At 55.0% G+C, this 166857-nt stretch carries 148 protein-coding genes (1 of these 148 cut by a window edge); 31 read left to right on the top strand and 117 right to left on the bottom strand.

The window, feature by feature from the left end:
• Positions 1-192 (top strand): hypothetical protein (locus tag KIH86_RS05350; RefSeq protein WP_223110334.1); only part of this gene is annotated, 192 nt, incomplete at its 5' end.
• 652 nt (positions 193-844) lie between these two features.
• Here the strand turns inward: KIH86_RS05350 and KIH86_RS05345 are convergent.
• Together KIH86_RS05345 and KIH86_RS05340 are read right to left on the bottom strand one after the other, a co-directional pair.
• Positions 845-1393 carry an NAD(P)H-dependent oxidoreductase gene (locus KIH86_RS05345; RefSeq protein ID WP_223086875.1) on the bottom strand — a complete coding sequence of 183 codons (549 nt, stop codon included), beginning with the start codon at positions 1391-1393 and terminating at the stop codon, positions 845-847.
• A 26-nt stretch (positions 1394-1419) separates the two neighbouring features.
• Positions 1420-2286 carry an aldo/keto reductase gene (locus tag KIH86_RS05340; protein WP_223086872.1) on the bottom strand — a complete coding sequence of 289 codons (867 nt, stop codon included), beginning with the start codon at positions 2284-2286 and terminating at the stop codon, positions 1420-1422.
• 140 nt (positions 2287-2426) lie between these two features.
• Between KIH86_RS05340 and KIH86_RS05335 the strand changes: the two genes are divergently transcribed.
• Entirely contained in the window at positions 2427-3335 is a 909-nt protein-coding gene (locus tag KIH86_RS05335; RefSeq protein WP_223086870.1) for a LysR family transcriptional regulator, read from the top strand.
• A gap of 107 nt (positions 3336-3442) precedes the next feature.
• On the opposite strand, the gene KIH86_RS05330 is transcribed toward KIH86_RS05335, so the two are convergent.
• On the bottom strand, positions 3443-6499 hold the full coding sequence (locus KIH86_RS05330; RefSeq protein ID WP_223086867.1) for a starch-binding protein: 3057 nt from the start codon (positions 6497-6499) through the stop codon (positions 3443-3445).
• A 599-nt stretch (positions 6500-7098) separates the two neighbouring features.
• Here KIH86_RS05330 and KIH86_RS05325 point away from each other — a divergent pair.
• Positions 7099-8364, top strand: a complete 1266-nt coding sequence (locus KIH86_RS05325; RefSeq protein ID WP_223086865.1) for an alkaline phosphatase — start codon at positions 7099-7101, stop codon at positions 8362-8364.
• 97 nt (positions 8365-8461) lie between these two features.
• On the opposite strand, the gene KIH86_RS05320 is transcribed toward KIH86_RS05325, so the two are convergent.
• From KIH86_RS05320 to KIH86_RS05305, 4 genes are all read right to left on the bottom strand, one after another.
• Positions 8462-9346: an AraC family transcriptional regulator gene (locus tag KIH86_RS05320; protein ID WP_223086863.1), complete on the bottom strand. Its 885-nt coding sequence runs from the start codon at positions 9344-9346 to the stop codon at positions 8462-8464.
• Positions 9347-9528: 182 nt separating this feature from the next.
• The gene (locus tag KIH86_RS05315) at positions 9529-10662 is read right to left on the bottom strand and encodes a glycosyl transferase (RefSeq protein ID WP_235775269.1); all 1134 of its coding nucleotides are present in this window, start codon (positions 10660-10662) and stop codon (positions 9529-9531) included.
• A 16-nt stretch (positions 10663-10678) separates the two neighbouring features.
• Positions 10679-11836, bottom strand: coding sequence for a glycosyltransferase family 4 protein (locus KIH86_RS05310; protein WP_223086860.1), 1158 nt, complete (start codon positions 11834-11836; stop codon positions 10679-10681).
• Between the two features lie 180 nt (positions 11837-12016).
• A complete protein-coding gene (locus KIH86_RS05305; protein WP_223086857.1) occupies positions 12017-12997 on the bottom strand; it encodes an MTP-1 family protein in 981 nt (326 codons plus the stop codon).
• A 242-nt stretch (positions 12998-13239) separates the two neighbouring features.
• On the opposite strand from KIH86_RS05305, the gene KIH86_RS05300 reads away from it, so the two are divergent.
• Positions 13240-14649, top strand: a complete 1410-nt coding sequence (locus KIH86_RS05300) for an MATE family efflux transporter (RefSeq protein WP_223086855.1) — start codon at positions 13240-13242, stop codon at positions 14647-14649.
• A gap of 153 nt (positions 14650-14802) precedes the next feature.
• On the opposite strand, the gene KIH86_RS05295 is transcribed toward KIH86_RS05300, so the two are convergent.
• The 6 genes from KIH86_RS05295 to KIH86_RS05270 all read right to left on the bottom strand — a co-directional run bounded on the left by KIH86_RS05295 (position 14803) and on the right by KIH86_RS05270 (position 20306).
• Positions 14803-15381: a polymer-forming cytoskeletal protein gene (locus KIH86_RS05295; RefSeq protein ID WP_223086852.1), complete on the bottom strand. Its 579-nt coding sequence runs from the start codon at positions 15379-15381 to the stop codon at positions 14803-14805.
• 160 nt (positions 15382-15541) lie between these two features.
• Positions 15542-16093 carry a class I SAM-dependent methyltransferase gene (locus KIH86_RS05290; RefSeq protein ID WP_223086850.1) on the bottom strand — a complete coding sequence of 184 codons (552 nt, stop codon included), beginning with the start codon at positions 16091-16093 and terminating at the stop codon, positions 15542-15544.
• Between the two features lie 126 nt (positions 16094-16219).
• Positions 16220-17695 carry a nicotinate phosphoribosyltransferase gene (locus KIH86_RS05285; RefSeq protein ID WP_407672239.1) on the bottom strand — a complete coding sequence of 492 codons (1476 nt, stop codon included), beginning with the start codon at positions 17693-17695 and terminating at the stop codon, positions 16220-16222.
• 21 nt (positions 17696-17716) lie between these two features.
• Complete coding sequence (locus KIH86_RS05280; protein ID WP_407672240.1) at positions 17717-18265, bottom strand: cysteine hydrolase family protein; 549 nt, start codon at positions 18263-18265, stop codon at positions 17717-17719.
• Between the two features lie 74 nt (positions 18266-18339).
• Positions 18340-19116 (bottom strand): NUDIX hydrolase, encoded by a 777-nt coding sequence (locus KIH86_RS05275; RefSeq protein WP_223086844.1) that lies wholly within the window; start codon positions 19114-19116, stop codon positions 18340-18342.
• 83 nt (positions 19117-19199) lie between these two features.
• Positions 19200-20306: a GIY-YIG nuclease family protein gene (locus tag KIH86_RS05270; protein WP_235775268.1), complete on the bottom strand. Its 1107-nt coding sequence runs from the start codon at positions 20304-20306 to the stop codon at positions 19200-19202.
• 153 nt (positions 20307-20459) lie between these two features.
• Here KIH86_RS05270 and KIH86_RS05265 point away from each other — a divergent pair, with 153 nt between their 5' ends.
• Positions 20460-20678, top strand: a complete 219-nt coding sequence (locus KIH86_RS05265; protein WP_223086842.1) for a cysteine-rich CWC family protein — start codon at positions 20460-20462, stop codon at positions 20676-20678.
• 174 nt (positions 20679-20852) lie between these two features.
• On the opposite strand, the gene KIH86_RS05260 is transcribed toward KIH86_RS05265, so the two are convergent.
• The 4 genes from KIH86_RS05260 to KIH86_RS05245 form a co-directional block, all read right to left on the bottom strand.
• Positions 20853-22370: an amino acid permease gene (locus KIH86_RS05260; protein ID WP_223086839.1), complete on the bottom strand. Its 1518-nt coding sequence runs from the start codon at positions 22368-22370 to the stop codon at positions 20853-20855.
• 116 nt (positions 22371-22486) lie between these two features.
• Complete coding sequence (locus KIH86_RS05255) at positions 22487-27907, bottom strand: diguanylate cyclase (RefSeq protein ID WP_223086836.1); 5421 nt, start codon at positions 27905-27907, stop codon at positions 22487-22489.
• Between the two features lie 14 nt (positions 27908-27921).
• On the bottom strand, positions 27922-29058 hold the full coding sequence (locus KIH86_RS05250) for a small-conductance mechanosensitive channel (protein ID WP_235775267.1): 1137 nt from the start codon (positions 29056-29058) through the stop codon (positions 27922-27924).
• A 196-nt stretch (positions 29059-29254) separates the two neighbouring features.
• Positions 29255-30106, bottom strand: coding sequence for a helix-turn-helix transcriptional regulator (locus KIH86_RS05245; RefSeq protein WP_223086824.1), 852 nt, complete (start codon positions 30104-30106; stop codon positions 29255-29257).
• Positions 30107-30331: 225 nt separating this feature from the next.
• Here KIH86_RS05245 and KIH86_RS05240 point away from each other — a divergent pair, with 225 nt between their 5' ends.
• From KIH86_RS05240 to KIH86_RS05230, 3 genes are all read left to right on the top strand, one after another.
• On the top strand, positions 30332-32926 hold the full coding sequence (locus tag KIH86_RS05240; RefSeq protein ID WP_223086821.1) for a beta-L-arabinofuranosidase domain-containing protein: 2595 nt from the start codon (positions 30332-30334) through the stop codon (positions 32924-32926).
• 272 nt (positions 32927-33198) lie between these two features.
• A complete protein-coding gene (locus KIH86_RS05235; protein WP_223086818.1) occupies positions 33199-33639 on the top strand; it encodes an Lrp/AsnC family transcriptional regulator in 441 nt (146 codons plus the stop codon).
• A 53-nt stretch (positions 33640-33692) separates the two neighbouring features.
• A complete protein-coding gene (locus tag KIH86_RS05230; RefSeq protein WP_223086815.1) occupies positions 33693-34325 on the top strand; it encodes a LysE family transporter in 633 nt (210 codons plus the stop codon).
• Here the strand turns inward: KIH86_RS05230 and KIH86_RS05225 are convergent.
• Positions 34300-34626, bottom strand: coding sequence for a YnfA family protein (locus tag KIH86_RS05225; protein WP_223086813.1), 327 nt, complete (start codon positions 34624-34626; stop codon positions 34300-34302). The genes KIH86_RS05230 and KIH86_RS05225 overlap by 26 nt on opposite strands.
• 204 nt (positions 34627-34830) lie before the next feature.
• Here KIH86_RS05225 and KIH86_RS05220 point away from each other — a divergent pair, with 204 nt between their 5' ends.
• Positions 34831-35100 carry an ACT domain-containing protein gene (locus KIH86_RS05220; protein WP_235775266.1) on the top strand — a complete coding sequence of 90 codons (270 nt, stop codon included), beginning with the start codon at positions 34831-34833 and terminating at the stop codon, positions 35098-35100.
• A gap of 45 nt (positions 35101-35145) precedes the next feature.
• Positions 35146-36504 (top strand): PFL family protein, encoded by a 1359-nt coding sequence (locus KIH86_RS05215; RefSeq protein ID WP_223086806.1) that lies wholly within the window; start codon positions 35146-35148, stop codon positions 36502-36504.
• Positions 36505-36751: 247 nt separating this feature from the next.
• Here KIH86_RS05215 and KIH86_RS05210 read toward each other — a convergent pair whose 3' ends face one another.
• Positions 36752-37222: a hypothetical protein gene (locus tag KIH86_RS05210; protein ID WP_223110333.1), complete on the bottom strand. Its 471-nt coding sequence runs from the start codon at positions 37220-37222 to the stop codon at positions 36752-36754.
• A gap of 244 nt (positions 37223-37466) precedes the next feature.
• On the opposite strand from KIH86_RS05210, the gene KIH86_RS05205 reads away from it, so the two are divergent.
• The gene (locus tag KIH86_RS05205; RefSeq protein WP_223110332.1) at positions 37467-38363 is read left to right on the top strand and encodes a glycosyltransferase family protein; all 897 of its coding nucleotides are present in this window, start codon (positions 37467-37469) and stop codon (positions 38361-38363) included.
• Positions 38364-38386: 23 nt separating this feature from the next.
• Positions 38387-39448 (top strand): glycosyltransferase WbsX family protein, encoded by a 1062-nt coding sequence (locus KIH86_RS05200; RefSeq protein WP_223087710.1) that lies wholly within the window; start codon positions 38387-38389, stop codon positions 39446-39448.
• Between the two features lie 71 nt (positions 39449-39519).
• On the opposite strand, the gene KIH86_RS05195 is transcribed toward KIH86_RS05200, so the two are convergent.
• Positions 39520-41010, bottom strand: a complete 1491-nt coding sequence (locus tag KIH86_RS05195; RefSeq protein ID WP_223086798.1) for an MFS transporter — start codon at positions 41008-41010, stop codon at positions 39520-39522.
• A 219-nt stretch (positions 41011-41229) separates the two neighbouring features.
• Here KIH86_RS05195 and KIH86_RS05190 point away from each other — a divergent pair, with 219 nt between their 5' ends.
• Both KIH86_RS05190 and KIH86_RS05185 read left to right on the top strand, forming a co-directional pair.
• Entirely contained in the window at positions 41230-41664 is a 435-nt protein-coding gene (locus KIH86_RS05190) for a MarR family winged helix-turn-helix transcriptional regulator (protein ID WP_223086796.1), read from the top strand.
• 28 nt (positions 41665-41692) lie between these two features.
• Entirely contained in the window at positions 41693-42199 is a 507-nt protein-coding gene (locus KIH86_RS05185) for a YbaK/EbsC family protein (protein ID WP_223086794.1), read from the top strand.
• Between the two features lie 49 nt (positions 42200-42248).
• On the opposite strand, the gene KIH86_RS05180 is transcribed toward KIH86_RS05185, so the two are convergent.
• The 7 genes from KIH86_RS05180 to nifB all read right to left on the bottom strand — a co-directional run bounded on the left by KIH86_RS05180 (position 42249) and on the right by nifB (position 52743).
• A complete protein-coding gene (locus KIH86_RS05180) occupies positions 42249-43970 on the bottom strand; it encodes an extracellular solute-binding protein (protein ID WP_223086792.1) in 1722 nt (573 codons plus the stop codon).
• Positions 43967-45367: a response regulator transcription factor gene (locus tag KIH86_RS05175; protein ID WP_223086790.1), complete on the bottom strand. Its 1401-nt coding sequence runs from the start codon at positions 45365-45367 to the stop codon at positions 43967-43969. The genes KIH86_RS05180 and KIH86_RS05175 overlap by 4 nt, the downstream gene beginning before the upstream one ends.
• Positions 45360-47105 (bottom strand): sensor histidine kinase, encoded by a 1746-nt coding sequence (locus KIH86_RS05170; protein ID WP_223086787.1) that lies wholly within the window; start codon positions 47103-47105, stop codon positions 45360-45362. Before KIH86_RS05170 ends, KIH86_RS05175 begins: the two co-directional genes overlap by 8 nt.
• 124 nt (positions 47106-47229) lie before the next feature.
• On the bottom strand, positions 47230-49065 hold the full coding sequence (locus KIH86_RS05165; RefSeq protein ID WP_223086785.1) for a type 2 periplasmic-binding domain-containing protein: 1836 nt from the start codon (positions 49063-49065) through the stop codon (positions 47230-47232).
• A gap of 108 nt (positions 49066-49173) precedes the next feature.
• Positions 49174-50067 carry a carbohydrate ABC transporter permease gene (locus tag KIH86_RS05160; RefSeq protein WP_223086783.1) on the bottom strand — a complete coding sequence of 298 codons (894 nt, stop codon included), beginning with the start codon at positions 50065-50067 and terminating at the stop codon, positions 49174-49176.
• Between the two features lie 13 nt (positions 50068-50080).
• Entirely contained in the window at positions 50081-51040 is a 960-nt protein-coding gene (locus KIH86_RS05155; RefSeq protein ID WP_223086781.1) for an ABC transporter permease, read from the bottom strand.
• A gap of 359 nt (positions 51041-51399) precedes the next feature.
• On the bottom strand, positions 51400-52743 hold the full coding sequence (gene nifB / locus KIH86_RS05150) for a nitrogenase cofactor biosynthesis protein NifB (RefSeq protein ID WP_235775265.1): 1344 nt from the start codon (positions 52741-52743) through the stop codon (positions 51400-51402).
• A 542-nt stretch (positions 52744-53285) separates the two neighbouring features.
• On the opposite strand from nifB, the gene KIH86_RS05145 reads away from it, so the two are divergent.
• The 7 genes from KIH86_RS05145 to KIH86_RS05115 all read left to right on the top strand — a co-directional run bounded on the left by KIH86_RS05145 (position 53286) and on the right by KIH86_RS05115 (position 61204).
• Positions 53286-54380, top strand: a complete 1095-nt coding sequence (locus tag KIH86_RS05145) for an ABC transporter permease (protein WP_223086778.1) — start codon at positions 53286-53288, stop codon at positions 54378-54380.
• Positions 54381-54436: 56 nt separating this feature from the next.
• Positions 54437-55189: an ABC transporter permease gene (locus KIH86_RS05140; RefSeq protein ID WP_223086773.1), complete on the top strand. Its 753-nt coding sequence runs from the start codon at positions 54437-54439 to the stop codon at positions 55187-55189.
• A 287-nt stretch (positions 55190-55476) separates the two neighbouring features.
• Positions 55477-56562, top strand: a complete 1086-nt coding sequence (locus KIH86_RS05135; protein ID WP_223086771.1) for an ABC transporter substrate-binding protein — start codon at positions 55477-55479, stop codon at positions 56560-56562.
• 195 nt (positions 56563-56757) lie between these two features.
• Positions 56758-57549 carry an ABC transporter permease gene (locus tag KIH86_RS05130; protein WP_223086769.1) on the top strand — a complete coding sequence of 264 codons (792 nt, stop codon included), beginning with the start codon at positions 56758-56760 and terminating at the stop codon, positions 57547-57549.
• Positions 57550-57589: 40 nt separating this feature from the next.
• Positions 57590-58366 carry an ABC transporter permease gene (locus KIH86_RS05125; protein ID WP_223086767.1) on the top strand — a complete coding sequence of 259 codons (777 nt, stop codon included), beginning with the start codon at positions 57590-57592 and terminating at the stop codon, positions 58364-58366.
• Positions 58367-58386: 20 nt separating this feature from the next.
• Positions 58387-59904 carry a nitrogenase component 1 gene (locus KIH86_RS05120; protein ID WP_223086765.1) on the top strand — a complete coding sequence of 506 codons (1518 nt, stop codon included), beginning with the start codon at positions 58387-58389 and terminating at the stop codon, positions 59902-59904.
• Positions 59888-61204, top strand: a complete 1317-nt coding sequence (locus tag KIH86_RS05115) for a nitrogenase component 1 (RefSeq protein ID WP_223086762.1) — start codon at positions 59888-59890, stop codon at positions 61202-61204. Before KIH86_RS05120 ends, KIH86_RS05115 begins: the two co-directional genes overlap by 17 nt.
• 236 nt (positions 61205-61440) lie before the next feature.
• Here the strand turns inward: KIH86_RS05115 and KIH86_RS05110 are convergent, their stop codons facing one another.
• From KIH86_RS05110 to KIH86_RS05080, 7 genes are all read right to left on the bottom strand, one after another.
• A complete protein-coding gene (locus KIH86_RS05110; protein WP_223086760.1) occupies positions 61441-62061 on the bottom strand; it encodes a 50S ribosomal protein L25 in 621 nt (206 codons plus the stop codon).
• Between the two features lie 171 nt (positions 62062-62232).
• Positions 62233-63198 carry an ABC transporter ATP-binding protein gene (locus tag KIH86_RS05105; RefSeq protein WP_223086756.1) on the bottom strand — a complete coding sequence of 322 codons (966 nt, stop codon included), beginning with the start codon at positions 63196-63198 and terminating at the stop codon, positions 62233-62235.
• The gene (locus tag KIH86_RS05100; RefSeq protein WP_223086753.1) at positions 63191-64174 is read right to left on the bottom strand and encodes an ABC transporter ATP-binding protein; all 984 of its coding nucleotides are present in this window, start codon (positions 64172-64174) and stop codon (positions 63191-63193) included. The genes KIH86_RS05105 and KIH86_RS05100 overlap by 8 nt, the downstream gene beginning before the upstream one ends.
• 14 nt (positions 64175-64188) lie before the next feature.
• Entirely contained in the window at positions 64189-65112 is a 924-nt protein-coding gene (opp4C, locus tag KIH86_RS05095) for an oligopeptide ABC transporter permease (protein WP_235775264.1), read from the bottom strand.
• A gap of 12 nt (positions 65113-65124) precedes the next feature.
• Positions 65125-66078, bottom strand: coding sequence for an ABC transporter permease (locus KIH86_RS05090; protein ID WP_223086751.1), 954 nt, complete (start codon positions 66076-66078; stop codon positions 65125-65127).
• A 67-nt stretch (positions 66079-66145) separates the two neighbouring features.
• Positions 66146-67906 carry an ABC transporter substrate-binding protein gene (locus KIH86_RS05085; protein ID WP_223086748.1) on the bottom strand — a complete coding sequence of 587 codons (1761 nt, stop codon included), beginning with the start codon at positions 67904-67906 and terminating at the stop codon, positions 66146-66148.
• 249 nt (positions 67907-68155) lie between these two features.
• Positions 68156-69061, bottom strand: coding sequence for an ArsR/SmtB family transcription factor (locus tag KIH86_RS05080; protein ID WP_223086746.1), 906 nt, complete (start codon positions 69059-69061; stop codon positions 68156-68158).
• Positions 69062-69268: 207 nt separating this feature from the next.
• On the opposite strand from KIH86_RS05080, the gene KIH86_RS05075 reads away from it, so the two are divergent.
• Together KIH86_RS05075 and KIH86_RS05070 are read left to right on the top strand one after the other, a co-directional pair.
• Positions 69269-69562, top strand: coding sequence for a GNAT family N-acetyltransferase (locus tag KIH86_RS05075; RefSeq protein ID WP_223086744.1), 294 nt, complete (start codon positions 69269-69271; stop codon positions 69560-69562).
• A gap of 36 nt (positions 69563-69598) precedes the next feature.
• On the top strand, positions 69599-70453 hold the full coding sequence (locus tag KIH86_RS05070) for a GNAT family N-acetyltransferase (RefSeq protein ID WP_223086741.1): 855 nt from the start codon (positions 69599-69601) through the stop codon (positions 70451-70453).
• Positions 70454-70513: 60 nt separating this feature from the next.
• Here the strand turns inward: KIH86_RS05070 and KIH86_RS05065 are convergent, their stop codons facing one another.
• Both KIH86_RS05065 and KIH86_RS05060 read right to left on the bottom strand, forming a co-directional pair.
• Positions 70514-71281 (bottom strand): hypothetical protein, encoded by a 768-nt coding sequence (locus KIH86_RS05065; RefSeq protein ID WP_223110331.1) that lies wholly within the window; start codon positions 71279-71281, stop codon positions 70514-70516.
• Complete coding sequence (locus KIH86_RS05060; RefSeq protein WP_223086736.1) at positions 71281-71733, bottom strand: flavodoxin; 453 nt, start codon at positions 71731-71733, stop codon at positions 71281-71283. Before KIH86_RS05060 ends, KIH86_RS05065 begins: the two co-directional genes overlap by 1 nt.
• A 203-nt stretch (positions 71734-71936) precedes the next feature.
• Between KIH86_RS05060 and KIH86_RS05055 the strand changes: the two genes are divergently transcribed.
• Positions 71937-72800, top strand: a complete 864-nt coding sequence (locus tag KIH86_RS05055; protein WP_223086732.1) for a class I SAM-dependent methyltransferase — start codon at positions 71937-71939, stop codon at positions 72798-72800.
• Between the two features lie 4 nt (positions 72801-72804).
• Positions 72805-73563, top strand: coding sequence for an RluA family pseudouridine synthase (locus KIH86_RS05050; protein ID WP_223086729.1), 759 nt, complete (start codon positions 72805-72807; stop codon positions 73561-73563).
• Between the two features lie 200 nt (positions 73564-73763).
• Here the strand turns inward: KIH86_RS05050 and KIH86_RS05045 are convergent, their stop codons facing one another.
• From KIH86_RS05045 to KIH86_RS05005, 9 genes are all read right to left on the bottom strand, one after another.
• Positions 73764-74204: a MarR family winged helix-turn-helix transcriptional regulator gene (locus tag KIH86_RS05045; RefSeq protein ID WP_223086726.1), complete on the bottom strand. Its 441-nt coding sequence runs from the start codon at positions 74202-74204 to the stop codon at positions 73764-73766.
• A 108-nt stretch (positions 74205-74312) separates the two neighbouring features.
• Positions 74313-76139, bottom strand: a complete 1827-nt coding sequence (locus tag KIH86_RS05040; RefSeq protein WP_223086724.1) for an APC family permease — start codon at positions 76137-76139, stop codon at positions 74313-74315.
• A 229-nt stretch (positions 76140-76368) separates the two neighbouring features.
• On the bottom strand, positions 76369-78810 hold the full coding sequence (gyrA, locus tag KIH86_RS05035; protein WP_223086721.1) for a DNA gyrase subunit A: 2442 nt from the start codon (positions 78808-78810) through the stop codon (positions 76369-76371).
• 37 nt (positions 78811-78847) lie between these two features.
• Complete coding sequence (gene parE, locus KIH86_RS05030; RefSeq protein WP_223086718.1) at positions 78848-80830, bottom strand: DNA topoisomerase IV subunit B; 1983 nt, start codon at positions 80828-80830, stop codon at positions 78848-78850.
• Between the two features lie 64 nt (positions 80831-80894).
• Positions 80895-81884: an ABC transporter permease gene (locus KIH86_RS05025; RefSeq protein ID WP_223087703.1), complete on the bottom strand. Its 990-nt coding sequence runs from the start codon at positions 81882-81884 to the stop codon at positions 80895-80897.
• Positions 81877-82860 (bottom strand): ABC transporter ATP-binding protein, encoded by a 984-nt coding sequence (locus tag KIH86_RS05020; protein ID WP_223086716.1) that lies wholly within the window; start codon positions 82858-82860, stop codon positions 81877-81879. The genes KIH86_RS05025 and KIH86_RS05020 overlap by 8 nt, the downstream gene beginning before the upstream one ends.
• A gap of 19 nt (positions 82861-82879) precedes the next feature.
• Entirely contained in the window at positions 82880-83890 is a 1011-nt protein-coding gene (locus KIH86_RS05015) for a GDSL-type esterase/lipase family protein (protein WP_235775262.1), read from the bottom strand.
• A gap of 161 nt (positions 83891-84051) precedes the next feature.
• Positions 84052-84864, bottom strand: a complete 813-nt coding sequence (locus KIH86_RS05010) for a CAP domain-containing protein (protein ID WP_235775261.1) — start codon at positions 84862-84864, stop codon at positions 84052-84054.
• Between the two features lie 179 nt (positions 84865-85043).
• On the bottom strand, positions 85044-87023 hold the full coding sequence (locus KIH86_RS05005) for a WG repeat-containing protein (protein WP_223086714.1): 1980 nt from the start codon (positions 87021-87023) through the stop codon (positions 85044-85046).
• A 220-nt stretch (positions 87024-87243) separates the two neighbouring features.
• Here KIH86_RS05005 and KIH86_RS05000 point away from each other — a divergent pair, with 220 nt between their 5' ends.
• Positions 87244-87669, top strand: coding sequence for a VOC family protein (locus tag KIH86_RS05000; protein WP_223086712.1), 426 nt, complete (start codon positions 87244-87246; stop codon positions 87667-87669).
• Between the two features lie 127 nt (positions 87670-87796).
• Here the strand turns inward: KIH86_RS05000 and KIH86_RS04995 are convergent, their stop codons facing one another.
• From KIH86_RS04995 to leuC, 13 genes are all read right to left on the bottom strand, one after another.
• On the bottom strand, positions 87797-88171 hold the full coding sequence (locus KIH86_RS04995) for a NifB/NifX family molybdenum-iron cluster-binding protein (protein WP_223086710.1): 375 nt from the start codon (positions 88169-88171) through the stop codon (positions 87797-87799).
• A 348-nt stretch (positions 88172-88519) separates the two neighbouring features.
• Entirely contained in the window at positions 88520-88981 is a 462-nt protein-coding gene (locus tag KIH86_RS04990) for a GNAT family N-acetyltransferase (protein ID WP_223086708.1), read from the bottom strand.
• Positions 88971-90167, bottom strand: coding sequence for a formate-dependent phosphoribosylglycinamide formyltransferase (gene purT, locus KIH86_RS04985; RefSeq protein ID WP_223087695.1), 1197 nt, complete (start codon positions 90165-90167; stop codon positions 88971-88973). The genes KIH86_RS04990 and purT overlap by 11 nt, the downstream gene beginning before the upstream one ends.
• A 202-nt stretch (positions 90168-90369) precedes the next feature.
• Positions 90370-94032 carry a dynamin family protein gene (locus tag KIH86_RS04980; RefSeq protein WP_223086706.1) on the bottom strand — a complete coding sequence of 1221 codons (3663 nt, stop codon included), beginning with the start codon at positions 94030-94032 and terminating at the stop codon, positions 90370-90372.
• A 339-nt stretch (positions 94033-94371) separates the two neighbouring features.
• The gene (locus KIH86_RS04975; RefSeq protein WP_235775260.1) at positions 94372-96333 is read right to left on the bottom strand and encodes a bifunctional diguanylate cyclase/phosphodiesterase; all 1962 of its coding nucleotides are present in this window, start codon (positions 96331-96333) and stop codon (positions 94372-94374) included.
• A 301-nt stretch (positions 96334-96634) separates the two neighbouring features.
• Positions 96635-96901 carry a hypothetical protein gene (locus KIH86_RS04970; protein ID WP_038696958.1) on the bottom strand — a complete coding sequence of 89 codons (267 nt, stop codon included), beginning with the start codon at positions 96899-96901 and terminating at the stop codon, positions 96635-96637.
• Positions 96902-96953: 52 nt separating this feature from the next.
• Positions 96954-97619 carry an endonuclease III gene (gene nth, locus KIH86_RS04965; protein ID WP_223086700.1) on the bottom strand — a complete coding sequence of 222 codons (666 nt, stop codon included), beginning with the start codon at positions 97617-97619 and terminating at the stop codon, positions 96954-96956.
• A gap of 217 nt (positions 97620-97836) precedes the next feature.
• The gene (locus tag KIH86_RS04960) at positions 97837-100581 is read right to left on the bottom strand and encodes an S-layer homology domain-containing protein (protein ID WP_223086697.1); all 2745 of its coding nucleotides are present in this window, start codon (positions 100579-100581) and stop codon (positions 97837-97839) included.
• Between the two features lie 81 nt (positions 100582-100662).
• Positions 100663-101346 (bottom strand): GerMN domain-containing protein, encoded by a 684-nt coding sequence (locus KIH86_RS04955; protein WP_235775259.1) that lies wholly within the window; start codon positions 101344-101346, stop codon positions 100663-100665.
• 132 nt (positions 101347-101478) lie between these two features.
• Positions 101479-102963 (bottom strand): N-acetylmuramoyl-L-alanine amidase family protein, encoded by a 1485-nt coding sequence (locus tag KIH86_RS04950; protein ID WP_223086695.1) that lies wholly within the window; start codon positions 102961-102963, stop codon positions 101479-101481.
• Between the two features lie 161 nt (positions 102964-103124).
• Positions 103125-104648 carry an N-acetylmuramoyl-L-alanine amidase gene (locus tag KIH86_RS04945; protein WP_223086692.1) on the bottom strand — a complete coding sequence of 508 codons (1524 nt, stop codon included), beginning with the start codon at positions 104646-104648 and terminating at the stop codon, positions 103125-103127.
• A gap of 226 nt (positions 104649-104874) precedes the next feature.
• Positions 104875-105477: a 3-isopropylmalate dehydratase small subunit gene (gene leuD, locus KIH86_RS04940; RefSeq protein WP_223086690.1), complete on the bottom strand. Its 603-nt coding sequence runs from the start codon at positions 105475-105477 to the stop codon at positions 104875-104877.
• A 31-nt stretch (positions 105478-105508) separates the two neighbouring features.
• The gene (leuC, locus tag KIH86_RS04935) at positions 105509-106933 is read right to left on the bottom strand and encodes a 3-isopropylmalate dehydratase large subunit (protein ID WP_223086687.1); all 1425 of its coding nucleotides are present in this window, start codon (positions 106931-106933) and stop codon (positions 105509-105511) included.
• Between the two features lie 202 nt (positions 106934-107135).
• On the opposite strand from leuC, the gene KIH86_RS04930 reads away from it, so the two are divergent.
• A complete protein-coding gene (locus tag KIH86_RS04930) occupies positions 107136-108047 on the top strand; it encodes a LysR family transcriptional regulator (RefSeq protein WP_223086685.1) in 912 nt (303 codons plus the stop codon).
• 104 nt (positions 108048-108151) lie between these two features.
• On the opposite strand, the gene KIH86_RS04925 is transcribed toward KIH86_RS04930, so the two are convergent.
• On the bottom strand, positions 108152-108346 hold the full coding sequence (locus KIH86_RS04925) for a hypothetical protein (protein WP_223086683.1): 195 nt from the start codon (positions 108344-108346) through the stop codon (positions 108152-108154).
• A 426-nt stretch (positions 108347-108772) separates the two neighbouring features.
• On the opposite strand from KIH86_RS04925, the gene proB reads away from it, so the two are divergent.
• The 3 genes from proB to proC are packed head-to-tail and all read left to right on the top strand — an operon-like array spanning position 108773 to position 112104.
• Positions 108773-109879: a glutamate 5-kinase gene (gene proB, locus KIH86_RS04920; RefSeq protein ID WP_223086677.1), complete on the top strand. Its 1107-nt coding sequence runs from the start codon at positions 108773-108775 to the stop codon at positions 109877-109879.
• 57 nt (positions 109880-109936) lie between these two features.
• Positions 109937-111184, top strand: coding sequence for a glutamate-5-semialdehyde dehydrogenase (locus tag KIH86_RS04915; protein ID WP_223086675.1), 1248 nt, complete (start codon positions 109937-109939; stop codon positions 111182-111184).
• 29 nt (positions 111185-111213) lie between these two features.
• Positions 111214-112104, top strand: coding sequence for a pyrroline-5-carboxylate reductase (gene proC / locus KIH86_RS04910; protein ID WP_223086673.1), 891 nt, complete (start codon positions 111214-111216; stop codon positions 112102-112104).
• Positions 112105-112426: 322 nt separating this feature from the next.
• Here proC and KIH86_RS04905 read toward each other — a convergent pair whose 3' ends face one another.
• From KIH86_RS04905 to KIH86_RS04800, 22 genes are all read right to left on the bottom strand, one after another.
• Complete coding sequence (locus tag KIH86_RS04905) at positions 112427-113170, bottom strand: DnaD domain protein (RefSeq protein ID WP_223086671.1); 744 nt, start codon at positions 113168-113170, stop codon at positions 112427-112429.
• Positions 113171-113200: 30 nt separating this feature from the next.
• Complete coding sequence (asnS, locus tag KIH86_RS04900; RefSeq protein ID WP_223086668.1) at positions 113201-114496, bottom strand: asparagine--tRNA ligase; 1296 nt, start codon at positions 114494-114496, stop codon at positions 113201-113203.
• A gap of 253 nt (positions 114497-114749) precedes the next feature.
• Positions 114750-115955: an acetate kinase gene (locus KIH86_RS04895; protein WP_223086666.1), complete on the bottom strand. Its 1206-nt coding sequence runs from the start codon at positions 115953-115955 to the stop codon at positions 114750-114752.
• Positions 115952-116824, bottom strand: coding sequence for a 3-hydroxyacyl-CoA dehydrogenase family protein (locus KIH86_RS04890; protein ID WP_223086663.1), 873 nt, complete (start codon positions 116822-116824; stop codon positions 115952-115954). The genes KIH86_RS04895 and KIH86_RS04890 overlap by 4 nt, the downstream gene beginning before the upstream one ends.
• Positions 116825-116961: 137 nt before the next feature.
• Positions 116962-118464 carry an AAA family ATPase gene (locus KIH86_RS04885; protein WP_223086661.1) on the bottom strand — a complete coding sequence of 501 codons (1503 nt, stop codon included), beginning with the start codon at positions 118462-118464 and terminating at the stop codon, positions 116962-116964.
• Positions 118457-118990, bottom strand: coding sequence for a hypothetical protein (locus KIH86_RS04880; protein WP_223086659.1), 534 nt, complete (start codon positions 118988-118990; stop codon positions 118457-118459). Before KIH86_RS04880 ends, KIH86_RS04885 begins: the two co-directional genes overlap by 8 nt.
• 250 nt (positions 118991-119240) lie before the next feature.
• A complete protein-coding gene (locus KIH86_RS04875) occupies positions 119241-119759 on the bottom strand; it encodes a cell wall elongation regulator TseB-like domain-containing protein (RefSeq protein WP_223086657.1) in 519 nt (172 codons plus the stop codon).
• A 65-nt stretch (positions 119760-119824) separates the two neighbouring features.
• On the bottom strand, positions 119825-121126 hold the full coding sequence (locus tag KIH86_RS04870) for an amidohydrolase (RefSeq protein WP_223086654.1): 1302 nt from the start codon (positions 121124-121126) through the stop codon (positions 119825-119827).
• Positions 121116-121766, bottom strand: coding sequence for a redox-sensing transcriptional repressor Rex (locus KIH86_RS04865; protein ID WP_223086651.1), 651 nt, complete (start codon positions 121764-121766; stop codon positions 121116-121118). The genes KIH86_RS04870 and KIH86_RS04865 overlap by 11 nt, the downstream gene beginning before the upstream one ends.
• 357 nt (positions 121767-122123) lie before the next feature.
• Positions 122124-124979 carry an ATP-dependent DNA helicase DinG gene (dinG, locus tag KIH86_RS04860; protein WP_223086649.1) on the bottom strand — a complete coding sequence of 952 codons (2856 nt, stop codon included), beginning with the start codon at positions 124977-124979 and terminating at the stop codon, positions 122124-122126.
• 119 nt (positions 124980-125098) lie between these two features.
• Entirely contained in the window at positions 125099-125755 is a 657-nt protein-coding gene (locus KIH86_RS04855) for a tetratricopeptide repeat protein (RefSeq protein ID WP_223086646.1), read from the bottom strand.
• Positions 125756-125873: 118 nt separating this feature from the next.
• Entirely contained in the window at positions 125874-126257 is a 384-nt protein-coding gene (panD, locus tag KIH86_RS04850; protein WP_223086644.1) for an aspartate 1-decarboxylase, read from the bottom strand.
• Positions 126250-127140 (bottom strand): pantoate--beta-alanine ligase, encoded by an 891-nt coding sequence (gene panC / locus KIH86_RS04845; RefSeq protein ID WP_223086641.1) that lies wholly within the window; start codon positions 127138-127140, stop codon positions 126250-126252. Before panC ends, panD begins: the two co-directional genes overlap by 8 nt.
• Before the next feature lies 1 nt (position 127141).
• A complete protein-coding gene (panB, locus tag KIH86_RS04840; protein ID WP_223086639.1) occupies positions 127142-128008 on the bottom strand; it encodes a 3-methyl-2-oxobutanoate hydroxymethyltransferase in 867 nt (288 codons plus the stop codon).
• A gap of 340 nt (positions 128009-128348) precedes the next feature.
• Positions 128349-129149, bottom strand: a complete 801-nt coding sequence (locus tag KIH86_RS04835) for a biotin--[acetyl-CoA-carboxylase] ligase (RefSeq protein WP_223086637.1) — start codon at positions 129147-129149, stop codon at positions 128349-128351.
• On the bottom strand, positions 129146-130417 hold the full coding sequence (locus tag KIH86_RS04830) for a CCA tRNA nucleotidyltransferase (RefSeq protein WP_223086635.1): 1272 nt from the start codon (positions 130415-130417) through the stop codon (positions 129146-129148). Before KIH86_RS04830 ends, KIH86_RS04835 begins: the two co-directional genes overlap by 4 nt.
• A gap of 20 nt (positions 130418-130437) precedes the next feature.
• On the bottom strand, positions 130438-131589 hold the full coding sequence (bshA, locus tag KIH86_RS04825) for an N-acetyl-alpha-D-glucosaminyl L-malate synthase BshA (protein WP_223086633.1): 1152 nt from the start codon (positions 131587-131589) through the stop codon (positions 130438-130440).
• Between the two features lie 138 nt (positions 131590-131727).
• Positions 131728-132423 carry a bacillithiol biosynthesis deacetylase BshB1 gene (gene bshB1 / locus KIH86_RS04820; RefSeq protein WP_223086630.1) on the bottom strand — a complete coding sequence of 232 codons (696 nt, stop codon included), beginning with the start codon at positions 132421-132423 and terminating at the stop codon, positions 131728-131730.
• The gene (gene mgsA / locus KIH86_RS04815) at positions 132420-132842 is read right to left on the bottom strand and encodes a methylglyoxal synthase (protein WP_223086628.1); all 423 of its coding nucleotides are present in this window, start codon (positions 132840-132842) and stop codon (positions 132420-132422) included. The genes bshB1 and mgsA overlap by 4 nt, the downstream gene beginning before the upstream one ends.
• Positions 132843-132860: 18 nt before the next feature.
• A complete protein-coding gene (gene dapB / locus KIH86_RS04810; RefSeq protein WP_223086625.1) occupies positions 132861-133661 on the bottom strand; it encodes a 4-hydroxy-tetrahydrodipicolinate reductase in 801 nt (266 codons plus the stop codon).
• Between the two features lie 34 nt (positions 133662-133695).
• Entirely contained in the window at positions 133696-134217 is a 522-nt protein-coding gene (locus tag KIH86_RS04805; protein ID WP_223086623.1) for a tetratricopeptide repeat protein, read from the bottom strand.
• 42 nt (positions 134218-134259) lie between these two features.
• Entirely contained in the window at positions 134260-134589 is a 330-nt protein-coding gene (locus tag KIH86_RS04800) for a nucleotide pyrophosphohydrolase (protein ID WP_038697007.1), read from the bottom strand.
• A gap of 206 nt (positions 134590-134795) precedes the next feature.
• Here KIH86_RS04800 and KIH86_RS04795 point away from each other — a divergent pair, with 206 nt between their 5' ends.
• Positions 134796-135665 carry a YitT family protein gene (locus KIH86_RS04795; protein ID WP_223086620.1) on the top strand — a complete coding sequence of 290 codons (870 nt, stop codon included), beginning with the start codon at positions 134796-134798 and terminating at the stop codon, positions 135663-135665.
• A 183-nt stretch (positions 135666-135848) separates the two neighbouring features.
• Here KIH86_RS04795 and KIH86_RS04790 read toward each other — a convergent pair whose 3' ends face one another.
• The 36 genes from KIH86_RS04790 to KIH86_RS04615 form a co-directional block, all read right to left on the bottom strand.
• The gene (locus tag KIH86_RS04790) at positions 135849-136751 is read right to left on the bottom strand and encodes a sporulation protein YpjB (protein ID WP_223086618.1); all 903 of its coding nucleotides are present in this window, start codon (positions 136749-136751) and stop codon (positions 135849-135851) included.
• Positions 136752-136793: 42 nt separating this feature from the next.
• Positions 136794-137423: a DUF1405 domain-containing protein gene (locus tag KIH86_RS04785; RefSeq protein ID WP_223087690.1), complete on the bottom strand. Its 630-nt coding sequence runs from the start codon at positions 137421-137423 to the stop codon at positions 136794-136796.
• A gap of 373 nt (positions 137424-137796) precedes the next feature.
• Entirely contained in the window at positions 137797-137976 is a 180-nt protein-coding gene (locus tag KIH86_RS04780; protein ID WP_038697011.1) for an IDEAL domain-containing protein, read from the bottom strand.
• Positions 137977-138407: 431 nt separating this feature from the next.
• Positions 138408-139496 carry a hypothetical protein gene (locus KIH86_RS04775; protein WP_223086615.1) on the bottom strand — a complete coding sequence of 363 codons (1089 nt, stop codon included), beginning with the start codon at positions 139494-139496 and terminating at the stop codon, positions 138408-138410.
• Between the two features lie 91 nt (positions 139497-139587).
• Entirely contained in the window at positions 139588-140175 is a 588-nt protein-coding gene (locus KIH86_RS04770; RefSeq protein ID WP_223086611.1) for a histidine phosphatase family protein, read from the bottom strand.
• Positions 140176-140273: 98 nt separating this feature from the next.
• The gene (locus KIH86_RS04765) at positions 140274-140867 is read right to left on the bottom strand and encodes an anti-sigma factor (RefSeq protein ID WP_223086608.1); all 594 of its coding nucleotides are present in this window, start codon (positions 140865-140867) and stop codon (positions 140274-140276) included.
• Positions 140867-141460, bottom strand: a complete 594-nt coding sequence (locus KIH86_RS04760) for an RNA polymerase sigma factor (RefSeq protein WP_223086606.1) — start codon at positions 141458-141460, stop codon at positions 140867-140869. Before KIH86_RS04760 ends, KIH86_RS04765 begins: the two co-directional genes overlap by 1 nt.
• Before the next feature lie 978 nt (positions 141461-142438).
• Entirely contained in the window at positions 142439-143533 is a 1095-nt protein-coding gene (locus KIH86_RS04755) for a prephenate dehydrogenase (RefSeq protein ID WP_223086604.1), read from the bottom strand.
• Between the two features lie 46 nt (positions 143534-143579).
• Positions 143580-144677 carry a histidinol-phosphate transaminase gene (hisC, locus tag KIH86_RS04750; RefSeq protein WP_223086602.1) on the bottom strand — a complete coding sequence of 366 codons (1098 nt, stop codon included), beginning with the start codon at positions 144675-144677 and terminating at the stop codon, positions 143580-143582.
• A gap of 43 nt (positions 144678-144720) precedes the next feature.
• Positions 144721-145542: a tryptophan synthase subunit alpha gene (gene trpA / locus KIH86_RS04745; protein WP_223086600.1), complete on the bottom strand. Its 822-nt coding sequence runs from the start codon at positions 145540-145542 to the stop codon at positions 144721-144723.
• Complete coding sequence (gene trpB / locus KIH86_RS04740; RefSeq protein ID WP_223086598.1) at positions 145539-146738, bottom strand: tryptophan synthase subunit beta; 1200 nt, start codon at positions 146736-146738, stop codon at positions 145539-145541. Before trpB ends, trpA begins: the two co-directional genes overlap by 4 nt.
• Entirely contained in the window at positions 146735-147406 is a 672-nt protein-coding gene (locus tag KIH86_RS04735; protein ID WP_223086595.1) for a phosphoribosylanthranilate isomerase, read from the bottom strand. Before KIH86_RS04735 ends, trpB begins: the two co-directional genes overlap by 4 nt.
• A complete protein-coding gene (gene trpC, locus KIH86_RS04730) occupies positions 147399-148229 on the bottom strand; it encodes an indole-3-glycerol phosphate synthase TrpC (protein WP_223086593.1) in 831 nt (276 codons plus the stop codon). The genes KIH86_RS04735 and trpC overlap by 8 nt, the downstream gene beginning before the upstream one ends.
• Positions 148216-149265, bottom strand: a complete 1050-nt coding sequence (gene trpD, locus KIH86_RS04725) for an anthranilate phosphoribosyltransferase (RefSeq protein ID WP_223087688.1) — start codon at positions 149263-149265, stop codon at positions 148216-148218. The genes trpC and trpD overlap by 14 nt, the downstream gene beginning before the upstream one ends.
• Before the next feature lie 78 nt (positions 149266-149343).
• Positions 149344-150897, bottom strand: a complete 1554-nt coding sequence (trpE, locus tag KIH86_RS04720) for an anthranilate synthase component I (protein ID WP_223086590.1) — start codon at positions 150895-150897, stop codon at positions 149344-149346.
• Positions 150898-151263: 366 nt separating this feature from the next.
• Positions 151264-151635, bottom strand: coding sequence for a chorismate mutase (gene aroH / locus KIH86_RS04715; protein ID WP_223086587.1), 372 nt, complete (start codon positions 151633-151635; stop codon positions 151264-151266).
• Complete coding sequence (gene aroB / locus KIH86_RS04710; protein ID WP_223086585.1) at positions 151629-152732, bottom strand: 3-dehydroquinate synthase; 1104 nt, start codon at positions 152730-152732, stop codon at positions 151629-151631. The genes aroH and aroB overlap by 7 nt, the downstream gene beginning before the upstream one ends.
• A 1-nt stretch (position 152733) precedes the next feature.
• Entirely contained in the window at positions 152734-153903 is a 1170-nt protein-coding gene (gene aroC, locus KIH86_RS04705) for a chorismate synthase (protein WP_223086582.1), read from the bottom strand.
• Positions 153904-154134: 231 nt separating this feature from the next.
• Positions 154135-154296, bottom strand: coding sequence for a hypothetical protein (locus tag KIH86_RS04700; protein WP_223086578.1), 162 nt, complete (start codon positions 154294-154296; stop codon positions 154135-154137).
• 120 nt (positions 154297-154416) lie between these two features.
• Positions 154417-155217, bottom strand: a complete 801-nt coding sequence (locus KIH86_RS04695; RefSeq protein WP_223087686.1) for a CheR family methyltransferase — start codon at positions 155215-155217, stop codon at positions 154417-154419.
• 45 nt (positions 155218-155262) lie between these two features.
• Complete coding sequence (ndk, locus tag KIH86_RS04690) at positions 155263-155706, bottom strand: nucleoside-diphosphate kinase (protein ID WP_223086575.1); 444 nt, start codon at positions 155704-155706, stop codon at positions 155263-155265.
• 99 nt (positions 155707-155805) lie between these two features.
• Positions 155806-156774, bottom strand: coding sequence for a polyprenyl synthetase family protein (locus tag KIH86_RS04685; protein WP_223086572.1), 969 nt, complete (start codon positions 156772-156774; stop codon positions 155806-155808).
• Positions 156771-157631 (bottom strand): menaquinone biosynthetic enzyme MqnA/MqnD family protein, encoded by an 861-nt coding sequence (locus KIH86_RS04680; protein ID WP_223086570.1) that lies wholly within the window; start codon positions 157629-157631, stop codon positions 156771-156773. Before KIH86_RS04680 ends, KIH86_RS04685 begins: the two co-directional genes overlap by 4 nt.
• A gap of 4 nt (positions 157632-157635) precedes the next feature.
• Positions 157636-158238 carry a UbiX family flavin prenyltransferase gene (locus tag KIH86_RS04675; RefSeq protein WP_223086568.1) on the bottom strand — a complete coding sequence of 201 codons (603 nt, stop codon included), beginning with the start codon at positions 158236-158238 and terminating at the stop codon, positions 157636-157638.
• Positions 158235-159110, bottom strand: a complete 876-nt coding sequence (locus tag KIH86_RS04670; protein ID WP_223086565.1) for a UbiA-like polyprenyltransferase — start codon at positions 159108-159110, stop codon at positions 158235-158237. Before KIH86_RS04670 ends, KIH86_RS04675 begins: the two co-directional genes overlap by 4 nt.
• A complete protein-coding gene (locus KIH86_RS04665; protein ID WP_223086562.1) occupies positions 159103-159849 on the bottom strand; it encodes a demethylmenaquinone methyltransferase in 747 nt (248 codons plus the stop codon). Before KIH86_RS04665 ends, KIH86_RS04670 begins: the two co-directional genes overlap by 8 nt.
• An 8-nt stretch (positions 159850-159857) precedes the next feature.
• Entirely contained in the window at positions 159858-160721 is an 864-nt protein-coding gene (locus KIH86_RS04660; protein ID WP_223086560.1) for a heptaprenyl diphosphate synthase component 1, read from the bottom strand.
• 134 nt (positions 160722-160855) lie between these two features.
• Positions 160856-161401: a hypothetical protein gene (locus KIH86_RS04655; protein WP_223086556.1), complete on the bottom strand. Its 546-nt coding sequence runs from the start codon at positions 161399-161401 to the stop codon at positions 160856-160858.
• Positions 161402-161506: 105 nt separating this feature from the next.
• Complete coding sequence (gene mtrB / locus KIH86_RS04650; RefSeq protein ID WP_223086553.1) at positions 161507-161755, bottom strand: trp RNA-binding attenuation protein MtrB; 249 nt, start codon at positions 161753-161755, stop codon at positions 161507-161509.
• Positions 161756-161865: 110 nt separating this feature from the next.
• On the bottom strand, positions 161866-162138 hold the full coding sequence (locus KIH86_RS04645; protein ID WP_223086550.1) for an HU family DNA-binding protein: 273 nt from the start codon (positions 162136-162138) through the stop codon (positions 161866-161868).
• Positions 162139-162188: 50 nt separating this feature from the next.
• Positions 162189-162404 (bottom strand): hypothetical protein, encoded by a 216-nt coding sequence (locus KIH86_RS04640; protein ID WP_223110330.1) that lies wholly within the window; start codon positions 162402-162404, stop codon positions 162189-162191.
• Positions 162405-162531: 127 nt separating this feature from the next.
• Positions 162532-164010, bottom strand: coding sequence for a stage IV sporulation protein A (gene spoIVA / locus KIH86_RS04635; protein ID WP_223086548.1), 1479 nt, complete (start codon positions 164008-164010; stop codon positions 162532-162534).
• Between the two features lie 471 nt (positions 164011-164481).
• Positions 164482-164850, bottom strand: a complete 369-nt coding sequence (locus KIH86_RS04630; protein ID WP_223086545.1) for a 2Fe-2S iron-sulfur cluster-binding protein — start codon at positions 164848-164850, stop codon at positions 164482-164484.
• Positions 164851-164892: 42 nt separating this feature from the next.
• Complete coding sequence (locus KIH86_RS04625; protein WP_235775256.1) at positions 164893-165516, bottom strand: nucleotidyltransferase family protein; 624 nt, start codon at positions 165514-165516, stop codon at positions 164893-164895.
• Between the two features lie 211 nt (positions 165517-165727).
• Positions 165728-166003 (bottom strand): stage VI sporulation protein F, encoded by a 276-nt coding sequence (locus tag KIH86_RS04620; protein WP_223086543.1) that lies wholly within the window; start codon positions 166001-166003, stop codon positions 165728-165730.
• A 119-nt stretch (positions 166004-166122) separates the two neighbouring features.
• A protein-coding gene (locus tag KIH86_RS04615) for an NAD(P)H-dependent glycerol-3-phosphate dehydrogenase (protein WP_223086539.1) crosses the window boundary here: on the bottom strand, positions 166123-166857 show its 3' portion. The gene runs 306 nt beyond the window's last position; only the last 735 of its 1041 coding nucleotides appear in the window; the start codon falls outside the window, past its right edge; the stop codon is at positions 166123-166125.

Here is a 166857-nt window from a genome sequence, read left to right as displayed (position 1 = left end):
ATAAATGCTCTTGTTTACCCTTGTCATGTACACACGCGCCATAAATTTCGTGGGATAGAACTGGGAAGGATGGTGTATGCTCCTCCAATACGCGAAAGGCTTAGAGCAGCTGGTGCAGTGGATGAAATTTCATTTAATATAATGCAGCTATTCCATTCTTGTCATCCTGATAAGGGAATGCGTAATTATTAAAACCATCGCCTCTCATTAAGGTTGAACTCATGAGACTTGTATCATAGATATCATTTAATCCCCAACAATGTCCCATTTCATGAGCAATGGTTTCTTGGCGTTGTATTGCTGTAATATTGTTAAACGGGGGACGTATTGAAATCTGCTTCCAATCGGAAGTGCCTATTCTTGATGTACTAGCTACAGCACCCGTATTAACCGTTTAGTATGTAATATAAGCTTCTGCATAGTCAAGATCATAACTTCTGTATGTTTGAACTTCCGGCAAACTGTCCCAATTATCATAGCCACTTACGACATCGCTAGAGTTGGGTACTGTTGAAGAAATATATACGGATACTGTCGTTGGATCATCATATACCCAATTCCAATCCAAATCATATCCATATGCAGTTAATGGAAGTGCAAAGGACATAGCTAACATTTATTCATTTATTTTACATTAACAAAACTCAACATTTATATCCTATTATGGAAAAAATACTACGTCTCCCATTTTACTGCCATTGGCAACCGGGCGCACACGCAGAGCAGCGCTTCTCCAATAACAGGAGAAGCGCTGCTCTGCTGACTTTTACAGTTCTAAAATTGAAAGGCGGCCGTCTCAACAAGTAGAATTTCTACTTCTGGGACAGCCCCTTAATACATCATGTTATTGGATGATTTCCAAAGCTACGGGCTGTGCTGTAGCCAAATGCTCAATATAAGCTTTTCGGCTCGCAGCCAGTTGCTCATCGGTCACATTTCGCGCGTCATTCAGAATGAACGGGGGCAAATAGCTCGCATGGACATGATAAGCCAAAGCCTGGATCGGCTTGGTGTAATCATGCAGGGTGAACAGATTGTAGGCGCCGGGCTGGTACGAATCCGCAGGGCCGCCCGTCGAAATGGCGATTCCGATTTCCTTGCCGCTAAGATGCTCGCCGCCGGGGCCATATGCCCAGCCTAGTTCCAGTACCTGATCGAACCATTGCTTAAGCAGTGAAGGCGTACTGTACCAATATAACGGGTATTGAAAAATAATCCGGTCATGGCTGTCCAGCAGCTGCTGTTCCCGCCGGACATCGATGTCTCCATCCGGATATATCCCGTACAGCGAATGAATCGTAACATTCTCCTGAGCTTGCAGCTCCTCCGCCCATGAGCGGTTGATCCGGGAAGCCTGCAAATCCGGGTGAGCGATGATCACCAGTGTTCTCATAAATTCTCCTCCTATCCAGACTCTGCTTATATTAGATTGGAAAGCTCGGCGAAATCCGCGTCGCTAAGCGTAATACCAGCTGCTTCGATATTCTCTTCCAAATGCGCCACAGACGAGGTGCCGGGAATCGGCAGCACAACCTTCGAGCGCTTCAGCAGCCAGGCAAGCGCCAGCTGCGAAGGCTTCGCACCAAGCCGCTTGGACAGCGTATCCAGCTTGCCGCCCTCCTTCGCCAGAGCGCCAGTCGCGAGCGGGAACCAGGGGATGAAGGCCAGGTTATGGGACTCGGCGTACTCCAGAACCGGCTCGGCGGTACGCTGGGATAAGTTGTACAGATTTTGTACGGATACGATTTTGGCGTATTGGCTCGCTTCCTCCAGCTGCTCTACCGACACTTCGCTAAGGCCGATATGCCGGATCTTCCCTTCCTGCTGAAGCAGGGTCAGCTCGCCCAGCTGCTCCGCCAGCGGAACCTTCGGATCGATCCGATGCAGTTGTAACAGGTCAATCGTCTCCAGACCGAGGTTGCGCAAATTCAGTTCCGTCTGCTGCCGCAAATATTCCGGACGGCCTACCGGACGCCAGTCATTCGGGCCAGAGCGGGTCAGACCTACCTTGGTTGCAATAATCAGGCCGTCCCGGTACGGATGCAGCGCCTGCCGGATGTATTTGTCCGCGATGAACGGACCGTAGGAATCCGCGGTATCGATGAAATTAACGCCGAGCTCCACCGCGCGCCGCAGCACCCGCACCGCTTCTTCGGGGTCCCGGGGCTCTCCCCAAATACCGGGACCCGTCAGCTGCATGGCTCCATAGCCCAGGCGGTTCACCTTGAGATCGCCGCCGATTGTGAACGTGCCGGATTCCTCTGCCGCCTTATTGTTAACTGTCATGCTCAAACCTCCCTTTTTCGATTGAAATACGTTGATTCTTCGATGTTAGTTTACAACTATTTACACATCACGTAAAATGAATAAAAATGATGTTATGATTCGTTCTGACTGATAGTTATAGAGATGAAGGAGCTGATCGTATGGAAAGCAATGAGCTGCGCATATTCCGGGCGGTAGCGGTGGAAGGCAGCATTACCAAAGCGGCGGCCAGCCTTGGCTACGTACAGTCCAATGTTACAGCCCGAATCCAGCAGCTGGAGGCGGAGCTGGGAACACCCCTCTTCTACAGGCAGCGGGGAATGATTCTGACTCCGGCGGGCGAGAAGCTGTTGACCTACGCCGAGCAGATTCTGCACTTGCTGGATGTTGCTTCCCGCTTCTTAAGCGAACCCGACACCCCTTCCGGCTCACTGGCCATTGGCGCCTATCACAGCATTTCTTCTCTGCATCTGCCGAATGTGCTGGCGGAGTATCATCATGCCTACCCCGACGTGGATTTGTCGCTGTTCACGGGATCGGCGGATGATCTTCTGTACAAAGTGCTCCATTATGAGCTTGACGGCGCTTTTGTGAAGCTTCCGTCTATGGACAATGACGATCTCATCAAAGAGCTGGAGATCAAGGAAGAGCTTGTCATCGTCTCCCGTCCCGAGTACAAGGATGCTCAAAGTGCATATGGCAGGCCCTTTCTCATGAGCTCGGATGGCTGCCCGAACCGGAATCAGCTGGAACGCTGGCTGAAATTTAACGGTGTCAGCAAGGTCCGGTATATGGAATTTAATCATGTGGACTCGATCATTCAGGGCGTGCTCGCCGATCTTGGAGTCTCCTTCATTCCCCGTTCCGCTATTAAGTATTACGAGGATAAGGGACTGCTGAAATCTTTTCCAGTTCCGGCCCAGTTCGGCTCAACCCGAACCTTCTTCATCCGGCGGAAAGGTGCCATGAAGACGGAGGCGCTGTCCCGATTTATCGATTTGATTCATAGTGCGAAGGCGTATCATGTTCCATTGACCGTCCAGCCGGAGTGGAATGAGGTTAGTGTGTAAGCCTATGGGGATTAATTCGCTAATGTAAAAAGGGGCGCTAACGAAGAGTTAGCGTCCCTTTTCCCTTTGCATTGAAGATAATTCATCTAATTGCTGCCCGGAAAAACTTAAGGCTTGGTCGTCGTAATCACGCCGTCTTTGATCCACGAATTCTGGGTAACCAGATATCCGCGCTGCTGGGAGGCAGGGGTCTGCTGGCCGTTTGAATTAAAGATCACGTAGGCTTGACTCCAGTTGCTGATTGTGTAAGAATACCAGCCGTCGCCCTCATTCGTCATCGCGCTGCCCGGCCAGGCGCCTCCGGTCTTCGTTGGCGAGACGGAATCATCATAGTAATAGATGTTCGGCGTTCCCCAAGCGGACGGCTTATAGAAATGTACGGTGAACGATGGCGTAGTCTGCTTCGTGAACGTGAAGGTCTTGGTCGTCGTCTTGCTGGCATTGGCAGCCGTAACGGTCAGCGTATAGACTGTTCCCGAGGCCGCCCCCGCTCCGATCGTAACTTTCTGTCCTGAAGCGAGCGAAGCGGAAGCACTGTCGTTCAGCGTATACGAAGCCGAAGTGGCATTGCTGTAAGTTACGGTAACATCCAGACTATCTGTCGTAAATATGCCTTCCGCCTTATCGATCGTGATCGTCGGCGCTACCACATCCGGGTTGGACGTAGTAATCACACCGTCCTTGATCCAAGATTCTCCGGTTACGGAGTATCCCGCCTGCTGGGCCGCAGGAACCTGATTGCTTCCGGAGTTGAAGATGACCTTAGCCGTGCTCCACCCCGAAATGGAATACGAATACCAGCCGTTACCTTCGCTGGTCATGGCGGTTCCCGGCCATGCTGCTCCGATCTTCGTCGGCGTTACAGTGTCGTCGTAGTAATAAATGTTCGGAGTTCCCCAACTGGACGGTTTGTAATAGTGAACGGTAAGAGCCTGAGCCGTCTGCTTCGTGAACGTGAAGGTCTTGGTGGTTGTCGTGCTGGCGTTGGAAGCCGTGACGGTCAGCGTATAGGTCGTTCCGGAAGCTGCGCCCGCTCCAAATGAAATTTTCTGTCCTGAAGTGAGCGAAGCGGAAGCGCTGCCGTTCAGTGTGTACGAAGCCGATGTCGCATTGCTGAACGTTACGGTTACATCTTGGCTATCTGACGTAAATGCGCCTTCAGCCTTGTCGATCGTAATCGTCGGCTCGACAACATCCGGGTTGGACGTGTAGATCACACCGTCCTTGATCCAGGCTTCACCGGTAACGGAGTATCCCGCTTGCTGGGCGGCTGGCATCTGATTGCTGCCCGAGTTGAAAATGATCTTGGCTTTTGTCCAGCCTGCGATAGAGTATGAGTACCAGCTGCCCGTTTCGCTGGTCATTGCGGTTCCCGGCCATGCCGCTCCAATCTTCGTCGGTGTTACGGTGTCGTCATAGTAATAAATGTTCGGCGTTCCCCAACTGGACGGTTTGTAATAATGGACAACCAGCGCGGCATTGGGGTCGGTTTTGACATACGTATAAGTCTTGACCGTCGTGCCTGCGGCATTGGCTGCTGTTACTTTCAGTGCAAACGAGGTGCCAAAGGCGGCGCCAGCGCCGAGATTGACAGTTGTGCTCAACGTAAAGGATACCGAAGTTCCGTTGTTAACCGAATAACTGGCACTGTCTGCATTCGTTGCGCTGACGTTGACTGCCAGCGAATCGGTAGTAAAGGCGCCTTCAGCCTTATCGACTGTAACGGTAGGAACCGGCTGGACCGCGTTGTACAGGACAGCGATTTTGCCTCCGCCGAGATTGCCGGTGATTTTGCCGCCCGATACGGTGAAGGTTCCGCCTGCGCTCGCCTTGTTCACATAAGTTCCATCCGCAAGACTCGTCGTGGAATTGATAGAGGCATCACCGCCAAGATTAACGATCGTCGTACCGACGGTACCGCGGTCAACCAGCAGAATCTGGCTGCCCTGCGTTCTCAAATACTCCGTCTGTCCGACCATGGCATTGTGGAATTTGTTGACGGCGGCGATATCCGGGTCCTGCCACAGTGTGCTGCCAGTCTGTCCCAGGGCAGTACCGAACTTGCCGCTGCCGCCCGGACGGTCAAAGAACAGCGAAGTTGTCTGGGCGCGGGACGCGATGATCGCCCATCCCGTCTTGATCTGCCAATCATTCAGTCCGGTCGATTCATTGCTGTCGTTGGCGTAGGTATCATGGGATTCGACCCAGGTGACAAGCTTGGACGGGCTGACGTTGTTCGCATCGTAGGACAGAGCCGAGCTGGCGTTGGCCGTCGTGCCGAAGCCTACCGCATTGCGGATATTATGGCCGTAGTTGGGAGCTGCAAGATTGATATAGTTGGCGTAATCTGCAAAACGGTCCGCCCCGCCCTGCAGAACCTCCCCGTAAATGTACAGGTTCGAGCGGTTGTTCAGCGAACCCAGTACCCGGGTCCAGAAGTTGGAGCCTCCGGAATCGTCCGGCAGCTCGATATGCTTGGCGGCGTCGAACCGGAATCCGTCGGCACCGAGCGAGACAGCGTCATTCAGGAACGAGATGACCATGTTCTGCAGATCCTGATTGCCGGTGTTCAGGTCGGGAAGGCCGATGCCCCATTGGGTAACCTGCCAGCGGTTATTGTAATCGCTAATACCTTTGGCTTCATGCCAGAAGCTCGAATTGTTCCGCATAACCGGATCGACATTGGATGCCGGCGTATAGGTCAGGCTGCCGCCGCCTGCATTGGCGGTATGATTGGCAACCACATCCACAATGATGCTGATGCCGTACTTGTGAGCTTCCGTACACAGCTGCTGGAATTGGTCACGGCTGCCAAGCTGCGTGTTGCCTACGGAGAAATAAGTCGGCTGATAGAGCAGCCACCACTTGCTTCCCTCCGTTGATGACTCCTTCGTCGGTTGAATCGGCGAAGTCTGAATTGACTTGAAGCCCGCGGCCGCTATCGCCGGAAGGTTATTTTTAATATTGTCAAATGACCAGTTCCACGCATGAAAAATTACTCCGTCCGCTGTCTTGGCAGGCAGACCGTAATCGACCGCCGCCGCTTGGGCGGTTGGAACGCTTACAAGAGTGCTTTGACTTGGAGTTACCGGAAATCCGAGTGATTGAAGCAGCAGAACGACAAACAGCAGAAAACTGAATAACGGTTTTACTTTCTTCTTCATGTCATACCCCTTACCTATTATATTTTTACCCGCTTTCCTTGCGGAGAGCGTGAGTAAACGATAGGAAGCCTTATAATTCAGATAACAACTTATGTATACGTTTGCATAATTGAAACTGCTGAGAACCTCGTTAAATATCTTGCTGATATCATTGAGAATCCTGCCGAACATCTATAGTGCTGAATTAACAGTCAACTGAATGATCCGCTTCATCTTGTTCGCACTCACGCCGCTCCGAAGTCCCCTGCTTGTGCAACTCCACTTGCGCAAACGTTTGCTCTTTGTTCAAAAAAAATAGCTCACCATCAATACGGAAGCGCTATCAAAGAGAATCATGTTGAAATTAGTCCTATTATGCCATCACATGTCGAAGCCGTCAATAGATCTTCTCGATCTCATTAATAACAGGACTTTATTCCTATTCTCCATTCTGCATTTTTACTTGGTCCAGGACTGCGGTACGACAGCAGTTAATACCGAAAATGGAATGGCTATAACCTCCCCGCCCTTTAACCATATTTGCGAATTCCGAAAACATTCTCTTAATCTATCTCTTCTACGATAGGAGAGGAAATCAACCACATACTAGGAGGAGAAACATGAAATCGGGGAAAATGTTTGGTATTAAATCTGTAATTGCCGGAACTGCGGCAACCGCTCTGCTCCTGTCGGGAACTTTTGCGGCACAAGACACCAAGCAGGCGGAAGCTGCTACTTCCAAGACGAAGAACGTCATTCTGTTTGTGGGAGACGGAATGGGAATGGCGCAGCGGGACGCGATCCGGCTCGCTACGGTCGGAGAATCGGGCAAGCTGGCCATGGACGCCATGCCTTTCGCCGGCCTGATTCATACTAGCTCCACTGAACCGGTTACAGACTCGGCTGCTTCGGCTACCGCTTATGCCAGCGGTGTCAAGACATACAATGGAGCGATCGGTGTCGATGCCAACAAGAAATCCGTGAAGACGATTATGGAATATGCCAAGGATGCAGGCAAGTCGACCGGCGTCGTGACGACCAGCCAGGTGACCGACGCCACCGGCGCAGCGTTCGGCGCTCATGTCGATGACCGCTCCAAGCAGAGCGATATCGCCTTGCAGTACCTGACCAAGAGCAAGCTGGATGTGATCCTCGGGGGCGGGGAAGACTTCTGGTATCCGGCAGGCGACGCCGGTAAATTCAAGGACACCCCGGCTGAAGATCCTTCGGAGAAGAGCAAGGGCACACAGGGCAATCTGGTTACAAAAGCCAAGCAGCTTGGCTATACGTATGTCTCCACCAAAGCGGACATGAAAAAGGTGAAGAGCGGCAAGCTGCTCGGCCTGTTCGCGAACGAAGAAATGTTCCAACAAAATGAAGAAGGCAAGGGCGACATCTACAATCCGGTCGTCTCCCTCTCTGAAATGACCCAGACGGCCATCACTACACTCTCGACGAACAAAAAGGGCTTCTTCCTTATGGTTGAAGAAGAAGGCACTGACGAATTCGCCCATAAGAACAACGCGAAAATGACGATCAAATCCGGCCAGGAGCTGGACAAGGCCGTTCAGGTCGCCAAAAACTTTGCGAGCAAGAATCCCGATACGCTCGTGCTTGTCCTGGCCGACCATGAAACCGGCGGCTTCTCCATCGAGGAAGTGAACGCGGACGATGAATCCGGCGACGGCATCTCCAAGGAAGACGGTCCTTTCGCGATCGCGAATTCCAAGCTGAACTTCGTCGTGGACTGGACAACCTCCGGCCACACCGCCGTTGACATTCCGGTTACCGCAACGGGCCGTAATGCCAACCTGTTCACCGGCATCTTCGAGAACACGGAAGTCTTCGACAAGCTGATGCAGTCGATGGGACTTAAAGCCAAGTAATTCCGGCTCAGGCATCTCCCGATCCAGCTAATAGGGCTCTTCTCCGTCTTCTGACGGAGAGAGCCCTTTTTGCGCATATGTCCATTGCCGCTGCATTTTAATCTTTGCTGTCCCGTGGACTTACCGGAATCCATATCTCGCTCCGGAATGCCGGTGAAGATGTATCTTTGCTTTCGTTCCAGAGCATTTCCGGCCCTTCCGCCTGCTGATATGAGGATGCCGGGAACCACTCCGAATAAATTCTTCCCCAGACATTCTGCAGGGCATCGGGGAACGACCCGACCGCTTCGAAGACGGCCCATGTTCCGGCAGGCACCGCCAGCACGGTTAAGTCTCCGGGAACTTCGCTAACGGTTGCAACGCCGATATAATGATCCAGTTCCCCCTTCTCCTCCATCCGGCCTTCCGAGAAGCTCGTTGAGGCGCTGATCAGGCCATGCGGAGCGGTGTCAGACAATGACTTCAACCGTTCAATTGCCGGCAGATCCAGGCTCTGCCACATCGCCGCAATATCGGGATTCACTCCGCTGAATACAATGGGAACTCTCTTATAAATCCCGGCAATGCGGAAGGCCCCCTTCTCCTCAATCCGGTAGTTCATTTCGCTTCCTCCTCTGATCGTCAATTGAAAGGACATTCGGGGCCAGGCTTTGAGGGGCTGCCCTTTGCTTCTGGCCTCCGACGGCGTCAAGCCGTGAAATTGCTGGAACGCTTTGGCAAAAGCATCCGGAGACTGATAGCCGTACTTCAGCGCAATATCGATGATTCGCCCATCGCTCTGCTGAAGCTCGAATCCCGCCAGCGTCAGACGTCTTCGCCGGATATATTCCGAGAGCGGAATCCCGGACAGGAAGCTGAACATTCGTTTGAAATGATAATCCGTGCACAGCGCTACCCTCGCGGCCTCCTTGAAATCGATGTTCTCCGTCAGCCGGTCCTCAATGTATGACATCGCCTCATTCATGCCTTCCAGCATATTCATTCTGATCCCTCCCTCCTTCAGTCTTAGAGTAGCAGATTGTATGTAAGCCGACCCGTCTATAGGCGATCACGTTTGGCGGGGTCCCGATTTGAAGCGAGGGCACACGAGCGCAGTTCCCAGCCCAAAAAGGACCCCGCAGCCCAAGTCTGCGGAGTCCTCTGTAGCCTTATTCAGAACACAACTTACTTCAAGACCGTTCGCTGCTCTACAGAAGCCCTCCCTGTACCGCGTTCGAGCTGCTTCAGTTCTGCGACCTCGAGATAAATCGCTTCGGTCAGCACATAGGCCAGCGTCGACTCCGCTCCCCTGTTCTGGTTCGGGCCATCCGGCGTCAGCCCGTCGCAGCAGCTGCCGTCTGACGGATCGGCCAGAGGGACGCCGCAGTCGTTCGCGCCGAAGAACCATTCCCGGCAGCGGTGGACCGTATCGGCGTCACGTTCCAGACGCTGCACGCGGTAAGCCTCGGAAGCAGCCAGCGCCAGCTTCATCACCTCCAGCGGCTGCTGGTCCCAGAGGCTGAAGTGGTCCGGACCAGCCCAACCGTCGTTGCCGATCGGCCGGACCCATCCTTCCGGAGCCGTCATACGCTCGGTCAGGAAATCGAGCGATTCGCGGGCCACGACCAGCGATTCCGGACGGCCTCCGGCCTGAGCCGTGAGCCACAGAGACCACGGCAGCACGCCGTTGCCGTAGCTCAACATCGGCTCGAACCAGCGCCATCCCTTTCGGGAGGACTGGCTGTAGCTCCGCAGCAGATTGCCCTCCAGCCAGTCGAAGCGCTGCTTCAGCTGCAGCCGCTTGGCGAACGCAGACTTATCCATGAGGATAGGTTCCGCGTCCGAGAGAAGGAGCTTGGCATAAGCCGCCAGCGTATAAGCCCAGCCTCGCGGGAAGCTAAGCTGCTCCGTCCTTGCGGCGGCGGCGCCCAAAATATGCTCCGCAGCGATGCGGATGCTGTCCGGCATGCCGCTGCTCCACAGCACCGAAGCAGCCCAGAATGTTCGCCCGAAGCAGTCGTCGGAAGGGGGCTCCATCTCCTTCTGCCGATCATAAGCGAAGTTATTGTGGAAGCTTCCATCCCTGTTCTGAGCCCAGAGAAGAAAAGCGGTATAGATGTCGGCCAGAGCCTCCCACTCCCGGCGCTCTTCTTCGGAAGCGTGCGGAATCCAGGCGACGCATGCCCACAGAGCCCGGGAGTTGTCATCGGTGGTATATCCTTCATTACGGCGCGGGATACGCCCCAGCGCATGCTCGAGCATACCGCAGCCGTCGGTAAGCCGTCTCATATGTGATGGACTGACGCTCTGCGCTTTCACTCGGAATCAACCTCCCTTAGTTCGCTCTAAGCAGCGGCGCCGCCAGCGAACTGAACATCTCCAGATGCAGACGGCCGACCGAAGGCCAGTTCATTGAGGCTCCGAGCGCAGCCATTCGGCACTCTGCCTGACGCAGATTATCTTCATCGGCCAGAATACGGCACATGCCTTCAGACCATGAAGGAATATCTCCAGGCTGGATCAGCAGCTCCGGATAATCCGAGAGCAGATCCTTCGCATAGGCATACGGCGTGCTCAGCACCGGCCGGCCGAGGCCGACGGCATAGGCCAGCGTGCCGCTCGTAATCTGCTGCAGCCCCGGATAGGGCGTAACATACAGATCACAGGCTGACAGCAGGCCAGCCAGCTCGTCTTCCTCAACGTAGCGGTCGATCATCGCCACATTGTTCTCTAGACCCAGATCGCGGACAAGGGACATCAGCTCCTCGCGATACGATTCCCCCTCGGTTTTCCGAACCTCCGGATGGGTCTGTCCCACAATCGTATAGAGCGTTTCCGGAACCTCACGGACGACTTCAGGAAGCGATTTAATGACCGTTTCGAGCCCTTTTCCCCTGCCCAGAAGACCAAAGGTCATCAGGATCTTATGTCCGTCCCATCCCATCACCTTCCGGTATGCTTCCCGTCTTCCGGGCAAAGGAGAAGGGGTTCCGTGAGGAACATATTTGATTTTACCAAGAGGAATGCCATAAGACCGGTTCAGGTATTCCTTCGCCTTCCGGTTCATGACGAGAATAAGATCGCTTCTGCGGGCGATTCTTTCCTGGATACTGGAATAAGGCTCTTCCGGCTTCTCGAACACCGTGTGAAAGGTTACGGCAAGCGGCTTGTCCAGATTCTCCACGAGATCCAGGACGTAGGAACCGGCTTCTCCTCCGAAAATGCCGAATTCATGCTGAAGGGAGACAACGCCGATATCGCTTCCGTTCAGGCGTTCAGCCAGCTTGGTGTAAGCGGCCCGGTTGTCCTTGGGAACCTCGCGTACATCCGGATCATTATAAGCGATCAGGCTGCCGCCCGGTTTGATGGCGAAGACCGGATCTTTTCCTTTCCATCCCTTTGCCTGGCTGATACTCTGCCGGAGATGGTGAGTATACGTGGCAATACCGCATTTTTGCGGCACGTAGGTTCCGATATAAGCTATGCGGGTCATTTTATCCAGCCTCCTCTTATATTTGATGACTACGGTGCAAATAGGGTAGATGGAACCACAACTCCAGTGTAGAAAAAGCAGAAAAAGAAGCCGTTACATCCCGCTTTCGGGCAACTTCTTCTTTTCCTCATAGATAAAACTTAAACCAATTTTGCATTTTTCCAACATTAAATTAACTAACTAATAGAAATTCACAGGTGTAATGACGCTCCGGTCAAGGGCCTCCAGACGCAGAAAAGGGTCCGGAATCTTCAGGCAGTGCGCCTCAGCATCGCTGATTCCGGCATACAGAATGGCGGTGCCGTCATCGCTGCGGACAAGTCCGCCGCTGAATACGACATCGGTCAAATCAGGACGCTTGGAGGGGCCGAGATCGAAGTTGCTCCGCACCGCGATGACCTCGATGTCCGTGAAGGCTCCGGTATCCGGATCGAGGGCGAAGACCATGGGATAGTATCCCCGATTACCGTCCATATCAAATCTCGCAATATGCCCCAGCACGCCGATTAGTCCGTTTGCGAGCATTCGCGCTTCATTGACACCGCCCCATTCGGTCTCGATGAACTGCTCCTCCAGAAGCGGAGCCTCCGCAATCAGCTCGACCGTCAGTTCTTCAAGTGAACGCACAATGACGAAGCCGATCTTGCCGCGGCCTCCCTTCACACCCTGCGGGCGGGTAAAGACGCCGATCCGGCCGTCGTTCAGTTCAACCAGACGAAGATCCTTCATCCCGTCGGGACCGACAAAGAAAGGCATGAGCATGCGGACGGAAGATCCCCGGTAGAATACAGTCCGCCACAGGAGTGCGCCCGGCTCCGCTGGGTTCGGGAACGTCTGCACACCGCCCAGCACAAGCTCGCCTCCAATGCAGCTGAAGAACGGGTCCTGCATCGGGAAGACCGGCCCGTCTTCCATCGGTGTCCAGATTCCGCTCCGTTCGTTGAAGAAGACGATGTTGGATTCCTCGCTGTCTCTTTCCTCAACTCTTCCCGCGATCGTCCATTCCCCGTTGTCCTTGAAGGGTGCGGTGATGTTATACACATCCCTCCCGTCCACGCTGTTAAACTCCAGCTTCTTCTTGTCCAGCACACGCATTTTTTTGACATGAAAATCCTGCAGTAGGATATCACAGGTCATTCCGGTACGTCTGACTCTCAGCATAGCTCTTCTCCTCCGTGATGGTATGTGTATGTTGGTCTCATGATGTTCAATAAACGTCTGACCTGAAAACTAACCGGATTTATAACCATAAAATCACGGTAAACTCCAATCCTGTTTTTTGAAAAATGAAATCTATCTATGTAATTTTGATTAATTTTTCATGAAACTTGATGATTTTCTGATACTGATATGCTACGATACCCCTAATTTGAACTTAAGGTTAAATGGAGGTTGTAACAACTATGTCTGCTGACGCGGTACAAGCGGAGGTTTCTTCGGGCGGCAAATCGATGAATCTCGCGCGGCTTACATGGCCTATTTTTCTGGAAGTCTTTCTGTTTATGCTGATGGGCAGTGTCGATACCTTCATGCTCAGCTCGGTTTCTGACGATGCCGTATCGGGTGTCGGCGCAGCCAACCAGATCATCACAATCGCAATTCTCGTCCTTGAAGTCATCGGCAACGGTGCGGCAATCGTTGTGGCTCAGTATTTGGGCTCCAAAAAGCCAGGCGAAGCCGCAAAAGTAACGGGTAACGCCATCACGCTAAATCTGGCCGTTGGTGTCGTGTTGAGCGCTGTCCTGCTTCTCTTCGGAAGACACATACTGGGCATCCTTCATGTAGAGGGCGATATCCTCGCATACTCCAGTACGTATTTGCATATCGTAGGCGGCGGCATCTTCCTTCAAGCGCTGATCAACGCGCTGGCCGCAACCATTCGAACCCATGGCTTCACCAAGGAGACTATGGGCGTTTCCTTTCTGATGAATGTTATTCATGTGGTTGGTAACTATGCACTTATATTCGGCCATTTCGGCCTGCCGGCGCTGGGCGTGGAAGGTGCGGCGATTTCGACCATAGGCAGCCGGCTGATCTGTCTGCTGATCTTCTTCTGGCTGCTGTATCGGGTCATGGAGGTCCGGGTAGCCTGGACGTACTATCTTCATCTCTCGAAGAATTATGTCCTTAAAATCCTGCGGATCGGCATTCCGGCCGCCATGGAATCGATGCTGTATCAAATGTGCCAGCTCGTCTTCACGATGTATGTAACCTATTTGGGCGCTGAAGCGATGGCTACCCGCCAGTATGCGCTCAACATTTCGAACTATATCTATCTGTTCAGTGTGGCGGTCGCCGTCGGCACCTCCATCATCGTAGGGCATTTGATCGGCGCCAAGCGACAGAATGAAGCGTTCAGCCGGGTAAGATCCAGTGTGAAAGGCGCACTGCTTGTAACGGTTTTGATCGACATTGTCGTCATTCTGTTTCGCAAGCCGCTCATGGGAATCTTCACCGACAATCCGGACATTATCCGTATGGGCGCTCAGGTTCTGCTCCTCAGCATTCTGCTGGAAACGGGCCGTACCGTCAATATGATCGTGATCGGTTCACTCCGGGCAGCCGGAGACGCGAAGCTCCCGGTATATATGGGCATTCTGTCCATGGTCTGCATGAGCCTGCCGGTTGGCTATTTGTTCGTATTCAAGCTTCACATGGGACTCGTCGGCATTTGGCTCGCAATCGCACTCGACGAATGGACGCGGGCGGTCATTATGCTGTTCCGCTGGAGAAGCCGGGCCTGGGAGCGCTACTCCCTGGTTGACCATGACAGCGGTGATCCCGCCCCTGCCGCCGCTTCTGCGACCCAATAATTGATTCGCAACGATGAACGCCCCTGCGGTTATCATACTGTCCGCGGGGGCGTTCTTGTATTTCAATAATCTTTGCTGCACAGTAAAAAGCCTGCCGGCTATCCTCTCTGTTGAGAGGAGCCGGCAGGCTTATTCATTCGGTTACCCGAAAAATTATTGTGCGGAAGTTGTTCCTGTTACTTTGCCTTCGATCTTGGCGGAGTTCTGAACATCGGCATTCGCGTAAGTCAGGTTGCCATCGATCGTAGCGTCTTTGTACAGGTTGAAGCCGTTGGCTTCTACGAATACGTCGCCCTTAACTGTGCCGCCTTGAATGCGAAGGTTCTCACTCTTAACCGTCAGCTTCGGAACTGTCAGCGTATACTGAGCCGTTACTTTGTGATCGGCGTCTTGTGCGTACAGCGCGATTTTGCGGTAGATATCCTTGGAAGAATCATTCTTGTCATGGAATTCGCCGGCAACGGTAACTTCACCGTCAACCGTCAGATCGTTCAGTACAGCGATGATCCAGGTTCCGCTCTCGCTTACGGCTGTCTTGAACGCATCACCCTGGTTCACGATGGAAGCGGTCGTCGTTGCGTCAGCTGCAGCAGATGCGGCAGGAGCAGTCGTTGCAGCTGCGCTGGCTGCAGGAGCTGCAGATTCAGAAGCGCTGTTATTGTTGTTGGACCCACATCCAGACAGCAGAGCTGCGGCAAGTCCGGCTACCAGAAAACCTTTAACTACTTTCATTTTCCTTAACCCCCTAATTTGTTTCTACAAAAAATTATATATAAAACTTAAAGAAAATCAAGTGATTTATTTCACTTAAGCGTTTTAATTTTCTATATTTCTCCTGAATTCATGTATCATCAATAAAGAAAATTTATAGATTTAGTTATTTTACCATTTTTTAGTATTCCGAAATATGAAGAGATTTCCTGGCGTCTATGATAATTGACACCATCCCGAGCGAATTCCGGCTGTTTCTTGTGTCGAATCGGAAGGAGCGTCCGATTTTTCCATCATGCTCATTCCAGTAGTTGTAGTGAAAAATACCCGCTTCGTCGCAGTATTCCAGCAGCTCCACATGAAATCCCGCCTGTTCGAATACCTTCTTGAACGTTACGTAGTCGTATACGATTTTGTGGGAATACGCAGGATGGTCCGCAGGTCCGGGACCACCGATCTGAACGATGTGCTGGTATGCCTCATTTCGAAAATTGGCATCCGGTACTGCGCAGCGTATATAGCCGCCTGGCTGCAGATAATCGTAGCAATTCCGGGCAGCAGCCATCCCCTCTTCCAGCGTCATATGCTCCCACACATGTTCAGCCAGCATGGCCTCAATGCTGTTCTCTGTATAGCTGGCAAAATGGCGGCGCTCCAGTACGTTAAACTGCTCTTCCTGCGTGCTGATCCAGCCGTCCTGCGTCATGTTCCCCGCACCGATTATGATCTTCATTCTGTGATATTTCCCTCCCTTCTATGCACATCGAATTCTGCTGCATCAAATTCTTAAGCCGCCATACATCCCCATCCGTCCGCATCCTGAGCAACCCGCTAGCCGTTTACCAGCTGGAATCGCATATTACCGGGACATCTTCTCCGCGACCTTCTTCTTCACTTCTTCGATCATCGCCATTTTGTTGTTCCAACACGCCTGGCTGAGATCGACCGGATATTCCTCGGCATTCAGCGTGCGCTTGTACTCATCCCACAGCAGATTCAGATTGTCTCTGGCGAATGATTGAATTTCTTGAATCGACGGCAGCTCATAGATCAGCTCCCCATGCTCGAAGATCGCCTTGTGCAGCTCGCGGGCTTCAAAGTTCGCCACGAATTTGGCGATGTAGGTATGGACCGGATGGAACATCTTCAAATGCTCTTCGTCCTGCGGACGCTCATGGGCAAGCGCGATATAATCGCCTTCCGATTTGCCGCTCCCCTTATTGATGATGCGGTACACTTTCTTGAGACCGGGCGTCGAAATTTTCTCCGGATTGGCGCTGATCTTGATTGTGTCCTTCATCTCGCCATTCTCATCTTCGATCGTGATCAGCTTGTAGACTGCCCCGAGCGCCGGCTGGTCGTACGCAGTGATCAGTTTCGTGCCGATCCCCCACACATCGATCCGGGCACCCTGCATCTTGAGGTTTACAATTGTCGCCTCGTCGAGATCGTTGGTGGCGTATATTTTGGCGTCCGGAAATCCGGCTTCATCCAGCAGCTTGCGGGCTTCCTTCGAGAGATAAGCGAGATCCCCGCTGTCGAGACGAATTCCTTTAAACGAAATCCGATCCCCCATCTCTGATGCGACACGGATAGCGGCCGGAACGCCCGATTTGAGCGTATCATAGGTGTCGACCAGGAAGACGCAGTCCGTATGAGTCTCCGCATATTTGCGGAAAGCGGTATAATCGTCGGAGTATGCCTGAACCATGGCATGAGCGTGCGTGCCGACTGTCGGGATACCGAACAGCTTGCCGGCTCGGACATTGGAGGTGGATTCGAAGCCACCTATGTAAGCCGATCTCGCTCCCCAGATCGCGGCATCCATCTCCTGTGCTCTCCGGGTACCGAACTCCATTGTCAACGCGTCTCCGGTCACTTGCTTGACCCGCGAAGCCTTGGTAGCAATCAGGGTCTGATAATTGACGATATTAAGCAGAGCAGTCTCGATCAACTGTGCTTCTGCCAGCGGCGCCTCCACGCGGAGAATCGGTTCGTTTGGAAAAACCAGCTCTCCTTCGCGCATGGAAGCCAGCGTACCGGTGAAGGAGATGGTTTTTAGATAAGCCAGAAACTCCTCGCTGTACCCGTCTTCCTTCAAATAGGCCAGATCGCTGTCCGAGAAGCGAAACTGCTCCAGATAACGCACCACCCGCTCAAGCCCGGCAAATACGGCGTAACCGTTGCTGAAGGGCAGCTTGCGGAAATAAGCTTCAAAGACGGCTTTGCGGTTGTGGATGTTATCTCTCCAATAGGTCTCCACCATATTGATTTGATATTTATCGGTATGCAGCGTCAGGCTGTCGTCGGGAAAAAGAAAGGTCATCTGTGTCATGCGTATCTCCTCCTTAAGAAGTTATCTGATTTCTGCGCCGAGCGATCCGGGAAAATGACGGAGCGCCCAGAGATGTCCCTCAGCGTCAAAGCTGGCTACCGCGTCCCGGTACACGACGATGCGAAAGCCTTTGTTATAGGCGTCCACAGCCGTATGCAGCACACAGATATCGGTACAGACACCGACGAGATGCAGCTCTTCAATACCCTCCGCCCGGAGCCGGAGCTCCAGATCGGTTCCCGCGAACGCGCTGTACCGCGTCTTGTCCATGTAATACACCAGTGGATTGCCGAGGTTATCCTCGTACAGGTTCTTGAGCGAACCGTACAGGTCTCTTCCCTTCGTACCGGCGATATTATGCGGCGGGAATAACCGGTTCTCCGGATGATTCAAATCCTTCGGATCATGACGGTCGATTGCGAACACGACGAGATCGCCACCCTCAATAAACTCCCGTGTAATCTCCACCAGCCGCGATTCGATGGCCTGGCCCGGCTTGCCGCAGGTCAACGCCCCATCATCCGCCACAAAATCCACCGTATAGTCGATGTTAATCAGCGCTCTTCTCAACTGCTTCACCGTCATAAGTAACGCCTCCCTTTATACTTCTATCCTTCGTCTGATCCGTACTAACCGTGAATCCATCAGTAACGATCGCTGTATATGGAGTGGTGAAAGCCGGCTTCCACGAAACGGTACAGCTGCGTCGGCCTCCGCGAGGTCCGGTTGGTCTTCTTGTCATCCGCCTTCTCGATGAAGGGGAAGGATTTGATCTTCCGGGCAAAAGCCGCATCCAGAGCGACATAGGGTTGATCCGTCACCGTCATCAGCACGGCCTGCAGCTCCGAGTAAGTGAATTCCTCCGGCAGGAATTCCTGCGCAACCGTCGTCTGCAGCAGATCGCGGGTTATAACTCCGATCGCGTCCCTGATAATCGTCTCGTGGTCAAAGGCCAGGTCAAGGTCAAACACGTCTTTCACGGAAAAAAGCTCAACCGCGTCGGCATCGTCATTCGCCTGCCGCCCTGCGAGCTTATGCTCCGGGACGATGGCGTAATGCGCGTTCGTGATCATCCATCCGCGCGGGTCTCGCCCCGGCGCATCGTACACGCCGAAATGCTTGAGATGAATGTCCTCCACGCCCGTCTCCTCATACAGCTCCCTGAGCGCCGACTGGTAGGCAGTTTCGTCGGGAGCTACGAACCCGCCGGGCAGCGCCCATTTGCCTGCCTCGATATTCGGCTTGCCTTCGCTGTTCAGCATGCTTCGGCGGATCAGCATCATCTTCAAATCCATCAGTGGCGGCTTGTATTCCTCGGCCCGTGTGGACTGGATCGTGAATACCGCAATGTCTGCTGTATAACCATCCGGCGTCCGGTATTTCTTCACATCGTACTGCTGCAAGGCTTCTTCGTTCGACATATCCTCAGCTCCCAACTCATCATCATTTTTATTTAACAATTATCAATTTGTTAATTATATAATAAGGGAAAGAGACGCCCTTGTCAAGCGCCGTCTTCGGGCCAGCCGGATCTCAGAAAAACGCCGATTTCCTCGCGCAGGCTGCTGTCCCCTGCTCCCAGCCAATCGTCATGAATCTCCAGATGCCGGCAGGAGCTGCCTTTTAGGTAGCTGTAGATAATTTGGGCTTCATCGAATTCCTCCCTGCCGATCTCCTGCTCCGAAGTGGCAGCGACCTCCGCGAAGCCGGTCCGGATGATTTCTTCAACTTGTTCAGGCAGCTCATCCAGAACGGCAACATCGAATGTCTCGCTGTACAGAACGAGATTCCGCCGGATCAGGAACAGCTTGGCCAATTGTTCATCTATCCGCTCCATCACCAGGAGCTTCCGGTTCGCTTCCGCAAATCGGGCGACTTGTCGCTGACGCAGCAGGAAGCCGACGGAGCCCAGACAGTCCCTGTACCTGGCTGCGGCTTCAAAATCAAAGCGTTCTGCCGCTGCCACCATCTCGGCCTTGATCTCCTCCTCCAGGCTTCCGTCTTCTCCGGCAAGCAGCGCGGCAAAACGGCCGGTCAGGAGGTGATACTGCACCTCTGCTTCGCCTCCAAGGCAGGCCCCCCGGCATAAGCCGAGCGAATGATTCAGGCATGCAGAGCTGCCGGCAGCCGCGTGATTACAGGCGAGTCCGAAGCATTCGCGGAAATCCTGCACCGCCCGCTCTACAGAGCCCCGGCTCGACGTATATGGACCGAAGGCGCGCCAGCCCGGCTCTTCCGGCAAATCGGCGGACACCTTTATCCGCTTAAGTCCGGGTCCGGGACCAATGAGAATATAGGGATAGCCGAGCGGATTTTTCATTTTGCGGTTATACATCGGCTTTAATTCATGAATCAACCGGCATTCCAGCATGAACGCCTCGAATTCCGTATCCGTAACGCGATGTTCGAGGTCCCGGATATGCCCGACTAGCTTTTTGACCTTCGGAGAATGCGACTTGTTCTGATAGAAATAGGATTGCACTCTTTTCTTCAGGTTCTTGGATTTGCCGACATAGATAATATGTCCAAGCGAGTCTTTCATCAAATACACGCCCGGCAACTGGGGAAGGCTTGCGGCTTTCTCTTTCATGCTTGCGGATGTTCCTTCCATGCTTGACAATCTTCCTTCCATTAGCCTGGTTTCTAGTACTGTAAAGCGATCATAATTCACTCATTGCCACAGATCAAATACAATCCGGCACTTTCTGCCGCCTGGACGGATGATTTTTGATAGAATGTTAGGAGTGATTGGAGGAGGGATCGTATGAATAACGAACAACCGGAGGATGATCTGGACCGGTGCCCGATATGCGGCGAACGGAAGGTATGCGGTCGGCATTCGCAGGAAGGTGCGGAATGCTGGTGCATGAGCGAGACGTTTCCGCCGGGAATCTTTGAGCTTGTTCCGGAGGAACTGAGGGGCAAAGCCTGTATTTGCCGGAACTGCCTGAAGACTTATCAGGCGGGGCTTGCGATGAAGTGAGCCGGCTGGCCGACCGGCGAGGTGGCATTCAATTGAGCGATTATGACCGCGATAAAAATACCTGCTCGCAGCGCTTGCTCGCAGCGCAGAGCCGGGTAACAGCAAAGAGCCGCCGGGCCTGTGCACCCGGCGGCTCTTGCTCTCTGCTGATCCGGAACCGCCAGAGGCGGAGGATCAGCCCGGGTCCCGCCGCTGTCCGCTCCCTGCCGGCCCCTTATGCTCCGCATCCACGGGGCCGGTCAATTCTTCGGACAGCTCCGGCTGCGCCCGGCTAGCGAACGCGCCGGGCTGTACCCGGCGGGCGGCGTCTGCGCGGCGCGGCGCCCGGCCGAAGTAGCGTTTGCCAGCGTATATGCCGGCGAACAGGGCAACAAACAGCAGACCGGCTGCAAGTCCGCCGCCCTGCCCTGGAATAAGCGGCATGCTCACGATGACCGCTGCAAGGCTCAGCATGCCGATCCATGATGTGTAAGGAAAGCCTGGCAGAGCGCTTCTGTGCAGCCCGGCCCCCTCCGCCTTCTCTCTCCTCCGGCGAAGCCGATAGTGGCTGGCCATAATGGCGATGTATACGAACAGCATCGAGAAGCCGCCGGAGCTGAGCAGGAACAGATAGACGCCCTGCGGCAGCAGCAGGCCGAGACCGAGTCCAGTCAGCATGGCCGCCCCGGAGAACAGAATTCCCCGGTACGGCACATCGGTCTTGTCCCGCATCCAGGCCGGGGTATGGCCCTCGTCGGCAAGAGAGCGGAGCATCCGCCCCAGCCCGAAGATGGAAGCCAGCATCGTCGAGAGGATCGCCGATACCAGCACGATATCCATTACATTCCCGGCCCAGCCGAGTCCGTGCCGCGAGAGCGCCGTGACGAACGGACTCTCCTGCACCGTAACCGCCGATCCCGGGACTAGAAAGAACAGTCCAGCCATCGCTGACAAGAACAGCCCGACCAGGAGGATGATGGTCAGCCGGATTGCCTTCGGAATCCGCACCTTTGGATTCGCCGTCTCCGACGCCGCGAGGCCAAGCACCTCGAAGCCGGCGTAAGAGAACATCACGATCAGCATACTTCCGGCAATGGCGCCGATTCCTCCGGGCATCAGAGGCTGACCGGCAAGAACGCCGAAGCCCGCCGGGCCGGAGCGTGCATTACTGCCTGGCAGCCATGCGCCAAGCCCGGCGGTCAGCAGCACCGCCAGCACCACAAATGCGGCGACGGCCAGCAGCTTCACTGCCGCAAGGCTCGACTCCAGCTTGCTGAGCCGGTCGGCGCCGAGCAGATTAAGCAGCGTCATGGCAGCGATAATCCCCGCCTCCAGCAGACCTAGCGGAAGCCAGGGGAACCAGCCTCGGATCAGGATGGAAGCGGCTGTCGCTTCGCTCGACATCGCCAGCACAAGCCCGATCCAGTACACCCATCCTACCGTGAAGCCCGCGCCGGGGCCAAAAGCCTGCTCCGCATAGGTGCGGAATGATCCCGCCGCAGGATTCTCCACCGTCATCTCCGATAATGCGGTCAGAATCCAGTAGACCAGCACGCCGCCGATCATGTACGCGATCAGCACCGACGGTCCGGCGGCACGGATGGCGACCGCTGAACCGAGAAAGAACGAACCTCCGACTACCGTTCCCAGACCCAGCATCGCGAGCTGCCAGACCGACAGCCCTTTGCCCGGCTCTTTTTTGCCTTCTTCCATGGCACAGCCTCCAACAAATACATAGTTTTTGTTGAAGTATCTGCATTTGGAGTCCGAAATAACCGTTCGGCGGGCAATCTTGAGCCTGAACCCCAGATCGGGCCGGATGATGCCTGCTAATGCTCCAGCAGCGTTACCCGGTTCCTGCCGCCGGCCTTGGATTGGTACAGGGCATCGTCGGCCAGCTTGTAAATATCATTTTCGTTCATGGCGTCAACCTGGACTGTCGCAACGCCTACGGATACGGTCAGATAGCGGCTCGTCCGGCTCATGGCATGCTCGATCTTAAGCTCTTCAACCACGATGCGGATTCCTTCCGCAAGCTCCCACGACTCCGCCGAGGTTAGCCCGGTCGCCACAACACCGAATTCTTCCCCCCCAAGCCGGAAGACAAAATCGCTGAGAGGATGGACATACTCACGGAGTCTTTTTCCAAGCGTCCGCAGCGCATTGTCACCCTCATAGTGGCCATACGTATCGTTAAACTTCTTGTAGTGGTCGATGTCGAACATGATGAAGGTCAGTAAGCCCTTGTCTTGCTTGGCCCGGTTTACTTCCTCAAAGAACACGGTATTGAAGTATCTCCGGTTATAGACGCCGGTCAGCTCATCGGTTACCGACAGCTTCTCAATCAGCTGAATGTTGCGGTTCAATTCCTGATTATTCAGCTCAAGCTCCCGCGTCCGCTCATTGACCAGCTCTTCCAGATGCTCCTTGTGAGTCCGGAGCTCTTCTTCGGCCATCTTCCGTTCAGTGATATCCTTGACGGTCCCTTGAACAGCCGGTCTGCCCAGGTATTCGATAAGACTGACTTTATGAATAACGTAGATGTCGCGTTCACCATTCTTATGGGCCAGCCGGGTCTCATACTCATCCGGTACGGGAATGCCTTTGGTCCGGCTTCTGTAGTAACCCTCCACCCTCTCGCGTTCCCCGGGATAGATGAAAGTGTGAAAAGGCTGGTCCAGCATTTCCTCCAGCTCGTACCCCGTAAGGCGGGCCAGCGCATGGTTCGCAAATACGAGCTTCCGGTCCTGATTGATAAAGATGCCGTCCAGCATGTTGTTGACCAGGGTCCGGTATTTCTCCTCCGAGCGCTCCAGATCGGCATAGAGGCTGGCATTCTCCAGCGCATACACCATTTCTCTGGACAGCAGATTGATGATTTTCATCCGGTCTCTGGTGAAGGCGCCGGTCAGAAGCTGATTCTCCAGATATATAATAGCCACAACCCGGTTATGGTTGATGAGCGGCATGCAGACGAGCGATTTCGGCCGACGGGTGTTCAAATACCGGTCGTTGACAAACTCGGATTCGGAGAACGCGTCCTTGTAAATGATCGTCTCCTTGCTCTCTTCCACATAGCGGATAATGGAATCAGGCAGATCTCCCTCCCGGTAGTTCCGGTGAAGCTGCACCGATATTTTGTTATCCCGGGCGTTATACTCCCCTTCGATCAACAGATCGCTCTGGGATTTCATAATGATGCAGCCGCGCTGTGCCCCCGCATTCTTGATCACAATATCCATCAGCGCTTCCAGCAGGTGATCCAGCTCAATCTCCTTGGAGATTGCCTGGGAGGCAAGCAGGATAGAGCTTAGATCGATGCTTTCCGTCGTTTCAGTAACCGACCGGCTGAAGGAGAACTCTTTCTGATGCCGCACGATATCCGGGTAGGTCTCGTTAAGCTGGCGAATCTTGCCTTTGGCTCCCCATACGGAATAGTAGTAGAGCGATTGCTTCAGCAGATATGAGGCATAATCGCTGTACCCCAGTTCCATGTTAAACTTGGCGGAGAGTTCATAGCATAGTGCTTTATAACGGACAAAGCTGCCGCCTTCACTGATTTTCACAGCCTGTTCGTAGCCTTTGGCGGCCATCAGAGGTTTGCCGTTAATCCGGGCCCACTCCGCCTTCATCAGCCATTCCAGCTGCAGGAACGTGTCCGGATTGTAGACGGCCCATTTCCCCATCCGCCTCAGTTCCTTGCGCATTCTCCGCTTGGCTTTGATCTTGTCCGCAGCATTCATCCCTTTGAAGGCATAAGCCAAATTCAGAAAGGCATACAACGAGAACTCCTCCATGAAGGCGGAACCGGCCAGCGTTCCGCTGTACGAATCCGCCTTTTCGAGAAAGGCCAAAGCCTCGTGATAATGCTCGAAGGTGAAGAACTGCTTCATTTTGTAGATATAGTAAATGGCGATCCCGGAATAGTACTTCGCTTCTTCCAGACCGCTCAGGAAATCGGCTTCCCGAAAGTCTTTGCCGTCAAAGGACAGCGGATCGGGCAGCTCGCCCGCCAGATTAAGCAGATTTTGTCTGGACAGCCTGGCTGTATTCAGCGCCTCCTGATACTTCGTCGTTTCAATAATGGAGAGATATCGTTCCGTCTCGCGCAGATTGGCAGCAATCTCCATGGACGGGTCCCATAGATTGATATAGAAGCAGGAATGGGCCAGGTACATCATTTCTCCGATCAGCAGGCTGGATTCGATGGATTTCCCGAACCATTCCTTCAGTGTATCCCACGGTTCCTTCCACACATGGCAGAACAGTGTATACAGCACAAGAGCCGCGCCTCTCCACTGTACATCGTTGAATTTGTCATTGATACGGATGCCCAGGCGTCCGAAATCGAAAGCGCCCTGCAAATCGCCGAATCCGGACAGGAGAATGGAATAGCCGATAAAGGCAATCGCCGATTCCGGACTGTTGCCGTACATCAGGCTGAGTTCGGCTTTCTTCAGCACCACAATGGCAAACAGATTGGTCTCACCGGAAATAAAGGCGGGAGGAAAAATATTGATCAACAGCCTCATAACCAGCCGGGTGCGCTCATCCGTCATTTCGGGCTTGCGGAAAATGTCCTCGATATCCAGCCCGCGAAGCCGAAACTTAAGCTTGAGGAACTCCTTCAGGACATGTCCCATCCCCGGCTTGTCCGGAATCTGGATGCCTAGCGTCCGAAGCCCCTTCCGGCCCGCCTCAATGGATTCTTTCATAAGGCCCAGGTACATGTAATGATTGGCCTGCATCTCATGGATTAATCCGACTGCCATAGGCTCCTTCAGTGTCGCCAGCAGCAGCGCGCACGCTTCATCGGCAGCCTCGACGTGGCGGGTAAGATAGCCGCATTCCGCATAGAGACGGTATAATTCCAGCGCTCGTTCCTCTCCGGTCTGCCAGGAGCTTGAGGGCAGAAGCTTGCGGGCGGCCTGCAAAAAGTCGAAGGCTGCGTCATATCCAAAAGCCCCTTTCGCCTTTAGCGCCGCTCGCATATTAAGCCCGATGATCAGATCGATCTCCTGCTGATCCTCGACCTGCTCGAGACTTTTATTGATGTGTGCAACAATGTCCACAATTTTCTCGTCTATGTCTGCGGGCGGCAGAGCCTTCAGCATCAATCTGCCGATCGTCAAGTGAAGCTGCTTGCTGGTATCAGGGTCGATCATTTGGTAGAGCGCCTGCTGGATTCGGTCATGCCGAAACCTGAAGTTAACCGGAATCCGGGCCGGCTGCATCCCGAGATCTTCGGAAATGCTGGACAGAAGCGAATAGTTGGCACTTGCCGGCAGAATTAAATCTTCGTCCACTGCGCGGATCAACGACCTTGCAGTTATCTCCGGACGATTCTCGCTGATCTGCGCTAGCATGCTGTAATCGAAAGAACTCCCGATACAGGCTGCCAGACGCAGCACGCGAAGATCTTCTTCAGGAAGAACCCGGAGCTTGTGAATTAGAAACCCGATGATATTCTCACTGATATCCAGCTGTCCGATACGGTCCAGTTCCCAGATCCATAGCCCTGCCGTATCATCGAATCGGATAAGGCGTTCCTTAAATAGTTCCTTCAAAATCTCCGTTATAAAAAATGAATTCCCCTTGGTTCTGGCATAAATCAGTTCCGAAAGCGGAGAAACCCGTACTGCATCCGTATAGAGAGTGTCCGCGATCAATTGGGCGGCAGCTTCTTGAGAAAGAGAATTCAGAATGAGCGAATCCACCTGTCCGCCGTTCGTCTCCATCTCTTCAACAGCCGTAAAGAGAGGATGTCCCGGGGCTGTCTCCTGTTGACGGTAGGCGCAGATTATAAATAGCCTGCGGAGACGATTGCTCATAACGATCTTCCCAAGCAGCTGAAGCGTCGAGGAATCGGCCCACTGCATATCATCCAGGAACAAGACGAGCGGCCGCTCATCGCCGATCAGACCTTCCAGGAACCGGATGAAGGTCTGATAGAACCGGTTCGTCTCCTCTGCCGGATTCAGGCGTTCGATATCCGGCTGCTCGCCGATCAGATTAGCCAGCTCGGGGATGATTCCGGTCATGATCTTTGCATTCCCGCCCAGCGAAGCGATAAGAGCCTCCGCAATGGCTGACTTCTCTTCATCGGTCATTCCGGTGTCCATCTGGAGTATGAGCTTGCGAATAGCCTGGATCATGGCGCTGTAAGGAATGTTCCGGTTGTACTGATCGAACTTCCCGTCGGTGAACAGTCCCTTCTCCCGGCTGATGTAAGGATGCAGTTCGTTCACGAACGCGGTCTTTCCCACACCCGCATCCCCCGAAATCAGAATAAGCCGGGGCTTCTCCCGAATGCTCGCATGAAAGGAAGCCTTGAGCTTGCGAAGTTCTTCGTCCCTGCCGTAAATGCGCTGGGAAATCCGGAAGATGTTCTTCCGGTCGTCCTCGCCAGGCTCGAAGCCGCGCTCGCCGGCCAGACAGCGCTGCAGATCGGCTTTGATCCCATAGGCGCTGCGATAGCGGTCCTCCGGCGATTTCTCCAGCAGCTTCATAATGACGGAAGACAGTTCGGGGGTTACTTCCCCCGCGGTCCGATCATAAGGCGTTACCGCTTCCTTGGCGATAATGGAGTAGATCATCTCCAGCATGTCGCGGTCTTCGAAGGGCTTCGCTCCTGTCGTCAGCTCATAGAGCACCACACCGAGAGAATAGAAATCCGTTCTGTAGTCGATGCTCCGGTTCATGCGTCCGGTCTGTTCGGGAGAGATATAAGGCAGACTGCCTTCCAGAACGCCGCCGTTCTGAAATTCCGCTTTCTCCCGGGACAGCTTGACTGCGAGATCGAAATCGATCAATTGGACAACATCCCGCTCTTGATCCCAAACGATGTTGGAGGGCTTAATGTCTTTGTGTATAACCCGATGCTCATGGACGGAACCGATAATTTCGACGAGCTTGATCATCAGGGGCAGAATCTTCTCCGGCTCAATCCGGTCCTCGCCCATAATCCGTTTGAGTGATTTCCCCCCGATGTCCTCCAGAACCATGACGAAGTAGCCGTTCTCCTCCCGCAGCGAGATCGGCTTGATAACGCCTCCGACCTTGCCGCTGAGCTCCATGAGCATCTTGTATTCCTGCTTGAAACGCATGACTTCTTCATAGCCGGCGTAATCCGATTTCAGAACCTTCAATATTACCGTGTTCTCCGTATCCGTCGCCCGGCAGCGGTACACCGACTTGCGCTCATTATCGGAAATCGTCTCCAGTACGGTGTAATTGTCAATGGCTGTCATGCTTCGTCCACCTTCTACTCAGTATCCTCCGACACTTCAACATCGGCATCGAACTCAAATATATACGCGGCGATCAGCCATATAATCCAGCAGTTCACGCCGAAGAACAAATAACCGAAATACCCCAGAATAGGCATCTCAGAGAAAATATGTATTTTATCCAGGTAGGGAACCGAGTACTTCCAATAATTCGGATTCGTCGGCAGGGAATCATGAAACCATTCGCTTCCAAAATTCCACATCTCCCAGAAGAAACCGTTAAACAGAGTGGCGAGCGCAATCAGAAAGACCCGGGACCAGTCGCCGCTGCGGATAGGAGTGAAAGGCGTCCAATAGCCGGTGAGCGCCATGGCTGCGGACAGCATCGGAACAAGCGCAACCCAGAGCACCCAGAATAAAACGTACGGATAATACCCCATTCCGAAAGCGAGCACCAGCCCCAGAGCGTAGTAAATGAGCAGAAAGCTGCGGTTAGCGGAGAGCTTGGGGCCGAAACGGTAGCGATCCTTCATGCCCTTGAAGGTCATCAGCAGTGTATACCATTCGAAAATGGCGGGGAGTACCGTTGTGTAAGATAACGAAAACCAGAACACATTTCCAAAGTTCGTGAACACTTCGTTATTCGGATAATACCAGTTCTCAATAACGAAGAAATTCAGAAATTCAAAGGCAAACCAGCTGAAGCAGGAGACGACAGCCAGCAGCTGCATCGTCTTCGGTCTCCGGGAGATAATGGATCTCCCTTCATTCCTTTTATACACAATACCGTCCAGAATGAGAATAAAGGACCACCACAGCGGCACGAATGAATAGTGCTCCAGATCGACAATGAAATGAACGCGCCCCCACATGGCGATCCAGCTGACGGCCAGTACGGGAAGACTCCACCAGAACCAAGCCGGAAAAGGAGTAGTGCTCCCGACGGTGCGGCGACTGCTCTCTGGTCTTCTGAATCCGAAGGCTCTCGGGAACAGCAGCACTGCGGCAATGAATATTGCAACGATGGAAGCCAGAGTAAAATACAAGGCATTAAACCCCGGGTCATCTTCGACCTTCTGTGCGGGAAAATCTCCGTATCCGGGCGGGAAGCCGCCCCATTTTGCCAGGCTTCCTATGTACGGTAGAATAAAGATTAAACTGAAAGTAACCATAAGTATAAGCTTTTTCTGATGATTTTTCATCCGTTTGGCACCCGCCGTTCCAAATAAATTTTGCAGTTCTCTATAATGAATAACGGCAGGAACGGGAGCACCATGAATAGGGGAGATGAAATTCGGAGAAGGCACAGACAAGCCGGCGACCGGGCGTTTGGAACCAGGTATTTTGAAAGGGGTTCCAGGACCCTGCCTACTCGTAATACAGCAGTCTTTTGGCATAGGCATTGCGGAAATCGGTAGGAGTGAGCCCGACGATCTTCTTGAAGGTCTTCATGAAATGGTGGGCGTCCTTGTAACCGAGCTGCAGCGCGATTTCATTGATGTTCTGGTTCGTATCGGCCAAAATGTATTTCGCCTCCTCCATCTTCTGATGCAGCATATACTGCTTCAATTTCATGCCGGACAGCCCTGTGAACAGGTGGGATAAATATTTCTCGTTATATCCGAAATGCGAAGCGATCTCGGATACCTTGAGATTATCCAGCCTCCGGTACTTGATGTAATCAACAATATCGTTATACAGCTGCTCCTGCTTGGACTTGCGCCCCTTCTCCTCCGCAACCCAGGAAGCCTGATTGAACAGCTCGCACAGAATGGCGGTCGCCATATAGTTATTGAGATTCTTCTCGTTATAGGAGCGGATGGCGTCCTGCAGCTGCTTCATCTTCACAATGATCTTCTCCGGTGTGTTCAGCGCTTTCTGCTGGGGAATCACGATCCGTTCTCCGGGTTCAGCAGCAGCTTGCCCCGCTTCAACCTTCATCAAGGCGTTCCTTGCGGTAAAGTGCAGCCAGTAAAAGCTGCATTCGGATGCCTTATATCCGTATTGATTCGTAAGGGGCGGCATCAGCAAATATTCTCCCCTTTGGACCATGTAATGCTCCTGGTCTCCTCCGATATACAGGACGCCTTCGGTAACCAAAATCAATTCATAATCGATCATCAGCCGATTGAGATGAATCCACTCGGGGCTTGGAGCCAGGAATTTGCCGGTATGAATCATTTCAACAGGCGAATCGACCCGGAACACGAACGCATGCATCTGGGATTACACCACCATTTCTGACTTTTTTACACCTGCGCATGCTGATTCACTTAATCAAATTAGCACAATTGATAGACTTTTTCCACAAAGCGGGCTCATAAGACCTGACTTTTTTACACAGATTCGAACTTCAAGACATTTACCGCCTTACCCGCAAGGCGTTATGCTTGATCTGTAAGCATTCGCTGACTAAACCGATCATGAAGGAGTGGAACACAAACTATGGAGACCATCGGCAATCCCGCCCGCACCCTTTCGGCATTTCCGCTTAGGGATTTCGGGCTTGACCAAGTGATTCTGACGGACGAATACGCCGTCAATGCATTCGCCAAAGAATTGGAATATTTGAAAAATTACGATCCGGACCGTCTCTTGTCAAGCTTTCGGGAGACACGCGGTCTGACACCCAAAGCGCATAAGTATCCCGGCTGGGAAGAGACGGAAATCCGTGGACACACGCTCGGCCATTATCTGACCGCCGTCTCTCAGGCCTACAAGCAGACAGGGGATAACGAACTGCGGCAGCGGCTCGAATACATCATCAGCGAATTTCAACTCTGCCAGTTTGAAAACGGATACATCTCTGCCTTCGACGAAGATTTGTTCAACCGGGTCGAGAACCGGCAGCCCGCCTGGGTTCCCTGGTATACGATGCATAAGGTGCTCGCAGGCATTGTGTCTGTATATGAGGCAACTCTGGACGCGTCTGCGCTGGAAATCGCTTCCCGTCTCGGAGACTGGGTATCGGAACGCACTTCCAAATGGGATGATGAAACCCATTCCCTCGTCCTCTCCGTCGAATACGGCGGCATGAATGATTGTCTGTATGATTTATACCGGATCACCCGGAGCGAGCGCCATTTGGAGGCCGCCCATATGTTCGACGAGCTTACGCTGTTCACGCCCGTTCACGAAGGCCGGGACATCCTCCGGGGCAAGCACGCCAACACAACGATCCCCAAGTTCCTCGGAGCACTGAACCGCTACAAAATATTGGGCGAAAGCGAGCGCTTCTACCTGGAGGCTTGCGAGAAATTTTGGGAAATGGTCATCTTTCATCACAGCTATATGACCGGCGGCAACAGCGAATGGGAGCATTTCGGAGAACCTGACCTCCTGGACAGTGACCGTTCCCAATTCACCTGCGAAACCTGCAATACCTATAACATGCTGAAACTGACCCGAGAGCTGTTCAAAATTACGGGTGACGTCAAATACGCCGATTATTACGAGAACACCTACATCAACGCCATCCTGTCCTCGCAAAATCCGGATACCGGGATGACGATGTATTTTCAGCCCATGGCCACCGGGTATTTCAAGGTATACAGTTCCCCGTTCGAGCATTTCTGGTGCTGCACGGGCACCGGGATGGAGAGCTTCACCAAGCTGAACAACAGCCTGTATTTCCACAGCGGCTGCGAGCTGTACGTCAATCAATATATCAGTTCGAGGCTGGAATGGGAAGAAGCGGGTATCGCTCTGATTCAGCAATCGGAGCTGCCTGCCGAAGGCCGGACATCCTTCACCCTGTCGATGCAGGATGGCGTCGCCTCCCCGCTATCTCTGCGCGTCCGAATTCCTTCCTGGGCTGCGGGACCGCTTGAGGCAGAAGTGAACGGACACGCCGTGAAGCTGGAAACGGAGAACGGCTGGGCGCTGCTGAAAGAAACCTGGAGAGACGGCGATCACATTGCCCTTCGTCTGCCGATGTCGGTCGCCTACTCCTCCCTCCCGGATGCGCCGCATGTAGCGGGCTTCCGCTACGGCCCTGTCGTACTTAGCGCAGCGCTCGGCTCCGAGGACATGGATCAGTCCTCTACGGGCGTTATGGTCAGCGTTCCGACCCGGAGCATGCTCGTGAAAGATTTCATCACTATTATCGGCATGAGTCCGGAGCAGTGGCTGGCCGAGCTTCCTTCTCATCTGATCCGTGACGAGGACGGCAATCTTGCCTTTACGCTCAAAGGCACCGATGAGGATTCAAGACTGGTCTTCACTCCCCACTACAAGCAGCACCGCGAGCGATATGGCATCTACTGGCGGATCGTTGAAGCGGATTCGGATGAACTGCACAAACATATTCTCAATACCAAAGAACGGAGCCGGACCGAACGAGCCACTATAGATAGCCTGCCGGTCGGCAACGACCAATACGAGCTGCAGCATGGCATCCGGGGCGAGGCGACCTCTGTCGGCACCTGGGATGGCAGCAATTTCCGCCGCGCCGAACAAGGCGGATGGTTCAGCTACCGGATGGCCGTGATTCCCGGCCGGGACAATCTGTTGTCGGTGACCTATTTTGGAGGCAACACCGGCAGGACTTTCAATATTTATGCGAACGAAGCGCTTGTTGCCAGCGAGAAGCTTCAAGCGGAAGACAGACGCTCGTTCGTCGAGAAGCGTTATGTGCTGGATGCCGGCCTGATCGGTGAGAAGTCCGCTCTGGACATCAAGTTCTCCGCGCCGGAACAGGACAATGCGATCTTCGGCATCCTGAGAACGATGACCGCCTTTGATTCGGTCGCTGATCTCGTTAGTCTGAGCTTTGAGGGCGCCGAACCAGATCATCCTTTCGACCCGGTTCAGAGCGAGGTTGCTGTCACTGCTGCCGAAGACCGGGGGGCAGTCACCATGAGCATCGCAACAGCTCATCCCGGAGCATTGGTCTACGCGGACGGTGTGCTGATCGACGAGTCGCAGCCCCGCTCCATCAAACTGAACGGGAAGGAAACCGTCGTCCGCCTGTGTGTTACCGCGGAAGATTTCACAACTTCCCGGGACTACCGGATCGTGATCAGGAAGCAGCCGGACTGAGAATACGAGTAGAGATCAACGGAAACGGTAAGTGCGTGGCCCCCTGTACGCTGCCGCCCGGACAGCCACATGAAGGAATGCGTCTCGTGTACAGCCCTGACGATTTGCCTTGCCGCATGGACACCCAATCCTCGATCCGCAAGGATGATACCTTAAATAATTCGGTTTATTATATAAATGACTTCATTATTTATCGTATTTTTCAATTCTATTTACATATTAAAAGGCCATAATTACAATTGGCATTAATTCATCTTCAGGGAGAGATCGAAATGGATGACATAGACCGCAGTATTCTGGAGGCACTGAAAGCGAACAGCCGGATAACCGTTTCGGACATCAGCAAGCAAGTGATGCTGTCCGTTCCCGCTGTCACGGAGCGAATCCGCAAAATGGATGAATCGGGGCTAATCGAAGGATATTCCATCAAGATCAACCGCGCCAAAAGCGGCTACAACCTGCTGGCATTCGTACTCGTCGTCATCGACCGGACCGAGCAAATCCCGGCCTTTCGCTCATTTGTCATGGAGAGCGGCGAAGTGCTGGAATGCCATCATCTGGCCGGAGAATACGACTATCTGTTAAAGGTGCTTGTCAAGGACACGGAAGAGCTGGAGACCTTTCTGACACGAACACTGAAGAGTGTCCCCGGCGTGATCCGCAGCAATACCATGATCTCATTGTCCTCGCTTAAGGAGAATTGGAACCGGTAAGTGGATAAACTCACGTTGAACTTGGCTGTTAAGTAAGGGAAGGAGCTGAAAATATGCTGCTGAGAGGTTTTAAATTCGGCCTGCTGCTGCAGCTTGCGGTAGGACCGGTCTGCCTGTTCATTCTTCGCACCGCCTCTGCGAAGGGATTCGGATCGGCCGAGGCAGCCGTGCTGGGGGTCGCCCTGATCGACGGGCTGTACATTGTGGCCGCTCTGTCCGGGATTTCGCATCTGGCCTCCCGGGACAAGCCGAAGACCTGGCTCTGCATTCCCGGAGCCGCCGTGCTGGTGCTGTTCGGAGCCGACATGCTGGCGGGTGCCGCCGGCCATCCCCTGCTTCCATCGCTCTCCGTCCACCACAGCACACGGGGCGGAAGCTTTGTCCAGGCCCTACTGCTGACGGCTGCGAACCCGCTGACCCTGCTCTTCTGGACCGGCGTGTTCGCCGCCAAGACAGCCGAATGGAAGCTGGACAGCGGTCAGCGCCAGCTCTTTGGGTTAGGCTGCCTTCTGTCCACCGTCTTCTTCCTGACCGCTGTCTCCCTGGCGGGAGAGTTGATCAAGCCGTTCATGACACCGGCTCTCACCGGAGTGCTTAACGGGCTGATCGGGCTCTTGTTCCTCGGCTTCGCCTGGCGGCTTATTCGCTCCTCCGGGCTCCTCAAGTCCGGGGGGCCCACAGCATAATGCACACCCCGATCAGACAGACAGCGGCGCCGAGCCAGTCGTAAAGATCGGGAGTCTTTTTCTCGACAAGCCAGCCCCACAGGATAGCCAGAATAATAAAGACTCCTCCATAGGCGGCATAGACCCGGCCAAATCCGGGAAAGCGCTGGAAGGTTGGAATAATGCCGTACAGCACAAGAATAAATCCGCCCGCAAGTCCGTACCAGGCCGGCTTCGACTCCCGAAGCCACAGCCAGACCAGGTAGCCGCCGCCGATTTCGGCAAGCCCCGCAAGCACAAACAGAAGTATGGATATCGCCATTATCGGCCCTCCTCTATCGTCTCCTGTTCAAGCGTCATTTGGAGACTTTCGCAAGTAAATTCTTTATTATTTCAGAAAATCCTCTAAAAAATGTCGAAAAACAGCCTCCGCTATAAAACATTTGGTTGAAGCTTGCATCTTCATTTGACATAATGAGTGAAATACATGATACCATCAGCTGATCAGGATAAGGGGGAAGCTTCATTGAAAGGAATCATTACCGTACTGGGCAAGGACAAGGTTGGCATCATCGCCAAGGTGTGTACGTATCTGGCGGACAACAACGTGAACATTCTGGATATTTCCCAGACGATCGTTCAGGATTACTTCAATATGATGATGATCGTCGACATTTCGCAAGCCGAGAAGAGCTTTGAGGTTCTCGTTGAGGATCTTCATCATGCCGGTGAGGATATCGGTGTCGAAATCAAGCTTCAGCACGAGGACATCTTTAATATCATGCACCGGATTTAAGGGCAGCGTCGCCAAATAAAGAGAACAGCAAGCGGGAGGATTAAGATGATTTCACGGGTGGAAGTGCAGGAAACGAACAAGATGATCCGCGAAATGAATCTGGACGTGCGGACCATCACTATGGGCATCAGCCTTATGGACTGTGCGCATACGGATTTGAGCGTGTTCAACCAGAAGATCTATGACAAAATCACGAAATCGGCCGAGAAGCTGGTGAAGACTGGCGAGGATCTGGAGAAGCAGTTCGGCGTCCCGATCGTCAACAAGCGCATCTCGGTTACACCGATCTCGATTGCAGCCGGCGCCTTGAACACGGACACCTACGTTCCGGTAGCCGAAACATTGGACAAGGCTGCCCGGGAAGTCGGCGTCAACTTCCTTGGCGGCTTCTCCGCACTGGTGCAGAAAGGCTGCACCACCGGCGACCGCAAGCTCATCGAGAGCATTCCCGAGGCGCTTGCCGTTACGGAGCGTGTATGCGCCTCCGTCAATGTCGGCTCTTCGCGCAGCGGCATCAACATGGACGCCGTCAAGCTGATGGGCGATATCATTCGCCAGACCGCGGAGCGGACGGCAGACCGGGATTCCATCGGCTGCGCCAAGCTCGTCGTGTTCTGCAACGCCGTGGAGGACAACCCCTTCATGGCTGGAGCCTTCCACGGCGTCGGCGAACGCGAATGCGTCATTAACGTCGGGGTCAGCGGCCCCGGCGTGGTGAAGCGGGCCCTCGAAGAAGTCAAGGGCCAGGATTTCGAGACGCTGTGCGAGACGATCAAGCGCACCGCGTTCAAGATTACGCGCGTCGGCCAGCTCGTCGCCCAGGAAGCCTCCAAGCGGCTTGGCGTTCCGTTCGGCATTATCGACCTGTCGCTGGCTCCGACGCCGCTGATCGGCGATTCCATTGCCGAAATCTTCCAGGTCATGGGCCTGGAGGAAGCCGGGGCACCCGGCACCACGGCCGCACTCGCGATCCTGAACGACAACGTGAAGAAGGGCGGCGTCATGGCGTCCTCCTACGTCGGCGGACTCAGCGGCGCGTTTATCCCGGTCAGTGAGGACCACGGGATGATCCAGGCCGTTCAGCGCGGCGCGCTGACGCTGGAGAAGCTGGAAGCCATGACCTGCGTCTGCTCCGTTGGTCTTGATATGATCGCCATTCCGGGCGACACCTCGAAGGAGACCTTGTCCGGCATCATCGCCGACGAAGCGGCAATCGGAATGGTCAACAACAAGACGACAGCCGTCCGCCTGATTCCCGTCATCGGCAAGGGCGTTGGCGAGATGGTGGAATTCGGCGGCCTGCTCGGCTACGCGCCGATTATGCCGGTTAACTCGTTCAACTGCGCCGGCTTCGTCGACCGGGGCGGCCGGATTCCGGCTCCAATTCACAGCTTCAAGAACTAGCATGAGAAATCGCAGACGGCATCGGCCCGGGCCTTTACTTGTTCATAGTAGCCCGCTGTTCTCGGCCGTGGCACTCAGCCTGCGACCCTCAGCCGCAACCTGAGCTAAGAGTTGGTCGATCTCTCCGACATTAATAACGTCAAATTATAACGTCAAAGAAGCCTTCCTCCCGTAGCCAATGGGAGCAGGCTTCTTTGTACTTGTGCGATTCACCAATCGGCATTCGTTCTGCCATCTGCAGCGGAATTTATGCTTTTTGAATGCCAAGGGTAGGAATTCCGGCAGTCACATCGATGAACAGCACATAATTCACGCCGTCTGTTCCTTTAAGGATAATGCCCGGCTGCGAGGAAGCCGTCTCATTGTAGAACTTGACCGATTGTGCGCTCGGCGAAACCGAAGGCACCGCTGCCTGGCCTAACGATACGATGCGAAATCCTGCACTCATATTGGTGCCCGCTCCGAGGTTCACTGCTACAGTCTGGCTTCCATATACATGCAAAGATCCAGACACACTCCCGCTGCCATTCACATTCATATCTCCGGATACAGTCGCATTTCCATTCACCTGAAAATGGTTCTGCACCGTTTCGTTGCCCTCTACATGCAAATCCTGATCCACTTGCGCACTGCCTGTCACTCTCAAGCTGTCAAACGTCGGCATGGCCGACCCCTCCCTTCCTTGTACCAGCATATGCTCGGACCAAAAGGTCAGCATCGGACAAACACATGGCTGTTCTTGTTTCAGAAGCCCGTATTGTCTCAGATGAAGGCAAAATGTCTAATAACGACATACCCTAAAAAAGGACTGAGCAAAAGGAGCGAGATAGACCACGATGATTTCAAATCCCGGACTCAAAACATATGCCATTCAGGAAACTCCCGGGAACGATAGGGATGGAACAATAACCGGGCATGAAGCTTCACTATCAAGCGAAGCCTCGCAGCCGTATGGATCAGCTATGAAATCCTTGAAGGTGCTGCTGCTTGCTCCGGATGCTGACGACCCCGATCTTCCGGCTCTTATTCTGATTGAGGAACCGCTGCGGCAGCTCGTCAGGGAAGTCGTCGGCATCAAGTACACGCACCATCTTCCAAGCTATGTCGAACGCTTCCGACCGGATCTCATAATATGCATCGGCAACGGGACCGGATTGCCTGACCATAATCTGTCGGAGCTGCGACTCTCCCCTTCACGCAAAATGATCTGGCTCTCCGACGAACACATGCTGCCCGTGAACGCGGGAACTCTGGTGCAGGGTATGGATTGTGTGTTCTCACAAAATCCACAGCTTTTGTCCACCTATCAATCATTGGGCTGCCGGAGAGTATTTTGTCTTCCGTATGCTTGGGACTCTACCCGGTACTTTCCCCTTCAAGTGGATCATGCCTATCAATCCGATGTCCTCTTCCTTGGAAATGCGGAGCATCAGCATACTACCGCCATGTTCGCCAACTCCTTGATTCATGCCGGACGAACAATCAGAACATGGGGCTCCGACTGGGAAATTCTCCGTCATCCCTGTTCAATCCCGGCAAATGATCTTAACCCATACATCAATGGCGCCAAAATGGTGGTCAATGTCTCCCCCTCGCTCTCGTTGGCCCAAAATGTTGCCGGGTGTGGGGCCTTCCAGCTCATTTGCCGGAACTCGGCTTTATCCGGACATCCGCATGTCAACGAAACAATGGTCTGGTTCGACGGGCTTAAGGATCTGGCCGACAAATTCAACCACTATTGGGAGCGTGCGGATCTGCGCCGTCTGGTCGCCTCCAGGGCTTTGTCCGATCTGAGATACAACCGTTCATTCCTTAACAAATGCATCGAGCTGCTCCAGCTGGCTTTTCAGGGAGATTGATTATGATCGGGGGTAGAATCACCTTGAAACTCATCGCTTTTCTGCTTCCACAGTTTCATCAGATTCAGGAGAATAATCTTTGGTGGGGAGAAGGATTTACGGAGTGGACAAATGTAAAAAAGGCAAAGCCTTTATACCCTGGACATATGCAGCCAAGGCGCCCGTTCAATGACTACTACTATGATCTGACAGATTCAAGCGCTCGTGAATGGCAGGCGGAGACAGCCCGGAAGTACGGTATCTACGGATTCTGTTATTACCATTACTGGTTCAAGGGAAAACGGCTGCTGGAGAGGCCGCTTCAGGAAGTTCTCGAAAGCGGGGAGCCCGATTTCCCGTTCTGCCTGTCCTGGGCGAACGAACCCTGGACCCGCAAATGGGACGGAATGAGCAGCGATGTGCTGATGCCGCAGGAATACGGCGATGAGGATGACTGGAAGCAGCATTTCGATGTCCTTCTGAACAGCTTCAGGGACAGACGCTATATCCGCCGGGACGGCAAGCCTCTATTTGTCATCTACCGGCCGGACAGCATTCCGCGATGTGAGGCTATGCTCGAGTTCTGGCAAAGTCTGGCCCGTGATCACGGACTGCCCGGCCTGCATTTCGTCCGGACATTGGGAGGGTTCCCCTTGTCCATTCAGAAGGGGTTTGAAGCCAGCCTGGAATTCGAGCCCCATTATTCATTCGGACACGGGCAGTTGCGGTGGCTCTGGAGCTGCATGGAGACCGGCGAGGCTTCCCACCTGACGGTGGACTATGATCAGATCTGGCAGTCAATCCTGAGCCGGACTCCCCATCGGGACGGTGAACCGGTGTATCCCGGAGCATTTGTTAATTGGGATAATACGCCGCGCATGGGCGCCGGCGGACAGAGTACACTGGGGGCGTCTCCCCGGAAGTTCGAACATTATCTCTCGGAGCAGATTAGTCGTGCGCAATCGGTCTACGACAGCGAGTTTCTGTTCATCAATTCCTGGAACGAATGGGCGGAAGGCGCTTATCTGGAACCGGATTCTCATCACGGCTACGGCTATCTGGAAGCTGTACGCCGGGCGCTGGTGCGAAACAGCTGTGACCGCTGAACAGACCGCGAAGGATTATCGCGGTGTTATCCAGCGGTCATTCCGTTTGCTATGGGCGGACTCGGCGTCCCTTATCCTCTTCCTCCCTCGCCCGCATGCTGCTGCCCGGCTCCATCGCGGACGCGCTGCTTGGCCCGGAGGAATCGGAGTCCGGTCAACAGTGCAGCAGCCAGACAGATGCCAGCCGAGGTGGAGAATACCACATGCATGCCGGCGAGAAAAATATCCGGTCGGCCCGGAATCAGCCCGGTTACCCGATGGCCGGCCAGACCGCTCATCACATTGAATAAAGTCGTGGTAGCGATGGTGATCCCGACGACCATGCCGACATTTCGCACCAGCGAATTCACGCTGCCGGCCGAGCCCAGCTGGGTGCGGGGAACCGTTGACATGACAAGCGAGTTGTTCGGCGATTGAAAGAGGCCGCCTCCGATCCCGAGCATGGCTATCCACAATCCAACCAATGCGACCGGACTGCCTTCATGCAGCTGTGCCAGGCCAAACTGGGCAATGACCATCACAATCAATCCGGCGAACGTCAGAAATTCCGATCCGATCTTATCCGACATCGCCCCGCTGATCGGCGCCACAATGACCATCATGATCGGGAACAGCATCAGCAGGAAACCGGCGGAAGACGGTGACAAACCCAGCATGTTCTGGGTGTAGAATGGTGAAATGATGTTGAAGCAGAAATTCGCGGCAAAGACCAGGAAGCCGCACAGAATGCTGATCGAGAACAGCGGGTTCCGGAACAGATTCAGCTGAAGCAGCGGCTCCGGCTTGCGGAGCTCCACCCACAGGAAGGCCGCCAATGCAACCGCAGCAATGACCAGTGACAGGATGATGCCTGTGTTGCCATAGCCGCTCTGCTGGCCGAGCAGCAGGCCGGCGAACAGGGAGACGATAAACACGGCGAAGAGCAGGCTGCCGGAGACATCGATGCGGGCTTTGACCCGAACCAGATCCTTCGGGAGCATCTTCCAGCCAAGCAGAATGGCGATCAAGCCGATCGGCACGTTAACCCAGAAGATATACTCCCAGCCCAGATTGGCTACAATAATGCCGCCGAGACTCGGACCGGCGATGCTGCCGAGCGAGACGAAGGTGCCGATAAGGCCGAGCGCTTTGCCTCTCTCATTTGCCGGAAAGATATCCGTCACAATCCCCTGGCTGTTCGCCATGGTCATCGACGCGCCCAGAGCTTGGACAATCCGTGAAGCAACCAGGAGCGGCAGCGTTCCGCTGAATCCGCAGAGCAGCGAGCCAATAATGAACACAACCGTACCGATCTTGAACATCCGAATCTTGCCCGCGATATCTCCCAGTCGGCCGAAGAACAGGATGACCGAGCAAATTGCCATCAAATAACCGGTCGTAACCCACTCCACCTGAGCCATCGGCAGTCCCAGCTTGCCGGACAGCACCGGGAGCGCAATATTCACGATACTTCCGTCCAGTGTAGACATAAAGGTAAATAAATTAAGGACAATCAGAATGATCCAGCGGCGCTTCTGTACGTCTGCATCTTCCTGATAGGTCGCCCGTGTGATCGAGCTCATGTAACCACCCCGTTTTCCCGAACTTGCAATTATTGGCTGTGCACAGCATTTAGTTGCGTGCGCAACCATTTGACTTCCAAAGTGTACTCCATTTTTGTTGCGTACGCAACTGTTTTGCTGTAAAATTTTTGGTATTACTTCAATACCATCACCACTGTCTGAGGCTGATATTCATCGCCCTGTGGGCGTACCAATGCTATCAGACCAAAGGAGCCCTCCATGAATCCGAACGACACCTCTAGAAAAGAACCGATTGGACGGCTGATCTCCAATATTCATCGATCCCAGCAGAAGTACTTGTCCCGTTCGCTAGGGGAATACGACATTGGCGGAGGCGGACAACACAGCTTCCTCAAAGCAATCCTCCATTCGCCCGGGACGACTCAGGAGCAGCTGACCTGCGATCTTAAATTCGATAAAGCGACAACGGCCCGTTCCGTGAAGCAGCTGGAAGATGCCGGATACATCGAACGGCGGACCGACCCGGGCGACCGGCGCTCTTATTTGCTGTTTCCGACGAACAAGGCGCTGGAGTTCCTGCCGGTGCTTCAACGTGTCCTGGATGAATCGAACGCCAAAATGACGCGCGATTTGACCGATGAAGAGAAGCAGCAACTCACCCTGCTGCTTCAGAAAATCAGGCTTGATCTTTAAGCATATAGCGAAAGGAGAATTTAACCCCATGGCCATCGAAGAAGTAAAAGCCCATTTCCGTTCCTTCGGAAGAGAGAACGATATCATGGAATTCGAAACATCCAGCGCCACAGTTGACCAGGCCGCCGCTACAATTGGCGTCATTCCCGCACGCATCGCCAAGAGCCTCTCCTTTAAGGGAGAAGGCGAATCCGCCATGTTGATTGTCGCCGCCGGCGATGCCAAAATCGACAACAAGAAGTTCCGGGAGCAGTTCGGCTTCAAGGCCAAAATGCTGAGCCCGGATGAAGTGCTGGAGCAGACTGGACATGCCGTCGGCGGCGTCTGCCCCTTCGGACTTACCCACAAGCTTGAGGTCTACCTCGACGTGTCGATGAAGCGGTTCGAAACCGTCTTTCCCGCCTGTGGAAGCTCCAACTCGGCCATTGAGCTGACCTGCGCGGAGCTGGAGCAATACTCCGGCGGTCTTGCTTGGATCGATGTGTGCAAGGACTGGGAGACCTTATCGGAATCCGGCAGCAGCGAAGCCTCCTGATCGGGAGAACCGGGCAGATTGCCCCGGCAGACAAAAGGACGGAATCCAGCTAGCGGATTCCGTCCTTGTTGCCTATATACTGTGCCGTCGATTCCTTCGCTCTCACCCTCGCTTCAACCTCTTCGGTAATCACGTCGCCGCCTTCCTTCTTCCATTCGGCAACAAAGGAGTCGAAAGCTCCAATAGGAGCGTCGCCGAGGATTATATTCAGAAAGGTTTCACTCTCCAGCTTCTGCAAGTGAGCCCCGTATAGCTGCATTCCCGGCGTGCTGCCATAATACACACTGCGTTTCTTCACAATCGGCGTAGAGGTCAGTACACCGGCTCCGTACCTGTAAGCATTCGCCACTTTCCAGCCCTCCAGATTCTTCTTGGGCTGCTCCTTTTCCTCCATCCAGCGGTCATAGAGCAGTTTGGAATCCGGTTCCAGCGATTCGGGAGCGATTTTGCCGTGAAGCGCCTGCTGAAGATCGCCATAATGCTTCTCGATGGCATCCGCGTAATCGATCAGGAGATCGAAGGGATAGTAGGCTCTGGGCTGAATGCCGGTCTGCGCCGCGAAATCATCCAGCTTGCCGACCTCAGCTGTGTTGGGATCACGCCTTCTCTCCAGACGGGTAAACGTATTCAGCAGCTTAACAACCGCTTCAGGATGCTCATAGCCCTTACGCACAACCAGGTAACGGTCCGTAACCGGAGCCATATGCGTCACGAACTGCCCGCCCGCATCGAGGGGGGCGGCGTATGCGCGCCACTCCGCTCTGGTGTCCTGGGCGACCGACTCGGACAACGGGTAATACGGCATCCACCACGGGCCGAAGAACATGCCGGCTTTCCCGGAAAGGATCGGCTCCTGAGTCTCCTTATAAAGCGGAAACTCGGGATCGATCAGGCCGCGCTTATACCAGTCGGCCAGCTTGGCGAGAGCCGCTTTCGTCTCGGGCGTAATGGAGCCGTAGACCACCTTCCCGGAGCTATCCTCCATCCAGTTCATGGGATAGGCGTGAAAAGCGTTGAATACCGCGTCCATCCCGTTCACATGAGGCTTGGCGCCGTAGACGATATTTCTGTAGGCGCTTAATCCGACGGTATCCCGCTTGCCATTCCCGTCCGGGTCCCGTTCGACGAAAGCCTTGGCGACCGCCTCGATATCCTGAAGAGTGCGCGGCGCCGGGAGCTCCAGCCGGTCAAGCCAATCCTGCCGGACCCACAGCAGGGTGGGCGAGTCCGCATTGATCGCCACATTCGGCAGGCCGTACAACTTCCCGTCTCTTGAAGCGTCGGCCAGAGCTTCTCCTCCTGTCGAATCGTACATATCCTTGATCAGGCTGGAACCGTACTCTTCGAATGTACCCGTTAAATCCGCGATCATACCGGAATCAATCAGCTTGCTGAGCTGATCCCGGTCCACAACCATTGCGTCAGGCAGATCGCTGCTGTCAATCGCGAGCTGCGCCTTCTGGGTATAGGGTTCCTCCCCTTTGGCCTCCCAGGCATGTACGACCTTGATATTGGTCAGGCTCTCCAAGTACCGGGAGACGGGATTGTTGTCATTGCTGTCACCCGTATTTAGCCGTGAATCAGGAACCTTGAAGCCGATCCGCATGATGACCTGATTATCGTATTTGCCATAAGCGGCGGCTTCCTGCGGGGCTTGCAACTGCTGAGACGACTGAGGCGATGCCGCCGTCTGATCGGGTCCTGCTTCCCGGCAGGCTGCAAGGCCAAAGAGAACGAGAACAGGCAGAACGCACCTTATCGTTGTCTTCACGGCCTCATCCCCTCCGCCCGGTATTGACTCGGCAGCTTCCCGACCCGTTCACGAAAGAACCTGCTGAAATAACGGTCATCCTCAAATCCCGATTTGCAGGCAATTTCGCTTACTGGATCGTCCGTCTCCAGCAGAAGGGATTTGGCGAGCTCAAGCCGCATGCCGCGCAGCTTCTCACCGAAGCTCTCCCCGGCGAAGCGGGCGAAGCACTGGCTGAAGTATCCCCGGCTCATGTTGACGTAAGCGGCGACTTGGTTCTGATTGATCTTGTCGCCGGCCCGGCTGCGCATATACTGTGTAGCCTTGATCAGGCACAGCAGCACTTCTCTGCTGAACCCAAGCTCCAGCATTCTGCGCTGGACATGATCTGCGAACCGGCGCAGCCAGCTCTTCCACTGACACCATGACAGGCAGCCTGCGGCTTCATTGGCAAGCCCCTCATGCTCCTCCGGCGTAAGAAGAATCCCGCTCCAGTCGGCGGCCAGCCCCTGTGCGAAGGAGGCGATATCCCCGGCTGGGAGGTGAAGCCGGCCCACTCGGGCCATAAACAGTTCCCAATCTCTCCGGTCCACCGTCCATTTCAACAGACGTGCATCTTTCAGAAATTCCTCCACATTTCGCGCATCACCTTCCGCATCTGGCTTCCCAAGGTCATCCAGTGAGAGACTCGCCGGATCATCCGCCATGGCGCAGTAGAACAGGGTCCGCCGGGCGTTATGGAGTAAAGCCTCTTCCAGCTCTGCATACGGGCGGTCTTTCACCCCGGTGATGATCGCCGTCCGCCAGCGCCCCCCTAGCTCTTGATTCAGCTCCTGCCGCAGCTCTTCCTCCGACATCCGTTGGGGAAGCGGGCTCAACCACACTCCCTTCATTGGAATGAGCCGGTGGCTCCTTACTACGGATATACGGAACAGCTCTTCTTCCACCCCTGCGCCTGTGACCGGCAAATACAGCAGTGCGCTGTCCGCAGGGAAGCGCCCATTCTCTCCACGAACCAGCAGTTCACGGCTGGAGTCCTCCCAGCGGATTCGCTCCACCAACCGGCGGATCGTCTCGTCGGCGTTCCCTACCTCCAGCAGCGTCTTGACGATATAATCGACCGCGCCCAGCCGCAGCGCCTCCTGAACGAAGTCGAATTCGTGATGGCAGCTCAGCACCACGCAGCGAATTCCCGGATAAAGCTGGCGAATCTGGCGGATCAGCTCGAACCCGGACATCCCCGGCATGGTGATGTCCACGAACAGCAGATCGATATCCTGTTCACGCAGCAGAGCGAGCGCAGAAGCTCCGTCTCCCGCCTCCCCGGTGATCACCACTCCGAAGGAGGCCCAATCAATAAGCGATATGAATCCCTTTCGCACAAGCCGCTCGTCATCGACCACTACAGCTTTAAGCATCGAAGTCCTCCTTGCTTCTCATCGGGATGTGAATGGAGATTGCCGTGCCTTTCCCGGGCACACTGTCGATATGAAGCTTCACCTGCTCTCCGAAATAAGCAGCCAGCATACGTCTGACATAGGCGAAGCCGATGCCCAGCCCTCTTTTACCGGAAATACCGTCCGTCAGCAGCTCATCAATCTTCGACTCGTCCATCCCCGCTCCGTTGTCCTTCACGCACAGCCGCAGCTCGCGGCCTTCATGCACGGAGATTGCGACGTCTACCCTGCCATTGTCGCTTAGACCGTGGTAAATGGCATTCTCCACCAGCGGTTGAAGCAGAAACCGGGGCACAGCCGCCGTCAGCGCCGCTTCCTCTGCTTTCACATTGAATTCGAATTCATAGTCATAGCGAATCTGCTGAAGCTCCATGTAATTTCGGGTCGCCTCAATCTCTTCGCCGATCGTGACGATCAGGCTTTGCTTGCCAAGATTGTAATGCAGAACCTTCACCAGAAGGGTCACCAGCCTGTCGATTTCCTTCTGTCCGTTGAGGCGCGCCAGCCACTGAACCGTGTTCAAGGTGTTATGCAGAAAATGCGGGTTGATCTGGCTTAGCAGCTTCTCGATCTCGAACTGGCTCTTCAGCTTCTCGTTGCGTGCCACAGTCTGGATCAGCTCATTCACCTGGTCCTTCATTTGTTGAAAGTTGTTGAGTACGAAGTCAAATTCGGCAACCTGCGTATACGACACGGGAGCGGTGACATTTTCGGCCATTCGGATAATTTCCACATTGACCTTGCGGAGAGGACCGTAGATCCGCTTCCAGATCATCCAGGACAAAAGAGCGGCGAACAGCAGCGTGAAGCAGGCGAGCAGTACCATCTGGCCGAACCAGGAACGGATTTCGCTGTTGAACACCGATTTGCTCACAACGGCGACGAGCTTCCAGCCCTGGGGACTCTCATACCGGAACAGATGATAAGCTCCGACTTCCTCATGCGCAGCACTCCCGCCTGCACCGGCGGCCTTCACAATTTCAGGCGGCAGGCTGCCGTCGAGCTCATGGGTAATCAGGCCGTTCTGGTTCACTAGCAGGTGGTTCATCGTCATTCCGTAAGCCTGCTCATTGAAAATCTTCCGCAGCAGACTGTAATTCGTCTCCAGATAAATGAACAAGGGCTCAGGCCCGCTCACCCTGACCGTGCGGCGCTCCGAGAACACGACGTTATCCCCGACTGCGTACATCGTAGCATGCGGACCGTAATAATCGGCGCCGTTATAGCGCATGAGTGCGGGCAGATTGCGGATATTGAAATCCCGTCTCGTACTCATATTGGTGAACAGCACCGGATCATCGGCGCCCGGCATTATATAAGCGGTCAGACCGATATAAGGATTGGTAAAATTGACGAGATTGATCTTCTGATTGATGGAGGTCATAATCTGCGACTTGCGGTAAATCTGTTTCTCCTGCAAAAAAGCGGACATCTCCTCCACGATTTGCCCGTCCAGCGCGAACTGCTTGGAGGCGAAATCCAGATTGTCGATGGCATTCTCCAGGCTGAGCGCTTCCTGTCTCAGGCTTGCGCTGATGCCGCTGCCGATTTTGCCGGAGAGGATGGAATAGATTGAGGCATAGGACAGTACTCCGACAACCAGCATCGGCAGCAGCATACCAACAAGCACATACAGGACAAGGGTGGACCGGAGAGATTTGGCCGTTCCAGGCTGTATCCCCCTCTTCGTTCTCGGCATAGAGATCCCCATCTCTTTAATGAAAGCGTTTTATTTATATCATTCAGCATATCATATTTCACACCGGGCTGAATAGAACAAGGCAGCAGCGGCCATTGGCCGCCCTGCCTTGCGACTGCTATCCTTATTTAACACTCTTCCGGGCTTCGAACAGCTCCTGCGCCTTTTTGACGGAGAAATCCATCACCTCGGCGTAGCCCAAGCCATTTACTTTGTCGTGCATTTCCTTGTTCAGCTTGTCATATTCGGCCTGGTCCTTGGCAAAGATCATTTTCCAGGACATCTGCTGAATGACGGTTCCGATTTGCTTGTTCTTCTGCTCCAGCGTCTTATCCATGGTCAGCGGCTCTTTGCCCGTGAAGCCTTGTGGCGCCACCGCCAGCTTATTGTTCTTCTCAAAATACTCCTTGGCCGTCAGCACACCCATCTTCGCTCTCCAATCGCTGTCCAGCTTGGAGGGATTGCGCTTCAGCGAGGTCTCCCACAGATTATGGTCAAACGGTTCATTCGTCTCCGGGTTCACCATGGCCGGAACAACGAAGGAGAAATTCATCTGGTTCGATCCGTAATAATAGTCGCCGCCGCCATATTCTTCAGGCACTTTCGTATTCTGTTGATCCGCGTAAGCCTGCCAGCCAAAATCGGTTACGACCGGCTTGCCGCTTGCGTCAATATCCCAGGTCAGTCCCTTCGGACCATTCGGCACCGCCGTGCCGCTTCCTGCCGAAATCATGGCGCCTTCAGGCGTGTACATCCAGTTGATGAACTCCATAATACGTTCCGGGTCCTTGGCTTTGGCGCCGATGGCGATGATGCCGTTGCCGCCGTACACATTGAAGCCTGTCGAATACATCAGTTCATCCTTGAACGGCACAAGTGCGAAGCCTTTGCCTTCAGCTGTACGCTCCGGGGTATTGTAGTTGGCGGCTCCAAGCCAAGGGAACCAGGAGAACAGCAGACGTCCGTCCTTGTATTTCGCTACAACATCATCGAACTTCTGAGTCAAGGAATCAGGGTCCAGCAGACCCATCTGATTCGCTTCAAAATACAGCTTCAGCGATTTCATGTACCAGCTGTCCGCGGACAGAAAATCATAGTACTTGTCTTCGTCCGCTTTGACATAGACGGCGGTGTCCGGAATTTCATCATAGCCCATCATATTGGCGAATTGCTTGGCAAGCGTCATTTTATAATTGCCGTCCCAGTCGGACCACAGCGAGAACGCATACGTCTTCTTGCCCTGCTCATTCTTGGGCTCCAGTTCCTGCATCTTCTTCAGCAAGGGCAAATAGTCTTCAATGCTGCCTATCTCGGGCGCCCCTAGCTTCTGATACAGATCCCAGCGCAGATCAGGCCCCCATGTCATATCCTTGCCCTCGGAAGGACCGGAGGGGTTAGTCGCTACGCCGTTGCCGATGCCGTACACCGCGCTTCCGCCTCCGAAGGCTGTCTTGGCTTTCTCGATCGCTTTCGGGAACGTCTTGACGATGTCGGCGCCGTATTTGTCCAGCAGGCCGTCTTTCGTCCAATCCAGCAGCAGCCCGCCTTTGATCGCATTCGGATAATGGTTCTTGTCATCCCCGAAGACGATGATGTCGCCGAGGTTGCCCGAGGCCATCATTGCGGAGATTTTGTTGTCCCCTCCGGTGAGATTCGATGCGACGATATCCAGCTCAATATTGAATTTGTCCTTGATCACCTTGGCGAACCAGCCGATCTGCGGACCCGCATAATTGGCCGTTGTCGAGAATACGGTCAGCTTCAGCGGCTTCGAATGGTCGAGTCCCCCACTCTCCGGCGCAGCTGTCTGCCCGGCAGTGTCCGTACCCGCCGCACTCGGCTTGGCCCCAGCCGGACTGCTGGAGCTGGAGCTGCCTGTGCTGTTGTTACCACCGCACGCCGTCAGCGCAGCAATCAGCATGAAGCTGAGCAGCAGCACATAAAATTTGCGTAATTTCATACCCTCATCCCCCTATAAGTTGTTGAGAACAAGAACCAGCTTTGCGATTATAAGTTCAAGCTTCGCGTGTGAGCGCCAAGCCGGACTCCAATTTCCGGAAGCGGCGGCTTATCCCTTGACCGCTCCGATCATAATGCCTTTCACGAAATAACGCTGGAAGAACGGATAGACGATCAGAATCGGCAGCACCACGATCATCGTGACTGTCATCCGTACGGAAGTCGGGGTCTGCATATTCTGAATGCTTGCAGCCATATCCGGCGAACTCCGGATCAGCGCCGCAAGCGAGCTTGACTCGTTCAAGTAACGCCACAGCAGGAACTGGAGCGTGAAATATTTGGTATCCGTCATCAAAAAAGCGGTATCGACGAAGGAATTCCATTGGTTCACCGCCGAAAAAATCGTGATGGTCGCAAGGATGGGCGTGGTCAGCGGAACAATGATACTCCAGAACACCCGCAAATACCCTGCGCCGTCTATGCCGGCCGACTCCTCCAGCGAAGCCGGAATCGCTTCCACGAATGTTTTGACGAGAATAATATTGAACGGTGTAATGATGGTGGGCAGGACGTATGCCAAATAGTTGTTGGTCAAATGCAGATTGTTCATGGTGATGTACCACGGGATCAGACCGGCGCTGAAATACATGGTTACAACAATGCTCCGGTACCAGATCTGACGGCCCCACATTTCCTTCTTGGTAAACAGATAGCCGAGGAACGCCGATGAGCCAACCGTCAACAAAGTTCCGACCACCGTCCGGTAGACCGAGACAAGGGCTGCATGGCTCAGACCGCTGATCATCAGCACTTTGGAATAGTTGTCAAAATGAATGCCCCGCGGATAGAAGTTGATGTAACCCCCTGCGCTGAGATCATTGGAGCTGATTGTGTTGATGAACAGGTAATAGAACGGATAAATACAGCTTAAGGTGAACAGCCCGTACAGCACATAGAGCGCTATCTGAAAGATGGCGTCGCCGGGCTTCCGTCGTCTTCGCATCTGGAACGCCTCCTTATATGATCGATTCATCCCGAACCACGCGGGACAGGGCATTGGCGCCGAAGAGCAGAATAACGCTGATGACCGATTTCAACATGCTGACCGCCGTGGCGAACGGGAAGTTGTTGGCGAAGGCGATGTTGTACACATACAAATCCAGCACTTCGATCGAATCCTTGTTCATCGCATTCTGGAAGGCAAAATATTGCTCCATGCCGTTGTTCACGAAGTTGCCGATCGAGAGCAGCAGCAGCACGAAGAAGGTCGGAATGATGCCGGGAATCGTGATATGCCAGATTTTGCGGAAACGGCTTGCTCCGTCTACCTCCGCTGCCTCGTATAGCTCCTGATCAATCCCTGAAATCGCCGCCAGATACAGAATGGCTCCCCAGCCCAGCGACTTCCACCAGTACCAGAGAATCATGGTCACCCAGACATGCGAGCTGGAGGCGAGAAAATTATAGCCTTCATCCACCACCCCAAGCTGCACCAGCAGATGGGTCACCACTCCGCTGTCGACGGAGAACAGCGAGAAAGCGAGCGCGTACACGAGTATCCAGCTGATGAAGTTCGGGATCGTGGTCAGGGTCTGGACCATTTTGCGGTACCATCCTGCCTTAATCTCGGTGAGAAAGATGGCGAATACGACCGGGAAGAACGAGGTGATGAGGCTGAGCGAGCTCATGGCAATCGTATTCTTCATGACGCGAAGCACTTCTTGAGTCTGTGTGGGATTGGCTATGATGGTCCTGAACCATTTCAGGCCGACATAAGGCGTATCGTGCAATGGAATCCCTGGGATGAAATCATAGAATGCGTAAATCCATCCGCTGATCGGTAAATAATAGAAGATAAAAGTCACGATCAGGAACGGAAGCGCCATAAGAAACAGCTTGTGCTTGTTCTGCAGCCTCCGCTTGGGGGATTTAGCCGGCTGTACGGCGGGCAGTAGCTCTTCAGAGGGTACTCCCATGGCAGAATCTCCTATCTACGATAAAATGTTTGCGCTTTCATTGTAGCAAACATCTATTCTGCTCAAGGAGTGAGGAGAGCGTTCTCATCAGGGAGAACCGACTTGAAATTGTAGACGGATTTCACGGTGGAGATGACCATTTTCACACCGGCAGCGTGCTGGACGACTATGACAGGTGGTCTTTTCGCCTCGCGACGACCCTATTAACTAAGGCTAACACTTCCTGCTGCCAAGTCTGCTGCGGACTTTCACCGACAAGTTATCGCCTAAGCATGGCAGGCGCAGCAGCAAAAAGCGGGCTTCGCAGCCGTTAAGCTGCGAAGCCCGCTTATCCATTCATTCAAAGTGATTGGTTACCGCTATTGCACGGTAGATGGACAAGCTCCCTGCGGGGAGCAGGCGGCAGAAGAGAAATAGCGGTGGTACTTCGCGCACTGCTCCAGCTGCACGCTGATCTCACCTTTCCGCGCCAGCGCTGTCAGCCCGGCGCGGGCCAGCCGCTCGGCCGGTCCGGGACCGATCGCGGCGCACAGGACGATCGAGCAATCCTGCAGCAGCGCCACGGTCTCTTCCAGAATCGACTCCTTGTCCGCATCGCCGCAATCGGACTTGCCGTTGCAGTATGCCTGAATCCGCCGCACGCCCAGCAGCTTCTGCTCGCGCCCGGACACTTCGTACACGAGGAACTCGCGGGCATGGCCAAAATGCACGTTCACCTGGCCCCCGCCCCGCGTCGCCACCGCGATGCGCATGCTGCCACGTCCTTCTTCCGCATCGGCTGCACGCTGCTTGCGCTCCGAGACCGTGCGATCCAGCTGCTGAAGCACCTCTTCGCGAGCTGCCGGATCGTATTCCCGGGCCGGTGCGGCTTCGGTCCGGAGACCGATGTCATTGCCGATCAGACCGACCGCGTCAGCACGGCATTGACGGCAATGCCGCATCACCGGCATAATCGCCTCGCTGCGCGCCTGCACCTCAAGCGTCAGCGAAGGGGCAGGCGCGGTTCGCCCTTCCTTCTCGTACAGACTGCCCGGCGAGATGATCAGCGGCATAATATTATGTGAAAAGGCTCCTGCCGCCTTAACCGCATCGGTCACCTTGATCAGATGGCTGTCATTCACGCCGGGGATTAGAACGGAATTGACCTTGACCTTCACACCCTGCTCGGCAATCTTCCGGATGCCCTCGAGCTGGTTATGGAGCAGCAGTTCTGCGGCTTCCCTGCCGCGGTAAGCCTTGCCGCGGAATGACACGGCCCGGTACACCTCTGCCCCGATGTCCGGGTCCACGGTATTCACCGTAACCGTGACATGGCTGATTCCGTACCGGACGATCTCGTCCGTGTAATCGGGCAGCTTCAGCCCGTTGGTGCTGAGGCATAGCTGCAGTTCAGGCAGTCCTTCGGACAGCAGTCTGAAGGTCTCGAATGTCTCCCGCGGATTCGCCAGCGGATCGCCGGGCCCGGCGATGCCGACAACGGTCAGCTGCGGCAGCGCCACAAGCGTGCTGCGCACCTTGTCGTAGGCTTCCTGCGGCGTAAGCACCTTGCTGACGACTCCGGGACGGCTCTCGCTGACGCAGTCATATTTGATATTGCAATAATTGCAGTTGATATTGCATTTCGGCGCTACCGCTACATGCATGCGGGCAAAATAATGATGGGCCATTTCATCATAGCAGGGATGGCGCGATTCGTTCGGCAACCCGAACACCACCTTTCATTTTTGTTGGTTCAGATCACAAAAAAGACTTGAAACGAACGGCAGTACCATTCGCCTCAAGCCTCCGGGTAACCGGTTGGCTAGGGATATTGCGCAGTCTGCCGGCGACAAGCGCCTGGGTCGTGAAATTCATCACAACCACAGACCAGGATAATATAGCCTTTCCGCGGAAAGGCACGGAAGCTCTCTCTGCAAAGCTGCACCACCTGCAGTCTGATCGATCCGCCAGAGCAGCAAAAGCCGGACGACTGCTGTGCAGTCATCCGGCTTCCTGTTTGTCGGTCAGCCGAGTCCGATATCCTATAATTCCCATATACTTTAGGGTATTATAGAACGGGCTCCGGAACCTGTCAACGGCGAAATTAACAAATCCGAAATTAACAAATTTTAGTTAGGAGCGCTACCGAGAGTCGTTCAGCGAGTTCGTGATGTTCTCGCTTGACAAAAAAACAAAGACAAATCTAAACTGTACAAAACTCATCAGATAAATAGGAATAACGGAATCGACAGGAGGTTATCATTTCATGGCAACCAGGAATCTTCCGGCTTTGCTGCTCGCTTGCTTGCGTATATCCGGCATCGCCCTGGTCTGTATTCTGTGGGAGCTTCTGCCAAGAAGCGGGCTGGTCAATCCGACTTTCTTCCCGCCGTTGTCGGCAGTACTGCGGGAGATCGTCGATCTTCTGCGCCACCAGCATTTGTTAGGCCATACGGTAGCCACATTGTGGAGGCTGGTGGCGGGCATTGTGCCTGCAATACTGCTGGCTGTGCCTGCTGGCGCGATTCTCGGATATTGGCTGCCCGGTCTGGCCGCAAGCTTAAACCCGCTCTTCCGTCTTCTGGCCCAGGTGAATCCCTTTTCGCTCATGACGGTGTTCCTTCTGTTCTTCGGCATCGGCGAGAAGGCGAAGCTGATCATCGTCACCTGGGTAGCGTTCTGGCCCTTGCTGCAGCATGTCATTAACGGCGTACAGAATATGGATGCAGACCTGCTGAAGGCGGCACGCGGCATGGGAACCCCACCGGCCCGGCTATTCCTGCGAGTCATACTGCCGGGGGCGGCTCCCTCCATTTTGCTGGGAATCCGTACGTCGATCATCTTGCTGTTGGCTATTCTGGTAGCCGGGGAAATGCTGGGAGGCTTGGCCGGACTCGGCTGGCTGCTTCATTGGTCCAGCAATTATTATTCGTCTCCGTATGCCACGACGCCTATATTTGCCGTTGGGCTATGTATTTCCCTGATTGGCGTCACCCTCAGCTTCGTATTGCGCAAGCTGGAACGCGATCTTTTTTTCTGGAAGTCTTATGACTCCGTGTGGAGTACGGCGTCTGCTACCCGTGTGCGGCAGGGCAGGCCAAACCGTTATTTTTCGGCTGCCGTATTAACCGCCGCCTTGCTTCTTCTTGTGGCCGGAGGCGCGTCCACAGCCCATCTGAGCCGAACGAACGGCAGCTTCGCGGGAGAGGGAGATGTGCCTCGATCCTCTTCCAGCGACCATAGCGAGCACATGTCCAATATGCCCGACATGCCCAACATGCCCAATATGCAGATGGATTCAGTACCTGAGCCTGGACATTCCGGACATTCGGGCCATGACGCAACATCCGGCTCGCAGTAAGCCTTTCAGGTACCGCAGCAGACCGGGCCACGACAACCAATGTGGGGAGGAACCTAATGAATGTGTTAACCAAGCTTGGCAAACGTTATGCTGCCGTCATCGCCTTCCTCGTCCTGTGGGAAGCCAGCGTAAGGTTCGAATGGGTGGACCCTCAGTTTATCCCGGCTTTCACACAGGTGGTTCAGTTCATCGGCTCACAGACGGCAAACGGTGAACTCGCACACCATCTGCTCATCAGCCTGGGGCGCGCTGCCGGAGGACTGGCCGTTGCCCTGATTGCCGGCGTGCCGCTTGGCGTTGCCCTGGCAGGCTGGTCGGATAAGGGCCGTATCGCCATCGAGCCTGTATTGGAATGGTTCTCTAATATCAATCCGTTTGTCGTATTTCACATTATCATCGTATTCATGGGAGCCGGCGAGCTGACCAAAGTGACGATTATTGCCTGGGCTTGCATATGGCCGATTATGTTCAGCACCGTGTCCGGCATTACACATGCCGATGCAGACATTGTCAAAGCGGCGCGTTCATTTGGGTTAAGCCGTTTCCGGCTGACAGCCAAAATCCTGCTCCCCTCTGCTCTTCCCTACATTTTGACCGGTACGCGGCTGGCTGCGGGCTATTCCCTGCTGTTCCTGATCGCGGCCGAAATGATGGGGTCCAGCTCCGGTCTGGGCTATATGATCTATACGGCACAGGCCAATTACCAGATTGTGCAAATGTTCGCCGGAGTTTTGATCATTGCGGTTCTGGCTATCGCACTGGATGGAATTATGTCTGCAGCGGGGAAACGACTCTCCTATCCCTCATAAAAGTCATCCATTCTAAAAGTTACAAATTTCCGAACTAGCGTTTTTATGTATATTCATGCGTTGACAATTAAGAAAGCCTTGGCATAAGCTTACATTCATAAATCTCATAAGATTTATCGGATTTAACCCAAGTTGACCAGTTAGCTGGAGACTAACGTTCTTCCCCTTCGGAAGACCGCTTAGTCTCTTTTTTATATTACACGAAGGCGGGTGGTGAATAAGTACAGTAGCTGCAGCTTGAACTTCTATATTTTAACTTTAAAAGATTATTATGGGAGTGTGAGAAAATGGCAACAAGCAAAAAGAAATGGGTAATTTTATCGGTGGTCGCCCTCGTGGTGGTCGGAGGAATCGGAGTTGGCAGCTATTTCGGACAGACGAAGAAAGGAATCGGCATCCAGGGAGCTGCCGGGCTCTCGTCTCTGAAGAGTGCAGGCTATGATCCGGCCAAGTCCGGCAAGAAGGTCTACACCATTAAAACCGACACTAAGGTCAACTGCTCCTCAACACCATGGGTAATTGCCGAGAAGAAAGGATTTTTCGCCGAGGAAGGAATCAATGTGGAGTATACCGGCGAGTTGACTACCGCACAGGTCCTGCCCTCCATCCTGAATGGAACGAACAACGTCTCCAGCGCCCATGTCAACAACATCGCGACTTACATAGCAGGCGGGGCCAAGATCAAGGGCGTTACAATCGGCGGGGTTGAACCGAAGCCGGACGTGGACGACAAATATCACCATATGAAATACTATGTCAGCCCCAAGCTGGGTGTTAAGACCCTGGCAGAACTGGTCCAGAAAAGGAATGGAGCGAAAATTACGATCAACGGCACCGTTCCGAGCTGCACGACGTTCATCGCCTCCAACGCATTTGACCATCTGGGCTTCGACCGGAATCAGATCAAGTATGTCTCCTTCGAAAGTGATACAGCAGCCCTTCAGGCCAACGAGCAGGGCAACATCGACATCGTCGGCGTCCATCCTCCCTTCTACAAGCTGGCGAAAGATTCCGGGCTGATTGAAATTTTCGATACGGCGGATACGGGACTTGGCGAAGCGGCAGGCACAACCTTCTACTATTTCACAGATGAATTTATCAAGGATAATCCCGAAGCGGTTCAACATTTTGTCAACGCGATTAAAAAAGCGCAGGCATGGATCGTCAATCCGGCGCATGAGGAAGAGGCAATCAAGCTGACCGGCGACTATATTGGCCAACCGGTAAATGCCGTTCACTACTACTACACCGGCAACGGTTTCCCGTCCAAATTGATCCAGCCCTGGATTGATGACCTGGTCAAGACCGGAGCACTGAAGAAGGACCAGCTGCATGTAGACGATCTGATCACCACACAGTTTGACAAGGGCTGAAATGCCATCAAGCATTTAACACATCTGATTTAGATGGGGTAGAATAAATCGCATATCAAGGAAAAGGAGGCACCGAAAACATCCAAAACTTCGCAAAACAACTGATTTTCGCTATATATCGACACTGGTCAAAGACTGTTGTTAGCGGGACGACACTGCAGTCGCAAATAACCCAAAAAGGAGGATGAGTAACAGATGAAATGGATACTCTCGGTTCATCGGGCATTGTTAAGCTTCTACCTGTTTTTCCTGGTGATCATTATCTGGGAACTTGCCCCGCGTCTGGGCCTTGTCAGCGACGTGTTTGTCCCGCCCTTCTCACGGATCGTGAAGGCTGGAGTCGATCTCGGACTGACGAACATTCTGCTCTACATCTCCATTAGTCTGAAAAGAGTGTTCGTCGGCTTTATCCTGGCCACCGTTCTCGCTCTGCCTGTCGGCTTTATTCTCGCCGGAGCTGTGCCGAAGCTCGCTCTGTTTCTCCGGCCGTTGACCAAATTTCTGTCCAGCATCCCGCCCTATATTCTGTTTCCGGTCTTCGTCATCATTGTCGGAGTCGGTGAGGGAGGCATATACACCGTTATCTTCTGGTCATCGTTCTGGCCGATCTTGTTCACAACCATAGCCGGTATCCAGAATGTCGATCCGCTGCTGATCCGGGCGGCCAAATCCATGAATGCAAGCAAGCTGACAATCTTTGCAAAGGTGATTCTCCCCGGCGCCTCGCCGACCTTGATCACCGGACTCCGCACCGGTCTGACCATGAGCTTCTTCATGCTGATCGGTTCGGAGAGCATGGGCGCCGATTCAGGCATGGGCTGGATGATCCACAATGCCCAGAGCATGGGGTTCGTCGAGCGGATTTATCTTGGAGCGATCATGGTTGCGGGTGTCGGCCTGGCGCTCAATTATGTGCTTGAGTATTTGGAGAACTCGATTCTCTCTTGGCGGCAAGCCCCGGAATCCGGCAGCAAAGCCGCAGCCTAGCGTGATCTTATCTTAAGGAAAGGAGGATGAGAGTGATTCCATGAATTCCACCGCAGTCAAGCTTAAAAAAATCGGCATCGGCAGCATCCCGATTCTGTTGTTCTTCATCTTCTGGGAGGTCGGCGCCAGAATCATTCCGGAGGGCGTCATCTCGCCTCCCAGTGACGCGATCGTCGCCATCTTTCACTCGGCGCGCTCCGGTATACTGTTTCAGCAGACGCTGATCAGCCTGTACAGAGTGCTGCTCGGGTTCGGTCTTTCGCTGATCGTAGGCATTCCGCTCGGATTTTTGCTCGGTACCTTCTTCGGTTCGACGGAGAAAGCGCTGCTGCCCTTCTTGCGCACCTGCGAGAAGCTGAACCCCTTCGCGATCATTCCGATCTTCATGATTTTCTTCGGAATCGGAACGGCGGAGAAGGTGGTCGTCATCTTCTGGTCGGCGCTCTGGCCCGTGTTGTTCAACACGCTGGCCGGGGCCAAGGAGGTCGATTTCAATCTGCTGCGGGCGGCGCGTTCCATGGGGGCGACGCGCAGAGAACTGTTTACCAAGGTCATCCTGCCGTACACCGCTCCCCATATTTTTATCGGCATCGAATTTGCCGCCCAGCTGTCGTTCTTCATGATTATCGCCTCTGAAGTAATCGGGGCCAGCACAGGACTCGGCTGGTACTACATCAACTCTACCGCCCGATATGATCTGCCGCTCATGTACGGCATCGTCCTGTTCATCACCGTACTGGGCATTATTATCAACCTGTCGTTCGCCAGACTGAAGAAGCATTTTCTGGTATGGAAAGAAGCGTCGCAGCTTGACTAAACAAAAGGAGGTTCACATCTATGTCTATCAAGCCTAATAAGCCAATTAATCTGAACCGGTCGCAAGCCGTCATCCGCGAAAAACGGTTAAAATCCATCGTCGGTTACCAGGGATCAATCAAGGATCTTGCGGAGAAATCACGCACAGGCTGCCTGAAGAACGCGGGCCGCGGCTTCAGCCAGGCAACCAACTGCAACTCCGGATGCGCTCAAGGTCATCTGTCCTCCATCGTCGATGCCGCCATTGTCAATCACGGGCCTGTCGGCTGCGCCGGAGATGTGGCGGGCGCCAATTCGGTCTACCAATGGGGCCAGCATATCCGCGGCGTGGACAACAAGCGGAATGTCAGAATCGTCAATACGAATATGTCGGAGAATGCGGTCGTATTCGGCGGCGACAAGATTTTGCAGGACGCGGTCCGCAAAGCCTACGAACGTTTCAACCCGAAAGCGATATTCGTCACCACCTCCTGCGCCTCCGGCATTATCGGTGATGATATAGAGCGCACGCTGAAGGATGCGGAAGCCGAGCTTGGCATTCCGGTCGTCCCTGTCTTCTGCGACGGCTTCCGCTCGCAAATCTGGGCCTCCGGCTTCGACGCGGCCTTCCACGCCCTGCTGACGCGGATCATCAAGCCGGCGCAACAGAAGCGTCCCGAACTGGTCAATGTCATTAATTTCTACGCCAGCGGCCGGAAGATCGTAACCGAAATATTCGGACGGCTGGGACTGGTTCCGCAGTTTGGCATACCGTTCAGCTCGATCGAACAGCTGGAGAAGTGGTCGGAAGCCGCAGCCACCATCAGCATTTGCGGCACGCTCGGCGGATATTTGGGCAACGGTCTGGAGCAGAGATTCGGCGTTCCCTATGTAACGGCCCTGCAACCGCACGGGATTGCCGGCTTTGACGATTGGCTGACGAAGCTTGGGGAGACCGTCGGGAAGCAGCAGGAAGTAGCAGCGTATTTGGCGGAGCAGAAGGAGCTTGCAGCGCCGGAACTGGCGGAAATCAAGCGCAAGCTGCAAGGCAAGCGTGTCGTCGTGGGCATGGGGCCGAGCTTCGCCCATAACTATATCCGGCTGCTGGAGGATTTCGGCATGGAAGTGGTCTGGGGCTTCTCCTGGCACTATGATTCGAAGCATGATCACGGCGGCTGCCCTTCCTGCACGCTGGATCTGGCGGAGAAAGAACGGGATATTCCGGTCAGCGTCAGCGACCAGCAAAATCATGAAATCATCAATTTGCTGAAAAAAGTCCAGCCGGACCTGTATGTCGGAAGACATCCCGGGCAATCAGTATGGGCCACCAAGCTGGGCATTCCTACGATCATGATCAGCGACGAATACAGCGCCTTCGGCTATCAGGGTACGCTGGAATTCGGCGAACGCATCATCGACGCACTGACCAATAACAGCCTGGCCAAAAATTTGGCAGAGCGCATCAAGCTCCCTTACACCAACTGGTGGTTTGAGCAAGATCCATTTACTTTCCTGAATAGCGAGAAAAGCGAGGTTAACGAACATGTCTCAGTCGGTTGAACAAATCCGTCATGTATGCGCCCTGGGAGCGTTCGAATCGGTGCTGGCCATTAAAAGAGCCGTTCCGATTGTCCATTCCGGACCCGGCTGCGTATCCAAATTGATGGTAACCCTCGGGACCCAGAACGGACATCAGGGTTCAGGTTATGTAGGAGGACACGCCATTCCCTGCACGAATGCCTCCGAGAAAGAAGTGGTATTCGGCGGCACAGATCAGCTGCGCAATTTGATTACCAATACGTTTGACGTGATTGACGGCGATCTGTTCGTCGTCCTCACGGGCTGCACCTCGGATATTATCGGCGACGATATTGGAGAGGTTGCCCGCAAGTTCAAGCGAAGCGGCAAGCCGATCGTGTATGTAGAAACCGGCGGATTCAAAGGAAGCAACCTGGTCGGTCATGAACTAGTCCTTGATGCCATTATCGACCAGTTTCTGGAGCCGCAGGCGGAGATTGAACCGGGTCTGGTCAATCTCTGGTCGGTTATTCCATATCAGAATACATTCTGGGCCGGAGATATCGAGCAGCTGAACAAGCTGCTCTCCGCGATCGGGCTCAAGCTGAATACGATCTTTGGCCCCGAGAGCAGCATTGAAGCCGTCCGGAGCATCCCGAAAGCCCAATTCAATCTGGTCGTCTCGCCTTGGGCAGGGTTAAAGGCTGCCGAGCAATTGCAGGAGAAGTTCGGCACACCGTTCCTGCATTACCCGGTGCTGCCTATCGGCCCGACGGAGACGTCCAATTTCCTCAGAACTGTCGGTGAATTCGCCGGCATTGACCCAGCTATCGTCGAGAGCGTCATCCTGAAGGAAGAGAATCGGTATTACTATTACCTGGAAAGAGCTGCCGATACCCTGCTGGAGACCCGTCTGCTGCCCAGACGGTTCTCAACAGTAGGTGACAGCCTGTACACGCTCGGGATTTCACGGTTTCTGACCAATGACCTCGGACTGATTCCGGATAAGCAGTTCATCACCGAGGATACGCCGCTTAAGCATCAGAGCGGCGTGACAGCCGAATTTGCGAAATATACGAACGATATTGTGGCGGAGACGGTGTTCTCCAACGATGGCGGTTATGTGGAAGAGGAATTACGGAAGCTCAAGCTCAGAAGCCGTCCGCTCATCCTCGGCAGCTCCTGGGAGCGCGCGGTCGCCAGAGACCTGAACGCTTATCAGTTATCAATCTCTGCGCCTATCTCCAATCAAATGGTGCTAAGCAAATCATATGTCGGTTATGACGGAGCGCTTCATCTGACGGAGGATATATACTCGGTCATACTGAATGATTTTATGTAATGAAAGCAACCGGTATGGAGCCGAATTTCGTTCAAGAACAACGCGAGCCGGTTCATCCCATATATCAATTCAAGGATAAACGACTAACGGCGTCCTTTCGGCGCCGAGCGTTTACCGAGAAATAGAAGACTAATGATTAGCGTTCAACATATAATTCTTATATTTTAAAAGAGCAGACCGTTCCTTGAAGCAAGGGACGATCTGCTCTTGTATTGTTAACCGCAGTAGGCGCGCAATCAGGCTTCTTTGCCTTCCGTACCCTCGGCTGCCACTTCCACCGCTGCCGGTGCTTCACCCTCTTCGGCTGCCGGCTCTTCCGTTACAGCCGGCGGAGCGATCTTGACGACCAGCGTCTCCGGATCGTTCAGCACCTCCCAGCCTTCATGCTTCGGCAGGTCGGAGACGAAGAGCTGATCGCCGATCGCAAGGCCGCTGACGTCCACCTCAAGCGTCGGCTCCAGCTTGTCCGGCAGTGTGCGGATGTCGATCTCATGCAGCTCCACGGTCTGGATGCCGCCATCCTTCACACCTTCAGCCGTACCGGTAAAATGAAGGGCAACCTTCGTCTCCAGCTCGGTCTTCATATCGATAACATGGAAGTCGATGTGCAGCAGCTTCTTCGTCAGAGGCTGGCGCTGGACTTCATTGATGATAACGTCCTTGGTTCCCGCAGACGGGAGCTCCGCTTTCAGGATCGCGCGCGGATTTCTGCTCAGAATATTGTCTACCGTCTTAGCATCCGCGCTTAAGGAAAGAGACTCCGAACCCGCACCGTAGATAACGACTGGCACGAGACCTTGTCTCCGCTGTGCGGAAGGCTTCCCGGCTCTTTCGATCAAACGTACTGTTTCACTCATTGCAATCAATTCCTCCTAAGGTATGGACTGAAAAAACACAAGACCGATTAGATATGTATTCTAATCAGTCTTATATTACCCGTTTTGCCTGTGGTGGAATCAAATATAGCACTTTAGTCGCATAAAGTCAAAATAGGGGATTTATGAAATTATATCCCATCTATTGAATGATCAGGCTAAATGACACGCAACATAGTGTCCTGAGCCGGCGTCGGAGAAGAGCGGGATTTCCGCCTTGCAGCGCTCCACCGCGAACGGACAGCGGGTATGAAATTTGCAGCCGGATGGCGGATTGACCGGGCTGGGAATATCGCCTTTCAGCACGATCCGGTCCCGCTTCAACTTCGGAATCGGCACGGGAACCGCCGAGAGCAGCGCCTTGGTGTAAGGATGCAGCGGATGCGCGAACAGCTCGTCCCGGGAAGCCGTCTCCACCATCGAGCCGAGATACATGACGCCGATGCGGGTGCATAAATGCTCCACCACGCTGAGATCATGGGAGATGAACAAGTAGGCAAGGCCTTTGCTGCGCTGCAGCTTGCTGAACAGATTGATGATCTGGGCCTGAATTGAGACATCAAGCGCGGAGACCGGCTCATCGGCGATGATCAGATCGGGATTCAGAATTAACGCCCGGGCAATGCCGATCCGCTGCCGCTGTCCGCCTGAGAATTCATGCGGAAAGCGGTCAATATGATAGGCGGATAATCCGCAGGCCTCCAGCGCCTCCAGCACCAGCTCCCTTGCCTCCGCCTTCGTGGCCATGCCGTGGTCCAGCAGCGCTTCCCCGATGGCGTCGCCTACCCGGACCCGGGGATTCAGCGCGCTGTACGGGTCCTGAAAGATCAGCTGCATCTTCGGACGAAGCCGGCGCATTTCCGCCGGAGGAAGACTGTGCAGATCAATCCCTTTGAACTTTACTTCGCCGGCCGTTTTGTCGGTTAATCGGAGAATGGTCCGCCCGACAGTGCTCTTGCCGCTCCCCGATTCGCCCACAAGACCGAAGGCTTCTCCGGGCTGGAGCGTAAAGCTGATGTCATCCACGGCCTTTACCTGCGCGGACGAACGGCCCAGCAGACCTTGGTTCACCGCAAAATACTTTTTCAAATGGTTCACTTCCAGCAGCGCTTCAGGCATGGACTATCGCCTCCTCATACAGCCAGCAGGCCGCCTTTTGCCCGTTGTCCAGCGTCTTCAGCAGCGGCTCGCGGCTCACGCAGACAGGCATGCAGTGTTCGCAGCGGTCGTGGAAGTAACAGGATTTCGTCAGATTGAGCGGATTTGGCACCTGCCCGGGAATGGAGTACAATTCTTCGCTGCGCTGGCCCATCACCGGCTTGGACTTCAGCAGCCCCCGGGTATACGGGTGCTTCGGATTCGCGAACAGCTCCGTCACCTCCCCCTCCTCGACAACCTTACCGGAATACATCACAATTACGTAATCAGCCATTTCGGCTACTACGCCCAGATCATGCGTGATTAATAGAAGCGACATGCCGGATTTCTCCTTGAATTCGCGGAGCATGTCAAGAATTTGCGCCTGGATCGTCACATCTAGCGCCGTTGTCGGCTCATCCGCAATGAGCAGCTTCGGTCCGCAGGAGATGGCAATGGCGATCATGATCCGCTGGAGCATCCCTCCGCTGAGCTCATGGGGATAGCTGTTATAAATCTGCTCCGGCCGGGATATGCCGACCTGACGGATCAGCTCGACCGCCCGGGCCGCGGCTTCCTTCTTTTTCAACTTCAAATGAAGGGTCAAGGGCTCCACGATTTGCTCGCCGATCTTCAGCACCGGGTTCAGCGAAGACATCGGCTCCTGAAAGATCATGGCGATTTCATTGCCTCGGATGCTCCGCAGAGTATGCTTCCCCAATTTCAACAGGTCCTCACCCTGGAATTCGATGCTTCCGCCCGCGACCTTGCCTCCAGGCTCCTCCACCAGTCCCATAACGGACATCGCGGTCACGCTTTTGCCGCAGCCGGATTCGCCGACGATACAGACCGTCTCTCCTGCGCGTACCTGGATGCTTACTCCGTCAACGGCATTCACCGTCCCCTCATCCGTGTGGAACTCGGTGTGGAGATTCTGAATATTCAACAAAGGCTTCATCGGATGATAGCCACCTACCTCTTCTGTTTAGGGTCCAGCACGTCCCGGAGGCCGTCCCCGAAAATATTGATTGCGATGACCGTGGCAAAAATCGACACTCCCGGCGGAATCCACAGCCACGGATGGTCCTGGAAATCGATCATGTTGTTGGCGGCGTCGATCATATTCCCCCACGTCGGCGTCGGAGGCATAACGCCAAGACCGAAGAAGCTGAGCACCGATTCGCTGAGAATCGAACCGCCGATATTGAGCGTCGCCATGACGATCAATAGAGGAACGATGTTCGGCAGTAGATGGCCTACCAGCTTCCGGCGGTCGCGCAGCCCCAGCACCTCTGCCGCCTGCATGAACTCGCGCTCCCGCAGACTGAGCATTTGTCCCCGCACCATCCGCGCCATTCCCGGCCAATTCACCACGCTAAGCATCAGCATGACGATGTACATCCGGTAATCCGTCGGAACCTTCCACTCCGACAGCATGGCGCCGAAGATGAACAGAAGCGGAAGGTTGGGCACCGTCATCAGGAGATCGGCGATCCGCATAATGATCTGGTCGGCAATCCCCCGGTAGTAACCGGAGATGGCTCCGAGCAGAGCGCCTAAGAATACGGACAGAACCATGGAAGCCAGTCCGACGGTCAGCGAGATACGCCCTGCCTGCATGACCCGTGTCATAATATCGCGGCCAAGCGCATCCGTTCCCAGCCAATGTTTGAGGCTCGGGGCTTTGTTCATCAGATTCATATGAATTTTATTGTCCGTATACGGCGAGAACAGCGGACCGATGAAGCAGAGTATGAACATAAAGACGACTACGGCAAACCCGGCCACCGCAAGCTTATTGTGCAGCAATTTGCGCAGGGACTGCCGCATTAATGAAGATTTGTGCTCCCGGACGCGGGGACGTGAGACTTCCGATATACGGCTATTGGCTGTCACAACTCCACCCCCCTATAACCTGACACGCGGATCGGCTACCCGGTAGAGCAGGTCAGACAGCAATGTTCCGATCACGGTCAAAATAGCAAGCAGCATCGTAAAGCCCATCAGCAAGGGATAATCCCGCAGTCCAAAAGACTTCATGTACAGCTGGCCGACGCCAGGCCAGTTGAAGATTTGTTCGATAATGATCGATCCGCCGAACAGGGATGGAAGCTCAAAGCCAATCAATGTAATCGCGGGCAGAAGCGCATTCCGTAAAGCGTGCTTGAACAGCACCCTTCTCTCATTCAGCCCTTTGGCCCGGGCGGTCCGGATATAATCCTGTCTCAGCACATCGATCATATTGCTGCGGAAGTAACGGGTTAACGAACCCAGCCCGAGGAGGATCATGACGATAACGGGCAGTGTCATATGCCGCAGCACTTCCTTGAAATAGGCGAATCCCGTCGCATTGCTGCCGGTTGTAATCATTCCCCCGGGAGGCAGCCACTTCAGGTCGACGGCCAAAATTTTGATCAGGAACAGCCCGATGAAAAAGGACGGCAGCGACATCGCCGCAAATATGCCGATCATCACCAGCGTATCAAACCAGGAATACTGCCGGTACGCGGAAATAACCCCGATGATCACGGCGATCAGCCAGGTCAGAAAGGTGGATACGGCGGCCAGCAGAAAAGAATTCCAAATATACTCGTTGAACAGCTGCAGCACAGGCTTCTGCTGGGCCAGCGAATAGCCCAGATCTCCGTGCAGCGCATTTTTCAGCCAAATGCCGTAACGTTCCAGCACCGGCTTATTGAGGCCGTATATCTCTCGAAGCTCCGCCTTGCGCTCCGCCGTCAGCTTGATATTGCCGGTGATGAAATCGCCGGGCGTGTTGGCGTAGAGGATGAAGATCAGCAGCGAGGCGGCGAACAGGATCAGAATGATATACAACAGTCTTTTGGTCAGATAGTTACTCATGATCGGCTCCCTTTATAAGTCCGTCCCCTGTCATCGGCGAGCGACAGACAGGGGACCAGAATACGGATTATTTCAGCGTCCATTCAGGCAGGCTGCCTGCAAGCCCGATGAATGGGCTGACCGAGAGATTCTGGATGCGTCCGTTATAGGCGTATACCGTCTTTTTATAGTTGGTGAAAATAACCGGAAGCTCGTCGTTGAACAGCTGGTACAGTTCCTTGTATACCGCCTTGCGCTGCTCAATATCGTTCGTGGCGAGCGCTTTGTTGTACAGCTCCACGAATTTCGGATTGTTATAATCGGTAATTTCTCCGTCGAAGAACTGCATGAAGCCGTCCGCAGGATCGGTCAGCATCGAAGTGGAGAAGGATGCCAGGTCATAGTCTCCGCCCTCGACTTTGGACACCAGCGCGTTGAAATCGGCGAATATTTCCGGCTGAAAGTCAATGCCTAGCGCCGCAAAATTCTCTTTGGCTACCGGTATGAAGATGTCAGTGCTCTGGCTCTTGAAGCCAAGATAATGGAGGCTGAGCTTCTTGCCGTCCTTCTCGCGGATTCCGTCCGAGCCAACGGTCCAGCCCGCTTCATCGAGCAGCTGTTTGGCTTTTTCCGGATCGTAGTTATAAGGATTGATGCCCTCGGTTGTATAGGACCAGGAGATCGGTGAAGCCGGAATGTTGGCAACGGCACCAGCGCCTTGAGCGGCATCCACATAAATGCTCTGACGGTCAAGACCGTAGGCGATTGCCTGTCTCACCCGCTTGTCTTCGAGCTGCGCATGCTTCAGATTAACCTGCAGATAGCCGTAAGTGCTTGGTGTATAAGGGATGATGTTGACGAAGCCCAGCGACTTCAGCTTCTCAATGTTCTCGCTTGTAGCCGGGAAGGAAGCATAGTCCACCTCTCCCGTCTCCAGGAACTGCCAGGCATCGCCTTGCGAAGTTTTGTAAATAAAATGCTCGGTCTTCGGCTTGCCCTTGAAGTAATTCTCGTTCGCAACCAGTCGTACTTCCTGTCCCGGAATGAACTTCTCCAGCTTGTAAGGCCCGTCGCCCAGCGGCTTCTCATGCAGCTTCTTGATATATTCCAGATGGCCGAAGGTGTAATCCTTGCCGTAGTAAGCTTTGGACAACACGTTGGAGCCGAGCGTCACCAGAGCCGTTGCATTCGGCTGCTCCAGCGTTACCGAGATCGTCTGGGGATCAATGACTTTGATGCCTTCAACCGTCTTGGCCTTGCCTTCCTTGTATGCCTTTCCGCCCTTTACATTCAGTGAGGGCACGGTGGAACCGCCGTCATAGCTCTTGTCATATTGGATCGTCCAGGTAAAAGCGACATCATCCGCAGTCAGCGGCGAACCGTCGCTGAATTTCAAGCCCTTCCGCAAGTGGAAAGTGTATGTAAGCTGATCCTGCGATACGTCCCAGCTCTCGGCCAGCTCCGGAACGGGCACGCCTTTGTCATCCACGGTTACGAGCGACGAATACAGCAAGGAGGAGACGTTGCCGTCATATCCGCTCTCCTGAAAATAGGGCGTGAACGCGCCGCTGGGATCGGTAAGCCCCACAATAATCGTATCGGTGCGGCTCTTCGCGGTTGCCGGCAGCTTGGACAGATCATTTGCCGTGTACGGCTCGCTGAGCGCACCCGCCGGAACAGGCGCCGCCGAAGCCGCTGCTTCAGTGGCAGCCGGAGCAGTTGTTGCACTCGCAGTCGATGCCGCAGTATTGCCCCCTGCTTCCGAATTATTATTGCCGCTTCCGCAAGCTGAAAGGAGCAATGACCCGGCAATCAGTAATGAGGTTAACAGCAGCGTACTTTTTCTCATAAACATCATCTCTTTTCTCCACAAGTATTTACTACAATTCCTACCCGCTAAGTATGATTAATAGCCGATAGTTCACATTATAAAAAGAGATTGTCGTTCTGTAAATAGAGAACAACAAAATAATTCTCTAGTAGCAGAAACACAAAAGTTTCCAAAACAAAAAAGCCAAAGCTCTTCTCCGCGAAGAAACCTTGGCTATTCCCGTAATGAATCTTTAACAATCAAGGGTAATCGACTGCCGAAATCCAATTATTTTGCTAAAAAATCCAGCAGCTGACTGTTCATTTGATGCACGCCTTTCAGCCTGAGACTGTAGGAAGTCACGTTCTCCCCCTCGATGTAAGCATGCAGTAAACCGGCGTACCGGAGGCTGAAGATATGGTCATGGACTATGCCTTTGGATATTCCCGCACTTCTGGCAATCTCCGAGAACGTTTTGCGTTCTTGTCCCAGCGACTTGAGGATTCTCAGCCGGCTTTTTTCCCCGAGACTGCGAAGGGCCTTGTACATCGACGGTGAAATATCTTCCTCGCTGGCGGTGATTCTTGCTGCATAATGGCAAAGGGTGAGCGGGCCGAAATTATAAATAATATTAATCGGCTGAAAATGAAACTGTGGAATCAGCACCAGCTTGCGCAGTCCCTCTCCCGGCACAAACACAAATCCGTTCGTCGTCTCATCGACAAAATCCATCACGTCAGACTCCGGAAGCTTGCGCATCCGTTCATCCGCATGCTCCTGCAGCTTGCCGAGGATTGCCGCGTTGCCGGAACTGAAATACTGCCGGTTCCATTCTGTGAGCAGGAACAGCATTCTGCCCCGGAATTCATCCATCTGCGCAGGAAATGCGCTGACATGTCCGGATAGGGTCTCGTAAATTTCGCCGACCGTCAAGCCTTCGAGCCACTGCAGCATCCCATCAACGCTAGCTTTGTCCGGACACAGATAGATAAGCAGGTTCAGCAGCTTCCAATCCTGATCAAGCTCCACCTGTTCGAGAGCCGTAATCAGCTGCGGGGTTAATCCGCCCGCGACTTCAGCGGCCCAGGCGCTGCCCAGTTCGATCTTCTTGTTGGATTTCTTGCAGATAAACGTATGTATGCTGTTGATTAACTCATATACCGGTTGAAACTCAACCCCAACTTCATATTCCACGGGCATTCCTCCTGAAGCGGCTTCTATTCATCGCAGCGTTAGTGTCTTAATCTTAGGGCATTTCCTGGAGGATGTGCAAGCCATTCAAGAAACCCTGACTCATGATGTAATGTGAGTGTGAAATATCTCCGGCAGCTGGGTTAGTCTCGCTTTTTCCAGTATCGGGTAGTAAAATAAAGGCATTACACCCGAAATGGAGTGAAGAATATGACGCAAATTCTAACAGGAGAAGGACGATTCTATATTGCCGGCGAAGGCAAGGACCTGGCCGAAATAACATACAGATTGGATGAGAACAACGGGGATCTGGTCATTGACCATACCTTCGTATCCGAAGATCTGCGAGGTCAGGGAGCCGGTGAACAATTGGTGCGGGCAGTGGTGGACAAGGCCCGTGAAGAGCGGCTGAAGATTGTACCGGAGTGCTCATATGCGGCACATCAATTCAAGAAACACGCCGAATATTCGGATGTATGGAGCGATAACGCGCCCAGAGGATAATGCGATTATCCGCGTGTTTCCTAGGAGGATAACATTGTGACAACAGACGAAACACTGAGACAGATCGAAGATTTGCAGCGGCGCTGCGAGGAATATGACGGCATTTCGCTGAAGCTGAATTGGGAGTCTCTCCGCAGAGAGCCCGCTTCGGGAGGCGCGGAAATCAGGCTGGCCTACGAGGACGGCTTGCTTACAGGGTTTATCGGCGTGTATCCATTCGGCAGCGAAGTTGAAGTCTGCGGGATGCTCCGCCCGGGATACCGGAGACGAGGCATTTTCACCTCGCTCTGGAAGCAGGCATTTGAGGTGATCTCCCAAGCGGGAGCTGAGAGCATCTTGTTGAACGCCCCCGCCGCCTCGGCTTCAGGAGCCGGATTCCTGCAGACACTGCCGCTAGTCTTCAACCATGCGGAGTATCAAATGAAATGGGACGAGTCCAAGGCAGAAGAGTACGGTGCCTTGGGCCGCGAGTTGTCGGAGGACAAGATTATCCTCCGTCCGGCCCGGCCGGATGAGACCCCGCTGCTGGCCTCGCTGGACAGCGGCGGATTCGGAATGAATCTTGAAGATGCCACTGAGATGTTCAAGGATTTCGAGGAGGAGAGCGGCACCGAGCATATTATCATTGAGTATGCCGGAGAAGCTGCTGGGAAACTTCGGCTGTGGACGGAGGATAACGAAACCTGGATCTACGGGTTTACTGTCGATGAGAAGCTCAGAGGAAAAGGCATCGGCCGCAGCGCGCTCCTTCAGACCATAGCCCGGGAGCGGCATCACGGGAACGGAATTAATCTGGAGGTTGCCCTTGATAACCCGAATGCGCTGAAGCTGTACGAAAGCTCCGGTTTTGTCATGATCAATAAACAGGATTATTACCGTTATAACGGGTAAAACACAGAACAGCCCCATGGATTCCAGCCATCCATGGGGCTTGCTGCTGCCATGCTTGCTTCACATCAGCAGATGCCGGCAGCGAACCTCCTCTGTCCCTCGGCTGCCCGCATGACCCGAAAGACTCCTTGTCCCGGAATCCGGAGATTCATCGAGCACGGACAGCAGCCGCAAATAATCAAGCGAGTACGCCAGGCTGTATGATTCTCCTGGATAACAGCGCTGCTCCCCCTCCATCAGGAAGAAGAGTTCCACCCGTTCGGGCGGTCTGCCATAGGCTTTATGGCAGAAGACATTCACCATGTGAAAGAATCCCTCCGCCACTTCCTCACACCGGCAGGTCATGAACTTCTGGATGATGAGACCATCCTCGCCTCTGCCCCCTTGCATTTGCCAGACCAGCTGGAAAATGACGGACAGATCCATCTTCAGTTCAGGCACAGCTACATGCCAGTCCTCGTACAGCTTCACCGGCATGAGATAACGGTCGCGATTATAGCTGACCGCCCGGATGAGTGAATCCATAACTTTGTTCTTGACCTCCCAGTAATGCAGGAGTGAAGAGAAAGCGCCGGAACGAGGGGGCCATCTTTGCTCCAATATGAACTGTATCGGGGTTTGCAGGCGGACCTCAGGTGTCAGGCTGTAGAAGTCGTTGAGGGTATGGCCCACCGCGTATTGCACCTGTTGACGCCATTTGGGCAGGGCCGCTCCCGCCTTTTTCTCACTTTCGGCCATATCGAGCAGCGTCCGTTCCACAATATAGTCGCGGAAGGGCTGAAACCGGATTTCCGGCTGGTTCTCAGCCGCCAACATGGAAGCGCCCATCATGCAAGCGCAAGGCAGGCTTCGGCAAAGCTCTGCCCGAAGCGCCGGCAATCTTCTTTCTCCGCAGAGGTAGGCCCGTATTCGATCTTGAGAGACGGCTGGACAAGCTCGGCGCCCCTCTCCGACAGCTTCTTCTCCAGCAGGTCCACCGCACCGCAGTATATGGCATAGCCGGTATCTCCGCTGCCGAATACGGCGGTCTTCCGATCCTTAAGCTCCACCTCATCCATCTCTTCGTAGAAATCCAGGAACTCGTCGGGAAGCTCACCGTCTCCCCATGTATAGGCGCCGAGAAGCGCCCCGTCATAAGCGATCATTTCATCAGCGCTGCATTCATGTGCTTCTTTCAGTACGGCTTCATTGCCGGCCTGGCGGATTCCCTCCGCAATCAGCTCCGCCATTTCCTCGGTGTTGCCGGTCAGACTGGCATATACCACCAAAATTCGGACCATCTCCAGATCGCCTCCCTAAATTGAGAAATCGGTTCAGCAACCGATTCTCCGATATTATCCAGTCTATTGATAATGATTCTCATTGTCAATATTAATATTCAGGATTGCCCTCTGTCCGAATGGTTTGTCAAATGTTTGTTAAGAACCGTACCTATGATGTACAATATAGGCTATATGAAAATTTTTGAAGGATGGATCAATCTATGTACATGGCCCGGGATTGGCAGGATTACGAAATTATCGATACAGGCGGCGGGGAAAAGCTGGAACGCTGGGGAGACATCATACTGCGGAGACCTGACCCGCAAATCATTTGGCCTCTGATCAAAGAAACGGCAGAATGGAAAAATGTGCACGGACATTATCACCGCAGTTCTTCCGGCGGCGGCCAATGGGAAATGAAGAAGAGCATACCGGACAGCTGGAGCATCTCCTACGGCAAGCTGAAATTCCACCTTCGTCCGACCAATTTCAAGCACACGGGTCTGTTCCCGGAGCAAGCGGCCAACTGGAGCTGGATGATGGACAAGATCGCCGGTGCGGGACGCAAGATCCAGGTTCTGAACCTGTTCGCTTACACCGGTGGAGCTACCGTCGCCGCTGCTTCCGCCGGCGCTTCCGTCGTCCATGTGGACGCCGCGAAAGGGATGGTGCAGTGGGCCAAGGAGAATCTTCAGCTCTCCGGTCTGGGCGACCGCCCCGTCCGCTTCATTACGGACGATGTCTTCAAGTTTGTGCAGCGGGAGGAACGCCGCGGCAATAAATACGACGCGATTATTATGGACCCGCCTTCGTATGGAAGAGGTCCAGGCGGAGAAATGTGGAAGCTCGAGCAGAGCCTCTACCCCTTCCTGGAAAGCTGCCTCGCCATCATGAGCGATCAGCCGCTCTTTCTCCTGATCAATTCGTATACGACCGGCATTTCGCCTACGGTTCTGGAGAATATGCTGGCCATGACGATGAAATCCCGTTACGGCGGGTCGATCAGCTCCGGTGAAATCGGACTGCCGATTACCGCCTCCGGTCTGAATTTGCCATGCGGTATTCTTGGACGCTGGGAGGCTTAGGGCCATGGCGGACAAGAACGGCGGGCCAGGCACCGGCCAGCCTGGCCGGGATATTGAGATCCTGTATGAGGATAACCATCTGCTGGGTGTTGTCAAGCCGGTGAACATCCCTGTACAGGAAGACGCGACCGGAGATCTTGACCTGCTGACGCTGCTTAAAGAGGACATCAAGCAGCGGTACGACAAGCCGGGCAATGTCTTTATGGGTCTCGTCCACCGGCTGGACCGGCCGGTGGGAGGCGCCATGATCTTCGCCAAGACGTCCAAAGCCGCCTCCCGGCTCTCGGAGAGTGTTCGAAGCCGCAGCTTCCGGAAGGTATATTTGACCGTTGTGCACGGCACACTTCCGGCTCCAAGCGGGCGGCTGCGGAACTTCCTGCTGAAGAACGCGAAGACGAACACCGTCTCTGTGGTGCGGCAGGGAACGCAGGACGCCAAGGAAGCCGTGCTTGATTACACGGTTCTGGGCACCGCAGAGGGCTTCAGCCTTGTGAAGATCAACCTGCTGACCGGCCGTTCTCACCAAATCCGTGTGCAGCTCGCCCATGCCGGCTGCCCTCTCTACGGTGACCAGAAGTACGGCCCTTCCGTCAACAAGCCCGGACAGCAGATCGCGCTCTGGTCATCGATTGTCGGCTTTCCGCATCCGGTCACCAAAGAGGAAATGGACCTGGTCTCCCTGCCTCCACGCTCCCATCCCTGGAGCTTGTGGAGCAGGGATATTCAAGAACGGTCACTCGCGCAAGCATTCGATGAGACCTGAGCCCGCTGCTGCTGCAAGCTTCACACCACAAATTTCCAGGCGAGCATAACCTCGCAGACCAACACATACGCCCAGGCGAACATATTCTCCTGGCGAACAGACTAAAGGGGACGTTCCTCCCGATGCGGAGAGCGTCCCCTTGATGTGTCTGCTTGTTCCATCCGTCCTATGTAATACCAATACCGTTCAACACCGTCCGTCTATCTGCTCAGCTCCAGCGTTGTCGATTCATTGCCCGGAGCTACCAGCTTCCCCATCAAGTACAGCAGAAGCTGCTGGTTATGGGCGGAGATATGATCCAGCACTCCGGCGAAGAAGTCGCTCCGCACTTTAAGTCCTCTCTCCGCTTCCTTTCGTCCCAGATCCGTAATGCTCACCCACACGATTCGGCGGTCCGCCGCATCCCGGTCGCGAACAATTAGTCCCCCCCGCTCCATCCGGTCAAGAAGCATGGTTACCGCTGCTGCGCTAGTCGCCAGATGCGGGGCCAGATCGGAAGGCTTGGCCGCACCACGCTCCTGAACGAGCTCAAGTACGGTCAGCTGCGCATCGGTCAGCGTAGGAGCCAGCTTGGTCTCCATATGAACCTTGTAATCCTTCAGAATTTTATGCCAGATTTTACTGAATTCAAAGGAGTTCACTGCAGTTCCTTCCTTTCCAACGAATCATTCGTTATAAATAGGTTCGCTGTTAAGTTTCTTTTTCCTGCAAGTGGTAAAAAATAAATAACCCCATAAATCAAATGGACATCATTTCTTCAGATGGAACGGCACGGTTGTGACCACCACATTTCGCCGGTACAGCAGACTGGTGCGGATCAGCAGACCAGACTGGTTGTGAAGAATGTTATGCCAGCCTTTGCGCGGAATAAACTGCGGAATAACGACGGTTACCTGATAGTTCGATTCGCTTGCCTTCCGCTGCACGGCGTCGATAAACTTGATGAGCGGTTGGATAATGCTGCGGTATGGCGAATACAGGGTGACGAGCCGGACATCCGGCTGCCATTTGGCCCATTTTTCCTCAAACACAGCCTCGTCCTCGCGCTCGAAGGAAATGTAGACGGCAATGATCTGATGCGCCGACAGCGTCTTGGCATAATTCAGCGAATTCTCCACGACATGCGTGATACCTGCTACCGGCAGGATGATCACATTCCCTTCAATGGGGACGGCAGGCTCACAGGTGCTCAGTCTCAGTTGGTCGGCCACCGCTTCATAATGCTTGCTGATCCGGTAGAACAGGATAATGATCAGCGGCAAAAAGACAAGAACCGGCCATATCTGGGCAAACTTGGTCAGGAAGAACATCACGGTTACGATAAAGCTGATCAGCGCTCCCGCTGTGTTAATGATTAATTTGGGCAGCCAGCCGGGCGGCTTCTCGCGCTTCCATTTAACGATCATCCCGGTCTGCGCCAGCGTGAATGGAATGAACACTCCCACCGCATACAGTGGAATCAGATGCTCGGTCTGGCCTTCAAAGGCTATGATCAGAAGGATGGACAAGAGGCCCAGGATGATGATTCCGTTCGAATAACCCAGCCGGTCGCCCCGTACAGTGAACATGCGCGGAATGAACTTGTCCTTGGCCAGATTGACCGCCAGCAGCGGAAATGCCGAATAGCCGGTATTGGCGGCAAGGATCAGAATGAGAGCTGTCGTTCCCTGAACGAAGAAGTACATCACGTTCCGCCCAAAGGTCGTCTCTGCGATCTGGGACACGACCGTGACCTCCGGCATCGGTTTGATTCCGTAATAATACGCCAGGAACACGATTCCGGTGAACAGACATGCCAGTAGAATACCCATAGCGGCAAGCGTCTTGGCGGCGTTATTCGGGGCCGGGTGCCTGAAGTTGGGAATGGCATTCGAGATGGCCTCCACCCCGGTCAGAGCCGAGCTGCCCGATGCAAAAGCCCGCAGAAGGAGAAACAGTGAAATACCCGCCACAGGCGTTCCGATCGGGGTGTGCAGACCTTCAGGAATATGACCGGCAACAATTCGAAAGAGGCCGGTACCTATCATGATAAATAATGCCAGCACGAACAAATATACCGGATAAGCCAGAATGGAAGCCGACTCCGTTACCCCCCGTAAATTTAAAGTCGTAATAAAGCAGACAAACAGGACAGCGATAATTACATTATAGGGATGCAGGCTAGGAAACGCCGATGTGATGGCATCGGTTCCTGCGGACACGCTGACCGCAACGGTCAGAATATAATCCACAAGCAGTGAGCCGCCGGCAATCAGACCCGGATATTTCCCCAGGTTCTGCTTCGATACGACATAAGCGCCGCCACCATGGGGGTAGGCAAAAATAATTTGCCGGTAGGATAAAATTAAAGCTGCCAGCAGCACCAATACGCCGACTGCAATCGGAATGGAATACCAGAAAGCCGCAGCCCCAACCGTAATCAGCACGATCAGGATTTGCTCCGGGCCGTACGCCACGGACGACAGCGCGTCCGAAGAGAGAATGGCCAAAGCCTTCGTCTTGGTCAGCTTTTGTTCCCCTAATTCATTCGATTTCAGCGGACGCCCAATGAGAAAGCGTTTGATGGATGACAGCATCGACCACACCTCCGACAATTGTGAATAAGTGATATGTATTTTGCCCCAACTGCGTCTATCCTATCTTCCGTTCCATCTGTATCAGGAATTACCGGTTCGGCTTCGAATCCATATAAGTATAACCCCATCGGAGTATCCGCGAAGCAGCTGCCGATCTCTTCTTCATGACACGTAATGATAAAAAGGCATCATCTCCGCCAGCGGAGAACGATGCCTTCTCTGATCCGGCCTAGTCGACCGAACGATGCACTTGTATAATTTCGTCTTTCTTGTCCAGCGGTACGAGCAGCTTGCCGATCGATTTGCGTTCGGCAATCGAGGCGGATTCCGTCGTAAGCTCGAATACGTGGCCGTCCCGCGATATGGCGGTAACCGACACCGGTTCCTTGCAGTAGAATGCGCCCACAATCCGGCTGCCATTAGGCTTGACGCGCTTGCCTTCCTTGAATTCAAAGGTCTGAACGCCCTTGCCTCCCCGGCTCTGCGGGATATAATCGAGCAGCAGACTGCGCTTGCCGTACCCAAGATCGCTAAGCACGAATACCTCTCCCTCATCATTCGCTACCCGGAAGCAGGCAGCCACCTCGTCGCCTTCGCGAAGCTGAATGCCCTTGACTCCGCCGGCCACACGGCCCATCGGGTTCACTTCGCTCTCGCGGAACCGGATGCTCATGCCCTCACGGGTAATGAGCATGAGATCCTGATCTCCCCCGCTCAGCATAACCGAGAGCACCTCGTCTTCAGGAGCCACCTTGCAGGCGGCTACGGCCCCGCTTCGGCTGGTCGCATATTCCTTAAGCTCCGTACGCTTGACCTGACCTTTGCGGGTGATGAAGAACAGACTGAGATCACTCTCATCCAGACCGCCTACCGGTATAATCTCGGCGATGCCGTCCCCCTTGGACAGCCCGATTACATTGACAATCGCGGTGCCGGGGTCCTTCCATTTAAAGTCGGGAATCTGATGGACAGGCAGCAGGAAGTATTGGCCCTTGCGCGTAAAAATAAGCAGGCTGTCCCGTGTATTCACATCCAGCAGCTTCGTGACGTAGTCGCCTTCCTTCGCGCCGGATGATTTCCGGTCTCCGCCGGAGCGGGTGAAGGACAACATGCTTGTCCGCTTGATGTAGCCGTCCGCAGACAGCGTAACGAGCACATCCTCGGCATTGACCAGCGCTTCGAGGCTGACCTTGATCTCCTCGACTTCGCCCTGTATGGCGGAACGGCGGTCGATGCCGTACTTGTCGCGGATTTCCATCAGCTCCTTGCGAATGACGCTGACCAGTTTCTTGTCGCTGTCGAGTATGGCCCGGAGTGCAGCGATCTTCTTCTCCGTCTCCTCCAGTTCTTTCTCCAGTGTCCGGATTTCCAGATTGGTAAGCCGGTACAGCTGCAGGGTCAGGATAGAGTCTGCCTGTCGCTCGCTGAAGCCGAACATCCACACCAGGTTGTTCTGGGCGTCCTGGCGGTTCTTCGACGCTTTGATCGCAGCGATTACTTCGTCCAGAATGTTGAGCGCCTTGACCAGTCCCTCAAGCACATGAGCCCGGTCCTCTGCGCGTTCCAGATCAAACTGGGTGCGATGCGTCACAACCTCACGCTGATGCGCGATGTAGGCCTCCAGAATCGCTTTAAGACCAAGCTGCTGCGGCGCCTTATTGACGATGGCCACCATATTGAAGTTATAGGTCACCTGAAGGTCCGTCTTCTTGAGCAGATAGGCAAGGATGCTCTGCGCGTCGGCTTCCTTCTTCAGTTCAACGACGATGCGCAGGCCTTCGCGTCCGCTCTCGTCGCGGACTTCAGCAATTCCGTCCACCTTCTTCTCCAGCCGGATATTCTCCATGGCGGTGACAAGACGGGATTTCACAACCTGGAACGGGATTTCCGTAACCACGATCTGCTGCTTGCCGCCCCGGACATTCTCAATCTCTGTCTTGGACCGCAGATAAATGCGGCCTTTGCCCGTCCGGTATGCGTCCATAATGCCGTCGCCGCCCATAATGAGGCCGCCTGTCGGAAAATCCGGACCTTTGATGAAGGTCATGATTTCCTCCAGCTCAATCTCCGGCTTCTGCATGACCGCGATGCAGGCATCAATCGTCTCCCGCAAATTATGCGGAGGGATTTCGGTGGCGAACCCTGCCGAGATTCCGCTCGTTCCGTTCACCAGCAAATTCGGATAACGGGACGGCAACACCACCGGCTCTTTGGCCGAGTTGTCGAAGTTGTCCTTGAACAGCACCGTGCGCTTCTCGATGTCGCGCAGCATCTCCAATGCGATCGATGACAGACGCGCCTCGGTATACCGCATCGCCGCTGCGGGATCATCGTCCATCGAACCCCAGTTGCCGTGACCGTCTACAAGCACATGGCCCATTTTCCAAGGCTGCGCCATCCGGACCATGCCTTCGTAGATGGAGGAATCTCCGTGGGGATGATAGTTCCCCATTACGTCACCGACAGTCTTCGCCGACTTCCGGTACGCCTTGTCCGGCGTGTTGCCGGAGTCATACATGGCGTACAGGATACGGCGCTGTACAGGCTTCAGCCCGTCGCGCACATCGGGAATAGCCCGGTCTTGAATAATATATTTGGAATACCGCCCAAAGCGGTCGCCGACGACTTCTTCCAGAAACGCCGGCAGAAATTGTTCGGATAAACTGCTCATGCATTCACCTTCTGTTCCTCAAACTGTCGCTTTGTTATTATTCCTCGATTTCAGTGAAATCGACGTTCTCCACGATCCAGCGCTTGCGCGGATCGACCTTGTCACCCATCAGCGTGGACACGCGGCGCTCCGCCTTCGCGGCATCTTCGATCTGCACCTGAAGCATCGTGCGCGTATCCGGATTCATGGTCGTCTCCCATAACTGATCCGGGTTCATCTCACCGAGACCCTTATAGCGCTGAAGCTCGAAGTTCTTGCCGAACTCCTTGAGGTAATTTTGCAGCTGCTCATCCGTCCATGCATATCTGACCGTCTCCAGCTTGCCCGATTTTCGCGTCAGCTTATACAGCGGCGGCTGGGCGATATAGACCCGTCCCGCGTCGATCAGCGGCTTCATATACCGGTAGAAGAAGGTCAGCAGCAGCACCTGGATATGCGCGCCGTCGGTATCCGCGTCCGTCATGATGATGATCTTCGAATAATTGCTGTCATCCACTTCGAAATCCGAGCCGATTCCGGCGCCGATCGCCGAAATGATCGCCCGGTACTCCTCATTCTTGAGGATTTCCGGGAGCCGCGCCTTCTCCGGGTTCATCGGCTTGCCCTTCAGCGGCAGGATTGCCTGTATCTTCGAATCCCGGCCCTGCTTGGCGGAACCGCCTGCGGAGTCTCCTTCCACGATGAAGAGCTCCGTCCGCGAGAAGTCCTTGGACTGAGCCGGTGTCAGCTTGCCGCCGAGGTTCGTCCCCTCGCTGCGCTTCTTGCCGCTGCGGATTTCGTCGCGCGCCTTGCGGGCCGCTTCCCTTGCCTTCGCAGCCTGAATGGATTTCTTCAGGAGGCTCTGCGCGACCTGGGGATTCTCTTCCAGAAACGTCTGCATATTCTCCGAGACGACGAAGTCGACGGCTCCGCGCGCCGATGCGCTGCCGAGCTGATCCTTCGTCTGACCGACGAACTCGACTTCGGACATCTTGATGCTGATGACTGCCATCATGCCTTCGCGAAGATCCCCGCCATCGAGATTCTTGTCCTTCTCCTTCAGCAGGCCTGTGCGCCGGGCATAGTCGTTCATCACCCGCGTATAGGCTGTCTTGAAGCCCGTCTCATGCGTTCCTCCGCTGCGGGTCGGAATCGAGTTCACGAATGAAGCGATCGTCTCGGTGTAGCCGGCGTTATACTGAATCGCCACCTCCACCTCGATATCGTCCTTCTCGGAGCTGAAGTGAATGACGTCATGCAGGACGTCCTTGCCTTCGTTCAGGAACCGCACGAACTCGCTTGCTCCGCCCTCGTAATAGAACTCGTCCTGGCGGCCGTTCCGGTCATCTGTCAGGGTAATGCGCAGCCCCGAATTAAGGAATGCGATTTCCTGCAGCCGCTCGGCCAGTGTATCGTAATTCAGGTTGATGCCGCTCTGAAAGACGCGAATATCCGGCTTGAACGTAATCTTCGAGCCGGTTCGGTTCGTATTCCCCAGAATCTCAAGGCCCGTGACAGGTTCGCCCACATGCTCCTTGCCGGCCTTGTCAACCCAATATTCAAACCGCTGGCGGTGAATTTTGCCTTCACGGTAGATTTCAACCTCGAGCCATTCCGACAGCGCGTTGGTGACGGATGCGCCTACGCCGTGCAGACCGCCGGATTTCTTGTACCCCGACCCTCCGAACTTGCCGCCCGCATGGAGCATGGTGAAGACGACCTGCGGAGTCGGGATGCCCATTTTATGCATGCCGGTCGGAATTCCGCGGCCGTTGTCGGTCACGGTAACCGATCCGTCTTTACGCATGACGATATCAATTTTGGAGCAAAACTTAGCCAAATGCTCATCCACGGCGTTGTCGACGATTTCCCAGACCAGATGATGCAGGCCCGAGGAGCTCGTGCTGCCGATATACATGCCGGGCCGTTTGCGCACCGCAACCAGACCCTCTAGCACCTGAATGTCGTCAGCATCGTATCCAGTCCGGTCTGCTGCGCCGTTCTTTGTGACTTCAGCGAACATATCGACCTGTTCGAACATTCATGTTCCCCCTTCTCTTCTCTTATCCAATATGCAAACAAATGTTTTGGTTACTTTGTACATTCTAATTCAAAATATCCCTTTTCGTAAAGACGGCGAATGAAATGAATACCGATACAACGCCCCAAATGCCCAGAACCGCCAGCGAAAACGGAAGGCTCATGCCCTCGATCGGAGCCGGCGAGCCCGCCAAATAATTGGTCAGTCCCAGGTTGACCATGAACAAATATTTGGCCGACGTCCAGGCCGAGGCCATATTGGTCAGGATCGAGCCCGCGATCAGCGCCGCCATCATCACGACGATGCTTGCCGCTGTACTGCGGAACAGAACGGATATCATGAAGGCCAGCAGCGCCACGACGACGCTGACATACCAGATCAGCCCGCACTGCATCAGCAGGTACTTCCACTGCGGCACCGAGTGAACGGCCGACATATCGACCGTATCGCCGTGCAATTGAAACCCCGTGAAGACAGGCACATTAAAGCCCCTGTAGCCGAATGCAAGCCCTGATATCAGATAGCTTACAAGGAATGTGGACAAAATAATCAGCGATACGAACATCAGCAGCGCCGCAAGCTTGCTGAACAGCACCTTCCACCTTCTCACCGGACGGGTCAGCAGCATCTTTATCGTGCCCGTCGTCCGTTCCCCGGATACGATGTCGGATGCTACCGCCATAATGAGCAGCGGAATGAACAGGGAGACGGAGTTGTCCAGAAACTCCCGCGTGAACGTGACCCCGCTCGGCTCGTTCGGGTTCACATCATGGTCGAGATAATACTGCATTTGCTGAATAAAGATTCGACGATATGTCTTCCATTCCTCCGGAATGCGGCTGGAGCTGAGCGAGTTCTCGTTGTCAGTAATCTGCTGCTGCAGCTCCAGTCTCCAATCGGAGCTGAATTTCTCCCTGTTCCGTTCGGCGGACCGCATCTGGGCATAGGTGAACATCGGGACAAGCACGAGCAGGATCAGGAGAATGACGTAAAAACGCTTCTTCTTGATAATTTTCATGCATTCGTTCTTGATAAGCGGCAGCAGGCTAATCAATGGTCTCACCCTCCGTCAGTTTCAGGAATAGCTGTTCAAGGGTCGGATGGATGTTATGTACAGCCCTTACCTCGATGCCTGCCCCCACAAGCGAAACGACGGTATCCGGCACCGCCGCCTCATCCATAATGGTGACGATGGTCCCGCTGCCCATGTTGGCAACAACGGTGTCGTCAAGCACCAGCCCGGCGGGATCGGCGATTGTTACTTCCGGTCTTGACCGAAGAAAGGAGGCGCCTTGTTCGGCGGGATGCAGCTCCCACAGCACATAAGGCGAATTGCGGGAGACCAGTTCCTTGACAGTGCCGACGGCCAGAACGCGGCCTTTGCTGATGATGGCTACCCGGTCGCAGAGCAGCTGAATTTCGCTTAGCAGATGGCTCGATACGAAGACGGCCATGCCCTCGTCAGCCAGCTCGCGGACAAATTCCCGCAGCTCCTTGATGCCTTTGGGGTCCAGCCCGTTCGTCGGCTCGTCGAGGATGAGCAGACGGGGCCGCCCGAGCAGCGCCTGGGCGATGCCGAGCCGCTGGCGCATCCCGAGAGAGTAGGTGCGGACCTTGTCGTGGATGCGCTGGTCCAGCCGGACCGTTGCCACGACTTCCTTGATGCGCTCCTCGTCCACGCCGGGCTGCATCCGGGCGAAATGCTGAAGATTCTCCCAGCCCGTCAGGTAGGAGTAAACCTCAGGATTCTCCACGATGGAGCCGACATATTGAAGAGCCTTCTCCGGCTCTTTGTTGACGTTATGGCCGCAGACGGCGATTGTGCCTACAGTCGGACGGATCAGATCGACCAGCATGCGGATGGTGGTCGTCTTCCCTGCTCCGTTCGGGCCCAGGAAGCCGAAGATTTCACCCTGCCGGACATCGAAGGTTACATTGTCGATGATCCATTTCCGCCCGATTTTCTTGCGGACGCCCTGGACGGACAGCACGATTTCCTCCTGCCCATTCTCTTTGCGGATTGTGTTCATGCGATTCCACTCCCTTCTGTCAGCGTATCGCCTGGACGATCCGGTCCGCCATGCGCTGGTAGCCGTCGCCGTTCGGATGAAAATGATCGCTGGACAAATACTTGTCCAGATGACCGCCGAACAGGTCGAAGGTCGGGACCAGCGTCATATTGGGATGACGGTTAATGATGTCCAGAGCAGCCGAATTCCACGCTGTAACGCCCTCGTTGCCGGGCTGAAGCATTTCCTCTATATCCCCGAAGGGATTATACAAGCCGACATAGTAAATCTTCGCCTTCGGATTGATCGCTTCGATCCCGTTCAGCACCGTCTCCAGCCGTTTGGATGCGGCGGGGATGTCTCCCATCATCTTCGCGGGATCGAGGTCCTGCAAGACCTCGCCAGAAGATGCGCGGCCCGAGTCAGCGGTTTCGCCTTCGGCTGCCGTGTTGGAACCGGCCTCATTTCCGCTGCCCGGCGCGGCGTAAGCGCTGCCGCTACTGGACGTGGTCCCGGCCGATCCCCGGCCTGAGGAACCGGAAGCCGCGCCGCCTGAGCCGGCAGAACCGCCAGCCTCTGCACTGCCGCCGGACCCGGATGCTTCATTCAGCATGCTCTGCGCCCCCTGGAACAAATCATTGCCGCCGATCGACACAAGGATAATATCGGCCTGTTCCAGAACATATTTCACGCCCTGCTCCTTCAGCTTCGCCTGCAGGCCCGCAGTCGTCAGTCCGTTGATGCCCAAATTGCCTACAAGTTCGGCCGGCGTCCCGCTGGAGGACAGACCGGCGACGGCGCGGCGCACGAAGCCCTCGCCCTTGTCGTCTCCCGTTCCCTTGGCGAGCGAGTCTCCGACCGCCGCAATCCGGAGCTTGCCCGAAGTCTCCGCGCCAGGGGCGGCTGAATTCTCCGGCAGAGCCTCAGCCGATGCGGCCCCTTTGGGATAAATAACATCTTGAGCGGCATATATGAAGCCGAATACGAGCATCAGCGTAACGGCGATGGACAATAAGGCGATGCCTCTCCAGGGCCATTTGAAATCCTTCAAGTCGATTCCTCCGTTCTCTCCACAAATTCTGCTGTATTTAAACATAATTCTTCTATGTACATTTTGCAAATTCCAAAGCAAGCCCTAATGCAAATGCACGGCTCAAGAAAAAAGCCGCCCCGGCCATCCGAAGATGTCCGAAGCGGCTTAAAGCTCGCAGCTTAATTGCCGGTAAACTCTTGAACCCAGTAGTTGTTGTCGAAGCCCACGCCGATCGAATCGAAGTTCTTGCTCAGGATGTTGGCCTTGTGTCCGGCGCTGTTCATCCAGTCATTCATTACTTGCTGCGGCGTCTTCTGTCCCATGGCGATATTCTCGCCTGCATAGCCGAAGCTGACGCCGAAGGATTTCATCATATCAAACGGCGAACCATAGGTCGGCGAAGTATGGGAGAAGTAGTTGTTGCTCCGCATATCCGTCGCTTTGGCAGCAGCCACCTTGTTCAGGCTGTCAAGAGCCTTGAGCGGCGCAAGTCCCGCTTTGGCGCGTTCCGCATTGACCAGCGATACAACTTCTTTCACATACGCAGAGGAGTCGGAAGCAGCCGTTGTCGTTCCGGTGGCTGGCGCTGTTGTTCCTGTAGACGGCGTCGTTGTTCCTGTAGTCGGCGTCGTCGTTCCTGTTGACGGAGCGGTTGTTCCGGTGGTTGGCTTGGTCTCGGAACCTGTGCCTGCCGATGTCCCTGCAGTTCCGGCAGAGTCCGCCGATCCTGTTCCACCCGATGTTCCCGCTGCCGGTTTAGCCGGAGTTACCCCGGTGACAGGTACGGTGGTCTTCACCGAACCGGAGCCGGCTTGATTATAGAATTGTTTCCAAAAATTCATAATTTGGTCGTACGTAATCGTTCCGCTATCTGAAGTCTGCGCTGAAGCCGCATCTGCCTGCGACGGCAAAGAAATGCCTAGCGCCAGTACCGCCGCCACGCTTCCGCTGATGAGTGCTTTGACCATTTTGCTGTTCATTTTGCTGTTCATTTTGCCATCTCCCTTTTCGTGATGTTTATCGATGCCGTGATGTTCGAGGCAATGATTACATTTTTGTAACATGTTCCTTCGTCATTGTAACATATTACGCATGCTGTGGGAGACGTTAATTTCTGCCAGAGCCGCTCCGGAAGTTGCAGGCTACAGGCCGAGGATATTAAGCTATTCCATCAATGGAACGAGCGCCAGAATGCTCCATTGGTATTGATGAGACCCATGATCTGCGCGAACGGAATACGGAAGGTAGGAAAGCCGGCCGAATAGGGAGCAATATCGTACGGGTTAAAATACAGGTAGAGCGCATCGGCATCCACAAAGAACGGCTGGTCCGGTGCGATCCCCTTGAAGGCGTCAGGGAATACATATGAATATTGAGGATCGGTCTTGATTTGGCCGGCCACAATTTCGCTCAGGGGTCCGGTATAATCGACGGAAGGCTTGAAGAGGTCCTTCAGCTGATAAAATACGCCGCTTCGCAGATCGATCTTCTCATAGATCCGGGTCGGCATCCCGTGAGCGGCGCCGAAGGGGTAGTTGTAACCCTCCAGTTCCAGCTGCAGCAGGATCTTCCGGAAGAACGAAACCGAGAAATCGCCGGTATAGCTGGAGGTCCGCTCGGCAGCCGGCGTCCCTGCATCCGGGAGCGACAGCTCTTTCAGCTTGCGATTCACGCTCTCCATGACGGAGGGATCGGCGATTCCTTTCACTACGGGATAATAGACGAGATAATCGAAGTTCGGCCGGAATTTGATTTCCTGGACGGCGTACGGGGGACGAAGCGTGATGAGGGTGTTCTCACTCCAAACCAATCGTCCGTCCCGGTTGTAATAAGACGTGCGCTGATCCACATTCGCGCGGATCAGCCGGCCGCTGAACGTCAAGCTTCCCGTTCCGGGGAGGACTGGCAGACCCGGTGCGCGTCTGCCGGTCACATCGATCATATACGTCTCATGCTCGTCGTAGACAGAGGCGAACCCCTGGCTGAAACGGTCCACGCCGCGCAGGGGATGTGCATTCAATACCGTCCCCGACTCCGCATCGGCAATTGTAAATACATTCCCCCTGAACGGCTGGGCCGGGTCAAGCGGCACGCCAAGCGCAATCACATTCTCGCCCATCTGCTCGATTTGCTCGTAGCCCGGCTGGACGATAAACCGGCCGCCCGAATCAATCAAGCCATATCCATTCTCGAAATTCTCTGCGGTATTGACTACCGCCCGGCCTTCGAAGAAAGGGAGCGCCGAAGTGAACTGAGGCGCGATCGCCGTACTGCCATCCTCCCGGATGTAGCCGTAACGCCCGTTCACCGTCTCCTGAAAAGGAAGCAGCCCGTCCCCCGGCGTCCCGACATAGGGATGCTGGTACGTATGCAGGACCGTCCCTTCCGTGTCGATCAGGGCAAACTCATTCTCCTGCAATTTCACGAGCGCCCGGCAGCCGCTGAATTCATTTGCGTCCTCATACCGGGGAGGAATCACCTCACGGCCCACCCGGTCCAGATAGCCGTATCTCGTTACTCCTTCCGCCATCTGTCTGGAGAACAGTGCCCGGCCATCCTTCAAACCGTTCAAATATTCGTATCGCCGTCCGGTCAGCGGCTTGCCCTTCTCATTGATCAGCAGGTAGCCCTTGCTGTCGCTCGCCGGCGCGCTGCCCTCCGAGAAGTTGCCGATATAATTGAACGACGGCTTAACTGTCTCCTTCCCAGTGCGGTCGATCAATCCGGCCAGACCGCTGCGCTGGACGACTGCCAGGCCGTTCGATTGAAACTCCTCTGCATATTCGTAATGCGGCTCGATGGCCGTCCGTCCGTTGTCGGCAATGTATCCCCACAGCGTTCCTTCCGCTAGACGGAAGGGCGCGGGATGCGGGAAGGCCGCGCGCAGCTCGTTGAGCCCGCTGTCACTGAGAGCGGCTGTCTCCTTCTCCGCAGACCCGGATTCCGCGATTGTGCCGCCGCCGTGAATATCGATCCGGTACCAGCCCGGTTCCGCCGGCAGCAGGGCGCAGGCTTCCGCACCGCTTCGTTCATTCCATTCCGGCTGGGGAACGCTGATAGTCCATCCCTCACCATCCCATTTTCTCACCTCGGGAGCGGCAGGCTTCCTGCGTCCTCCCGGCTGAAGATCATCCAAGCTGATTCTGATCATCCGGTTCTTCCTCCTGATCTAATAAGGCATTTGCCTATAGACTATGAGAAAGATGCGGGCTTGGTGAGGATAGAGTCGTGATGCGAGCGATTACAAATTCTTAATCTTTCTATGCTGTTTAGGGTTCCGGCAGACTGTCAAGACTGGGAAAGCGTATGGGCATGTATTAGAATGAATAAGGGGAACCCCCCATCCATACCTTACTTAAGGAGGAAAAAAAGTGGCCATCGAAACGTATATCAACTTTAACGGGAATTGCCGCGAAGCCGTGGAGTATTATGCGGAAGTTTTCGGAGTGGACAAGCAGCCTGTCATGACGTTCGGTGACAATCCGCCGAATCCGAAGTTCACACTCCCCGAGGAAGCCAAGGACCTTGTCATGCACACTTTTCTCGATATCAAAGGGGGACGGCTCATGTTCTCCGACGTCCTTCCGGGCTCGAGCTTTATCGAAGGCAATAATATCAGCCTGGTTGTGAACAGCAGCGATGTGGAGGAGCTGAAATCCTTCTTCGCCAAGCTGAAGGAAGGCGGCACCGTCATCATGGATATGCAGGAGACCTTCTGGAGCAAGTGTTACGGCATGGTGAATGACAAGTTCGGCATCGGCTGGCAGCTCAGTCATTTCGATCCTTCTCAAACCTGAAATCGCTTATGTTTATTTAAAAAAATACGGCGAACCGCCTCCGGTTATACCGGAAGCGGTCCGCCGTTATTGCTGAAGGAGCCGCTAATGGCCTCTCGGGACGACAAAGTAAGCCAAAGCTGCTATCTCACTCCGCCTGGCTTCGGTCCAGAAACAACCGGTTTTTGCGCTTGTTCTCGAAGGCGATCAGCTTGCCTAGAGCATCCTCAACCGTTCCCCTGCTGGAATACACGGTTATACCCTTGCTCTTGAGCGTCTGCTGCGCTCCCGGGCCGATCTGCATCACGAGCACCTGGCTGCAATCCCGGAGCAGATCAATCGTCCGGGCAAGCTCTCCGCCGTTATGCTCTCCTTCATCACGGGTCGTAGCGTTATCCCGGATCTCCAGGAGACTCCAGGTCCCGGCATCCTCCACCTCATAAATATAAAAACGCTCGCTTCTGCCAAAATGCTGATCCACGACTTCCCCGTCGCTGCTTCCCACCGCCAATTTATAGGCCATTCTAGTTCTCCTTTCGCCTCGTGCCCGCCTCGCCGGGAGGTCCGAATCTGCCGCGCGACGACTAATCCCGTGCATGTTAGCAAAAATTTTAGCATGAAAACGGAGGGAAGGGCAATGACAAAAGACCCGGTAGCGCAGTTAGAGCCTGCCCCTAATTCAGCAGCCGAACGAAAAAAACGTCTTCTAAATTACCCTCCCAGCGCATGCCTTGGCAATCCGTTTCAAGAACCTCCGTTCGGGTTACATATCATTATTGTGCCTTAAGGCGACCTGATCGCAGATATTGTTCAAAAAAAACACCCCTGCCGGCAGCAGGGATGGCGTTAATCGATCATTAGGAAAGAACGGCTATAAGAGCGATTTACTGAAACGGTAGCCTTTTTGTTCAAAGCCCAGATGGCGGTAGAAAGCATGCGCCGGCGCACGCTCTACGCGGTTGCCGCTGCATAGAAACAGCTGCTTGCAGGCCAGGCTTCTCGCCCATTCTTCACCGGCGTTCATAAGCCGTCTGCCAAGACCTTCACCCCGGAGCTGCTCCGCTACGATTATGGCAGTGATTTCAGCGACAGTATCCTTCTGCTTGCAGTAAGATACTACTTCCCGCAGTTCGATCATACCGACGACTTCATGGTCCACTTCGGCAATCAGCGTGCAGTGAGCGTCGCTGTTCTCCACAGTCTGCATTCTGTCTCTCATCACGCTGAGAGTTGTCGGATAACCGAATGATCTCAGCAGCGCTGTTACGGTCTCCAAATCATTCATCTCATATTTGCGGATTTGAAGAGCCGGTGCCTGAATACTACTGTCCATCTTCGCATACCTCCACTTTTAGCAGTGAGGCCGCCAGTTTGGCTGTCTCCCGCGCTTGATCAACATGATCCGCCGCGCTCAGCGCGACGGCCATACGCCGTCCCGGACGTACCTCCGGTTTACCAAATACCCGGACCTGCGTGCGGGGAAGCCGCAGCGCTTGCTCCAGGCCGGTTACGGCAAAAGCCCTTCCGCCAGCAGTTTGTCCGGCCTTTAGCGTCGCAGACGCTCCCGGAGACAAGAGTGTCACCGGTTCGACCGGAAATCCGAGCACCGCTCTGACATGCAGAGCGAATTCGGACAAATCCTGTGTTGCCATCGTCACCATGCCGGTATCATGCGGCCTTGGACTTACCTCGCTGAACAGAACGCCTTCCTTCGTCAGGAACAGCTCGACACCGAATATCCCCCGGCCTCCGAGCTCATCGGTCACGAGGCGGGCGATATGCTGGGCGCTGGCGAGCTGCTCTGCGCTCATGGCATGCGGCTGCCAGGACTCCACATAATCGCCGTCCTTCTGAATGTGGCCGATCGGCGGGCAGAACACGGTCCCTGATGAAGACCGGACAGTGAGCAGCGTAATCTCGCTCTCGAACGTAACGAACGCCTCTACGATAACTCTGGTCCCCTTGGCGCGCGCGCCTTCCAGCGCCGTCTCCCAAGAGCTTTCCGCATCGCCGGGCGTCCGGCAGATGCTCTGGCCTTTGCCCGATGAGCTCATGATCGGCTTGATCACGCAGGGCGTTCCCAGCTCGCCGATGGCTCTCTTCAGCTCGTCCAGACTGTCCGCGAAGCGGTAGTCCGCCGTAGGCAGACCCAGCTTCTCGGCGGCAAGCCGCCTGATACCCTCCCGGTCCATGGTCAGCTTGGCTGCCCGGGCCGTCGGCACCACATACAATCCTTCTTCTTCCAGCTCCAAAAGAGCGTCTGTCGCGATTGCTTCAATCTCCGGTACGACAACATCGGGCTTCTCGGAGCGGATCAGCGATTTCAGCGCTTCCCCGTCCAGCATATCGAGCACATACGACCTGTGGGCGACTCCCATCGCCGGAGCGTCCTTGTAGCGGTCGACGGCAATCGTCTCCACACCAAGCCGCTGTGCTTCAATAATCACTTCCTTGCCCAACTCTCCGCTGCCCAGCAGCATCAGCTTGCGGCTGTGAGCAGAATAGGGAGATCCCCACATATCGGTATCCAACCTCTTTCGGCAAATGTTTGCGGCATGGTTTGCAGCTTATATGCAAACGCCGGATAAGTTTTTGCAAATTTTCAGGCTTTCTTTATTCTCTTCCAAGAGGCGGCAGATTGCAAGACTTCTTTCGACAATTTCCCGCAAACTTCACAATACCATTTGTTACTCGTCAAAAAGAGAGTTCAAGAGTTCTCCATTACAGGGAGGCCATTCCGGATTCGATCTGTTGCAGCTCTTGCGCCAGAGCCGCCCAGCGTTCCGCCGTATCACCCCCCTTCAGAAGCGATAACATGGCGATCTCCCGTTCCTTGAGCGCCGATGCAAGCTCCCGTGCCGCGGTGGCAAGCGCCTCGGAGGCCAGGGTCTCATAATGCGCCAGCAGCGCGGGTTCGGCCTTCGCAGCAGCCGCCGCAATCGCTTCCTTCAATTGCGGCTCCGCCGCCCGCCGCAGCGCATCCCGGCCTCCGCCTTCAAAGAAGGCCTTCGGCGATTTGAAGAACGGCCACCAGCGATCCCAATCGGCTTCCGGCAGCGCGGCTTCCGGCAGCGCGGCTTCCAGCCGCCCGGGCGCCGGCCAGGACCGTTCGTCCCAGGCCTCTCCCTCACAGGTCAGTCCGGAGCCGCCCAGCTCTTCCACTATGGCGTCCGCCGCAGACAAGACGAGTCTGCGGCCCGCCGACGACAGGCGCAGCGTCGTCGCCCAGAGCTCGGCCTCCAGCTCGCCGCCTGCGGTCCGCCATAATTCCCGTCCGCAGGCGGCAAATGCCTCTTTCATCGGCCCGGCATCGCTCCGCAGCAAGGAGGGGTGGAACGATTCCTGAAACATTCCTCCCAGCGCAAAGCCCAGCCGCTGGCGGACATGATAGAGCAGCTCCTCGCCCTCCCGTCTTATGTCGCGCAGCACCCGATCATCCCTGGACAACCGCTCCAGCGCGTTCTCCGCCGCCTTTCGCCGCTCTCCGATGCGGTTGACTTCCGCCTCCCGCTCAGACTCGGCGGTTGAAGCCATCTCCCGCCATTCCTCCGCCCGCTTCCGCACCGAGCTCAGGCTCTCGCGGGCGGAACTCAACGCTAGACCGGGAAGCTCCTGTCCGGCGAACCGCCACAATTCATTCTCAAAGAGACCGAAGCCGAAGGACGGCTCCGGGTCAATCCCCGATTTCCGGGCTTCCAGCGCCCGAAGACTGGACAGTGCATAGATACGGGGCCGGCCGATGCCGGCTGCTCGCAGATTCCCGGCCACTTGCTCCAGCACCTGCCCCAGCTCCTCCTCGTTGTCCGCGAGATCGGATGCGTTGACGATAAAGAACATTTTATCCAGCTCAAAGCTCTCCCTGATCCGGCCAAGCTGCATAAGCAGCCCCCTGTCTGCTTTGGAGAACGCATGATTATAGTAAGTGACGAAGCAGATCGCATCCGCTTCCTTCATATAGCTGAAGGTAACGCCTGTATGCCGCGCATGCAGCGAGTCCGCGCCCGGCGTATCAACAAGCACGATTCCGCTGTGGGTAACCGGACTTTCGTAGAAGAGATCGATGCTCCGCACGAAGCACGCTTTGCTCTCTTCCGCCACCAGCTCCCGGTACTCCGGCAGTTCAACAGTCCGGACGATCCCCAGATGCCGTTCCGCCTCCTTCCACCCTCTTGCCGCCGCCCGTACGAACCCGGCATGCGGCAGCAATGAAGGGTGAAGTCCCCGTCCCCGTTCCGGCAGCCTGTTCACGGCCTCTGTCCACGAACCGGCGTCCGGCTCTCCAAGCTGAAGCACGCTGAAGGAATAACGGAGATCGTCCCGGAATTCCTCGCGGCTCTTCATAACGACCCTCGCTGTCCCGTGCCGGTTCTCCCCTTCCGGAGCCAGAATCCGGTTCACCGCCGCCGTGGCGGGATGCGGCGACACGGGCAGCACCTCTTCGCCGAGCAGCGCATTGGCGAAGGAGGATTTGCCGGCGCTGAACGCTCCTAGCAGCGCCAGGGTGAACCGGCCGCCGTCCAGATCGGCGGCCCGCGCCGCCAGGCTGCGCGCCGCCGAGGCCATCGCCGGCTCGGCCGCCAGCCTGGCTGCCGCGCGCTCCAGGAGCCGCGCGGCCTCTCCTAGCCGGCGCCGACCCTCCGCCGGCGCGTGTCCGGCCGCCGCAGGACGGGCGGCCGACACCGGGTCCGCCGGCGCTAGCGGCGGACGCTGCGGCCGGGCGGCGGCGCTGCGGGCCGCCCGGGGGTATGCGCTCACCTCCGGCAGCAGGCCGGGGGCGAGCGCGAGTCGCGGCGGCAGCAGCGCCGCGAGTTCGGACGCGCGGGTCTGCTCCGCGCGGTCCAGCTCCGCCAGGGCGGCCGCGGCTGCGGCCCGCCGCCCGGCGGCGGCACGGCGAAGCGCCAGCTCTGCGCGGCGCTTCGCAAGCAGCGGCGGCAGCGCAGCCAGCTGCTGGTCGGCGGAGCCGAGGGCGGCCCTGCGGAAGCCGCCCCGAAGCTCAAGGGCCAGCCCGCGGCAGAGCTGCAGCAGGGCTTCCCCACCGGTAGGGGCTCCCGGCTTGATCGCGCCGGACAGCCAGCCTGAATCCGCATGAGGAAAGCTCAGCTTCAGCTGCGCCTCCTCCTCATCTCTCCACAGCTCCAGCGATTCGCCCCATTCGCGGAGCAGCTGAATCACATGGATTTCAAGCTGCGAAGCCAGCTGGCGCCGAAGCGCTTCTTCCAGTGCGGTCAGCCGGACGGCTCGCTCCCGTTCCTTCTTGGCCGCCGTTGTGAACAGACCGGTTCGGAATCCGGGTGCAAGGCTCTCGGCCAACCGGCTCACCAGATCACGGATATCCGCCGGCATCAGATTGGCGTTCTCGAGATGAGCGTCCAGCCTCTTGCGTATTTCTGCCTTTGCTTCATCCGCTATGAAATCAAGCCGCTGCTCTTCCTCATCCAGCTCTGCGGCCTCCGCAGCCGGAGACTGCGGACCTGTGCCATCCAGCTCCTGAAGAAGCCGCTCTCGGTCTTCAGATTGCGCCTCGCGCAGAGACTCCAGACTTTCTTCGGCTGTATGGTGCATGGATTGAGAGAGGCTGTAGGCCAGCAGTTCCTCCCTGCGCTTCAGCAGATCACGGATCAGCAGCGGAAGGTTTTCCCAGGCGCTGAACTCATGCCCTTGATCTTTCAATGAAGTGAAGAGTACACCTGCATAAGAAACGCCCCAGCTTCGGAAAGCGCTTTCCACTTGCTCACGATAGACCTCAATGGGAATTTCGTTCTGGTGATGCTTGTCGATCTGATTGACGATCAAATACAGCGGCTTGCCCCACTCGCTCAGATTTTTGGCGAAGGACAGGTTGTTCTCTGACTCCACATGATTGTAATCCATCACATAGAAGACGATGTCCGCCAGATGAAGTGCGGTCTCGGTAGCCCGCTGATGACCCTCATCCGTTGAGTCCACACCTGGCGTATCCATCAGAACACCGCTTCTTCCGAGCAGCGCAACATCCTCCCACACCTCGATCGAGCTGTATTCCCCTCCCAGACGGCAATATTCCCTCATCTGTTCAGGAGATACGAGCAGCTCATCCTCGGCGCCGTCCGTCAGCCGTCGCCGGACAATGGCACGGGGCGCTCCACTGCGAATGGACACAATGTTGGCGCTAGTCGGGACCGGCCCCGACGGAAGCAGCTCTTTGCCGCATAACGCGTTGATCATACTCGATTTTCCTGCCGAAAAATGTCCGCAGAACGTAAAGGTCAGCTCGCGCATATTTGCTTTGAGCGCCAGCTCCTCATAGATATGGGCTCTATCCCGGTCTCCGTGCCGTTCCGCCAGGCTATGAAGCTCTCCCAGCGTCCTTTCCAAATCCCCTGTATTCTGTACAGGTAGTCTCATCCCTGCCGGCTCCATTCGCATCCCACCCCAACATATTGATCGTTCAAGAGGCTTTTTGTTTGCGACATAACAAATATTTTAATAACAAATGTTAAATATCAATGGAATAATTTCATTTTATCACCGGATTGGCACAAATCAAAGCTTAGATCGTGGCTTTTTAGCAGGAAAAAATGACATATGACATTGATTTTTCCTATTGTTTATCTTTTTCTCACTGGAGGTTGAATGCCAATCGAATGATCTCATTGCGGAGGCAGGCAAAAGAGGGAAACAAGCAATGCCCGAACAGTCTTGTGGACCGGACGGGCTATGTCATTCTTTTATCAGTTGTGCGGCTCACCTGTCCCTCTGCTCTCCCCGCTTCGCTTCCGCTGCCTTATTCAATGCTGCTCTCTTAGCGAACCAGGCAACCAACTCATCGGTCATAAGCGGACGCGAGAAATAATATCCCTGAATCAGCGGCGCTTCCGTCATGGAAGTGATAAATTCCATTTGGCCTTCGGTCTCAACGCCCTCGATCACGACATTCAGATTCAGGGAGTAGCATAGCGTAATGATTGCGTTCAGCACGGCCGAGTCTTTATCGGAGATCGGTACTCCGTCAACGAAGGATTTGTCGATCTTGATGGTCGAAATCGGCATCCGCTTCAGATAGGACAGGGACGATAGGCCTGTTCCGAAATCATCCAGCGCCACAGATAGTCCGAGCTCCCTGAAGCGGGCAATAGCGATAATCGCATTTTCGATATCTTCAATAACACTCGTCTCGGTAATTTCCAGCTCGATGCAGCGGGTCTCGATCCGGTATGCTGACAGGTTATCGTGGATAACGTTAAGGAGCCGGGATGAAGTCACATACGACCCCGGAATATTGATGGATACATGGCCTATGTCAACGGATTCCTTCCGCCACTCGGAAATCTGCCTGCATGCTTCTTCAATCACCCAGTCGGTTACATCGAAGATTTTACCGTTCTCCTCAAGGATCGGGATGAATATTCCAGGGGATATCTGGCCGAATCTCGGATGCTGCCAGCGCAGCAGCGCTTCAACGCCTGCAGGCTTCAGCGACTTGGAGCTCACTTTGGGCTGATAGACCAGGAACAGCTCATTCCCGGCGATGGCATTGCCGATATCCTGAACAATCTGCCGTTCATAGCTGTATGTGTGAATTTCCGGATTATACTCAATGATTTCATGATTATACTGGATTGAGGGATGCTGGAGGACCGCCATCGCATTGGATAAAAGCTCCCTTTTTTCTTTGCCGTTTGAATGGGAAACCGCACATACCATCTCAACAGCAAGCCGGTGATTATGGATGTGGAGCGGCTTTTTTAGAAGAGCCAGTGTCCGTTCCATCGCTTTATTCAAGGTTTCCTCTGAATCCTGCGCCTCAACAACAGCAAAACGGTTCTCCTCGATCCGATAAATTTGGGCTGAAGCCGACTTCATGCTCTGAATCACTTCTCCTACTGCCTGAATGATCGTATCTCCGAAGGTATATCCATGCATACTGATCCACTTCTCCACGTTATGGATGTGAACAATTGCGAGGCTGCGGGCGCTTTTTACGGAATTCAGATCCTGCTCGAACTTTCTCTGGTTTGGCAGCAGAGTCAGGGCGTCAAAGAAATGAAGCCGGTGATCCACATACCGGTCCAGCAGGCTTGTCAGGCCGGAAATCAGCAGCAGCAGCGAGACCCCGGTGACTACCACCGTCGTCAGCAGGGTAATGTCCATTTGTTGCATTTGATGCAAATTGCTGTGCAGCGGGGTTTCCGTATAAAACACAACGGCGGACATGCCTGTATAGTGCATACTCGTAATCGCAAGCCCCATCGGAATTGAGGTCAACAGCTTGATCAGTTGATGAGCCATATATTTTTGCAAGGCCGAAAATACAAATAATGCCACATAGGATACCACTATAGCAATGAGAACCGACGCCAGAAATATCCAGGGTCTATATTTATAGCCCGCTTCCATCTTCATGGCCGCCATCCCGATATAATGCATGGACGAAATGCCTAGCCCCATGGAAAATGCGGCAACCGCTCTGGACCAATGGCTGACGCTTGGCCGGTTGGCAAAATAAAAAGCTAAGTAGGAAGCGAAAACCGCGGGAAAGGCCGAGATCACGGTCAGGAACGGATCATACTTCATGGTGATCGGAAGCATAAACGCGCTCATTCCCACAAAATGCATCGACCAGATCCCGAGGCCCATAGCTATGGAGGACATCAGCAGCCAGAACGACTTGTGAAAGAAGCTGTTCTGCTGGATACGCTGATTCATGAAGAGCGCCGTATAGGAGGCGCAGCATGATATGACGATGGAGAGAATAACTAGCGGGATAGAATATTCTCCGTTCACAATTATCCTGTCTTGGGGCACAGCAAACATGGGCAGCAACCTTTTCTGATTGATGATATCGAGAGTATATATTGATGCTAATGAGCGTCATTGTGGCAGGGAGCTGAATAGTAGATGATTGCTCTATATATATCGGCAGCAGTTCATAAAATTTAAATATTTCCAAATTAAAAAAACACAAAAAAGAGCCTCCCTGTAAGGGAGACTCCTCAGTTATAGCCGCTTAGGCGCTTTCGAGCACCGGCAGCAGAATTTCGAATACTTTGCCATGCTGCAGAATCGTCAGTCCGCGGGACTTGTCCTTCATGACGACAACCTCGGGCTTCTGCGACATGCGCTCCAGGTAATGCTCCGGAACATCGCCAGAATGACTGATCGTCACGCCTTCGACTTCCTGCTCTTCGTTCTCTTCCATTGAACTGTCCACAACCCGGTCAAAAATATCCGAGAACAATTCAAAATTATCGGTGTATACGGAAATGCACTTCATTTACGATCCCATCCTCTTCTTTGTTTCTGACTCATTCGTCTCCGCCTTGGCCTTAATTCTTAGCTTGCCTGACTCGGGACGTTTTCATACGCTTCTTGCCTTCCCGGCATACATCGAGCAGCGGGCAGACCTGGCACTTCGGATTCTGGGCTTTGCAGTGATATCTCCCGAAAAAAATGAGCCGGTGATGCGTCAGCGTCCATTCGTCCTTCGGGACAGCCTTCATCAGCTTCTTCTCCACTTCAAAGACTGAATCATTCCAGCCCGCCAGGCCGAGGCGCTTCGAAACCCGCTCGACATGCGTGTCAACTGCGATCGCCGGGACGCCAAAAGCGTTCGATACGACTACATTGGCCGTCTTGCGACCGACTCCGGGGAGCTTCACGAGCTGATCGTGAGCCTGCGGAACCTCGCCTCCATATTGCTCGATCAGAATGGCGCATAGGCTGCGGATATGCTTGGCTTTGTTGCGGTACAATCCAATCCGGCGAATATCCTGCTCCAGCTCCTCCAGCGGAACGGACAGGTAATCCTCCGGCGATTTGTACTTGCGGAACAGGTCTTCGGTGACCTTGTTCACCGTCGCATCCGTGCACTGGGCGGACAGCAGAACCGCAATCGTCAGTTCAAACGCATTGCTGTGGTTCAGCTCGCATTGCGCATCCGGGAACATATCGCCGATCGTGTCCAGAATATGGCGGACATCCGAAATCTTCATATGTGTACCTCGCACATCACTATCGTCCGGCATCAGCAGCGGCATCTTACAATTGCATCACATGAAAGTCCGGCAAAGTATGTATTATAGCCGATGGTGCCTTTCATTACAAGGCGGCGGGCATTCCATTCTTCACTTGCTGTTTAAAAAAACCGTCCCGGCGCATGGCTGAAGCCATGCGTCAAGACGGATTCTCCTGGAGGCAAGCCGCCGTACCTTACTGCTTCACTATTTCAATAATGACATTGTTTTTGAAATATACTGTAAGTTTATCATTTTCTTTGAGAGATTGCACGGATAATGTCGTGTCGCCTTGGTGAATGTATACATTTGTCGAAAGGGTGAACTGATAGGCTTCATCAACCGTTGAGCGTTTGAAGCTCATCAAATTATTAACTGAATCGTAGCCAGAGAAGCTCTTCGATAAGGCCGGAAGAACGGCGGCAATCGTCGTTCCATCGGCATCCTTGCGCACTTCCACACGCTCGGACAGCGACAGGCTGCCAAGCGAGGTGTTCACCGTGCCGCTGCGGTCGATTTTGACACCTCCGGCAACATTAAAGGTCTGAGAGGCGCCGGCGAAATCCTTCACCGTCAGCGCACCTGCCACCGCATCGATTCCCGTCACCTGACCCATCTTCTGGGATACGGTCTGTAGGGCCAGAAGCGTATTGCCCGAGAAGCTGGCATTGATGTAATCTCCCGCTTTTAGTGCGGTAAGACTGGCCGACACTCCGCTCTCGTCCGTTACGGAGATGCCCGCAGTATTCAGCTCATCGGTGTAGCTTCCCCACTTCACGCCAAGCTTGTTGGATACCGCATTCACCGAAGTCAATTGCAGCTGAAGCTTCTGAATCTTCTTGACAGCCGATACGTCGACCTGCCCGTTGGTCAAGAGCGCGGTTACGGAGTCTCCCACGGCAAGATTGCTCAGGGAAGGACTCTTCAAGCCGAACACTTCTACAGTTGCCGGATCATACAGCTTCAGACTCTGACCATTGGACGTCTTCAATGTGAAGTATCGCCCTGTAGGGCTGATATCCTGAATGGTTCCCTCATAGCTGGACACAATTTTGACCGAGAGAGCACGATCACCAATTGCAATGACATTCAGCTTCTTGCCCTGCAGTAACTGACCGCCAAACACCGAAAGCGAAGGCTTGCTTCCATCAAAGCTGTACACATCGGTATCCTTGCTCAGCTTGACCACATGGGCCCCGCCGGAAAGGTCGGTCAGCGTCAGCATGCCTGTTGTAGAATCGTAGCTTACCACAGATGAGCTAATATACTGGTCATATTGGTGATTCAGCACCGTGATCTTGGTTACCTGATCGCTGCCGTTCAGTGTCAGCTCCACTTTATCTCCGCCAACCGAATCTGCGACCAGATCTTTGGCCGACGGGGCCAACATTCCGGGAATCGTTATACCTACACTGTCAGCCAGCAGCTTGACCGCGCGCTTGCCATCCGCCGTCTTGTAGACGATAGTGGAATCCCCGATTTCCTGGAGAGTGCCGGAAACGGTGCGTTCCACGGCCCCGGTCACTTCAACCGTCTGGATCACGCTGTTCTTGATCGTAAAATTGACGGCAGAGCCCGACTTCAGGTCCGTTGGTGCCAGCTTCGTATTCTGATACCAGAACTGAGAGAGATCATCATAAGTATAGCTTTCTTCGGCTCCTGTGCTCCCCGTAAAGACAATCGTCTTGGTAGACGTATCGATGCTCTTCAGCGTGCCGGAGGCTGTCTTGTTGACAATGCCCGAAGTCACCTGAACTTTTAGAATCTTGCGCTGGGAAGTATACGTCTCCCGCATAATATTTACGGTACTGTCTTCGGTAATGGTTGCGGGGTCAATCGTATTTCCGCCTTTATCTGTAAATACCGTCTGGCTGTCGAAAGCATATTCCGGATAGCCGTCGACCGTCTTCAACCACAGCTTTCCACCTGATACGGACAGCCGTGCGAAGTTGCCTTGAATGTTCTCAACCTGAGGCTTCGGATCGGTCAGTTCCACATAGGATGCCGCTCCGTCCTTCCCGATCAAGGTAACCTTGGAGTAGAGAGGTATATCCGTTGTCTTGATTGCGGTTTCCGAAGTGCTTGCGAATATGCCGGTTGACGTTCCCATCGAATACACGGCATTGGAGACCCCGCCGAACACAGCAATGCTGCCACTGCCTATAGCTGTGACAATACCGCTGGTTGTGTTGGCATAGACAGCCTGGGACTGGGTTTCAGCCCGGCTCAGAAAGGTTGCCAACTGGGCGCGGGTTACTTCCCCTTGCGGATTGAACAGGTTTCCGCTGAGGCCATTGGTCAGGCCGAGATCGATTGCGGCGTTTATGTACCCCCGCTTGTCTGCGGATATTTTGGAGTCATCGGCAAACCCTGACGGCTCGCTCGCTGCCGCCTGGGCGTCGGCGGTCTTGCCGAGGGCGCGGACAAGCAATTCTGCAACCCATTCACGGGTTGCCTTGCGGCTGCCCCAAGCGGTCTTGGAATTATCGGATGCCGACTCGCTCACCTTGTCAAGCAGATTGTTCTGGAATGCGAGCACAGCATAGGGCTTGTAATAGTTGGAGACTTCAATGCCGGCGGGCAGCGCTGTTGCCGTGCTGCTGATCTGACCGTCAAGCTGCATGAAGCGCAGCGCCATCAGAACCGCTTCCTGCTGGGTTACGGAATCGCCGGGGCGAAACTTCCCGTTATTTCCGATAATTATCCCCTGGGCTGCGAGCTTGTAAATATGCTTCTCCGCCCAGAAACCGGTTGCGATATCGCTGAAGGCTCCCGTACCGGTTACAGTAGTCACACCTGTTGAGGCGGATGTCTGCACCGCAGTATCCGCATATACCGCACCTGCCCCGCCTAATGCCAGTGAAGCTGCCAAAAGAGCGGAAACGGTGCGTTTATAGCCTTTATGACTGCGATTCGAATGGTGATTGCTGTTGGTAGACAAAACTCAAGATTCCCCTCTCTGCATGAAATAAACCGGAGCCTATACATCATTCGACACATAGGCTCCCTGTTCCTTCCAACCTTAGTCTGCCATGTTGTCCCGGGTCATCGGATGAAGCAGATCCGCGTGTCCCATCAGGCTCTCAACCTGCTGTCCATCAACCAGAAGCTCAATGCTCTTGACCTCCGGGAACTGAAACAGCGTCTTGGTCAGCGCGCTGAGGGCGAATGACTCGCCGCCGGCTCCAAGCTGGGCTTCATCCGGTTTATGAATGTCCATGACAATCTGACCATTCTCGAACTTCAGCGATTTCAGCTCCATCTTGCCCCATAGCGAAATCAGATCGCTGCTGTCGCTGTTCTGAAGAGCTTTGAAGGCTTCCGTGTATTTATCGGTATCTTGAGCGAAACGGATCTGCGCCTTCGCTTCCTTCAGCTCCGTCACCTGTTGATCGGTATAATAGACGCTGATGGTCTGGTTCTGCTTCTCTGCCTCCGGTGCCGTGCTCGCGGAAGGAGAGGCAGCCGCGGAAGCCGGAGCCTGGGAAGGGGAAGCCTCGCTTTCGGAAGGCTGTGGAGATGCCGATGCCGGTGCCGAAACCTCTGGGCTAGCCGACGGCTCCTGCGAGCTGTCGGCCCCGCTGACAACCGTCGGTGTGGATATGCCTCCTTCATCCGGCGCAGCCGCAGGCTTGTCCCCGCAGCCTCCCAGCACAAGAAGAAGGGCCGACGCTATGCCGATAACCCCTATTTTTTTATTCAACACGTTCAACGCCTCCCTGTTTGAATTCAAGCTTCTCATAAAGTCACTGTCCAAAGAACAGCAGACCGGGCCGCAAAGCATCTCTATCCCTTACGGGCGTAAAGCCTGGCTTTGCGGCACCGGTCTGCCGCAGGATTACTGAAGACCAAGATACTCTTTGACGCCGCTGACGATCGCCTCCGCCACTCTTTGCTGCAGAGCGTCGGTGAACAGGAGCGACTCGTCCTTCTTGTTGCTAAGATAGCCGACCTCAAGCAGAATCGCCGGCATTTTCGTCTCGCGGATAACGTGGAAATTGCCGTATTGAACGCCGCGGTCACTCAGACCGGTCGCCTGGACCATATATTTATGCATTACCTTCGCAAACGCCTTGCTCTCATCCCGCTTGTAGTATGTCTCGGTGCCGCTTGCCACGGAGGTCGAGCTGCTGTTGGCATGTACGGAGATGAATAAGTCTGCATTCAGATTGTTCGCGATCGCAACCCGTTCGCTCAATTCAAGGAACGTGTCGTCGCTTCGCGTCAGCACGACGTCGATATTGTTCTCCTTCTTCAGGAGATCCGCCGCCTTGAGTACGACGGCCAGATTGAAGTTCTTCTCATATTTGCCGGTTATGCCGATGGCTCCGGAATCTTTGGCCCCGTGACCTGCGTCAAGAACGACCAGCTTCTTGCCTCCGCTGCCTGGAAGAGGAGCTGTATTTGTCGGATCGGTCGACGAACCGTTATTCGCAGCCGCCTGGCCGCCTGTTGCGTTCAAGTCCACAAGGGCAAGCTTGGAGCCGGAGTCATTGGTCAAGCTGTAACCGAAGTCCTTCTTCTCGTTAAGCTGAATCACAAAACGAACGGTGTACGGATTGCTGGAATACAACGAATAACGAATTTCCTTGACGTCAGGATACCCGGATGCATCCAGTGTCCCGTACTTCGAGGGGTCCAGTGTCTGACCGCTTCCGAAAGCGTCAGAGAACGTTGCATTCGGGACGTCGACCACAATCCGGCTTGGATTGTCCAAGGTGCTGATCTTGGGCTCCGCGCTTCCATCCATCGCAATCATTAGCACATTGTTGCTGAAGCTGACACCATTAACCAACGTTAGATTGCTTGTGTCCGTACCTGCGGGGGAAGATGGGCTTGTCCCTCCTGCAGCGTCGCTGCCGTCTTGGGAGGAACCCCCGCCGCCTGAAACCTGGGGTGTGGTAATAGTCACGGTCTTCGCCGTATTATCCCACGCGACCTGAAGACCGAACTGTTCGGAGATGAACCGGATCGGAACAAGCGAAGTATCGCTTCTCAGAATTGGAGCCTGTGTAAGGGTTACTGTCTTGTCGTTAACGGCAGCCGAACTCTGGCCGACCGTCAGCTTGATGGTCGTATCCCCCTGGACGATGGTAACCAGCTTGGACGTCTGGTTCCAATCGACCTTGTACCCCAGGTTCTCCGCGATCATCCGCAGAGGTACCATGATGGTACCGTTCACATTCTCGACAGGAACGCTCTGCCCTGCAGTGATTTCTTTGCCGTCGAGGAAGATCTTGTTGTTTCCAGAAGCGGCCTGTCCCTGTTCAGGCATCACGAGTACGAACAATAGCACCAGCAGCATAAAACTAAGTCTCTTCATTCTTCACCTCAAAAATCTAGTATTCCGCCCTGGACCGGCGTTCTTGATGGCAGCCTTCGACGACCTTAGACAATGGTTAGACGTCTTCCGCACCCAAAAGTTGCGAATGTTTTCCAATCTGCCACTCCAGGTGCGAGAACGCCTTTTACGTACTTATCGGCTTAAAGGCCCAGATATTCAAGGATGCCTGCGGCGATTTCCCGTGCAAGCGAATCCTGGAAATCGGTGGAATACAGCTTCGCCGCCTCGGAGACATTGGTCAGATAACCCGCTTCCAGGAGAACCGCGGGCATGCTCGTCTCCCGGGTAACATGCAGGCTCTTGGCCCGGATGCCATTGTCCTTCAACCCGGTGCCGGCAACCAGATGCTTGTGCATCACCCTTGCCAGAGGAAGACTCTCGCTCCTTGAATAATACGTTTCGCTTCCGTTAACCTGAGTCCAGTTCTTGGCTGAGGTCGGCATGGCGTTGGCATGCACCGATACGAACACATCTGCGCCCGCTGCCTCAGCGATGCTTACCCGGCCCTCCAGTGACAGCGTTACGTCCTGTGTCCGTGTATAGACGACATCCACTCTTCCGTCGTTCTGTAGCAGGGCTCCGACCTTCAGGATGACAGCCAGATTAAAGTCCTTCTCCTTGCGGCCGGCTGCGCTGGCCGCGCCCGGCTGGGTTCCTCCATGACCGGCGTCCAGCACTACTACCGGGCGGCCGTTACCCGTAGAACCTCCGCTCGTTCCTGTGCCCAGGCTGACCGTGATAAGTCCCGTTCCTGCATCCACACTGAGCTGATAGGCAAGCCTTTCCGTAGTGCTGATCTCGAAGCGCACAGTCGTAGGATTACCGGGGGCCGTAGAGTAACTGATGCCCGAAATAAGCGGATATCCGGTCGTGTTCAGCGTGCCGGACGCCAGACCGCCGCCTAAATCAGGCGCTATCACGCTGGACGGCAGTTCCACAACAATCCGGTTTGGATTGTCCAGCGAAGTAACAGCAGGCTGTACGCTGCCGTTCACAGCAATCATCAATTGATTGGCTTCGAATGAGGCGCCTTTGACCTGCACAGCGGCTGTACCCGGTATTCCTGCCGACGGCGTGGGCGTCGGTGAAGCCTGTGGAGATGATGAGGCCGGCGTTGCAGATGGTGAAGGCGTTGCAGATGGCGAAGGCGTTGCAGAAGCCGCCTGGGATGCCGATGGCTGCGGTGCTTGGGAAGCCGGAGCTGCAGACGGCATTGCTATAGAATTGGCGGACAAATAGACGGTCTTCTCCCGATTATCCCAGCCAACGGATAAACCGAATTGCTCGCTCACAAACCGGATGGGAACGAGAACCGTTCCGCCGGTCTGCTTGGGGGCTGCGTTCAAATTCAGCGTAACGCCGTCAGCGTCCGCCGTCTTGCTTCCCACAGTCAGCTGAATGTTCTTGAAATCCTGCGAAATCGTTACCTTATGTACCTTTTGATCCCATGTCACTTGATAGCCCAAGCTTTCGGACACGACGCGGATCGGAACCATGACGCTCCCGTTCACATTCTCCGGCGCCGCTCCCGAAGGAAGCGTCAGTTCCCGGTTATCCAGGACGATCTTCCCCTTCACCGCCGCTGCACTGCTTTCTCCAGTCCACCCTGTCCATATCAGTAGGGGCAGCAGCAGTGACATCACGATCAGACAAGCCTTCCTCATTCCTCTCTCCCCTTACTCCCGTTTTTGGAACCGTTGCAATCATTTCTTTGACGAAGCTAACGGAAAAAAGTTACAGCTGTCCGGCGATTTTTATCGTTATTTACCGGATTACCCTCGGGGTCCCCTCATTCTGCTATTATAGCAAAAAAACTTCCATTCCCGGTGTCGGAAATGGAAGTTTTGTGTAAAAAATGCTAGATGAGCCTGTCTTTACAAGGAAACCTCATCAGGCATACTGATTTGCGGCTTTCTTGGCTTCATATGCAGCGATCTGATCCTCATGCTGGAGCGTCAGACCGATGTCATCAAGCCCTTGAAGCAGGAACTGTCTCCGGTGCTCGTCGAGATCAAAAGCGATGCTCAGGCCGTTATCGTCCGTGATCGTCTTGTTCTCCAGATCCACCGTCAGCTTGTAGCCTTCATTGGCAGCAGTGCGCTGGAACAGGTCCTCGACCTGCTCTTCCGAAAGCTTGATCGGCAGAATGCCGTTCTTGAAGCAGTTGTTGTAGAAAATATCGGCATAGGACGGGGCGATAATCACTTTAAAGCCGTAGTCCAAAATGGCCCAAGGAGCATGTTCTCTGGAGGAACCACAGCCGAAATTCGCTCTGGAAATCAGAACGGATGATCCCTTGAAACGGTCCTGGTTCAGCGAGAACGAAGGATTGTCATTGCCTTCCTCGTCAAAACGCCATTCAAAGAACAGGAACTGTCCGAATCCCGTGCGTTCGATCCGTTTGAGGAACTGCTTCGGAATGATAGCGTCCGTATCCACGTTGACCCGGTCCACAGGTCCGACTAGCCCTGTTAATTTCTTGAAAGCTTCCATCTATATAACCCTCCTGATTGTTCTCGAATTCTTAAGAGCTGACGGCTTCCGTCTTGAAGTTCCAGTCGCGCACGTCTGTGAACCGTCCTTTGATCGCAGCCGCAACCGCCATTTCCGGCGATACGAGATGCGTCCGTCCACCGCGGCCCTGGCGTCCTTCAAAGTTGCGGTTGGAGGTCGAGGCGCAGCGCTGTCCAGGCTGCAGAATATCCGGGTTCATCGCCAGACACATGCTGCATCCCGCTTCGCGCCATTCGAAGCCCGCTTCGACGAAGACCTTATCCAGTCCTTCCGACTCGGCCAGCTTCTTCACTCTGCCCGAACCCGGAACGACGATGGCCGTTACCTTGCCGGAGACCTTATGGCCCTTGGCAACCTTGGCAGCGGCGCGCAGATCCTCGATACGGCCGTTCGTGCAGGAGCCGATGAAGACATAATCGATCTCGATTTCGGAAATCGGCGTGCCCGGCGTCAGATCCATGTATTCCAGCGCTTTCTCGGCGGCTTTGCGCTCGTTATCCGTAGTGAAATCGGCAGGATTCGGTACAGTCGACGTGATGTCGGTGCCCATGCCAGGGCTCGTGCCCCAGGTTACCTGCGGAATAAGGGATTCCACATTGAATTCGACAACCGTATCGAACTCGGCTCCCTCATCGGTCACAAGATTCTTCCAGGACTCGACGGCAGCGTCAAAATCGGCTCCTTGAGGAACGTATTCGCGTCCGCGCAGATATTCGAAAGTTGTCTCGTCCGGAGCGATCATACCGGCTCTGGCTCCGGCTTCAATGGACATATTGCAGACCGTCATCCGTTCTTCCATCGACAGCTCCGTGATCGACTGTCCGGTGTATTCAATAACGTAGCCGGTCGCGAAGTCCGTGCCGTACTTGGCGATCAGACCAAGAATCATGTCCTTGGCGGTAACGCCGGGAGCGCGATCGCCGACAAAGCGGACTTCCATTGTCTTCGCTTTGGCCTGCTGGAGACATTGCGTAGCGAGAACATGCTCGACTTCGCTTGTTCCGATACCGAATGCCAGCGCACCGAATGCACCATGCGTCGAAGTGTGGCTGTCGCCGCACACGATCGTCTTGCCCGGATGGGTCAGGCCCAGCTCCGGTCCCATAACGTGAACGACCCCATTATCGAGATCTTCCAGGCCGAACAGCTTGACGCCGAAGTCAGCACAGTTTTTCGACAGCGTGTCGATCTGTTGCTTGGAAATCGGGTCCTTGATATTGAAACGGTCCGTAGTCGGAACGTTGTGGTCCATTGTTGCAAAAGTCCGCTCGGGACGGCGCACCTTGCGGCCGCTGAGCCGGAGGCCTTCGAATGCCTGCGGCGACGTTACTTCGTGCACCAAATGCAGATCGATATATAGTATGCTAGGCTTGCCTTCTTCCTGATAGATTACATGATTGTCCCAGATTTTCTCGAACATAGTCTTCTTGCCCATGATTTCACCTCGTCATAGATTCGTTCATATACCTTTTGAATGATATAAATATAACATGGGTCTCTTTATTACACCAAGATATAAAAGCTATAATACTTATAGGAGACGATTATAAAGCAACTGATTGTCTCCTGTAAGCATACCGTTAATCTTCACTCAATTAGGTTATTCTTATAAGAGATATGATGAAGGAGCAGGAATCATGGAATTCAGACAATTGCAGTACGTGCTGCAAATCGCGAACGAACGGAATTTCTCGCGGGCGGCCGAGAAGCTTCACATCGCGCAGCCCTCACTCAGCCAGCAGCTGGCCAAGCTGGAAAAAGAGCTGGGTGTCATGCTGTTCCAGCGGAACACCAGCGCTGTTGAGCTTACGCATGCGGGAGCCAAGTTTGTGGAGCAGGCCCAAACGATCATCAATGCGGTAGAACTGCTCCGGCAGGAAATGACCGATATCTCCGAGCTCAGAAGCGGCCGTGTCGTCGTCGGCAGCATGGCGATTACAGGGGCCCATCTGCTGCCGTATGTACTGCCGATCTTCAAGAGCAAATATCCGAATATTGAAATCGCGCTGCTTGAAGACTCCTCCTTGAATCTGGAGAAGCTGACTGCCAGCGGACAGAGTGATCTCAGCCTTCTGTCGCTTCCGCTTGAAATACCGGCGCTTGATTATAAAGTTCTTGGAGAGGAACGGATTGACCTGGCGGTCCCTCCCGGGCATCGCCTAGCTTTCAGGGCGGAGAAAGGTACCCCGACATCGATCGCAGAGCTGAGAGACGAGGCGTTTATCGTGCTGAAAGAGGGTCAGGGCTTCCGCAAAATTACGATGGACCTGTGCCGGGATTCCGGATTTGAGCCGTCCGTCGTGTTTGAGAGCAATAATATGGAAACCGTGCAATCATTGGTGGCGGCTGGCATGGGCGTCACGCTCGTTCCCCGCTTTATTTCCAGAGCTCCGCGCAGCGAGTTCGTCCCTGTATACCTCCCTCTGGCCGAGCCCGCTCCGAGCCGCACGCTTGTTATCGCTTACCGCAAGGGCCGTTATTTGTCCAAAGCCGCGGAAGCCTTTATCGATACCTTTCAGTCAACGGTTGCCGAGCTGGCCCGGGGATAAGAATATCGATCAATAAAAAATACCGGTCAAAATAATTACGCTCAAAAAAACCGTCCTTCGGCTGGTCTTCAGCAAAGGACGGTCTGCTTCATGCATTTATGCGCTTAATCCTGGCGATTATGAACGGCAGTCATGTGATTTTGCATATCCGGCACCCTGCCCGTATTTTCACTGACCGGACCTCTGCGCTTCGGAATTCCCGTCTTGTCCTCGATAAAATCCCGCATGATCTCCGTCTGCTGCTCCAGCGCCTCGCGGTGTTCTTCCAGCTGTTCTTCCCGCTGTTTATCCTCTGTCATTAAGAATCCACCTCCTGATCACGGACTACCCCTATTTTTACCCGATTGGAGCAAGAATAACCTGCCGGAACGGATCGGTTTTGCGTTATACGGGAAGGAACTGACTTGGCAAACCTGCCTTCGCATGGTATTCTAGTTGTCAAATAGGAAAACGTAGTGACGGGACCAGTAAGAACGCAACAAGCTGCGACAGAGAGTAAATTCCGACAGGCTGAAAGAATTTACCGTAGCCGGCGCTCCGAACCCTACCCCCGAACGGCCTGCCCGGCAGGACGAAGCCCTCACGTTACGAGGCATAAGTCGGATGATCCCTCATCAATGAAGGTGGTACCGCGGAAGTGAACCCAAGCTTTCGTCCTTTGCTCAGTCTTAGGATGGAAGCTTTTTTTGCTGTTATACACTGACAATATTTAGGAAGTGAAACACATGACCACACGTATAGTTGTCAAAATCGGCAGCAGCTCCCTGACCTCGGCGGAAGGCGGGCTTAACCGCGAGGCTGTAGCCTACTTCGCCTCGGAGATCGCCCATCTCCGCCGCTGCGGCTGCGAAGTGCTGCTTGTAACGTCCGGGGCGGTTGCGGCAGGCTTCAGGAGCATCGGCTATCAGGTCCGTCCCAAGCTCCTGCATGAGAAGCAGGCGGCAGCGGCCGTCGGGCAGGCGCTTCTGATGCAGGCTTACCAGGAGGCATTCTCCAGCCATGGATTGATCGCTGCGCAGATTCTGCTGACGCGCACCGACTTCCGCAGCAGGCGGGCGATGAACAATGCGGTGATGACGGTAGAGGAACTGCTGCGCCAAGGCGTCATTCCGATCTTCAACGAGAATGATACCGTGTCCGTCGATGAACTGAAATTCGGCGACAATGACACGTTGTCAGCGCTGGTTGCCAACCTGCTCAAAGCCTCCCGTCTGATCGTCATCACCGATATCGACGGCTTGTACAGCGGCGATCCGCGCCATAATCCGGACGCGGTGCGCTATCAGCTTGTCGAGGAGATAACACCCGAGATTTATGCTATTGCCGGCGGAGCCGGAACGGCGGTCGGGACCGGCGGCATGCGTTCCAAAATCGATGCCGCCAAGATCGCCACCAGGGGCGGCGTTCCGGTATTCGTAGGCCGGGTTACCGAATCCGGGGATCTTCTACTCGCAGCTAAGGACGAGGGCAAAGGCACCTATTTTGCCACCACCCTCTCCTCCATGTCCGTCAAGAAGCAGTGGCTCGGCTTCATGTCCACCCCGCTCGGCTCGCTGATTGTCGACGCCGGAGCGGAAGAAGCCCTCGTCTACGGCGGGCACAGCCTGCTTCCCGTTGGCGTGAAGGAGGCGCAGGGCAGCTTTCATGCCGGCGATGTCGTGGAAGTGCTCGGGCCGGAAGGCAAGCTTCTCGGCCGCGGTATCGTGAACTATGACGACGCCCAGCTCCGCAGCATCCTGGGTCTTCCCGGCAAGGAGGTTCTCAGGCGTCTTGGCGAGGAAGTCCACCGGCTGGAAGTTATTCACCGGGATGAATGGATTACGCTGGCTTGAATGCCGCCGGCTGCCGGCGGCGGATACCGGATGGAATGATGAAAAGGGGGAACGATGATGAGTGAAGTCATTGCAAAAGCAGAGCTGGCCAAGAGCGCGGTTACCACGCTTGGCAAGCTGACCACGAAGCACAAGAACGAAGCGCTGCTGATCATGGCCGATGCGCTGCAGCACAATGCCGACGCTATTATAGCGGCCAACGCTGAGGATCTGGAACGCGGAAGACAGAACGGCACGCCGGAGTCCATGCTCGATCGGCTGGCGCTGAACACCGCCCGGATTGAAGCCATTGCCGAAGGGCTCCGCCAGATTGTGGCGCTTCCCGATCCCGTAGGCGATACGCTGGAGACGATGGAGCGGCCGAACGGCTTGATCATTGAGAAAATCCGGGTTCCGCTCGGCGTCATCGGCATTATTTATGAAGCGCGACCGAACGTAACAGTGGATGCCGCAGGATTATGCCTGAAGACAGGCAATGCCGTCGTCCTTCGCGGAGGCTCGGCCGCCCTGTATACCAACCGCAGAATCGTAGAGGTGCTGCACACCGCTCTCGCTTCGACCGATATGCCGCCTGAAGCGCTCCAGCTGATCGAGGACCCGAACCGCTCTTCGGTTGATGAAATGCTGAAGCTGAACGGGCTGCTCGATGTGATCATCCCGCGCGGCGGAAGCTCGCTTATCCAGAACGTTGTCCGGAATGCAACCGTTCCGGTTATCGAGACGGGAGCCGGGATCTGCCACACTTATGTGGATGCCGCTGCCGACCCGGCCATGGCGGAAGCGATCGCGCTCAATGCGAAGGTGCAGCGTCCTTCGGTCTGCAATTCGATGGAGACGCTGCTAGTCCACCGGGTCTTCGCCGGAGAGCATCTGCCTGCCCTTGGAGAAGCCTTCAGGGACGCAAGAGTTGAGCTCCGCGGCTGCAACCGAACCCGTACCCTTATTCCATGGGCGCTGCCTGTGACCGAGGAAAATTTTGCAACGGAATATAACGACTACATTCTTAATGTCAAAGTGGTCGATGATATCGACGAAGCGCTTGAGCATATTGCCAAATACGGCACGAAGCATTCCGAATGCATCGTGACGGAGAACGAGGAGAATGCCGAACGGTTTCAGGATGAAGTGGATGCCGCTGCCGTCTACCATAACGCCTCCACCCGCTTCACAGACGGCTTCGAATTCGGTTACGGTGCCGAGATCGGGATCAGCACCCAGAAGCTGCATGCGCGCGGACCGATGGGCCTGCCGGCGCTGACCTCCGTCAAATACAAAATTTACGGGAACGGACAAATCCGGAAATAATCTATATCCGATAGGGGGAAATCCAGACCATGTGTCAACAAACCGCCAAACCGCTTATTCAGGATCAGATCGTCTTTCACGGAGCGGGCTCGATGGCTGAAGCCATCGTTCGCGGCCTAATCTCGCGTTCCGTCATTCATGCAGATCATATCGTCATGCTTAACCGCAGCAGCAGCGAGCGGCTGGCCGAGCTTCGCTCCCGGTACGGCGTTACCGGCAGCAACGATCCGGCCCAGAAGGATGCCTACCTTGCCTCCGCTCCGGTTATCGTGCTCGCTATGAAACCGAAAGACGCAGCAGCAGCGCTCCGTGCGCTCGGACCGATCCTCAACGAGAACCAGCTTATTGTCTCGGTTATTGCGGGGCTCTCCATCCGCACGATGCAGGGACTGCTCGGCCGGAAGCAGCCGGTCGTGCGCACCATGCCGAACACCTCCAGCTCCATCGGATTGGGAGCGACCGGTATCGCCTTCTCGAAGGAAGTCTCCGAGGAGCAGCGACGGCTTTCGCTGAACATTTTCGAAGCCGTCGGCATAACTTCCGTAATCGATGAAGAGCGCATGGAGACGCTGACCGGGATATCCGGCAGCGGCCCTGCTTACATCTATTACATGATGGAGGCTATGATCGCCGCCGGTATCCGGGGCGGACTGACCAAGGAGCAAAGCTCCGAGCTGACGATCCAGACGGTTCTGGGAGCAGCCCGGATGGTGCAGCAGACCGGCGAAGAGCCTGCCGACCTGCGCAAGAAAGTAACCTCCCCCGGCGGCTCGACGCAGGCCGCGCTGGAAGTGCTCGATAAAGGTGATTTCTTCGAAACCGTCATTGCGGCGGTAAGCCGCTGTGCCGAACGTTCCCGCGAGATGGGAACGGCGCTCGACCAGGAGCTCGTGAAGGATAAGGAAACCGAAGAAGCCTGATTGTGCCTCCGATTAACATCAAAAAAGCAGCTTCCGGGAATCCCGAGAGCTGCTTTTTGTTATACGCCGCGCCTGACTTCCGGCCGTTTTGGCCCTTCTGGCGCCTTTCGTTCCAGACTGTCCTTGCGGTCCTTCTGGCGGCGGCTTGCCGTCCAGATTGTCCGTATGATTCATGTGGCTCAGCATGCTATTCAGAGGTCCCTGCCATTCTGGACCTTCTGGGCATAAACCGTTAGCGCTGTCCTTCCCGTTCTCTGTTCTGACCGCTCTTGCCGTTCTGGCCATTTATGCTGTTCTGACAACCGTAGCCGCGAGAGCCGGTTTAACTTCCCCCGCGAAACCGCTGGGAGTATGCCTTGACATCCTGGGCATTCTTCACACGGTTACGGCTCCATTCCAGCAAAATACGGTCGATATAGCGGAAGTAGACCTTGCCCGCAAAGACCGATTCCTTCAGAGCGAGCCGGATCAATTCCTCCGGATACCGGTCCTGGTCCAGCCAGCCCGCAATCGTCTCGAATTCCATCGGTGACAGCGGACGTCCGAATTCCCGCTCGAATACGACGAACAGGCTGTGAGTCTCCTCCTCCGCCGTAGCGGCGTCCTTCCCCACCGCAGCTGCCGAATTGCCGCCGCTGCGCAGAGGCTGTATGCCGATGCTTCCCGCGGCCTGTCCCGGCTTGCCGCGGTCCTCCTCGCGCTGGTCGGCCAAATACCGGCCCAGCTTGTCGTACAGCCCCGAGAAATCATACCGTTCATAATGCAGCCCGAGTCCATCGTCGCTGCCGGCCTCAATCCGCAGGAAGCCTTCTTTGATCAGCTTCTGCAGCTCGCCGGCGATCGCCGAGGCGCTCCGGCCGGTTACGGCCTGAAGCTCCTCCAGCGACGGGAAGTCCTTGCCCTCCACCTGGCGGAACGATAACAGATGAATGAGCAGCAGCGTCTCGCTGCCGGTCAGATTCAGCTTCCTGTAAAAGGTAAGAAGCGCGTAGGGAATAACAGCCATTCCGCTCTGCAGCCCGAAGGACAGGCCGTTCGCCCAGCCGTTCCCTTCTCTGCTGTCCATAAGCGGCTCCTCGCTTTCGTAAATTTGATATTAAGGGTAGAGACGGTACAGCATCCGCGGGAACGGAATCGTCTCCCGCACATGGTCAAGACCGCAAATCCACGCGACCGTCCGCTCCAGCCCAAGCCCAAACCCGGAATGCGGCACGGAGCCGTAGGTGCGCAAATCCATGTACCATTTGTACGTCTCCAGGGAAAGCTCATGCTCCTTGAAACGCGCTTCCAGCAGTTCCGGATCATCGATACGCTGCGAGCCTCCGATAATTTCACCGTAGCCTTCAGGCGCGATCATATCCGCGCAAAGCACAACCTCCGGACGGTTCGGATCAGGCTTCATGTAGAATGCCTTGATGCCCGCCGGATAGTGGGTAATAAAGACCGGCTTGTCGTACTCCTCCGCAATCGCGGTTTCATGCGGCGCACCGAAGTCCTCGCCCCACGGAATGTCGAAGCCCTTGGTGTGCAGGAATTTGATCGCATCGTCATACGTAATCCGCGGGAACGGCGCCTTGATATTCTCCAGCTTCGAGACGTCGCGGCCAACGGCTTCGAGCTCTGCGCGGCAATTCTTGAGCACCGACTGCACGACATGGCTGATGAATTCCTCCTGGACACGCAGGCTCTCCTCATGCTCGGTGAACGCCATCTCCGGCTCGATCATCCAGAATTCAATCAGGTGGCGGCGCGTCTTCGACTTCTCGGCCCGGAAGGTCGGTCCGAAGGAATACACGCGTCCGAGTGCCATCGCTGCGGCTTCCATGTAGAGCTGGCCGCTCTGGGTCAGATAAGCATCCTCTTCGAAATATTTGGTGTGGAACAGGTTGGTAGTACCTTCGGCCGAGGTCGGCGTCAGGATCGGCGGATCGACCAGCGTGAAGCCGTTTATGTCAAAATACTCCTGAACCGCCCGGATAATCTCAGCCCGGATCACCAGAATCGCACGCTGCTTGGAGGAACGGAGCCACAGATGGCGGTGATCCATCAGGAAGTCGACGCCATGCTCCTTCGGGGTAATCGGATAGTTCTCGGTCAGATGCAAAATCTCGATACCCGTCACCGTCATTTCGTATCCTGACTGGCTTCTGGGCTCCTCTCGGATGATCCCGGTTACGTATAAGCTGCTCTCTTGAGTCAGACTCTTTGCCGCATCCCAGACCTCCTCCGGAACTTCCGATTTCACAACGACGCCCTGAATATATCCGGTGCCATCCCGAAGCTGCAGGAACTGGATTTTACCGCTGGAACGCTTGTTGTTCACCCAGCTGCCAATGACGACGCTTTCGCCGACATGATCCTTTACGCCTCTGATCACTGTTTTGTTAGCCATGCCCTCAATCTCTCCTCTGTCAATTTGCGGTGATAAGTCTGAAACAAACCTCTGATCCGGAGTCCGGACCCTCCCAAGATTAATCGCGTGCCAGATGCCCATCGGCGTCTTCTATACGACAATTGTTCCCCGGGAATATAAAGCCGATTATTAGCGCAAAGCCTACTTCTTATTATATTCCGAAAAATTCCACAGCCAAAGACCTGATCGGCCTTTGGCTGTGAAGTTTCCGCCTATATTCAATTGTAACTCTTTATCCTTGCGCTTGCACGATACGCAGCGTATCGCGAGCGATTACGAGCTCCTCGTTCGTCGGAACGACGAGAACCTCCACCTTGGAGCCCGCAGTCGAAATGCGGCGAGGATCGCCGGAACGAACCTTATTGGCTTCGCGGTCAAGCTCGATGCCGAGGTAGGTCAGGTTGCTGAGAACCTTCTCGCGCAGCAGGGAGGCGTTCTCGCCGACGCCAGCCGTGAAGACGATGACGTCAACGCCGTCCATGGCTGCCACATAGGAACCGATGTACTTGCGGAGCCGGTATTCATACATTTCAAAGGCCAGGGTCGAGTTAGGCTCGCCTTTCTCGTAACCGTCGATGATGTCGCGCATGTCGCTGCTTGTGCCGGAGATCGCGAGCAGGCCGCTGTGCTTGTTCAGCATGGAGCTTGCTTCGCCTGATGTCAGCTCTTCCTTGTTCATGACATAAGGAACGACAGCGGGGTCGATGTCTCCGCTTCGCGTACCCATCATGAGACCTTCCAGCGGAGTCATGCCCATGGAAGTATCAACAGAGATGCCCCCTTGGACGGCTGTTACGCTGGCGCCGTTGCCGATATGGCAGGTAATGATCTTAAGGTCTTCCACCGGACGTCCGAGGAACTCGGCAGCGGCCTTGCTGACGAAGTCATGGGACGTGCCGTGGGCGCCGTAGCGGCGAACCTTGTACTTATTGTACAGAACGCGCGGAATGGCATACATATAGGCTTTCTCCGGCATCGTCTGGTGGAACGCAGTGTCGAATACGACAACCTGCGGCACGCCCGGCATATTGGTCTCCGCAGCGGTGATCCCCATAACGGCAGCCGGATTATGTAACGGCGCCAGGTCGAACAGACGGCGAATTTCCGATTTGGCGGGTCCGTCAACGAGAGCCGATTCCTTGAAGACCTCGCCGCCGTGCACGACGCGGTGGCCGACGGCGTTGATTTCTCCGATGGAATCGATCACACCATGCTCTTTATCGGTCAGGGCGGACAGCACTTTCCGGATCGCTGTCGTATGCTCCAGAATTTCGCTGACCTCCGTATATTCCTGCTTGCCTGTCGGCTTGTGGGTCAGAATGGAGGAATCCATCCCGATACGCTCAACCAGCCCTTTTGCCAGGACGGATTCGTCCGTCATATCGTACAGCTGATATTTCAGCGAAGAAGAACCTGCGTTAATTACGAGAACTTTCATATCCGGTCACCATCCTTGTCATACTTGAAGAAGCCTTCGCCCGATTTCATACCCAGATGCCCTGCGCGAACCATCTTCTTGAGAATCGTGGAAGGGCGGTATTTCAGTTCGCCGAACTCGCGGAACATCCGTTCCAGGGCAGCAAGAACCGAATCCAGACCGAAGCGGTCGGCCATCTCAAGCGGACCATATTGGAACTGGTAGCCAACGCGCATGGCATCGTCGATATCCTTGGCGGACGCGACGCCTTCCTGAAGAACATGCATCGCTTCGTTGATGAACAGGCAAATAAGGCGTGAGGTTACAAATCCCGGGGATTCGTAAATCATGACGCCTTTCTTCTCAACGACTTCATCGACGAATGCCTTGGTATTCTCAAAAGTGGGATCGGAGGTTTTCAGGCCGCGTACGATTTCAACGACGTCAACCTTGGCTACCGGATAAATAAAGTGCATGCCAATAACACGCTCCGGATACATGGTCGAGCTGGCAAGCTCGGTCAAGCTGAGCGTGGACGTATTGCTGGCGAGAATGATATTGTTCGGACAAACCTGATCGAGCTGATTGAATACCTTCTTCTTCTCCTCCAGATCCTCGATAATCGTCTCAATGACCATATCGCAGGAGCTGAGTTCGGCGAAGTGGGTAACTTTCTGGATACGGCCGAGAATCAGTTTCTTCTCCGCTTGGGTGATCGCCCATTTCTCCAGCTGTTTATCCAGACTTGTCTCAATCATACTGTAGGAATAATCCAGTTTCTCCGGGGTCTTCTCTACGAGAAGCACATCAAGGCCCTTGGCTGCCAGCATTTCGGCAATCCCCTGTCCCATCGTGCCTCCGCCGATGACACCGATTTTTTTGAAATTCATAAAAAGCCTCCATCCTTTCAGGTATCTCTGCAATTGTCGCAGGACCTATTTTTCTGTCGAAATAAATCAACATACTCCGACATATAATAATATCTTAGCATGCCGGAAAAGTAAAAAAAAATAACCGGCATAAAGAATTATGCCGGTAAAAGTACACTGTCACTAAATTGACAACGAAATTGCTCGCCGGACAACACTTCTTCCTTCATGAGAACGTCCAGGGAATAATCGAAGATAGGCCGCTTGTTCTCAAGGATGTCTCGTGTGCGGGCCATAAGATCGTCCAGAATGCTGGCGTTCTCTTTCATGATTTCTTCCGTCGTAACCATTTCAAGCTTGGCTATGCCAAGCGACGTCAGGCCCGATTTCATCATCATTTCCACAATGCCGAGCGCCTGATCGAAGTCGCCCCGTGAGCCCGTGCTGCGTCCGCCATAGAAAATTTCCTCGGCTGCGGCGCCGCCCAGCGCGATCATAATCTGCTCTTCCAAAAACTCCTTAGTATATAAGTACTGTTCCTGCTGCGGATTATGTCTTACATAACCGAGAGCCTGTCCGCGCGGAGTCAGCGTAACCTGGCTGACGCTTCCCGGACGCAGAGCTTCCGCCATGATGGCGTGTCCCAGCTCGTGGATTGCCACGCGCTTCTTCTCTTCCTGATTGGTCTCACGGTCCGTCTTCTCGCCCATCATGACTTTGTCAATCGCCATTGCCATATGCCGCTGCTCCACCTGCGTCAGGTTCTCGCGCATCATGTAGATGGCGGCTTCGTTCATGACGCTCTCAAGCTGGGCGCCGGAGAAATTATAGGCCTCCTCAGCGATCTTGTCGAGATCAACGCTATCATGCAGCGGTTTGTTCTTCGCATGCAGCTCCAGAATCGACTTGCGTCCCTTCTTGTCGGGCATGTCCACCTGAATATGACGATCGAACCGTCCAGGGCGCAGCAGTGCCGAGTCCAACATCTCCTTGCGGTTCGTAGCGGCGATGAGCAGAATACGCGGCGTATCGGAATTATAGATGCCGTCCATCTCGGTAAGGAGCTGGTTCAGCGTCTGATCATACTCCCGCTGCTGGCCGCCTTCACGCTTGCCGCCGATAACATCGATTTCATCGATAAAAATAATTGCGCTCTCTTTGTTCTCCTTCGCCGCGCGGCTCCGGGCATCCTTGAAGAGATCGCGAATGCGGCCGGCGCCGACACCGACGTACATCTCCACAAATTCACTGCCCGAAGCTGCCACAAATACGGAATTGGTGTAATGCGCAGCGGCTTTGGCCATCAATGTCTTACCGGTTCCGGGAGGTCCGGTCAGCAGGATGCCCTTCAGAGGGCGAATGCCGAACTTGCTGATCTCTTCATGTCGGATCAAGAAGTCAAGCGCCTCGCGCAGCTCCTGCTTCGCGTTATCCTGGCCGCCGATTTCCTCAAAGGTCAGCTTCGCAGGTCCAGCCTTCTTACGCTTCTTCTCCGCACCCGCACTAACGGCAATTCCGCCCCGCATATGCGTAATGAACAGCAAGCCGCCGATCATGACGGCCGCTATAATAACCGGCACGATATTGAAGCCGAGAAAAGCCAGAAAAATGAGCAATACAGGCACGAATCCGATGATGAGTTCCTTGGTCCATTTAGGCATTGTTCCATACCCCCAGCTTCTCAGCCTGGCGCGGCAGAATGATAAACTTGCTCTCCTTGCCGTCCGAAAGGCTTACATACACATTGTTTTCGTCAATTTCCGTCGTCGCCGTAACAGCGGTGAACTCTTTCGACAAATCATTCAACGTTTCGGGAATCAGCGTGTACTTGCCGCTCTCCATAGCTTCGGCGACCGAGAACAGCGCCTTGCTCCAGTAATCGTCCAGCGTCTGATTGGAATGCTGTGTTACATCAAGCTTCACGGCGCGGCTCCCGATAATAGGTTTGCCTTCCGTTTCAATATATTGAACCAGCTCACGCAATTTCGTGCCCGGCTGCAACTCGAGTTTCAAATTGACCTCATCGCGGTTAATAGAGATTTGGGAGGTCTTGACTCCCTGGTAACTGCTTACGATTTTTTCCAGCGGCTCTTGAACAGCGAACTCCCGATACAGGAACCAACCGCCGAACAGGACGGCAGCAGACAGCACCGCGGTCAGCAGTACAGGCATTAGACGAAGTTTCAAACAGCGTCCTCCTCTCTGAGATACAACGAATGAATCCATATTTTTGTCGTCATTCCGTGACCGACATTTTTTGTCGTGCCTTTGAATACATCTAGTAGTATATCATAGGAGTATATACGAAAACGATTGATTTGTGAATATTATTTAAAATTTAACCTTCTATTTTCTGCCTATTTTTTTTTTTTATCAAGAGAACACCAAAAACCCTTCAGAGCACTATGCCCTGAAGGGTTTAATTATGTCGGCAATGTCAACGACTTGGCAAGGCGTACCCTTCTCCAATTTGCTGACCGTCCGAGAACCGATAGAACTTGTAATAATACTTGTCATCCTCTTTACAAAAAAGCTGCCAGACATACTCTCCGTTATACGCGCCGGCAAGCAGACGTTTGATTTGGACGCCAGGAATCGATGACTCGATCAACTGCCTCATCTTCTTCTCGGAGACGCCTTTGGAGACCTCCTGGGCATACACGCCGTTCTGTCCGCTGGCCGGCTTGCCGTCCTCCGTGAACCGAACCCAGACCATCGTATCGGCTCCGGATTTGTTCTTGCCGCTGACGACCCAGTAGATGGAGTTCGCGTCCCACACCGATTTCTGGGCACCGTCAATCTCCGTCAGCCCCGCCGAGCTGCTTGCCACAGCTTCGGCCGCGCTTCGCTCATTCCATTGATCCCTCAGTACGTAGGCGAAGAATTGATAGAGGGCAAACAGAAAGAGTACAGCCAGAAAGATTCCGTACAGAATCCATTTTCTCCTAGTTCTCAACGTGCAGTTCTCCTTCTATGAGGTTTGAGTTCCCGTTGTCGCCGGCAGGCACAGGCAAGTGTGAGCTACCTTTTGAGCAATCCCTCAAACGCTTCCTGCGCCTTGCGGCGGACTTCTTCCTCATCAAGGGTCAGGCATAGGCCGTGCTTCACAACCTGCTTGCCGTCGACCCACACATGCTCGACATCCTTGGCGCTCGCTGAGTATACGGCATGTGATATCAGATCCGTATGCGGTAACAGATGCGGCTGGTCAATGTCCAGGGCGATAAAATCCGCCTTCATACCGGGCGCAAGCTTGCCTACCTGATCCAGGAAAATCGACTTCGCGCCATACTCTGTCGCCATAAGAAGCGCTTCACCCGCAGGGACCGCCGTCGGATCACCGGAGACGCCTTTATGGATCAAGGCAGCCAGGCGCATTTCCTCGAACATGTCCAGATTATTGTTGCTCGCAGGACCGTCCGTTCCCAGGGAGACGGGAACGCCTGCCTTAAGCAGTTCGGGAACCCGCGCTACTCCGCTTGCCAATTTCAGATTGCTTCCCGGATTGTGGGAGACACCGACCTGATAACGGGCCAGTATTTCAATCTCCTCGTCATTCAGATGCACGCCATGCGCCACAAGGGACGGGCGGGTGAACATGCCGAGCTTCTCCAGATGGGCGACGGGACGCAGGCCGAAGTCCGCCTCATTTTGCTCCACTTCCCGGCGGGTCTCCGACATATGGGTATGCATGGGAAGGTCCAAATCATGCGCGGCCTGAACGAATTTCTCGAAGAAATCGGGAGGGCATGTATACGGGGAGTGCGGCGATATCATCGCGGTTATCCGTCCGCCTGCACTTCCGTGATAATTCTTGGCGAAGGCAACGGCTTCCGCCAGCTTCTGACGCTGCACCTCTTCCGGGCACAGTCCAATGACGCCGCGCATCAGTACAGAGCGTATGCCGGATTTCTCCGACACCTCGGCTACCCTGTCCATATGATCGTACATATCAAGGAAGGTAGTCGTGCCGCCCTTCAGCATTTCCAGGACGGACAGAGCGGTTCCCCAGTATACGTCATCCCCGGTGAACTTCGCTTCCATCGGCCACATTTTCTCCTCCAGCCAGATCTGCAGCGCGAGATCGTCCCCATAGCCGCGGAGCAGTGACATCGCCGCATGACCATGCGTATTGACCAGACCGGGCATGAATAGCAGCCGGCTGCCGTCAAATGTCTCCACGCCTTCCGGAACAGCCGCAAGAGCTTCCCCTATGTATGTGATTACCCCATTCTCTACAATCATATCTCCGCCGATTACGGCAGGCTTGTCATCTCCGGGCACGACAAATTTGCCGCCGCGGACGATCCACTTATCGCTCATTCTGCTCTTCGTCCTTTCCGTCATGCAGATAATAGGCAAGACTCTGCAGATCCGTTGTAAAATCGGCCGCGTGCACACGAACCTCCGCTGGCGTCTTCAGGATGACCGGGGCAAAATTAAGGATGGCCTCGATCCCTGATTCAATCAGCAGATTTGCCACATTCTGAGCCTCCTGATCCGGCACGGTAATAATGCCGATGCGGATGCCTTGTTCGCGGACGGTCTTGGACAGCTCTTCCATCGGCTGCACGGTCAGCGTATTGATTTGGGTTCCGACCTTCGGCTGATAGGAATCGAAGACGGCCGTAATTTTCATCGTGTCTTTTAAATAGGCGTTATAATTGGACAGCGCGTGGCCGAGATTACCGGCTCCGACCAGAGCAACATTGATCGGCTGGTCCAGCTTGAGAATGTGCCGGATTTTCTCGATCAGATAAGCCACATCGTAGCCAATGCCTTTTCTGCCGAAATCTCCAAAATAAGCCAGATCCTTGCGGATCTGGGCAGGATTCAAATCCAGACGTTGACCCAATTCCTGAGAAGAGACAGTGGAGATTTCGCGCCGGTGCAGGTCGTTCAGAAAGCGCAGGTATACAGGCAGCCTGCGTACAACGGCCTCTGATATTTTGTCCGATTTCATGAGTTCTCCTCCTATTCGATATCGGCAGCCTTTCATCCCGAACCTCTCAAAGCCCAGCCTTTCGATCATGGTCTAAGCAGCAGCCGATGTATCGGAACCCGCATAACGGTGTCTGTACGAGCCAGATAGACGGCTGAGCTTTGGCGGCTTGGGACATAAGGACCGCTTAAGCATCCCTGCCGGGACGCCTATAAGGATACGGGAGCTGCAGCCGCCAATATGAGCGGAATGCATTCCCGGAATACGGATAAATCATAAGAGTAACAGCCGAGATCAGCCTATCCGTTAGTTATGGCTAATCCGGCCATAGAATCATTAAGGGCTGCGGTATATTAAACTGTCATCCGCAGCAGGTTATTAGGATGCACCGTCCTGATGAAGCCATTCTGCGATGCGCGGAACCATCTGCTGGGTCGTCATATGCTCCATCTTGGGTCCAGGCAGCGAGTACAGGAAGTACTTGCCGTAATAAGACTCGATGACCCTGGTATCATATACGATAACGATACCCCTGTCCTGCGCGGTCCGGACGAGCCGGCCGAAGCCCTGCTTGAAGCGGATGACCGCCTGAGGCACGGAGAGCTTCATGAACGGATTCTTCTTCTGGGCTTGAAGCAGCTCGGACTTGGCTTCCGCAAGCGGATGGTTCGGCGGCTGAAACGGCAGTCTGACAATCGCCAGACAGGTCAGCGCATCGCCGGGTATGTCAACGCCTTCCCAGAAGCTGCTCGTTCCCAGCAGGACGGAAGCGGATTTCTCCTGGAAGCGTCTCAGAAGCTTGCTCCGGCTGCCGCCCTCCACACCCTGTCCGAGCACAGCGATATCCTGGACGGCAAGGGCATCCTTAAGCGGCTCATACACCTGGCGAAGCATTTTGTATGACGTGAACAGCACCAGCATCCGCCCCTGTGTCGTCACTGCGGCTTCCGCAAGCGACTGGACAAGCATATCGACGAATCTGGCGTCGCCTACGGTCCCCTTGACGCTTGGGAAGTCCCGCGGAATAACGAGCAGCGCCTGGTCTCTGTACTTGAACGGAGAAGGCAGCTGCACAGTCTTGAGCCGTTCCTGCTCCTGCGCTTCGTTCAGCCCGAGGCTCTCGATCATATACTGAAACGATTTGTCAACGGAGAGAGTCGCCGAGGTGAGCACCGCGCTTTTCTTCTTGTCGAAGAACAGATCCTTTAGCTGAGTGCTGACATCGACCGGCACGGCATACAGCTGCAGCGATTTGCTGCGGTAATTACCGTTCGCCTCAAGCCAATATACTACATTCTCGTCGTTCATTCCCATAAAAAACCGCACCTGTTCCCGGATTTCGGCCAAATCCTTGAATAATCCGCCGATATCGGTCACGAGGCTGTCCGAAGTAGACTGCCCTTCCTGATCACGCATTTCGTTGAGCATCCCCTCACCCTTGCGGATCGCGTCGCTCAGAGAGCTGTGGAACTTCTGCTCAAGCGCGGCAAGCTCTTCCCAGTCCTGCGGCTTGCGGGAAGGCAGAAGGCGATGAACCAGCTGACCGGCTTCACCCCCCGCGTCGGCGCGCTCCGGAATCAGCATGAACAGCTTCTCGCTCAGGAGTTCCCATGATTCCTTGACGGTTAGCAGGTCCGGATACAATCGGTCGATAATCGAGCTCCATTCCGCCGCCTGCTCGCTTCCAGAGCTTTGCAGCACATGGCGCAGCGCAGGCAGCTGACCGTTTCGGCTGTCCTTGTACAACCGGCTTAGCGTGTGGGACACCGTGAAATGCTTCATGCTCATCCCCAGATGCTTCCCGGCGACTTCCTCCAGCTGGTGGGCTTCGTCAATAACCAGGTATTCATAAGACGGCAGAAGCTGGTGTCCGGCCTTCACGTCGGCGAACAGCTTCGAGTGATTTGTGATGACGACATCCGCATTGCCCGCTTCATGCTTCGCCCGGTGATAGTAGCATTTGCGGAACCACGGGCAGGACCGTCCCAGGCAGGAATCGGTATCACTGGCAACTGTCTCCCAGTAATCGCCGCCCCTGCCTCCAAGGTTCAATTCCTCATCGTCGCCCGATTCGGTCTGGGTCAGCCAGACGATCATCTGCGCCGATGTAAGCGTATCCTCACGGGGAAGGGCAAATTCCTTTGCGTTTATTTTATGTTCAAATTTGCGCAGACACAAATAGTGTCCTCTTCCCTTAAAGACCGCAGCCTTGAACGGGAACGGAACGGTCTCTGTCAGCAGCGGAATATCCCGTTCCCTGAGCTGGTCCTGCAGGTTGATGGTATGCGTGCTGACCATCACCTTCTCGCCGGTCTTGACGCTCTGGTAAATGGCGGGCAGCAAATAACCGAGCGATTTGCCGGTTCCGGTTCCCGCTTCGATCAGCAGATGCTTCTCGTCTTGAAGCGCCCGGTACACCTCTTCAAACATCTGATCCTGCGCCTGGCGGTCCTCGTACTGGGGCAGAAGCGCCTTCAGACGTGTCTTGACCTCATCGAGATACTCGCCGAACGACAGATGCTCTGCCGGATAATCCCCTTCCTCGCGAGGCGGGGACAGCTCGGACCAATCGCCGACGGCAAGCGCCAGTTGACGATAGAACTGCAGGTCGCTGTCCGGCTGGAACGCCTCCATCTCGCGCTCTTTGAGCAGGCCGTCGAAGAACCAGCTGAGATCACTGTCCTCGCCGCTGAACAGTTCCGCCAGACGCTGAATGGTCAGAAGAGGGAGCTCGTTCAGCTCATTCAGGCAGCGGAGCAGCACCAGAGCGGTCGCCAGAGCATCGCTGTCCGCCTGGTGCGGACGCTCATGGGTTAGTCCGAAATGGGAGCTAACTGCGCCGAGCTGGTAGGAGCTGAGTGAGGGAAAGCAGATTTTGAGAAAATCAATCGTATCCAGAATACGGCCCCGGAACGGCAGATATCCGCAGCGGTCCAGGGCGTTTTGCAGAAAATGGAAATCAAAAGCAACATTATGCCCTACCAGCACCACATCGTCAAGCAGCGGCACCAGCTCCATCATCATTTCTTCCAGCTCGGGCGCATCCGCAACATCGCTGTCCGTAATGCCGGTCAAGCCCGTGATAAAAGGGGGAATGGGTCCTCCGGGCTTGACGTAGGAACCGTATACACGCGAAATGGACCGGTCTTCTTCTATGATGGCAAGTCCGACCTGAATGATTTCACCCACGGACTGGGTTCCCGTTGTTTCAAAATCAAGCACGGCAAATTTCATGATGATCTATGACCCTTTCATTTGAGACTCTACCTCAGCATAACAGAAAGTGCGAAAAAAGGCGATGCACACCGCCAGTAAGCTGGGGCTGCATCGCTTGAATTAACCGTCTGTTCTGTTCACAGCAGAGAGACAAGCTGGCTTCCGAATTCAAGCTCGCCGCTGCCCCTGGTACATACCTGGAGATTGCGCTCAGGTTCTGGAAAACCGGGATCATATCTCAGCGCAAGTGAAAATAATTCCCTGGCCTCGTCGAAGCGCCGTCCGGAAGCTGCAATACAGCCCATAGCATTGTAAATATGCGCCTTCAGCTTCCTTCCTTGAACCACGGAGAGCATATGCTTCAGATGCTCCCATGCCTCGGCGGTATCGCCCAGATAGAGATGGGACATGGCGAGGTATAATCTCGGCGCCGGATGGTCGGGGTAGCGGGCAAGAACGACTTTGAACTGCTCGATGCATTTGGGATACATCAGGAGCTTGTAATAGCCCTGCCCGCGGACAAAATTCTCCATCTCGGAAGGATCTTCCGTCATGGGTCCGGCATCGGGAGCGTGCTGCGCTTCCCCCTGCTCTTCCTCAATTCCGATATTCTGGCGAAACAGGCTTAGCGCCTCCGCAAAGGCCAGCCATTCGTCAAGCGCCTCGTCGCTGAGGTTCCGAAGCATCCGGTATTTGCCCAGAAGGTCCTGGCGCCTTGCACCCTCGGAGCCGGGCAGCTCCCTTGCAATGTCGGTCAGCATGTGTTTCATTTCGGCAAACATCTGTTGAAACATAAGGGTGGTCCCTCCTTGCCGATAATAAAATCAGTGCGGCTTGCCTGACTTCATTGTTCGCCCGGAGGGACCCTTTCATGCGTGGCAGACATTGCTTAATGCGTAAGAAGAAGCCCTGTCAGGCCGTTGTTGCATGAAGCTCCTTGTGCTCAAGCTTCACCGGCTTGTTGTTCCCGTCCACAAACACAACGATCGGCTTGTGGCCTTCAAGCTCTTCCTTGGACAGTATGGCATAGGAGATAATGATGACCGTATCGCCCGGCTGCACCAGCCGTGCCGCTGCGCCGTTCAGACAGATCACTCCGCTGCCCCGGGGGCCGGGAATGACGTAGGTCTCCAGACGCGAGCCGTTATTGTTGTCCACGATCTGAACCTTCTCGTTCTCGAGCAGATCGGCCGCTTCCATCAAATCCTCATCGATCGTGATGCTGCCCACATAATTCAGATTGGCTTCGGTCACCGTAGCCCGATGTATCTTGGACTTCATCATATGTCTATACAAGTGCAGCTACCTCCTTCGGCGTGAAGACGATATTGTCGATCAGGCGGGTGCGGCCGAAACGGACAGCCAGCGCCATAATGATCTCTCCCTCCGCCCGGGTGAGCGGAAGATCGGCATCGAGGGGCTCAAGCGCCGGGAAGCTCAAAATATCGGCGTAGTCGATATCCGCCAGCGGCGATTCCGAAATCACGGATACGATCAGCTCGCGGGCTTCGCTCGCGGTAACGACCCGGCCGTCCTCGATCGCAGCCCGTGCTTCCCGGAGGGAGCGTGACAGAACAAGCGCCTGGCGGCGTTTCTCAGCGGACAGATACACGTTGCGGGAGCTGAGCGCCAGCCCGTCGGACTCACGAATGAGCGGACAGGGCACAATCGTAACGTTCATATTGAGATCTTCGACCATCTGCGTGAGCACAGCTACCTGCTGGGCGTCCTTCAGGCCGAAGAATGCATAGTCAGGCTGCACCATATTAATCAGCTTGGTCACAACGGTTGTGACGCCGTCGAAGTGTCCCGGACGGGAAGCGCCGCAGAGCTTGTCCGTCAGGCCGGAGACATTGATTTTGGTGCGGGTCGGTTTCGGATACATTTCCTGGGCCAAGGGAATAAATACAATATCAACCCCCCGGGATTCCGCAAGCGCAAGATCCCGAATCTCGTCACGGGGATAGGATTCATAATCTTCGCCGGGCCCGAACTGAATCGGATTCACGAAGATGCTCATGACCACAATGCCGCAGATTTCCTTCGCCCGGCGAAGCAGGCTGGCATGGCCTTCATGCAGAAAGCCCATCGTCGGAACCAGTCCGACGGGACCGCGTCCTTCGCTCCGAAGCTGACCCAAGGATTCTCTAAGCTGTTCAACCGTTCTAACGACTTTCATATTATCTCGCCCCTTTTCCGGCAGCGCCGTATAATGTGTGCAGCACTTCTTCATCAGCGCCGAATACATGCCGTTCTTCCGGAAAAGCGCGCTGTTTCACATCCTGCACATACTGGCCGATTGCGTCCTTGATCACGCCTCCGATATCGGCGTATGTCTTGACGAACCGTTTCTCTCTGTACGAAGAGGTATATTTCAAAATATCATGGTAGACCAGCACCTGTCCATCGCAGTAGCGCCCCGCGCCGATGCCGATTGTCGGGATGGACAGCTCCCGTGAAATGGCTTCCGCCACCTCTTCGGTGACAAGCTCCAGAACAATGCCGAAGGCCCCCGCTTGCTCCAGCGCCTTCGCCTCTCTCATCAGCCGCACGGCGTCTTCAGGGTCCTTGCCCTGCACCCGGTAGCCGCCAATTGTATTGACCGACTGCGGCGTAAGTCCGATATGGCCTAGCACCGGTACCCCGGCGGAGACGATGGCGGAGACGGCGGAACAAATTTCAAGACCGCCTTCCATCTTGACCGCATGGGCGTGTCCTTCCTGAATGAGGCGGCGCACATGACCCAGCGTGACGTCGATACTGCCGTGATACGTCATGAACGGCATGTCGGCCACGATAAAGGTATGCTCCGCTCCGCGGGCAACCGACCGGGTGTGGTACACCATATCGTCAATGGTGACCGGCAGCGTCGAATTGTACCCCAGCACAACGTTGCCCAGCGAATCGCCGACCAGGATCACGTCCACCCCGGCTTCTTCGGCCAGCGCGGCGGACGGGTAGTCGTATGCGGTCAGCATGCTGAGCGGAACGCCCTCCGCCTTCATTTTCTTCAGCTTCACAATGTTTAACGCTTGTTTGACAGTCATTTCTTTTTCCCCTTTTGCGAGTCCCCTGCGCTTATTTCGCGCAAACAAAAAAACCTTTTAGCGTATCCGCTAAAAAGGTCCGAAGGGCAAAAAAGAGTCACTCGCGATCGTCCCTTCTGTCTCGGTCCTTGCGGCTCAGAGCAGAATCTGGCGTAACCGTCGATCCAGTTACCAAGTGGAACCCGCCGCCTGTCCTCCATGAAGGTGAGGCCTGCGCTTCCTGTAATTCATCATTACTCGCCGGAGTGCAGTTCGCTTGCGATACCGCCTCCTGACAACAGTATATCAAATACCTCCCGTAAATACACGCAAAAAATATGACAAGCTGTGGAACAACATGTCAGATCAGGGCGATTTCGCCGGCGTACAGCGTCTCAGTCTCCCCATCCCGGCGCCGAACCACAAGTCCTCCATCCTCTTCGAGACGGAGCGCAGTGCCTTCCTGAGGCCCCTCGGGCGTCCGCAGCATTACTCGTCTGCCTAGCGTAACCGACATTTCCGACCAAAGCGCGGCGATCGGATCAAGCCCCTGCTCCAGATATACGCCGTAGAGCGTCTCCAGCTCCTTCAGAACAGCCCGGGCAAGCTCTTCCCGGTCTATCTCCTGCCCGCTCTCGATCAGCAGCGAGGTGCCGATCTCCCGAAGCTCTTCCGGGTAATCTTCTTCCGTCAGGTTTGCACTGATGCCGATACCGGCTATGGTGTATTGCAAGCCGCTTGGCCAGGCGCAGGATTCCAGTAAAATGCCGCATAGCTTCCGGCCGTTCACCAGCAGATCGTTCGGCCACTTGATCCCGGCATCCACGCCCGTCTCCCGCCGGATGGCGGCGCAAACCGCCGCACCGGCAAGCAGCGTCAGCTGCGGCGTAAGCTGGAGCGGAATCGATGGGCGGAGCACCGCGCTCATCCAGATCCCCTTGCCCTTGGGCGAATGCCATTTGCGCCCCAGCCGGCCTCTGCCGCCGGTCTGCTCTTCTGCCATGACCGCCGTTCCTTCCGGGGCTCCCTGCTCCGCCAGCTCCTTGGCGGCTTCCTGCGTGGAGACTACCGTGTCCACCCGGCGCAGCAGTCCTCCCCAGCCAGCCCGGCGGCGTTCCTCCGCTTCTTCCCCCGATAAGAAGGTGTTCTCGTATCCGCTCACTCGATCTCCATCCTCTTCGCTTGTCTCATCAGCGCGTCCCGGTCATTCGGGACGCTTCCCTCGGCGGCCGCCAGCAGCAGCTCCTGCAGCAAGCTGCCGAGCCAAGGCCCTGGCCGCCGTTCCAGCGCGGCGGCAAGCTCGCCGCCGCCAAGCGCCAGCTCCGCCAGGCTGCGCACCGGCATGCCGGCGAGCCATGCCCGCGCGGCCCCCACCCGGCCCGCGCCCTCCTCGCCGCCTGGCAGCGCGGCGAGCACATCCAGCCACCCTTCGGCCGCATCAGCGCCGAAGGTCAGGGCGGCGGCGATGAACCGCCGCCTGGAGCCTGCGGGGCCGTCATCCGGCCCCGCCTCTCCCTCCGCGGTCCACGCCTCGCGGAACCGCAGCACCCGGGCGGCATCCTTGCGGGCCGCCCCCGGGAACGTCCATGCCCGCATGAGCCGGTCGGCCTCTTCGGCCGGCGAGCCCAAGGCATGGAGGAGCAGCGCCCAGCGCAGCCGGGCGCTATCCAGTTCCCCGATGCGCGTAAGGCTTGCGGCGGCTGCCGCAAGCTGGTCCGCGTCCCAGGGGAACGGGGCTTTGCCGCGCGCGAGCAGCCCGCTGCGCGCCAGCATGGCCAGCCCCCGCAGCGGGCGGGGGCCTTCCACGATGCGCGTCAGCTCCGCATTGACGCGCTCTACGGCGATGTGCGCCAGCTCATGACGGCGGCGCAGCAGGCCGCGCCACGTGTTCTTCGCGACGCGAAAATCAAGCGTCGAGGCGAAGCGGATGCAGCGCAGCATGCGGAGGGCGTCCTCGCCAAAGCGCTCGTCTGCCGAGCCGACGCAGCGAATGCGCCGCTGCGCCAAATCCTCCGCACCTCCGAAGGGGTCGATGAGGGCGCCGCCAAGCCCCATGCAGATGGCGTTGACCGTGAAGTCCCGTCTTCGCAGATCTTCCGTCACATCGGCCACAAAGGTAACGCTCTCCGGCCGGCGGTGGTCGGCGTAGCCGCTCTCCGTCCGGAATGTCGTAACCTCAATGGGATAGCCTTCCTCCACTACCGTCACTGTGCCGTGCTGCAGCCCGGTCGGCACACATCTTGGGAACAGCGCCAGCACCTGCTCGGGACGAGCCGAGGTCGTCAGATCCATGTCGTGAACGGGACGGCCCAGCAGCTCGTCGCGGATGCAGCCGCCAACCCAGTAGGCTTCATAACCAGCGCCTTCCAGCGTGTTCACAATCCTTGACGCGGCTTCCGCCATCAGGGGGTCCGCCATTGTCCACTTCATTCTGTCACGGCTCCCTTTCTTCAGCGGACCGCACCGCTTATCTGACGGCCCAGGACGCGGTAATAAATGTTCTCGTACTGGTCGGTAATGACATCCTTGGAGAAATCCTGGCACGCACGCTTCAGACAGGCTTCACGCATCTGCTTCGCAAGCTTCTCGTCAGAGAGCAGCCGGACGGCATAATCCGCCATCGAGGTTGTATCCCCGATCGGCGCCAGATAGCCGGTAACTCCGTGCTGAACAAGCTCGGGAATGCCCCCGGCCTGCGAACCGACAGTCGGCACACCGCAGGCCATCGCCTCCAGCGCCACAAGCCCGAAGCTCTCTTTCTCGGAGGGCAGCAGCAGCAGATCGGCCAGTGAAATCACCTGAGCGATTTCATCCTGCTTGCCGAGGAAGCGTACCTTGTCCTCCAGTCCCATTTCGGCGATCTTCGCCTGGATCTTCGGAAGATCCGGCCCTTCCCCTACAAGCAGCAGACGCGCGGGAATCCGGCCGCTGACCTTGGCGAATATATCGACCACATCCGAGACCCGTTTCACGGGACGGAAGTTGGAAATATGCATCAGAATTTTTTCATCAGGCTCCGCGAAATCCTCTCTCAGACCGGCTACATCTCTCGGGTAATATACCCGTTTGTCAACGAAATTGTAAGTGAGATCAATAGGTGCCGTAATATCGAGTGCCCGTCTTGTCTCCTGGATGAGATCGCGGGATACCGCCGTTACCGCATCGCTCTCATTGATGCCGAGCCGGATCAGGTCCTTCAGCGATTCATCCTGTCCCAGTACGGTAATATCCGTGCCGTGCAGCGTCGTTACGACCTTGACCTGGCCGCCGACCATCTGTTTGGCGAGGAAGGCGCATACCGCGTGCGGAACCGCATAGTGCACATGCAAGAGATCCAGGTTCTCCATTTTGGCGACCTGCGCCATTTTGGTCGCAAGCGCCAGATCATAAGGCGGATAGCGGAAGACATAGTAATCATTGACCTCCACCTCATGGTAAAAAATATTCTTTTGAAACGTTCCCAGGCGGAACGGGATGCTGTGGGTGATAAAATGAACTTCATGTCCTTTTTCCGCGAGCAGCTTGCCAAGCTCTGTGGCTACGACGCCTGAGCCGCCCAGAGACGGATAACAGGTAATTCCTATTTTTAACAGCCGGTCCATAGGTCCGTCTCCTTTATTCTTGTCATCTATAGGTGGCCCGACCTTACGCCGCGCCGACTGGTGAGGCTATCGGGCTTACTCCATGAAACAGCCGGCGCTGCTGAGGAACGCCGGCGGGTGCTTGACTGGTTTCGTTCGCTATACCCGGAACAAATCGACTGCATACGGAAGCTTCGAGGCGAATCCTTCCGCATATGTAAAACCTCTGCGCTGGCCCAGAAGCATATCTCTGGCCCGGACGCGCTCAATGTAGCCGTCGTTCAGCGGAGTGGATACAATATCCTCTCCCGGCGTCTTCTGAAACTGGGAGATGTAACAGGACAGGGAGGCTTCCTTCAAGCCGTAGCAATCGGTCACATCAACCAGCAGATCACTCCGTCCCAGATCGTTGATGAAATAAAAATACAATTGGGGCGCCGGAACAGCGGGAATCTCCGGCATATACCGGCGAAGCTTGGCGTTGAATACCGCCTCCTCCACAATCCGGCCACATGCCACATGATCGGGATGCCTGTCCTCCGGAAAAGGTGCGAATACGATGGACGGCGAGCAGCGGCGGATTTCCGCCGTTACGGCATCAATCTGCTCCTCGCTTGGCCGGAGCCCGCGGTCGGGCAGTCCGAGATTGGAACGCATGGCAACGCCAAGCACCTCGGCTGCATGCTCCGCTTCCGCTTTCCGGCTCTCCACGGTACCGTTGGAGGACATTTCGGCAGCGGTCAGATCGCAGATGCCGACATTGAGCCCCGCAGCTGCATGCTTCGCGATGGTGCCGGCCATGCCGATCTCCGCGTCATCCGCATGCGCTCCGATCACGAGGATGTCAAGCTTCATTCCGGATCGACTCCCGGCTTGTACTTATGCACCAGCTCGCGCCAGGCGAAGTCGCCCCGGTCGATCGCCTTGACGAGAATTTCCGCAGTCGCGATGTTCGTGGCGACCGGAATGCCGTATACGTCGCACAGACGAAGCAGGGCGGAAATGTCCGGTTCATGCGGCTGCGCCATCAGCGGGTCCCGCAGGAAGATGATGAGATCCAGCTCATCCTGGGCAACCAGGGAGCCGATCTGCTGATCGCCGCCGAGCGGGCCTGACATAAAGCGGTGAATCTTCAGGCTCGTTGCTTCCATGATGCGCTCGCCCGTTGTTCCGGTCGAGAACATCTCATGTCCTTCAAATACATGCTCATACGCGGTCACAAAGTTAACCATTTCGTCTTTTTTTCTGTCATGCGCAATAAATGCGATCTTCATTTGCGTCTTCTCCCCCGTCTACTCAATAAAATGTTCGAATCCGTAAACCAATCCCGTATAGCTCATAACCTTCTGGATGCCCAGCTTGACTCCCGGCATGTATCCTGCCCGCTCATAGGAATCATGGCGGATCTTGAGCGACTGTCCGTCACCGCCGAAGACAACCTCCTCCTGGGCGAATACGCCCGGCAGACGGACGCTGTGGATGCGGAAGCCGTTATAATATCCTCCGCGCGCTCCTTCCAGGATCTCTTCCTCGTTCGGATTGCCCTGCCGCAGCTCCTTGCGAACCTCAGCGATCATCTCAGCCGTCTTGATGGAGGTTCCGGAAGGTGCATCAAGCTTCTGATCTCCATGATACTCGATGATTTCAAGGTGTGGGAAGTACTTCGCCGCCTGCGCGGCAAACTTCATGAGCAGAATAGCCCCGATCGAGAAGTTGGGTGCGATCAATCCGCCGATGCCCCGCTCCTGGCACTGCTTGTCCAGCTCGTCGATCTGCTCCGGTGTGAAGCCTGTTGTACCGGTGACCGGCCGCACGCCGTGACGGATCGCCGCCGCCGTGTTCGCGTATGCGGATTGTGGAATCGTGAAGTCAACAAGCACATCGGCTCCGGCAGACAAAGCGGCGTCCAAATCATCCGTTACTGTGACTCCCGCTTCGGGAAGTCCCACAAGAGTTCCCGCGTCTTTTCCCATGGAAGAACGGTCAACAGCGGCGGCCAATTCCAGCTCTTCGTCCTGAAGCACCAGCTTGACGACCTCTTTGCCCATTCTTCCGCCTGCTCCTGATACTACAACTCTGATTCTCTTGTCCATTTGTCTTTAGCCCCCGCTTTCGTCTGTCGTTTAATTACTTCATATACTGCTGCAGTGATTTCTGGAGATCCTTCATTAATGCCATCAATCCTTCATCACCGGGATGCAGCGCAATCACTTCTTTCATGGCTGCGATGGCCGGCAGATGCTCATTCATCCGGCTGTGCGCGATGGCAAGCCAGACATAGGCGTCGCCGTACAGCGGGTCCAGTCTTACGGCTTCCTGCAGCAGCGTGATCGGCCGGTATGGATTGCCTCCAAGGCCCGTCTTCTCTTCAAGCAGCACTCTGGCCTCCTGGACATGCATCATGGCCTGCAGATGCTGGAGATGCAGCCGGTATTCCGGTTTGGCCCCATCCAGCTTCACCGCTGCCTTGGCGTGCTCGGCCGCCTTCTCCAGCCGCCCGCTGCGGGCATACGTAATCGAGCAGCGGTACCGAACCTCCGGGTTATGCGGTTCAGCCGCGATGGCGGCCTCAAAACACAGGATCGCTTCCTCGAAATCGCTCCGCAGGATACACCGGTACGCTTCACTCACATAATCCCCCGGATTCATGCTTACCACCCTCCGTCATATGTTACATCATATGCTTTGGGCTTACTCCGCGTTCTTCTTCGTCCACCGTTCCGCATCGCGGGTGTTGAATTTATGCATGACCTTGTCCATGGCCTGTGTCAGATCGATGCCGAGCGAGTTGGCGAAGCATACCGTGATGAAGAGTATATCGCCAAGCTCAAGCTCTATGGAATTCTCGGGCTCGTCCTTCTTCTTCGGCTTCTCGCCGAAGGAATGATTGACCTCCCGCGCAAGCTCCCCGACTTCCTCCGACATGCGCGCAAGCATGGAGAGTGGACTGAAGTAGCCTTCTTTGAACTGGGAGATATAAGCGTCGACTTCGCGCTGGATTTCGGCCAGACTTTTCTCCATTTCTAACGCTCCTTCTCCTGGCGCATATTGCCTTTTCGTTTGCCCCTATGTTATCGTAAAGACGTTTTGAAGACAAACCTTTTTTGAAATATAAGCTAAAGGACGCCGCCAGGCATTTATCCTTAATTCCGGGATTTGTCTTCAATAAAGTATACTTTTTCGCAATCGGAGAAAAACTGCCGGTATTACGGCTCACGGAGGAACCTATGAAACTCGAGAAGCTAAGACCCTTCTTTAAGACGACCGCCCCCATCATGCTTGGGACTGCGGTATATGCTTTCGCACTCTTATATTTTATTATCCCCAATCAACTGATGGAAGGCGGGGTCACCGGTATCACCATCCTGTTGAATTACGGCTTCGGCATTCCGGTCTTTCTGACAACCCTGCTGCTGAATCTGCCACTGTTCCTGCTCGGATGGAAAATGCTGGGGTCCAGTCAGATCGTCTATACCGGCATTGGGATTGGCTCTCTGTCGTTCTTCCTGTGGCTGTTTGAGCATCTGATTTCCCGGGGCTGGATCATGCCCTTTCAGACCGAGCATGATTTCATCCTGGCTTCGCTCTATGCAGGGGTTACGCTTGGACTGGGCCTTGGCATTGTCTTCCGCTTCGGGGGGACAACCGGCGGCGTCGATATTGTCGCCCGCATTTTGAGCCGGAAGTTCGGCTGGAGTATGGGACAAATCATTCTGGTGACCGATGTCTTCATTATCGGCTCTTCGCTGCTCTACATACCTAAGGAAAAAATCCTCTATACGCTGGTGGCCGTATTTATTGCCTCCCGGGTGATTGATTTCATTCAGGAAGGCGCGTATGCCGCCAAGGCGTTTATGATCATCAGCGATCACGGAGAGGAAATCGCCGAGCTGATCACAAAAGATATGGAACGCGGAGTCACGCTGATCCCTTCCATTGGCGCCTATTCGAAAATGTCCAAGTATACCGCCTATTGCGTCGTCTCCAGACAGGAGATCCGCCGCCTCAGCCAGTTGATCAGATCGGTAGATCCCAGGGCCTTCGTTATTATTAGCGATGTGCATGATGTGCATGGCGAAGGCTTCCGTGAAGAGTGAAGCTTACTTACAGTCTAAAGCCAAGACAAGCCAAAACCGGTCCCTGCGGCCGGTTTTGGCTTGTCTTGAAGTTTGTCTGAAAGTTTGTCTGGAGACTTGCATTCTGAAACGGAAGCTGTCTGCAAGGTAAGAGACTTTCACCGACCGAATCTCCGTTATCGCTCTTCCAGTCTTTAGGAACCGCTATAGCGGATTCCAACGATCCCGCTCTCCCTTGTACTTCCGGAAGCCGGTATAAGCCAGAGCCGCCAAAATGAACCCGCCGGCAAGCCAGCCCGCCATTCCGTAATTCTTCGGAGCAAGGGGTGTTGACAGCGTCGGCTCATCTTTCTCCTTGCCGAACAACGCACGCACGGCTTCTCTTCCATGCGAGATCGCGCCGACTCGTTCTTCCCGTCCCGGTGCGGGCTTCCCCGCTCCAAGCCCTTCAGCGAAAGAGAGCCACGCATCGAACCGGTTGGCCTCCACATCTCTCCGGTCGACCAGCACCGCCGGGCGAATCAGGTCATAGCGCACCCTGAGGCTCTTCAGGGCGGTTGTCCAGCCGGAGGAGTCCCCTGCCGCCGCTCCGCGCTCCATCTCCTTCATGTCCTCCAGCATCAGTTTGTAGTACTGCATCCACATCGGCTGCCGGGCATGATTCAGACTGTTGACAGCCAGCCTTAGCCGGGCCGCAGCCGATATCCAACGGTCAGGCTGCATGTTGACAGCGTTCATCGCGGTCTTCATGTCAATGATCGTGCCGGACAGAGCGTTGATTCCTTCCACTGAGGTACGGTCACCAAAGGAAGATGAAGCGAACAGAGCCGAGATGGCCTCCGCTGTCGCCCTGGCTTTATTGACATCGCCTTCCGATGCGTACCGGTACAGAGCTTCCGTCATATCCTCCAGACGCTGGGCAGGTTCTTCCGCGCTGCCGTCCGTCGCTTTAGCTGGTTCCGGAGCTGCGGATTCCAAGGTTTGTCCTGACTTGTCCGAGGCCACAAATGTACTCCAATCCAACGCATGCGTTCTGCTTGCCGTAAATACCGGCGACACAAGCAGAACTCCCAGCGCCAGCACCATTCCCCATATTCTCCGCCGCATGAGACATCCCTCCTGCCTTCATCTTATGCAGAGGGACAGGGTCTAGAACATGCGGCTGCGACTCCGGAGATTCCGGCGCTCCGAGGCTTCCGCCGCCAGCCAGGCGGCGGAAGCGCTCAGCAGCGTCAACAGGAAGGTGAAATTGCGCACTTGCGCGACATCATCAATGAGTGTGGACGGAAGCCATGGATAAATGCCGAAGCCATAGTCCATCGTATCGTTAAGCAGAGTGTACAGAAGCGCAATCGGAATCATTTTGCGGCAAATAAAAAATCTGGCGTACAGCAGCGCTTCTACAGCCATCCCGGCATGCGAGGCCATCAGCATCCAATCCTGCCAGTCGATGGTTCCGCCCTGGTATCCGCCTGCGATAATAATAGCAACCGCCCAGATTCCGTATTTTACCGAAGTTACAACAGCCAGCGCCTCCACCAGTGCGCGAACCGCAACGCCAAAGGCAGAGCGTGGAGGGAATAGTAGCAGCAGCAGAGCCAGTGTGAAGAATAGGCTGGCAGTCGGACTATCCGGTACGAACGGAAGCAGCCAGACGGGGTAATTCCCGGCCGTATATGACAGCTGATTGCCGTACCATATGTAGCCGTAAATCGTTCCAAGCGTATTGACCGCCAGCAGAATCCAGACAAAAGGCCGACTCATCAACACCTTGTCCATTATATGTACAGCATTCGACACTCTCTTACTCCTCCCCGGCTTAATAAAAACCTGACCGCTATCCGATCAGGTTCGTCCTATAATTTCTATTCTACTGTTCTGCTTTTTGTTTCGCAAGCCGCTGCGCGGACGATGGGTTTTACATGAAAGAAAGCCATAAACAAACAGCGTTATCAAGCATTGCCCTATCTTGTCATGGCAGCCCTCCTGTTAATCCTCAGAATGGCCTGCTTGTCCTTGCTTGTTGTCAGCACGGCATATTTCCTGATTATTCGGTCAGCAAAAAGACCCGCCCCTGTCGCCCGGGCAGGTCATTCCGCCGTATGTCCACTCCTATTTTAAGGGGAGGTAAGCGCCTTCGCACTTTTGATCCCTAAGCCAGGCTTTTTAGTTCCTCTGTAAGATTCCGGAATGCCGTTTCGTCTCCCATGGCCAGCGCCGTGTCAATCTCCCGGTACAAGATGTCGCACCGGCGCTTGCGCAGCGCTTCGTCCCACACCATTTCTGCCGCGAGCCCTAACATCACTTCATAGGTTGCCTTCATTTTGTCCATTCGAATACACCTCCGCTGTTTATGTTTCTGCATATGTTTTCCCAAGTTCAAGGCAGCTGGCCGAAGTCCGGGCCGTCCGCTCCTGGTCCTGTTCCGTAAGCTCCCAAACCGGCCCCTATTAAAGCATATTCACCAACCGTCGCACCGTTCAACACTATTGCGCCCAATCCTAATATTACGCCTCTGCCTACCCTGCAGCGTTCGCTGGATGATGACTGGAACGATTTCATTTCTCCTCTTCGCCTTCGTGTGAAATCTATAGTCGACCCGTGTCACCGCAGAAGTCGCCTATGTTCTTCACTCCTTCGGCTGTAAAGACGGATGGATGAAGCTGCAGTATGTAGGCTCCATATGACATCCGCAAGTAGTCCCCCTCCTTTTGGCATAAGGCGGGCTTATCAGCAGCAAGGACCTGCGCGCCGCATGGACGGCTATATAAGAACCGGTTTGTTGACAACCGCCTTCTCCAGCCCCCATGCCGTCATTTTGACGGCGGCTCCCGCTGCCGTCTCCCCTGCTCTAAGCATGCCGAGATGCAGCATCATACGAAGGATGCGCTTCTCCATAATCATGCCCGCATCGTCGTAATAGAACGGCTTGATCAGCCAGCCCAGCGAGGCGTTCAGCGACTCTACGGTCACCCATTCTCCCGCAGCAACGCCGATCCAATAGACGAGCGATGTAAGATTTGGAATAGCACCTTTATAAAGTCTTAACCAAAAGGTGAATATCTGCAACATGGATTCGGCTTTTGCTTCCTCCAGAACCAGGGAGCCGCCGGTCGTCAGCCGGAGCTTCTGGCCCTCTTCGGCGATCCAGCGACGATGTCTGGCATAATCGTACAGGAGCGCCAGCCGGGGCGGATAGAACTCGCAGGCTCTGCCGTAACCGAACCGCCAGCCGCCCTTGGACAGCAGCGGTTCCGGGATATGCAGCGCGTTCATCAGCTGCTGCTGGCTTCTCTTGTACATAGCGCCATCCGTGCTGATCTCGGGTTCATTCTCCATGACGAAACGCAGTAGTGTCAGGAGATCGGCGGCCGCAAGACCGCCTTCTTCCCGGTACATTTCGGGCTCACTGCATTTATGCAGCTCTTCCCGGATCCGGATCGCCATCGCATCCCGAAATCTTTCCTTAAAATCCGCGGGAACCCGGTACAAATACCTCGTCTGTTGGGATGTTCCGTTAAAAAGCCAGCCGCCGTTCTTGAAACGATTCACGATATCGCGATAGCCGCCGTGCGAATCAGTTGTCTCGAAAGCCGCTGCACGGGCGGCGGCCAGCAAATCCTCCAGTGCCAAATAACCTCTTTCATCAAACAGGAGAGTGTTTAAAAACCTCAAGTCCGAAAGCGAGCAGTCTCTGATTTGGGCTGTCATGAAATCCCTGCTGCCCAGTGTGTGGAGCAGCGTCTGAATCAGATCCCGCTTCGAGTTCGGCCTGCATTCACACCGGTACCGGCCCGCAATGGCCGTAAGCTGGCTCATGTCCGCATAGCTCAGCATATCCGCCAGATTCATCTACATCGCCTCGCTGTTTTAATACCATTATGGGAATGCTGGCTTTTTTTATTCCAGTTTCCGCAAAAAAAATAACCCGAAATTTTTCGGGTTACGGCTGGTTTTGCAGAATATGGCGGGTACAGTTGTACAGCAGAGGATTCCAGTCATTTTCCTTCTTTTCCAGTATGGTCAGGGAAAGGTTGCCGATGCGTTCGGTATATTTGTCTTTGTACAGTGCTGTGTACAGCTGCGCCAGAAATCCGCCGTGGGAGACCACTAGAATGCTCTTCTCCGGATTATTGGCTGACAGATCCTCCAGAAAGGCCAAGGCACGGGCCTGAAGCTCTTCATCCCTCTCCTGCCCGACGTCCAGCAGGTTCCACTCCTTGCCCCATCTGCTCTCGCGTTCTGCGGCCGTAAGCCCTTCGACCTGACCATAAGCACGCTCGCGTATACGGCAGTCAGGCTCAAGGAGCGGGATGCCGAGCTTCGCCGCAATAATCTCGCCGGTCTCCTGTGCGCGCGACAGACCGCTTGTAATGCAGCCGTCCCAGCGGTAAGGCTCCTCCAGAAGCCGGTCTGCCAGCATATGAGCCTGCCTCCGGCCTACGTCGTTCAGCGGAATATCGCTTTGTCCTTGAATGCGGCCAACGACATTCCAATCGGTCTGTCCGTGGCGAATCAAGCCAATCAACATGAGAACTCCCATCCCTTCCCCTATTTTTTAACTAACTTTATCATGGATGTACCCAAATGAACAGCAAAAGAGCTCTTCCATGAACAGGGAGAGCTCTTTCAATGCCTGCGGTAACGGTTAAGCCGGGTTAGCGAAACAATGGACAGAAAGATACCGAGGCTGGACAGAATCATCCAGTACTGGGGATGGGTCGGGTCCATGCTGACGACCAGCGGCTCGATAATTTCAGTAGCGCCCGACGATACCGGATAGACCGATGTCCAGTTGTCCAGTGAACCGGCGACCCCGGTTGGAACAATCCCGGTCTGCGCCATGGTTGTATTGTCCGGTGTCTGGAAAATGGTGAAATAAAGGAAGCTACAGAGAAATACGGCCAGAAAACAGGCGATCCATATACTGATGCGTCTGCGAAAAATGCCGGGCCGTCCCGGCGATTTGCCGTCTCCCGGCATCAGCCACGGGCTCTCCAGATATATGCGTTCCATAACTCTGGCATTGATCGCCTCAGCCCGTTCATCACTGACAACGGTCTTCATTTCGCGGATCAGCCGGCTGCCCTCCTGCCACAGCTCCCATTCCGCCGTACAGTAGGAACAGCCGGAGACATGCCGCATGAACGCTTCCGCTTCCGGAGATCCTTTCGGTAAATCTTCAAGAAGCGGGATCAGTCTCTGCGCTTCTTTACAATTCATTAATTGTTCATCCTCTCTGCCCGCTCCTCGTAGGCAGGCTCGTAGAAGTAAGACTCGAGCTGCAGCTTCACACTGCTTCTGGCCCGGAAGAGCAGCGATTTGACCGAACTCACACTCTGGTCGAGAATCGTAGCGATCTCCTGGTAATCCATCTGGTCATATTCACGCAAAATCAGCGCCGATCTCTGCTTCTCGGGCAGGTTATTGATCGCTTTGCGAACCAGATTCATCCTCTCGTTGCGCAGAACGGCCTGCTCCGGAGCTACTTCCATAGGAGCTACAGGCGTATATCCGCTTTCTTCCAGCGATACACTGCCGGCTCTGTTCTTGCGCAGCTCGCTGAGTACGGTATTGCGGGCGATCGTATACAGCCAGGTCGAGAAAGAGGCGTCGACTTCGCGGAAGGAGTGAAGGCTCCTGAATGCCTTGTAGAACGTCTCGGAGCAGAGATCCTCTGCGATAAGCTCCATCTGAGAGTTCTTCAGCATATGATAGACGAAAGCCAAGATCTTGCGCTGATACCTGCGCATAAGTTCGGAATACAATTCGGTGTCGCCCTGTTTGATAAGTTGGATCAGTTGGGAATCCGTCATGGTGGGTGTGGTCCTCCTCGCCATCGCACGTCATACCCGGCTGAATATATATACCCTGCCGGGTTCCAAAGGTTGCGGCTTTTTCTGAAAAATTGGATTACGATTTCACGCATTCGGTTTCTATGTATATTCATCGGAACGGATGTTTAGATACGATAATACGTATGAATAGACATACGTAAGAAGAATCTTAAACTCTGTAAAAATACCTTTCCTATTGTACCACAATTCGGTAGGGAATGACATTAATAGAGTTCAGACGTCAGGAACAGGCAGCTCTATCCGACTTTTTCTCCGAACGATAACCTGTTTTAGCCTCGAAATAGCCGGTTTTTCGGTGCTGCAGGTTTATTGCGATGAGGGAATGGAATCTTCTTGAATCATCCAGATCTACCGATGATAAACATGATAAGGAATAAGCAGAAATATTTTTTAGTTTTTTTCCTTGAAAGCGTTGACAAATTGTAAACGGATACATATAATAAAAGTACAGTATGGTTTCTCTCCACTCCTATCCAAAACTGTTGCTCTATATGAGCAAGGACCGCTTTCTGAAAGCGGTCTTTTTTTTTGTCTTTTGGGCCGTGACCGCAGCCGTGAAGCTGCTTGGGCCACCTGAGTCCTTTTGCATGCTGTATACCTGCTGTCTACCTGCTGTCTACCAGCTGTGTGCCTTCTCTATGCCAACTTCTGTAAAACTACTGTCTACTGTAAACTTGTTCCGTACTGTAAGCCTGCTCCGTATTGTAAACCCGCTGTATGCTGTATGCCGTATACCCGCTAACCACCAGCTGCATGCCTTACAGTATCCCGCCGCTGTAAACCTGCTGTCTGCCGTAAAACCGCTCCGTGCTGTAAACCTGCTCTCTACTGTAAACCCGCTGTATGCCATTAACCCGTTGTATGCCGCAAACACCGCACCCCCGCTTGGCCTGCAGCCCAAAAAAGCCGGGCATCCGCCCGGCTTCATCAGCTCTTTTACACATATACCGTATAATCACGCTGCTGCAGCAGCGCCTTGGCACGCTCCATATCGTTCTCCTGTCGAAAGGACAGCCGCATGATTCCCGGCACATCCTCGCGGCTCTCGATAATTTGCACATTGCTGAGATTGATGCCCTGGTCGCCCAGCTCCGTCGCAATCCGGCCGATAATGCCGGGGTGATCGGGGACGTCGATATGCAGGTCGAACAGCGGAGTGATCATCCCCTTGCGGCGCTCCGGAAGCCGGCTGCGGAACCCGCTCGCTTCCTCGAAGGCCTTCTCGATCGCCTCTCCGTCTCCGCTCTCCAAGATGCTGACGAATGCCGACACTTCCTCATTCCAGTCTTGGAGCAGCCGAAGCATCACGGAACGGTTATTCAGCAGAATATCGCGCCAGATCACGGGCTCGCTGGAAGCGATCCGTGTAATGTCGCGGAATCCCCCGGCGGCAAGCGTGCTGTACAGCGAATCTTCGCTGTCATACCCATGCACCTGGTTCACCAGCGCAACGGCGATAATATGCGGAAGATGGCTGATGGCTCCCACGATTTCATCATGCCGATGGGGGTCCAGCCGGACGATCTGGGCTTTCGTATGTACCAGCAGCGCCTTAAGCGCTTCGTATGCCTCCTCGGACACGCCGGGAGGCGGAGTGAGCACGTAATAGGCGTTCTCGAACAGAAGCGACGAGGCCGCTTCAACCCCGGAACGCTCCGAACCGGCCATGGGGTGTCCGCCGATGAAGTGCACGTCCTGCAGGTCCAGCGCCTCCGCACAGTCTGCAATACTCCCTTTCGTGCTGCCCACATCCGTAATAATGCAGCCTTTCTTCAAAGGAAGCCGGCTCAAACGTTTCATATATCCTTCAAGCATTCCTACAGGTACGCACAAAAAGATAAACTCTGAATCCAGCGCAGCTTCCTCAAAAGACAGTGTCGCACTGTCCACTACGCCTCTGCTCACATATTTGTCGGCTGATTCCGGCCTGTGAGCATGTCCGACGACGGTTATCCCCGGCTTTCCCTTGAAGCAGAGCGCCAGGGAGCCGCCGATCAGTCCGACGCCGAATATAGAAATTTTAGTCGTCATGTCGTTACAACATCTCGCCTTCTGTAAAGTGCTTGCAGGGGTCCGGCTAAGCCCGGACTCCCTGCTCCATCAACGCGGCCTCGAGCGCTGCGATAAAGGCCTTATTCTGTTCCTGCGAACCCACAGTAACCCGTATCCAGGTCGGATACAGCCGGTGTCCGGCTCTGACAATCACGCCTTTGCGCAGCAGGCTCTCGAAAAGCTCTGAAGCCGGAACGCGCACATCCACCATGATGAAATTGCCCTGCGAGGGGAAATGATTCAATCCCAGACGCTGAAATTCGGCCTGAAGCTGTAATCTGCCGTCTGCGTTAAGCTGTCGGCATTCCTTCACATACTCCTTGTCCCCCAATGCGGCAAGAGCCGCTGCCTGAGCGATGCGTGACGTATTGAACGGTTCGCGAACCTGATTGATGAGTTTGATTATTCCGGGACTTCCGATCCCATAACCGATACGCAGCGCAGCCAATCCATATATTTTGGAGAATGTGCGAAGAACGACCAGATTGGGATAACGGTCCAGCAGCTTGATGCCATCCGGATAAGATAAATCGGTTGCATATTCGAAGTAGGCTTCGTCCAGAACAACCATGACCCTCTCAGGAACAGCGTTCAGGAACGACATCAGCTCCGCTTCGGGCACGAAGGTTCCCGTCGGGTTGTTCGGGTTGCACACCCAGATGACCTTTGTCTTGTCCGTGACGGCGGCCAGCATAGCAGCCAGATCATGCGTTCCGTTCACGAGCGGAACCTCGATGCCGACCGCGCCTTCGATATCCGCATTGCTCTTATACACAGAGAAAGTCTGGTCTGCCATAATGGTCTCGTCGCCGGGCAGGAAGAACGCGCGGGCAATCAGTGCGATAATTTCATCGGAGCCGCAGCCGAAGATGATGTTCTCGCCCTTGACACCCAGATGTGAAGCCACCGCGGAAGTTAATTCCGCAGCGGAGCCGTCGGGATAGAGATACAAGTTGTCCAGCTCGGCCAGAATAGCGGCTTTGGCACTGGGAGAAGAGCCATACGGATTCTCGTTAGAGGCTAGCTTGATGACCTTCTGAAGCCCGTATTCCTTCTGTACTTCTTCAATGGGCTTGCCCGGCTTGTATACCGGAAGGTCTACAATATGCGGTTTCGGGTTCATGGCGATCCTCTTTCCTCGGAATTAATCTACGTGATGTCAATAGTTACGGTCTTAATTGTGACACAAAGTTCCGGATTTGCAACAGTCCGTCTCCGCGTTTCGCCGGGTCCTGAAGGAGGAAGATCACCTCTTCAATCTTGCGGACAATGGCGCTGCCCACCACTACGCCGTCGCAAATTCCTGCGAACCGGGCAACCTGCTCCGGCGTCGAAATGCCGAATCCGACGGCTACCGGCAGATCGGTCGCCTGGCGGACCGATCCGATAAACCGGTCCACATCCTGATGAAAGGATGCCCGCTCTCCGGTCACGCCCAGAGATGAAACGCAGTAGACGAACCCGCTCGCTCCGTCCACAATCTTCGCGATCCGCTCGCTGGATGTCGGCGCGACGAGCGGAATCAGATTGATCCCGGCTTCGCGGCTGCGGGTGCGCATTTCTTCCGACTCCTCAACCGGCAGGTCGGGGATAATCAGGCCGCTGATTTCATGATCGCCCAGCTCCGCGAAGAATGTATCCAGTCCCATTTGAAGAACGGGATTATAATAGGTGAAGAGGATAAAGGGAAGCTTGCTGCCCGACTCGCGGGCTCTGCGCGCCGCCTCCATACAGGTCCGCAGATTGATATTGCTGCGGAGCGCACGGGCGGAAGCGCGCTGTATAACCGGTCCGTCTGCCAGCGGATCGGAATACGGAACGCCGAGCTCGATCATGTCGGCACCGGCCGCTTCAAGCTCTGCGATTATAGCCAGGCTTGTCTCGAAATCGGGGTCCCCGATTGTCAGAAACGGAATCAAGGCCGTTCTGCCCTGCTCCTTCAGGCTGCGGAACGCCAGATCCATGCGGTTCGTCGTTTCAGTCGTCATTTCAAACCTTCCCCTTCCGTGTAGGCCATAATCGATTCCACGTCCTTGTCTCCCCGGCCGGAGAGACAGATTACGACGATGTTATCCTTCGGCAGCGTAGGGGCGATCTTCGCAACCTGGGCGACGGCATGCGCAGATTCGAGAGCCGGAATGATGCCTTCCGTCACGCAGAGCAGCTTGAGGGCGTCCAGCGCCTCCTGATCGGTAATCGGCACATACTGAACCCGCTCGATATCCTTGAGATAGGAATGCTCCGGACCAACTCCCGGGTAATCCAGACCAGCCGAGATGGAATGGGCCTCAATCACCTGTCCGTACTGGTCCTGCAGCAAATAGCTCATGGAGCCCTGGAATACGCCGTGAGTGCCTTTGCTCATCGTCGCGGCATGGAATGGCGTGTCGATTCCCTTGCCCGCAGCCTCGACACCGATCATACCTACCGATTCGTCCTCCAGGAACGGATAGAACATCCCGATGGCATTGCTGCCGCCGCCGACGGCTGCAACGAGCAGATCCGGCAGACGTCCTTCCGCTTCCTGAATCTGCCGGCGCGTCTCGTCGCCGATAATCCGCTGGAAGTTCCGGACCATCATCGGATACGGATGCGGGCCTACCGCCGAACCCAGGATATAGAAGGTGTCATCCACATTGCTGACCCAGTAGCGGAGCGCTTCATTGCCCGCGTCCTTCAATGTGCGCGATCCGGAAGTGACCGAGACGACTTCAGCGCCGAGAAGCTTCATGCGGAAGACGTTGAGCTGCTGGCGGCGGGTATCCTCCTCGCCCATGAACACCTTGCATTCCATCCCGAGCAGCGCAGCGACGGTAGCCGTTGCGACACCATGCTGGCCGGCTCCGGTCTCGGCGATGACTTTCTTCTTGCCCATCATCTTCGCCAGGATTGCCTGCCCGATCGCATTGTTGATCTTATGGGCACCGGTATGATTCAAATCCTCGCGTTTCAGGTAAATCTTGGCTCCGCCGAGATGCTCGCTGAGACGTTCAGCGTAATAGAGCGGAGTCTCGCGTCCGGAGTACTGCTTCAGCAAATATGCAACCTGCTGCTGAAATTCCGGATCGGCGGAAAACTTCGCGTAAGCCTCCTCCAGCTCAATCAACGCATTCATAAGGGTTTCGGGAACGAAGCGTCCGCCGAAGGACCCGAAACGTCCATTCACGTCAGGCACCTGTATCATGATTGCTTCACCCTTTCTATAAAAGCCGTAATTTTGGCAATATCTTTTATTCCATCGGTCTCCACTCCGCTGGATACGTCAACCCCGTAAGGGCCGTAATCCGTGAGCAGCTCTTCTACATTGTCAGGCGTCAGTCCGCCCGCTACGAACAGCGGCACGCCCATCTCCTGCGCCCGTTTCCGGTACGCCGGAACAAGGTTCCAGGCAAAAGTCCGGCCAGAGCCTCCGGCTTGCGCGGGATCATACGTGTCCAACAGCACCGCATCCACCGCTCCGGCATAGCTCTCCAGAGGACCGCCATGGTTATCCGCTCCATCTGTGCTTACCGGCAGCGCCTTCCATACTTGCACACCCGGAAATGATCTCTTAACTTCCCGGCAGAAGGCGGGCGTTTCACTACCATGCAGTTGAATGACGCCGAGAGGTACGCGCGATAACACGCTGCCCAGTTCTTCCATGTCGGGATTCACGAATACTCCTACGGCAAGAGGCGGCTTGCCTGTTCCCCAGTCTTTCAGCAGCGAGAGCAGCTCCGAGGCGCGTTCGGCCGTAATTTGCCGCCGGCTGGGAGCAAAGACCAGGCCGATATAATCCACTGGCAATCGTAACATAGATTTTAGCACTTCAACGTCCTGAAGTCCACAGATTTTTACCTGCGCTTCAGTCATGGCTGCGGCTCCCTGCGCGTCCCAGTACCGGGCCGAGCAAATTGTCAACCGCCTGCCGCACGTCATTCTGGCGCATAAAGTACTCTCCGACGAGCACGCCTGCCGCTCCTGCCATCTTCAGATAGGCAATATCTTCCGGTCCTGTTATTCCGCTCTCGCTGATGAGCGGTACGCCGGCAGGAGCCAGCTTCGCAAGCTCCGCCGTAGCGCTGAGCGAGGTCTCGAAGGTATGCAGATTCCGGTTGTTGACCCCGAGCAGCACATGGGACTTCTCTATGGTTCCGGTCTCCATAATCCGTTCGAGCTCCGTTCTGTCGTGAACCTCTAGCAGCACGTCAAGCCCCAAGGCCGCCGCAGTGTCCGCGAAGGACGACAGCACAGCCGGGGTCAGGATGGCCGCGATCAGCAGCACGGCGTCTGCGCCCAGCAGACGGGCTTCGTAGATCTGCTTCTCGTCGATAATGAAGTCCTTGCGGAGCAGCGGAAGGCTCACCGCCTCCCGCACCTGCCGGAGATAATCGCCGCTTCCCTGAAAATAAGGTGCATCCGTCAGGACGGACAAGCAGTCGGCTCCGCCCTGTTCATAAGCCTTGGCGATCGCCACCGGATGAAAATCTTCCCGGATCAGCCCTTTGGAAGGAGAAGCCTTCTTCACTTCCGCAATCAGTCCGATCTCCCGCTGCCGATTCTCTGTAAGCGCCCGCAGGAATCCCCGGGTTGCCGGGAGATTCGCGATCGCCTGCTCTGCCTCGGCGATGGAGAAAGTCCGGCTAAGCTCTTCTACTTCCTTGATCTTGGTTGCCACAATTTTATCGAGATACATGTTTAAGCTCCTCCGTTACGGCTATTAACTGTTCCAGTTTGCGGGCGGCCGCGCCCGAATCGATGGTTTCGGCGGCCTTCCGGACACCCTCCGCCAGACTGTCCACGAGCCCGGATACGTAAATACAAGCGCCTGCGTTGGCAAGCACGATATCCCGGTACGGGGTCGTATCTCCGGCGAGAACGGAGCGAATAATCGCCGCGTTCTCTTCCGGTCCGCCGCCCAGAACTTGCTCAAGCGGATGGCAGGGAAGCCCGAGATCATGAGGGGTAATCTCATAGGTGCTGACTTCGCCGTCACGAAGCTCCGACACCCGCGTCGGGCCGGAAATGCTGATTTCGTCCAGCCCTTCATTGCTGCTGACAACGAGAGCCCGCTTGGAACCTAGCTCCTTCAGCACTGTGGCGACAGTCTCTGTCTTGCTCTGGTCGTAGATTCCCAGCAGCTGTCTGTCGGCGCCGGCGGGATTCGTCAGCGGACCGAGCATATTGAACACGGTCCGAACGCCAAGCTCACGGCGCGGAGCCGCAGCATGCTTCATGGACGGATGGTACAGCTGTGCGAACAGGAAGCAGATGCCGATATCATCCAGACAGCGTTTCGCCTGCTCCGCATCCAGCGAAATGTTGACGCCGAGCGCCTCCAGCACGTCGGCGCTGCCGGTCCGGCCCGATGCGGAACGGTTGCCATGCTTGGCGACACGCACGGAAGCCGCTGCCGCGATGATCGCCGAGATGGTGGAGATGTTCAGCTTATGAATCCCCGATCCGCCTGTTCCGCATGTATCGAGCAGCTGCGCGTTCTCGGCTGCCACATGCATGCTGAAGCCCCGCATCGCCTCTGCGAAGCCGGTGATCTCCTCTACCGTCTCGCCCTTGATCCGCAGTGCGGTAAGGAGCGATCCGATCTGCGCCTGGCTGGCAGCCCCTTCCATGATGACGCCCATAATATCCCGCGCCTGCTCCCGTGTTAAGTCCTTTCCTTCGATCAGTCCGGCTATTCCGGACTGGACCAACTGATTCGCACTGCTGTCCATCTGAGTCTTCTCCTCCCGATTATGGATTGCTACCCGATTCATCTCATATCTCATAGTCTCGCCATCCGAGGCAGCGCCTTACGGCGTATATTCGTACATATAATCCTGATTGATGCTGCCGCCGACACTCTTCTCTTTCGGGAACATGGCTTCGGCCATCCGGATCGCCTTCAGCATGGCCTTTGCCTTGTTCACCGTCTCGTCATACTCCTTCTCCGGCACGGAATCCCACACGATGCCCGCTCCCGCCTGCACATACGCCCGGCCCTTGCGGAAGATGATCGTCCGGATTGTGATGCAGGAGTCCATGTTGCCCGAGAAGCCTAAGTATCCGATCGCTCCGGCGTAGGCGCCTCTCGCTTCACGCTCCAGTTCGGCAATGATCTCCATGGCGCGGAGCTTCGGCGCTCCCGACACGGTTCCGGCCGGCAGACAGGAAAGAAAGGCATCGAAGAAATCTTTATCCTCGCGCAGCTTGCCTGATACGTTGGACACCAGGTGCATGACATGGGAGTATTTCTCAATCTCCATGAAAGTGTCGCATTTGACAGTGCCGAATTCGGAGACCCGGCCCAGGTCATTGCGCCCAAGGTCGACGAGCATCAAATGCTCGGCTCTTTCCTTCTCATCGGCCATAAGCTCTTCGGCAAGCTCCCGGTCCTGCTGCTCGCTCACGCCGCGCGGACGCGTTCCGGCGATTGGCCGAGTCTTGACCTGGTCGCCGTCCACTTTGACCAGCGCCTCCGGCGATGTGCCGACGATGATCTCCTCATCCATTTTCAGATAATACATATAAGGTGAAGGATTCAGCGTGCGCAGCATCCGGTACACATGAAGCGGAGATACGTCGGTGTTGATATGGAAGCGTTGGGAGAGCACCACCTGGAAAATATCGCCCGCCCGGATGTACTCCTTGGCCTGCTCCACATTGCTAATAAACTGCTCTTTCGACAGATTGGAGTGGATGTCGCCAAGCTCGATGTCTTGCGGGATGCTGTGCCGGTTCATGTTCTCTCTCGGTCCGTCCTTGTGGAGTTCTTCGGCCAGTTCCTCCAGCTTATCATTCAGCTTGGCATAGCCCGCGCGGATGTCATCGTCGCTGTCGCCATCCTTAATGTGAAGGTTGCCGACCAGCAGAATCTGCTGTTTCACATGATCGAATACAATGATCCGGTCACAGAACATGAAGCGGATATCATCCATCTTCAGATCATCGCTGGCATGTGCCGGCAGCTTCTCATAGTACTGGAGCAGATCGTAGCCGAAGAATCCGATCGCCCCGCCTGTGAACGGCGGCATTTCATGAAGCTTCGGACTCCGGTATGATCGGAGCAGCGTCTTGAGCTCCTCGATCGGCTTGCCTTGAAGCTGCTTTTTCTCTCCGCCGATTTCGACGTTGATCACGCCTTTTTTACCGGAAATCAGCAGAAAAGGATCGCTCCCGATGAATGAGTAACGCGCCCACTGTATCCCACCCTCTACACTTTCCAGCAAAAAGGCGTTGCGGCGGCTTGCAAAACGCTGAAAGATCCGAATTGGCGTCTCCATATCGGCTAACACTCTTTTGACCACCGGAATCAGGTTGTACTGCCTGGCGAGGGATACCACTTGCTCGACGCTGGGACTGGTCATTTGTCGTTCCTCCTTGGAATCTGAACTCTATATAACGGCTCTAAATGCAGAAAAACCTCTACCGAAGTAGAGGTTTGGTTAGGCAAGCATATAAAAAGAGCGGGGACAATGGCATAAACCGGAAAATAAGCGAAAAAGGATAAAAGCAGTATCTTCCGCGCTCTGCGAACCTGTGTCCACATTCTAAGCGCGAATATCCCCTCTCGGATCATCCGTTCCAATTCCCTAATACTCGTCTCTTCTCAGCTCATCTAAACTGTACTAAACTCTGCTTCACTCGTCTGATCTCACTATACATGATAGCTATGCTCTTTTACAACCCCATTATTTCGGAGAGACGAGACTCGGATTGCAGCCGGACCTCCATTATTTGCTTTCGGTAAGGTCGGGACGAAGCCGCTGGGCCTCGTTCAAGTAGACGTGGCGAATCTCTTTCTGGCTCTTCTCCGTATTGACCTGAACCATTAGCCGGATGCATTTCGGCAGGCTGCCTTTAACCGGAACCTCGATGGCGCACATCAAGGGAACAAGCTCCCAGCCCTCGATCTCCCGGATTGCCTTGGCCGGAAAGGTCGCATCCAGATCCGTCGTCATCGTAATCCATACGCTGCAGATGTCTTCGGCAACCAGATCATTGCGCTCTACCATTTCTCTCAGCAGCAGCACGGTCTCGCGAAGTATTTCTTCTTCCTCGTTGCGGTTGACTGTCGTCGCGCCGCGGATGCCCCGGGTCACCATGGGCTTCCCTCCTTCTTCAACTGGCCGACAACCTCTCGGATAACGGATTCTTCGACGCCTTCAACAATGCTTACGGCTCCGATCTCATCCGGCACGATAAACGTGATCCGGCCTTCCTTGAATTTCTTGTCATGCATCATGGCATCAATGATATCATCCACACTGTACTGCGTTGGCAGTGTAACCGGAAGCTCCAAAGCGGTCAGCATCGACACCGTCTCTTCATAGAGCGACCGCGGACGGCCCAGCTTGGCAGCCACCAGCGCGGAGCCAGCCATTCCGATGGCAATGGCTTCCCCATGCAGGAAGGTGCCGTAGCCGCCGACCGCCTCGATCGCATGTCCGATCGTGTGGCCCAGATTCAGGATCGCGCGGAGTCCGTGCTCACGCTCGTCTTCGCCGACCACATCCGCTTTGATCGCACAGCCGCGCTCCAGGGCGTAGCCCAGCGCTTCAGGTTGAAGCGCCAGCAGCTCACCTGCATGCTCGCGGCACCAGTAGGCGAATTCGCGGTCCAGAATGAGACCGTGCTTGATGACTTCCGCCAGCCCGGAGCGCACATCACGCGGGGGCAGCGTAGAGAGTGTATCCAAATCGTATACAACCATCTTGGGCTGATAGAATGCGCCGATCATGTTCTTGGCAAGGGGATGGTTCACCGCAACCTTGCCCCCTACGCTGCTGTCATGCGCCAGAATGGTTGTCGGGATTTGCAGGAAGCCGATGCCGCGCATATACGTTGCGGCGACAAAGCCAGCCAAATCCCCGACCACCCCGCCGCCCAGCGCCAGTACGGCGGAGCGGCGGTCGAGTCCGGCCTTGATGGCCGTCGTCATGACTTCCTCATACACGGCCAGCGATTTCGAGGCTTCACCGGCAGCGATGACATGGGTGACAACTTTATAGCCGCCTGCCTCCAGCCGGGCTGTCAGTCCGTCCAAATACAGCGGGGCCACTGAACTGTCGCTGACCACAAGCAACGGACTGCGAACCGGGAATCCGGCCTCCCCGCATAATTCCGCAATCCCGTCCAGCAAGCCTGAGCCAATCACAATCGGATATGAGCGCTCACCGAGCGATACCTGAATTCTTCGCATATTAATAGCTCTCCAATTGGGCCAGGTAATTGTCGTAGTTGGCCCGGATTTCTTCCATGGAATCCCCGCCGAACTTATCCAGGAACGCCTTGGCCAATTCCCAGGCGACCACGTTCTCCATAACAACGCAGGCGGCTGGAACCGCACAGGCGTCGGAACGCTCAACCTGGGCCGTGAACGGCTCCTTCGTGTCGATGTCCACGCTCTTCAGCGGCTTGTACAGCGTCGGAATCGGCTTCATGACGCCGCGGACCACAACGGGCATGCCGTTCGTCATGCCGCCCTCAAATCCGCCGAGCCGGTTGCTGCCACGGTGGTAGCCTTGGGCGGGATTGTACAGAATCTCGTCATGGACCTGGGACCCGCGCAGGACGCCCGCCTCAAAGCCGATGCCGATTTCAACGCCTTTGAACGCGTTGATCGACATGACCGCTCCGGCAATGGCACCGTCCAGCTTGCGGTCGTACTGCACATAGCTGCCGAGTCCGACCGGCAGGCCGACCGCGATGCATTCCACGATTCCTCCGATGGAATCGCCCTCTTCCTTGATCCGGTCGATGTAGGCTTCCATCTTCTTCTCGGTTTCCTTGTCCGTAACACGTACAGAGGACTCTTCGGTCCGGGCGATCAGCTCGTCGATCGGCAGATCGCTGACGGGAGCCTCGATCTCACCGATCCGGATGACCTGGCCGGCGATCTTAACGCCGAACGCTTCAAGAAACTGACGCGCCACAGCGCCACAGGCTACGCGCGCAGCCGTTTCCCGGGCGCTCGAACGTTCCAGCACATTGCGCAGATCCGTCTGATTGTATTTCAGGCCGCCGTTCAAATCCGCATGGCCGGGACGGGGCCGGTTCACGCGGCGTTTCTCTTCGTCCGAGCCGGGAATCGGCTCGATATTCATAATATTTCGCCAGTGCGTCCAGTCCTTGTTCTCCACAACAAGCGCGACGGGAGCTCCGGTCGTCTTCCCGTGGCGGACACCGCCGACAATTTGCGCCGTATCTGTCTCAATCTGCATCCGGCGCCCCCGGCCGTATCCCTTCTGTCGCCGCTGAAGCTGAAAATTCAGTTCCTCAAAATTCAGTGCAAGATTGCTGGGCAGACCTTCGATTATCGCCGTCAGCTGGGGACCGTGTGTCTCCCCTGCCGTTAAATAACGTATACTCATGCTGCGTTCCCCCTTCGCGCTTTCAAACTGTAAACTGCTAAAATCCGTAATGACCTTTGCTCATTATAGTATAGGGAAATCCATTTTGACAAGAATGCGAACGGCAGGACGTCTTCATGTTCCTGAACGCAAACGCCGCCCGAAACTCCGGTTATGGAGCGGGGCGGCGTTTGGCGGCCTGTGCACGCGTTATATAAGCTTCCGGGTGGAAGTGAAGGCGGATTTCGGCCCTCAGCTGCCGATCACCCGGTCATTCAGCTTGTATAGGGTTCTGGCTTCCTCCTGCCGAAGCAGCTGCCGTAGCTGAGCTTCCTCGACACCGAGAATCTGACCGCATTCCTTGACGGTTATATAGCCGCGCCGGTATGCGTCGATGACCTTGACTTTGTCCATGGGGTACAACCTTTCGCCAATAAACTATATTCTATGACTAGTGTTTCTGCCAAAGAACGAAAGTATACCTCCGTGCCTCCATCTCGCATCGAACTTCCAAACCGGTTCATAAGCCGAAGCTTATTTTTTACGGTAGAAGAAAGTCTCCGTCGATTCGAACCCGTACTTGCCTGGCGTAAAAATCTGCTCCGTGCTGCCAACGAACAGATATCCGCCAGGGCGAAGACTGGCCGAGAATTTATGATACAGCTTGTCCTTCGCCTCTTCGGTGAAGTAGATCATGACATTCCGGCAGATAATCAGATCAAAGCCGGTGTCGAACTTGTCCAGCAGCAGATTCTGCTTGCGGAAATCGATGTTCTTCTTGAACGAATCGCTGATCTCGTACATGGCGCCCTGCGGCGTGAAGTATCGGGACACGACATCCCGAGGAACATCCTTGAGCGAACGCTCCAGATACAGGCCCTGCTTGGCTTTTGCCAGCGCTCCGTCGTCAATGTCGCTCGCCACGATGCTGCAGTCCGTGAGGATTTTCTTGTCGGCCAGTATGGTTGCGAGCGTGTACGGCTCCTCACCGGTCGAACAGGCCGCGCTCCACAGCTTGAGTCGCTTGCTGCGTGTCATAAGCTCCGGAAGGATGACATCGCGCAGCACTTCCCAGCGGTTAGGATTGCGCCAAAATTCAGAGACGTTGATCGTCATCCGGTCCAGGAACTCGTAGAACAGCTCCTTGTCTTTCATCATGGCGGAATAAAATTCCGCAAAGGTGCGGTAACCGTTCTTCGTGCGGAGCGTCGTAAGCCGCCGCTTCATCTGGGCTTCCTTGTACTGCGACAGGTCAATCCCCGTGCTTTTGTTGATGCTTTGAATAAATCCGGTATAGTCCGGGTCTGCCGCTGTCAGTTCGCGTTCAGGCAACATCATGATCTACCCCCGTAAAAAATTCCCCGTAATAGATGCCCCGGTCTAGGTCCAGGCCGCAATAGCCTTATCGTAATCATTCAACTCGCCGGGAGCGAAGAAGTTGGCGATCTCTCTTGCCGCACTCTCGGGCGAATCCGAGCCGTGAATCAGGTTGAGAGGTGTATGGCTGGCAAAATCGCCCCGGATCGTACCGGGCAGCGCTTCACCCACCTTGGTCTTTCCAATCAGCAGACGGGATAGAGCGATGACATCATCGGCTTCCCAAACCATGGCAAACACAGGGCCTGACGTAATAAAGGAGACAAGGTCCGGAAAGAAATCCTTGCCCTCATGCTCGGCATAGTGCCGTTTGGCTTGCTCTTCGGTGACCGAAGTCAGCTTGGCTGTGACAAGCTTGAAACCCTTGTCCTCCAAGCGGGCCACGATACGGCCGATCAATCCACGCTGCACGCCGTCAGGTTTGATCATCAAAAACGTCTTTTCCATGGTTACACTCTCCATTTCGAAATGCGATGATGGTCTTTTCGATATTCTATCAAAAACACTGGCGGCTGTTAACTTCTTATATCGGAATGAAACCGCTTTTCAATAAGCTCTTCCTGTCACAAAATAAGCGATCTCGCGAAGGTTCCGTTTGGTCCGGTTGCTCGGAAGCTGATCCAGCGCATGAAGCGCCTTGTCGATATAACGGGAGGCCAGCTCTTCAGCCCGGGAGATCCCTTCTCCGGAGAGAATCAGATCGATGGCGCGGCCGACACCGGCGCGGCCCGAGTGGATCAGCTCCAGTTCCTCCAGAAGCTGCGTACGGAGCCGGTTGTCCTGCAGGGTGTAGATCACCGGAAGCGTGATATTGCCCTGGCGCATATCGCTGCCCGGCGGCTTCCCGATCTGCTTCTCGGTACCCGACAGATCAAGCAGATCGTCGCGGATCTGGAAAGCCATGCCTACGTTGTAGCCATAGCTGTACAGCAGCCGCGCCGCCTCCGGGGGGGCTTCGGCGGCGAGGGCGCCGAGCTGGCAGCTGATAGCGATCAGAAGCGCCGTCTTGCGCCGGATGCGCCGCAGGTAATGGCGGACGCTCTGCTCGCTGTTGAAGAAATCGCGGATCTGCTCCATCTCGCCGACCGACATCTCGACCATCGCTTTCGACAGAATCTGGTGAATCCGCTGATTCGGCAGCTCGGCGGTGATGCCCAGCGCCTTGGCATAAATATAATCGCCTGTGTACATGGCGATTTTGTCTCCCCACTTGGCTTTGACAGTCGGCTCGCCGCGCCGTGTATCCGCATCGTCTATGACGTCGTCGTGAACCAGTGAAGCGCTGTGAATCAGCTCAAGCGGAACAGCAACCCGCTTCAGCTTGTCTAAGTCATAGCTGCCGAATTTGCCCCCCATGAGCACGAATACGGGTCGAAGCCGTTTGCCGCCTGCCTTCAAGAGATGCAGAGATGTCTCCTCAAGCAGCGCATCATCACCTTGAACGCTCCGGTACAGCTCCTTCTCCAGCGCTTCCATATCCCGGTTCAGCAGACCAAACATTTGCAGTCGTTTCATTTCTTCACCCGTGTCAGCAGATTGTCATTCCAGAACTCTATTCTCACTTGCTTCGGCAGCAGGCCCATCTCATGCGCATACCGGAAATAGAGGTTCAGTCCTTCCTGCTGCCTTTCCCCAAAATCATAACACAAATTGCGGAAATAACCGCACCAGTAGCCCTCGCTTCCCCCGATCTTCGCCACTGCATCCATGACGATAGGTTCAAGGTTGCCGAGTCCCTTTCGCTTGCTCAGGGCAAAAGCTTCATAAATAAGCCGAATGCGCTCCGGTTCCTGCTCGGCTGCCTGCCGGCTGGCTGCCCATACGGCGAAGGTCATCCCGCATCCCGTCCACGATTTCCAGAGCTCTCCAAGATCGGTCACCCGGTAGCGGGTGTTGCTCCAGCCGGCCCGTATGGCATGATCCCCGATCAGCAGACAGGCGTCCGCGGTCTCCATCATTTGCTCCAGATCGGGCTCCGCGGTAACATACCTCGGTCTTCCGCCTACCGCCTTCTCAAGCAGGATCTTTAGCAGATTGACCGAGGTGGCGGATGTGCTCGTCACAGCTACCGTGCCCGAAGCGGCTTCCTCCAGCGTTCCTTTCGAGAACAGGAAGATTGACCGGACCGGACCGTCCGAGCTGACGGACAGATCCGGCAGCAGCAGCAGCCGGTCGCTCGCTTCCGCATAAGCGAATGAAGAAAGTGCTCCGACATGGATATCTCCTTCCGCCATGCCCCGGTTGAGACGGGACGGCACTTCGCTTACCAGGGTAGCCTGGAAAGGAAGCGCCGTCGGATTAAAATGATGATAGACCGGCCAGGAGTTGGTATAGCTGATTTTGCCGATAACAGCGGGTTCTTCGTTCTTCATGATGTCACTCTCCCCATCTGCGGAATAATGCGTGGTCGATCCCGAAGCTGTCCAGCACCTTGCCGACCATGAAGTCAACCATGTCCTCCAGACTCTGCGGCCCGAAATAAAAAGCCGGCATGGCCGGAATCATCCGTACACCCAGCCGGGACAGTTTCAGCATATTTTCCAAATGGATGGCATGCAGCGGCGTCTCCCGGGGAACGAGCACGAGCGGTCGTCCTTCCTTGAGCATCACATCCGCCGCCCGGGTCATGAGATTATCCGATGTACCGTTCGCCACCGCAGAGAGCGTTCCCATGGAGCAGGGCATGATGATCATGCCTTGTGTGCGGAAGGAGCCGCTGGCGATGGACGCGCCGATATCCGCGACCGGATGATACTCGAGAGTTCCTTGCAAGCCGCCGAAGCGCTGATTCAGAACTCCCTCACGGTCGGTTACATCCCAGTCCAGCTCTTCCTTGACCACCCGCCAGCCCGCATTGCTGATGACCAGATGGACGGGGAAGCCCAGAGACAGCAGCGTCTCGGTGAGGCGGATGCCGTATACCGCTCCGCTGGCCCCCGTTATCCCGACAACAAAGCCTTTGGAGTTCACTGTGCTCATCTGTAGGTCTGCACCACCAAGTCAATCAGGGTAAAAGAGAACACCACGATGCTCAGCACACCGTTCATGGTGAAGAACGCGGTCTGCAGACGACTCAGGTCGTTCGGGGACACGATGTTGTGCTCATAGAACAGAATGATATAAGCGATAATCATGCCCGCTATATACCACCAGCTTAAGTGTGCCATGAACAGCAGGGAAATAAACCCGACGCCGGTCAGGAAATGAAACACCTTGGCGATTCGAAGAGCGCTCGCCACACCGAAGCGCACCGGGATGGAATACAGGCCCTCCTTGATGTCGAATTCAACGTCCTGGCAAGAATAAATAACGTCAAAGCCGGCTGTCCAGAACACAATCGTCAAGTAGAAGACCATGGCCGTCAAATCCACCTTGCCGGTTACGGCGACCCAGCCGCCGAGCGGTGCGAGCGCGATGGTCAGGCCGAGAATGAGGTGGCAGGCCCAGGTGAAGCGTTTGGTGAAAGAATAGAAGACAAGCAAAAAGACCGCGATCGGCAGCAGCTTGGCCGAGAGCGGGTTCAGCTTCGAAGCGGCCCAGAACAGTAAAAGGAATGAAATGATGACAAAGACGACCACTTCCCCCGCTTTGAGCAGCCCGGCCGGAATTGCTCTCCCGGCTGTCCGGGGATTCTTGGCGTCGCTCACACGGTCGATCAGCCGGTTAAGACCCATCGCCGCACTGCGGGCGCCGAACATCGCCACGAGAATCCAGCCGATCTCATGCCAGGTCGGCAGCGAGCCGGCTACTACGCTCGATCCAAGCAGCGCACCCATAAAAGCAAAGGGAAGGGCGAATACCGTATGTTCGAATTTAATCATTTGCAGAAAAATGCCGATTTTCTTAAACATCCTGATTCTCCTTGATCCCAATATGTAATGCTGCGATGCCTCCGGTCAAGGGATAGGATTCCACGCGCTGAAGCCCCGTATCGCGGAAGATTTGCTCCAGTGCCTTCCGGTCCGGAAACAGCGCGAGCGATTCGGGAAGCCACTTGTACTGCTGGTAACTCTTGGCGAACAGCTTGCCCATCATAGGCAGCAAACGCGTAAGATAGAAATAATAAATGCCTTTAAAGGGTTGAACGGTAGGCTTGGACAGCTCCAGACAGACCACCATGCCGCCAGGCTTTACCACCCGCTGCATTTCACGGAGCACCTGAACGGGGTCCGGCACATTGCGCAGGCCGAAGCCGATCGTTGCGTAATTGAAGGAATTGTTGCCGAAGGGAAGCTTCATGGCATTGCCCTGGACGAGCGAAATCCGTTCCGAAAGTCCTTGCTCCTTCACCTTCTTGCGGCCTACTTCCAGCATGCCTTCACTGAAATCGAGGCCCACGACGCTCCCGGTCCCGCTCTTCTCCGCAAGCGAAATTGTCCAGTCGCAGGTGCCGCAGCACAGATCGACGGACGTATCTCCGCACCGCACGCCCATCTTGTCCATGGCGAACCGCCTCCAGGCTTTATGTCGCCGGAAGCTGAGAATGTCGTTCATAATGTCATATTTGCCGGCGATCTTCTCGAATACGGAATGAACGTACTGCTCCTTCGGCTTGCTTCCGTTTCCGCCGGCCGTTGTCGTCTTGTTCATGCAGTAGATTAGGCCTCCCCCGCGGCTTGTCCCGAAATTTTATGATGCAGAAGAAAGCCTTCAAGCGTAGCCCGCAGCTCCCGGATCAGCGCCTCATCCTTCAGCTCCTGCAGCACTCCATGGATGGCATCGATCGCCTGATGCAGCTTATCCGTGAGCAGGGAATCGCATTTATACTTCATCTTGAGCTTCTTCCAGTCTTTGTTCTCCAGCTTCCGCTCCCGCAGCTGTCGTCTTTCTTCCTCGGTGCCCGATTCGAGCAGATGCCAGTAACTGAAGCCTTCCTGCCCCTGTTCCGGCAATTCTCCCCGCTTCAGTTCCAGAGCAACGGTCTCGCATTGCGTAAATTCCTTCAACAAGCTGCGCCAAGGCTCCACGAGCTTCTGGTCGATCAGGGGTGTAAAAGACTGGAACAAGCTCATGTTCAGCTGAAGTGCGGTCTGCAAATAGGCTTCGGCTGTAAACATCATTTCCCTGGCTTTGATATACATCTGAGCCTTCAGCACGTTGAAATTGGCAATGGCTGTGCTGAGCGTGCCGATCATGCCGATTTCGCCGCTGCCTGCAAGAAGGCGATAGAACCAGCTGCTGAAAAAATCACCGGCCAGCACCTTCAGTTGACGGGAGCGCATAACCGCCTCATCCCGGGACTTGGCTTCGTCAACAGACTCATGCGTATCCAGTGCGAGCTGCACAAGTGCGGTAACGAGTGCGTACAGCTCTGCCTCAGGCTGCCTGCGGGAGGCATGGTTCAGAAAAGTGTAAAGTAAAGCTCCGCGGGCGTCCGAAAGCGGCGGCAGTTCCGTATGCCGCCGGATCATGTCGTAGTCCGTATAAGATTTAGCCAGTTGCGGTATGCGGTACGGTTTCATTTCAGCCTCCGAGCCCAAATTAATATTGACCGATCATCGATTGTTCACAATCTTGACTATTATAGCATATGTTAAGGGGCCGCGCACGGCCCGGTATTCTTCCATCCGTCCATTTACTACTTCTATTACCCGGTTCAGGGAATGATGAACTGATTTTTCCACAGGCTGGTTTCGCTTATCCGCAGCGCGGACTTCAGCGAAGCAGGCAGAGGGATGTTTCCGGTCTTCTCCAGTTCCTCGAGCAGCTCGGGAGTCAGCTCCGAGCGTCTGACATCGGCCGCGAGCAGAAGGCGTGAAGAGCCGACCCAGCGGTCCTCGGCCATAATCCGCAGCAGTACCTGATCCACGTTCTCGGTATTTCGAAAGGCGAAGGAGAGCACACTCGACATGTCGGCGTACACATCCCCCGGCCGAACGGCAGTGTCGGTCACCTTCAAATCCAGCGATAACACGCCTTCTTCCCAACCAACGCTTCCGATAGGCAAGTGGAAGGGAATGCCTCCGACCGCATCCACCAGATTGCCCTCTCCCATCACCAGCTTGTCGCCCTTCTGGGAGAAGGTCTCCACCGTGCCTGAAGCCTGCTTCGGCGACGACTGAAGAAGTTCCATACGGGGAAGCAGCAGCGCCGAGGCTGCCGTAACAACCAGAGCTGCTCCGATCCACCATGAACGGTTCACCGCCACTCCCCCCTCCCGTGTTGGCCGGCGGTGGCATTTTGCCTGTGCCTGTACGCGGGCCTATATCCTCTTATATGTCAAAAAAAAGCAGGCTATGCCTGCCGCTCAGATCCCGCTCTCAATTTGTCCGTGCTTGGTCATAATCTCGGCTTTGCCGCGGATCTTCATTGCCGAGGTGTGGTCGGTAAACTGGGCGATATAGACTTCGCCTTTGTCCAGCTTCTCCGTATGATGAAACCGGGTATCCGTACCTCGTGTAAGCCCCATAACCTGCACGCCATTCTCCTTCGCCTTGATCACGATGTAATCACTGTCCGACGGATCGGGCAGCCCCTCATTTTTGCTGTCGCTCATTCCTGAAACCTCCTTGTAGAAAAACTGCATAATGGCGGTTTAAAAACAAATGCCGCCTGAGAGGGCGGCATGGTTGTTGTTCTTGAATATGGAAGACATATGTAGAAATCTTATTTAATTCCGTCTTTAAGCGCTTTGCCCGGTTTGAATGCCGGAACCTTGCTCGAAGGAATTTCGATTTCTTCACCGGTCTGCGGATTGCGGCCTTTGCGTGCGGAACGCTCGCGCACTTCGAAGTTTCCAAATCCGACCAGCTGCACTTTGTCCCCGTTCTGCAGAGCATCCGCAATCGCTTCGAATACGGCGTCCACAGCTTTGGTTACATCCTTCTTGGGAAGTTCGGTTGCTTCCGTCACTTGGTTGATCAAATCAGATTTATTCATTTCTTCTCACCTCCCTGGCTAATTCTCCGATATTGTTCACTGTTTCCGTTTCAGCGTAAAATATACGTGATTATTGCGTTTTGTGGATCGTGGACCGCATCCATACCCGGATGCGCAACAAATTTATAGTAATACAGGCTCTCCATAATTTCAAGCGTTCTGAAAAAAACAAGCTGAAATGATTCCCTTGCCCGTTCTAATCTTCCTGAATCGGGCAGACCGGCAAGGGAATACAGGCCGGACTTAAGTAAGGAAATCGCTTCCATACAAGCAGGAATAAACAAGTAATGGCGTCTTATTAGTCGAAGAGCGATAACGAATGATGCTAAATGCAAAAAGCGAGGCCGCTTGGCCCCGCTCCGCTCTCTTTTCTTCCATTCCGCGTCTGCTGTTTCAGAGAATGATAGCGATCAGTCCGCCCGATCCCTCGTTGATGATGCGTCCGAGCGTCTCCTGCAGTTTGTAGCGGGCGTTGTCGGGCATCATCGCGATCTTGCCCTGGATGCCTTCCCGGACGATGCTGTGCAGCGAGCGGCCGAAAATATCGGACTCCCAGATCTTGATCGGATCGTTCTCGAAATCCTGCATCAAGTAGCGGACAAGCTCTTCGCTCTGCTTCTCGGTACCGATGATCGGCGAGAACTCCGACTCGACATCGACGCGGATCATATGGATCGAAGGAGCCGTCGCCTTCAGGCGTACGCCGAAACGCGTACCCTGCCGGATCAATTCCGGTTCGTCGAGCGCCATTTCCGCGAGCGACGGGGCAGCGATGCCGTAGCCGGTCGTCTTGACCATTTCCAGCGCTTCGGCGAAGCGGTCGTATTCCCGCTTGGCATGCGCGAATTCCTGCATCAGCTGAAGCAGGTGATCTTTGCCGCGGATCTCGACGCCTACGACCTCCATCAGCACCCGGTCGTACAGCTCTTCCGGAGCGAACAGATCGATCTCGGCAACGCCCTGGCCCATGTTCATGCCGCTCAGTCCCGCTCTGTCGATGAAATCGTACTCGGTGAACTGGGAGACGAGCCGGTCGACATCACGCAGGCGGCGGATATCCTTGACCGTATCGCGAACCGAATTCTCATAGCTGCTCCGCAGCCAGTGAGCCTCCGGAAGCACCATGACCCAGCTAGGCAGATTCACATTCACTTCATGAACCGGGAACTCATAAAGGACTTCGCGCAGCACGCCGGTTACATCATCCTCGCTCATGGTGGCTGCGCTGAGCGTCATGACCGGTATATCGTATTTGGCGGCCAGCTCGCTGCGCAGCGCCTGGGTCTCCTCAGCCTTGGGGTGCGTGGAGTTGATCACCAGCACGAAAGGCTTGCCGACCTCCTTCAGCTCCGCGATGACGCGCTCCTCAGAATCGACATACGAGCCACGCGGAATCTCCGCGACGCTGCCGTCGGTCGTGACGACAACCCCGAGTGTCGAATGCTCCTGGATCACCTTGCGTGTGCCGATTTCAGCCGCTTCCTGGAACGGAATGGGCTCCTCAAACCATGGCGTGGAAATCATGCGCGGACCGTTCTCATCCTCGTATCCCTTAGCTCCCTCGACCGCATATCCGACGCAGTCTACGAGCCGGACGTTCACTTCAAGACCTTCGGTCACTTTAATCTGTACCGCATTGTTTGGAACAAACTTGGGCTCCGTGGTCATGATCGTCTTGCCGGCTGCGCTTTGGGGCAGCTCATCGACAGCCCGAACCCTGTCCGCCTCGCTCGTAATGTTAGGCAGGACGATGGTTTCCATAAAGCGTTTGATAAACGTTGATTTACCTGTGCGGACCGCGCCGACGACTCCCAGATAGATGTCCCCGCCGGTACGTTCGGCAATGTCCTTGAAAATATCCACTTTTTCCAAAAGAGATCCCTCCTCATATACTTCCGAAGAAAAATGCCTGAAGAGCATCGGCTTCGCGCTTGCCGCCGGTATTCATCGCCTGCATGGCCGTGTGTTCTGTAGGCCGGCGGATAGCCTTCAGCGGAAGCTTGACCGCCCGGGTCCGCAGGGTCCGCTTCCAGCCTCGGCCAAACCGAACGCTCGGACATGCATTTGGACTAGTATCATCATATGTACCCGCTGAGGATTTATGACCTGCCGACCGCGCAATTTCATGCGGTTTCTACGTGGTGCATGCTGGCGCGGCAGACCTTTGCCGGCATCCGGAAGCTTTCTCATCATCTGTATGCGGGCCGATCCTTTAATAGAACGTCACTCTTGCTCACATCTCTCATCAAAAAGAAAAGCGCCTGCCCCAATCGGGACAAACGCTGTGAAAAGATATCATTAAGTTCAGCCTTATACTCAATACTCATCCGCCAACGTGAAGAGTCACCATAAGCTGTCCTCTCCGCCTCTTTCGGCTTCCGCCAGCCTCTTGCGAATGGCAGCCTTTAGCGGGTCTTCCGGGACGCTTACGACCGCTTCTCCTGCGATTTTAGCCTGGCAGGCGAGCCGGATGCCTTCATCCGGCAGTCCGCCCAGCTTCCGTCGTTCAACCTCGCCAGGAGGGCTAAGAGAAGAAGCTGACCCGTCTTCGATATGGACTTTACACATCAGACATCCGGCTTTGCCTCCGCAGCGGGTCGCGATATGTATGCCCGCCCGGCGCGCGGCGTCCAGCAATGTGATTCCTTTGGGCACATTCGCGCTTTTTCCAGAGGGTAAAAATGTAATAGGATAGACATGCTGCGGTTTCAATATGGCCCTGGGCCTCCTTTTTCCTGGTGTCAATCTAACTCTCTATGAACATTGCGTGGAGATGCCTAGGATATCCGCAATCGTCCAGGCGTGAGCGGCCTCCAGCGTATTGCGCTCAATCAGAAGCTGTACCAGCGGCAAATGCGCCGGAAGATTGCGTTTCATTACCGCGGCGATGGCTTCATACCGGTCGCTTCGCTCCCGAAGCACGTTGAAGATCAGCTCATGAGCCAGCGGCATGAGGCGTATGCCGGCCATTCCGGGATGTGAACCGATAGCCGCATAATTACGAAGCAGTTCCGTTTCCACCAGGTAGATCGAATGACCGCTGCATACCTTAAACCCGCAGACAAGCTCCAGCGGATAGCCTTCGATCACATAATGCCCCATTAAGGAATAGCAGCCCCGGCTGTAGTCCTCGGACAGTTCACCCACTGCATATGTACGCAGAGCTTCATGCAGCTTGTCCGCCGCCGTGGCCTCCGCGTACAAATCGATGTCATGAGGTGCAGCCTTCAACGGAACATTCTGCAGCAGCAGGCTGCAGCTTCCGCCCAGCATCCATGCCGGCCTTTCCGGTCTTCCTTCGTCAGACAAGGCCAAGCCCGCCTCCTCCAGTGCGCGAAGCAGCTCAGCAGAAATCCCCATGGCTCCCAACAAAACCATACGCCTCCGTTCCTGTACGAAATCTAAAGTCGACTCCAGAGCAGAAATCACCAAGCCAAACCCGGTATGAAACGGCTTACAAGAACGAAGCCGCAACCCCCGGCAGACCTTGAAGCATAATCGTAAAATGATGCCCATATTATAACATAAGTTCAAAAAAAAGAGCATCGGTGCCGTGTGGCCCGCCTGCTCTTTTTTTTGCGAAGGACAGTTATTTTTTAATCATCATTTTCATCAGGCCTTCAATACCGCTCGGATTCGATCCGGTCTTCTTCACCGCTTGAATGATCTCCTTGATCGTGTCCTCGCTGACCGGCACCTTCGCCATGGCGGAGACCTGCTTGATCAATTGGCGAAGCTGGGCGTCACTCTGCAGCGTTCCCGGCTTGACTGAACTTGCCAGCTTCTTGACGGCGCCTTCCGTGATGTTTTTGCCCGTCTTCTTATTGATGGCGTTCAAGGCATCCTTGGAAAAATTTCGGCTCATTACTCATCCCTCCTCCGTCAATCCCCGATACAGCATATGAGGATGTTCCGCAAAAGGTGATGGGCGGACTTCAGGTAACGATCACCGCCGCAGCCTTATTAAGGCTGGATAACCTGAAATCAAGTATGCCACTGCTCCCAGGTCTCCTGGGTGATCTTCTCCAGCTCCGCCTTGGGATCGCGTCCCATCAGAGCCTCCACGGCGTCGCGTGGGCTGCGTCCCTGGAATAGCACATGGTAGATCTGATCCGTAATCGGCATCTGCACGCCGAGCTTGGCGGCAATGGAATAGGCAGCCTGCGTGGTGCGAATTCCTTCGACGACCATGCCCATGGAGTCGAGCACCTCTTGCAGAGGACGGCCCTGGCCGAGCATAGAGCCCGCCCGCCAGTTGCGGCTGTGCCGGCTCGTCGCCGTTACGACCAGGTCTCCGATACCAGCCAGACCGGCGAAGGTCATGGGATTGGCCCCCAGCTCCTGACCAATCCGGGAAATCTCGGCGATCCCGCGTGTGATCAGCGCCGCTTTGGCATTGTCCCCGTAACCGAGTCCATCGGACATTCCCGCCCCGAGGGCGATAATATTTTTCAACGCTCCGGCCAGCTCCACGCCAACCAAATCCCGGTTCGTATAGACACGGAAGTCGTTGTTCATGAACAAATCCTGGGCTCTTACCGCTTCCTTCTCACTCTGCGAGGCGACCACAACGGTCGTCGGACAGTGGCGGACGACTTCTTCGGCATGGCTGGGACCGGACAGGACGACGATCCGCCCTTCATCACAGCCAAGCTCCTCCGCAATAACGGTCGACATCCGTTTCATCGTCTCCGTTTCGAACCCCTTGGTCGCATGCAC

It is taken from the genome of Paenibacillus sinensis, assembly GCF_019904155.1.
GTDB lineage: Bacteria > Bacillota > Bacilli > Paenibacillales > Paenibacillaceae > Paenibacillus_AQ > Paenibacillus_AQ sinensis.
The sequence above is the reverse complement of the archived record's forward strand: the minus strand, read 5'-3'. Positions and strand labels throughout refer to the sequence as shown.

What these genes read in the sequence shown, in the direction of transcription:
- KIH86_RS05345 (WP_223086875.1), bottom strand. Translation starts at nt 1,393, where the DNA reads ATGAGAACACTGGTGATCATCGCTCACCCGGATTTGCAGGCTTCCCGG.
- KIH86_RS05340 (WP_223086872.1), bottom strand. Translation starts at nt 2,286, where the DNA reads ATGACAGTTAACAATAAGGCGGCAGAGGAATCCGGCACGTTCACAATC.
- KIH86_RS05335 (WP_223086870.1), top strand. Translation starts at nt 2,427, where the DNA reads ATGGAAAGCAATGAGCTGCGCATATTCCGGGCGGTAGCGGTGGAAGGC.
- KIH86_RS05330 (WP_223086867.1), bottom strand. Translation starts at nt 6,499, where the DNA reads ATGAAGAAGAAAGTAAAACCGTTATTCAGTTTTCTGCTGTTTGTCGTT.
- KIH86_RS05325 (WP_223086865.1), top strand. Translation starts at nt 7,099, where the DNA reads ATGAAATCGGGGAAAATGTTTGGTATTAAATCTGTAATTGCCGGAACT.
- KIH86_RS05320 (WP_223086863.1), bottom strand. Translation starts at nt 9,346, where the DNA reads ATGAATATGCTGGAAGGCATGAATGAGGCGATGTCATACATTGAGGAC.
- KIH86_RS05310 (WP_223086860.1), bottom strand. Translation starts at nt 11,836, where the DNA reads ATGACCCGCATAGCTTATATCGGAACCTACGTGCCGCAAAAATGCGGT.
- KIH86_RS05305 (WP_223086857.1), bottom strand. Translation starts at nt 12,997, where the DNA reads ATGCTGAGAGTCAGACGTACCGGAATGACCTGTGATATCCTACTGCAG.
- KIH86_RS05300 (WP_223086855.1), top strand. Translation starts at nt 13,240, where the DNA reads ATGTCTGCTGACGCGGTACAAGCGGAGGTTTCTTCGGGCGGCAAATCG.
- KIH86_RS05295 (WP_223086852.1), bottom strand. Translation starts at nt 15,381, where the DNA reads ATGAAAGTAGTTAAAGGTTTTCTGGTAGCCGGACTTGCCGCAGCTCTG.
- KIH86_RS05290 (WP_223086850.1), bottom strand. Translation starts at nt 16,093, where the DNA reads ATGAAGATCATAATCGGTGCGGGGAACATGACGCAGGACGGCTGGATC.
- KIH86_RS05285 (WP_407672239.1), bottom strand. Translation starts at nt 17,695, where the DNA reads ATGACACAGATGACCTTTCTTTTTCCCGACGACAGCCTGACGCTGCAT.
- KIH86_RS05275 (WP_223086844.1), bottom strand. Translation starts at nt 19,116, where the DNA reads ATGTCGAACGAAGAAGCCTTGCAGCAGTACGATGTGAAGAAATACCGG.
- KIH86_RS05270 (WP_235775268.1), bottom strand. Translation starts at nt 20,306, where the DNA reads ATGGAAGGAACATCCGCAAGCATGAAAGAGAAAGCCGCAAGCCTTCCC.
- KIH86_RS05265 (WP_223086842.1), top strand. Translation starts at nt 20,460, where the DNA reads ATGAATAACGAACAACCGGAGGATGATCTGGACCGGTGCCCGATATGC.
- KIH86_RS05260 (WP_223086839.1), bottom strand. Translation starts at nt 22,370, where the DNA reads ATGGAAGAAGGCAAAAAAGAGCCGGGCAAAGGGCTGTCGGTCTGGCAG.
- KIH86_RS05255 (WP_223086836.1), bottom strand. Translation starts at nt 27,907, where the DNA reads ATGACAGCCATTGACAATTACACCGTACTGGAGACGATTTCCGATAAT.
- KIH86_RS05250 (WP_235775267.1), bottom strand. Translation starts at nt 29,058, where the DNA reads ATGGTTACTTTCAGTTTAATCTTTATTCTACCGTACATAGGAAGCCTG.
- KIH86_RS05245 (WP_223086824.1), bottom strand. Translation starts at nt 30,106, where the DNA reads ATGCATGCGTTCGTGTTCCGGGTCGATTCGCCTGTTGAAATGATTCAT.
- KIH86_RS05240 (WP_223086821.1), top strand. Translation starts at nt 30,332, where the DNA reads ATGGAGACCATCGGCAATCCCGCCCGCACCCTTTCGGCATTTCCGCTT.
- KIH86_RS05235 (WP_223086818.1), top strand. Translation starts at nt 33,199, where the DNA reads ATGGATGACATAGACCGCAGTATTCTGGAGGCACTGAAAGCGAACAGC.
- KIH86_RS05230 (WP_223086815.1), top strand. Translation starts at nt 33,693, where the DNA reads ATGCTGCTGAGAGGTTTTAAATTCGGCCTGCTGCTGCAGCTTGCGGTA.
- KIH86_RS05225 (WP_223086813.1), bottom strand. Translation starts at nt 34,626, where the DNA reads ATGGCGATATCCATACTTCTGTTTGTGCTTGCGGGGCTTGCCGAAATC.
- KIH86_RS05215 (WP_223086806.1), top strand. Translation starts at nt 35,146, where the DNA reads ATGATTTCACGGGTGGAAGTGCAGGAAACGAACAAGATGATCCGCGAA.
- KIH86_RS05210 (WP_223110333.1), bottom strand. Translation starts at nt 37,222, where the DNA reads ATGCTGACCTTTTGGTCCGAGCATATGCTGGTACAAGGAAGGGAGGGG.
- KIH86_RS05205 (WP_223110332.1), top strand. Translation starts at nt 37,467, where the DNA reads ATGAAATCCTTGAAGGTGCTGCTGCTTGCTCCGGATGCTGACGACCCC.
- KIH86_RS05195 (WP_223086798.1), bottom strand. Translation starts at nt 41,010, where the DNA reads ATGAGCTCGATCACACGGGCGACCTATCAGGAAGATGCAGACGTACAG.
- KIH86_RS05190 (WP_223086796.1), top strand. Translation starts at nt 41,230, where the DNA reads ATGAATCCGAACGACACCTCTAGAAAAGAACCGATTGGACGGCTGATC.
- KIH86_RS05185 (WP_223086794.1), top strand. Translation starts at nt 41,693, where the DNA reads ATGGCCATCGAAGAAGTAAAAGCCCATTTCCGTTCCTTCGGAAGAGAG.
- KIH86_RS05175 (WP_223086790.1), bottom strand. Translation starts at nt 45,367, where the DNA reads ATGCTTAAAGCTGTAGTGGTCGATGACGAGCGGCTTGTGCGAAAGGGA.
- KIH86_RS05170 (WP_223086787.1), bottom strand. Translation starts at nt 47,105, where the DNA reads ATGCCGAGAACGAAGAGGGGGATACAGCCTGGAACGGCCAAATCTCTC.
- KIH86_RS05165 (WP_223086785.1), bottom strand. Translation starts at nt 49,065, where the DNA reads ATGAAATTACGCAAATTTTATGTGCTGCTGCTCAGCTTCATGCTGATT.
- KIH86_RS05160 (WP_223086783.1), bottom strand. Translation starts at nt 50,067, where the DNA reads ATGCGAAGACGACGGAAGCCCGGCGACGCCATCTTTCAGATAGCGCTC.
- KIH86_RS05155 (WP_223086781.1), bottom strand. Translation starts at nt 51,040, where the DNA reads ATGGGAGTACCCTCTGAAGAGCTACTGCCCGCCGTACAGCCGGCTAAA.
- KIH86_RS05145 (WP_223086778.1), top strand. Translation starts at nt 53,286, where the DNA reads ATGGCAACCAGGAATCTTCCGGCTTTGCTGCTCGCTTGCTTGCGTATA.
- KIH86_RS05140 (WP_223086773.1), top strand. Translation starts at nt 54,437, where the DNA reads ATGAATGTGTTAACCAAGCTTGGCAAACGTTATGCTGCCGTCATCGCC.
- KIH86_RS05135 (WP_223086771.1), top strand. Translation starts at nt 55,477, where the DNA reads ATGGCAACAAGCAAAAAGAAATGGGTAATTTTATCGGTGGTCGCCCTC.
- KIH86_RS05130 (WP_223086769.1), top strand. Translation starts at nt 56,758, where the DNA reads ATGAAATGGATACTCTCGGTTCATCGGGCATTGTTAAGCTTCTACCTG.
- KIH86_RS05125 (WP_223086767.1), top strand. Translation starts at nt 57,590, where the DNA reads ATGAATTCCACCGCAGTCAAGCTTAAAAAAATCGGCATCGGCAGCATC.
- KIH86_RS05120 (WP_223086765.1), top strand. Translation starts at nt 58,387, where the DNA reads ATGTCTATCAAGCCTAATAAGCCAATTAATCTGAACCGGTCGCAAGCC.
- KIH86_RS05115 (WP_223086762.1), top strand. Translation starts at nt 59,888, where the DNA reads ATGTCTCAGTCGGTTGAACAAATCCGTCATGTATGCGCCCTGGGAGCG.
- KIH86_RS05110 (WP_223086760.1), bottom strand. Translation starts at nt 62,061, where the DNA reads ATGAGTGAAACAGTACGTTTGATCGAAAGAGCCGGGAAGCCTTCCGCA.
- KIH86_RS05105 (WP_223086756.1), bottom strand. Translation starts at nt 63,198, where the DNA reads ATGCCTGAAGCGCTGCTGGAAGTGAACCATTTGAAAAAGTATTTTGCG.
- KIH86_RS05100 (WP_223086753.1), bottom strand. Translation starts at nt 64,174, where the DNA reads ATGAAGCCTTTGTTGAATATTCAGAATCTCCACACCGAGTTCCACACG.
- KIH86_RS05090 (WP_223086751.1), bottom strand. Translation starts at nt 66,078, where the DNA reads ATGAGTAACTATCTGACCAAAAGACTGTTGTATATCATTCTGATCCTG.
- KIH86_RS05085 (WP_223086748.1), bottom strand. Translation starts at nt 67,906, where the DNA reads ATGAGAAAAAGTACGCTGCTGTTAACCTCATTACTGATTGCCGGGTCA.
- KIH86_RS05075 (WP_223086744.1), top strand. Translation starts at nt 69,269, where the DNA reads ATGACGCAAATTCTAACAGGAGAAGGACGATTCTATATTGCCGGCGAA.
- KIH86_RS05065 (WP_223110331.1), bottom strand. Translation starts at nt 71,281, where the DNA reads ATGGGCGCTTCCATGTTGGCGGCTGAGAACCAGCCGGAAATCCGGTTT.
- KIH86_RS05060 (WP_223086736.1), bottom strand. Translation starts at nt 71,733, where the DNA reads ATGGTCCGAATTTTGGTGGTATATGCCAGTCTGACCGGCAACACCGAG.
- KIH86_RS05055 (WP_223086732.1), top strand. Translation starts at nt 71,937, where the DNA reads ATGTACATGGCCCGGGATTGGCAGGATTACGAAATTATCGATACAGGC.
- KIH86_RS05050 (WP_223086729.1), top strand. Translation starts at nt 72,805, where the DNA reads ATGGCGGACAAGAACGGCGGGCCAGGCACCGGCCAGCCTGGCCGGGAT.
- KIH86_RS05040 (WP_223086724.1), bottom strand. Translation starts at nt 76,139, where the DNA reads ATGCTGTCATCCATCAAACGCTTTCTCATTGGGCGTCCGCTGAAATCG.
- gyrA (WP_223086721.1), bottom strand. Translation starts at nt 78,810, where the DNA reads ATGAGCAGTTTATCCGAACAATTTCTGCCGGCGTTTCTGGAAGAAGTC.
- parE (WP_223086718.1), bottom strand. Translation starts at nt 80,830, where the DNA reads ATGTTCGAACAGGTCGATATGTTCGCTGAAGTCACAAAGAACGGCGCA.
- KIH86_RS05020 (WP_223086716.1), bottom strand. Translation starts at nt 82,860, where the DNA reads ATGAACACAATCCGCAAAGAGAATGGGCAGGAGGAAATCGTGCTGTCC.
- KIH86_RS05010 (WP_235775261.1), bottom strand. Translation starts at nt 84,864, where the DNA reads ATGAACAGCAAAATGAACAGCAAAATGGTCAAAGCACTCATCAGCGGA.
- KIH86_RS05005 (WP_223086714.1), bottom strand. Translation starts at nt 87,023, where the DNA reads ATGATCAGAATCAGCTTGGATGATCTTCAGCCGGGAGGACGCAGGAAG.
- KIH86_RS04995 (WP_223086710.1), bottom strand. Translation starts at nt 88,171, where the DNA reads ATGGCCTATAAATTGGCGGTGGGAAGCAGCGACGGGGAAGTCGTGGAT.
- KIH86_RS04990 (WP_223086708.1), bottom strand. Translation starts at nt 88,981, where the DNA reads ATGGACAGTAGTATTCAGGCACCGGCTCTTCAAATCCGCAAATATGAG.
- purT (WP_223087695.1), bottom strand. Translation starts at nt 90,167, where the DNA reads ATGTGGGGATCTCCCTATTCTGCTCACAGCCGCAAGCTGATGCTGCTG.
- KIH86_RS04980 (WP_223086706.1), bottom strand. Translation starts at nt 94,032, where the DNA reads ATGAGACTACCTGTACAGAATACAGGGGATTTGGAAAGGACGCTGGGA.
- KIH86_RS04975 (WP_235775260.1), bottom strand. Translation starts at nt 96,333, where the DNA reads ATGAATCAGCGTATCCAGCAGAACAGCTTCTTTCACAAGTCGTTCTGG.
- KIH86_RS04970 (WP_038696958.1), bottom strand. Translation starts at nt 96,901, where the DNA reads ATGAAGTGCATTTCCGTATACACCGATAATTTTGAATTGTTCTCGGAT.
- nth (WP_223086700.1), bottom strand. Translation starts at nt 97,619, where the DNA reads ATGAAGATTTCGGATGTCCGCCATATTCTGGACACGATCGGCGATATG.
- KIH86_RS04950 (WP_223086695.1), bottom strand. Translation starts at nt 102,963, where the DNA reads ATGAAGAGACTTAGTTTTATGCTGCTGGTGCTATTGTTCGTACTCGTG.
- KIH86_RS04945 (WP_223086692.1), bottom strand. Translation starts at nt 104,648, where the DNA reads ATGAGGAAGGCTTGTCTGATCGTGATGTCACTGCTGCTGCCCCTACTG.
- leuD (WP_223086690.1), bottom strand. Translation starts at nt 105,477, where the DNA reads ATGGAAGCTTTCAAGAAATTAACAGGGCTAGTCGGACCTGTGGACCGG.
- leuC (WP_223086687.1), bottom strand. Translation starts at nt 106,933, where the DNA reads ATGGGCAAGAAGACTATGTTCGAGAAAATCTGGGACAATCATGTAATC.
- KIH86_RS04930 (WP_223086685.1), top strand. Translation starts at nt 107,136, where the DNA reads ATGGAATTCAGACAATTGCAGTACGTGCTGCAAATCGCGAACGAACGG.
- KIH86_RS04925 (WP_223086683.1), bottom strand. Translation starts at nt 108,346, where the DNA reads ATGACAGAGGATAAACAGCGGGAAGAACAGCTGGAAGAACACCGCGAG.
- proB (WP_223086677.1), top strand. Translation starts at nt 108,773, where the DNA reads ATGACCACACGTATAGTTGTCAAAATCGGCAGCAGCTCCCTGACCTCG.
- KIH86_RS04915 (WP_223086675.1), top strand. Translation starts at nt 109,937, where the DNA reads ATGAGTGAAGTCATTGCAAAAGCAGAGCTGGCCAAGAGCGCGGTTACC.
- proC (WP_223086673.1), top strand. Translation starts at nt 111,214, where the DNA reads ATGTGTCAACAAACCGCCAAACCGCTTATTCAGGATCAGATCGTCTTT.
- KIH86_RS04905 (WP_223086671.1), bottom strand. Translation starts at nt 113,170, where the DNA reads ATGGACAGCAGAGAAGGGAACGGCTGGGCGAACGGCCTGTCCTTCGGG.
- asnS (WP_223086668.1), bottom strand. Translation starts at nt 114,496, where the DNA reads ATGGCTAACAAAACAGTGATCAGAGGCGTAAAGGATCATGTCGGCGAA.
- KIH86_RS04895 (WP_223086666.1), bottom strand. Translation starts at nt 115,955, where the DNA reads ATGAAAGTTCTCGTAATTAACGCAGGTTCTTCTTCGCTGAAATATCAG.
- KIH86_RS04890 (WP_223086663.1), bottom strand. Translation starts at nt 116,824, where the DNA reads ATGAATTTCAAAAAAATCGGTGTCATCGGCGGAGGCACGATGGGACAG.
- KIH86_RS04885 (WP_223086661.1), bottom strand. Translation starts at nt 118,464, where the DNA reads ATGCCTAAATGGACCAAGGAACTCATCATCGGATTCGTGCCTGTATTG.
- KIH86_RS04870 (WP_223086654.1), bottom strand. Translation starts at nt 121,126, where the DNA reads ATGAGCGATAAGTGGATCGTCCGCGGCGGCAAATTTGTCGTGCCCGGA.
- KIH86_RS04865 (WP_223086651.1), bottom strand. Translation starts at nt 121,766, where the DNA reads ATGAAATCGGACAAAATATCAGAGGCCGTTGTACGCAGGCTGCCTGTA.
- dinG (WP_223086649.1), bottom strand. Translation starts at nt 124,979, where the DNA reads ATGAAATTTGCCGTGCTTGATTTTGAAACAACGGGAACCCAGTCCGTG.
- KIH86_RS04855 (WP_223086646.1), bottom strand. Translation starts at nt 125,755, where the DNA reads ATGTTTCAACAGATGTTTGCCGAAATGAAACACATGCTGACCGACATT.
- panC (WP_223086641.1), bottom strand. Translation starts at nt 127,140, where the DNA reads ATGAAAGTCGTTAGAACGGTTGAACAGCTTAGAGAATCCTTGGGTCAG.
- panB (WP_223086639.1), bottom strand. Translation starts at nt 128,008, where the DNA reads ATGACTGTCAAACAAGCGTTAAACATTGTGAAGCTGAAGAAAATGAAG.
- KIH86_RS04830 (WP_223086635.1), bottom strand. Translation starts at nt 130,417, where the DNA reads ATGAAGTGGACAATGGCGGACCCCCTGATGGCGGAAGCCGCGTCAAGG.
- bshA (WP_223086633.1), bottom strand. Translation starts at nt 131,589, where the DNA reads ATGGACCGGCTGTTAAAAATAGGAATTACCTGTTATCCGTCTCTGGGC.
- bshB1 (WP_223086630.1), bottom strand. Translation starts at nt 132,423, where the DNA reads ATGAAGCTTGACATCCTCGTGATCGGAGCGCATGCGGATGACGCGGAG.
- mgsA (WP_223086628.1), bottom strand. Translation starts at nt 132,842, where the DNA reads ATGAAGATCGCATTTATTGCGCATGACAGAAAAAAAGACGAAATGGTT.
- dapB (WP_223086625.1), bottom strand. Translation starts at nt 133,661, where the DNA reads ATGGACAAGAGAATCAGAGTTGTAGTATCAGGAGCAGGCGGAAGAATG.
- KIH86_RS04805 (WP_223086623.1), bottom strand. Translation starts at nt 134,217, where the DNA reads ATGAATCCGGGGGATTATGTGAGTGAAGCGTACCGGTGTATCCTGCGG.
- KIH86_RS04800 (WP_038697007.1), bottom strand. Translation starts at nt 134,589, where the DNA reads ATGGAGAAAAGTCTGGCCGAAATCCAGCGCGAAGTCGACGCTTATATC.
- KIH86_RS04795 (WP_223086620.1), top strand. Translation starts at nt 134,796, where the DNA reads ATGAAACTCGAGAAGCTAAGACCCTTCTTTAAGACGACCGCCCCCATC.
- KIH86_RS04790 (WP_223086618.1), bottom strand. Translation starts at nt 136,751, where the DNA reads ATGCGGCGGAGAATATGGGGAATGGTGCTGGCGCTGGGAGTTCTGCTT.
- KIH86_RS04785 (WP_223087690.1), bottom strand. Translation starts at nt 137,423, where the DNA reads ATGGACAAGGTGTTGATGAGTCGGCCTTTTGTCTGGATTCTGCTGGCG.
- KIH86_RS04780 (WP_038697011.1), bottom strand. Translation starts at nt 137,976, where the DNA reads ATGGACAAAATGAAGGCAACCTATGAAGTGATGTTAGGGCTCGCGGCA.
- KIH86_RS04775 (WP_223086615.1), bottom strand. Translation starts at nt 139,496, where the DNA reads ATGAATCTGGCGGATATGCTGAGCTATGCGGACATGAGCCAGCTTACG.
- KIH86_RS04770 (WP_223086611.1), bottom strand. Translation starts at nt 140,175, where the DNA reads ATGTTGATTGGCTTGATTCGCCACGGACAGACCGATTGGAATGTCGTT.
- KIH86_RS04765 (WP_223086608.1), bottom strand. Translation starts at nt 140,867, where the DNA reads ATGAATTGTAAAGAAGCGCAGAGACTGATCCCGCTTCTTGAAGATTTA.
- KIH86_RS04760 (WP_223086606.1), bottom strand. Translation starts at nt 141,460, where the DNA reads ATGACGGATTCCCAACTGATCCAACTTATCAAACAGGGCGACACCGAA.
- KIH86_RS04755 (WP_223086604.1), bottom strand. Translation starts at nt 143,533, where the DNA reads ATGACGACTAAAATTTCTATATTCGGCGTCGGACTGATCGGCGGCTCC.
- hisC (WP_223086602.1), bottom strand. Translation starts at nt 144,677, where the DNA reads ATGAACCCGAAACCGCATATTGTAGACCTTCCGGTATACAAGCCGGGC.
- trpA (WP_223086600.1), bottom strand. Translation starts at nt 145,542, where the DNA reads ATGACGACTGAAACGACGAACCGCATGGATCTGGCGTTCCGCAGCCTG.
- trpB (WP_223086598.1), bottom strand. Translation starts at nt 146,738, where the DNA reads ATGATACAGGTGCCTGACGTGAATGGACGTTTCGGGTCCTTCGGCGGA.
- KIH86_RS04735 (WP_223086595.1), bottom strand. Translation starts at nt 147,406, where the DNA reads ATGACTGAAGCGCAGGTAAAAATCTGTGGACTTCAGGACGTTGAAGTG.
- trpC (WP_223086593.1), bottom strand. Translation starts at nt 148,229, where the DNA reads ATGTATCTCGATAAAATTGTGGCAACCAAGATCAAGGAAGTAGAAGAG.
- trpD (WP_223087688.1), bottom strand. Translation starts at nt 149,265, where the DNA reads ATGGACAGCAGTGCGAATCAGTTGGTCCAGTCCGGAATAGCCGGACTG.
- trpE (WP_223086590.1), bottom strand. Translation starts at nt 150,897, where the DNA reads ATGACCAGTCCCAGCGTCGAGCAAGTGGTATCCCTCGCCAGGCAGTAC.
- aroH (WP_223086587.1), bottom strand. Translation starts at nt 151,635, where the DNA reads ATGGTGACCCGGGGCATCCGCGGCGCGACGACAGTCAACCGCAACGAG.
- aroB (WP_223086585.1), bottom strand. Translation starts at nt 152,732, where the DNA reads ATGCGAAGAATTCAGGTATCGCTCGGTGAGCGCTCATATCCGATTGTG.
- aroC (WP_223086582.1), bottom strand. Translation starts at nt 153,903, where the DNA reads ATGAGTATACGTTATTTAACGGCAGGGGAGACACACGGTCCCCAGCTG.
- KIH86_RS04700 (WP_223086578.1), bottom strand. Translation starts at nt 154,296, where the DNA reads ATGGACAAAGTCAAGGTCATCGACGCATACCGGCGCGGCTATATAACC.
- KIH86_RS04695 (WP_223087686.1), bottom strand. Translation starts at nt 155,217, where the DNA reads ATGTTGCCTGAACGCGAACTGACAGCGGCAGACCCGGACTATACCGGA.
- ndk (WP_223086575.1), bottom strand. Translation starts at nt 155,706, where the DNA reads ATGGAAAAGACGTTTTTGATGATCAAACCTGACGGCGTGCAGCGTGGA.
- KIH86_RS04685 (WP_223086572.1), bottom strand. Translation starts at nt 156,774, where the DNA reads ATGAAACGACTGCAAATGTTTGGTCTGCTGAACCGGGATATGGAAGCG.
- KIH86_RS04680 (WP_223086570.1), bottom strand. Translation starts at nt 157,631, where the DNA reads ATGAAGAACGAAGAACCCGCTGTTATCGGCAAAATCAGCTATACCAAC.
- KIH86_RS04675 (WP_223086568.1), bottom strand. Translation starts at nt 158,238, where the DNA reads ATGAGCACAGTGAACTCCAAAGGCTTTGTTGTCGGGATAACGGGGGCC.
- KIH86_RS04670 (WP_223086565.1), bottom strand. Translation starts at nt 159,110, where the DNA reads ATGTTTAAGAAAATCGGCATTTTTCTGCAAATGATTAAATTCGAACAT.
- KIH86_RS04665 (WP_223086562.1), bottom strand. Translation starts at nt 159,849, where the DNA reads ATGAACAAGACGACAACGGCCGGCGGAAACGGAAGCAAGCCGAAGGAG.
- KIH86_RS04660 (WP_223086560.1), bottom strand. Translation starts at nt 160,721, where the DNA reads ATGAAACCGTACCGCATACCGCAACTGGCTAAATCTTATACGGACTAC.
- mtrB (WP_223086553.1), bottom strand. Translation starts at nt 161,755, where the DNA reads ATGAGCGACAGCAAAAATGAGGGGCTGCCCGATCCGTCGGACAGTGAT.
- KIH86_RS04645 (WP_223086550.1), bottom strand. Translation starts at nt 162,138, where the DNA reads ATGAATAAATCTGATTTGATCAACCAAGTGACGGAAGCAACCGAACTT.
- KIH86_RS04640 (WP_223110330.1), bottom strand. Translation starts at nt 162,404, where the DNA reads ATGGAAGCGATTTCCTTACTTAAGTCCGGCCTGTATTCCCTTGCCGGT.
- KIH86_RS04625 (WP_235775256.1), bottom strand. Translation starts at nt 165,516, where the DNA reads ATGGTTTTGTTGGGAGCCATGGGGATTTCTGCTGAGCTGCTTCGCGCA.
- KIH86_RS04620 (WP_223086543.1), bottom strand. Translation starts at nt 166,003, where the DNA reads ATGAGCCGAAATTTTTCCAAGGATGCCTTGAACGCCATCAATAAGAAG.